This window comes from Streptomyces marianii, from assembly GCF_005795905.1.
Classification (GTDB): domain Bacteria; phylum Actinomycetota; class Actinomycetes; order Streptomycetales; family Streptomycetaceae; genus Streptomyces; species Streptomyces marianii.
The window spans coordinates 5,081,222-5,311,907 of sequence record NZ_VAWE01000001.1; the positions used below are offsets into that span (position 1 = coordinate 5,081,222).

General features: G+C 71.7%; 184 protein-coding genes, 1 tRNA gene, 3 rRNA genes, 1 other RNA gene and 4 pseudogenes (2 of these 193 cut by a window edge). 125 read left to right on the forward strand and 68 right to left on the reverse strand.

The features are described 5' to 3' along the window. Nucleotides 1-1,270 carry the 5' portion of an ABC transporter permease gene (locus FEF34_RS22955; RefSeq protein WP_138054829.1) on the reverse strand. The gene continues 1,262 nt to the left of window position 1, outside the view, so the window shows 1,270 of its 2,532 coding nt (coding positions 1-1,270); the start codon lies at nucleotides 1,268-1,270; its stop codon lies beyond the left edge, outside the window. 52 nt (nucleotides 1,271-1,322) lie between these two features. Continuing rightward, complete coding sequence (locus tag FEF34_RS22960) at nucleotides 1,323-2,093, reverse strand: ABC transporter ATP-binding protein (RefSeq protein ID WP_138054830.1); 771 nt, start codon at nucleotides 2,091-2,093, stop codon at nucleotides 1,323-1,325. A gap of 425 nt (nucleotides 2,094-2,518) precedes the next feature. On the opposite strand from FEF34_RS22960, the gene FEF34_RS22965 reads away from it, so the two are divergent. Next, nucleotides 2,519-2,600: transfer RNA gene (locus FEF34_RS22965), tRNA-Leu, on the forward strand. 406 nt (nucleotides 2,601-3,006) lie between these two features. Next, entirely contained in the window at nucleotides 3,007-3,894 is an 888-nt protein-coding gene (locus FEF34_RS22970; RefSeq protein ID WP_138054831.1) for a Bax inhibitor-1/YccA family protein, read from the forward strand. A 95-nt stretch (nucleotides 3,895-3,989) separates the two neighbouring features. Here FEF34_RS22970 and FEF34_RS22975 read toward each other — a convergent pair whose 3' ends face one another. Beyond that, on the reverse strand, nucleotides 3,990-4,220 hold the full coding sequence (locus FEF34_RS22975) for a DUF4287 domain-containing protein (protein WP_138054832.1): 231 nt from the start codon (nucleotides 4,218-4,220) through the stop codon (nucleotides 3,990-3,992). Nucleotides 4,221-4,319: 99 nt separating this feature from the next. Between FEF34_RS22975 and FEF34_RS22980 the strand changes: the two genes are divergently transcribed. Then, nucleotides 4,320-4,643 (forward strand): hypothetical protein, encoded by a 324-nt coding sequence (locus FEF34_RS22980; RefSeq protein WP_171053051.1) that lies wholly within the window; start codon nucleotides 4,320-4,322, stop codon nucleotides 4,641-4,643. A gap of 54 nt (nucleotides 4,644-4,697) precedes the next feature. On the opposite strand, the gene FEF34_RS22985 is transcribed toward FEF34_RS22980, so the two are convergent. The 3 genes from FEF34_RS22985 to FEF34_RS22995 all read right to left on the reverse strand — a co-directional run bounded on the left by FEF34_RS22985 (nucleotide 4,698) and on the right by FEF34_RS22995 (nucleotide 9,011). After that, nucleotides 4,698-5,549 carry a hypothetical protein gene (locus tag FEF34_RS22985; protein WP_171053323.1) on the reverse strand — a complete coding sequence of 284 codons (852 nt, stop codon included), beginning with the start codon at nucleotides 5,547-5,549 and terminating at the stop codon, nucleotides 4,698-4,700. A gap of 434 nt (nucleotides 5,550-5,983) precedes the next feature. Further along, nucleotides 5,984-7,204 (reverse strand): acetyl-CoA C-acetyltransferase, encoded by a 1,221-nt coding sequence (locus FEF34_RS22990; RefSeq protein WP_138057666.1) that lies wholly within the window; start codon nucleotides 7,202-7,204, stop codon nucleotides 5,984-5,986. 799 nt (nucleotides 7,205-8,003) lie between these two features. Further along, entirely contained in the window at nucleotides 8,004-9,011 is a 1,008-nt protein-coding gene (locus FEF34_RS22995) for an SGNH/GDSL hydrolase family protein (RefSeq protein WP_138057667.1), read from the reverse strand. Nucleotides 9,012-9,154: 143 nt separating this feature from the next. On the opposite strand from FEF34_RS22995, the gene FEF34_RS23000 reads away from it, so the two are divergent. The 3 genes from FEF34_RS23000 to FEF34_RS23010 all read left to right on the forward strand — a co-directional run bounded on the left by FEF34_RS23000 (nucleotide 9,155) and on the right by FEF34_RS23010 (nucleotide 12,745). Beyond that, on the forward strand, nucleotides 9,155-10,540 hold the full coding sequence (locus FEF34_RS23000) for a cystathionine beta-synthase (RefSeq protein WP_138054834.1): 1,386 nt from the start codon (nucleotides 9,155-9,157) through the stop codon (nucleotides 10,538-10,540). A 525-nt stretch (nucleotides 10,541-11,065) separates the two neighbouring features. Beyond that, the gene (locus FEF34_RS23005; protein WP_138054835.1) at nucleotides 11,066-11,905 is read left to right on the forward strand and encodes a MurR/RpiR family transcriptional regulator; all 840 of its coding nucleotides are present in this window, start codon (nucleotides 11,066-11,068) and stop codon (nucleotides 11,903-11,905) included. Between the two features lie 306 nt (nucleotides 11,906-12,211). Further along, complete coding sequence (locus FEF34_RS23010; protein ID WP_138057668.1) at nucleotides 12,212-12,745, forward strand: hypothetical protein; 534 nt, start codon at nucleotides 12,212-12,214, stop codon at nucleotides 12,743-12,745. A gap of 26 nt (nucleotides 12,746-12,771) precedes the next feature. Here the strand turns inward: FEF34_RS23010 and FEF34_RS23015 are convergent, their stop codons facing one another. The 7 genes from FEF34_RS23015 to tnpA all read right to left on the reverse strand — a co-directional run bounded on the left by FEF34_RS23015 (nucleotide 12,772) and on the right by tnpA (nucleotide 18,173). Further along, the gene (locus tag FEF34_RS23015) at nucleotides 12,772-13,146 is read right to left on the reverse strand and encodes a hypothetical protein (protein WP_138054836.1); all 375 of its coding nucleotides are present in this window, start codon (nucleotides 13,144-13,146) and stop codon (nucleotides 12,772-12,774) included. Between the two features lie 181 nt (nucleotides 13,147-13,327). Beyond that, the gene (locus FEF34_RS23020) at nucleotides 13,328-13,711 is read right to left on the reverse strand and encodes a roadblock/LC7 domain-containing protein (protein ID WP_138054837.1); all 384 of its coding nucleotides are present in this window, start codon (nucleotides 13,709-13,711) and stop codon (nucleotides 13,328-13,330) included. 38 nt (nucleotides 13,712-13,749) lie between these two features. Continuing rightward, complete coding sequence (locus FEF34_RS23025; RefSeq protein ID WP_234043142.1) at nucleotides 13,750-14,496, reverse strand: transcriptional regulator; 747 nt, start codon at nucleotides 14,494-14,496, stop codon at nucleotides 13,750-13,752. Between the two features lie 11 nt (nucleotides 14,497-14,507). After that, nucleotides 14,508-14,921, reverse strand: a complete 414-nt coding sequence (locus tag FEF34_RS23030) for a hypothetical protein (protein WP_171053052.1) — start codon at nucleotides 14,919-14,921, stop codon at nucleotides 14,508-14,510. Between the two features lie 390 nt (nucleotides 14,922-15,311). Continuing rightward, entirely contained in the window at nucleotides 15,312-16,688 is a 1,377-nt protein-coding gene (locus tag FEF34_RS23035) for an APC family permease (RefSeq protein WP_138054840.1), read from the reverse strand. 490 nt (nucleotides 16,689-17,178) lie between these two features. Beyond that, nucleotides 17,179-17,643 (reverse strand): SRPBCC family protein, encoded by a 465-nt coding sequence (locus FEF34_RS23040; protein WP_138054841.1) that lies wholly within the window; start codon nucleotides 17,641-17,643, stop codon nucleotides 17,179-17,181. 113 nt (nucleotides 17,644-17,756) lie between these two features. Further along, nucleotides 17,757-18,173, reverse strand: a complete 417-nt coding sequence (tnpA, locus tag FEF34_RS23045; protein WP_138054842.1) for an IS200/IS605 family transposase — start codon at nucleotides 18,171-18,173, stop codon at nucleotides 17,757-17,759. 26 nt (nucleotides 18,174-18,199) lie between these two features. On the opposite strand from tnpA, the gene FEF34_RS23050 reads away from it, so the two are divergent. Beyond that, a complete protein-coding gene (locus FEF34_RS23050) occupies nucleotides 18,200-19,354 on the forward strand; it encodes an RNA-guided endonuclease InsQ/TnpB family protein (RefSeq protein ID WP_138054843.1) in 1,155 nt (384 codons plus the stop codon). Between the two features lie 125 nt (nucleotides 19,355-19,479). Here the strand turns inward: FEF34_RS23050 and FEF34_RS23055 are convergent, their stop codons facing one another. Continuing rightward, nucleotides 19,480-20,829: a type III PLP-dependent enzyme domain-containing protein gene (locus FEF34_RS23055; RefSeq protein ID WP_138054844.1), complete on the reverse strand. Its 1,350-nt coding sequence runs from the start codon at nucleotides 20,827-20,829 to the stop codon at nucleotides 19,480-19,482. Between the two features lie 191 nt (nucleotides 20,830-21,020). Here FEF34_RS23055 and hutU point away from each other — a divergent pair, with 191 nt between their 5' ends. The 14 genes from hutU (at nucleotide 21,021) to FEF34_RS23135 (ending at nucleotide 37,243) form a co-directional block, all read left to right on the forward strand. Beyond that, nucleotides 21,021-22,685 carry a urocanate hydratase gene (hutU, locus tag FEF34_RS23060; protein ID WP_138054845.1) on the forward strand — a complete coding sequence of 555 codons (1,665 nt, stop codon included), beginning with the start codon at nucleotides 21,021-21,023 and terminating at the stop codon, nucleotides 22,683-22,685. A 47-nt stretch (nucleotides 22,686-22,732) separates the two neighbouring features. After that, the gene (locus FEF34_RS23065) at nucleotides 22,733-23,980 is read left to right on the forward strand and encodes an allantoate amidohydrolase (protein ID WP_234043146.1); all 1,248 of its coding nucleotides are present in this window, start codon (nucleotides 22,733-22,735) and stop codon (nucleotides 23,978-23,980) included. Beyond that, a complete protein-coding gene (locus FEF34_RS23070; protein ID WP_138054846.1) occupies nucleotides 23,971-25,323 on the forward strand; it encodes a formimidoylglutamate deiminase in 1,353 nt (450 codons plus the stop codon). Before FEF34_RS23065 ends, FEF34_RS23070 begins: the two co-directional genes overlap by 10 nt. A gap of 1,048 nt (nucleotides 25,324-26,371) precedes the next feature. Further along, on the forward strand, nucleotides 26,372-26,629 hold the full coding sequence (locus tag FEF34_RS23080) for a hypothetical protein (RefSeq protein WP_138054848.1): 258 nt from the start codon (nucleotides 26,372-26,374) through the stop codon (nucleotides 26,627-26,629). A 30-nt stretch (nucleotides 26,630-26,659) separates the two neighbouring features. After that, a complete protein-coding gene (locus FEF34_RS23085) occupies nucleotides 26,660-27,013 on the forward strand; it encodes a DUF6247 family protein (protein ID WP_138054849.1) in 354 nt (117 codons plus the stop codon). Beyond that, a complete protein-coding gene (locus FEF34_RS23090) occupies nucleotides 27,010-27,294 on the forward strand; it encodes a hypothetical protein (protein ID WP_138054850.1) in 285 nt (94 codons plus the stop codon). Before FEF34_RS23085 ends, FEF34_RS23090 begins: the two co-directional genes overlap by 4 nt. A gap of 252 nt (nucleotides 27,295-27,546) precedes the next feature. Then, nucleotides 27,547-27,978, forward strand: a complete 432-nt coding sequence (locus tag FEF34_RS23100) for a PPOX class F420-dependent oxidoreductase (RefSeq protein ID WP_138054852.1) — start codon at nucleotides 27,547-27,549, stop codon at nucleotides 27,976-27,978. Between the two features lie 188 nt (nucleotides 27,979-28,166). Next, complete coding sequence (gene hutI / locus FEF34_RS23105) at nucleotides 28,167-29,339, forward strand: imidazolonepropionase (RefSeq protein ID WP_138054853.1); 1,173 nt, start codon at nucleotides 28,167-28,169, stop codon at nucleotides 29,337-29,339. 258 nt (nucleotides 29,340-29,597) lie between these two features. After that, nucleotides 29,598-30,680 (forward strand): GNAT family N-acetyltransferase, encoded by a 1,083-nt coding sequence (locus FEF34_RS23110; RefSeq protein ID WP_138054854.1) that lies wholly within the window; start codon nucleotides 29,598-29,600, stop codon nucleotides 30,678-30,680. A 506-nt stretch (nucleotides 30,681-31,186) separates the two neighbouring features. Further along, nucleotides 31,187-32,551 carry a glycosyltransferase gene (locus tag FEF34_RS23115; protein WP_138057670.1) on the forward strand — a complete coding sequence of 455 codons (1,365 nt, stop codon included), beginning with the start codon at nucleotides 31,187-31,189 and terminating at the stop codon, nucleotides 32,549-32,551. A gap of 308 nt (nucleotides 32,552-32,859) precedes the next feature. Further along, entirely contained in the window at nucleotides 32,860-33,618 is a 759-nt protein-coding gene (locus tag FEF34_RS23120; RefSeq protein WP_138054855.1) for a polysaccharide deacetylase family protein, read from the forward strand. 107 nt (nucleotides 33,619-33,725) lie between these two features. Continuing rightward, the gene (locus FEF34_RS23125; RefSeq protein ID WP_234042524.1) at nucleotides 33,726-35,624 is read left to right on the forward strand and encodes a hypothetical protein; all 1,899 of its coding nucleotides are present in this window, start codon (nucleotides 33,726-33,728) and stop codon (nucleotides 35,622-35,624) included. A 6-nt stretch (nucleotides 35,625-35,630) separates the two neighbouring features. Next, the gene (locus FEF34_RS23130) at nucleotides 35,631-36,137 is read left to right on the forward strand and encodes a hypothetical protein (protein WP_234042525.1); all 507 of its coding nucleotides are present in this window, start codon (nucleotides 35,631-35,633) and stop codon (nucleotides 36,135-36,137) included. Beyond that, the gene (locus FEF34_RS23135) at nucleotides 36,134-37,243 is read left to right on the forward strand and encodes a glycosyl hydrolase (protein ID WP_138054856.1); all 1,110 of its coding nucleotides are present in this window, start codon (nucleotides 36,134-36,136) and stop codon (nucleotides 37,241-37,243) included. Before FEF34_RS23130 ends, FEF34_RS23135 begins: the two co-directional genes overlap by 4 nt. On the opposite strand, the gene FEF34_RS23140 is transcribed toward FEF34_RS23135, so the two are convergent. From FEF34_RS23140 to FEF34_RS23150, 3 genes are all read right to left on the reverse strand, one after another. Then, nucleotides 37,218-39,401, reverse strand: coding sequence for a lipopolysaccharide biosynthesis protein (locus FEF34_RS23140; protein ID WP_138054857.1), 2,184 nt, complete (start codon nucleotides 39,399-39,401; stop codon nucleotides 37,218-37,220). The genes FEF34_RS23135 and FEF34_RS23140 overlap by 26 nt on opposite strands. Further along, a complete protein-coding gene (locus FEF34_RS23145) occupies nucleotides 39,394-40,608 on the reverse strand; it encodes a DegT/DnrJ/EryC1/StrS family aminotransferase (protein WP_267905250.1) in 1,215 nt (404 codons plus the stop codon). The genes FEF34_RS23140 and FEF34_RS23145 overlap by 8 nt, the downstream gene beginning before the upstream one ends. A gap of 125 nt (nucleotides 40,609-40,733) precedes the next feature. Next, complete coding sequence (locus tag FEF34_RS23150; protein WP_171053053.1) at nucleotides 40,734-41,705, reverse strand: RNA polymerase sigma factor SigF; 972 nt, start codon at nucleotides 41,703-41,705, stop codon at nucleotides 40,734-40,736. A gap of 226 nt (nucleotides 41,706-41,931) precedes the next feature. Between FEF34_RS23150 and FEF34_RS23155 the strand changes: the two genes are divergently transcribed. The 6 genes from FEF34_RS23155 (at nucleotide 41,932) to FEF34_RS41410 (ending at nucleotide 47,111) form a co-directional block, all read left to right on the forward strand. After that, entirely contained in the window at nucleotides 41,932-42,300 is a 369-nt protein-coding gene (locus FEF34_RS23155; RefSeq protein WP_138054858.1) for an STAS domain-containing protein, read from the forward strand. A 159-nt stretch (nucleotides 42,301-42,459) separates the two neighbouring features. Beyond that, entirely contained in the window at nucleotides 42,460-42,960 is a 501-nt protein-coding gene (locus tag FEF34_RS23160; protein ID WP_138054859.1) for an ATP-binding protein, read from the forward strand. Nucleotides 42,961-43,115: 155 nt separating this feature from the next. Further along, nucleotides 43,116-43,814: a peptidase gene (locus FEF34_RS23165; RefSeq protein WP_138054860.1), complete on the forward strand. Its 699-nt coding sequence runs from the start codon at nucleotides 43,116-43,118 to the stop codon at nucleotides 43,812-43,814. Next, the gene (locus FEF34_RS23170) at nucleotides 43,778-44,650 is read left to right on the forward strand and encodes a COG1470 family protein (protein WP_234042526.1); all 873 of its coding nucleotides are present in this window, start codon (nucleotides 43,778-43,780) and stop codon (nucleotides 44,648-44,650) included. Before FEF34_RS23165 ends, FEF34_RS23170 begins: the two co-directional genes overlap by 37 nt. Nucleotides 44,651-44,766: 116 nt before the next feature. Further along, complete coding sequence (locus FEF34_RS23175; protein ID WP_407698355.1) at nucleotides 44,767-45,789, forward strand: hypothetical protein; 1,023 nt, start codon at nucleotides 44,767-44,769, stop codon at nucleotides 45,787-45,789. 14 nt (nucleotides 45,790-45,803) lie between these two features. Then, a complete protein-coding gene (locus FEF34_RS41410) occupies nucleotides 45,804-47,111 on the forward strand; it encodes a hypothetical protein (RefSeq protein WP_171053054.1) in 1,308 nt (435 codons plus the stop codon). 268 nt (nucleotides 47,112-47,379) lie between these two features. On the opposite strand, the gene FEF34_RS23190 is transcribed toward FEF34_RS41410, so the two are convergent. Further along, on the reverse strand, nucleotides 47,380-48,882 hold the full coding sequence (locus FEF34_RS23190; protein ID WP_138054862.1) for a peptide MFS transporter: 1,503 nt from the start codon (nucleotides 48,880-48,882) through the stop codon (nucleotides 47,380-47,382). 466 nt (nucleotides 48,883-49,348) lie between these two features. On the opposite strand from FEF34_RS23190, the gene FEF34_RS23195 reads away from it, so the two are divergent. Together FEF34_RS23195 and FEF34_RS23200 are read left to right on the forward strand one after the other, a co-directional pair. Continuing rightward, entirely contained in the window at nucleotides 49,349-50,026 is a 678-nt protein-coding gene (locus tag FEF34_RS23195; protein ID WP_138054863.1) for a response regulator transcription factor, read from the forward strand. 266 nt (nucleotides 50,027-50,292) lie between these two features. Next, nucleotides 50,293-51,561, forward strand: coding sequence for an ATP-binding protein (locus FEF34_RS23200; protein ID WP_138054864.1), 1,269 nt, complete (start codon nucleotides 50,293-50,295; stop codon nucleotides 51,559-51,561). A gap of 54 nt (nucleotides 51,562-51,615) precedes the next feature. Here FEF34_RS23200 and FEF34_RS23205 read toward each other — a convergent pair whose 3' ends face one another. Continuing rightward, the gene (locus tag FEF34_RS23205) at nucleotides 51,616-52,125 is read right to left on the reverse strand and encodes a GtrA family protein (RefSeq protein WP_138054865.1); all 510 of its coding nucleotides are present in this window, start codon (nucleotides 52,123-52,125) and stop codon (nucleotides 51,616-51,618) included. A 183-nt stretch (nucleotides 52,126-52,308) separates the two neighbouring features. Here FEF34_RS23205 and FEF34_RS23210 point away from each other — a divergent pair, with 183 nt between their 5' ends. The 3 genes from FEF34_RS23210 to FEF34_RS23220 are packed head-to-tail and all read left to right on the forward strand — an operon-like array spanning nucleotide 52,309 to nucleotide 55,190. Then, a complete protein-coding gene (locus FEF34_RS23210; protein WP_138054866.1) occupies nucleotides 52,309-53,448 on the forward strand; it encodes a 5-(carboxyamino)imidazole ribonucleotide synthase in 1,140 nt (379 codons plus the stop codon). Then, entirely contained in the window at nucleotides 53,445-53,984 is a 540-nt protein-coding gene (gene purE / locus FEF34_RS23215; RefSeq protein ID WP_138054867.1) for a 5-(carboxyamino)imidazole ribonucleotide mutase, read from the forward strand. Before FEF34_RS23210 ends, purE begins: the two co-directional genes overlap by 4 nt. Nucleotides 53,985-53,993: 9 nt before the next feature. Next, nucleotides 53,994-55,190, forward strand: coding sequence for a dipeptidase (locus FEF34_RS23220; RefSeq protein ID WP_138054868.1), 1,197 nt, complete (start codon nucleotides 53,994-53,996; stop codon nucleotides 55,188-55,190). A gap of 133 nt (nucleotides 55,191-55,323) precedes the next feature. On the opposite strand, the gene FEF34_RS23225 is transcribed toward FEF34_RS23220, so the two are convergent. After that, a complete protein-coding gene (locus tag FEF34_RS23225) occupies nucleotides 55,324-55,836 on the reverse strand; it encodes a CGNR zinc finger domain-containing protein (protein WP_138054869.1) in 513 nt (170 codons plus the stop codon). 96 nt (nucleotides 55,837-55,932) lie between these two features. Here FEF34_RS23225 and FEF34_RS23230 point away from each other — a divergent pair, with 96 nt between their 5' ends. Continuing rightward, a complete protein-coding gene (locus FEF34_RS23230; RefSeq protein ID WP_138054870.1) occupies nucleotides 55,933-56,295 on the forward strand; it encodes a VOC family protein in 363 nt (120 codons plus the stop codon). A gap of 73 nt (nucleotides 56,296-56,368) precedes the next feature. On the opposite strand, the gene FEF34_RS23235 is transcribed toward FEF34_RS23230, so the two are convergent. After that, nucleotides 56,369-57,709 carry a UDP-glucose dehydrogenase family protein gene (locus FEF34_RS23235; protein WP_138054871.1) on the reverse strand — a complete coding sequence of 447 codons (1,341 nt, stop codon included), beginning with the start codon at nucleotides 57,707-57,709 and terminating at the stop codon, nucleotides 56,369-56,371. A 185-nt stretch (nucleotides 57,710-57,894) separates the two neighbouring features. Between FEF34_RS23235 and FEF34_RS23240 the strand changes: the two genes are divergently transcribed. Further along, entirely contained in the window at nucleotides 57,895-59,052 is a 1,158-nt protein-coding gene (locus tag FEF34_RS23240; protein ID WP_138054872.1) for an acyl-CoA dehydrogenase, read from the forward strand. A gap of 340 nt (nucleotides 59,053-59,392) precedes the next feature. On the opposite strand, the gene FEF34_RS23245 is transcribed toward FEF34_RS23240, so the two are convergent. The 8 genes from FEF34_RS23245 to FEF34_RS23285 all read right to left on the reverse strand — a co-directional run bounded on the left by FEF34_RS23245 (nucleotide 59,393) and on the right by FEF34_RS23285 (nucleotide 63,861). Next, complete coding sequence (locus FEF34_RS23245) at nucleotides 59,393-59,860, reverse strand: hypothetical protein (protein ID WP_138054873.1); 468 nt, start codon at nucleotides 59,858-59,860, stop codon at nucleotides 59,393-59,395. Between the two features lie 86 nt (nucleotides 59,861-59,946). Continuing rightward, entirely contained in the window at nucleotides 59,947-60,171 is a 225-nt protein-coding gene (locus FEF34_RS23250) for a DUF397 domain-containing protein (RefSeq protein WP_138054874.1), read from the reverse strand. A gap of 535 nt (nucleotides 60,172-60,706) precedes the next feature. Beyond that, nucleotides 60,707-61,537 carry a helix-turn-helix domain-containing protein gene (locus FEF34_RS23265; RefSeq protein WP_138054876.1) on the reverse strand — a complete coding sequence of 277 codons (831 nt, stop codon included), beginning with the start codon at nucleotides 61,535-61,537 and terminating at the stop codon, nucleotides 60,707-60,709. Continuing rightward, nucleotides 61,534-62,058, reverse strand: a complete 525-nt coding sequence (locus FEF34_RS23270) for a DUF6879 family protein (protein ID WP_138054877.1) — start codon at nucleotides 62,056-62,058, stop codon at nucleotides 61,534-61,536. The genes FEF34_RS23265 and FEF34_RS23270 overlap by 4 nt, the downstream gene beginning before the upstream one ends. Beyond that, nucleotides 62,042-62,233, reverse strand: coding sequence for a hypothetical protein (locus FEF34_RS23275; RefSeq protein ID WP_138054878.1), 192 nt, complete (start codon nucleotides 62,231-62,233; stop codon nucleotides 62,042-62,044). The genes FEF34_RS23270 and FEF34_RS23275 overlap by 17 nt, the downstream gene beginning before the upstream one ends. 276 nt (nucleotides 62,234-62,509) lie before the next feature. Continuing rightward, nucleotides 62,510-62,659, reverse strand: coding sequence for a hypothetical protein (locus tag FEF34_RS41415; RefSeq protein WP_171053056.1), 150 nt, complete (start codon nucleotides 62,657-62,659; stop codon nucleotides 62,510-62,512). Nucleotides 62,660-62,896: 237 nt separating this feature from the next. Next, on the reverse strand, nucleotides 62,897-63,472 hold the full coding sequence (locus FEF34_RS23280) for an HAAS signaling domain-containing protein (RefSeq protein ID WP_138054879.1): 576 nt from the start codon (nucleotides 63,470-63,472) through the stop codon (nucleotides 62,897-62,899). After that, complete coding sequence (locus FEF34_RS23285) at nucleotides 63,469-63,861, reverse strand: PadR family transcriptional regulator (RefSeq protein WP_138054880.1); 393 nt, start codon at nucleotides 63,859-63,861, stop codon at nucleotides 63,469-63,471. The genes FEF34_RS23280 and FEF34_RS23285 overlap by 4 nt, the downstream gene beginning before the upstream one ends. Nucleotides 63,862-64,530: 669 nt before the next feature. Between FEF34_RS23285 and FEF34_RS23290 the strand changes: the two genes are divergently transcribed. After that, complete coding sequence (locus FEF34_RS23290; protein ID WP_234042528.1) at nucleotides 64,531-65,019, forward strand: carboxymuconolactone decarboxylase family protein; 489 nt, start codon at nucleotides 64,531-64,533, stop codon at nucleotides 65,017-65,019. Between the two features lie 167 nt (nucleotides 65,020-65,186). Here the strand turns inward: FEF34_RS23290 and FEF34_RS23295 are convergent, their stop codons facing one another. Beyond that, complete coding sequence (locus tag FEF34_RS23295) at nucleotides 65,187-65,627, reverse strand: ATP-binding protein (protein ID WP_138054881.1); 441 nt, start codon at nucleotides 65,625-65,627, stop codon at nucleotides 65,187-65,189. A 154-nt stretch (nucleotides 65,628-65,781) separates the two neighbouring features. On the opposite strand from FEF34_RS23295, the gene FEF34_RS23300 reads away from it, so the two are divergent. Together FEF34_RS23300 and FEF34_RS23305 are read left to right on the forward strand one after the other, a co-directional pair. Further along, nucleotides 65,782-66,663: a helix-turn-helix domain-containing protein gene (locus tag FEF34_RS23300; RefSeq protein ID WP_138054882.1), complete on the forward strand. Its 882-nt coding sequence runs from the start codon at nucleotides 65,782-65,784 to the stop codon at nucleotides 66,661-66,663. Then, nucleotides 66,660-66,866, forward strand: coding sequence for a DUF397 domain-containing protein (locus tag FEF34_RS23305; protein ID WP_138054883.1), 207 nt, complete (start codon nucleotides 66,660-66,662; stop codon nucleotides 66,864-66,866). The genes FEF34_RS23300 and FEF34_RS23305 overlap by 4 nt, the downstream gene beginning before the upstream one ends. Nucleotides 66,867-66,957: 91 nt before the next feature. Here FEF34_RS23305 and FEF34_RS23310 read toward each other — a convergent pair whose 3' ends face one another. Continuing rightward, complete coding sequence (locus FEF34_RS23310; protein WP_234042529.1) at nucleotides 66,958-68,184, reverse strand: LCP family protein; 1,227 nt, start codon at nucleotides 68,182-68,184, stop codon at nucleotides 66,958-66,960. Between the two features lie 119 nt (nucleotides 68,185-68,303). Here FEF34_RS23310 and FEF34_RS23315 point away from each other — a divergent pair, with 119 nt between their 5' ends. Beyond that, entirely contained in the window at nucleotides 68,304-68,852 is a 549-nt protein-coding gene (locus FEF34_RS23315) for an acyl-CoA thioesterase (RefSeq protein WP_138054884.1), read from the forward strand. 364 nt (nucleotides 68,853-69,216) lie between these two features. Here FEF34_RS23315 and FEF34_RS23320 read toward each other — a convergent pair whose 3' ends face one another. Continuing rightward, entirely contained in the window at nucleotides 69,217-70,800 is a 1,584-nt protein-coding gene (locus FEF34_RS23320; protein WP_456114789.1) for an LCP family protein, read from the reverse strand. A 188-nt stretch (nucleotides 70,801-70,988) separates the two neighbouring features. Here FEF34_RS23320 and FEF34_RS23325 point away from each other — a divergent pair, with 188 nt between their 5' ends. Further along, the gene (locus FEF34_RS23325; RefSeq protein WP_138054886.1) at nucleotides 70,989-72,026 is read left to right on the forward strand and encodes a glycosyltransferase family 2 protein; all 1,038 of its coding nucleotides are present in this window, start codon (nucleotides 70,989-70,991) and stop codon (nucleotides 72,024-72,026) included. A gap of 189 nt (nucleotides 72,027-72,215) precedes the next feature. Here the strand turns inward: FEF34_RS23325 and FEF34_RS23330 are convergent, their stop codons facing one another. The 4 genes from FEF34_RS23330 to FEF34_RS23345 all read right to left on the reverse strand — a co-directional run bounded on the left by FEF34_RS23330 (nucleotide 72,216) and on the right by FEF34_RS23345 (nucleotide 78,138). Next, a complete protein-coding gene (locus FEF34_RS23330) occupies nucleotides 72,216-73,913 on the reverse strand; it encodes an LCP family protein (protein WP_138054887.1) in 1,698 nt (565 codons plus the stop codon). 52 nt (nucleotides 73,914-73,965) lie between these two features. Further along, entirely contained in the window at nucleotides 73,966-75,696 is a 1,731-nt protein-coding gene (locus FEF34_RS23335; RefSeq protein WP_138054888.1) for an LCP family protein, read from the reverse strand. A gap of 233 nt (nucleotides 75,697-75,929) precedes the next feature. Beyond that, nucleotides 75,930-77,150 (reverse strand): LCP family protein, encoded by a 1,221-nt coding sequence (locus tag FEF34_RS23340; RefSeq protein ID WP_407698300.1) that lies wholly within the window; start codon nucleotides 77,148-77,150, stop codon nucleotides 75,930-75,932. 235 nt (nucleotides 77,151-77,385) lie between these two features. Further along, a complete protein-coding gene (locus FEF34_RS23345; protein ID WP_138054890.1) occupies nucleotides 77,386-78,138 on the reverse strand; it encodes a TIGR03089 family protein in 753 nt (250 codons plus the stop codon). 127 nt (nucleotides 78,139-78,265) lie between these two features. Between FEF34_RS23345 and FEF34_RS23350 the strand changes: the two genes are divergently transcribed. From FEF34_RS23350 to FEF34_RS23360, 3 genes are all read left to right on the forward strand, one after another. After that, nucleotides 78,266-79,684: a peptidoglycan recognition protein family protein gene (locus FEF34_RS23350; protein ID WP_138054891.1), complete on the forward strand. Its 1,419-nt coding sequence runs from the start codon at nucleotides 78,266-78,268 to the stop codon at nucleotides 79,682-79,684. A 138-nt stretch (nucleotides 79,685-79,822) separates the two neighbouring features. Further along, on the forward strand, nucleotides 79,823-80,914 hold the full coding sequence (gene manB / locus FEF34_RS23355; RefSeq protein WP_138054892.1) for a mannose-1-phosphate guanylyltransferase: 1,092 nt from the start codon (nucleotides 79,823-79,825) through the stop codon (nucleotides 80,912-80,914). A gap of 397 nt (nucleotides 80,915-81,311) precedes the next feature. Further along, the gene (locus FEF34_RS23360; RefSeq protein ID WP_138054893.1) at nucleotides 81,312-82,319 is read left to right on the forward strand and encodes a DNA-3-methyladenine glycosylase family protein; all 1,008 of its coding nucleotides are present in this window, start codon (nucleotides 81,312-81,314) and stop codon (nucleotides 82,317-82,319) included. Between the two features lie 178 nt (nucleotides 82,320-82,497). On the opposite strand, the gene FEF34_RS23365 is transcribed toward FEF34_RS23360, so the two are convergent. From FEF34_RS23365 to FEF34_RS23375, 3 genes are all read right to left on the reverse strand, one after another. Then, the gene (locus FEF34_RS23365) at nucleotides 82,498-83,796 is read right to left on the reverse strand and encodes a coenzyme F420-0:L-glutamate ligase (protein WP_138054894.1); all 1,299 of its coding nucleotides are present in this window, start codon (nucleotides 83,794-83,796) and stop codon (nucleotides 82,498-82,500) included. Then, complete coding sequence (cofD, locus tag FEF34_RS23370; RefSeq protein WP_138054895.1) at nucleotides 83,793-84,749, reverse strand: 2-phospho-L-lactate transferase; 957 nt, start codon at nucleotides 84,747-84,749, stop codon at nucleotides 83,793-83,795. Before cofD ends, FEF34_RS23365 begins: the two co-directional genes overlap by 4 nt. A gap of 119 nt (nucleotides 84,750-84,868) precedes the next feature. After that, nucleotides 84,869-85,372 (reverse strand): cysteine dioxygenase, encoded by a 504-nt coding sequence (locus FEF34_RS23375; RefSeq protein ID WP_138054896.1) that lies wholly within the window; start codon nucleotides 85,370-85,372, stop codon nucleotides 84,869-84,871. Nucleotides 85,373-86,053: 681 nt separating this feature from the next. On the opposite strand from FEF34_RS23375, the gene FEF34_RS23380 reads away from it, so the two are divergent. From FEF34_RS23380 to FEF34_RS23390, 3 genes are all read left to right on the forward strand, one after another. Beyond that, nucleotides 86,054-86,317 carry a WhiB family transcriptional regulator gene (locus FEF34_RS23380; RefSeq protein ID WP_017945871.1) on the forward strand — a complete coding sequence of 88 codons (264 nt, stop codon included), beginning with the start codon at nucleotides 86,054-86,056 and terminating at the stop codon, nucleotides 86,315-86,317. Between the two features lie 606 nt (nucleotides 86,318-86,923). Next, entirely contained in the window at nucleotides 86,924-90,661 is a 3,738-nt protein-coding gene (locus FEF34_RS23385) for a glycosyltransferase (protein WP_138054897.1), read from the forward strand. Next, nucleotides 90,658-92,220 carry a DUF5719 family protein gene (locus tag FEF34_RS23390; RefSeq protein ID WP_138054898.1) on the forward strand — a complete coding sequence of 521 codons (1,563 nt, stop codon included), beginning with the start codon at nucleotides 90,658-90,660 and terminating at the stop codon, nucleotides 92,218-92,220. The genes FEF34_RS23385 and FEF34_RS23390 overlap by 4 nt, the downstream gene beginning before the upstream one ends. Before the next feature lie 337 nt (nucleotides 92,221-92,557). Here FEF34_RS23390 and FEF34_RS23395 read toward each other — a convergent pair whose 3' ends face one another. After that, nucleotides 92,558-92,986, reverse strand: a complete 429-nt coding sequence (locus tag FEF34_RS23395) for a metallopeptidase family protein (protein ID WP_138057676.1) — start codon at nucleotides 92,984-92,986, stop codon at nucleotides 92,558-92,560. A gap of 398 nt (nucleotides 92,987-93,384) precedes the next feature. Here FEF34_RS23395 and FEF34_RS23400 point away from each other — a divergent pair, with 398 nt between their 5' ends. The 6 genes from FEF34_RS23400 (at nucleotide 93,385) to FEF34_RS23425 (ending at nucleotide 99,957) form a co-directional block, all read left to right on the forward strand. Next, complete coding sequence (locus FEF34_RS23400) at nucleotides 93,385-93,816, forward strand: DUF3499 domain-containing protein (protein ID WP_138054899.1); 432 nt, start codon at nucleotides 93,385-93,387, stop codon at nucleotides 93,814-93,816. A 401-nt stretch (nucleotides 93,817-94,217) separates the two neighbouring features. Further along, nucleotides 94,218-95,594 (forward strand): phosphomannomutase/phosphoglucomutase, encoded by a 1,377-nt coding sequence (locus FEF34_RS23405; protein WP_138054900.1) that lies wholly within the window; start codon nucleotides 94,218-94,220, stop codon nucleotides 95,592-95,594. Nucleotides 95,595-96,023: 429 nt separating this feature from the next. Continuing rightward, entirely contained in the window at nucleotides 96,024-96,206 is a 183-nt protein-coding gene (locus FEF34_RS23410; RefSeq protein ID WP_138054901.1) for a Trm112 family protein, read from the forward strand. Nucleotides 96,207-96,258: 52 nt separating this feature from the next. Next, the gene (locus tag FEF34_RS23415; protein WP_138054902.1) at nucleotides 96,259-97,392 is read left to right on the forward strand and encodes an SIS domain-containing protein; all 1,134 of its coding nucleotides are present in this window, start codon (nucleotides 96,259-96,261) and stop codon (nucleotides 97,390-97,392) included. A 318-nt stretch (nucleotides 97,393-97,710) separates the two neighbouring features. After that, nucleotides 97,711-98,862, forward strand: coding sequence for a mannose-6-phosphate isomerase, class I (gene manA, locus FEF34_RS23420; RefSeq protein ID WP_138054903.1), 1,152 nt, complete (start codon nucleotides 97,711-97,713; stop codon nucleotides 98,860-98,862). Nucleotides 98,863-98,979: 117 nt separating this feature from the next. After that, nucleotides 98,980-99,957 carry a cation diffusion facilitator family transporter gene (locus FEF34_RS23425; protein WP_138054904.1) on the forward strand — a complete coding sequence of 326 codons (978 nt, stop codon included), beginning with the start codon at nucleotides 98,980-98,982 and terminating at the stop codon, nucleotides 99,955-99,957. Nucleotides 99,958-100,035: 78 nt separating this feature from the next. Here FEF34_RS23425 and FEF34_RS23430 read toward each other — a convergent pair whose 3' ends face one another. Both FEF34_RS23430 and FEF34_RS23435 read right to left on the reverse strand, forming a co-directional pair. Continuing rightward, complete coding sequence (locus FEF34_RS23430) at nucleotides 100,036-101,259, reverse strand: IS30 family transposase (RefSeq protein ID WP_138051393.1); 1,224 nt, start codon at nucleotides 101,257-101,259, stop codon at nucleotides 100,036-100,038. Between the two features lie 327 nt (nucleotides 101,260-101,586). Next, nucleotides 101,587-103,731, reverse strand: coding sequence for a fructose-specific PTS transporter subunit EIIC (locus FEF34_RS23435; protein WP_138057677.1), 2,145 nt, complete (start codon nucleotides 103,729-103,731; stop codon nucleotides 101,587-101,589). Between the two features lie 488 nt (nucleotides 103,732-104,219). Here FEF34_RS23435 and ahcY point away from each other — a divergent pair, with 488 nt between their 5' ends. Both ahcY and FEF34_RS23450 read left to right on the forward strand, forming a co-directional pair. After that, complete coding sequence (gene ahcY / locus FEF34_RS23445; RefSeq protein WP_138054905.1) at nucleotides 104,220-105,677, forward strand: adenosylhomocysteinase; 1,458 nt, start codon at nucleotides 104,220-104,222, stop codon at nucleotides 105,675-105,677. A 135-nt stretch (nucleotides 105,678-105,812) separates the two neighbouring features. After that, complete coding sequence (locus tag FEF34_RS23450; protein WP_138054906.1) at nucleotides 105,813-106,427, forward strand: hypothetical protein; 615 nt, start codon at nucleotides 105,813-105,815, stop codon at nucleotides 106,425-106,427. 101 nt (nucleotides 106,428-106,528) lie between these two features. Here the strand turns inward: FEF34_RS23450 and FEF34_RS23455 are convergent, their stop codons facing one another. Continuing rightward, nucleotides 106,529-107,554 carry an RDD family protein gene (locus FEF34_RS23455; RefSeq protein ID WP_171053058.1) on the reverse strand — a complete coding sequence of 342 codons (1,026 nt, stop codon included), beginning with the start codon at nucleotides 107,552-107,554 and terminating at the stop codon, nucleotides 106,529-106,531. Between the two features lie 173 nt (nucleotides 107,555-107,727). On the opposite strand from FEF34_RS23455, the gene FEF34_RS23460 reads away from it, so the two are divergent. The 10 genes from FEF34_RS23460 to FEF34_RS23495 all read left to right on the forward strand — a co-directional run bounded on the left by FEF34_RS23460 (nucleotide 107,728) and on the right by FEF34_RS23495 (nucleotide 123,003). After that, on the forward strand, nucleotides 107,728-108,735 hold the full coding sequence (locus FEF34_RS23460) for a stage II sporulation protein M (protein ID WP_138054907.1): 1,008 nt from the start codon (nucleotides 107,728-107,730) through the stop codon (nucleotides 108,733-108,735). Between the two features lie 575 nt (nucleotides 108,736-109,310). Continuing rightward, nucleotides 109,311-110,828, forward strand: a 16S ribosomal RNA gene (locus tag FEF34_RS23465). Between the two features lie 311 nt (nucleotides 110,829-111,139). After that, nucleotides 111,140-114,257 (forward strand): 23S ribosomal RNA (locus tag FEF34_RS23470). An 88-nt stretch (nucleotides 114,258-114,345) separates the two neighbouring features. After that, nucleotides 114,346-114,462: ribosomal RNA gene (gene rrf / locus FEF34_RS23475) — 5S ribosomal RNA — on the forward strand. Together the 16S, 23S and 5S rRNA genes form the textbook arrangement of a ribosomal RNA operon. A 46-nt stretch (nucleotides 114,463-114,508) precedes the next feature. Then, on the forward strand, nucleotides 114,509-117,865 hold the full coding sequence (locus FEF34_RS23480) for an ALF repeat-containing protein (protein WP_234042531.1): 3,357 nt from the start codon (nucleotides 114,509-114,511) through the stop codon (nucleotides 117,863-117,865). A 362-nt stretch (nucleotides 117,866-118,227) separates the two neighbouring features. Beyond that, nucleotides 118,228-118,413 (forward strand): hypothetical protein, encoded by a 186-nt coding sequence (locus tag FEF34_RS43110; protein WP_234042532.1) that lies wholly within the window; start codon nucleotides 118,228-118,230, stop codon nucleotides 118,411-118,413. Next, nucleotides 118,410-119,537 (forward strand): hypothetical protein, encoded by a 1,128-nt coding sequence (locus tag FEF34_RS43115; RefSeq protein ID WP_234042533.1) that lies wholly within the window; start codon nucleotides 118,410-118,412, stop codon nucleotides 119,535-119,537. The genes FEF34_RS43110 and FEF34_RS43115 overlap by 4 nt, the downstream gene beginning before the upstream one ends. After that, entirely contained in the window at nucleotides 119,489-120,058 is a 570-nt protein-coding gene (locus FEF34_RS43120; protein WP_234042534.1) for a DNA/RNA non-specific endonuclease, read from the forward strand. Before FEF34_RS43115 ends, FEF34_RS43120 begins: the two co-directional genes overlap by 49 nt. 231 nt (nucleotides 120,059-120,289) lie before the next feature. Then, nucleotides 120,290-121,261: a hypothetical protein gene (locus FEF34_RS23490; RefSeq protein ID WP_325063646.1), complete on the forward strand. Its 972-nt coding sequence runs from the start codon at nucleotides 120,290-120,292 to the stop codon at nucleotides 121,259-121,261. Nucleotides 121,262-121,758: 497 nt separating this feature from the next. Next, the gene (locus FEF34_RS23495; RefSeq protein WP_138054908.1) at nucleotides 121,759-123,003 is read left to right on the forward strand and encodes a hypothetical protein; all 1,245 of its coding nucleotides are present in this window, start codon (nucleotides 121,759-121,761) and stop codon (nucleotides 123,001-123,003) included. 40 nt (nucleotides 123,004-123,043) lie between these two features. On the opposite strand, the gene FEF34_RS23500 is transcribed toward FEF34_RS23495, so the two are convergent. The 6 genes from FEF34_RS23500 to FEF34_RS23525 form a co-directional block, all read right to left on the reverse strand. Then, nucleotides 123,044-123,805 (reverse strand): polyprenol monophosphomannose synthase, encoded by a 762-nt coding sequence (locus FEF34_RS23500; RefSeq protein WP_171053059.1) that lies wholly within the window; start codon nucleotides 123,803-123,805, stop codon nucleotides 123,044-123,046. Nucleotides 123,806-124,436: 631 nt separating this feature from the next. Further along, nucleotides 124,437-125,747, reverse strand: a complete 1,311-nt coding sequence (locus FEF34_RS23505; protein WP_138054910.1) for a DUF58 domain-containing protein — start codon at nucleotides 125,745-125,747, stop codon at nucleotides 124,437-124,439. Nucleotides 125,748-125,758: 11 nt separating this feature from the next. Next, nucleotides 125,759-126,742: an AAA family ATPase gene (locus FEF34_RS23510; RefSeq protein ID WP_138054911.1), complete on the reverse strand. Its 984-nt coding sequence runs from the start codon at nucleotides 126,740-126,742 to the stop codon at nucleotides 125,759-125,761. Further along, nucleotides 126,739-127,953, reverse strand: a complete 1,215-nt coding sequence (locus FEF34_RS23515; RefSeq protein ID WP_138054912.1) for a DUF4350 domain-containing protein — start codon at nucleotides 127,951-127,953, stop codon at nucleotides 126,739-126,741. Before FEF34_RS23515 ends, FEF34_RS23510 begins: the two co-directional genes overlap by 4 nt. Further along, the gene (locus FEF34_RS23520; protein ID WP_138054913.1) at nucleotides 127,950-128,639 is read right to left on the reverse strand and encodes a DUF4129 domain-containing protein; all 690 of its coding nucleotides are present in this window, start codon (nucleotides 128,637-128,639) and stop codon (nucleotides 127,950-127,952) included. Before FEF34_RS23520 ends, FEF34_RS23515 begins: the two co-directional genes overlap by 4 nt. Nucleotides 128,640-128,643: 4 nt before the next feature. Beyond that, the gene (locus FEF34_RS23525) at nucleotides 128,644-129,858 is read right to left on the reverse strand and encodes a DUF7544 domain-containing protein (protein ID WP_171053060.1); all 1,215 of its coding nucleotides are present in this window, start codon (nucleotides 129,856-129,858) and stop codon (nucleotides 128,644-128,646) included. A 182-nt stretch (nucleotides 129,859-130,040) separates the two neighbouring features. Here FEF34_RS23525 and mtnA point away from each other — a divergent pair, with 182 nt between their 5' ends. From mtnA to FEF34_RS23570, 8 genes are all read left to right on the forward strand, one after another. Continuing rightward, nucleotides 130,041-131,222 (forward strand): S-methyl-5-thioribose-1-phosphate isomerase, encoded by a 1,182-nt coding sequence (gene mtnA / locus FEF34_RS23535; RefSeq protein WP_138054916.1) that lies wholly within the window; start codon nucleotides 130,041-130,043, stop codon nucleotides 131,220-131,222. 4 nt (nucleotides 131,223-131,226) lie between these two features. Continuing rightward, nucleotides 131,227-131,916 (forward strand): two-component system response regulator MtrA, encoded by a 690-nt coding sequence (mtrA, locus tag FEF34_RS23540; protein ID WP_199800695.1) that lies wholly within the window; start codon nucleotides 131,227-131,229, stop codon nucleotides 131,914-131,916. 1 nt (nucleotide 131,917) lies between these two features. Continuing rightward, nucleotides 131,918-133,954, forward strand: a complete 2,037-nt coding sequence (gene mtrB / locus FEF34_RS23545) for an MtrAB system histidine kinase MtrB (RefSeq protein ID WP_171053061.1) — start codon at nucleotides 131,918-131,920, stop codon at nucleotides 133,952-133,954. After that, nucleotides 133,944-135,782, forward strand: coding sequence for an LpqB family beta-propeller domain-containing protein (locus tag FEF34_RS23550; protein WP_138054918.1), 1,839 nt, complete (start codon nucleotides 133,944-133,946; stop codon nucleotides 135,780-135,782). Before mtrB ends, FEF34_RS23550 begins: the two co-directional genes overlap by 11 nt. 292 nt (nucleotides 135,783-136,074) lie before the next feature. After that, a complete protein-coding gene (locus FEF34_RS23555) occupies nucleotides 136,075-136,797 on the forward strand; it encodes a ComF family protein (RefSeq protein WP_138054919.1) in 723 nt (240 codons plus the stop codon). A 119-nt stretch (nucleotides 136,798-136,916) separates the two neighbouring features. Beyond that, the gene (locus FEF34_RS23560) at nucleotides 136,917-137,096 is read left to right on the forward strand and encodes a hypothetical protein (protein ID WP_138054920.1); all 180 of its coding nucleotides are present in this window, start codon (nucleotides 136,917-136,919) and stop codon (nucleotides 137,094-137,096) included. Between the two features lie 31 nt (nucleotides 137,097-137,127). Continuing rightward, a complete protein-coding gene (hpf, locus tag FEF34_RS23565; RefSeq protein ID WP_138054921.1) occupies nucleotides 137,128-137,817 on the forward strand; it encodes a ribosome hibernation-promoting factor, HPF/YfiA family in 690 nt (229 codons plus the stop codon). A 185-nt stretch (nucleotides 137,818-138,002) separates the two neighbouring features. Further along, a complete protein-coding gene (locus FEF34_RS23570) occupies nucleotides 138,003-138,749 on the forward strand; it encodes a response regulator (RefSeq protein WP_138054922.1) in 747 nt (248 codons plus the stop codon). A gap of 14 nt (nucleotides 138,750-138,763) precedes the next feature. Here FEF34_RS23570 and FEF34_RS23575 read toward each other — a convergent pair whose 3' ends face one another. Continuing rightward, the gene (locus tag FEF34_RS23575; protein ID WP_138054923.1) at nucleotides 138,764-139,927 is read right to left on the reverse strand and encodes a winged helix-turn-helix domain-containing protein; all 1,164 of its coding nucleotides are present in this window, start codon (nucleotides 139,925-139,927) and stop codon (nucleotides 138,764-138,766) included. A 126-nt stretch (nucleotides 139,928-140,053) separates the two neighbouring features. After that, entirely contained in the window at nucleotides 140,054-140,626 is a 573-nt protein-coding gene (locus FEF34_RS23580) for a GNAT family N-acetyltransferase (protein WP_138054924.1), read from the reverse strand. 237 nt (nucleotides 140,627-140,863) lie between these two features. On the opposite strand from FEF34_RS23580, the gene secA reads away from it, so the two are divergent. Then, nucleotides 140,864-143,680, forward strand: a complete 2,817-nt coding sequence (gene secA, locus FEF34_RS23585; RefSeq protein WP_138054925.1) for a preprotein translocase subunit SecA — start codon at nucleotides 140,864-140,866, stop codon at nucleotides 143,678-143,680. Nucleotides 143,681-143,870: 190 nt separating this feature from the next. On the opposite strand, the gene FEF34_RS23590 is transcribed toward secA, so the two are convergent. Continuing rightward, on the reverse strand, nucleotides 143,871-144,353 hold the full coding sequence (locus FEF34_RS23590) for an Rv3235 family protein (protein WP_138057680.1): 483 nt from the start codon (nucleotides 144,351-144,353) through the stop codon (nucleotides 143,871-143,873). 270 nt (nucleotides 144,354-144,623) lie between these two features. On the opposite strand from FEF34_RS23590, the gene FEF34_RS23595 reads away from it, so the two are divergent. Then, entirely contained in the window at nucleotides 144,624-145,130 is a 507-nt protein-coding gene (locus FEF34_RS23595; protein ID WP_138054926.1) for a DUF6912 family protein, read from the forward strand. A gap of 181 nt (nucleotides 145,131-145,311) precedes the next feature. After that, nucleotides 145,312-145,974, forward strand: a complete 663-nt coding sequence (locus FEF34_RS23600) for an HAD family hydrolase (RefSeq protein ID WP_138054927.1) — start codon at nucleotides 145,312-145,314, stop codon at nucleotides 145,972-145,974. 517 nt (nucleotides 145,975-146,491) lie between these two features. On the opposite strand, the gene FEF34_RS23605 is transcribed toward FEF34_RS23600, so the two are convergent. Continuing rightward, nucleotides 146,492-147,058 carry a DJ-1/PfpI family protein gene (locus tag FEF34_RS23605; protein WP_138054928.1) on the reverse strand — a complete coding sequence of 189 codons (567 nt, stop codon included), beginning with the start codon at nucleotides 147,056-147,058 and terminating at the stop codon, nucleotides 146,492-146,494. Nucleotides 147,059-147,532: 474 nt separating this feature from the next. Here FEF34_RS23605 and FEF34_RS23610 point away from each other — a divergent pair, with 474 nt between their 5' ends. Next, the gene (locus FEF34_RS23610) at nucleotides 147,533-152,473 is read left to right on the forward strand and encodes an NAD-glutamate dehydrogenase (protein ID WP_138054929.1); all 4,941 of its coding nucleotides are present in this window, start codon (nucleotides 147,533-147,535) and stop codon (nucleotides 152,471-152,473) included. A 188-nt stretch (nucleotides 152,474-152,661) separates the two neighbouring features. On the opposite strand, the gene FEF34_RS23615 is transcribed toward FEF34_RS23610, so the two are convergent. Together FEF34_RS23615 and FEF34_RS23620 are read right to left on the reverse strand one after the other, a co-directional pair. Continuing rightward, complete coding sequence (locus FEF34_RS23615) at nucleotides 152,662-153,405, reverse strand: ABC transporter ATP-binding protein (RefSeq protein WP_138057681.1); 744 nt, start codon at nucleotides 153,403-153,405, stop codon at nucleotides 152,662-152,664. A gap of 82 nt (nucleotides 153,406-153,487) precedes the next feature. Further along, nucleotides 153,488-154,402, reverse strand: a complete 915-nt coding sequence (locus tag FEF34_RS23620) for an ABC transporter permease (RefSeq protein WP_407698301.1) — start codon at nucleotides 154,400-154,402, stop codon at nucleotides 153,488-153,490. 149 nt (nucleotides 154,403-154,551) lie between these two features. On the opposite strand from FEF34_RS23620, the gene FEF34_RS23625 reads away from it, so the two are divergent. Beyond that, complete coding sequence (locus FEF34_RS23625; RefSeq protein ID WP_171053062.1) at nucleotides 154,552-155,157, forward strand: TetR/AcrR family transcriptional regulator; 606 nt, start codon at nucleotides 154,552-154,554, stop codon at nucleotides 155,155-155,157. 519 nt (nucleotides 155,158-155,676) lie between these two features. Then, nucleotides 155,677-157,422, forward strand: a complete 1,746-nt coding sequence (locus FEF34_RS23630) for a glycosyltransferase (RefSeq protein WP_138054931.1) — start codon at nucleotides 155,677-155,679, stop codon at nucleotides 157,420-157,422. Between the two features lie 299 nt (nucleotides 157,423-157,721). On the opposite strand, the gene FEF34_RS23640 is transcribed toward FEF34_RS23630, so the two are convergent. The 5 genes from FEF34_RS23640 to FEF34_RS23660 all read right to left on the reverse strand — a co-directional run bounded on the left by FEF34_RS23640 (nucleotide 157,722) and on the right by FEF34_RS23660 (nucleotide 166,647). Further along, nucleotides 157,722-158,702 (reverse strand): class I SAM-dependent methyltransferase, encoded by a 981-nt coding sequence (locus FEF34_RS23640; RefSeq protein WP_171053063.1) that lies wholly within the window; start codon nucleotides 158,700-158,702, stop codon nucleotides 157,722-157,724. 223 nt (nucleotides 158,703-158,925) lie between these two features. Beyond that, complete coding sequence (locus tag FEF34_RS23645) at nucleotides 158,926-159,882, reverse strand: carbohydrate ABC transporter permease (RefSeq protein ID WP_138054932.1); 957 nt, start codon at nucleotides 159,880-159,882, stop codon at nucleotides 158,926-158,928. Continuing rightward, a complete protein-coding gene (locus FEF34_RS23650) occupies nucleotides 159,879-161,246 on the reverse strand; it encodes a carbohydrate ABC transporter permease (RefSeq protein ID WP_138054933.1) in 1,368 nt (455 codons plus the stop codon). Before FEF34_RS23650 ends, FEF34_RS23645 begins: the two co-directional genes overlap by 4 nt. Nucleotides 161,247-161,253: 7 nt before the next feature. Further along, nucleotides 161,254-162,630: an ABC transporter substrate-binding protein gene (locus tag FEF34_RS23655; protein ID WP_171053064.1), complete on the reverse strand. Its 1,377-nt coding sequence runs from the start codon at nucleotides 162,628-162,630 to the stop codon at nucleotides 161,254-161,256. Between the two features lie 201 nt (nucleotides 162,631-162,831). Then, nucleotides 162,832-166,647 (reverse strand): FtsK/SpoIIIE domain-containing protein, encoded by a 3,816-nt coding sequence (locus tag FEF34_RS23660; RefSeq protein WP_138054934.1) that lies wholly within the window; start codon nucleotides 166,645-166,647, stop codon nucleotides 162,832-162,834. A gap of 412 nt (nucleotides 166,648-167,059) precedes the next feature. On the opposite strand from FEF34_RS23660, the gene FEF34_RS23665 reads away from it, so the two are divergent. From FEF34_RS23665 to FEF34_RS23750, 18 genes are all read left to right on the forward strand, one after another. Further along, a complete protein-coding gene (locus FEF34_RS23665) occupies nucleotides 167,060-168,769 on the forward strand; it encodes a serine/threonine-protein kinase (RefSeq protein ID WP_138054935.1) in 1,710 nt (569 codons plus the stop codon). A gap of 146 nt (nucleotides 168,770-168,915) precedes the next feature. After that, complete coding sequence (locus FEF34_RS23670; protein WP_138054936.1) at nucleotides 168,916-170,151, forward strand: serine/threonine-protein kinase; 1,236 nt, start codon at nucleotides 168,916-168,918, stop codon at nucleotides 170,149-170,151. A gap of 435 nt (nucleotides 170,152-170,586) precedes the next feature. Next, complete coding sequence (gene prfB / locus FEF34_RS23675) at nucleotides 170,587-171,693, forward strand: peptide chain release factor 2 (RefSeq protein WP_138054937.1); 1,107 nt, start codon at nucleotides 170,587-170,589, stop codon at nucleotides 171,691-171,693. Between the two features lie 1,382 nt (nucleotides 171,694-173,075). Further along, nucleotides 173,076-174,533: a helix-turn-helix transcriptional regulator gene (locus FEF34_RS23680; protein WP_267905252.1), complete on the forward strand. Its 1,458-nt coding sequence runs from the start codon at nucleotides 173,076-173,078 to the stop codon at nucleotides 174,531-174,533. Between the two features lie 199 nt (nucleotides 174,534-174,732). Continuing rightward, entirely contained in the window at nucleotides 174,733-176,097 is a 1,365-nt protein-coding gene (locus FEF34_RS23685) for a YcaO-like family protein (RefSeq protein WP_138054938.1), read from the forward strand. Nucleotides 176,098-176,109: 12 nt separating this feature from the next. After that, nucleotides 176,110-176,769, forward strand: coding sequence for a TOMM precursor leader peptide-binding protein (locus FEF34_RS23690; RefSeq protein ID WP_138054939.1), 660 nt, complete (start codon nucleotides 176,110-176,112; stop codon nucleotides 176,767-176,769). Further along, nucleotides 176,766-178,523 carry a TOMM precursor leader peptide-binding protein gene (locus tag FEF34_RS23695; RefSeq protein ID WP_138054940.1) on the forward strand — a complete coding sequence of 586 codons (1,758 nt, stop codon included), beginning with the start codon at nucleotides 176,766-176,768 and terminating at the stop codon, nucleotides 178,521-178,523. The genes FEF34_RS23690 and FEF34_RS23695 overlap by 4 nt, the downstream gene beginning before the upstream one ends. Continuing rightward, the gene (locus FEF34_RS23700; RefSeq protein WP_138054941.1) at nucleotides 178,514-179,242 is read left to right on the forward strand and encodes a nitroreductase family protein; all 729 of its coding nucleotides are present in this window, start codon (nucleotides 178,514-178,516) and stop codon (nucleotides 179,240-179,242) included. Before FEF34_RS23695 ends, FEF34_RS23700 begins: the two co-directional genes overlap by 10 nt. Further along, the gene (locus tag FEF34_RS23705) at nucleotides 179,242-180,381 is read left to right on the forward strand and encodes a PqqD family protein (protein ID WP_138054942.1); all 1,140 of its coding nucleotides are present in this window, start codon (nucleotides 179,242-179,244) and stop codon (nucleotides 180,379-180,381) included. Before FEF34_RS23700 ends, FEF34_RS23705 begins: the two co-directional genes overlap by 1 nt. Before the next feature lie 215 nt (nucleotides 180,382-180,596). Beyond that, nucleotides 180,597-183,014: a hypothetical protein gene (locus tag FEF34_RS23710; protein WP_234042536.1), complete on the forward strand. Its 2,418-nt coding sequence runs from the start codon at nucleotides 180,597-180,599 to the stop codon at nucleotides 183,012-183,014. Beyond that, complete coding sequence (locus FEF34_RS23715; protein WP_138054944.1) at nucleotides 183,004-183,957, forward strand: thiopeptide-type bacteriocin biosynthesis protein; 954 nt, start codon at nucleotides 183,004-183,006, stop codon at nucleotides 183,955-183,957. Before FEF34_RS23710 ends, FEF34_RS23715 begins: the two co-directional genes overlap by 11 nt. An 85-nt stretch (nucleotides 183,958-184,042) precedes the next feature. Next, nucleotides 184,043-184,207, forward strand: a complete 165-nt coding sequence (locus FEF34_RS23720; RefSeq protein ID WP_138054945.1) for a thiocillin family RiPP — start codon at nucleotides 184,043-184,045, stop codon at nucleotides 184,205-184,207. Nucleotides 184,208-184,294: 87 nt separating this feature from the next. Beyond that, entirely contained in the window at nucleotides 184,295-184,453 is a 159-nt protein-coding gene (locus FEF34_RS23725; RefSeq protein WP_138054946.1) for a thiocillin family RiPP, read from the forward strand. A gap of 99 nt (nucleotides 184,454-184,552) precedes the next feature. Further along, entirely contained in the window at nucleotides 184,553-184,732 is a 180-nt protein-coding gene (locus FEF34_RS23730) for a thiocillin family RiPP (RefSeq protein ID WP_138054947.1), read from the forward strand. A 130-nt stretch (nucleotides 184,733-184,862) separates the two neighbouring features. Next, nucleotides 184,863-185,048: a thiocillin family RiPP gene (locus FEF34_RS23735; protein WP_138054948.1), complete on the forward strand. Its 186-nt coding sequence runs from the start codon at nucleotides 184,863-184,865 to the stop codon at nucleotides 185,046-185,048. Nucleotides 185,049-185,387: 339 nt separating this feature from the next. Beyond that, the gene (locus tag FEF34_RS23740) at nucleotides 185,388-186,212 is read left to right on the forward strand and encodes a helix-turn-helix domain-containing protein (protein WP_138054949.1); all 825 of its coding nucleotides are present in this window, start codon (nucleotides 185,388-185,390) and stop codon (nucleotides 186,210-186,212) included. Further along, nucleotides 186,199-186,423, forward strand: coding sequence for a DUF397 domain-containing protein (locus FEF34_RS23745; protein WP_138054950.1), 225 nt, complete (start codon nucleotides 186,199-186,201; stop codon nucleotides 186,421-186,423). Before FEF34_RS23740 ends, FEF34_RS23745 begins: the two co-directional genes overlap by 14 nt. A gap of 320 nt (nucleotides 186,424-186,743) precedes the next feature. Then, nucleotides 186,744-187,628 (forward strand): calcium-binding protein, encoded by an 885-nt coding sequence (locus FEF34_RS23750; RefSeq protein WP_138054951.1) that lies wholly within the window; start codon nucleotides 186,744-186,746, stop codon nucleotides 187,626-187,628. A 182-nt stretch (nucleotides 187,629-187,810) separates the two neighbouring features. Here FEF34_RS23750 and FEF34_RS23755 read toward each other — a convergent pair whose 3' ends face one another. Then, on the reverse strand, nucleotides 187,811-188,002 hold the full coding sequence (locus tag FEF34_RS23755) for a hypothetical protein (RefSeq protein ID WP_138054952.1): 192 nt from the start codon (nucleotides 188,000-188,002) through the stop codon (nucleotides 187,811-187,813). Between the two features lie 305 nt (nucleotides 188,003-188,307). On the opposite strand from FEF34_RS23755, the gene ftsE reads away from it, so the two are divergent. The 5 genes from ftsE to ssrA all read left to right on the forward strand — a co-directional run bounded on the left by ftsE (nucleotide 188,308) and on the right by ssrA (nucleotide 192,156). After that, a complete protein-coding gene (gene ftsE, locus FEF34_RS23760; RefSeq protein ID WP_093660379.1) occupies nucleotides 188,308-188,997 on the forward strand; it encodes a cell division ATP-binding protein FtsE in 690 nt (229 codons plus the stop codon). Nucleotides 188,998-189,038: 41 nt separating this feature from the next. Further along, complete coding sequence (gene ftsX, locus FEF34_RS23765; protein WP_138054953.1) at nucleotides 189,039-189,956, forward strand: permease-like cell division protein FtsX; 918 nt, start codon at nucleotides 189,039-189,041, stop codon at nucleotides 189,954-189,956. Between the two features lie 68 nt (nucleotides 189,957-190,024). Further along, nucleotides 190,025-191,194 (forward strand): S41 family peptidase, encoded by a 1,170-nt coding sequence (locus FEF34_RS23770; protein WP_171053065.1) that lies wholly within the window; start codon nucleotides 190,025-190,027, stop codon nucleotides 191,192-191,194. 18 nt (nucleotides 191,195-191,212) lie between these two features. After that, nucleotides 191,213-191,692, forward strand: coding sequence for an SsrA-binding protein SmpB (gene smpB / locus FEF34_RS23775; protein WP_109293916.1), 480 nt, complete (start codon nucleotides 191,213-191,215; stop codon nucleotides 191,690-191,692). Nucleotides 191,693-191,786: 94 nt separating this feature from the next. After that, nucleotides 191,787-192,156: a transfer-messenger RNA gene (gene ssrA, locus FEF34_RS23780) on the forward strand. Nucleotides 192,157-192,215: 59 nt separating this feature from the next. Here the strand turns inward: ssrA and FEF34_RS23785 are convergent. Beyond that, nucleotides 192,216-193,475, reverse strand: a complete 1,260-nt coding sequence (locus FEF34_RS23785; RefSeq protein WP_407698302.1) for an MFS transporter — start codon at nucleotides 193,473-193,475, stop codon at nucleotides 192,216-192,218. Nucleotides 193,476-193,558: 83 nt separating this feature from the next. On the opposite strand from FEF34_RS23785, the pseudogene FEF34_RS23790 reads away from it, so the two are divergent. Beyond that, nucleotides 193,559-194,224, forward strand: a pseudogene (locus tag FEF34_RS23790) (LysR family transcriptional regulator); the annotation flags it as partial. On the opposite strand, the gene FEF34_RS23795 reads toward FEF34_RS23790, so the two are convergent. Beyond that, complete coding sequence (locus tag FEF34_RS23795) at nucleotides 194,173-195,396, reverse strand: IS30 family transposase (protein ID WP_138051393.1); 1,224 nt, start codon at nucleotides 195,394-195,396, stop codon at nucleotides 194,173-194,175. The pseudogene FEF34_RS23790 and the gene FEF34_RS23795 sit on opposite strands and share 52 nt — an antisense overlap. 44 nt (nucleotides 195,397-195,440) lie before the next feature. On the opposite strand from FEF34_RS23795, the pseudogene FEF34_RS23800 reads away from it, so the two are divergent. Next, nucleotides 195,441-195,836 (forward strand): annotated as a pseudogene (locus FEF34_RS23800) (LysR family transcriptional regulator); the annotation flags it as partial. Nucleotides 195,837-195,995: 159 nt separating this feature from the next. After that, on the forward strand, nucleotides 195,996-196,718 hold the full coding sequence (locus tag FEF34_RS41420) for a hypothetical protein (protein WP_171053066.1): 723 nt from the start codon (nucleotides 195,996-195,998) through the stop codon (nucleotides 196,716-196,718). Between the two features lie 140 nt (nucleotides 196,719-196,858). On the opposite strand, the gene FEF34_RS23810 is transcribed toward FEF34_RS41420, so the two are convergent. Together FEF34_RS23810 and FEF34_RS23815 are read right to left on the reverse strand one after the other, a co-directional pair. Then, nucleotides 196,859-198,286, reverse strand: a complete 1,428-nt coding sequence (locus FEF34_RS23810; RefSeq protein WP_456114791.1) for an IS1182 family transposase — start codon at nucleotides 198,284-198,286, stop codon at nucleotides 196,859-196,861. A 130-nt stretch (nucleotides 198,287-198,416) separates the two neighbouring features. Further along, entirely contained in the window at nucleotides 198,417-199,055 is a 639-nt protein-coding gene (locus FEF34_RS23815) for a flavin reductase family protein (RefSeq protein ID WP_138051936.1), read from the reverse strand. 252 nt (nucleotides 199,056-199,307) lie between these two features. On the opposite strand from FEF34_RS23815, the gene FEF34_RS23820 reads away from it, so the two are divergent. The 10 genes from FEF34_RS23820 (at nucleotide 199,308) to FEF34_RS23865 (ending at nucleotide 212,783) form a co-directional block, all read left to right on the forward strand. Next, entirely contained in the window at nucleotides 199,308-201,431 is a 2,124-nt protein-coding gene (locus FEF34_RS23820) for a bifunctional polysaccharide deacetylase/glycosyltransferase family 2 protein (protein ID WP_171053067.1), read from the forward strand. Beyond that, complete coding sequence (locus FEF34_RS23825) at nucleotides 201,428-202,705, forward strand: acyltransferase family protein (protein ID WP_138054956.1); 1,278 nt, start codon at nucleotides 201,428-201,430, stop codon at nucleotides 202,703-202,705. Before FEF34_RS23820 ends, FEF34_RS23825 begins: the two co-directional genes overlap by 4 nt. 107 nt (nucleotides 202,706-202,812) lie before the next feature. Then, nucleotides 202,813-204,165 carry a nitrate/nitrite transporter gene (locus FEF34_RS23830; protein WP_138054957.1) on the forward strand — a complete coding sequence of 451 codons (1,353 nt, stop codon included), beginning with the start codon at nucleotides 202,813-202,815 and terminating at the stop codon, nucleotides 204,163-204,165. Nucleotides 204,166-204,240: 75 nt separating this feature from the next. After that, nucleotides 204,241-205,395, forward strand: a complete 1,155-nt coding sequence (locus FEF34_RS23835) for a uroporphyrinogen-III synthase (protein WP_138054958.1) — start codon at nucleotides 204,241-204,243, stop codon at nucleotides 205,393-205,395. 266 nt (nucleotides 205,396-205,661) lie between these two features. Beyond that, a complete protein-coding gene (locus tag FEF34_RS23840) occupies nucleotides 205,662-206,255 on the forward strand; it encodes a CGNR zinc finger domain-containing protein (protein ID WP_138054959.1) in 594 nt (197 codons plus the stop codon). Between the two features lie 185 nt (nucleotides 206,256-206,440). After that, complete coding sequence (locus FEF34_RS23845) at nucleotides 206,441-207,028, forward strand: sigma-70 family RNA polymerase sigma factor (RefSeq protein ID WP_026165301.1); 588 nt, start codon at nucleotides 206,441-206,443, stop codon at nucleotides 207,026-207,028. After that, nucleotides 207,025-207,876: an anti-sigma factor family protein gene (locus tag FEF34_RS23850; protein ID WP_138054960.1), complete on the forward strand. Its 852-nt coding sequence runs from the start codon at nucleotides 207,025-207,027 to the stop codon at nucleotides 207,874-207,876. Before FEF34_RS23845 ends, FEF34_RS23850 begins: the two co-directional genes overlap by 4 nt. A 102-nt stretch (nucleotides 207,877-207,978) precedes the next feature. Then, entirely contained in the window at nucleotides 207,979-210,264 is a 2,286-nt protein-coding gene (locus FEF34_RS23855) for a HelD family protein (RefSeq protein ID WP_138054961.1), read from the forward strand. Between the two features lie 450 nt (nucleotides 210,265-210,714). Continuing rightward, nucleotides 210,715-212,148: an NAD-dependent malic enzyme gene (locus FEF34_RS23860; RefSeq protein ID WP_138054962.1), complete on the forward strand. Its 1,434-nt coding sequence runs from the start codon at nucleotides 210,715-210,717 to the stop codon at nucleotides 212,146-212,148. A 353-nt stretch (nucleotides 212,149-212,501) separates the two neighbouring features. Beyond that, a complete protein-coding gene (locus FEF34_RS23865) occupies nucleotides 212,502-212,783 on the forward strand; it encodes an HU family DNA-binding protein (protein ID WP_017947975.1) in 282 nt (93 codons plus the stop codon). Between the two features lie 562 nt (nucleotides 212,784-213,345). On the opposite strand, the gene murA is transcribed toward FEF34_RS23865, so the two are convergent. Then, a complete protein-coding gene (gene murA, locus FEF34_RS23870) occupies nucleotides 213,346-214,686 on the reverse strand; it encodes a UDP-N-acetylglucosamine 1-carboxyvinyltransferase (RefSeq protein ID WP_138054963.1) in 1,341 nt (446 codons plus the stop codon). A 289-nt stretch (nucleotides 214,687-214,975) separates the two neighbouring features. On the opposite strand from murA, the gene FEF34_RS23875 reads away from it, so the two are divergent. From FEF34_RS23875 to FEF34_RS23900, 7 genes and pseudogenes are all read left to right on the forward strand, one after another. After that, nucleotides 214,976-215,536 (forward strand): YqgE/AlgH family protein, encoded by a 561-nt coding sequence (locus FEF34_RS23875; protein WP_138054964.1) that lies wholly within the window; start codon nucleotides 214,976-214,978, stop codon nucleotides 215,534-215,536. A 30-nt stretch (nucleotides 215,537-215,566) separates the two neighbouring features. Then, nucleotides 215,567-215,854, forward strand: coding sequence for a DUF3039 domain-containing protein (locus FEF34_RS23880; RefSeq protein WP_138054965.1), 288 nt, complete (start codon nucleotides 215,567-215,569; stop codon nucleotides 215,852-215,854). A 343-nt stretch (nucleotides 215,855-216,197) separates the two neighbouring features. Beyond that, nucleotides 216,198-216,754: pseudogene (locus FEF34_RS43125) on the forward strand (extracellular solute-binding protein); the annotation flags it as partial. After that, nucleotides 216,750-217,161: pseudogene (locus tag FEF34_RS23885) on the forward strand (family 20 glycosylhydrolase); the annotation flags it as partial. The pseudogenes FEF34_RS43125 and FEF34_RS23885, both read left to right, overlap by 5 nt. Before the next feature lie 286 nt (nucleotides 217,162-217,447). Further along, on the forward strand, nucleotides 217,448-218,326 hold the full coding sequence (locus FEF34_RS23890; RefSeq protein WP_138054966.1) for an FAD binding domain-containing protein: 879 nt from the start codon (nucleotides 217,448-217,450) through the stop codon (nucleotides 218,324-218,326). Then, nucleotides 218,323-220,311 (forward strand): 2Fe-2S iron-sulfur cluster-binding protein, encoded by a 1,989-nt coding sequence (locus FEF34_RS23895; RefSeq protein WP_138054967.1) that lies wholly within the window; start codon nucleotides 218,323-218,325, stop codon nucleotides 220,309-220,311. Before FEF34_RS23890 ends, FEF34_RS23895 begins: the two co-directional genes overlap by 4 nt. Beyond that, nucleotides 220,308-222,611, forward strand: a complete 2,304-nt coding sequence (locus FEF34_RS23900) for a xanthine dehydrogenase family protein molybdopterin-binding subunit (protein WP_138054968.1) — start codon at nucleotides 220,308-220,310, stop codon at nucleotides 222,609-222,611. Before FEF34_RS23895 ends, FEF34_RS23900 begins: the two co-directional genes overlap by 4 nt. A gap of 146 nt (nucleotides 222,612-222,757) precedes the next feature. On the opposite strand, the gene FEF34_RS23905 is transcribed toward FEF34_RS23900, so the two are convergent. Then, on the reverse strand, nucleotides 222,758-223,141 hold the full coding sequence (locus FEF34_RS23905; RefSeq protein ID WP_138054969.1) for a VOC family protein: 384 nt from the start codon (nucleotides 223,139-223,141) through the stop codon (nucleotides 222,758-222,760). Nucleotides 223,142-223,520: 379 nt separating this feature from the next. On the opposite strand from FEF34_RS23905, the gene FEF34_RS23910 reads away from it, so the two are divergent. The 4 genes from FEF34_RS23910 to FEF34_RS23925 all read left to right on the forward strand — a co-directional run bounded on the left by FEF34_RS23910 (nucleotide 223,521) and on the right by FEF34_RS23925 (nucleotide 229,503). After that, nucleotides 223,521-225,014: an MFS transporter gene (locus tag FEF34_RS23910; RefSeq protein WP_234042537.1), complete on the forward strand. Its 1,494-nt coding sequence runs from the start codon at nucleotides 223,521-223,523 to the stop codon at nucleotides 225,012-225,014. 426 nt (nucleotides 225,015-225,440) lie between these two features. Further along, nucleotides 225,441-227,225 carry a DEAD/DEAH box helicase gene (locus tag FEF34_RS23915; RefSeq protein ID WP_138054971.1) on the forward strand — a complete coding sequence of 595 codons (1,785 nt, stop codon included), beginning with the start codon at nucleotides 225,441-225,443 and terminating at the stop codon, nucleotides 227,223-227,225. A gap of 704 nt (nucleotides 227,226-227,929) precedes the next feature. After that, nucleotides 227,930-228,571, forward strand: a complete 642-nt coding sequence (locus FEF34_RS23920; RefSeq protein WP_138054972.1) for an IclR family transcriptional regulator — start codon at nucleotides 227,930-227,932, stop codon at nucleotides 228,569-228,571. Between the two features lie 134 nt (nucleotides 228,572-228,705). Beyond that, on the forward strand, nucleotides 228,706-229,503 hold the full coding sequence (locus tag FEF34_RS23925; protein ID WP_138054973.1) for a S16 family serine protease: 798 nt from the start codon (nucleotides 228,706-228,708) through the stop codon (nucleotides 229,501-229,503). A 236-nt stretch (nucleotides 229,504-229,739) separates the two neighbouring features. Here the strand turns inward: FEF34_RS23925 and FEF34_RS23930 are convergent, their stop codons facing one another. Further along, the gene (locus FEF34_RS23930; protein WP_138054974.1) at nucleotides 229,740-230,213 is read right to left on the reverse strand and encodes an Lrp/AsnC family transcriptional regulator; all 474 of its coding nucleotides are present in this window, start codon (nucleotides 230,211-230,213) and stop codon (nucleotides 229,740-229,742) included. Nucleotides 230,214-230,335: 122 nt separating this feature from the next. Here FEF34_RS23930 and hppD point away from each other — a divergent pair, with 122 nt between their 5' ends. Then, nucleotides 230,336-230,686, forward strand: the 5' end (the start) of a protein-coding gene (hppD, locus tag FEF34_RS23935; protein WP_138054975.1) for a 4-hydroxyphenylpyruvate dioxygenase. Its footprint extends 795 nt past the window's final position; 351 of the gene's 1,146 nt are visible here — the first part of the coding sequence; the start codon lies at nucleotides 230,336-230,338; its stop codon lies beyond the right edge, outside the window.

A 230,686-nucleotide genomic window follows, 5' to 3' on the forward strand; every position in this document is an offset into this window, starting at 1 on the left:
CGATGCCACCCGCGCCGAGGCCCGTCAGGACGCCTCCGATGGAGTTCCGCAGCACCAGCGACTTGGCGCCGGGCGCCGCGTGGACGCTGCCCATGGCGGCGACCGGCGGGATCTTGGCGGCCCGTCGGCCCGGCAGCCACGCGGCGAACATGGTGACGAGGACACCGACGGCGAACGCGGCGATCACCGGACTGGCGGAGATCACGAGCGGCCCGTCCGGCACCTTCATGCCGAAGGCGGCCATCCCCGAGCGCAGACCCATCGTCAGCCCGATACCGAGGACGAAGCCGACGGCCGAGGCCACCGCGCCGACGATCGCGGCCTCGATGAGCACCGAGCGGGTGATCTGGCGGCGTGAGGCGCCGACGGCCCGCATCAGGGCGAGTTCCCTGGTGCGCTGGGCGACCAGCATCGTGAAGGTGTTGGAGATCAGGAAGACGCCGACGAAGAGCGCGATGCCGGCGAAGCCGAGCAGGATCTGCTTGAGGGTGCCGAGCCCTTGCTCGATGTCCGCGGCCTGCTTCTCGGCGAGCGCCGTGCCGGTCTGCGCCTCGGCGTTCTCCGGTAGCGACCGCTCCACCGCGTCGAGGATCCTCGCGTCGTCCGCTCCGGGGGCGGCGGTGAGGGTGACGTCCCGGTAGTAGCCCGGCTTGAGGTAGAGCTCCTGGGCCACGTCGGTGTCGAAGAGGACCAGGCTGCCGCCGGCGTTCACGGCACCGTCCTTGGTGGTGAACACACCGCTGAGGGTGTACTCCTTCACGGGCCCGTTGGTGGCGACGCGGACCCGGTCGCCGACCGCGTACCTGCCCTTGGCGGCGCTGTCCGCGTCCAGGGCGATCTGGTCGGCCTTCGCGGGGCCGCTGCCGTCGGTGAAGGTGTAGGCGGGGTCCTTGCCGTCCCTGCCGGGGGCGAAGTTGGAGCCCTTGTTCGACCAGCCGACGCCGATGAGCTTGCCGTCGGGGTCGGCGACCCCGGCGAAGCCGTCGACGCGGCCCTGGGCGGCGGCGACGCCGTCCAGCGCGGCGAGCTTGCCGAGGGTCTTCTCGGAGATGCCGGGCTCCTGCTCGGCGTCGTTCTCGTCGGCGTACGAGGTGACGGCCACGGCGACGTCGTCGTAGCTCTTGGCCGACTGGTTGCGGAAGGCGTTGGAGAGGGTGTCGGCGAAGACCAGGGTGCCGGAGACGAACGCCACGCCGAGCATCACGGCGAGCACGGTCATCAGCAGCCTGGCCTTGTGCGCGAGCACGTTGCGCAAGGCGGTACGGAACATGGTGTGAGTCAGTCCTGAGGTGGGGGCCGGAAGTCTGTGGTGGAGCCGCGGATCAGCTGGTCCGGCCCTTGGCGTCGAACTCCTTCATGCGGTCCAGCACGCCGTCGGCGGTCGGGGCGATCATCTCGTCCACGATCCGGCCGTCGGCCAGGAAGACGACGCGGTCCGCGTACGACGCGGCCACCGGGTCGTGCGTCACCATCACGACGGTCTGGCCCAGTTCCCGTACGGAGTTGCGAAGGAAGCCCAGGACCTCGGCGCCGGAGCGGGAGTCGAGGTTTCCGGTCGGCTCGTCGCCGAAGATGATTTCGGGGCGGGCGGCGAGCGCCCGGGCGACGGCGACGCGCTGCTGCTGGCCGCCGGACAACTGGGTGGGCCGGTGGCCGAGCCGGCCGGAGAGCCCCACCATGTCGATGACGAGCTGCAGCCACTGCTGGTCGGGCTTGCGGCCGGCGATGTCCATCGGGAGCGTGATGTTCTCCAGTGCCGTCAGCGTCGGCAGCAGGTTGAAGGCCTGGAAGATGAAGCCGATCTTGTCGCGGCGCAGCTGGGTCAGCTGCTTGTCCTTGAGCGAACCGAGTTCGGTCTCACCGATCCGCACCGAACCGCCGCTGAAGCTGTCGAGCCCGGCGACGCAGTGCATCAGCGTCGACTTGCCCGAGCCGGACGGGCCCATGATCGCGGTGAACTCCCCCTGCCGGAAGTCCACGGTGACCCGGTCGAGGGCGACCACCTGGGTCTCGCCCTCTCCGTAGACCTTGGACAGATCCGTGGCACGGGCGGCCACCGCGGTGGCGCGGGCGGCGGTGGGTGTGGTGGTCACGAGTCGGCTCTCCTGTCGCGGCGTTCCTGGGGACCGCACCATCGTGCTGCCCGGGACCCCGCCGGATCGTCCGTCCCGGTGCCCGTTCCCGGGGCCCTCTCGGGTCTGACGGGGCGCCACCCCCGTCCTCCTTTGGTATGACGGCGTCCCCGGGGCCGCGTCCGGGTCCGGAGTGTGCTCCCGGGGTGCCGCCTGCGGGTTGTCCGGGGTGTACCCGGGCGGCGACTTTCCGTCATTCCCACGGGTGGCGCCGGGCCCGCCGGGAACGCGCCTCGGCAGGTGCAAACAGCTCCTCACGATGGCTGACGCACCCTCAGGCGTCAATAAAATAAGACAACATCGGGTCGTCGTTCCGCTGTTGGGGTGAGCCGGACGGATAGGCTCATGTGCGAACGCAGAGCCGCGTAAGCAGGACCGCGTAACCAGCCCGGATGGTGGAATGCAGACACGGCGAGCTTAAACCTCGCTGGCCTTCGGGCCGTGCCGGTTCAAGTCCGGCTCCGGGCACGTTCATGCGTCCACGGCGCGAGCGGCAACCGTTGAACTCTTGAAAGCTTGCTCGCGCCCGCGCGGCCGCCGGCGTTGCCGGACCGAAGCCGGGCCGCCCCCTCCCCTCCTCTCCCCTCCCCTCCCCTCCCCTCCCCTCTTCTCCTTGCTCGTTCTCTTCCCTCTCCTCCCGCCGCCCGGCCGCCCCGTCCGCCGCTCCCCGGCACCCACCCGGCGTGAATCCCGCCGACCCGGGAATGAGTGAGTCCGTTCACTGGCTGTCATGGGAGGAGAGAGAGCAGTGCGGGGCCCGGGGCCCCCGGTCAGTCACGATCGAGGAAAGATCCTCCTTCAGCACTAGTCCGAGGTCTTTGCCCCCGCATTACTCTTGTGTCAAGGCCGCGCAGGGCGGCCATGGAGGAGTGAGATGAGGAGCAGCAACCCGGTCTTCTCGCGACGGGGGTTCAGCCGCGACAACGGCTACGCGGGCTTCAACACCGCGCCGCAGGCCGGGGGCCCCGCAGTCGGCGGCAACCCGTACGCCCAGGGCGCGGGCAACCCGTATGCCACCAACCCGTACGCGCCGGCGGACGCCCAGCTGGGTGCCCCGCCGCAGGCGCCTGCCCGCACCAATGTGATGACGATGGACGACGTCGTGGCGCGCACCGCCATGACGCTCGGCACCGTCGTGCTCACGGCGATCCTGTCGTGGGTGCTCCTGCCCGTCGACCCGGCCAACATCGGCAAGTCGTACGGCATCGCCATCGGCGCCGCGCTGGTGGCGCTGGTGCTCGGGCTCGTCCAGTCCTTCAAGCGCAAGCCGTCGCCCGCGCTGATCCTCGCCTACGCGGCGTTCGAGGGCGTCTTCCTCGGTGTGATCTCCAGCGCGGTCTCCACGTACATCGCGGACGGCGTGGTCGCCCAGGCCGTGCTCGGCACGATGGCGGTCTTCGCCGGTGTGCTGTTCGCGTACAAGATGCGCTGGATCCGCGTCACCCGCCGCTTCTACGGCTTCGTGATGGCGGCCGCGATGGGCTTCCTGCTGCTGATGGCGGCGAACCTGCTGTTCGCCGTCTTCGGCGGCGGCGACGGTCTCGGCTTCCGCAGCGGCGGCCTCGGCATCCTGTTCGGTGTCATCGGCATCATCCTCGGTGCCTGCTTCCTCGCCCTGGACTTCAAGCAGGTCGAGGACGGCATCAACTACGGCGCTCCCCGCGAGGAGTCCTGGCTGGCCGCCTTCGGCCTGACCATGACCCTGGTGTGGATCTACCTGGAGATGCTGCGTCTGCTGTCGATCCTGCAGGGCGACGACTGACGCGCGGACGGCCGCCCGGCCGTCCGGTGAGCCGACGAAGGGCCCGCCCCGGCATCCGCCGGGCGGGTCCTTCGCTCGTCCTCGAGCCGGTTCTGCTAGAGCAGCTTGCGGGCCGCCCTCCTCAGGTCGTACTCATGGATGATCGCTTTCGCATGGCCGTACGCGAGATTGTGTTCGCTCCGGAGCCAGCTGACCTTCTCCTCGAAACGGAACAGGGACGGTCCTTCTTCGACGGTGCGCAGCCAGTCGGCGATTTCACGACCGGTGCAGTGAGGGATGCGGGAGAGCAGGTTGCGATGGGTCTCTTCGGAGAAGACTTGGGACATCGGCGCCTCCGGACGCATTGCGCGTGTGGTCCTTCACGTCACCGTGCCTCAGTGTTCGCGTGTTGGCAACAGTCCCGCACCGGCGCATAGGGTCGCATCGTGCTTGATACGACACCTCTGACGGCGGCCGTGGAGCGGTTCGCCGACCGGCTGCGGGCGGCCCCGCAGAGCCGGCTCCAGCGAGGCGCGGCGGCCGAAGGTCTGGCACTGGCCAGGGAGTTGGCGGAGCGCGCCCAGCGGATCGAGACGCCCGGGCGGCAGCCGCGGATCATGCCCGACGCGGGTGTCTTCGCGGTCGCGGACCAATTGATGGTGGCCGGGACGGATTTGGCCGAAGCCGTACGCACGGGAGCGGCCTCGCCGGAGGCACTGGACGAGGCCGTGGAACTGGTCGACGCGGCGGCGCGGCGGGCGCGGCTCTGAGAGCCCGCCGGGGAGCCCGGGGCCGGGGCCCGCGAGGCCCTGACCGTCCGGGGCTCAGAGCGAGGCGATGACGCGGTCCGCGAGGATGTAGACGTTCTCGCCGCCGCCGCAGCAGAACGTCAGGGCGTACGCACCGGAGACGCCCGAGCCGCCGAGCAGGACCGGCGTCTGCCCGGCGCGCAGCGCATCCCCGAGCCGCTCCGCGGTCTCGCGGTGCCCCGGCGTCATGCACAGGGTCGTGCCGTCGGCGAACACGTACACGTCCAACGTGCCGAGCGGCCCCGGCCGTACGTCGGTGAGGGCGGTCGCGGTGTCCGCGAGTTCCTCCAGACGTGCCACGGTGCGCTCGTGGTCGGTCACCACGGGTGTCTGCACGGGTACGAAGTCGGGGTGTGAGGGGTGCCGTCGGCGGGCCGCGGCCAGCTCCGGGGAGTCCTCCGCGAACTCGGCGGGCGGCTCGGCGAGCTCCGCGACGTCGTCGAGGGCCTCCGCCGCCTCCAGGTCCATGGCCTCCAGCCCGGCGAAGTCCGCCTGCCGGGGGATGTAGAGCGGGCCGTCCTCGCCGAGGTCCGCCAGCCCGCCGAGCGTCGACAGCGGCGACTCGCCGACGAAGTGTGGTGCGTCGGCCGCCTCGCGGGCCTCCTGCGCGGCCCAGAAGGCGCGCGCCTCGGCCAGCTCGCGCTCGCGCTCCTCGGCCAGCGCCTCGGCGACGGCGGCGCGTATCTCGGCGGCGGGTGCGGTGCGGGCCTGCGGCACGGAGCCGAAGGGGACGCCGCCCTGACGGCTCACGGCGGACAGCTCCGTACGCAGGGTGGTGACCTGCTTGCGCAGCCCGAGAGTGGTGTGCAGGGCAGCGGCGCCCACGGCCGTGGCAGCGGCGGTGGTCAGCAGCAGGGCGAGGGACATGGCGCTCACTGACGTACTCCCGGTTCTGAGGATTCCCCGACTTACTACATCAGCTTGTCGTGAGCCCACACCTGGTGTCAGTGCAATACGTCACGAAAGGGACAGGGGTCTGAGTCGGAAGCTTACCTGCGTGGCGCTTGTGACCTGGGAAAACCCGCCCCGGCGGGAGATAGGTCACATCCTGGGGGAGATTAGGTCACGGCTGGGCGACGGCGGGGTTGAGAAAGCGGTTGCCGAGGGACGGGGAGGTGCTTCGCGGCCCCTCCCGGCACCGTGCCGTGTGCCGTGTGCCGTGTGCCGTGTGCCGTGTGCCGTGTGCCGTGTGCCGTGCGCACGGCACGGGCGCGGTGCCACGGCTCCGGTCGCCGTGCGGGCGGGGCGTCGCACACGGGCGCGACGCCCCGCGCCGAGCGGCGCTCATACGCGCTCGCGCCTCAGCTGAGGCGCTCGATGACCATCGCCATGCCCTGGCCGCCGCCCACGCACATCGTCTCCAGGCCGAACTGCTTGTCGTGGAACCGGAGCGAGTTGATCAGCGTGCCGGTGATCCGGGCGCCCGTCATGCCGAAGGGGTGGCCGACCGCGATCGCGCCGCCGTTCACGTTCAGCTTCTCGAGCGGGATGCCCAGGTCCCGGTACGACGGGATGACCTGTGCGGCGAACGCCTCGTTGATCTCGACCAGGTCGATGTCGTCGATGGTGAGCCCGGCCCGCCGCAGCGCCTGGTTGCTCGCCTCGACCGGTCCGTACCCCATGATCTCGGGGGAGAGGCCGGAGACGCCGGTGGAGACGATCCGGGCCAGCGGGGTCAGACCCAGCTCCCGTGCCTTGGTGTCGGACATGATCACGAGTGCGGCCGCGCCGTCGTTGAGCGGGCAGCAGTTGCCGGCGGTGACCAGGCCGTCGGGGCGGAAGACCGGCTTCAGGCCCTGAACTCCCTCCACCGTGACACCGGCGCGCGGGCCGTCGTCCTTGCCGACGACCGTGCCGTCCGGCAGCGTCACGGGCGTGATCTCGCGCTCCCAGAAGCCGTTCTTGATGGCTTCCTCGGCGAGGTTCTGGGACCGCACGCCGAACTCGTCCATGTCCTGGCGGGTGACGCCCTTGAGGCGGGCCAGGTTCTCCGCGGTCTGGCCCATCGCGATGTACGCGTCCGGGATCAGGCCGTCCTCGCGCGGGTCGTGCCAGCTCGCGCCCTCGCTGGCGGCGACGGCGGCGGTGCGGGCCTCCGCCTCGGCGAAGAGCGGGTTGTGGGTGTCGGGCAGGCCGTCGGAGGTGCCCTTCACCGAGCGGGAGACCATCTCGACGCCGGCCGATATGAAGACGTCGCCCTCGCCGGCCTTGATGGCGTGCAGCGCCATGCGGGAGGTCTGCAGCGAGGACGAGCAGTAGCGGGTGACGGTGCAGCCGGGGAGGTGGTCCATCCCCATCTGCACGGCGACGATCCGGCCCAGGTTGTGCCCCTGCTCGCCGCCGGGCAGGCCGCAGCCGAGCATCAGGTCGTCGATGTCCTTCGGGTCCAGCTCGGGGACCTTGGCCAGCGCGGCCTGGACGATCGTCGCGGTCAGGTCGTCCGGCCGCAGGTCCTTCAGCGAGCCCTTGAAGGCCCGTCCGATGGGGGAGCGGGCGGCAGAGACGATCACGGCTTCGGGCATCACGGCTCCAGTGAGGTGCTTGGGGACGACTGTCTGGAAGTTACCCCCACGTATCGCGCGGGTCACGGTACGGACCGTGTGATGCGGGCCTCTTTTCTAAGCGCCCGCTTACGGGTGGGGCGCTTCGGGAGTGGGGCGGGCGCGGCGGCGGCGTCCCCGACCGGCGCGGCACCCGGCCACGGCCAACGTGGTCCCGGGCCCTGGCGGGCCCGGTCCCTGGCGGTCCGGGCCCGTCGTGTGGCCGGGCCTCCACGGCACTTGGGGTGTGTCCGTTCCGGGGCCTGGCCGGTCCCCGTGCCGGGCCCGTCGCGTGGCCCGTCCCGGCTCGCGGCGCCCGGATGCGCCCGGGCTCCCGGTCCACGGCGACGACCCGGTCCCGGTCTCTGGCGGTCCGGGCCCGGGCCCTGGCGACCCGGGCCCGGTCCCTGGCGGTCCGGTCGCGGCCCGCGGCGGTCTGGGCCCGTCGTGTGGCCGGGCCTCCACGGCACTTGGGGTGTGTCCGCTCCGGGGCGGCTGTTCCCGGTGGCCGGGTCGCCGTGGCCCGGTCGCGGCCCCGCGGCGGTCTGGGCCCGTCGTGTGGCCGGGCCTCCACGGCACTTGGGGTGTGTCCGTTCCGGGGCCTGGCCGGTCCCCGTGCCGGGCCCGTCGCGTGGCCCGTCCCGGCTCGCGGCGCCCGGATGCGCCCGGGCTCCCGGTCCACGGCGACGACCCGGTCCTGGACCCGGCCGCCTGCCGGGCCCGGCTTCGTCCCGGCTTCGTCCCGGCTTCGTCCCGGACCGGACCGGCGCGGGCCGCGGGGTCACTCCGTTCCCCGCCCCCGCGCCTCCGCGGCCCGGGGCTCGGAGGGTGCGGGCTCGGTCGGGACCGGCAGGCGGCGGCGCCTGCGGTGCTTCAGCAGCGCCCACGGGGCGCGGGCGCCCGTGACCTCGGTGCCGGCCTCGCTCGCCGCCTCCGCCGCGGCCTTGGCGACCGGCAGCATGCCCTCGCGGCGGTCGGCGTCCAGCCTGTCCGTCTCCGGCCACAGGCCGAGCGCCGCGCACAGCGTCGGCAGTACCGCCATCGCCGCCGTGGCGTACCCCTCCGCCGAAGGGTGGTAGTTGTCCGGGCCGAACAGTTCGCGGGGGTTCGCCGCGAACTCCGGGCCCAGCAGGTCGCCCAGCGAGACCGTGCGGCCGCCCTGTTCCACCGCGCCGATCGTCTGCGCGGCCGCGAGCTGCCGGGAGACCCGGCGGGCGAGCCAGCGCAGCGGCTGGTAGACCGGCTCGATGGTGCCGAGATCCGGGCAGGTGCCCACCACCACCTCCGCGCCCGCCGTCCGCAGTCGGCGCACCGCCGCGGACAGGTACCGTACGGACTGCGTCGGGGGCATCCGGTGCGTCACGTCGTTCGCCCCGATCATGATCACGCAGACGTCCGGGGCGCGGGCGGGATCGCGCAGGGCCAGACCCACTTGCCGTTCCAGGTCGTCGGAGCGCGCACCGGGCTGGGCCACGTTCATCAGCTCCACCGGGCGCTCGGCCACGGCCGCGAGTCCCGAGGCCAGCAGTGCCCCCGGGGTCTGCCCCGCCCGGCGCACGCCCTGCCCGGCGGCCGTCGAGTCGCCCAGCAGGGCCAGGCGCAGCGGACCTGAGAGCCCGAAGGCCGTGCCGTAGATGCCGTCCGCGCCGGGGGGGAAGGGTGCCGTGCCGCCCCCCACAGATCTCTTCGCCAGCTGCACCTCGGCCAGCAGAAGAGTCACCGCCGCAGCTCCGAGCAGACCGATCCCGCCGCCGCCGTATGCCGCGCCCGCCGCGATGCGCCGCGCCACCCTCGCCCTCGACACAGTCCCAGCCACCTCCTCGTAGCCGTGCAGTCGTCCAAGAGCTAACTGCCCCGTAACGGCCGTAGCCCAATCTCGCGCCGAATGCGCATACGCTGACGGAACCACTACGGAGATCCCGGAGACTTACGGTGCAATTCCACGACTCGATGATCAGTCTGGTTGGCAATACCCCGCTGTTGAAGCTGAACAGCGTGACCGCGGGCATTCAGGCGACGGTCCTCGCCAAGGTCGAGTACTTCAACCCCGGCGGATCGGTGAAGGACCGCATCGCCCTGCGCATGATCGAGGCCGCCGAGCAGAGCGGAGAGCTCGAGCCGGGCGGCACGATCGTCGAGCCGACGAGCGGCAACACCGGCGTCGGACTTGCCATCGTGGCCCAGCAGAAGGGCTACAAGTGCATCTTCGTCTGCCCGGACAAGGTGTCCACGGACAAGATCAATGTGCTGCGCGCCTACGGTGCCGAGGTCGTCGTCTGCCCCACGGCGGTCGACCCGGAGCACCCGGACTCGTACTACAACGTCTCGGACCGGCTGGTGCGCGAGACGCCGGGCGCCTGGAAGCCGGACCAGTACTCGAACCCGAACAACCCGCGTTCGCACTACGAGACGACCGGTCCCGAGCTCTGGGAACAGACTGAGGGAAGAATCACCCATTTCGTGGCCGGTATCGGCACCGGCGGCACCATCTCCGGCACCGGCAACTACCTGAAGGAGACCAGCGGCGGCAAGGTCCGCGTCGTCGGCGCGGACCCGGAGGGCTCCGTCTACTCAGGCGGCTCCGGCCGGCCGTACCTGGTCGAGGGCGTCGGCGAGGACTTCTGGCCCACCGCCTACGACCCGAACGTCACCGACGAGATCATCGCGGTGTCCGACAAGGACTCGTTCCAGATGACGCGCCGCCTGGCCAAGGAGGAGGGCCTCCTGGTCGGCGGCTCCTGCGGCATGGCCGTCGTCGCCGCGCTGCGCGTGGCCGAGGGCCTCGGCCCGGACGACGTGGTCGTCGTGCTGCTGCCGGACAGCGGCCGCGGCTATCTGTCGAAGATCTTCAACGACGAGTGGATGAACGACTACGGCTTCCTGGAGCAGGCCGGTGACCAGCCGCGGGTCGGCGACGTGCTGAAGCACAAGGAGGGGGCGCTGCCGTCCCTCGTGCACATGCACCCCGAGGAGACGGTCGGCCAGGCCATCGAGGTGCTGCGCGAGTACGGCGTCTCCCAGATGCCGATCGTGAAGCCGGGCGCCGGGCATCCGGACGTCATGGCCGCCGAGGTCATCGGCTCCGTGGTGGAGCGGGAGCTGCTGGATGCGCTCTTCACACAGCGCGCCTCGCTGAACGACCCGCTGGAGAAGCACATGAGCGACCCGCTTCCCCAGGTCGGATCCGGTGAGCCGGTCGGCGACCTGATGTCCGTGCTCGGCTCCGCCGACGCCGCGATCGTGCTGGTCGAGGGCAAGCCCACGGGCGTCGTGAGCCGCCAGGACCTGCTGTCGTTCCTGGCACGGTCCGGGAAGTAGGCGGTACGGGGCCGGGGTCCCCGCGCGGAGAGGGATGCGCGGGGACCGCCGCACCCCCGTGACCGGGGGGGGCGGGACGACGGCGGTCCCCGCGAGGGACGCGGTCCGGGTCAGGGCCGGTCTCACGTCCGGGCGTCCATGGAGGTCCGGGAGCCGCTCCGGAGGTCCTTGACGCCGACATCCCCCAATGTGCCGGACGTGTGTTAAGCGAGTGCTGCGCCGACATGTCGCGCCCGTACCACTTGCGCGAAGCTCCGTTCGCCGCAAGCCCGGTGGCGCCGTCGGCCGGGCACGGCAAGCCCGGTGCCCTCCGGGGCGGCTGAGGGAGGCGACGGTACGGCTTGCCCGTTCTGTATATGGTCATGCAGAGTTTAAGAACACTGAATAGCCGGTGGGCCGTAGTTCTCGGTGATCTTCGTGTCCGTTCCGCCTCCCCGTACCGCGCTCTCGCGGTACTGTCCGGCGTCCGGGAGCGGGCCGGTCCCTCCGGCGCGCCGGGCGAGACGAACTGGGGGACGGGACGGCATGAACGACACCAGCCCTGCCGCACGGCTGCAGCAGCTCTTCGAGGGCCACCGCCTCACCCCCACCCAGCGCCGCATCGCCCACTGCATGGTGCGCAGGGCGGCCGATGTGCCGTTCCTGTCCAGCGTCGAGCTGGCCGAGCTCGCCGGAGTCAGCCAGCCGTCCGTCACGCGCTTCGCCGTCGCGCTCGGCTTCGACGGCTATCCGGCGCTGCGCAGGCATCTGCGCGAGGTGGCACCGGCCGAACCGGCTGAGGAACAGCAGGAGTTCACCGAGTATCAGCAGGCCGTCCACGCCGAGATCGAGAACCTGCGCCATCTCGCCGAACTGCTCGCCGACCCGGGCCCCGTGCAGCGGGCGGCCCGGTTGCTCGCCGCCTCCCGTCCGCTGCCGGTCCTCGGGCTGCGCGCCGCCTCCTCGCAGGCCCGCGGCTTCTCGTACTTCGCGGCCAAGGTCCACCCGGACGTCCGGCTGCTCGACGAGGGGGGCTCGATGCTGGCCGACCGGGTCGACGCGGCACGGCGGGCCGGCGCGACCGCGCTGCTCTGCTTCGCCCTGCCCCGCCACCCCAGGGAGGTGGTGGAGGCGCTCGCGTACGCGCGGGGGTCCGGCCTGACCGTCGTCACGGTCGCGGACTCGGCGTTCGCGCCCGTCGCCGCCCACAGCGATGTGCTGATCCCGGCCGCCGTCGGCACCGGCCTGGCCTTCGACACGGCATGCGCGCCGATGCTGCTGGGCCGGGTGCTGCTGGAGGCGATGTGCGACGACCTGCCGGACGCGCAGGCGCGGCTGGAGGAGTTCGACGTCCGATCCGCGGAGCGCGGACTCTTCGCCGACTGACCGGACAGGACATGTCGGCGGCTCGGCGGCCCTGGCGCCGGTGACCGAGTGGCTGACCGGACCGTTCACCTGCTCGGTGCGTCACCGACCGACCGGCCGACCGGCCGACCGGCCGACCGGCTGCCTGTCTGCCTGCCTGACCGGCCCGGCTGCCGCACCGCCCGTTCGGCGTGGGGCCGGGGGTGTCCCAGGCCCGTCCTTCTCAGGCGTTCCTCAGAGAATCCGGCTAACCTCCCCGCCCTGAACGGCAGGACGGGCGAAGGGAGCGGCGTCGTGGGTCGCGGCGGAGGTCACGCACTGGCGCGTGTGGCGGTGGTGGTACGGGCCGGGGCGGCCCCGATGGTGTGGCTCGGCGTGGTCGCGGCGGCCGTCGGGCTGGTGCCGGAGGGCCTCACCGGCCGGGTGATCGGACTGTACGGGGGTGCCGCGGCGTTCCTGGTCGCGGCGGCCGTCGTGGCGTCCGTGCATAAGGGCCGCTACCGGGAGCTGGAGCGGGACGCCACCAGGGCCGCCCGGGGCGACATCCTCCAGGACCGGGCTGTGACCGTCCGCAACTGGCGCCGCACGCACCGCTGGTGGCTGCTCGTGGCGTTCGCCGCAGCGATGGCCGGTGCCTTCGCCGTACCGGCGGCGGGCGGGCTGCTGCTGACGGGCGCCGGTGCCGGGCTGTGGCTCAAGGCGCGCGCCCTGGGGCGGCGGGAGGCCGCGGCCGAGAAGCTGCTGTGGGTGCGCGCCGACTGGGTCGACGGCGGCCGGCCCGCCGGGGCGAGGGTGAGGGGCTACCGCACCACCGGCCCCGCCGCCGGGGACGCCGCCCCGGGCGGGGCTCGGCGCCGCTGAACGGTCGGCGGGGCGCCGGTGGGGCGTCAGACCTCCAGCTCGGCCTCGATCTTGCGCAGCTGGTGGCGGGCCATCGCCAGGTTGGCACGCTGGTTGTCCAGAGCCAGGTACAGGAACAGCCCGTTGCCGCCGCGCGCCTTGAGCAGCCGGATCAGGTGGTACTGCCCGCCCAGGGTGATGAGGATGTCCTCGATCTCGTCCTGGAGGCCCAGCATCTCCATCGCGCGCAGCTTTGCCCGCACCACGTCGGTGTTGCCCGCGGCCGCGACGTTCAGGTCGAGGTGCTTGCCGCCGCCGAGGGTGCCCAGGGCCATGCCGCTGGTGTAGTCGACGAGGGCGACGCCGACCGCACCCTCGATCACGGTCATCGCTTCCTTGAGGGTCGTCTCGGTGTTCGCCATGGTGGTGCCTCTCCTTGTTGGGGAACTGTTCGGTTCGAGTGGTGTGTTCGTGTGTCGGGCTGTCGGGCTGTCGGGCTGTCGGGCTGTCCGCGGCTCCGGGTGCCGGAGTGCGGGAGGCGGCGGCCCGCCCTCCGGGGCGGTGACCTCCGACGAGGAGGCCCGGCCCTTGCCGCCGGCTGGTTCAGGGGCGTTCCAGTGCTCCGTTCACGAGTTCGCCGATGCGCGCCCCCGTCCTGCGGGCCTCGAGATGCAACCGGCCGACGTTGACCCGCGGTTCGGCGGTCACGGTGAGCACGGCGGCCGTGCCCGCCGCGTACGTCGCGACATAGCCGCTCTCGCCTCGGACGAGCAGTTCACGGAAGCGGCCCTGGCCGGTCGCCTCGGTGAGCCGCACGGCGACGCCGAGTGCCGCGGCGGTCAGCGCGGCGATCGTCTCCGCCTCCGCGTCCGGTGTGTCCCTGGCCAGCACGAGGCCGTCCACGCTGGCCGCGAGGGCGCCGGTGAGCTGCGGTAACCGGTTCCTCAACCGATGCAGTTCGTCGAGGACCCCGGTGCTCGCGGTCATCAGCTGTCTCCTCTCGGCGCGCTGCCTCATCGCGCGCATCACAGCGTTGCCTCCAGGGCGTCACGGAGCCGGCGGAGCAGGGCGATGTCCGGATCCGCGGACACCTCCATCACGCGCGCGACATCGAGTGGCGGGTCGGGCGCCATGGCGCTCGGGCGAGGAGTCTCGACGAGCCCGGCCGCAGCCAGCCGGCGTACGTCGACGAGGGTGTGGAACGCGGGACGTCCCAGGGCCCGGGCGATGTCGGCGGGGGTGCGCACCCCGTCGGCCAGGTCGAGGACGGCGCGCTGCCGCGGGGCGGCCCGCACCGGGGCGGGCCGGGGGGAGGGCACCACGGGCGCGGTGTCCGTCTCCGGATGCGCCCAGAGACGGTCCAGCAGGGCCCGGCGCCGCAGGGTCTCGCGCTCGACCACTTCGGCTGCCACGGGCCGTACCGGGCCTATCCAGTGGGCCACGCCGTAGCGGAAGCGGGTGGGGCCGTTGCTCGGTGCGAGGGCGAAGAACGCCGCGTCGAAGAGCGCACCGAGATGGCATATCTCCAGCTCGCCCCCGGACACCAGACCGCTGTCGACGAGGTACCGGCCCACCGCGCCGTTCGCCCCGGCCTCGCGGAGAGCCTCCGTCCAGCCCTCGGCGCGCAGCCGCCCGGTCGCGGCGAGCAGGACGTCGATCCCCGGAGCGGTGGGGCTCTCGGCGTGGACGACGCGGCCCTCGACGAGGTAAAGCGTTCCCCGGTCCCGTAAGAGGGCGCCGGTGGCCCGTTCGGAGGCCAGCCGCAGCAGCATCGGTGAGACGGTCACTCCAGCACCAGCCGCTCGGTCAGGTCGCGCATTCTGAGCCGGGCGAGGGCGAGGTTGCCGTCCGCGCGGTCGAGCCAGAGATGGAGCAGGACGCTGCTGTCGAAGCTCGTCTCGACGAAGCGCAGAACGTGATAACACGTACGGGTGGTGACGACGACGTCCTCCACCGGAGGATTCTTGCCGTGTTTCGCGTCCGGGGGGCCTTCTGCGGCCCCCACGGGAGTGAAGGTGGGATGCTCCGCCGCCATGCGCGCCAGTTCCGCGGTCTCGGCCGCCGCCGTCTCGTGGTCGTTCCCGGCCGCGTCCCCGACCGTGCCGAGGGCGAGTCCGCTGGTCCAGTCGACGAGGGCGGCACCGCGCACTCCGGGTAGCCGCATGGCGTGGAGAAGACACTCGTCGATCCCGGGCACGCGAAAATCCCCCTCCAGCACGTGTGCGTACGGCTCGGACGCACGTCCGTAGCCGTAAGGTTACGCACCGCAGTGGTGGCAGGTGGAAGTTCTGGCATTTTCCATCGGAACATGCGGGCGGTCCGCTAAGGTCCGCTGCCCGCCGCCCGGGTCGGCCCTGACCGCACGCCGCCGCCGTCGGGCCGGGCCATGCCAGGACACCAAGGGCCCTCGCCGAGCCCGGGGTCGAGGGGCCCGGTCGACCGTGTCACAGGCCCGCGGAGCCGTGGGCCCGCGCGCCGCGGAGCCGGGGTCGCCGGATACACCGACCCCGCCAGATCCTTCCATGGGCCCGCGCGCCGCGGAGCCCGGGCCCATGTGGTCCGGGCCCGCCGGGTTCCGGCCGGGCCCTCAGTCCGTGGAGCCCCACGCCGCCGTCTCCTCGTGCCGCAGCCTCATCCACAGCTTGTTCACGACCCACAGCACGATGCCGACGGCGATCAGCACCCCGGCCCGGATGTACACGTCCGAACCGCGCTCCGAGAGCGGGCTGGCCAGGACGACCGAGGTGATCGCGCCCAGCACCGGAAGGACCGTCGGGGTACGGAAGTGGGCGTGCTCGACGCGGTCCTTGCGCAGCACCAGCACCGCCACGTTGACCACCGCGAAGACGCACAGCAGAAGGAACGCGGTGGTGTCGCCGAGTCCTTCGATCTCACCGGTCGAGACGAGGACGATGGCGATCAGGGTGACGAAGACGATGCCGGTGACGGGGGTGCGGCGGTGGGGGAGCACCCGGGCCATGCCGCGCGGCAGCACCTTCTCGTTGGCGAGGCCGTAGCAGAGCCGCGAGGCCATCATGATGTTGATCAGCGCGGAGTTGGTGACCGCGAAGAGCGCGATGGCCGCGAACAGCCTCGGCGGGAAGTCGACCCCGCCGGCCTTCACCACCTCCAGCAGCGGGCCGTCCGACTCCGCGAGCACCCGGTAGTCCACCAGCAGCGACGACACCAGCGCCACGAGGACGTAGATCGTGCCGGTCACCCCGACACCGATGAAGATGGCGCGGGGGAACGTGCGGACCGGGTCCTTCGTCTCCTCCGCCATGTTGACGGAGTCCTCGAAACCGACGAAGGCGAAGAATCCCAGTGCCGTGGCGCCGAGCACGCTCGTCAGCAGGGCGTAGCCGGTGCCGCTCGAGTGGAACTCGCCCAGCCTGGACGGCTCCCCGCCGCCGCTCAGCACGGCCCAGGCGCCGATCCCCAGGACCACGGCCAGACCGGACAGTTCGACCAGCGTCAGCACCATGTTCGTCTTCACCGACTCCGCGACACCCCGCAGGGCGATCGCGGCGAGGCCGAGGATGAAGGCGATCGCGATCGCGGTCGGCGGGATCGCGTCGGTGAACTCCTGGAAGTAGTCACCGCTGAACGCGCGGGCGGCGGCGCTCGCCGACGACAGGCCCGAGCACATGACCATGAAGGCGATGACGAAGGTCAGGAAGGGGAGCCGGAACGCCTTCTGGGTGTAGAGCGCGGCCCCCGCCGCCTTCGGGTACTTGCCCACGAGTTCGACGTACGACGCCGCCGTCAGCAGGGCCACGACGAAGCCGATCAGGAACGGCAGCCAGAGCGCCCCGCCGATCTTCCCCGCGACCTTCCCGGTCGTGGCGTAGATGCCGGTGCCGAGGATGTCGCCGATGACGAAGAGGATCATCAGCTTCGGGCCGATGGCCCGTTTCAGCGACCCCTCGTGCTCCTGCGGTCCCGTGGACGTGGATGTGGCCATGGATCCTCTCCCGTTCCCGTTCCCGTTCCCGTTGCCGGCTGGGAAAGTCTCTGCCCGACCACGGGTCCTTGATGCCCGCGGCACGCCGGGCCGTTGGGCTGTCCGGGGGTGCGGGTCGTACGGGGCCGTACGGGGTCGGCGGCCGGTCGGCCGCGGGGAGCGATGCCCGCCGGGCGGTGACTCGTGCTGCCGGGCGTGGTGCCCGCCGGGCGGTGACTCGTGCCGGGCGTGGTGCCCGCGACGGCCGGTGCTTTCGGCAGGGCGGTACGACGCCGGGGCCGGAGACCGTCGCGCGGTGCGCAGGCCGCTGCCGGGAGCCCTTCCGGCGCGAGCCTGCCCGGGGGCCTTCGGGTGAGGGGCGGTACGACGTCGCGGTCGGGGACCTCCGGCGAGGGGTGGCGCCACGCCGCGGCCCTGGGGCCTCCGCACGGGGCCGTGTGACCGGGGCCGGTGCGGGCTTCCGGCCGGGGCGGAGCCGCCGCGCCCGGCGTCAGTCGCTGCGCGCCTCCACCGCGGCCGCGACGTCCGCGAGGTCCTTCGCGACGGCCTTGGCCACGGCCCGCTCGCCCAGCGGGCCGAGCACCTTGGCGAGCAGCCCCGCGACGCCTCCGGGTGTGCTGCCGGAGAACGTCATCCGGACCGTCGTCGTCTCCGGGCCGTCGGGACGCAGCGCGAACTCCGACACATAGTGCGTGCCGTGGCTGTCGGCCTCGACGACGAAGCGCTCGGTCGGCTCACTGGCCGTCACCCACATCTCCTCGGTGGCCTCCTTGCCGAACATCCGCCGGGTCTCGCGCCAGCGGGTGCCGACACCGAAGGGGCCCTCCGTGAGCTTCTCGATGCGCTCCACGCCGCTGAGCACCCGCTGGGAGCCCTCGACGTCGGTCAGCGCGTCCCAGACGCGGTCCACGGGCGCGGCGATGCGCCGCTCGACGACGACACTTCTGCTTGTCATGGCTTCATGGAACCACCGGGGTACGACAGTCGCCCGCTACCGGGACTAATCGCAGTGCTCCCCCGTTTACGGGGGGGGGTGAAGCGATTCTCAGTGCTGTTCTGACGCGCGGGCTAGAGCGGACGATTCTGCTGCTCGATGTACTGACGGACAGCCGACGGTGGAGCCCCGTCGACTGACCCGGCGAAGTAGGAGCCGGACCACAGGCGCTGTGCCCGCCAGTAGTGCCGGACCAGCTCTGGGTACTCCTGGCGGAGCCTGCGTGAGCTGACGCCCTTGAGGCTGTTGACCAGCTTGGAGACGGCGACCTTGGGCGGGAAGTTCACCAGTAGGTGCACGTGATTGGTCTCGCCGTTGAAGTCGACCAGCTCGGTTTCGAAGTCCTCGCAGACGCTGCGCATGATCTCCTCCATGCGCTTCAAGTGGGCGTTGGTGAAGACGTTGTGCCGGTACTTCGTCACGAAAACCAAGTGCACGTGCATGACGAACGTGCAGTGTCTACCAGTGCGGATGTTCTGATACTCAGCCATAAACCAACTGTAGTACGATCGTTGGCATGCGGCTCAGGTACTCCTTCCGTGTGTACCCGAACGCTCCTCAGCGCACGGCGTTGGCGAAGGCGTTCGGGTGTGCCCGCGTGGTCTGGAACGACGGGCTGTGTCTGCGCCAGGACGCCTACAAGCAGGGCGTGGAGCGGCCGAAGGCGGCGGAGCTGTCGAAGCGGTTGGTCGCCGAGGCGAAGAAGACCGAGGAACGGGCCTGGCTGTCCGAGGTGTCGGCCGTGGTCCTCCAGCAGTCCCTGCGGGACCTGGAGACCGCCTACTCCAACTTCTTCGCGTCGAAGAACGGCACCCGCAAGGGTCCGAAGACGGGGCCGCCGAAGTTCAAGAAGAAGACCAGCCGCCAGGCGATCCGGTTCACCACGAACGCTCGCTTCTCCGTGACCGCTGACGGCAAGCTCCGCCTGCCGAAGATCGGTGACGTGGAAGTCCGCTGGTCCCGAGACCTTCCCTCCGCTCCGTCGTCCGTGACGATCATCAAGGACGCAGCCGGCAGGTACTTCGCCAGCTTCGTCGTGGAGGCCGAGGGCAAGCCGCTGCCGGAGCTGGACCTGGACGACACCGAGACCGGTATCGACCTGGGCCTGTCGACCTACGCGGTCCTGCGCGGCCGGAAGGTCAGCTCGTCGAAGTTCTTCCGCCGCCAGGCCGAGAAGCTCAAGCGGGCTCAGCGCAAGCTGTCCCGAGCCCGGAAAGGCTCGAACAACCGTCGCAAGGCCAAGCTCGCCGTAGCGAAGATCCATGCACGCATCGCCGACCAGCGACGCGACTTCATCGAGCAGGAAACCACCAAGATCACGCGCGAGAGCCAAGCCGTGTACCTGGAAGACCTGAACGTGAAGGGCATGGGGACGGCCAAGGGCAAGCGCGGCAAGTCCGTCCACGACCAGTCGCTCAGCATGTTCGCCCGCACCCTCGAAGCCAAATGCGCACGGTACGGACGCACCTTCGCCAAGGCCTCCCGCTGGTTCCCCAGCACGCAACTGTGCTCCGCCTGCGGGTCGATCGAGGGGCCGAAGGGACTGGAAGGACTCAAGGTCCGGAACTGGGTGTGCTCCTGCGGGGCAGCCCACAACCGGGACGAGAACGCAGAACTCAACCTCCGCCGTGAAGGACGGCGCATCGTGGCCGAGGGACGCCCGGACACGTAAAACGCCTGCGGAGCCCACGTAAGACCCGGCACGCCGGGCAGCGGGTGATGAAACAGGAACCACCCGCGACCGCCGTCCAACAACGACGGCCCGGTGGGAATCTCCCCCGTTCACGGGGGAGAGCGTCAAAGCAGTGCGTCCGGCCGGTCCCCGCCCGACTCGGCCACTATCTCCCGGACCGTCTGCGGCGCCCGTACGGTCGAGAACCGGACCCCGCCAGGATCCGCGTGGAAGCCGTGGACGCCCGGCCGGGCGAGGCTGTTGTAGGCGTAGTGGCTGCTGAAGTAGTACGCCCCGGTGTCCAGCGCGGCGACCACGTCGCCCGGCTCCAGCAGGGGCAGCTCCCGCGCCTCCGCCAGCAGGTCGCCCGCGAAGCAGGCCGGCCCCGCGACGTCCTGGACCACGGCGGCACCGGCCTTCGGCGCGCCCTTCGCGTCGTACGCGGCGATCCGCAGCGGCCATGAGGCCGGGTCGTACACGGTGCGGGTGGCGACCTGGACACCAGCGTGGGTGACGGCGATGGGCCGGGCGCCGGTGGTCTTGGTGTACTCGACACGGGTGAGGACCGTGCCATGCTTGGCGAGCAGCGACCGGCCGAACTCGGTGACCAGCCCGTAGCGGCCGTCGAACAGACCGGGGACCGCGTCGCGCAGCGCCCGGGCGTAGTCGGAGAAGGTCGGAGTCTCCTCGTCGGAGGCGAAGTTGACCGGCAGCCCGCCGCCGATGTCGACGGTGTCGACCTGCTGCCGGCCGGCGGCCGCGTTGATCTCCTCGGCCAGCTCGTACACGGCCCGGACCCCGTGGGCCATGAGCTCCAGGCCCAGCCCCTGCGAGCCCGAGTGGGTGTGCAGGCGTGTGAGCCAGGGCCGGTCGAGGTACGCGCGCACGACGCGCTCGCGGGTGCCCTCGTCGCGCAGGGCGACGCCGAACTTCGAGGTCGCGGTGGCCGTGGACAGCGCCCCGATCGCGCCGGCGCCGATCTGCGCGTTGACGCGAAGCCCGAGCTGCGAACCCCGGGACCCGGACCCGGACCCGGACCCGGAGCCGGACCCGGAGCGGATCAGGTCGTCGATGCGGTCGAGTTCCTGGAGGTTGTCGGCGTTGACGGCGATCCCGAGGCCGAGCGCCTCGGTCAGCTCGGCCCGGGTCTTGGCCGGCGAGTCCAGCACGATCCGCTCCGGCCGTACTCCGGCGGCGAGCGCCAGCGCGAGCTCGCCCGGGCTCGCGACCTCCGCCCCGACGCCCTCGGAGTCCAGCAGTCGCAGCACCGGCACCAGCGGTGCGGCCTTCACGGCGAAGGCGTGGAGGACGGGGGCGTCGGTGATCTCCTCGAAGGCGGCCCGCAGCGCGGCGGCCGAGGCCCGCACCCCGGCGATGTCGAGAAGCCCGGCGACGGGGGCGGTCTCCGTGAGCAGGCCGTGTTCCACGGCCGCTCGTACGGCCTGGTCACGACGGTCTGAAGCCTGGTGCGCCATGGTCTCCAGTCAATCATCCGGGCCGGGGCGGGACCCACCCGTACCGGGAGACCGCGCCCGGCTTCCCGCGGCCACCGGGCGGTGCGCCCCGCCCCGCCTGTTCCCGACCTCTTCGCGAGGCCCTGTTGACTGGATTTATTCAGGACGCCAGGATGTGAATAGTCGAATCAACGCCGCGAGGAGGCATCGGCATGTCTGGACCCCGCCCCGTACGGGCACCGCGTGGTACGGAACTGAGCGCCCTTGGGTGGCAGCAGGAAGCCGCGCTGCGCATGCTCCAGAACAACCTCGACCCGGAGGTCGCCGAGCACCCCGACAAGCTCGTCGTCTACGGCGGCACCGGCAAGGCCGCCCGCGACTGGCGCTCCTTCGACGCGATGGTCCGCACGCTGAGGACGCTGAAGCAGGACGAGACGATGCTCGTCCAGTCCGGCCGCCCGGTCGGCGTGATGCAGACCCACGAGTGGGCGCCCCGCGTGCTGATCGCCAACTCCAACCTCGTCGGCGACTGGGCGAACTGGGAGGAGTTCCGGCGCCTGGAGGCCCTCGGCCTCACCATGTACGGCCAGATGACCGCCGGTTCCTGGATCTACATCGGCACCCAGGGCATCCTCCAGGGCACGTACGAGACCTTCGCGGCCGTGGCGGCCAAGAAGTTCGGCGGCACGCTGGCCGGCACGATCACGCTGACCGCCGGACTCGGCGGCATGGGCGGCGCCCAGCCGCTCGCCGTCACCATGAACGACGGCGTCGCCATCTGCGTCGACTGCGACCCGCGCGCGATCGAGCGCCGTATCGAGCACCGCTACCTCGACGTGAGGGCCGACAGCCCGGAGCACGCGCTCCGGCTGGCCACCGAGGCCCGTGACGCCCGCCGCCCGCTCTCCATCGGCGTGCTCGGCAACGCGGCCGAGCTGGTGCCGCAGCTGCTCGCGATGGGCGCGCCGATCGACATCGTCACCGACCAGACCTCCGCGCACGACCCGCTCGCCTACCTGCCGACGGGCGTCGACTTCGACGACATGGCCTCGTACGCGGCGAAGGACCCCGCCGGGTTCACCACCCGCGCCCGCGAGTCCATGGCCCGGCACGTCGAGGCCATGGTCGGCTTCATGGACGCGGGCGCCGAGGTCTTCGACTACGGCAACTCGATCCGCGGCGAGGCGCAACTGGCTGGATACGACAGGGCGTTCGCGTTCCCCGGCTTCGTCCCCGCCTACATCCGGCCCCTCTTCTGCGAGGGCAGGGGCCCGTTCCGCTGGGCCGCGCTCTCCGGCGACCCCGCCGACATCGCCAGGACCGACAGGGCGATCCTCGACCTCTTCCCGGAGAACGAGTCGCTGGCCCGCTGGATCAGGATGGCCGGCGAGCGCGTCCACTTCCAGGGCCTTCCGGCCCGTATCTGCTGGCTCGGCTACGGCGAGCGGGACCGCGCCGGCGAGCGGTTCAACGACATGGTCGCGAGCGGCGAGCTCCGGGCTCCGCTGGCCATCGGCCGCGACCACCTCGACTGCGGCTCCGTCGCCTCCCCGTACCGCGAGACCGAGGCGATGCTCGACGGCTCGGACGCCATCGCCGACTGGCCGCTGCTGAACGCCATGGTGAACGTGGCCTCCGGCGCCTCCTGGGTGTCGGTCCACCACGGCGGCGGCGTCGGCATGGGCCGTTCCATCCACGCCGGCCAGGTCACCGTCGCCGACGGCACCGGGCTCGCCGGCGAGAAGATCCGCCGGGTGCTGACGAACGACCCCGGGATGGGCGTCATCCGGCACGTCGACGCCGGTTACGACATCGCCGAGTCCGTTTCCGAGGCGAAGGGCGTCCGCGTCCCGATGCGGGAGGGTGACGCCCGGTGACCGTGCACGACCGGCAGCCGGCCGGCCCTTCAGCGGGCGGCCGCTCCATGGACGCCCCCGCCGCGGTCGGCTCGGCGGCCCCGCGGCCCCGCTCGTTCCAGGAGATGTGGGCCGATCTGCAGGGCATCGGCCGGGACGCGAGCAGCGGCGGATACCGCCGCTACGCCTGGACGGGGGCCGACGCCGACTGCCGCGACTGGTTCAGGGAGCAGGCCGAGGCCCGCGGCCTCGCCCACGAGACCGACCGCAACGGCAACCAGTGGGCCTGGCTGGGCGACCCCACCGCCGGTGACGCCGTCGTCACCGGCTCCCATCTGGATTCCGTGCCCGACGGCGGCGCCTTCGACGGCCCCCTCGGCGTCGTGTCCTCCTTCGCCGCACTCGACGAACTCCGCCGCAGAGGTGTGGAGTTCACCCGGCCCCTCGCGATCACCAACTTCGGTGACGAGGAGGGTGCCCGCTTCGGCCTGGCCTGCGTCGGCTCCCGTCTCACGGCCGGGCAGCTGACGAAGGAGCAGGCGTACGCGCTGCGCGACGCCGACGGCGTGAGCCTGCCCGAGGCCATGGAGGCGGCCGGCCAGGACCCGGAGACCATCGGCGCCGACCCCGAACGCCTGGCCCGCATCGGCGCGTTCGTGGAACTGCACGTCGAGCAGGGCCGTGCCCTGGACGTCTCAGGCGACCCCGTCGGGATCGCCAGCGCCATCTGGCCGCACGGCCGCTGGCGCTTCGACTTCCGGGGCGAGGCCAACCACGCGGGCACCACCCGCCTCGCCGACCGCCGCGACCCGATGCTGACGTACGCGGAGACCGTCCTCGCCGCCCGCCGCGAGGCCGAACTCGCGGGCGCCCTCGCCACCTTCGGCAAGGTCTCCGTCGAGCCGAACGGCGTCAACGCCATCCCGTCCCTCGTCCGCGGCTGGCTCGACTCGCGCGCCGCCGACCAGGCCACCCTCGACACGGTCGTCGCCGCGATCGAGCAGGCCGCCAAGGACCGTGCCCAGCGCGACGGCGTCGACCTCGCCGTCGTACGGGAGTCGTCCACCCCGGTCGTCGAGTTCGGGCACGCGCTGCGCGACGAGATCGGCCGGCTGCTGGGCGGACGGGCCCCGCTGCTCGGGACCGGCGCCGGACACGACGCGGGAATCCTCTCCGCGGCCGTGCCGACCGCCATGCTGTTCGTACGGAACCCGACGGGCGTGTCCCACTCCCCGGCCGAGTACGCGGCCGAGGACGACTGCGTCGCCGGGGTCCTCGCACTCGCCGACGTACTGGAGGGCCTCGCGTGCAGGTGACGACGTACTGGCTGGAGCACGCCTGGCTCGGCACGCACGTCGAGCCGGGCGTGTCCCTGGACGTCGCGGACGGCCGGATCACGGCCGTCCGCGACGGGGCGGACACCCCGGAACCGGGGGCCGAGGTGCTGCGCGGCCTGACGCTTCCCGGACTCGCCAACGCCCACTCGCACGCCTTCCACCGCGCGCTGCGCGGCCTGGTGCAGGTCGGCTCCGGGACCTTCTGGACCTGGCGCGAGTTCATGTACCAGGTCGCCTCCCGGCTCACCCCGGAGAGCTACCACGCGCTGGCGCGCGCCGTGTACGCGGAGATGGCGCTGGCGGGGATCACGGTCGTCGGCGAGTTCCACTACGTGCACCACGCGCCCGGCGGCAAGCCGTACGCCGACCCCAACGCGATGGGCGAGGCGCTGATCGCCGCCGCGGCGGACGCGGGCATCCGCATCACGCTGCTCGACACGGCGTACCTGTCCTCGGCCATCACGAACAAGCACGGCGGGGAGCCGCCGGACCAGCACCAGCTCCGCTTCTCCGACGGCACCGCCGAGGCGTGGGCCGAGCGGGTGTCCCTGCTCAAGGGCGGGGAGCTGGCCCGGATCGGCGCGGCGGTCCACTCCGTACGCGCGGTCCCCGCCGCGCAGCTGCCCGTGGTGGCCGCCTGGGCGGCGGAGCGCGGTGCGCCCCTGCACGTCCATCTCTCCGAGCAGACCGCCGAGAACGACGCCTGCCTGAAGGTGCACGGCTGCACGCCGGCGCGGCTGCTCGCCGACCACGGCGTACTCGGCCGGCGCACCACCGGAGTCCACAACACCCATCTCACGGGCGAGGACATCCGCCTCCTCGGCGACAGCGGGACCGGCACGTGCATGTGCCCCACCACCGAACGGGACCTCGCCGACGGCATCGGCCCCGCGAAGGCCCTCCAGCAGGCGGGCTCACCGCTGTCGCTCGGCAGCGACAGCCACGCGGTGATCGACCTCCTGGAGGAGGCCCGCGCGATGGAGTTGGACGAACGGCTGCGCACGCGCACCCGCGGCCACTGGACGGCCGCTTCCCTGCTGCGCGCCGCGACTGCGGACGGCCAGGCGGCGCTCGGCTGGGACGACGCGGGACGTCTGGAGCAGGGGGCGCTCGCCGACCTCACCACCGTCGCACTGGACTCGGTGCGCACGGCCGGCCCGCTGCCGCGCCTGGGCGCGGAGACCGCGGTCTTCGCGGCCACCTCGGCGGACGTCCGTCACACGGTCGTCGCCGGGCGCCATGTCGTACGCGACGGGATCCACACCCTGGTGCCGGACGTGCCGTCGGCCCTGTCGGAGGCGATCGGGGCGCTGCGCGGCTGAGCGGCTCACCGTGCGCGGGCACCGGGCGGCGGAGCGGGCCGCGGGGCGGGCGCGGTGCCGTGCGCGTCGCGCGGGCTTGTTGTGCGGTGCGCGGTGCCGTGTGCGGTGCGCGGCCGTGCCCCGCACACGGGCCCGGCGCTGCCCGGGACGCGGCCGGGCGGGCCGTGGCCCGGCGATGACCCGTACCGGCCCGGGTCAATTCGTAACGGGGAACATCACGTTCATGCTAGTGCCGCGTCAGGCAAGGTTTGCACGGGGCGAACGTTGCCTGATGCGGCACTGGGCGTCCTCCGTGGGGGATGGGGCGGGGTGCGACTCCGCACAACCGCCGCAGAGGCCGGGCTCCGCCGCGCGGAAGGCGTGGTCGCAGCGCGCGCAGCGACTGGATGTGGACGGCGAGCCCGATCGCCAGGCAGGACAGGCCCCGGTGCTGGGCGAGGTGGTTGCCGACGACCGTGAATCCGGAGGTGTGTGCCTCGGTCACCTGACGGACGCCGCGGCGCGGTCGGTGAACCGGCTCCTGGGCGGGCGGGGCCGCGTTAAGCTGCGTGACAGCCATCGGGAAGAGGCCTACTTCCTGGGTGGTGAGGCCCTCGTTCGGGATGCCAGTCCCGGCCGGGGGCCGTTGCATGTGCCGTGGCATATGCGGGAGTTGTCATGCCGACCTTGCCCTGGCGATGCCGGCGGAATCCAGCGCTCCGGGGCAGGATCACTCGCCTGAGTGACGCATGGGAAAAGGTCAACACGGTGGCGTGTGGTGGGTCTTTTCTCCCTGGTGATGGAGTGGTTGAGCGCCTGCACCACGGGCGTCCGGGCCCGTGGCACCCGGGTTTCCGGGCTTCGGGCGGCCGCTCGGGCCGTACGGTGCCGATGTCGGCCCTCCGTGTCGGGCACTCCTTCGGAGGAGAGGAGCGCATGCCTTTCGCGGGCATGCGGTGCCTTGCCCCGGAGGGAGCGGTGCGTGGGACGGCGTGCTCTCGAACCTCGATCGGGGGGCCGAACGAATCGGCCGTTGAATTCGGCCGATACTCTCGGCATTCTTGGCTCCATGCCCCGAACTGCGATGTCCGAGGATCCGAGAGTCCGGCGCCTGGAGCATGCCACGCAGCGCCTGACCGATGCGGAGAAGGAGTTCCAGGACGCGTTGATCGACCTCCTGACGCACGGTCCGCGAGGAGCGCAGGCAGCAGCGACGCGCATCACCGGTATGAACCGTGACACCCTGCGTCGGCGCCACCGGGACCATGAAGTCCGGGAGAGCCGGGAGAGCCGGGAGAAGCAGGACCGAGCGGCCGACGCAGCCTGACCGACACAGTCCCCACCCAGGGAGCGCGACATGACCTCGCAGCCGAGTGAGCCGACCGGCGGGCCGCTCATCCGCATGCCCGCGAAGACCCCGGCGGCCCTCCGAGCAGCCGTTGCGCGGCTCGACTCCGAAGCCCTGCCGCGGTTCGACTCCGACTGGGCCTCGGCCATGGACCAGGCTCGCGACCAGTTCAGTCTGCTGCCGGGACGGCACTTCACGGAGCACTGGTGGGCGTGGGTCGCCGTAACGCGCTGGCCCGCGCAGGCTCGTCGGTTCCGTGAGTGCGAACGCATCGTGGCCACGTCCGACGACCGCAGTGCCCGCAGAGCCGCTGCTGCCGAGATCGCTCGCATTCTCCAGGACGCCCAGGCGGCTGCGGCGTGAGTGACTGGACGTGGGAGTACCTGCCTGATGCGGAGCACATCGTCGGCGGCCTCACCGAAAATCAACGCCGAGACGTCGAACACGCCGCACAACGCATCGCCGATGCCGGCGGAGTGCGCCGTATCGGCCGGCCGTTCGACATCACCGAATCGGCCTCCGGCGTCCTGAGCCACGGTGACGGGCCCGTCATGCTCTGGTACCAGGAGGACTACCGCGATGACGTGGTGCTCATCTTGCGAGCCCACCACTTCAACGCCGACGGGCCTTCCGACGAGGACTGACCACGGCACGGCGACGGTGGCGGTGTCGGGCAGGCCGGGGCCCTTCCGCGGCGCACGGGTTTCCGGGCTTCGGGCGGCCGCTCGGGCCGTACGGTGCCGATGTCGGCCGCGCCCCGGGGCGCGGTGAGGACCGGCGGAGCGTCCGGGGCCGTCCGTTGCTTCGGTCAGGACCGCCGACGCATCGGGCGGACTCGGCGCCCGGGCGGCCGGACACCGGGGAATGGCCCGGGCCGGGTCGGGGTTGGATCGGACATGAACGCCGCCACTTTCGACCCGCGCACACTGCTCGCGGAGAGCCGTCTCGGAGTCCTGGCGACCATCAAGTCGGACGGGCGCCCGCAGCTCTCGCCGGTCATGCCCTACTACGACCGGGACGCCGACGTCCTCTATGTCTCGATGACCGAGGGGCGGGCCAAGACGGCGAACCTCCGCCGGGACCCGCGCGCCGCGCTGGAGGTGACCAGCTCCGACGGCTGGGCCTGGGCGACGGCCGAGGGCACGGTGACCCTCACCGGGCCGGGAACCGATCCACACGGTCCCGAGGTGGAGGCGCTGGTGGCGTACTACCGCCGCGCCGCCGGGGAGCATCCGGACTGGGACGAGTACCGGTCGGTGATGGTGTCCGACCGCAGGGTGCTGATGACGATGCCGGTCGACCACGTGTACGGCTCGAGGATCGTCTGACGCACGCACGGTGCCCCCGGCCGGCTCCCTCGGGACCGGCGGGGGCGGGGATCGTCCGACGCGCGGACGGAGAACGTGCCCGGGCCCCTCGGGACCGGCCGGGGCCGGTGAGAGGCGCCTGTGGAAGCATGGGACCCGTCACGGTGTGCCCCTCTCCGTAGGGGGACGGAAGGCCACGGAGAGGAACCATGAGCAGCACTCTCATCACCCGTATCGGCACCCTCGTCACCAACGACCCCGCCCTCGGCGACGGCAGCCCGCTCGGTCTGATCGAGGACGCGGCCCTCGTCCTCGACGGCGGCAGCGTCGTCTGGGCCGGCCGTGCCGCCGACGCCCCGGACGCCGACGAGCGCCACGACGCGGGCGGCCGCGCGGTCATCCCCGGGTTCGTGGACTCGCACTCGCATCTCGTGTTCGCCGGCGACCGCACCGCCGAGTTCAACGCCCGTATGTCCGGCCGCGCCTACTCGGCGGGCGGGATCAGGACGACCGTCGCCGCGACCCGCGCCGCGAGCGACGAGGAACTCGAGGCGAACCTCACCCGCTACCTCGACGAGGCGCTGCGCCAGGGCACCACCACCTTCGAGACCAAGTCCGGGTACGGGCTCACCGTGGCCGACGAGGCCCGCGCCCTGCGCATCGCCGCGCGGCACACCGAGGAGGTGACCTACCTCGGTGCCCATATCGTGTCCCCCGACTACGCGGACGACCCCGCCGCGTACGTCGCGCTCGTGACGGGCGAGATGCTCGACGCCTGCGCCCCGCACGCCCGCTGGGTCGACGTGTTCTGCGAGAAGGGCGCGTTCGACGGGGACCAGGCCCGTGCGATCCTCACGGCGGGGACGGCCAGGGGACTCGTTCCGCGCGTGCACGCCAACCAGCTGACCTACGGACCCGGCGTCCAGCTCGCCGTCGAGCTGGAGGCGGCCTCCGCCGACCACTGCACGCACCTCACCCAGGCGGACGTCGACGCCCTCGCGAGCGGAAACACGGTCGCCACCCTGCTCCCGGGTGCCGAGTTCTCCACTCGCGCCGAGTGGCCCGATGCCCGCAGGCTGCTCGACGCGGGGGTGACCGTCGCGTTGTCGACGGACTGCAACCCGGGCTCCTCGTTCACCTCCTCCGTGCCGTTCTGCATCGCCCTGGCGGTACGGGACATGGGGATGACGCCGGACGAGGCCGTCTGGTCCGCCACGGCGGGCGGAGCCGCCGCACTGCGCCGCACCGACATCGGCCGCCTGGCGCCCGGCGCCCGCGCCGACCTCGTCGTCCTGGACGCGCCGAGCCATGTCCATCTGGCCTACCGTCCGGGGGTTCCGCTGGTGCGCGAGGTGTGGCGACGGGGGGCGCGAGCGGTCTGAGGATCCGGCGGGGCGCGAACGCCGGGGGAAGGCGTGCGCCAGGAGCCGCGAGTTGTCCGGCGGACGGTTTCGGTGCGCCGGTCCGGGGGCGGGCGACGCCCCGCGATTCGCCCCATTGGCACCGCCTTCCACAGGACTTCACACCTCTTCCCGGGTTGGTCACAGCTTGACCCTCACTCCCTGTTGCGGGGCGTTTTCGGCCGGTACCGTCCTGTCCGGGAAAGCTCGAGGGGGAGACCGGGGGTCGAGTTGAGCGGTGTGCGCATTCGTGTCGTCAGGCCCGGGGAGCTGGACGAGGGGGAGGCCGAGTCCTGGCGCGAGCTGCGCGCCAAGACCGGTGCCCCGGCCAGTCCTTTCATGGAACCGGAGTTCACCCTGGCCGTCGCCGGGGTGCGACCGGCCGCCAGGGTCGCGGTCGTCGAGGACGACGGAGTACCGGCCGGCTTCTTCCCCTACGAGAAGGGCCCGTTCGGGTACGGCCGGGCCATCGGGTTCGGTGTCTCCGACTGCCAGGGGGCCGTACTGCGGCCAGGACTGGTCCTCTCCGCGCGCGAGCTGCTGCGGGCCTGCTCGCTCTCCGTGTGGGAGTTCGACAACCTGGAGGCGGGGCAGGGCCTCTTCGAGCCGGGCGGAGCCGAGGAGTTCGCCTCGCCGGTGATCGACGTGGGCGAGGGGTACGCCGTGTACGAGGAGCGGCTGCGCGAGCAGTCGCCGAAGTTCCTCAGGACCACCACGGCCAAGGAGCGCAGGCTGGGCCGGCAGGCGGGCGAGGTGCGGTTCGTCTTCGACGAGCGCGACCCCTCGGCGCTGCGCACGCTGATGGCCTGGAAGTCCGCCCAGTACCGGAGGACCGGCCGCCGGGACCGCTTCGCCCGGGAGTGGATCAGCACGCTCGTGCGGCGGCTCCACGACACGCGGGCGCCGGGCTGCTCGGGCGTGCTGTCCGTGCTGTACGCGGCGGACCGCCCGGTCGCCGCGCACTTCGGGCTGCGCTCGCGCACGGTGCTGTCCTGCTGGTTCCCGGCCTACGACACCGCGTACGCGAAGTACTCGCCGGGGCTGATCCTGCATCTGCGGATGGCCGAGGCCGCGGCGACCGCGGGCATCGGGATGCTCGACCTCGGCCGCGGCGCCGCCGAGTACAAGGACGCTCTCAAGACCGGTGAACTCCGGGTACGCGAGGGCGCGTCCGTCCGGCCGGGTCCGGCGGCCGCGCTCCACCGGCTGAGCCGCGAGCCGGGGCGGCGAGCCCACGGCTTCGTCCGCAGCCGGCCCCGTCTCGCCGGGTACGCGCAGCGGACACTCAGCCGGATCGGCCGGCTGAGGGGCAGGGGTGACTGACCGTCCGGCCGGCGCGACGGCCGCACCCTTCGCCGCACGTGCTCGCGCACCGGTCGGTCGCACGTGTTCGCGCACCGGCCGCGCACCGGTCGTACCGGACCGCGCCGGGGCGGGGCTGCGCCGGGGCGGGGCCGACCGGATCGGACCGCGCTGGGGCGGGGTCGACGGGCACCGGGCATGCACCGGTCGTACCGGACCGCGCCGGGACGGGGCAGACGGACACCGGGCATGCACCGGTCGCACCGGACCGCACCGGAACGGGGTTGCGCCGGGGCGGGGCCGACCCGATCGGACCGCGCCGGGGCGGGGCCGACCGGATCGGACCGCGCCGGGACGGGGTCGACGGGCACCGGGCATGCACCGGTCGTACCGGACCGCACCGGAACGAGGCCGACCGCACCGGACCGCGCAAGGGCGGGGCCGACCACCGGACCGTGCAAGGGCAGCGCGCCGACGACACCACCTGGGAGTCCTCCATGCCGAACGTCCCGCCGCGACCCCACGCCATGCAGGTCGCCGAGCTCGACCTCGACACCCTCGATCCGCCGTCGTCCGCGGAACCGCACGTGGCCCGGGGCGCCCCCGCCCACGGTGTGATCGCCCTGCGTCCCGGGCCCGGCGGGGCCCCCGTGGGGCCGGGGGAGGTCTTCGTGCTGGTACGGCGCCGGGGCCGTCCCGTCGGCACCCTCACCGCGACCGTGCCGGACGGGGCCGACCCGGCGGAGATCCTGGCCGCGGTGGCCCGTGACCGGCTGGCGCCGGGCGTCGCGGGCCGCCCGGCGCGCGAGGCCGTCACCCGCCGTCGCGCCGCTCCGCACCCTGCCGCGCCCCCGGCTGCCGCCGCTCCGGAAGGGGCCGCGCACCGGGCCGCTCCGCCCCGGACCAGCGTTGTCGTCGCCACCCGCGAGCGCCCCGGCCGGCTCGCCCGCGCCCTGGACTCGCTGCTCGCCCAAGACCATCCGGACTTCGAGGTCGTCGTCGTCGACAACGCGCCGCTGACCGGCGCCACCCGGGAGCTGATCGAGCGCAAGTACGGTGAGCGGGTGCGCTACGTGCACGAGCCCGTGCCGGGTCTCGCCGTCGCCCACAACCGCGGTGTCGCCGCCTCCGACGGCACCGTGCTCGCCTTCACCGACGACGACGTCGTCGCCGATCCGCACTGGCTGACCGCGCTCACCGCACCGTTCGCCGAGGACCACCGCATCGGCTGCGTCACGGGGCTGATCCTCCCCGCGCGCCTCGGCACACCCGCCCAGATCCTGCTGGAGAGCCACGGCGGCTTCGCCAAGGGCTTCGCTCCCCGCACGTACGATCCGGCGCGGCCGCCCGCCGACGAGCCGCTGTTCCCCTTCACCGCGGGCCGTTTCGGCTCCGGTGCCAACATGGCCTTCCGCGCCCGGGTGCTCAGGGCGGCCGGCGGCTTCGACCCCGCGACCGGCACCGGCACCGCGGCCCGCGGTGGCGACGACCTCTACGCGTTCGTGCGGATCCTCGTCGACGGCCACCGGCTGCGGTACACGCCCGACGCACTGGTCTGGCACCACCACCGGGAGACCGAGCGCGACCTGCGGAACCAGGCGTTCGGCTACGGCGCCGGCCTCACCGCCTACCTCACCGCGCTCGTCGCCCGCCGGCCCGGCCTGCTTCCGGCGCTGCTCGCCCGGCTGCCCCGCGGCCTCGCCCACGCCCGGACCACGACCGCGCACCGCGACGGCGCCGTCGGCGTGCCCGGGGAGCACGGGGCCGGCGGCCACCCATGGCCGCGCAGCCTCTCCCGGCTGGAGCGGCGCGGGATGCTCGCCGGGCCCCTCGGATACGTCAGGGCCCGCCGCCGGGTCCGCGGCCTGCCGCTCCCCTGGGAGGAGAGATGACCTCGTCACGTACACCGCGGGCGCCCCGCGTGCCGCATGAACCTCGAGTGTCCCAAGGACCCCTAGGCCCGCAAGGTTCGCAAGGCCCGCAAGTACCCCTAGGCCCTCAAGGCCCGCAAGTACCCCTAGGCCCTCAAGGCCCGCAAGGCCCCCAACGACCTCGTGCCACGCCAGATCCCCGAGAGCGCCCAGAGCGCCCAAAGCCCCGAGAGCCCCAAGAGCCCCCAGAGCCCCGAGAGCCCCAGGCGGCCCGAGCACGCCAAGAGGGCCGAGCAGCCCGCATTCCCGTCCTGCTCTACCACGCGGTCATGGACGATCCGCCCGACTGGATCGCCGAGTTCACCGTCACTCCCGCGGAGTTCGCCGCCCAGCTCGACGCCGTCGTCGCCAGTGGCCGCACGCCGATCATGATCAGCGCCCTCTCGGACCACCTCGCCGGACGCGGCGCACCCCTGCCGCCCCGGCCCGTCGTCCTCACCTTCGACGACGGCTTCGCCGATCTGCCCGGACCCACCGCCGAGGCCCTCGCCGACCGCGGACTGCCCGCGACCGCGTATCTCACCACCGGCGCCATCACCCGGGGGCTCCGCAGTCTGCTGCCGCCCGCCCCGATGATGACGCTGGCCCAGGCTCCGCTGCTGGAGCAGCACGGCATGGAGGTCGGCGGCCACACCGTCACCCATGCGCAGCTCGACACGCTCGGGGCCGGGCGGCTGCGCTACGAACTGCACCACTCCAAGGCCGTCCTGGAGGACGCGCTCGGCCATGAGGTGCGCCATCTCGCCTACCCGCACGGCTACAACAGCAGGGCCGTGCGCCGGGCCGTCCGGGCGGCCGGGTACGAGTCCGCCGTCGCCGTACGCCACGCGCTCAGCTCGGAGACCGACGAGGCGTACCGGATCGCCCGGCTCATCCTGCGCCGCGGCCACACCGTCGCCGACGTCGAGGCGTGGATGGACGGCACGGGTGCGCGGGCCGCCCCGTACCCGGACTCGCTGTCCACCGTGGGCTGGCGCCTCTACCGACGGGCGCGGGCGGCCGTGAAGGGCCCGGAGTTCGCGGGCTGACGGGTGAAGATGGTCGAGAGTCACCCAAATCCGAATCAGGTTCCTATACTTCGCTGAAGGGGCAGCGGCGTGACGGCCGCGCCCACATCCGTGGGGGGAGTCGCACGGTGCAGCAACGCGTGCCCACACCGGTCACCGGGGGCAGCGCGCTGCCGCCCGTGGAGCGGACCGAGGACCACCGGCCGTCCACCGGGCCCGGCGCCCCGCCGCGGAGCCGGCCGTCCCTCCCCGACCTCGCCTGGCTCCCGCTGCTCCTCGGCCTCGGCCTGTGGTCGTACGCGCTGCCGCGCATCGGCTTCCGCACGATGGGGGAGTACGGGCTCCTCGACCGGCTGCCGGCCGTGTTCTTCGCCGCGCTGCTCGTGCTCACCGGCGGTTTCCTGCTCGCGCTGCGGCGCGCGGGCACCGCGCCCTGGTGGCCGGCCGCGTACTGCGTGGCGATGCTGTTCGCGCTCAAGGCCCCGCCCGCGGTCCTGTACGACTCGGTGCGCTACCCGTGGGCCTCCAAGCACGACGCCGTCGTCAACACCCTCCTCGCCAACGGTGAACTGCGACCGCACGCCGCGCTGTCCGGGAACATGTCGGCCTACGACCAGTGGCCCGGCTTCTTCGGCCTCAACGCCGCCCTGGTGCGCGCCTTCGGCGTCGAGAGCGCCGCCGCCTACCTCAACTGGGCCCCGGTGGTGCTGGGGCTGCTGCTCCTGCCCGTGCTGGTCCTGCTGTACCGGACCTTCACCGAGGACTGGCGGCTGGTGTGGACCGGAGTCTGGATCTTCCAGCTCGCCAACTGGGTCGGCCAGGACTACCTCGCCCCGCAGGGCTTCGCGTACCTCCTGCATCTGACGGTACTGGCCGTGGTGCTGCGCCACTTCGTGCTGCCGGGGTCGGCCGGGAGGCTGCGCGACCGTACCTTCCTCGACCCGGCCGCGGCCGCCGTGCCGCCGCCGACCGGCCGGCGGCAGCGCGCCGTCTGCGTGCTGGTCCTCACGCCCCTGATCGCCGCGATCAACGCCTCGCACCAGCTCACCCCCGTGATGCTGTGCGTCTCGCTGTTCGCCCTGCTCTTCACCCGCCGCTACCGCAACCACGGACTCCTCGCCGTCGCCGGAGCCCTGATGCTGGCCTGGGACCTGACGATGGGGCGGCCGCTGTTCACCGAGACGCTCGGCACCCTGCGCGAGTCGCTGGGCGAACTGACCCGCAACTCCCGTGCGGGGTACGCCGGACAGCTCACCGGACCGGGACCCGAGCTCGCCGGCCGGGCCAACGTCCTGATGGTGCTCGCGGTCGCCGTGCTCGCGGCGGTCGCCGTGCTCACGCGCCGCAGGCTGACCCGGAGCGCCCTGCCGCTGCTGCTGGTGTCGGCGGCGCCGCTCCCGCTGTTCGCCGTCAACGACTACGGCGGCGAAATGCTGTTCCGCGTCTATCTGTTCGGGCTGCCCGGCGCCGCGTTCTTCGCCGCCGCGGCCCTCGTTCCGGCCGCCGGCGCGCCCCGGGACGCCTCGGCGCGCGCCAGAACCGTCCACCGGCGCGTGGCCCACGTCGCGCTGCCCGTGTCGCTGGTGGCGCTCACCGCCGGATTCCTGCCGTCGTACTACGGCAAGGAGAGGATGAACTACACCCCACCCGCCGAGACGGCACTGGTCACCAGGGCCATCGACCGGGCACCCGAAGGGAGCCTCGTCCTCGCCGCCACCGGGTCCTTCCCGATGGCGCTGCACCGCTACGACCGGCTGGAGCACTGGTTCTTCGCCGAGCAGGAGCTCCCCGCCAACGAGCGGATGCTCGCCGACCCGGCCCGCCATCTGGCCGACGGCATCCCCCCGGGGACGCGGGCGTACGTCGTCCTCACCCGTACCCAGGACATCTACACCGCGGGCGAGGGGCTGCTGCCTCCCGGCGGCTTCGCGACGCTGCGCGGCGAGCTGGCCGCGTCCCCGCTCTTCACCGTCGTCGAGGAACACCCCTACGGCGTCGTACTCGAATACCGATCACCAGCGAGGTGAGTCCCGATGCCGAAAGAGATCCCGCTCAGAGCCGCCGTGGCACTGTCCGGCTGGGTGGCGCTCGCGGCGACCCTGCTGCCCGGGGGCTCACCGGCGAGATGGGTGCCGGTGCTCCTGTTCGTCTGCTTCGGCCCCGGCCTCGCGCTGCTGCACCCGCAGCCGGAGGGCCTGCGGCCCGGCGCCAGGCTGGAGGCGTTCGCGCTGGCCGCGCCGATCAGCCTCTCGATCGGCGTGCTCACCGCCACCTCGCTGTTCCTGGTGCGGGGATTCACGGTGACGGCGTTCCTGCTGCCCCTCGCCGCCTTCGCGACGGTCGTCGCCGCACTGCCGGGACTCCCGCTCCCCGCGGCCACGCGCGGAGCGGCCGGACGTGCGCGTGAGTTCTCCCGTGGGGCGCCTCCCGCAACCCCGGCCGGGGAGACGGTCCCGCGATCGGGGAGCGACGCCGCGGCCGACGGCGGGAGCGGCGGCACGGCCGGACGTGCTCAACACGACGACGGCGGTGGCCGATGAGCGGACGGTATTCGGGACCCCGCCGGCGCGCGGGGGCGGCGGTCGTCCTCGCCACCGTCGCCGCCTTCCTCGCCGGGATCGGGATCTGGGCCACCGCCGACGACGGCACCGCGGACGAGGACTTACCGGAGAACGCCGTGTCCGGCGAGCCCCCGGGCGGGCCCTGTGCCCCCGACGCCGTACTCGCTCCGCGCTGCGGCGCCTGGTGGGGCGCGTACATCCCCTACGACGAGAACGGCTCGCTCACCGCACCGGTGTACGCCTTCGAGAAGAAGATCGGGCGGCGGCTCGACCTCGTGTACACGTACCACGACATGTCGGGGAACGAGCTCGACGGCCGGCTGCTCACCCCCGACGAGCAGGAACTGGGCCGCGACCGGCTGCTCATGCTCGCCTGGGAGTCCACGGTGTGGAAGGAACCGCACCACGCAGGCTGGACCGAGACCCAGCTCGGCTGGAGGAACATCGCGTCGGGACGGTACGACACCGAGATCGTCGACCCGCAGATCCGCCGCATCAAGGCGTACGGGAAGCGGGTCTTCCTCTCCTTCGACCAGGAGGTCGACGCCCGGATCAAGGAGGGCGCCGGGACTCCGGAGGAGTACGTCGCCGCCTACCGGCACCTGCGGGACCGCTTCGAGAAGCTCGGCGCGCGCAATGTGGTGTGGGTGTGGACGGTCTCCGGCTACCTCGGCAGCGCCGACCTGATGAAGCGGCTCTACCCCGGGGACGAGTACGTCGACTGGCTCGCGATGGACCAGTACAACTACTACACCTGCCACAAGACCACGGACTGGAAGGACTTCGAACGCAGCCAGCGCCCCAGCCACGACTGGCTGGTCGCGAACATCTCGGACGAGAAGCCGCTGATGCTCGCCGAGTTCGCGACCGTCCCCGATCCGGCCGATCCCGACCGGCAGCGCGCCTGGTACGCCGCCGTCCCGCAGGTCGCCAGGACGATGCCCAGGGTGAAGGCGATGGTCCACTGGAACCGCGCGGTGCCGGGCGAGGGCTGCGATCTGACGGTCAACGGCGGACCGGGCCTGGAGGGCTACCGGCTCGCCGGCCGGGACGCCTGGTTCAGACAGCCGGTCCCGAGCCGCTGACGGACTTCCGCCGGGCGGCGCCGCGGTCCGCCCGGCGGTGGGCGAGCGCAGCGACCGCCGCCGCGAGGAAACCGGCCGACACCGGCAGCGCCGTGGCGGCGAAGGCGTCCTGGGCGGCCCACCCCGTCACCGCCAGGACCCACACCGTGCCCGCCGTGATCCGCCCGGGCACGCCCAGGGCCCACAGGGCGGTGGCGGCCAGCCCCAGGCACAGCAGCTGGAGCACGGGCGGCAGGACGGTGAGCACGTCCGCCCCGCCGACGGCCCGGGCCGGCAGTACGTCCGCCAGGGCTTCGTGCCCGGGGCCCGTGGCGGGAGCGGGCCGTACGCCCAGCAGCGCGGGGGCGGTGTGCAGCGCGGCGGCGGTGGTGAGCAGCGCGGCCGTGAGCAGGACCGGCCGGATCCGGCCCAGCGCCACGGCCCCGCTGTACACGACCACCAGCAGCACCCCGGCCGTCACCGTCAGCGGTGGCAGGGCGTGCAGCAGTTCCCGGCCCGACAGCGGTCCGGGCGGGACGTCCCGCGCCCCGGCCAGCGGGAACCAGAACAGTCCGGCGGCCACGCCCAGCAGCAGCCACAGCCAGGCGGCCGTGCCGGACTCCTCGCGCCCCGCGGACGCCGGAGGCTCCGGCGGCGGGTACACGGATATCCCGAACGCCGGGGTCGCCGCCTCGTGCACACCCCGCAGATACACGGTCTCCCGGGTCCGGTCCGGGTCCCGCCCGGCCGCCGCGGAGGCCCGCCGCTCGGCCGCCCGACGCGCCCAGGCCGTGCCGTAGTCGTCGGCGGCGGGGCGCCGGCGCGGCGCGAACGGCCGTTTCCCGCGCGGCGGACGGGGCTCGCGGCCGGCGAGCGCCGCCCGGACGCCCGGAGCGGAGACCAGCGCCATGAGCGACATGGAGAGCAGCATCGCCAGGCCGGCGCCGGAGATCCCGGCCGGGCCCGTCAGCACCGCCGCGCTGCCCAGCACCATCGCGCACATCGCGCCCTGGAGCGCCGCGAGCACGCCCGTACGGCCCTGGACGCGCAGGACGCCGATGTACAGCTCCACGACGACGCGGGGCAGCGCGGCGGCGGCCAGCAGCCGTAGCACGGTCGTGCCGTGCTCGGCGTAGTCGGTGCCGAACGGGGCGAGGATCAGCGGGGCGAACACGACGAGGACGGCGACGACCGGGACGAGCAGTAGCGCCATCCGGCGCAGTGCGCCGCGCACCCCCTCGGCGAGGCCCCCGGGGCTGTGCGAGGCGTGTGCCGTCAGCGACGAGGCCATGTTGATGGCCATGAACTCCATCGTGCCGCCGACGGTGTAGGCGATGTAGAAGAAGCCGTTGTGGGCGGCGTCGAAGCGGACGGCGACCATCACCGGCAGCAGGTTGATCATCGCCAGGGAGAACAGGGCGCCGACGGAGTCCCCGGCGAGGAAACGGCCGACGTCCCGCATCCGCGGCGGTTCGCGGTCGCGGTCCGCGACGGACTGACGGGGTATCAGTCGGCGGAACACCAGCCAGCCGAGGGGGAGTACGGACAGGGCGATCGCCGCCGCCCACGACACGAAGACCCCGAGGGCGGGTACGGCGCCCGCGAAGACGATGAGCAGCAGCAGCTTGCCGATGGAGAACACGGCGTTGCCGACCGGCACCCAGACCGCCTTGCGCAGCCCGGTCAGCACCCCGTCCTGCAGGGTGAGCAGCGCCCAGGCGACACAGGCCGCGGTGAAGACCGCTCCGGCGACGGGGCCGTGCAGCGGTGCGTACGAAGGACCCCACAGGTCGAGGGTGACCAGGAACGCCGCACAGGCGACGCACACGACGGCCGAGCTGACCGCGTACGCCCGCCACACCAGCGGGCCGGTGGCCCGTCCGGCCCTCGGGACGTACCGCACCACCGCGCCGATCATCGTCGTCGCGGTGACCGAGGCGAGCAGCCGCATCGCGGCGATGGCGGCCGATCCCTGCCCCACGGCCTCCTCGGTGTAGTACCGGGCGGCCACCAGCCAGAAGCCCAGCCCGAGCGCGGCGGAGACCCCGGTGGAGAGCATCAGCGCATAGGCGTTGCGGAACATGGAGTCGCCGCCGGCGGATCCGCCGGCCGCCCCTTCGGCGGGCGCCCCTCCGCCGGTGGCGGTGCCGGGCCGCCGCACCCGGGTCGTCTCAGCCACCGGTTCCGCCCTCGGTTCCGCCCGGGGGGCCGCCGCCGGAGCCCGGGGCCGGTGGGGCGCCCGCCGGCCGCACCCCCGCCGCCTCCAGTACGGCGATGATCCGCTCCGCCCCGCGCGGATCGGCCGGGAGGGCGTGGCGGGCGAACCAGCGGGCCGGTTCCGGGTCGGGCGAGGGATCGGTGAAGAGCTCGGAGGCGTAGTCGTCGAGCGGCGGGTCGTACAGGTAGCCGGTGGTGATGCGGCGCCGGTCCAGCGCGGCGATGGCCGCGTCCCGGTCGGCGACCAGGAGCGGGACGCGGAAGAGCGGCTGCACCGGGCCGGGTCCGGGCGCGCCCCAGGGGCTTGCCAGCAGCAGCCGGGTGCCCTCGAGATGGGCCGCGAGACGGTCGTCGAGGCGGTCGAGCAGCCGCGCGGTGCGGCGGAGCCGGGCGCGTCCGGGGCTGATCCGGTAGTCGTGCATGTCGACCCGCACCCAGGAGTGGAACGGCGGGAGCGCGGGCGCCTGCGCGACCGCCCGCTCCAGCTCGCCCGGCCGCAGCGGCATCCGTATCGCCTCGCGCTCCTCCATGCCGAGAAGCCGCATCACGGCCCGCGCCGCGCGGACGAGGCGCAGCCCCCGCACGCCCGCCTCCGCGTACGGCCGTAACGCGTGGACGAGTTCGGCGGAGAACCGGGAGGGCGTGAGGAGGGCGTCGCGGGCCTCCCGGAGGGTGTCCCGCAGGGCCGGGTCGGCGAACGTGAGGAAGCCCCCGGTCTTGGCGGCGGTGTGCTTGGAGAGGCTGAACACGGACGCGTCGCCGTAGGAGCCGACCGGCCGGCCGCCGGCCACCGACCCGATCGCGTGCGCCGCGTCCTCCAGCAGCGGGACGCCCAGGGCGTCGCAGCGGGCGCGCAGCGCGGGCGCGGGGTCGGGGTTGCCGTAGAGGTTGGTCGTGACGACCGCGTCCAGGCTCCGCCAGGTGGCCTCGGGGACCGCGGACACGTCGATCGAGCCGTCCCTCGGGTCCAGCGGCGCCTGGACCGGACGCAGGCCCGCCGCCAGCACCACGAAGAGGATGACGTCGTCGTTGACCGGCGACATCAGTACCCGTCCGCCGGGCCCGCACCAGTGGCGGAGCGCCACGTACAGCCCGAGCCGGCACGACGGCACGTACAGGCACTCCCTGCCGAGGCGGTCGCGCATCCGCGCTTCCAGTGCCTCCCCCACGGCCTCACCATCCCCCCTGAAACCCCGGCTCAATGTGGCCCATACCGGACCCCACCGTCAATAAGGCGGAAGGGCCCATCCCTTGACGGAATGGACCCTTCGGACGGGGCTCTGCGGGCGGGAGGTCACTCCTCGATCGTGAGGCCCTTTCTGAGCCTGTTCAGCGTGCGGGACAGCAGGCGCGACACGTGCATCTGCGAGATGCCGAGTTCGTCGCCGATCTCGGACTGGGTCATGCCCGCGACGAAGCGGAGGGAAAGGATCTTGCGGTCGCGCGGCGGCAGCGAGGCGATGAGCGGCTTCAGGGACTCGATGTACTCGATCCCCTCGAGGCCGTGGTCCTCGTAGCCGATGCGGTCGGCCAGCGTGCCCTCGGTCTCGTCCTCGTCGGGCTGCGCGTCCAGGGAGCTCGCGGTGTAGGCGTTGCTCGCGGCCATGCCCTCGACGACCTCGTCCCGCGTGATGCCGAGGCGATCGGCGAGCTCGCCGATGGTGGGGGCGCGGTCGAGCTGCTGGGCGAGTTCGTCGCCGGCCTTCGCGAGGTCCAGCCGCAGCTCCTGCAGCCGGCGCGGGACGCGCACGGACCAGGAGGTGTCGCGGAAGAAGCGCTTGATCTCGCCGATGATGGTCGGCATCGCGAACGTGGGGAACTCCACGCCCCGGCTGAGTTCGAAGCGGTCGATCGCCTTGATCAGGCCGATCGTGCCCACCTGGATGATGTCCTCCATCGGCTCGCTGCGGGAGCGGAACCGGGAGGCGGCGAACTTGACCAGCGCGAGGTTGAGTTCGACGAGGGTGTTACGCACGTAGGAGTACTCGTGCGTGCCCTCCTCGAGGGTTTCGAGCCGGGCGAAGAGCGTCTTCGACAGAGCGCGCGCGTCCACGGGGCCGACCTCGCTGAACGGCGGGAGTGCCGGGAGGTCGAGGTCCTCGGACTGCTCGGTGTGCCCGTACTGCTCGTACGGGGGGTGCTCGTCGTACGCGTCGAGCGCGTGGCGCCCGGAGTGCTCGGGGGACTCGAGGTGATCGTGCTTGTGTGTCGACGGCGCGTACGGGGTACGCGTTTCGTCGAGCCGGGGTGACATGGTCTCCTCCATCGTTCTCGGCATATGGCTGCCGATGCCCATACGCGGTGCTGCGGTGTGCGGCGCCTCCAAAGCCGGCCGTGTCGGTGGTGTCTCTCTAGCCCTACCCGGTCCTTGCCGGACGTTGCAAGTGTCGAAAGTCATGTATGTCCGATTTATGGGGGAGTTCGGCTACCGATCGGCGTACGAAAGGCGTAGTGTTCTGCGGACGTCAACGTCATCGGCGAAGAGGACGGGCATGGACCGCGGGACGGTCGGTAGTGCGAATCGAGGCCGCCTTCGGGTCGAGGTAAGGACCGAAGGCCCGAGCGAAGTGGTGACTCCGGCGGGTGAGCTCGATCACCACACCGCCGAATTGTTGCGTGCGCCACTCGAGGACGCGCTCGACCAAGGTCGTGCACGCCTGGTGGTCGACTGCTCACACCTCGAGTTCTGCGACTCCACGGGACTCAACGTGCTCCTCGGTGCCCGTCTCAGGGCCGAGGCCGCCGGGGGAGGGGTCCATCTGGCCGGGATGCTTCCCGTCGTGGCCCGGGTCTTCGAGATCACCGGTGCGGAGGCGGTCTTCTCCCTCCACGACTCGGTCGAAGCGGCCCTGTCGGAGTGACTCCCGCCGCATGACCGGACCGGGGGGTGTTGTCCGGGTCCGGCCGGGCAGAAGACCCCCGCAAGGATCCCTCCGGGACCCCTCGCAAAAGCGTGCGGAGCTCCGCACGCTCCGTATCGACCCACACGCGAACTGGTGAATCGGTGAGGTGAAGCGCTGATGAGCACCACCCGGCAGCATCCGCCGGGCGACCTCGGCCCCGAGCCGGACGGCGCCCCCGCCGGCGGTGGACCCGGCACCGTCCTGCCCGACGGCCGGGTGCGCACCCTGGCGCTCGGGAACGCCAGCGGCATCGTCCCGCTCGCTCGCGACTTCACCCGGCAGGCCCTGTACGACTGGGGCTGGCTGCCCGCCGCGAACGCCGACCGCCGTGCCGCCGCCGAGGACGTCCTCCTCGTCGTCTCGGAGCTGGTCACCAACGCCTGTCTGCATGCGGAGGGCCCCGACCGGTTGCGCGTCTCCAGTGACGCCAAGGTGCTCCGGCTGGAGGTCACCGACCTCGGCGCCGGCCAGCCCGCGCCGCGGACCCCGCACCGGGCCGGCCGTCCGGGCGGTCACGGCATGTTCATCGTCCAGCGGCTGTGCCTGGACTGGGGCGTCGTCAGGACGCCGGGGATGACCGGCAAGACGGTGTGGGCGGAGCTCGCGGCGCCCTCCTAGCCGGGGCCCGGGTCCCGGGGTTCGAAGCTGTTGTGGAGCACGGCGATCCGCCGTGCTCTTTGTCTTCCCTCCACAAGGGCCCGGGCGTACCTTGAGCGCCGATCTGATGTGTCGTCAGTTATCTGCGGCGACTTCCGGCATGAGGGGAACTCGAGGTGTCGTACCAGAAGCGGACAGCTCTCACGCTGGCAGCGGCCGTGGCGGGCTCGGTGGTGCTGACGGCCGCGCCCACCGCCCATGCCGCCGTCGTGGACGTCGACTACCGGTGCCAGACGCCCATCGGGCCCAAGGGGGCGGTGTCGCCGATCGACATCAAGGCCGTCAGGAGCGGCGGCGGCTACAAGCTCACGATGTCCTTCCGGAAGGGCGTCTCGTCCAGCCCGGTGGAGCTCGGCAAGGGGGCGATGAACCCGAGCGCGGTCATCGAGCTCGGTGGCGCGGAGAAGCGCGAGGTCCCGGTCTCGGGGCCGTCGAACGCCGAGGCGATCCCCGCCAACACCCCCATCAGGATCAACGACTTGAGCGGGACGTACACCCCCGGGAAGAGCGGCAGGGTCACCTTCACCGCCGGGGTGCTCACGATCAAGGCACTCGGCACGACGACCACGTGCACTCCGGGGAACGACCCGAAGCCGTCGCTCGAACTGGACGTCACAAGCGCGGGCGGCGGCGGTGCGCAGTCCGGCTCCGGCTCCGGCTCCAGCGCCGGAGTCGGAGTCGGAGCCGATGAGCTGCCGAGGACCGGTCCCCTCGACTCCGCGCCCGCGCTCGGCACGCTCGGCGGCACGGTGCTCCTGACCGGAGCCGTCGGGGTGCTGTGGCTGACCCGCCGCGGTCCGCGGTCCGCGGGCTGACCGTGCCGGCCCGCGCCCGACCCGCCGCCGCGGCCGTCGCCCTGCTGTCCGTGCTCTGGGCGGCCGCGCCCGCGGCGGCCGGGCAGGACTGGACGGCGGAGCCCGCGACGGGCGGCAGGCCGTACGTCTACCTGGAGGGCCCGCCCGGCACGGTCATGGAGGACGGGGTCTCCGTGACCAACCCCGGGGCGGAACCGCTGACGGTACGGCTGCGGGCCGCCGGTACGGCCAGGCCGGTGTTCGCCGAGGACCGCGTCACCGTCCCCGCCCGCACCCGGGCCGATGTGCCGTTCGCCGTCACGGTCCCGGCCTCCGCCTCCCCCGGTGACCGCTCCGCGCGGGTCGTGGTGTCGTCCGGCGGCCGTGAGGCGGTCGTACGCGTCCATGTGCGCGTCACGGGGCCCGAGCTGGCAGCGCTCACGGTGGAGGACGTCCGGGTCGACGGCCGAGTGATCCGCTACACCCTCGTCAACCGGGGCAACACCGTGGTCGTACCCAGGCTCGCCGTACGCGCCGACGGGCTCACCGGAGAACTGCTGAGACGCCCCGCCCGGACGCTGCCGGTCGAGCTCGGCCCCGGCCGGAGCCTGGAACTGACCGAACCCTGGCCCGATCCGCCCGCCCTTGACTCCGTCGACGTCACGCTCCGCGTCACGGCCCCGGGCGCCGCGTCCGCCGCGGCGACGGCCTCCGCCCGGTACGTGCCGTGGGCCGCGGCGACGGGAACGGCGCTGGCGCTCGGTGCGGCGGCGGACGGTTTCGCGCTGTGGCGCGGCCGCGGACGCACCCCCGACCGGCCCGACCGGCCCCTGGCACAGGCGGGAGCCCAACCGTGAACGGCGCCTCACACACCCCGTCCCCCCGGCCCCGCCTTCTGCGACGGCCGTGCCGCGCGCCCCGTGCGTCGCGGTGCGCCGCCGCCGGCCGCGGGATCGCCGTCCGGTTGCCGGCCGTGCTCCTCGTCGCGGTCGTCGCGGCCGTCGCCGTCGCCGGTCCGCCCCCGTACGCCGTCGCGGACACGAAGCCCGCCGTCCGTCTCTCCGCCGAACAGGCGGGCGGAGGCGGTGACATCACCGTCAGCGGCTCCGGCTGGCGGCCCCGGGCGTTGCTGATGCTGCTGATCTGCGGGCAGTCCTCTCCCGGCAGAGGGGTGATCGGCGGCACCAACTCCTGCGCCAACGCCGGGGGCCGGGCCGTGACCACCGACGCCAAGGGCGCCTTCAGCAGGAAGATGCCGGTCGCCGAGCCGCCGGAGCCGTGTCCCTGTGTGGTCCACGTCGCCACGGTCACCGGCGAACGGGCCTCTGTGGACGCGCTGTTCACGGTCGCCGGGCATCCCACGGCCCCGTTGCCGCGGCAGACGGACGGCGGCAGGCTCGCCGTGCTCGCGACCGCCGAACTGCGGGGGTCGAGCGGGCTGCTCGTCTGGTTCGGCGCCCCGCCGGGCCGTGAACTCGTCTTCACCGTCGGCAATCTCGGTACCGCCCCGGTCGAGGACCCCGTCTTCCGGGTCGGTACGGCCCACGGCGTCTTCGCCCCCCGGTGGGAGGAGCGCCAGTGGCGCGGCACCGTGCAGCCGGGCGGGAAGGCGCAGATCAAGCTGCCCGTCCAGCTACCGGCGGGGGCGCATGGCGACTACCAGGTCTCCGTGAAGTACGGCTCGAAGGTGCTCGTCGAACAGCCCTGGGGCGTGGGCAGGCCCTGGGGTGTGACGCTCTTCTGGGTGCTGCTGGCCGTCGTCGTCCCGGCGGCGCTGTTCCGGATCGGGATGGCCGTCGTGGACCGCGTACGGCCGCGGCACCCCGGCCGGCACCGCACCCCGCACCGCGTCCCGCCCCACCCCGCCCCGCCCGGGGACGGGACGGCCTCCTCGGCGGCGGACGGCCGCCCCGTCGCCACCCCCTCGGCCCTGCCGTGGTTCACCCCGGACTCCGCACCGTCAGAGAACCGACCCACGACGAAGGGACACATGTGAGCACGCAACGGAGGATGAGCGCGGCAGGGGTCGCGCTGATGCTCGGCGGCGCGGGGATCCTGCTGGCCGCCTCCCCCGCCCAGGCCGCCGGCGTCTCGTACGCGACGGAGTGCATCCCGCCGCCCATATCCGGCCTGCCGCCCGTCCAGGGCACCACCGAGGTGCAGATCACCGCGCCTGCGGAGGCCGAGGTCGGGGACGAGATCGAGGTGGTCTGGAAGACGGTCGAGGCGGCGTCCAAGAACCCCGATGTGCTGGATCTGCAGAAGGACACCGTCAAGCCGACGGGCACCCTCAAGGTGGCCGGGGCGCAGACCGCCGACCTGGCGATGGAGGGGCCCCGGCAGAACCCGCCGATCCCGAAGAACAGCCCCATGGTGCTGCCCGACATGAAGGCCAGGCTGAAGCTGACCGCCCCCGGCGAGATCACGCTGACGCCCGGCGCGTACACCATCAACGTCTCCAAGCCGATCTCGACCGACACCAAGTGCGCCCCGAAGGAGGCCGTCCAGCCGGGGGCGACCGTCAAGGTGACGGAAGGCGGCGGCGGTTCGGGCGGTACGACGGGCGGCGACACCGGTGGTTCGTCGAGCGGTGGTTCGTCCAGCGGCGGTCCGTCCACCGGCGGCTCGTCGAGCGGTGGCAGCGACTCCGGCGGGTCCACGGGCGGTGGCGGCGGCCAGACCGACTTCGAGGGCAAGGAGGTGCGGGTCGCGTACTCCTGCAAGACGCCCATCGGCGACAAGGAGGCCGTCTCCCCGGTCAGGATCGACGCCAGGAAGAACGGCGGCGACTTCGACCTCACCGTGAAGTTCTCCACGTCGGTGATGGACAGCCCCGCCGACATCCCTGCCGACTCCGTGAAACCGTCGATGGAGGTTCGGCTGGGTGGTGCCGACAAGGGCTCCGTGCACGTCGAAGGCCCCACGAACAAGGAGCCCATCAAGGCGGGCGACCCGATCGGGATCCCCGATCTGACCGGCACCTACAAGCCGGGCGCCGGCGGCAAGTCGACGCTCAGCCCGGGCGTGCTCACGGTCGAGGCGCTGGGCACGACGACGACCTGCACCCCGCCCGCCGACGTCGCGGTCTCCCTGGAGCTCGACACCTCCGCCCAGCCGGGCGGTGCGAGCGGCGGCTCCGGCGGTGCCGCCTCCGGCTCGGCAGGCGGCGGTGACGTCTCGGGCGGCGGTCTCGCCGACACCGGCGCCGGGGACGGCGGAGCCCTGCGCGCCCTCGCCCTGGTGGCCGGCACGGTCATCCTGACCGGTGGTGCGGTCTTCACGTTCACGCCGTGGGGGAGGCTGCGCGGGGCTCGGTGAGCCGCACGGGCGCGACGGGCCGGCCGGGCTTCCCACCAGGCCCCGCGACGGCGGCAGCGGCGAGGTCACGACGACGAGGAGCCCCCGACCACGAGCACGGCGTCCTGAGTCCGGAGACGAATTCCCGAGCTCGGGGACGGCGGCATGCGAACGGGGAAGACGGCATGGGAAGGAAGGCCGGCCCGGCGCGCGGTGTGCGTGCCGGGCCGACCCCGTTCCGCGGTGAGCGCCTGTGCCGGCGGACGACGCCGGCCGGGCCCGTGTGACGTCAGCGGACGTCGCCCATGAGGGTGCGGATCTTCCTGCCCGCCATCATGAACGTCAGGCCCGCGACGATCGCGACGACCGCCCACATCGAGTAGTACGCGGAGTCGCCCAGCGGCTCGTTGAGCTTGGTGGTCCAGCCGTTGAGGGCGTTGCCCGTCGCGGTGGCCAGGAACCACAGTCCCATGATCTGGCCGACGAACTGCTTGGGGGCCAGCTTCGTGGAGAGCGACAGGCCCACCGGCGACAGGCACATCTCGCCGAGGGTCTGAACGAGGTAGACGCTCAGCAGCCAGAAGACGGTGACCTTGCCGGTCCCGCTGTTCGCGGCCGCGGCGCCCGCCAGGCCCATGATGGCGAAGGAACCGCCGATGAGCAGCATCGCCAGGGCGAACTTCATCGGGGTGCCGGGCTCGCGGTTGCGCTTGGCGAGCCTGACCCAGAGGGCGGCGAAGAGCGGGGCCAGCACGATGACCATGGCCGGATTCACCGACTGGTACCAGGACGCGGGGAACTCCCAGCCGCCGATCACACGGTCGGTCTTGTTGTCCGCGAACAGGGTCAGCAGCGAGCCCGACTGGTCGTAGATCATCCAGAACAGCACGGCCGTGGCGAAGAACCAGGCGAACGCCTGGATCTTGGGCTTGTCGGTCGCGGTCAGCGCCGGGTTCCGGTAGATCGCGACGAAGTAGACGACCGGCACGACGATGCCGAGGACCGCCAGGACGTTGACGACGTGCTCGATGTCGTACGTGCCGAGCAGCACGTCGACGGCGAGGGCGGCGACGGCCAGGCCGCCCCACAGCAGGACCTTGCGCAGCGCGGTCCGCTTCTCCTCGGGCGTCGCCGGAGTGCCGGGCTCCTTGCCGACGTCGCCGAGGTGGCGGCTGCCGAGGACGTACTGGACGACCGCCAGCGTCATGCCGATACCGGCGACGGAGAATCCGAGGTGCCAGTTGACGTTCTCGCCGAGGTAGCCGACGACCAGCGGGGCGGCCATGGCACCGATGTTGATCGCCATGTAGAAGAGCGTGAAACCGGCGTCCCGGCGGGCGCTGGACTGGCCCTCGTAGAGCCCGCCGACCATGGCCGAGATGTTCGGCTTCAGCAGACCCGTACCGGCGGCGATGAGCACCAGGCCGGCGAAGAAGGCGGTGTCCGACGGGATGGCCAGGGTGTAGTGGCCCAGGGCGATGACGATGCCGCCGACGAGGACGGCCTTGCGCGCGCCCCACAGGCGGTCGGCGATCCAGCCGCCGGGCATGGCGGCCATGTAGACCACGGCGTTGTAGACGCCGTAGATGGAGGCGGCCAGCGCCTCCCTGCCCTGGAGCGGCCCGTCGAGGACCCCCGCGACCAGATAGAGGACGAGGATGCCGCGCATTCCGTACCAGGAAAAGCGCTCCCACATCTCCGTCATGAAGAGCGTGGCCATACCGCGTGGGTGGCCGAGGAAGGTCTTCTCGCCAGGGGAGCTGGACGAGTCCTTCGTCAGGCTGGACGCCATGTCGATCCTTGCTGCTCGGGACGCGCCGCGTCGTGAGCGGTTTCCGCGCCCGGTGGGGGGCGGCCGGCACCGGCAGGGGAGCGGTCCCGCCCCCACGCCCGAGGGGCCCGCCCCTGGCGGGGGACGAGGGACAGTCCTCACCGGGATCCGCGCCCCGCGCGCGTCGCCGCGTGCGGGGACCGGCCCAGGTCATTCACGGTCGCGGAGTCGGGCGGGATCCCGCCCGACTCCGCACAGAAAAGAGACCTTTGACGATGAAAGAGGCCAAAGGTCCCGAGTGGTGCTGTAGGTGCTTTAGTGACATAAGGCACGATAGCGACATGTTTAGACCACTTGAGAGAAGGATCACAGGCGTTTCGCGGAACCGCCTGCCCGCATTCGAAGGCGCGAACCAGGGTCGCGCCGCCGACATCGGGGGCCTGCCCAGGCCCCCCGGAGTGTGACCGCCGCGGACTACCATCACCCCATGACCCGTGTACTGCTCGCCGAGGACGACGCATCCATCTCCGAGCCGCTGGCGCGCGCGCTGCGCCGGGAGGGGTACGAGGTCGAGGTCCGTCAGGACGGCCCGACCGCGCTACAGGCCGGGCTCCAGGGCGGTGTCGACCTGGTCGTGCTGGATCTCGGGCTGCCCGGGATGGACGGGCTCGAAGTGGCGAGGCGGCTGCGCGCCGACGGCCACAGCGTGCCGATCCTGGTGCTGACCGCCCGCGCCGACGAGGTGGACACGGTGGTCGGCCTGGACGCCGGCGCCGACGACTACGTGACCAAGCCCTTCCGGCTCGCCGAACTGCTGGCCCGGGTGCGGGCCTTGCTCCGGCGCGGAGCCACGGAGCCCGCGGCGGCTCCCGCGACGCACGGCGTGCGGATCGACGTCGAGTCCCACCGGGCCTGGATGGGCGAGGAGGAGTTGCAGCTCACCGCCAAGGAGTTCGACCTGCTGCGCGTGCTGGTGCGGGACGCCGGCCGGGTGGTCACCCGCGACCAGTTGATGCGCGAGGTCTGGGACACCACGTGGTGGTCCTCCACGAAGACGCTCGACATGCACATCTCCTGGCTGCGCAAGAAGCTGGGGGACGACGCGGCGAACCCGAGGTACATCGCGACGGTCCGAGGCGTCGGCTTCCGCTTCGAGAAGAACTGACCGCCGGGGACCGCCGGCCGCCCCCGAGCCCGGTGCCCCGGGAACCCGTCTCCCCGGACCGGCCGCCCGGACCGGCCGCCCGGGACCAGCCGGCCCCGGGACCTGACCGCCCGGGACCAGCCGGCCCCGGGACCTGACCGCCGGGATCTGACCCCCGGGACACGGCGGTTCGGGACACAGGGCCTCGGGGCCGCACCGTCCCGGGCCGGCAAGGACCGCGGGGGTCCGGCCCCCGCCACGACCGCAAGACCCGCCCGGAGGGCACCGTGCGCCGCCGACTGATCAACTCCACCCTGGCCGTGGTGCTCGTGGTGATCGCCGTCTTCGGTGTGTCGCTCGTCATCGTCGAGACGCGGACCATCAGCAACAGTGCCCAGGAAAGCGTCGACTCCGAGGCGCTCCGGCTGGTGAGCGTCATCGAGGCCAAGGTCCTGGAGCACGAGCGGGTCGACGACGGGGTGCTGGCCGACCAGATCGGGCCGGACCGGTTCGCCAGGATCGAGATCCCCGGCGGCCCGCCGATCGAGGTGGGGCAGCGGCCCTCCGGCAGCGTGATCCGCGGCACCGCCACCGGAGACCAGGGGGAGCGGGTCACCGTCGAGGAGTCCCGGGCCACCGTGACCCGCGAGGTCGGCCGCTCCCTGATGATCATCGGTGCGGTGGCGCTGCTCGCGGTCGTCGCCGCCGTACTGCTCGCCGTGCGGCAGGCCAACCGGCTCGCCTCGCCGCTGACCGATCTCGCGGAGACCGCGGAGCGGCTGGGCTCCGGCGACCCGCGGCCGCGTCACAAGAGGTACGGCGTCCCCGAACTCGACCGCGTCGCCGACGTCCTGGACGCCAGCGCCGAGCGGATCGCCCGGATGCTGACCGCCGAGCGCCGACTCGCCGCGGACGCGTCCCACCAGCTCCGTACGCCTCTGACCGCCCTGTCCATGAGGCTGGAGGAGATCTCCGCCACCGACGACCCGGACACCGTCAAGGAGGAGGCGAACGTCGCGCTCACCCAGGTGGAACGGCTCACCGACGTGGTGGAGCGGCTGCTCACCAACGCCCGGGACCCGCGGACCGGGTCCGCGGTCGCCTTCGACCTCGACGAGGTCGTCAAACAGCAGATCGAGGAGTGGCGCCCGGCGTACCGCAGCGCGGGTCGCGCCATCGTCTGCTCGGGCAAGCAGGGGATGCGGGCCGTCGGCACACCGGGCGCGGTCGCCCAGGTCCTGGCCGCGCTGATCGAGAACTCGCTGATGCACGGGGGCGGCACGGTGGCCCTGCGTACCCGTGTCACCGGCAACCAGGCCGTCATCGAGGTGACGGACGAGGGCCCGGGCGTACCGGCCGACCTGGGGGCGCGGATCTTCGAGCGCACCATCAGCGGGCGGAACTCGACGGGTATCGGTCTCGCCGTGGCCCGGGACCTCGCGGAGGCGGACGGCGGACGGCTGGAGCTGCTGCAGCAGCAGCCCGCGGTGTTCGCCCTGTTCCTGAGCCGGGAGGCGCGGCCGCGCAGGGAGGAGCCGGAGCACACGGTGCGCTGAGGCGGTGCGGGACGCACCGGCACGGGACGCCGGGGATGGGCGCGGCGGGCCGGTTCAGCTGCCGACGCGGTCGGGCGCCTCCGTGCGCCGCTGCTCCAGGAACGACTCCGCGGTCTGCACGGCCTCCCGCGCCGGCAGGGCCCGGAAGACCCAGGTGCGGTACGACCAGAAGCGGAACAGCGTCGCGACCGCGATGCCGAAGAACTTGAAGAAGTTGCTCTGCAGCGGGCTGTCCCAGCCGAACCCGTAGGTCGCGACGTACAGCACACCGTTCTCGATCACCAGGCCGGCCGCGCTGAACAGCAGGAACAGGGTGAGTTCCTTGGTGCGGCCGCTCCTGTCCCGGTCCCGGTACGTGAAGTAGCGGAAGCCCACGTAGTTGAACAGGATCGCGATGACGGTGGCGAGGAGGCTTGCGCGCACCACCGGGATCTCGGTGGTCTGCCGCAGCAGGTTGAAGACCGCCATGTTGACCAGGAGGCCCAAGGCGCCGACCGCGCCGAACTTGGCGACCTCGCGCGCGAGCCGGTTCAGTCGCACACGCAGTGCGCCCCGTTCGCTCATGGTGTTCGCTGGTCCCGTCCGGTCGACTACGTCAACCAGACCACTCTAACCAGCACCTCCGCCGTGTGCGCGACGGACGGCCATGAACGGGGCGCACGCCTTCGAAGGGGCACACGTCTTCGTTGGATCGTACGAACCGGTGGGGCGGACAGGACCGTACGGAGCTCCGGATACCCTGGGAGGGTGACGTTCCCCGTAGTCGGCATGGTCGGCGGCGGACAGCTCGCCCGTATGACACACGAGGCAGGCATCCCCCTCGGCATCAGGTTCAAGCTCCTCAGTGACACCCCCCAGGACTCGGCGGCCCAGGTGGCCGGTGAGGTCGTCGTCGGCGACTACCGGGACCTGGACACGCTCCGCGCCTTCGCGCGCGGCTGCGACGTGATCACCTTCGACCACGAGCACGTGCCCACCGAGCACCTGCGGGTCCTGGAGGCGGAGGGCATCCCCGTCCGCCCGGGCCCGGACGCGCTCGTGCACGCGCAGGACAAGGGCGTGATGCGCGCACGGCTCGACGCGATCGGCGCGCCCAGCCCGCGCCACCGCATCGTCGCCGACCCGGCGGACGCGGCCGCCTTCGCGGCGGAGGCCGGGGGTTTCCCCGTGATCCTCAAGACGGTGCGCGGCGGCTACGACGGCAAGGGCGTGTGGATCGTCCGGAGCGAGGAGGACGCCGAGCCGCCGTTCCGCGCCGGCGTGCCCGTCCTCGCCGAGGAGAAGGTCGACTACCGCCGCGAGCTCGCCGCGAACGTCGTCCGCTCCCCGCACGGCCAGGCGGTCGCGTATCCGGTCGTGGAGTCGCGGCAGGTCGACGGCGTCTGCGACACGGTGATCTCCCCCGCGCCGGACCTGGACGGAGAACTGGCCGGGCAAGCCCAGCAGCTCGCGCTGCGCATCGCCCACGAGCTCGGCGTCGTCGGCCATCTGGCGGTCGAGCTCTTCGAGACCGCGGACGGCCGCGTCCTCGTCAACGAGCTGGCGATGCGCCCGCACAACTCCGGGCACTGGACCCAGGACGGCGCCATCACGTCGCAGTTCGCCAACCATGTGCGGGCCGTGCTCGACCTGCCGCTCGGCGACCCCCGCCCCCGGGCGACGTGGACGGTCATGGCTAACGTCCTCGGCGGCGACTACCCCGACATGTACCAGGGCTATCTGCACTGCATGGCCCGGGACCCGCAGCTGAAGATCCACATGTACGGCAAGGACGTGAAGCCCGGGCGCAAGGTCGGACACGTCAACACCTACGGCGACGACCTGGACGACGTGCTCGCGCGCGCCCGTCACGCGGCCGACTACCTCAGAGGAACGATCACCGAATGACCACCGCTCCCGATTCGGCCCCCCTCGTCGGCATCGTGATGGGCTCGGACTCCGACTGGCCCGTCATGGAGAACGCCGCACAGGCCCTGGACGAGTTCGAGATCCCGTACGAGGTGGACGTCGTCTCCGCGCACCGCATGCCGCGCGAGATGATCGCGTACGGCGAGGAGGCGGCCGACCGAGGGCTGAAGGCGATCATCGCGGGCGCGGGCGGAGCCGCCCATCTGCCCGGGATGCTCGCCTCCGTCACCCCCCTGCCCGTGATCGGCGTGCCCGTTCCGCTGAAGTACCTCGACGGCATGGACTCGCTGCTCTCGATCGTGCAGATGCCCGCCGGTGTGCCGGTCGCGACCGTGTCGGTGGCCGGAGCGCGCAACGCGGGCCTGCTCGCGGCCCGGATCCTCGCCACCCAGGACGCCGACCTGCTGGCCCGGATGCGCGACTTCCAGCAGGAGCTGAACGACCAGGCGACGGAGAAGGGCCGGCGGCTGCGCTCGAAGGTGGAGGGATCCGCGGCGTTCGGCTTCGGCAAGTAGGCTGCGACCGTGGATTTTCTCACCGAAGCCCGTTCGCTGCTCACATCCTTTCCCGTCGTCGACGGCCACAACGATCTTCCGTGGGCCCTGCGCGAACAGGTCCGCTACGACCTGGACCGCCGCGACATCGCGACCGACCAGACGGGCAGCCTGCACACCGACATCCCGCGGTTGAGGGCCGGCGGGGTCGGAGCTCAGTTCTGGTCGGTGTACGTGCGCAGTGACATGGCCGGTGACGAGGCGGTCAGCGCCACGCTGGAGCAGATCGACGTGGTGGACCGGCTGCTGGCCCGCTACCCGGCGGACCTGGCGCGTGCCCTGACCGCCGACGACATGGAGGCGGCGCGCGAGGAGGGCCGGATCGCCTCCCTCATGGGGGCGGAGGGCGGCCACTCCATCAACAACTCGCTCGCCACGCTGAGGGCGCTGCACACGCTGGGCGTCCGCTACATGACGCTGACGCACAACGACAACAACGACTGGGCCGACTCGGCGACCGACGAGCCGCGCTTCGGCGGACTGTCGGCGTTCGGCCACGAGGTCGTGCGGGAGATGAACCGCACGGGCATGCTCGTCGACCTCTCGCACGTCGCGCCGGCGACGATGCGGAACGCGCTCGACACCTCCGTCGCCCCGGTGGTCTTCTCCCACTCCTCCGCCCGGGCGGTCTGCGACCACCCGCGGAACATCCCCGACGACGTGCTGGAGCGGCTCCCGGCGAACGGCGGCGTGGCGATGGCCACGTTCGTCCCGAAGTTCGTCCTGCAGGAGGCGGTCGCCTGGACGCGCGGGGCGGACGAGAACATGCGGGAGCACGGGCTCCACCCCCTCGACACGACCGAGGCGGGCATGAAGGTCCAGCGGGCGTACGAGGCCGCTCACCCGCGTCCGATGGCGACGGCGGCCACGGTCGCGGACCATCTGGACCACATGCGCGAGGTGGCCGGAGTCGACCACATCGGCATCGGCGGCGACTACGACGGCACCGCGTTCACCCCGGCCGGCCTGGAGGACGTCGCGGGCTACCCCAACCTGATCGCGGAACTCCTGCGCCGCGGCTGGTCCCGCCCGGACCTGGCCAAGCTCACCTGGCAGAACGCGGTCCGCGCCCTCCGCGACGCGGAATCCGTCGCCCGCGACCTCCAGTCCCGACGCGCCCCCTCGAACGCGACGCTCCGGTCGACGACGAGCGCGCCCACGCCGTAGCCCGGGGACGCGCCGCCACGGCTCCGCGTCACGGGCACGGCGCTCGGCCGTACGGCTCCCGGCCGTACCGCGGCGGGGGATCCGCCGTCCACGGCTCCGCGCTCCGCGCGCGGCGTTCGGCCGTACCGCGCCCCTACCCGCCCCGCCGTGCGCGGTACGCGCGCATCTTCGCGCGGCTGCCGCAGACCGCCATGGAGCACCAGCGGCTGCGGCCCGCCGGGCTGCGGTCGTAGTAGGCCCAGAGACAGTCCTCCGCCTCGCACGCCTTCAGACGGAGCCAGCTCCCGTCGGCCGCCGCCTCCGCGATCGCCGTCGCGACGCGGGACAGCAGGGCGGCCGGGTCGGCCGTGGGGCGGAGGGTCACGGCGCCCGCGCCGTCCACGGAGACGCGCAGCGGCGCACCGGTCAGCATCCGGTCCAGGTCGCCGGCACTGCGGCCGGGTGAGGAGTGGCCGGCGTGCGCCAGGCACGCTGCCCGCAGCGCCTCGCGCAGTTCCTTCGCGGCCGGCACCTCCGCAGCGGTGAGACCGAACGCCGCGCGCCCGTCCGCGCTGTCCAGCCTGTCGGTGCCCGTGTCGACGCTCAGCGTGTTGACCAGGGACTCGACCAGCGCGAGCCCTCCGGGTGCCGGGGCCCTGTCATACATGGTTGCGACGTTACCTCCACTACGGGACTATGTGGTTACCGGTTACCAGTGCAAGACGGTTACCGGTAACCGTCCGTTCGCACGAGAGGAAGCACCATGGCCATCGCCACACTGGGAACCGTCGTCCTGGACTGCGCCGACCCGCACGCACTCGCCGCCTTCTACGCCGAGATCCTGGGCGCACGGGTGGAGTCGGACGATGACACCTGGGTCTCCCTCACCGGGTACGAGGGCACGCCCCTCGCCTTCCAGGCCGCCCCCGGCCACACCGCTCCCGAGTGGCCTTCGCCGGGGACCTCGCAGCAGTTCCACCTCGACCTGACCGTCGAGAACCTGGACGCCGCCGAGCACCGGGTGCTGGCCCTCGGGGCCAAGCCGCTGGACACCGGCGACCGCACACGCGGCTTCCGCGTCTACGCGGACCCCGCCGGGCATCCGTTCTGTCTCTGCGCCTGCTGACGCATCGTCACTCTGTCTCTGTCTCTGTCTCTGTCTCTGTCTCTGTCTCTGCGCCTGCTGACGCCGGTGTGCCTCAGGCGCGGGGCCGGCCCATCGCACGGTACGTCCACCCGGCCTCGCGCCACTTCGTCCCGTCCAGTGCGTTGCGCCCGTCCAGCACGATCCGCCGGGACGCCACCTCGCCCAGGACGGCCGGGTCGAGCTCACGGAACTCGGGCCATTCCGTCAGGTGCAGCACGACGTCCGCACCGCGCACGGCCTCCAGCGCGCTCTCCGCGTAGCCGAGCGTCGGGAACACCAGCCGGGCGTTGGTCATGCCCTTCGGGTCGTAGACCGTGACCTGACCGCCCTGGAGATGGATCTGGCCGGCGACGTTGAGCGCCGGCGAGTCGCGGACGTCGTCCGAGTCCGGCTTGAACGTCGCGCCCAGGACCGCGACCCGCGTTCCCAGGAACGACCCGCCGCCCACGGCCTCCCGGGCGAGTTCGACCATGTGCCCGCGGCGGCGCATGTTGATCGAGTCGACCTCGCGCAGGAACGTCAGCGCCTGGTCGGCGCCGAGTTCACCGGCGCGCGCCATGAACGCCCGGATGTCCTTCGGCAGGCAGCCGCCGCCGAAGCCGATCCCGGCCCGCAGGAACTTCTTGCCGATCCGGTCGTCGTGGCCGATCGCCTCGGCCAGCTTCACCACGTCGCCGCCGGCCGCCTCGCACACCTCGGCCATGGCGTTGATGAACGAGATCTTCGTCGCGAGGAACGAGTTCGCGGAGGTCTTCACCAGCTCCGCCGTCGGGAAGTCCGTCACCACGAACGGCGAGCCCTCGGCGATCGGCGTGGCGTACACCTCGCGCAGCACCTTCTCGGCCCGCTCGCAGTCCACGCCCACCACGATCCGGTCCGGGTGCAGGGTGTCCCGCACGGCGAAGCCCTCGCGCAGGAACTCCGGGTTCCAGGCCAGGTCCACTCCTTCGGGCGCATGCTCGGCGAGCAGACGGGCGAGCCGGTCCGCCGATCCCACCGGCACGGTGGACTTGCCGACGACCAGTGCGCCGCCCTTCACACGTGGTGCGAGCGAGGTGAAGGCGGCGTCGACGTAGGACATGTCGCAGGCGTACTCGCCGTGTTTCTGCGGGGTGTTCACACAGACGAAGTGGACGTCTCCGCCGAAGTCCTCCAGCTCGTCCCAGGACGTGGTGAAGCGCAGCCGCCCGCTGGATCCCTCGATCCCGGCCGCATGGCGGGCGAGCAGCTCCTCCAGGCCCGGCTCGTACATCGGGACCCGGCCGGTGGCCAGCATCCCGACCTTCTCCGGGACGACGTCGAGGCCCAGGACCTCGAAACCCAGCTCCGCCATGGCCGCTGCGTGGGTGGCGCCGAGGTACCCGGTGCCGATCACGGTGATCTTGAGGGCCATGGGCTTGCTCCTGGGGTGGACGGACGAAGTGCGGGCCCGAGCATAACCGGGAGCGCGCAAGGGCATTTTCTCCGCTGTCAGCAAACTCACGTATGCCCGGTCGAGGCGCGCACACTAAAATTTGTGTTACTTAACGGTAGTTAGCAGTCGCTCAGGGGCGTGAGAGACCTTGGCGCCAAAGGGAGATAAGCACAGTGCCTGACTTCGACCTGTACCGCCCGTCCGAAGAGCACGACATGCTCAGGGAGACGGTCCGCTCGCTCGCCGAGGCGAAGATCGCGCCGTTCGCGGCCACGGTCGACGAAGAGGCCCGGTTCCCGCAGGAGGCCCTGGACGCGCTGGTCGCCTCGGACCTGCACGCCGTGCACGTTCCGGAGGAGTACGGCGGCGCCGGCGCCGACGCGCTCGCCACCGTGCTCGTCATCGAGGAGGTCGCCCGTGTCTGCGCTTCGTCCTCCCTGATCCCCGCGGTCAACAAGCTGGGCTCGCTGCCGGTGATCCTTTCCGGCTCCGAGGAGCTGAAGAAGAAGTACCTGGGCCCGCTCGCCAAGGGCGACGCGATGTTCTCGTACTGCCTCTCCGAGCCGGACGCGGGCTCCGACGCCGCGGGCATGAAGACCCGCGCCGTACGCGACGGCGACTTCTACGTCCTCAACGGCGTGAAGCGCTGGATCACCAACGCCGGTGTGTCCGAGTACTACACGGTGATGGCCGTGACCGACCCCGAGAAGCGTTCCAAGGGCATCTCGGCCTTCGTCGTAGAGAAGTCCGACGAGGGCGTGTCGTTCGGCGCCCCGGAGAAGAAGCTCGGCATCAAGGGCTCCCCGACCCGCGAGGTCTACCTCGACAACGTCCGCATCCCGGCCGACCGCATGATCGGCGCGGAGGGCACGGGCTTCGCCACCGCCATGAAGACGCTGGACCACACCCGCATCACCATCGCGGCGCAGGCCCTCGGCATCGCTCAGGGCGCCCTCGACTACGCCAAGGGCTACGTCAAGGAGCGCAAGCAGTTCGGCAAGCCGATCGCCGACTTCCAGGGCGTGCAGTTCATGCTCGCCGACATGGCGATGAAGATAGAGGCCGCCCGACAGCTCACGTACGCGGCCGCGGCCAAGTCCGAGCGGGGCGACAGCGACCTCACCTTCCAGGGCGCCGCCGCCAAGTGCTTCGCCTCGGACGTGGCCATGGAGGTCACCACCGACGCCGTCCAGCTCCTCGGCGGCTACGGCTACACCCGTGACTACCCGGTCGAGCGCATGATGCGCGACGCCAAGATCACCCAGATCTACGAAGGCACGAACCAGGTGCAGCGGATCGTCATGGCGAGGAACTTGCCGTAGCAGGGGTTTTGCAGGTCAGGGCCGGTGTCGAGGGTCCGCATGGGCATCCTGCTTTCCGTCCGTTGCGGCCTGATCAGGGCCGTTCCCGGGCGTCATGCTGTCTCCGTCAGACCCGGGGCGATTCAGTTTCCCGGCACGAGGAGTCAGCGCCGGCCCAGCGGACCGTATTGGAAGGCAAGGGTCCGTCTCGACGCCTACCGTCCGATCCGCACAGCGCCGGAGCCCGCGCCTGAACCGAAGCGGCAGGAACCGGTGAGCGATTCCAACCCCTTCCGCGCACTGCTCTAACCAACCAGTGCAGAAGCCCCGGCCACTGGCCGGGGCTTCTTTGTTGCTTCGACTACCCGACTGGGCAGGCCGGTTCAGGCATAGAGCGATTCGGGGAGCACGTCACGACGGCCAGGGACAGGTACGAGGGTCGTTCGAGGTAGAAGCCGTGGGACACGTCACCGCCCTCCCTCAACCGCTCAGCGGCGGCGTTCACGAGAAGCGTCAGATGGGTGGTGTCCCGCTCCGCCTCCGACGCGAACCGGGGTGCGTACTCCGCCAACCGTTCCCCGAGCCAGGCCGCTGCTTCCTTCGCCTCATCCCACGTGCTACGAACCAGCGAACGCGGTTTGATGAGCCAGTACGCCGTTTCCAGCGGCGGAAGGTCAACGGTCGGGAACTCGGCCGACACCTCCCGATACCGCTGGATCAGCTCCGGTCTACTCCCGACCGGGGGCGGCTCAGGGTGCGGGGGCCGCCGAAGGGCCTCGTTGTCGAAGCGTTCTTTCGGGCCGGTCCACAGATAGCCGTGGTGGTGCACGGGTCGTTCCCGTTTCGAGAAGCGCCGGCCGGGCACGGGCCCAGGGACGGGGGATGGACCCGGCCCGGCTGACGGGAGGGGGAGGATCAGACGCTCAGGCCGAAGCGCGCCGGGTCGATACCCGCCGCGTCCAGCTCCTCCGAGGTGAACCGCAGCGGCTGTGCGTCTGGCCGCTTGCTGTCGCCCAGGGCCCAGGCGTTCTCACCGATTCGGGCCAGGGTCACGCACCCCTCGGTACAGGGGCCGCCGCACGCCTTCACGAACGAGGCCCCGTCGATGTCGAGCCCGTACAGGTCGGTTCCGTTCAGCATTACTGCACCTTCCTGCTCAACTGATCGCGGCCATGGCTGACCGCCGCCGCCCAGTCCGGGCGGGAGTTCAAGGGAGGAGAGGGAGAGACTTCAGCGTCCGGAACCTTGGCCGCGTTCCGTGCAGCGCCGGCACTCGCATGGCGGCCAAGCGCTTGTGATCAGCAGCGGAAGATCGTCCGTCGCGGCCACGGCTTGCTCCGGCCCTCAGGTCTGCCCTGAATCCCGAGAGGTCCGCATGGTCATCAGGGGGCGATCGGCGAAGAGCCTTGAGTCCGCTCCCTTTCTCATGACGCGTGCGCCTCTGCGTGGTGCTGGCGCATCCGTACGTTGGCGTCGGATACGGCGCTGTAGTCGAACGTGGAGCGGGCGTTCTCGCGGGCTACCGATATCGACAGGCAGTCAGCGCAACCGGGTTCGGGTGACGGCTCGCGCGGTGGCTCAGACAGGCACGTCCCTGCTGGCGTGTTGGTTCCAGGATCCGAAGTTCTCTCTTCGCTCTCCATGACGCCATCTTCGACGGGCCACGGAGAGAGCTCTAGCCTGTTTCCTGTTCCCGCAAAAAGTCGTCGCGGATTCCTTCGACCAGGCTCCGCATGTCGTCACCGGACAGCGCCACGCGTGCGAACCCGTTGAACTTCTTTACGTAGATATCAACGTCCCTGGGGTCGGTGACGAGTACCTCAGCATGGACCGTCTCCACGGTGACCATCCGGTTGTCCCGAATGGCAAAGGAGTGGTTCGCCACGTCGTGTTGCTGAATGCCCAGAGGGACCACGCGGATGTCGACATGGGAGAGCCGTGATACGGAAACAATCCGGTCCAGCTGGGCGGCCATCATAGGAGGCGGGACGATTCGCCACCGCAGCACGGGTTCCGTGATGACGAACCTCAGTGACTTGGAGCTGTCGTAGAGAATGGCTTGGCGTTCCAGCCGACCGCTGATCGTGCGGGCCACGGTGTCATCACTCAGGTCGTGGCGTTGCAGCACGGCTCGGATGTACTCGGGGGTCTGGAGCAATCCGGGAACCAGGGCCGGTTGGAACATCCGCAGTGCTGACATCTGGGCTTCGAGGGCCTTGACCTCCAGCTGACCCTTGTGAACGCCAACCCGCTTCAGCAGCCGCCACTCTGTCGTCTCCGTGCCGGCCGATCGGGCGGCCTCGGTGTACTCGGCCTTGATCTCGGGAGAAACGCCGATGGCGATCAGGATGCGCTCGACGTCCGTCGCGCTGGGCGCCAGCTTCGCGTTCTCGATCTTGGAGAGCTTGGACGGAGACATGAGTGCGCCACGGGCGACTGCTTTGGCCTCCTTCCCGGACGCCTGGCGCAGTGCCCGCAGCGCGGCCCCCAACTGTGCCCTGTTCACGCCCCGTACTTGGCCCACCATTCGGTGAACGGCTCCGCGTGGGCGAGTGCCGCGTCACGGTGCCCGGCGAATTCCGCGGTTCGTTCCGGTGGCAGGACTTCCGAGCCCAGGTACTTTCCGGTGCCGTCGTAGTTCATGACGGCCGCGGACTCGGAGTCGAAGAGCCAGAAATCGGGCACGTTCTCTAGGATGCTCGGCCTGTCGGTGATGTCGAGAATGAAGAACTCCTCACCCCCGGACATGTTCTTCCGGTACCCCCACCCGAGTTCGAACCTGAGATAGTCCGTGAGTGGGCGGCGCAGAATGTGAACCCGGTAGACCCGTTTTCCTATTCCGGTGTGTGAGCGGAGTTCTTCGACCCAGCCCGCGTTGTAGTCGTCCGGCTGCGGCTCCCCGGCCAGGAACGCGTGATAGGCATCGACGTTCCCCGACTTGCTGTAGTCGTCGAGGGTTTCGAGTCGAAACGCCTCACGCTGGAACGTGTCGAAGAGGTCGCCGAGGGTCCTAGATGAGGTTGTCACGGATGGCCTTCTGGATCAGTTCCACCGGGATCTCGACCAAGGTTTCGTGAGCGGGAATCTGAAGCCCGTGGTCGGTCGGAGTCTCCCCCTGAACCAAGAGCGTGCCGCGATCCGTCGCGTAGATCGTCGGACACTCCGTGATGTCGCACGTGCTGACCAGCTTGGTGACCTTCATGGTCCGGGTTCCCCTCTCCCGTGCTGCCAGTACCCCGCATCTGGGTTGATGCTCCCGAGGCCAGGGCGCGCGGGTCAAGCGATCACGGTTGACGGAACGGGAAACCGCGTAACCTCCCCCGGAGCCTGCCGCTCCTCCAACCGGTCGGGGAGGCTGCCGCCAGTACGGCGCCCACCTGGGCAGACTTCTGACGATCATGGGGAAATGCTGCGGAGGGTTCTGCCAAGAGGGGTGTCCGTGCAGGTCAGCGCGGTATGACCCGTAAAGCACCCAGATCTACGAGGGCAGGAACCAGGTCCAGCGGATCGTCATGGCGAGGAGCCTGCCGTAGCGGGTCTTGTGGCCAGTGGGCGTTCTGAGGTTCCGGAGGGCCGCTCTCGGCTTCCTGCCCGTTGCGGCCTGATCAAGGCCGTTTCCGGGCGCCATGCCGGGAAGTCCTGGGAACGAGCGCCCCGAAACGCCCGCTGACCAGCACAGAACGTCCTCCGCGCGATTTCCTGGCATGCGACGGCCGCAGGGCCGAACGGCACCACCGTCGACCGGCCGTCGACCGGCCGTCGACCGGCCTGGGACGGTCCCCGGCAGATCCCGACAGCCCGGCCCCGCGCGCCGGCCAGGACTTCGTCGGCGCCCCCTCGATCCGACGCCCCGCCGGCGTCGGCCTCAGCGCTTCCGGGTACGCCAGAGCCACCCCGCGGCACCGAGCGGCAGGACGGCCATCAGCACGACCATCGCCACTGCCCAGTACACCGGAGGCGTCGCATGGCCGAAGACAAGATTCGTGACCACCAGCGTCAGCTGTGGCACCACGACGATCGACGTCGCACCGAGCCACTTCTGGCGCGCCGTCCAGTGCCGGGACCTGCACAGCACCACGACTCCGGCGACCTCGAGCGCCGTTGAGAGCATCAGGAGCCAGAAGTTCCACCAGAGGGCGTACTTGAGCAGCATCAGCAGCAGCGGCACCCATGCGGGCGAACGGCGCCCGGGCGTCTCCCCGGTGCCCATCCCGGACTCCTGGAGCGCGGCGGCGGCGATCACCCGAGGGTCGCCCACCTCGCGCAGAATGTCCTGGACATCGCCGGGCCGTTCGGCGCGCGCGATCTCGATGTGCTCGGCGATGTCGGCGACGAGCTCCTGTCGGCGGTCCGCCGGGAGTGCCGAAGCCTCGCGCTCGACTGCCTCGAGGTAGCGGCGGACCGCCGCGCTCCCGGATGTCTCGGCGTTCTTGGTGTTCATCGTTCTGCCCCTCCAGATGCTTGTATGCGCCCCGTCTTCGGCGCGAGAAGATGATCGACGGCGTCCCGGAACCTCGGCCAGATCCCGGCGAACTCCTCGAGGGCGGCGTGTCCGGCCTCGGTGAGCTGGTAGTAGCGTCGCGGCGGACCGGATGTCGACTCCTGCCAGCTGGTGACGACGAGTTCGTCCCGTCGCAGTCGCGACAACAGCGGGTACACCGTGCCCTGACTGGTCGCGAGCGCCCCGGTCTCCTCCAGTTCCCGCAGCAGCTCCACGCCGTAGCGCGGTCCGTCGCGCATCAACGCGAGCACGCAGTATTCGAGCACGCCCTTGCGAAGCTGGCTCTCGGCCTTGCTCGCGGCGCGGTGACTCGCCTCACCTAGTACCATGCGAAACATAGTACCTTGCGGTGGGTCACTCTGGAAGGCGCCGGCGGCTGGGGCGTACGGCGACTCGAAGACTCGTAGTCCTCGGTTTACGTACCGTCATGGGCTCCGTCGGGCCGCCGCTCCTGGTCCCGGATCGGTGCCCTCGCCGCCGCCCTGAGGACACGTGTCCTCACGGAGAGTCGCCGATCGCGGCGGCCGAGCCCGTCGGCTGCGACCACCACACCGTCGCACACCGTGCCCGGACGCGGGCCGAGGGGCAGCGCCCGGTTGAAGTTCTCCCGTCGATCCGGACAACCTGGTATGGGGACGGATCGTCCCTGCGGCTGCAATGTCCACCAGTTGTGCCAGACGAGTCGTCTCCGGCTCCCTCTCGGTGGCGAGCACGCGGTGCACGGCAGAGTCCGAGCGGGACACGGTCGCGCTTGTCCTGTCGTCGCCGCAGGGGAACGTCACCGAGACCGCCCGGGAAGGCCACCGGGACCCGTCCGGGAGAGCCACCGAGACCGCCCGGGAAGGCCACCGGGACCCGTCCGGGAGAGCCACCGAGACCGCCCGGGAAGGCCACCGGGACCCGTCCGGGAGAGCCATCGAGACCGCCCGGGAGGCCACCGAATGCGCCCGGGAACGCGCGCGTAGTGAGGGCCCGGGCGCCGAGAGGGAAGGTCCGTCATGCACACCCTGCGTCCGGAGAACCTGCCGAAGCTCGATCTGCCCGCGGACGACGAGCTCGACGCGGAGACGGTGGAGTTCCTCGCGTCGATGCCACCGCTCAACGTGTGGCGCATGATCGCCAGAACCGGAATGGCCCGCGAGTACCGGACACTGCTCTCCGTGATGTTCGGAAAGGACTGGTTCCCCGGTGCGGATCGGGAGGTCATCGCGCTGCGCACCTTCCGCCAGAACGCCTCGGACTACGAGATCCCGCAACACTTCGTGCTGGCGGAGGCCGTCGGACTCCCGCGCGATGCCTGCCGGGCCGTGCTGGACGACGAGCTGGACCGGCTCTCTCCCTGGCACCGGCGGCTGTGCCGCATGGTCGACGACATGGCCGCCGACGCGAAGCTCGACGCGGACCGGGTACGGGAGCTCGTGTCGCACTACGGCAGTCAGGACATGGCCGCACGAGCCATCATGACCATGGCGTGGTTCCCATGCTGACGCGCTTCGTCGATACGACCGGCGTTCCGGTCGAGACGGGGCCCGGTGCTTATGACGGCCTCTCGGCACCGACCGGACACGCCTGAGCGGACGGGCGAAGGGCTCGTCCGCGTACCCGGACTCCCCTGCCCTGGCAGTGCCGGGTGGGCCGGCGGCGGGTTGCCCGGTCACGGCACGAGGTCGAGCTCGGCCCACACGGTCTTGCGCGGTACGGGGCCCGCAGTCACGCCCCACCGTGCGGCGAGCGCCTCGACGATCAGCAGGCCGCGCCCCGACTCCGCGCCGTCGGCCGGAGGGGTGAGGGTGCCGGGGCCGGGCGGAAGCCGGTCCCACCGGGTGTCGGTGACCTCGATCCGCAGGCGCCTGCCCTCGTCCTCGACGGAGAGACGGAGCCGGAAGTCCCGGCCCGGTACGCGGCCGTGGAGCGAGGCGTTGGCGGCCAGTTCGGCGACGACTCGCGCCGCCGACTCCGATGGGAGTCCCCAGCAGGCCAGTTGGGCCGTGGTGAGCAGCCGGGCGAGCCGTGCTCCCCGGCGGGTGGGGGAGAGGAGGACGGTGAACTGCCCGGCAGGAGCGGAAGGTTCGGTTCGGGTGATTTCCAGCTTCACGTGACTCAGCGTGGCCGGTTCGCTCGTACTCTGAACAGAGCGCCACGTGTACGGACAGTGACTGTCCAGGCGTTGGGCGGCCCTGTCCATCGTGTACGGGCGCCGGTTGTCGGGTCGGGCACGGATGGCGGGGGCACGGAGGAGGCGGTGTCGTATGGCGGATGGGCTCGGCGGGGCCGGTACGGCGGACGGGGTGGACGAGCCGGACGAGCCGGACCGGGACATGGGGCCGGAGGACGACTCGGGAGCGGTGATCGCGGTGGTCGGCCGGCAGGTGCGGCTCTGGCGCGAGGCGGCGGGGATGCGCGCTGCGGAACTGGGCGCGGCGATCGGGTACGGCGAGAACCAGGTCTACAAGGTCGAGACGGGCAAGCGCATCCCGAAGCCGGAGTTCCTGGACAGGGCGGACAAGGCCCTGGGCGCGGGCGGGAAACTGGCCGCGATGAAGAAGGACGTGGCGGAGGCGAGGTATCCGAAGAAGGTCCGGGACCTGGCGAAGCTGGAGGCGGACGCGGTCGAGATGGGCGCGTACGCCAGTGCCGTGGTGCACGGGCTGCTGCAGACAGAGGAGTACGCCCGTGCGCTGTACCGGGGGCGGCGGCCCGCCTTCTCGGAGGACCAGATCGAGCGCCTGGTGGCTGCGCGGATGGCCCGCCAGTCGGTGTTCGAACGGCAGCCCGCGCCCCTTCTCACGTTCGTCCAGGAGGAGGCGACGCTCAGGCGGCCGATCGGGGGCAGAATGGTCCTGCGCCGTCAGCTCGAACACCTGCTGGAAGTCGGCGCGTTGAGGCATGTCGAGATCCAGCTGATGCCGACGGAGACGGAAGAGCACGCAGGGCTGGCGGGCTCGCACAGGGTGCTCAAGCTGAGCGACGGCACGACAGTGGCGCACAACGAAGTCCAGCTCACCAGCCGTCTGATCACCGACCCCAAGGAGGTCCAGATCCTTGAGATGCGGTACGGCCTGATCAGGTCGCAGGCGCTCACGCCTCGGCTGTCGCGGTCCTTCATCGAGAAACTGCTGGGAGAGATATGAGCGTCAAGCCCTCGACCGGGGCCCTTTCGGGGGCGACCTGGGTCAAGAGCAGCTACAGCACCAACGACGGCCCCGACTGCGTCGAGGTCGCGGTGGCAGTCGGCGCCGTCCACGTCCGCGACTCCAAGGACGTGCCCGGCCCTCGACTCGGCTTCACCCCCGAGGCATGGGGGGACTTCGTGGCCTACGCCGCCGGAAGCTGACCGCCGAGCCCGGGCCACCGGGCCGGGACGGACCCGACCCCGGGCCGAAGTCGGCGGCCCGGGTCAGGCCCGTGGCGTCGGCGCACGGCCGTCAGTCCGCGGTGACGGTGACCTTCTCGTCGTTCTTGATCTGGTTCACCAGCTGGCGCACCTTCTCCTTGTCCCAGACCAGGTTTCCGCCGCGGCTGCCGGAGATCGGTATGTTCATCGACGTGCCGTCGCCGCCGCTGATGCCCTTCATCGCGAAGAACATCTCACCCAGGTCGAGCAGGGACATGTCCTTGTCGACGATCAGGGTGTCCAGGCCCGAGCCCAGGGTCGGGTAGAGCTTGAACGGGTTGAGGATCGTGCCGGGGGTCGCGGCCTGGTTGGCCAGCGCCGCGAGGAACTTCTGCTGGTTCTTGGTGCGGTCCAGGTCGCTGCCGGCGAAGGCGTAGCGGGTGCGGACGAAGGCGAGGGCCTGCTCGCCGTTCAGGCTCTGCTTGCCCGCCTGGAAGTCGGCGCCGGACTTCTCGTCCTTGAAGGCCTTGGGGATGTCCATCTCGACGCCGCCGAGAGAGTCCACGATGTTCGCGAAGCCGGCGAAGCCGATCTCCGCGTAGTGGTCGATCCGCAGACCGGTGTTGTGCTCGACGGTGCGGACGAGCAGTTCGGGGCCGTCCTCCGCGTACGCCGCGTTCAGCTTCACCCGGCGGCCCTCGCCCGGGAAGGTCTTGCCGGACTCCGAACCCACGAAGGACGGGATCTCCACGTCCGAGTCGCGGGGCAGCGAGATCATGGTGTTCCCGCTGCCGCAGGCGGCGAGGATCATCATCGAGTCGGTGCGCTTGCCGTCGGCGGAGCCGGTGTGCAGGCGCTTCTTGTCCTCCGACGTCAGGCCCTCACGGCTGTCGGAGCCGACGATCAGGTACGTCGTGCAGTCGCCCTCCTCGGGCCGCTCTATGACCTTGGCGAGGTCGACCTCGCGGCGCATCTTGGAGTCGGCCCAGAAGTAGGTGCCTATGGAGACCCCGAGGGCCAGCACCAGCACGGTGATCGAGCCGACCTTGAGGCGCCGGCGCCAGTCGGGGGCCGGGCGGCCGTAGGCCGGCGGCTCGCCGTAGCCGTCGTGTCCGCCCTGCCCGCCGTGTCCTCCGCCCGAGGGCGAACCGTAGACCTGGCCCGTGTTGTACCCGCTGTCGTACGGGGCGTTGTGCCTGTCGTCGTACCCCTGCGGCTGCTGCGGGATCGGGCGTCGCCGCACATGGGGCATCACACGCGGCCCCTCGGGTTCCGCGCCGCGGCCGCCGTGTCCGTATCCATCGGGCCAGTCATTCATGCGGAACAGTGTGCAGGCCGTCGCCGAAGGCCCGACAGAGCGGGTGACGAATCACACCGGGGCTGTAGCGAACCTGATGCAATGCGGCGGTGTCCGGGGGCCCGCATAGGGTGGAGGGCATGACAGACCAGGCCCAGCGCTCGGAGAGCGATATTCCGGGTAAGCCGACAGCGGCTTCGCGTACGACCCTCAGCCACATCATGACGCACAGTGACACCAATCTCCTCGGGACGGTGCACGGTGGAGTAATCATGAAATTGGTGGACGACGCGGCGGGCGCCGTCGCCGGCCGGCACTCCGGCGGACCGGCGGTCACGGCCTCCATGGACGAGATGGTCTTCCTCGAGCCGGTCAGGGTCGGCGACCTGGTCCACGTGAAGGCCCAGGTCAACTGGACGGGCCGGTCCTCCATGGAGGTCGGCGTCCGGGTGCTCGCCGAGCGCTGGAACGAGTCCACCCCCGCGACCCAGGTCGGCTCCGCCTACCTGGTCTTCGCCGCCGTCGACGCGGACGGCAAGCCTCGGCCCGTCCCACCGGTGGTCCCCGAGACGGAGCGCGACAAGCGGCGTTACCAGGAGGCGCAGATCCGGCGGACCCACCGGCTCGCCCGCCGCCGCGCGATCAAGGAACTCCGCGAGCGCCGCGCGGCCGAGGGGTACGAGGACTGACGTCGTCCTCGGCGCCCGCTCCGAGGAGCTGCGCGGGCGGCGCCGGGGCGTCAGGCGCCGCGGATGCGCTCGCACCCGGCGTCGAGGCGTCCCGGCGCCCTTCCGACCGCCGCCCCGGCGTCGGCGTCCCGGCGCTTTCCTGCCCCCGTCGCCCCGTCGCCCCGTCGCCCCGTCGCCCCGTCGCCCCGTCGCCCCGCTGTCCTGCTGTCCTGCTGTCCCGCCGCCGCGCTGTCCCGTTGTCCCGTTGTCCCGCTGTCCCGTCGTCCCGCCGCCGCGCTGTCCCGCCGCCGCGGGTGCGCGTGAGCCGGCGTCGGCGTGTCCCGGCGCCCTTCCGACCGCCGCCCCGGTGACCTCCCGCGGCATGTCAGCGGCAGAGGACCTCGTCGCCGGTGATGGCTCCGAAGGCGCCCCTGGCACGCGGGGTGTCCGCCCGGACGGGGGTCACCGAGGTGAAGCCGGAGCCCGCCGTCACCTCGAGTGTCGGGCCCTGGCCCTTCACGGGGCGCAGCTCGGCGCCGGGCAGAGCGACCGCCAGGGACCTCGCCGAGCGGTCCCAGCGCGGGTCGTAGGTGATGAAGGTGCGCTTCACCTTGCGGTCTCCGGCGTTCAGCGGGGCCCGCGTCGTGTTGAACCCGGTCGCCTTCAGGGCGGTGTCCACGCGGGAGCCGAGCCCGTCCAGCCGCGTCCCGTTGTAGACCTGCACCCGGATCTGCCTCGGCGGGACGTCGACGACCTTGGCGGCGCGGGCGGACGCTGCCCCCCGCGGCCGCTCCGGGGCGAGCGGCTTGTCCTCGCGCAGGGCCCGGAAGAGCCGTTCCGCCTTCACCGGGTCCCACTTCACCGTCGAGCCGACGCCCTTCACCGGGAAGCTCGGGTCCTTCACGGGGACCGACACGAACTCCGTCGACGCCGGCGTGAAGCTCCGCATCGCCTTGCCGAGCGTCAGTAGCTGGTTCGTGCCGAAGCCCCGGTCGGCCCGTACGGAGTTGAGCGCCGCCGTGCTGACCTGGCGGAACTTCACCGGGTTCAGCAGCATCCCGCTGCCGGTGGCCTGCTGCACCAGCGCCGCCACGAACCGCTGCTGGCGCTGCATCCGCCCCAGGTCCGCCGCGCCGTCGACATGGCGGGCCCGCACGTACTGCAGGGCTTTGGCACCGTCGAGGCGGTGGGTGCCCGCCTTGAGGTCGAGGCCGGAGTGGGTGTCCTTGAGCGGCCGGGCCGTGCAGACCTCCACCCCGCCGATCGCGTCGACCGTCTTCATGAAGCTGCGGAAGTCGACTTCGAGGTAGTGGTCGACCTTCACCTTGGTCAGGTCCTCGACGGTCCGCACGGTCAGCGCGGGCCCGCCCTCCGTGTACGCCGCGTTCAGCTTCACCGCGTGCAGGCCGTGCCTCTTGCCGGTGGTCAGGTCCGTGTGGGCGGGGATCTCCACGTACGAGTCGCGGGGGAGGCTGACGATGCTCGCCCGCTCCCGGTCCTCGGAGATGTGCACGAGCATGATCGTGTCGGTGCAGCGGCAGGGCGCGCCGCCGAGCCGGTACTTGCGGCGTTCCTCCTTGGTGATCGTGTCACGGCCGTCGGTGCCGACGAGCAGGATGTTCATCCCGTTGCCGTCCTCCGGCCGGTTCTTCATGTCCCTGAACGGGTCGACCCGGCCGATGCCGCTGTCCAGCCCGGTCACCAGCGCGTGACCGATGCCACCCACGCCGAGCACCAGCACCGAGAGGGTCGTCACCAGCCGCATCCCCCAGCGGGGCCGTTCCGGCTGCCCCCGCCCACGTGTGCGCGGGGCCGGTCCCCGGCGGTTCTTCCCCGCCGCCCCCTGTCGCTGTGCCGCTCCCGTCCGCCGCTGTGCCGCCGGTCTCGGGCGGCCCGCCGTCGGCCCGGGAACCGGCCTCGGACGGGCCGCCGCCGGTCGCGGACGGGACGAGCGGGGCGGTGTGGGCACGAGGGGCACCTCCGCAGGGCAGCAGACCGGTGATCCTGAGCACCGTAGGCCCATACGATCTGCGGCAGGGGGAGGCCGGGGGGAGGCGCGCATCGCTGTCCCCCGTTCGCGGTAACGTGGCGGGCGACGCCGCTGTCTCCCCGAGGCCGTTGTCTCCCGGGGGGCGACCCCAGGACCCCGAGGAACCCATGCCAGCCGCCCCGCCCGCCGTCTCCGTGATCATGCCGGTCCTCAACGAGGAACGTCATCTGCGCGATGCCGTCCGCCACATCCTGCAGCAGGACTACGCGGGCGAGATGGAGGTGGTCATCGCGCTCGGCCCGTCGACGGACCGCACCGACGAGATCGCCGCCGCGTTGGTGCGCGAGACGGCGTCGAACCCCTGGGGCCGGGTGCACACGGTCCCCAACCCCACCGGCCGTACGCCCGCTGCGCTCAACGCCGCGATCAAGGCTTCCCGCCACCCGATCGTCGTCCGCGTCGACGGGCACGGGATGCTGTCGCCGAACTACATCGCGACAGCCGTCCGCCTCCTGGAGGAGACCGGCGCGCAGAACGTCGGCGGCATCATGCACGCCGAGGGCGAGAACGACTGGGAGCACGCCGTCGCCGCCGCGATGACCTCGAAGATCGGCGTCGGCAACGCAGCCTTCCACACCGGCGGCGAGGCGGGCCCCGCGGAGACCGTGTACCTGGGAGTCTTCCGCCGTGAGGCGCTGGAGCAGCAGGGCGGTTACAACGAGGAGTTCATCCGCGCCCAGGACTGGGAGCTGAACTTCCGCATCCGCGAGGCCGGCGGACTGATCTGGTTCTCGCCCGAGCTCAGGGTGCAGTACCGGCCGCGCCCCTCCGTGAAGGCGCTCGCCAAGCAGTACAAGGACTACGGTCGCTGGCGCCATGTCGTCGCCCGCTACCACTCCGGGTCGATCAACCTCCGCTATCTCGCCCCGCCGGCCGCCGTCTGCGCGATCGCCGCCGGCCTGGTGGCGGGCGCGACGCTGACACCGCTCGGCTTCGTGATCCCCGGCGGCTACCTCGTGGCGATCGCCGCGGGCTCGGTCCCGGCGGGCAAGGGCCTCCCGTGGAAGGCCCGTCTCCGGATCCCGGTGGCGCTGGCGACGATGCACATGTCGTGGGGCTTCGGCTTCCTGACGAGTCCGCGTTCGCTGGCGAGGAAGGTCATCGAGAGCCGCCGGCCGGCGGTGACGGCACCGACGCAGGCCTGACCGCGCGGGCCGATGTCGACGCAGGCCTGACCGCGCGGGTCGATGTCGACGCAGGCCTGACCGCGCGGGTCGACGCCGACGAACGGGGCCGTCCGAAGCGCAGCGCGTCGGACGACCCCGTTCGTCGTGAGGGGTGGGGGAGGGGCCTGCGCGGTGCGGAGCCCCCTGGGACGGGCGTTTGGTCGCGGGCTACCAGGTGAACCCGGGCTGCACGGGCATACAGGCCTTGGTGTCGCCGGCGCTGAGCGGCTTCGCCGACGACGGGGCCTTGCCGTCGTCCTCGGCGGCGGACTTCGGGTAGGCGGCGCCCTCGCGCCAGTCCGCGCCCACCACCAGCGTCACCCCCGACACGTCGGTGGACCTCTTCACCGAGGAGACGGGCAGTCCCACGGCCTTGGCGACCGCCTGCGCGTCGCCCGCGAGCTCCGCGCTGGGGTAGAACACCACGGTCCGCTCCTGCGGGTTGGTCTGCCTGTCCGCCGTCGTCCTGGTGAAGCCCTTGCCGGTCAGCACGCCCGCGATCTCCGTCGCGCGCCCCCTCGCAAACCCCAACTCGTCCGTGTACGTGCCGTTCTGCACGCTCACGCCGATCTCGTCCGGTGCCGCGGCGGGGTCCTTCGCAGCAGCCGGTGCCGTGCGCTTGGACGCCTTCCCGTCGAGTGGGATGTCCTCGCGCACCATGCGGAACACCTGCTCCGCGTCCGGCTGCAGCGGTTCGACCTTGCCGGCGAAATAGGGCCGGTGGGTGTAGAAGTTCGGCATCGTCGTCATGGTGATGCGCTCGGTCGGGACCTGCTGGAACTCCTCGGCCAGGGCGTACAGCTTCGCCACCGTGTCCAGCCCCGCGTCGACCGTGAGCGCGGACGTGGCCGCCTCGGCCAGGTTCCGCAGCTTGGCGGGGTCGGTGAGCTTGGTGCTCTTGCGCAGCTCGCGGACCATCGAGTTCATGTACATGTGCTGGGCTTCCGTACGGGCCAGGTCGGTACCGTCCTTGAAGCCGTAGCGGGTGCGCAGCCACTGCAACGCCTGCTCGCCCTTGACGGAGGTCGTGCCCGCCTTCAGTTTGAGACCGGAGCCCTGCCCCGCGCTGTTTCGGGAGTGGACGTTCTGCGTGACGCAGACGGGTACGCCGCCGATCGCGTCGGCCATGGACACGACGCCGGCGAAGTCGACCTGCATGAAGTGGTCGATGGTGATGCCGGTCAGCTTGTACCAGGTGGCCACCGTGCAGCCGGGCCCGCCGCGCTGGAGGGACTCGTTGGTGAGGGTCCAGCCGGTCGCCTCGAAGACCTTGCCCTCGCGGTCCGTGCACTCCGGGATCTTCAGCACGGTGTCGCGGGGCATGCTGATCACCGACATGTTGCTGCGGTCGGCGGACAGGTGGACGAGCATCTGCACATCCGCCAGCGGGGGGCCGTCGAAGGTGTCCCGGGCGCCGCCGAGAGCCTTGTTCGCGGCCGAGTCGCGCGCGTCCGAGCCGATCAGCAGGATGTTCAGCGGTGTCTGGCCGGCGGCGTTCGCCGTGTGGTCGGCCATCCCGTTCTTGCCGAGGTTCAGGTCGTCCGTCTTGATGTTGGCGTTCAGATGCTCGTAGTAGAGGTATCCGGCTCCCGCCGTCCCGAGTATCAGCAGCGAGAGCACGGAGGCGACCCAGCGGAGCGTCCGGCGTCTGCCCCGTCTTCCCGGGCCGCGCGGGTTGCCCCGCGGCCGGACCCGCCCGTCGCCTCTGCCGGCGGACGCGGCTGCCGGTGAGCATTCCTCCCCGCCGTCGTCCGAGCCGGCGGAGTCGCCGCGCTCCTCCGCGCCGCTGCCGCCGGACCGGCCCGGTTCTCCGGCGTGCCGGACACGCTCGCGTGTGTCCTCCCCTTGCACGCTGCTCCGTCCCACCCCTGGAACCCCCCCTGTCGTCAGGCGCGCCGCGTGACCCGGTGATCCGGGGTCACTCGGCGCACACCTGCTTGTCTGCTTCGACCTTGTCCACCGGCGGCTTCGCCGGTGCGGTGATGGGCACCCCCGCGCCCTTGAAATCGGCACCGAGCGTGAGGACCATCGCCTCCGTGCCCTCGGCGTCCTCCGTGCCGGGCTTCAGCGCAGTGGCCGGCAGACCCATGAGGTCCGCGAGCTTGCGGGCCTGGTCGGCCTGGTTCGGCGCGTACTCCAGTGTCGTCTTGGCCGTCTTCTCCGGGGCGTTGCTCTTGTTGGTGGACTTGAGCACGCCCTGCTCGACCTGGAGCCAGTTGAGCGTCTTCTGCGCCGCCCCCGAGGTGTCGCTGCCGTTGTAGACGTCGACCCGGACCGCGGAGGCTTCGGCCCGCGGGCCCTTGAGCAGGGCCGCCTGCTTGCTCTTGGCCGCCGACTCCTTCTCCTTGACCTCGGTGAAGGAGATGTCGTTCTGGAGCATGCTGAACACCTGCGGAGCCTTGACCTCGTCGAGGAGGACGGTGGCGCCGTCGGTGTTGTCGACCACCGGCACGGTCGCGAAGCTGATGTGCTTGACGTCTATCTTGCCGAGCTCCTGGGCCATGGCCGTCAGTTTGGGGATGTCCCCGATCGCGCTGTCGACGGTGAGGGCCTGGGTCGCGGCCTCCGCGACCGCGAACATCTTCTGCGGGTTGCCCAGCGTGTCTTCCTTCATCTGCCGGATCATCGACGCCACGAACTGCTGCTGCTGCTTGATGCGGTCCAGGTCGCTCTCGTTGCCGAGGCCGTGCCGGTTGCGGACGAAGGCAAGGGCGTCCTCGCCCTCGACCTTCTGCTTGCCGGCCGGGAGATCCAGCTTGGAGTCCTTGTCCCTGATGGGCTTGACCAGGCAGATCTCCACACCGCCGACGGCGGTCGAGAGCGTCTTCACCGCGTTGAAGTCGGCCATCATGAAGTGGTCGACCGGAACGCCGGTGATCTGCTTGACCGTGCGCATCGTGCAGCCCGGGTCGCGGCCCTCGACGCCGAAGCTCTCGTTGAAGCGGACGCCCTGGGAGCCCTTGATTATCTTCGTCGAGCCGTCGGGCTGCTTCGTGGGGCAGTCCGGGATGTCCGTGATCAGATCGCGCGGGATGCTGAGCGCGGTGGCGTTGGTGCGGTCCTCGGAGACGTGGAAGAGGAACGTGGTGTCGGCGTGCCCGGTGCTGCCCTTGTCGCCGTACCCCTCGTTGCCCGCGCCGGTGCGTTTGTCGGTGCCGAGCAGAAGGATGTTGACGGGACCGTCCTTGGTGACGCCCTTGGAGCCGGCGTCACCGACGTCCACCGTGTTGAGGTTCCCGTTGAGCCGCTCGTACAGGTAGTACGCGAAGGCCGAGCCGGCGACGAGGACGCAGGACATCACGCCGCCCGTCCACAGCATCGCCTTCTTCTTCCTGCTCTTCGGCGGCTTGCGTTTCCGGCGCCCCGCGGCGGTCTGCTGCGAGCCGCGCCCTCCGTCGCCGCCGCCCGGCGGGTTTCCGCCACGCGCCGAGCGTCGCGTGCGCTGTCCCGGAACCTCGGCGGTGGCGGGAGTGGCACGGGAAGGACCGCGGCGGCCGGCAGTTCCGGGGGCGGAGCCGGCGGAGCGGGAGGGGGGCGGCTTCGGAGCGGAACGGTCCAGTCGCAGTTCGTAATTACCCGTCTGCGGGTTCAGTACCCACTGGTCGGCGGGGTCGATCTCGTCCGCCTGCCCACGGCTCTGCGCATCCACGGTTGCTTGAGTCCTCCGTCGGTGCCACGCGCGGCGTCCCTCCCCCCGGGAGACGCTCGATTCGTCGGTCCGGTTGTGTGTGACCGCGGCCTGGCCGGCCTGATGTAGCCGGATCGCGTCACACTATCCGCCCAGTTCAGCGGTGGGCGACGTCCGTGACAAATTCCACGCCCCTTACAACCGGGCAATCCACCCAATCTCCATGGACTGCCGGTGACTCTTTGGGCAGGGCTTTACCCGCACCCGGCCGATGTCGCGTTGGTGCCGGAGAACGTGGGCGTCGCCGAAGGGTTCTGCGACCCCGTTCCGCTGTCACGTTCCGTGTCCCTCGCGGTGCTCGCCGTCGTCTCCCTGGGCACCACACGCACCGGGGCGTCCTTGCGCAACCGCTCGAAGAGTCTGCTCGCCGCCGGCTGCGCGAGGACATCGCGGTTGGGGTCGTACGGATAGGGCCGGCGCGGCACGGTGAGGAACTGCACGCGCTCCGTCGGTACTCCGCGCAGGGAACGGGCCAGATCGAACAGGTCCTTCAGGGAGTCCAGGCCCGGGTCGGTGGTGAGCGACCGGGTCGCCGCGTCGAGCACGGGGTAGAGGCGGGCCGGGTTCAGCAGGACCCCGTTGCTCTGGACCTTGTTGAACAGCGCGCCGAGGAACTGCTGCTGTCGGTCCATGCGTTCGGTGTCGCTGCCGTTGCCGAGGGACTTGCGGGCGCGGACGTAGCCGAGGGCCTGCTCGCCGTTCAGGGTGTGCTTGCCGGCCTTCAGCCTCAGATGCGCGTCCGCGTCGTCGATGGGCGCAGGAAGGCAGACCGTCACCCCGCCCACGGCGTCGACCATGCTCTTGAAACCGTGGAAGTCGACGATCATGTGGTGGTCGATCCGGACGCCGGTGAGCCGTTCGACCGTGCGGATCGTGCACGCCGCACCGCCGACGGCGAAGGCCGAGTTGAACTGGGCGTACTGCGCCCGGCTGCGGGTGCCCTCGGCGGTACGGCAGCTCGGGATGCCGACCAGGAGGTCGCGGGGCACGGACACCGCGGTCACGCTCCGGCGGTCGCCCGCGATGTGCAGCAGGATCGTGGTGTCCGAGCGCTGGACGCCCCTGTCGCGGCCGTACTTGCCGTTGTTGGCACCGGCGCGGCTGTCGGAGCCGATCAGCAGGATGTTCTGCGCGCCGTGCGGTGCGGGCAGTGGGCGCTCCCTGTCGTAGCGCTCCAGTTCCTCCACGGCGGTCAGGTCCGTGGTGATGTTGCCCTCCAGCTTGCGGTACAGCCACCAGCCGACACCGGAGACCAGCAGCACCAGGAGCGAGACGCCCAGCGCGACCCACCGCATGCTGCGGCCCCGCCGCCGCTTCCCGTCCCCGCGCCCTCCGCCGCCCGCACCGGAGCCGTCACCGGCGGCGTGCTCCGCGGTGCCGTCGGGTTCGGCGGGCGTGCCGGCGCTGTCGGTCAATGGGCGTCCGTCCTCGCGGTGGTCTGTCGCAGTACCCACCGCCGATGATCCACCGGACCTGCCGCCGCGGCCTGCGGGCCCGGTGCCCACTGGGCCGAACGGGTGAATCCGCAGCGCCGGCCCTACGACGTCGCTGGTCAGAGCCGTGCCGACGGGTGGCGCTTGGCGAGCGGCGCGGGCCGGGGCGACCGGGGCCCGGGGCCCGCCGGCGGAGCCGTGCGGCGGCGCCTGGGAATCAGACCGCCGTGCCCGTCACCCGCTCGCTCCCGATCCGCTTCTCCAGGTCCTGCGCCGGCAGCCGGTCCAGGTTCCGGCAGAGCACGACCGAGCCGCCGGACGCGAGAGGTGCGTACAGTCCGGCGGACAGCCCCTCCCAGTTCGCGTACCCGTGGCCCGACAGCAGTCGCGACCCGGGCGCCAGGCCCAGCTCGGCGGCGTCCGCGCGGGCGCGCTCCACGAGCTGCGCCCCGGTGAACTCCACGCCTCCGACGGCGAGCGCGGGAGCGCCCGCGTCGACCGGTACGTAGGGGGCGAAACGGTCGCCCTGGCCGGGGACCTCGACCGCGTAGTCGGTGAACCCCTCGGGAGGCTGAGGGAACCGGCCGCCGAGCGGGCGCAGCGCCAGCGCGATCCGCTCACCGGAGCAGGCGCGGGCGGCATCGAGGGTGTCCGGGCCGCTCACGACCAGGTCCGCGGCCGCCGGGTCGCCTCCGACGTCCGCGACGACTCCCACCGATGAGCAGGCGAGCAGCCACACGGCCGTCTGCCAGTGCGCGGGCAGCAGCAGGGCGAGCCGGTCCCCCGGCTCGGCGGACAGGCCGTCCTGCAGGAGGTTCGATGTCTTGGCCACCCAATTGGCGAAGGTGGCGACGGACAATTCCACGCGCTCACCGGTGGCATCGTCGTAGAAGGTGACCAACGGGCGTGCGGGGTCCGCGGCGAGCGCGGATCGCAGCAGGTCGGCCGGGGTGCGGTCGCTGGCGTTCACTCGGGAAAGGGTACGCGGCGCCCGCCGCGCCGCCGCGGCCGTCCCGGTGACGACGTCCCCCGGACGGGTCGACGGAGCGCCGGTTTCCCGGTGGGCGGATCCCCTGCCGCCGCCCAAGGATCGAGCCATGCGTGCCTACCTTGCATCCTCCGTCGGAGTCGCCTGCACCGCCGCCCTCGCTCTTCCCGCGCTCACCCCCGTCGCCTCCGCCGCGCCGCGCGTGCCGGATCTCCCGGGCTCGACGCAGTCGTTGCCCCTGGGCCCTCTGCCCGGCTACGAACGCTCCGCCGGCGGGGCGGTCGCCCAAGGTCTGCCGCAGCGCGAGACCCGGCCGTTCTCCCTCGTCGGTGTCGTGTGGGAGGACCCGGACAGCGAGCTCCACGGCTCGGTCCAGGTCCGTACCCGCGCCATCGGCTCGGGCGCGTGGTCGGAATGGCAGGACGTGGAGACCCACGACTTCGAACACGCCCCGGACCCCGGCTCCGAGGAGCGGGCCGAGGGCACGGTGCGCGGGGCGACCGCCCCCCTGTGGGTCGGCGACTCGGACGCGGTGGCGGTCCGGGTGCGGCCCGAGCCCGCCCGGGGCTCGATCCGCGCCGCCACGCCGCCCCTTCCCGGAGGGCTGCGGCTGGAACTCGTCGACCCGGGCGATGAACCGGAGAGCCCGCAGCCGGGCGACCCGCGGCCCGGGAGCCAGGAGAACCCGGCTCCGCTCGCCCCCCTCCCGGAGAGGCCGGAGATCCCCGTGCCCGGCGAAGGCGTGTACGAGGAACTGCCGGGAGCCATCGGCGATCCGGCCCTGACCACGTCGCTCACGCCCGAGTCGGCGGCCGCCTCCGCCGTCAACGCGGACCTCGCGCCCCTCGGCTCCGACGCGATCCTCCCGCTGAGCAAGGCGGAGACGGGGGCGGAGGCCGCGGCGTACGGGGTCGCCAAGCCGTACATCGGGCCCCGCCCCGGTATCGTCACGCGCAAGGGCTGGGGTGCCGACGAGGCCCTGCGCGAGAAGCAGTTCGTCTACACGAAGACGGTCCAGGCCGCCTTCGTCCACCACACCGCCACGGGCAACCGGTTCACCTGCCGGCAGTCCGGCTCCGTCCTCCGCAGTATCTACCGCTACCACGTGGAGAGCAGCGGCTGGCGCGACATCGGCTACAACTTCGCCGTCGACAAGTGCGGAAACATCTACGAAGGCAGGGCGGGAGGCGTGGCCAAACCGGTCCTCGGCGCGCACACACGCGGTTTCAACACCAACAGCATGGGCATCGCCGTGCTCGGAACGTACAGTTCGACCACTCCGCCCAAGGCAGCGGTGGACGCCATCGCCAAACTCGCCGCATGGAAGCTCGGGCTCTTCGGGGCCAACCCGAAGGCCACGACATTTCTGACGTCGGGTGGCGGCAACAGATACGCGAAGGGCACAAAGGCCAGGCTCCACGTCATCTCCGGGCACCGGGACGGATTCGCCACGGACTGCCCGGGCGCGCGCCTCTACGGCCAACTCGGCACGGCCCGCGCGGTCGCGGCCAGACTCCAGGGCCGCTGAGGACCCACCCGCCGTCATCCGGCGCATCCGCCGGACCGGTTGGTCCGGCGGTGCCGCATACGTACGTACGCACAGGCTGCATACACTGGCCGGTCACACGCGCGAATCGCCCGGCCCCAGAAGGAAGCAGAGAAGGCATTGACCAAGGCCCAAGAAGCGATCCTCCTGGTCGGCGGCAAAGGCACACGGCTCCGCCCGCTCACCGTGAACACGCCGAAGCCCATGGTTCCGGCGGCGGGGGTGCCGTTCCTCACGCACCAGCTGGCGCGGGCGCGCGCCGCGGGCGTCGAGCACATCGTGCTGGCGACGTCGTACCTGGCGGAGGTCTTCGAGCCGTACTTCGGGGACGGTTCGTCGCTCGGTCTGCATCTGGAGTACGTCACCGAGGTGGAACCCCTGGGCACGGGCGGGGCGATCCGTAACGTCGCGTCCCGACTGAGGTCGGGCCCGGACGATCCGGTGCTCATCTTCAACGGGGACATCCTCACGGGACTGGACATCCCGGCCCTCGTCGACACCCACCGGTCCTCGGGAGCCGATGTGTCGCTGCATCTGACCCGGGTCGAGGACCCGCGCGCCTTCGGTCTGGTGCCCACGGACGCCACCGGCAGGGTCACGGCGTTCCTGGAGAAGCCGGGGACCCCGGAGGAGATCGTCACCGACCAGATCAACGCGGGCGCGTACGTTTTCCGCCGCTCCGTCATCGACGGCATCCCGGCCGGCCGGCCGGTGTCCGTCGAGCGCGAGACCTTCCCCGAGCTGCTGAGCTCCGGGGCCCACCTCCAGGGCATGGTCGACTCCACGTACTGGCTGGACCTCGGCACCCCGCAGGCGTTCGTCCGCGGCTCCGCCGACCTCGTCCTCGGCCGGGCCCCGTCGCCGGCGGTGCCCGGCCGCTGCGGGGACCGCCTCGTCCTGCCGACCGCGACGGTCGCCGCCGACGCCAAGCTGACCGGGGGAACCGTCGTGGGGGAGGGCGCCACCGTCGGCGAGGGCGCCAGGATCAGCGGCAGCACCCTCCTGGCCGGCGCGGTGGTCGAGGCCGGCGCGGTGGTCACCGACTCGCTCGTCGGCGCGGGCGCACGCGTGGGCGCACGCACGGTGCTCACGGACGCGGTCGTCGGCGACGCAGCGGTCATCGGACCCGACAACGAGCTGCGCGACGGTGTCCGGGTCTGGTGCGACGCCGCGATCCCGGCGGGCGCGGTCCGCTTCTCCTCGGACCAGTAGCCGAGCGCGCGCCCGCCCGGTGACCCGGCGCCGGTGCGGCAACGCGCCGCCGGCCCGGCGGTCCGCCGAGCCCGGTCCGGCTGCGCCCGGCTCTCCCGCGCCTCCTTCCGGTCGGGCTGCGCCTGACTCTCCCGCGCCTCCTTCCGGTCGGGCCGCGCCGTCGGTCCCGCGCCTGTGCACCGGGACGACGTGTACCGCAGCCGGAGCGGCTGCCCCGCGTCCGATCCGCGGCCCGTGCCGGACCGCGGGGCCACGGTTCGCGGTCCGGATGGCGGGTTCATGGCGTCGCGGTGCCGGATCGCGGTCCCGCCGGCGGTCGCGGGGTCCCGCTGCGAAGCCGCACCCCTTAGGCTCGGGGCAGACCTCGGCACGCCGCCCGCACCCAGGACACCCATCCGTGGCAGGACGCTTCACCACCCGGCCCGCCGTCACCCGCACCACGGTGCGCGGCGGCGAGACCGCCGTACCCGCGCCCAGGGCCGGGGCGGCGACCGCCGGCGGCCGGGAGCGGACGTACGTCCCGCCGGGCCCACTGGACCTCGGACTGGTGCTGGGACCGCTGCGGCGCGGCCCGGGCGACCCGACGTTCCGTACGACCCCCGACGGCTCCGTCTGGCGCGCCGCCCGGACGCCCGCCGGCCCCGGCACGCTGCGCGTGACGGCGCAGGGCACGGCGGTGCACGCCGAGGCGTGGGGCCCCGGAGCCGAGTGGCTCCTCGACCGACTGCCCGCGATGCTGGGCGACCTGGACGACCCGGACGCGTTCGAGCCGCGCCACCGCCTCGTCGCGGCCAGCCACCGCCGCCGCCGCGGACTGCGCCTCACCCGCACGGGACTGGTCCTGGAGAACCTGATCCCGTCGATCCTGGAGCAGAAGGTCACCACGGACGAGGCGTACCGCGCCTGGCGTCTCCTCGTACGCAGGTACGGCGAGCCCGCACCCGGCCCGTGCTCCGACCGGATGCGCGTCATGCCGGACGCCCGCACCTGGGCGACGATCCCCTCCTGGGAGTGGCACCGCGCGGGCGTCGACGACAAGCGCGCGTCCACGATCCTGCGCGCGGTCCGCGCCGCGCGCAGGATGGAGGAGGCCGCCGCGATGGAGCCCGAGGCGGCCATGGCACGCCTGGAGCTGATCCCGGGCATCGGCCCCTGGACCTCCGCCGAGACCGTCCAGCGCAGCAACGGCGCCCCGGACGCGATCACCCTCGGGGACCTCCATCTGCCGCGCATCGTCGGCTACGCCCTCGCGGGAGACCGGGACGCGGACGACGCGGTGATGCTCGAACTCCTCGCCCCGTACGCCGGCCAGCGCCACCGCGCCGCCCGCTTCGTCCTCCTCGGCGGCCGGACCCCGCCCCGCCGCACACCGAAGATGCCGCGCTGGGACATCGGCGGACTGTGATCCGGAGGGGCGTTCGCACTCCTCGAGTGCGCTGGGGAGAGAGGGGCGGGCGGCGTGCGCGCGCCTGCCGGGATCGCCGGCCTCCCGCCGGGGGAACCGAGGGTGCCGTGGCACGGACAGCACCCCGGGGAGAAGCGCGCCGCGACCGTCGCGTCCCCGTCACCCGCCGCCCCCGCGCTCACCGCACCTCGACGAACGCCCCCGCGTCCCGTGCCGGCCGCTCCTTCGGCGCCTGTGCCGCGTGCCCGATCGCGACCGCGCCCATCGGGTCCCAGCCGGACGGCAGGTCCAGCACCTCGCGGACGACATCGCGGCAGAACATCGTGGACGACACCCACGCCGACCCGAGTCGCTCGCCCGCCAGCGCCACCAGGAAGTTCTGGACGCCCGCGCCCGTCGCGACGACGAACATCTCGCGCTCCGCGGCGTCGCGGCGCTCGTCGCCGTAGTGGTGCGAGCCGTCCACGACCATGCAGGGCACCGCCAGATACGGCGCGTTGCGCAGGACGTCGCCGCGCCGCACGCGCTTCGCGACCGACTCCTCGGACTTGCCGTCGCGGCGCAGGTCCGCGATCCAGGCCTCGCGCATCGCGTCGAGGAGGCGCAGCCGTGAGGACTCCGACTCGAGCAGCACGAAGCGCCAGGGCGTCGTGTGGTGGGGAGCCGGCGCGGTCACGGCGGCCGCGACCGCGCGGCGGACGGCGCCCGGGTCCACGGGCTCGTCGGTGAAGGCGCGCACCGTGCGGCGCTGGGCCACCGCCTCCCTTACCGCCTCGGAGGTGCCGAGCCGGAACATGTCGTCCGCCGCGGGGCGCACCAGCGCGCGGGCGCCGTCGGTCCCGTTCGCGACGACATGGCCGAGCCCTCGCACCACCGCCACCGGCAGCCCGGCCGCCTTGCCCTTGACCAGATCGCCGGCCGCGGCGAGTTCGTCCGCGGTGGCGACGACCGTCGCGTCGAGCCGGTTGCCGTGCGCGTCGGTGCCGCCGCGCAGGTCGTCCAGGACCCGTACGCCCGCCGCTCCGATGGCGACATCGGTGAGCCCCGCCCGCCACGGGCGGCCGAAGGTGTCCGTGATCACCACGCCCACCTCGACGCCGAGCGCGTCCCGCAGCCCTTCCCGGATGCGCGAGGCCGAGGCGTCCGGGTCCTCGGGCAGCAACAGCACGGTCCCGGCGGGGGTGTTGGAGGCGTCCACCCCGGCCGCGGCCATCACCAGCCCCTGACGGTTCTCGACGATGCGCAGGGCACCGCGGCGGGCCACCACCCGTACCGTCTCCGCGTCGACGGCCGCCTCGCGGTCCTCGGCCTCGACGATCCGGCCCTCCGCCTTGCTCACGATCTTCGAGGTGACGAGGAGGACGTCGCCGTCCACCAGCCCGGGCTCACCGGCCGCGATCAGCTTCGCGACGTCGTCTCCGGGCCGTACCTCGGGCAGTCCCCGCAGCGCCCACACCCGGTAGGACGGTGCGGTCATCCGCGGACCTCCTCGGCGAGCGCCAGCGCCTCGCGCGCCATCGCGGCCGTGGCGTCGAGGTCGCTCATCATCAGCGGTACCGACCGGCAGCGGATCCCGGCCTCCTCGACCTCGGCCACCGCGGCCGCGTCCACCGTGTCCACGAGCCAGCCGTCCAGCAGCCCCGACCCGTAGTGCCGTGCCACGGCGGCGGCCGTCGACTCGACGCCGACCGCGGCCAGCACCTTGTCGGCCATGCCGCGCACGGGGGCGTCGCCGACGATGGGGGAGAGCCCCACGACCGGAACGCCCGCGTCGGCGATCGCCTCGCGGATGCCCGGCACCGCCAGGATCGTCCCCACGCTCACGACGGGGTTCGACGGCGGGAAGAGGATGACGTCTGCCTCGCCGATCGCCTCCAGCACGCCGGGTGCGGGCTTGGCCTGCTCGGCCCCGACGGGCACGACGGCCTGCGCGTCGACGGACGCCCGCAGCCTGACCCAGTACTCCTGGAAGTGGACGGCCCGGCGTTCGCCGTCGACGTCGACGGCGACATGGGTCTCGACCCTGTCGTCGGACATCGGCAGCAGCCGCACCCCGGGCTGCCAGCGTGCGCACAGCGCCTCGGTGACGGCGCTCAGCGGATAGCCCGCACCGAGCATCTGGGTCCGGACGATGTGCGTGGCGAAGTCGCGGTCACCGAGCCCGAACCACTCGGGTCCCACGCCGTACGCCGCGAGCTCGCTCTTGACCTGGAAGGTCTCGTCGGAACGTCCCCAGCCCTGCTCCTCGTTGATGCCGCCGCCGAGCGTGTACATCACCGTGTCGAGGTCCGGGCAGACCTTCAGCCCGAACAGATGGATGTCGTCACCGGTGTTGCCGATGACCGTGATGTCGGCTTCGGGGGCGGCCGCCTTGAGGCCACGCAGAAAACGAGCACCGCCGATGCCACCGGCCAGAACCACAATGCGCATGCCCAGAGTGTGTCAGGCGCCGGCACCCCGGGATGAGTCGCGGTCCGCCGGCCGAGGGGCCGGGGGCAGGCTGCGGGCGGAGGTGCGTTGCCGGGCCGGACGGTACGGGCGGGCCGCGGTCAGGCGACGACGGCGCCCCGCCGGGCGGCCGGCGAGCAGTGGGCCGTGTGCATCGGCATCTCGGTCAGGCCCGGGAAGTAGACGTGCAGGCTCACGGCCGGCTCGAGCGAGTCGTTGACCACCTCGTGCACGTACCCGGGGGCGAAGACGCGCTGCGCGCCGGCGGTCAGGGCGCGGTCGGCCCGCGCGGTCCGCTCCGTCAACTCGCCCTCCAGGACGGTCAGTACGCCGGAGGAGGGGCCGTGGTCGTGAAGTCCGCTGCCCTGTCCCGGGACCCAGGACAGCAGCCAGACCTCGTAACCGGGGCCGGTGCGCAGCCGGTGGTACCACCGCGTCGTGGCGTCGTACCGGACGAGCGGGGCCCACCGGGTGCGGTCCTCGGCGATGGACCGGGCGAGTCCGGCGAACTCGGCCACGGTGGACGGGTGCTCCTTGGCGGGCTGGAGGAGGTGCGGGACCTCGAGGATGTCGCCGGCGATCTGGAGGTCGCTGTCGCTGTTCATGGGGTGCGGTGGTTCCTCGGCAGAAACGGAAGGTCAGTGCTGGGGTGTCGCGAAGCCCGCCGGGAACGGGCGGACCGGGGAGAGCTGGAGCGCTACGGCATCAACAGCTGGAACAGCAACAGCGCGCCTGGACAGCGCTGCGGAACCCACGGATCGCGTGGGTCGCGGAGGGCGCTGTGGTCGCTGGCATGCCATCCAAGGTGACGACCACGGCTCCGGATGTCAACTCGATGACCGATTTGGCGGCAATGTTTCACCTCATCCGGTTACTCCGGTCGGAGAAAGGTTTGTGCTTCGACGGAGTCGGAGACATGGCGCTGCAACTGTGCTCTCAAACGTCGTTGCGCTCTTGTGATCGGACTGTGATCCGGATCGCTTGTGTGGCTGGATCGCAACAAGATCGAAGCGCGAGGCGTCCTTCCTTGTGGCGCCGGTGAACGCCGGTGCGGCATCGCGGGAGGGGGAGGGTGCGGTCAGGTCGGCGGCAAGTGTCATAGTTTTTAGTGATTTGAACACTTTCCGCATACGCTTGGTTCCGCAGAGTGAATACGGGGCCCAATAGCAGATCTCGGCTTGACTGGCCCGGATCCACACACTTGTAATTTCACTCGTGTCGTTCGGCCGAAATCGGTACGGCTCACGGCCGGATCACGGGGACGCAAAGACAGACGAGGGGCGCACATGACCGAGCTGTTCCAGCAACTGCTGGTCGAGGACGCGGACGAGGAACTCGGCTGGCAGGAGCGCGCGTTGTGCGCCCAGACCGACCCCGAGTCCTTCTTCCCCGAGAAGGGCGGATCCACCCGCGAGGCCAAGAAGGTCTGCCTCGCCTGCGAAGTCCGTTCCGAATGCCTCGAGTACGCCCTCGCCAACGACGAGCGGTTCGGCATCTGGGGCGGCTTGTCCGAGCGTGAGCGCCGCCGGCTGAAGAAGGCCGCGGTCTGAAGTAGGGCCACGGTCTGAGAGGCCGCGTTCCGGAGACGGCGGGCAGCCGTCCGGCCGGACCGCCGCCCGACCCACCGCCCGACCGCCCGACCGCCCGGCCGGTCGTCGACCGCGCCCGCCACTGGTCACCGTCACGACCCGCGACGGCCCGGCCGGTACCCGCTCCCGTGGCGACGGCCGTGACCGCCGCCCGCGACGGCCCACGCGGCACCCCGCCCGGTGCGCACGCCCCTTCGCCGCCCCGACGCGAAACATCCCGCGCGTCCGCGCATCGCACAGGACACGTCCGCGCATCGCGTACGAGAAGGTCCGCCACCCCGGCTCCGCTGCCGAGCGGCGGACCTTCTCGTACGCCCGCCGGTATTTCCGTCCCGGGCGGGATCCGTTGCTCGCCCGCCGGCATCCCCGCTCCGGCCGTGATCCGTTGCCCTCCCGCTGTCGCCGGCGCGATGTCCGGCCGCCGCCCGGGAGCGGCCCGCCCCGGCCGCCGGCCCCGCGTGGACGGCCCGCGCCCCGGCGCTCCGCCGGACCGTTAGTGTGGGGCCCCGTCCCAGACGCTCCAGCGCCCCCACACGGGGGCGAACCGGCCGGAGGGCCCGTACCTCAATGTCCGCCACCCCTGCGGAGTTTGTTCCCGCCACCTCGGCGGGGCTCGTTCCCGCCACCCCGCCCGAGTTTCCGCGGCACGTCGTCACCGCCGTACTCGTCTCCCACGACGGTGCCCGGTGGCTGCCCGACGCGCTCGCCGGGCTGCTCGGTCAGGAGCGCCCCGTACAGAACGTCGTCGCCGCCGACACCGGCAGCGCCGACGACTCCGCACGGCTGGTCACCGAGGCACTGGGCGCCGACCGGGTCCTGCACCTCGCCCGCCGTACCGGTTTCGGTGCCGCCGTCGAGGAGGCTGCCCGCACCGCGCCGGTGCTCACCCCGGACGACCTGCCCTATCTGAGGCGGCCCAGCGGCTGGGACCCGGTGACCAGGACCTGGCGCGACGAGGCGTACGACATGCCGGAGCTGCCGCACGGTGAACCGGTCCAGTGGCTCTGGCTGCTGCACGACGACTGCGCACCCGCCCCCGACGCCCTCGCCGAACTCCTCCGCGTCGCCGACTCCGACGAACACGCCGTGGTCATCGGCCCCAAGCTGCGCGGCTGGTACGACCGCAAGCAGCTCCTCGAGGCCGGCGTCTCCATCGCCAACAGCGGCCGCCGCTGGACCGGGCTCGACCGCCGGGAGCAGGACCAGGGCCAGCACGACCAGGTCCGCTCCGTGCTCTCCGTCTCCTCCGCGGGCATGCTCGTGCGCCGCGACGTCTGGGAGGAACTCGGCGGCTTCGACCAGCGGCTGCCCCTGATGCGTGATGACGTGGACTTCTGCTGGCGCGCCCACACTGCGGGCCACAGCGTGTTCGTCGCCCCCGGCGCCGTGCTGCGGCACGCCGAAGCCGCCGCCCGCGAGCGCCGCACCGTCGACTGCGCGGGCCGATCCGTCGCCAGCCCGCACCGCGTCGACAAGGCGGGCGCCGTCTACACCCTGCTCGTCAACGCGCGCGGCAGGTCCCTGCCGTTCGTCATGCTCCGCCTCGTCCTCGGCACCCTGCTGCGCACCGTCGCGTATCTCGTCGGCAAGGTGCCCGGCCAGGCGGTCGACGAGGTCATGGGCCTTCTCGGCACCCTGCTGCGCCCGGAGCGGATCCTCGCCGCCCGCCGCAGGCGCGGCAGAGCCCTCGTCGACGCGAGCGAACTGCGACCGCTCTTCCCGCCGCCCGGCGCCACCGTCCGCGCCACCGTCGAACAGGTCGCCGGAAGTCTCGGCGCCGGGCGCGACTCCGACTCCGGCGGCTCACGGCACGGAGCCGTCGAGTCCGGTCCCGGCGGCGACGAGGCCGACTTCCTCGAGGTCGAGCAGTTCGCCCGGCTCAAGAAGATCGCCCGCAAGCCCGGGCCGGTCCTCTTCGCGGTGCTGCTGCTCGTCTCCCTCGTGGCCTGCCGCGGCCTTCTCGGCGGCGGCGCGCTCGCGGGCGGCGCCCTGCTGCCCGCGCCGGGCGACCTCTCCGAGCTGTGGAGCCGCTACGCCGACGCCTGGCACCCGCTCGGCACCGGCGGGACCCAGACGGCACCGCCGTACCTCGCGATCCTGAGCATCCTCTCCGGACTCTTCCTCGGCTCCACCGGCTTCGCGCTCACCCTGCTGCTCGTCTGCTCGGTTCCGCTCGCGGGCGTCACGGCGTACTTCGCCTCGCGTTCGCTGATCGAGTCCCGGCTGCTGCGGGCCTGGGCGAGCGTCGCGTACGCGTTCCTGCCCGCCGCCACCGGCGCACTCGCCACCGGGCGGCTCGGCACCGCCGTCCTCGCCGTCGTGCTCCCGCTGATCGCCCGCACCGCGGTCGCGGCCTACGGACTGGCCCGTACCGACGGTGCGCGCGGCAGCTGGCGGGCCACCTGGGCGTACGCGCTGCTGCTGACGTTCGCGATGGCCTTCACCCCCGTCGTCTGGCCGCTCGCCGTCGTCCTCGGCCTGGCCGCCCTCGTGCTGCGCCGCGGCGACATCACCGCCTACGGGATGCGCTTCCTCGTCGTGGCCGGCACCCCGCTGCTGGTCCTGGCGCCCTGGTCGCTGTCGCTGCTGACCGACCCGTCCCGCTTCCTGCGCGAGGCGGGGCTGGAGTTCGGCACCGGCGCGGCCTCCCCGCTCGACCTGCTCGGCACCAGCCCCGGCGGTCCCAAGACCGTCGGCGGGCTGCTCCTCATCGGCGTGGTCCTGGCCGCTCTCGCCGCCCTGCTGCGCGCCGAGCGGCAGTTCGCGATCCGCACCGCCTGGGCCGTCGGGGTCGTCGCGCTGGTCTTCGCGGTCCTGGCCAACGGCTCGGGCTGGGCCGGACCGGCCACCCTCGTCTACGGCATCGCCCTGATCGCCGCCGCGGTCGTCGGCGCGGAGGGCGCCCGCCGGCGCGTCGCCGCCCAGAGCTTCGGCTGGCGTCAGCCCGTGGCCGCGCTCGTCGCCCTCGCGGCCGCGGCCGCGCCGCTGCTCGCCGCGGGAAGCTGGATGATCAGTGGCGCCGCGGGCCCGCTGGAGCGCCGCGACCCGGTGCAGGTCCCCGCCTTCGTCGCCGAGGAGAGCGGCACCCGCGACCAGCCCCGCACGCTCGTCCTCGGCGGCTCGTCGCCGGCGAAGGTGTCGTACACGCTCGTCCGCGGCTCCGGCGGGCGCCTCGGCGACGCCGAGCTCAGCGAGGCCGCGGGCAGCGATCCGCGCCTCGACAAGGTCGTCGCCAACCTCGTCGCCGGCTCCGGCGCCGACCAGACCAGTCAGCTCAGCGGCTTCGCCATCCGGTACGTGCTGGTCCGCGACGGCGCGCCGCGCCAGATGAGCCGCGTCCTCGACGCCACCCCCGGCCTCTCCCGGCTCAGTCAGCTCGACGGCAGTGCGCTGTGGAGGGTGGACAGCCAGATCGCCCGCGCGGTCATCGTCAGCGGCGGGGCGGAGCCGCTGCCGGTGGCCTCCGGACCGGTCGAGGCCCACACTGACGTCCCCAAGGGCCCCGACGGCCGGGTACTGCGCATCGCGGACCGCGCGGACGACGGCTGGCAGGCCACGCTCGACGGCCGCCAGCTGAAGAGCACCACCGTGGACGGCTGGGCCCAGGGCTTCGAACTGCCCGCCGAGGGCGGACGGCTCGACCTCACCTACGAGGCCCCGGTCACCCACACCGCCTGGATCTGGACGCAGGGCGCGCTCGCCCTCGTCCTGATCGTGCTGGCCCTGCCCGGCCGGCGCCGCGAGATCGACGACGACCTGCCCGAGGAGGAGGCCGCGATCCCGGCCCAGCCCGTCGAGGGCGAGGGCCGCCGGGCCCGCAGGCTCCGCGCGGCGCAGGCCGAGGCGGCCGCCGTCGAGGAGGAGCCGGATCCCGCGGCGGGCCCGCAGCCCGAGGCCGGAGCCCCGGACCCGTACGCGGAGGTGCCCCGGCAGCCGCAGTACGGCGCGGAGTGGGACGAGCGGGCCTACGCGGACGAGGGCGCCCCGGCCGCCACCGGCTACGGCTCGTACGGGAATGGCGGGTACGCCGACCCGTACCCGGGCCAGTACCAGGACAGCGCAGGCCAGCAGTACGCGTACCCGGACACCCGGCAGTACGACGGCCCCGGGGGGCAGCAGTACGAGCCCGGGCAGTATCAGCCGGGGCCGTACCAGCCGCAGCAGTACGACCACCGGTACGGCGGCCAGGAGTACGACGCGCAGCAGTACGACCCGTACGGGTCGGGCCCCGGCCCGGAAGCGGGCCCGTACGACCCCTACGGCCACGAGGACGAGCAGCGTCCCGACGGGAGCAGCAACCAGTGAACCGCTCGACCCTCTCGCTCCTCGCGGCCGTGACGTCTCTCGCCGCCGTGACCGGATTCGCCGCGCTCACCGCACCCGACGGCGAGGCGGTGACCGAGGCGACGGCTCCGGCCCGGCTGCCGGTGGAGCGCTCCAGCCTGCTCTGCCCGGCCCCGGCGACCTCGGACATCGCCGAGACGGTGTACACGTCCTTCACTCCGGGTTCCGGCAGCGGCGGCAGCTCCGCCGCCTCCGGTGCTGTGGCCGAACTCAAGCCCTCCGTCGCGATGTTGAGGGGCCCGGCCGACGACGCGGGCAAGGCCGGCGGGAAGCAGGAGGACGAGGCGGAGAACGACGGAAGCTCGAAGAAGCCCCCGTCCGACAAGCCCGTCGTCACGCTCAAGCAGCCCGGGAAACCCGTCGGCGCCAAGGCGAGCGGCAGTGCCGCCCCGGCGCTCGTGGGCACCGCCACCGGCGGTCTCGCCCCCGGCTGGACCACCCAGCAGACGACCACCGTGAGCGCCGGCAGTGGACGCGGTGTGCTCGGAGTCCACTGCACCGCACCCGACACCGACCTCTGGTTCCCGGGCGCGAGCCTCGCCAAGGACCGGCAGGACTACGTCCACCTCACCAATCCCGACGACTCCGGCGCACTCGTCGACATCGAGCTCTACGGCAAGGACGGCGCTCTCAAGTCCCAGTTGAGCGACGGCATCCAGGTCCCACCGGGGGCGAGCGTCCCCGTCCTGCTCGCCACCCTGACGACCGATCCCGCCGAGGACGTCACCGTGCACGTGACGACGCGCACCGGCCGGGTCGGGGCGGCGGTGCGGGGCGCCGGGGACGAGACCGGCAGCGACTGGCTGGCGGCGTCCGCCGACCCGGCCGGCACGCTGGTGCTGCCGGGCGTCCCGGCGGACGCGACCGCCGTGCGATTGGTCGCGTTCGCCCCCGGTGACGACGACGCGGAACTGAAGGTGCGCCTCGCGAGTGCGACCGGCACCATCAACCCCGCCGGCGCGGAGAGCCTCCGGGTGAAGTCCGGGATGACGGCCTCGCTCGACATGAAGGACGTCACCAAGGGCGAGGCGGGCTCGATCCTCCTGGCACCGGCCGAGGGCGCCCCGGCGACGCCGGTGGTCGCTGCCCTTCAGGTCACCCGGGGCAAGGGCGACAAGCAGGAGATCGCCTACATCCCGGCGACCGCGCCGGTCAGGGAGCGGGCCACCGCCGCCGACAACCGGGCCAAGGGCTCGGTGCTCTCCCTCACCGCGCCCGGTGAGACCGCCCAGGTCAAGGTGACGGCCTCGGCCGGCACCGAGGGCGGGTCCCAGTCCGTCAAGACCTACACGGTCAAGGGCGGCACGACGCTGGCGGTCGGTCCGCCCGTCCCGGAAGGGCTGAAGGGCTCGTACGCGCTGATCGTGGAGCCGCAGTCCGGCGGGCCGGTCCACGCGGCCCGCACGCTGCTGCTTCCGCAGGACGGCATCCAGATGTTCACCGTCCAGACGCTGCCGGACGACCGCGGTCTGGTCGCGGTCCCGGCGGCGAAGCAGGACCTCTCCGTTCTCGACGACTGACGGGCCCGGCCACTACTCCGGGCCCCGGTGGGCGGCGGACGCGTTCGCCGCCCACCTGGCCGGGCCTGGGGCGTGTTGCGAAGGTCCTTCCTGGCCCGCGACGCCTGGCACCCACGCTCGCTGCGGTGTCGGAGTCATCCGAGTACGTCCGGTACGAGGATGATCCTCCGCCTTGCGATCTTCCCCTCGGCCTGAGGGCCTGGGGAGACGCCACTCCCTCGGCTTGAGGGCCTGGGGAGACCCCACCCCCTCGGCCGGAGGGCCGGGGGGAGACCCCATGCACCAGACGCCGCAGGCCCCGCCCTACGGGCGGACGGAGCTACTTTCGCAACATGCCTTAGTCCTGGCCGTAGCGCGGGTCGACCGACTCCGGCGCGAGGCCCAGCAGGTCCGCCACCTGCTCCACCACCACCTCGTGCACCAGCAGCGCCCGCTCGTCCCGGTTCTTCGTGCGGACCTCGACGGGACGCCGGTAGACCACGATCCTCGCCGGACTGCCCTTCTCCGCCGGTACCGAGCGGCCCAGCGGCACGCTCTCGTCCAGCGACCCCGGTACGTCCAGCACCAGGAACTCCACCTCGGTCAGCTGGGGCCAGCGCCGCTCCAGCCGTTCCACCGAGTCCTGCACGAGATCGCGGAACGACTCGGCCCGGCTGGCGGAGAGCGGCACCTGCGGCGGGGCGACGGGCCCGCGCATCCCCCGGCCGTGACGGTCGCGGCGGCGCGGCCTGGGCTCGGCGGGGCGGGGCGGTACGGGACTGTCCATCACTGACGCAGCGTAGCTCTCCCGGACCCTGCCGCAGCGGGGCCGTGCCCCTCTCGAACACGGGGCCATCGCCCTCGTGGGTGACGGGGCACCACCCGGAGGCGTGAAGGTTTCGACGGCCCCCGACGCACGTCTCCCGGGCGCCCCGGGCGCCGCCTGCTTCGGGCGTCCTCGGCGGGCCGCGTCGGCTTGTCGCTTATTGAACATTCAGGCCAAGGTTGGGCTCGATTCCATGCCTTTCCTTGATCGCAGCACTCGCCGTGAATGACGTAATTAATATGCAGTAGTGACCGGATCGCATGGGGTCCCGAATCGGCCGCCGTTCCTCCCGCGCAGGTCAGTCCAGTTGGCCGGAACGGGGCTGTGCGGGACCTCACAACGCGACACGGTGGAGTGACGTGGCGGAGAGTCGTCGCGGCCCGCTCAAGAGTGCGGTACCGTCCAACGTCGTGAGCCCTGTACGTCGCTGTTCGCGCACCGCGTGCGGCCGTCCTGCCGTCGCGACACTGACGTACGTCTATGCCGACTCGACCGCGGTCCTCGGCCCTCTCGCCACCTACGCCGAGCCCCACTGCTACGACCTGTGCGCCGAGCACAGCGAACGGCTCACCGCGCCCCGCGGCTGGGAGGTCGTCCGGCTCTCCGACGCCTCCGGCCCGGCCCGGCCCAGTGGCGACGATCTCGAGGCCCTGGCGAACGCTGTCAGGGAGGCGGCCCGCCCGCAGGAGCGCGCGGCCCAGGCGGGCGGCGGCTCAGGAGCCCGCAGGTCCGACCCGATGGAGGTCGCGCGGCGGGGGCACCTCCGGGTCCTTCGCTCGCCCGACTCCTGAAGAGGCGTTTCCTCTCCCGCCGTTCCTGCCGTTCCTGCCGTTCCTGCCGTTCCTGCCGTTCCTGCCGTTCCCGCCGTTCCTGCCTTCCTGCCGTCCGCGGTGCGCCGCTCGGACGGGCTGATCGCGATCCGCCGACCAGGACGCGTCGGCTGTGGCGGAATGACCCGGCCGCGGGGTTTCCGGTTCTCCGGCCGCGGCGCTTCACGTGTGCGGGCCTCTCCGGCGAGGGTCCGATGGCCGCCGACCTCGGGTTCGCCGCCGGCCGTCGAGTCCGCCCCGGGTCCGCAGCCGGCCGGCCCGGCGCCCGTGCCGGCCCGTCCCGAATTTCGGGCCCGGCCCCGGCTGTCCCGGCCCCGACGGGTAGTTTGTTGCGACCAAAGGGAATTCGGGAAGGTTGGGCCGTGGCTGCATCCTCTGCTGCTGATCTGTCACAGATCGTGAAGGCGTACGACGTGCGCGGGGTGGTGCCGGACCAGTGGGACGAGTCGCTGGCCGAGCTGTTCGGGTCCGCCTTCGTCCAGGTCACCGATGCGGAGGCCATCGTCGTCGGTCACGACATGCGGCCCTCGTCGCCCGGTCTCTCCGCCGCCTTCGCCCGCGGCGCCGCCGCCCGCGGCGCCGACGTCACCATGATCGGTCTGTGCTCGACGGACCAGTTGTACTCGGCCTCCGGCCAGCTCGCGCTGCCGGGCGCGATGTTCACGGCGTCCCACAACCCCGCCCGGTACAACGGCATCAAGATGTGCCGCGCGGGCGCGACCCCGGTGGGCCAGGACACGGGCCTGACGGAGATCCGAGAGCTGGTCGAGTCCTGGTGCGAGTCCGGAGCCCCCGCCCCCGTGGCCGCCCCGGGAACGGTCTCCGAGCGCGACACCCTGGACGACTACGCCTCCCACCTGCTCTCCCTCGTGGACCTTGCGACGATCCGCCCGCTGAAGGTGGTCGTGGACGCGGGCAACGGCATGGGCGGCCACACCGTCCCGAAGGTCTTCGCGTCCCTGCCGGTCGAGCTCGTCCCGATGTACTTCGAGCTGGACGGAACGTTCCCGAACCACGAGGCCAACCCCCTCGACCCCAAGAACCTCGTGGACCTCCAGCAGCGGGTACGCGCGGAGGGCGCGGACATCGGCCTCGCCTTCGACGGTGACGCCGACCGCTGCTTCGTCGTCGACGAGCGCGGCGAAGGGGTCTCCCCGTCGGCGATCACGGCCCTGGTCGCGGCCCGCGAGCTGGCCAGGCACGGCGGCGGCGTCGTCATCCACAACCTGATCACCTCGTGGTCGGTGCCCGAGGTCGTGCGCGAACAGGGCGGTACGCCGGTGCGTACGCGCGTCGGACACTCCTTCATCAAGGAGGAGATGGCCCGCAGCGGCGCGATCTTCGGCGGCGAGCACTCCGCGCACTACTACTTCCGCGACTTCTGGAACGCCGACACGGGCATGCTCGCCGCCCTCCACGTCCTGGCGGCCCTCGGGACCCATGGCGGCCCGCTGTCCGACCTGGTGGGCCGCTACGACCGCTACGCCGCCTCCGGCGAGATCAACTCCACGGTCGAGGACCAGGCGGGCCGCACGGCAGCCGTCCGCGAGGCCTTCGCGTCCCGCGACGGCGTCACGTTCGACACCCTCGACGGACTCACGGTCTCCACCGCCGACTGGTGGTTCAACCTCCGCCCCTCCAACACCGAGCCCCTGCTCCGCCTCAACGTCGAGGCCCGTGACGAGGCCACGATGTCGGCCTTGCGGGACGAGGTCCTGGCGTTGGTGCGGAACGGCTGAGGCCGGCGCTGGGCGGGAGCGCCCGGGGCCGCGGGTGGGCGGGGCGAGCCCGTCGTCCACCCGCCGGCGGGTGGGCGGACCCACCCGCGTCGCCTCCCGTACCGGAGCGGCACGCACCCGGCTCCAACGTCCGGTTCGTTCGGCCTCTTCCCTTCGTCCCGGTCGCACTCGGTCGGTGGGGCTCGGTGGGGCTCGGTGGGGACCCGTCGTCCCGGTCGGTCTCGGCTGACCGGGACCCGGTCGCCCTCGATTCCGACCCGTCGCGCCCCGGCCCACCGCCGCGGACCGCGGAGCACGTCGGGACCGCAGCCGCACCGCGCGAGCAGGCGTGCCCGCCCCGCCCGCCCTACCCGCACGCCGAGCCGCGCCGGCCGCCCCCCGGCGGTAGGCTGACGTGGCCCAATCCGCATGTTCGAAAGGACGATCCACATGCCGCTCGAAGCCGGCCTTCTGGAGATCCTCGCCTGTCCGGCCTGCCACGCTCCGCTCGACGACGCGACGGCCGCCGAAACCCCCGAGCTGATCTGCACCGGCAAGGACTGCGGCCTGGCGTACCCCGTCCGGGACGGCATCCCCGTACTGCTCGTGGACGAGGCCCGCCGCCCCGCGTGAGCGTCGAGCCCCTCACCTGTCCGGCTGTTCGGCGAATCGGAGGCACACCCCCATGCTCGACGAGTCACTCCTCGACGCCCCGGAAGCCCTCGCCCGCGCCGACCGCCGCGGTCTGCTCCGCGGCGCCGCGGAGGCGGGGGCGCGTGTACGTACCGCAGCCCGGCACGCCGCCGAGGCGGGCATCGCCGAGCTGACCCCGGAGGGCCGCCCGCGGGCCGTCCTGATCGCGGGCTCCGGCACCGCGGCGACGGGCGTCGCCGACCTCCTCGCCGAGCTGGCCGGACCCACCGCCCCGGTCACCCGTCTCCACCCCACCGGCGTCGCCCCGGCGGCCGGCGCCCTGCGCTGGGGGCTCCCGGGCTGGGCCGGCTCCGTTGACCTCCTGCTCATCGCCACGACCGACGGCAGTGAGCCGGGACTCGCCCTGCTCGCCGAGCAGGCGTACCGGCGCGGCTGCACCGTCGTCGCCGTCGCCCCGCAGCGCTCCCCGCTGTCCGAGGCCGTCGACGGCGTCCACGGCCTCGTCGTACCGATGGCGACGGCGCCGTACGAGCTGTACGAGGAGACCCGGAGCGCGGCGAGCCCCGGCGCCTTCTGGGCCCTGTTCATCCCGCTCCTCGCACTCCTCGACCGGGTCGGCCTGATCTCCGCCGACCCCGAGGTGATGCAGGGCGTCGCCGACCGCCTCGACCGCATCGCCGAACGCTGCGGCCCCGCGATCGCCACGTACAGCAACCCCGCCAAGACCCTGGCGGCCGAGCTCGCGGACACGCTCCCGCTGATCTGGACGGAGGGCGCGGCTGGGCCGGTCGGCCGCCGGTTCGCCGCCGTACTGGCCGAGCTCGCCGGCCGGCCCGCCATCGCCGCGGAGCTGCCCGAGGCGCTACCGGCCCACGGCATGCTCCTCGCGGGCGACTACGCGGCCGGAGCGGACCCGGACGACTTCTTCCGTGACCGCGTCGAGGAACCGCAGGCCGTCAGGGCAAGGGTCCTGCTCCTGCGGGACAGCCTGGACAACGGCTTCACCGCGGCCCCGGCCGCGCGCGAGCTCGCGCTCAGCCACGACACCGCCATCAGCGAACTGGAGCCGGAGGAAGGCAGCGCGTTGGAGACCCTGGCGGAGTTGCTCGCCGTGACGGACTTCGCCGCCGGGTATCTGGCCCTCGCGAGCAACGGCCACTCCTGACCTCGCACCGGCCCGGCACCCGGACCGAAGGTGCCGGCACCGGATCGACCGGCCCCGCGGACCCGACGGTGCGCTCACGGACACGGCGGCCCGGCGCCCGGCGTTTCCGCCGGTTTCCGCCACCCGACCCGACGTTCCGACAAGGGCCCGGTACCCCGGCCCCGGCGGCCCGGTACCCCGGCCCCGGCGGCCCGGTACCCCGGCCCCGGCGGCCCGGTACCCCGGACCCGGGCCCGCCCGGACGCACACCGCACCGGTCACACTGCAGACACGCACCAGCCACGCATCCGCCACGTACCGAGTCGAGGATCACCCCTCATGGATCGCCTCTCCAACACCGTGCGCCCCTACGCCTGGGGATCCACCACGCTCATCCCGGAACTTCTCGGCGTCGCCCCGACCGGTGAGCCACAGGCGGAGATGTGGATGGGTGCCCACCCCGGTGCCCCGTCGCAGACGGGCCGCGGCTCCTTGCACGACATCATCGACGCCGATCCGCTGCGCGAGCTCGGCCGCCCCGCACTCGACGCCTTCGGCCCCCGGCTTCCCTTCCTGCTCAAGCTGCTCGCCGCCGGCGCGCCCCTGTCCCTGCAGGTCCACCCGGACCGCGCGCAGGCGCGGGAGGGCTTCGCCGCCGAGGAGAAGGCCGGCATCCCCCTCGACGCACCCCACCGCAACTACAAGGACGACAACCACAAGCCCGAGCTGGTCTGCGCGCTCACCCCGTTCGACGGCCTGTGCGGCTTCCGTCCGCCCGTCGAGGCGGCCGACTTCATCGCCGGTCTCGACGTCGACTCCCTCAAGCCGTACGTGGACCTCCTCCACGCCCATCCCGAGGAAGCCGCGCTGCGCGAGGTCCTGACCGCCGTGCTCTCCGCCGACCCGGAGGAGATGGCCCACACCGTCGCCGAGGCCGCGGCGGCCGCGGAGCGCCTCGGTGCGCCGTACGCCCCCTTCGCCGCCATCGCGCACCACTTCCCCGGCGACCCGGGCGTCATCGCGGCCATGCTCCTCAACCACGTACGGCTGCAGCCCGGAGAGGCGCTGTTCCTCGGAGCCGGTGTCCCGCACGCCTACCTGGGCGGACTCGCCGTGGAGATCATGGCGAACTCCGACAACGTGCTGCGCTGCGGGCTGACCCCCAAGCACGTCGACGTCCCCGAACTGCTGCGCGTCGTGCGTTTCGAGGCGGGCGACCCCGGCGTCCTGCGGCCCGAGGCATCGCCCTCCGGCGAGGAGCTGTACGACACTCCGATCGACGAGTTCCGGCTCTCCCGCTTCGTCCGGCCGGAGGGCGCGGCTCCCGTGGACCTCACCCTGGCCACCCCGCAGATCCTGCTGGCGACGGCGGGCCGGCCGAAGGTCGGGGAACTCACCCTCGCCGCAGGGGAGTCGGTGTTCGTCCCGGCGGGCGAAAAGGCCGAACTGTCCGGTACGGGAACGGTCTTCCGGGCCACTGTGGCGGTCTGACTCGGCGTCCGCCTGGGCTGCTGCAACAATGTCCCGCCGTAACGCGGGAGCTCCAACCCGAAAACCCCAGGGACGCAGGAACTCCGGAACCCAGGAACGAAGGGACACCACGCACTCATGAGCGCGTCAGGCGGAACCAAGGCGATCGTCGCGGCCCTCGCCGCGAACCTCGCGATCGCAGTAGCCAAGTTCGTGGCGTTCCTCTTCAGTGGCTCCTCGTCGATGCTGGCGGAGAGCGTCCACTCCGTCGCCGACTCAGGAAACCAGGGCCTGCTGCTCCTCGGCGGCAAGAAGGCCAAGCGAGCGGCCACCCCGGAGCACCCCTTCGGCTACGGTCGCGAGCGCTACATCTACGCCTTCCTCGTCTCGATCGTGCTCTTCTCGGTCGGCGGCATGTTCGCGATCTACGAGGGCTACGAGAAGATCGTGCACCCGCACGCCATCAAGGACTGGTACTGGCCGATCGGCGTGCTCGTCTTCGCGATCATCGCGGAGACCTTCTCCTTCCGGACGGCCATCAAGGAGTCCAACGTCCTGCGGGGCAAGCGCTCCTGGAAGGAGTTCGTCCGCCATGCCAAGGCCCCGGAGCTCCCGGTCGTGCTCCTCGAGGACCTCGGCGCGCTCGTCGGTCTGGTCCTGGCCCTCTGCGGCGTGGGCCTCGCCCTGATCACCGGTAACGGCGTCTGGGACGGCATCGGGACCCTCTGCATCGGTGTCCTCCTCATCCTGATCGCGCTGGTGCTCGCGGCCGAGACGAAGTCCCTGCTGCTCGGTGAGGCGGCCGGCATCGAGGATGTCGAGAAGATCAAGGCGGCGACGGTCGACGGCGCAACGGTGACCGGCATCATCCACATGCGCACGCTGCACATCGGCCCCGAGGAACTGCTGGTGGCCGCCAAGATCGCGGTCCGGCACGACAACACGGCGGAGCAGGTGGCCGTGGCGATCAACGCCGCCGAGGACCGCATCCGCACCGCGGTCCCGATCGCGCGCGTCATCTACCTGGAGCCCGACATCTACAGCGAGGAGGCCGCTGCCGCGGGCGCGGACCCGGCCAAGTCCCCCGGGGGCCCCGGCCCGGAGCCGGCTCACTGACGACGCCTCCGCCGATCGACGGAAGGGCCCGGTACCACGGCGGTTTCTAGCGGTCGTCGCAACACGTGGTTGTGTTGATCAGGCCGTGAGCAGTTTATGCAGGCGCTCGGCTGGGGTTTCCCAGCCGAGTGTTTTGCGTGGGCGGCGGTTGAGCTGGTCGGCGACGGCGGCCAGGTGCGCGGGGGTGTGGACCGACAGGTCGGTGCCCTTGGGGAAGTACTGCCGCAGCAGGCCGTTGGTGTTCTCGTTCGAGCCGCGCTGCCAGGGGCTGGCGGGGTCGCAGAAGTAGACCGGGATGTCGGTGGCGAGGGTGAACTCGCCGTGCCGGGCCATCTCACTGCCCTGGTCCCAGGTCAGGGACCGCTTCAGGTGGGCGGGCAGGGTCTGGACGGTGGATGTCAGGGAGGTCAGGACGCTCTCGGCGCCGTGGTCGCCGGGCAGGTGCAGGAGCATGACGTAGCGGGTGGCGCGTTCGACCAGGGTGCCGATCGCGGACTTGCCGTCCTTGCCGATGATCAGGTCGCCCTCCCAGTGACCGGGCACGGCCCGGTCCTCGATCTCAGCGGGCCGTTCGCTGATCATGACCATCGGGGTGGTGAAACGCGGCTGGCGGCAGTTCGCCTGCCTCTGCGGCCTGCGGCGGGCCCGCCCGGAGCGCAGGGCGCCTGCGAGCTCGCGCCGCAGCTGGCCTCTGCCCTGGACGTAGAGGGCCTGGTAGACGGTCTCGTGGACCACGTGCATCTCCGGCCGGTCGGGGAACTGTGCCCGCAGAGCGTGGCATATCTGCTCCGGGCTCCACTTCTCGTCCAGCATTGCCTGGACAGCGGCCCGAAGCTCGGGGTTCTCGCTGATCTTGCGGCTCTTGGGGCGGGGCCGGCGTGCATCGGCGCGGGCCTGGGCTGCGTGAGGGCGGTAGTGCCACCGGCCGCGTGCGCCGTCCGTTCGGTTGCGGCGGATCTCCCGGCTGACCGTGGACGGGCTGCGGCCCAGCTCCGCGGCGATCGCCCGCACCGTGGCCTTCTCCCGCAACCGGTCGGCGATGTGGATCCGCTCCTCCTCGCGCAGGTACCTGGACGTGCCGGAAGGCGGCGCCACCGCGGAAATCGGTGGTGCCGCCTTCTGCCGACGGTCGGCGCTGCGGCCGTTACGCCACTTGTTGCCGGTTCGCCGGTCAACACCGACGATCCGGCAGGCTTCCGTGTTGCTGTATCCCTGCTGCACGAGCCGGGAGTATGCCTCCCGCTCCCGGCGCAGCTTCACAGGCCCCTGCGCGGTCCGCACCTTGCGGATCTCGAAGTCCATCGCACCCCTTGAGCTGGGGTGTTGCGACGACCACTAGAACCTAAGCACGACCCGCGTGGTACCGGGCCCGCCGGCTTGTTCGGAGGACCGCGGTCGGGCTGTCCCCGCAGTGCGTCGTCGGGGGCTCCTTCGGCGGTGACCGGCAGATCTCCAGGCTCGTCGTCGCACGACCCCGGAGCCGGCACCGGTGCCGAGCCCGAGCTGCCGCCCGAGCCCGAGCCCGAGTCGGCAGTGGGGTCCGAGCTGGCGCCCGAGTCCGAGTCGGCAGTGGGGTCCGAGCCGGCAGTGGAGTCCGAGCTGCCGCCCGAGCCCGCGCCCGGGCTCGCGTTACGCGATGTCCGTGAGCAGCCGGAGCACGGCCGGTTCGTCCGGGGCCGCGAGAAGCCGCTCACGGAATTCCGCGTCCGTCAGCTTGCGCGACAGCAGTGACAGGATCCGCAGGTGCTCGTCGCCCGCGGCCGCCTCCGGAACCGTGATCATGAAGATCAGCCGAGCCTTCGTGCCGTCGGGCGATCCCCACTCCACGCCCTCGGGCGAGCGCGCGAAGCCGACGACCGGTGCGGTGACCACGTCGGTCTTCGCGTGCGGGACGGCGATCTCCTCGCCGAGACCCGTCGTGCCCTGGTCCTCTCGGGCGAGCGCGGCCCGTACCAGCCCTTCGACGTCCGTGACTCGGCCCGTCGTCGCGAGCATCGCGGCCATCTCGCGGATGGCGGCGTCCTTGTCCGTGGCCTCGAGCCTGACCTTCACGGTCCGGGCGGTCAGATAGCCGGACAACACCTCGGTGCCAGGTCGGGACCCGGACTCCGATTCGGCGTCCGCCGCGTCCGCCGGGTCCGCCGCATCCGCAGCGTCGGTTGCGGTTCCGCTGCAGGCGCCGGGGTCCTCGGCGTCCGCACCGGCAGCCTCCGCCGCACCAACAGCGCGCGTCCCTCGCTTCGGATCCCCTTCTTCCGATGTCCCTTCGGTGCGCGTTCCACCGGCCGGTGTCCCGGCGAGCGCCGGCACCGCGCCCGCCGCTCCCTCCGTAACCCGCGCGCCCGCCGGCGCGCCGGCCTGTGCCGGGACGCGGACGTTCGCGCCGCCCCCCGCTTCGGCTCCCCGCTCCTTGACGCCGATCAGCGCATTCGTGGTCAGCGCCGTCACGACCGTGCCGGCGACGATCGCAAGGAAGAACATGGGCACGCCTCCTGTCGCACCCAGTACCGCGACGATCGGCCCGCCGTGCGGCACGGCGTCCTCCACGCCCGCGAGCCCGGCCAGGGCACCGGCGACGGCGCCCCCGAGCATGTTCGCGGGGATGACCTGGGCGGGCCGCGCCGCCGCGAACGGGATCGCCCCCTCCGAAATACCGAAGAAGCCCATGAACAGCGCCGCCATCCCGGTCTCGCGCTCCTGCTCCGAGTAGAGCCTGCGCCGGATCAGCGTGGCGAGGCCCTGTCCGAGGGGCATCACCGGGATGGCCGCCGCGCACATGCCCATGACCGTCTGGTTGCCGGACGCGATGAGTCCGGCGCCGAAGAGGAACGCGGTCTTGTTGACCGGTCCGCCCATGTCGAACGCGATCATGAGGCCGAGTACCGCGCCCAGCAGGATCGCGCTGGTGCCGGTCATTCCGCTCAACCAGCCGGTCAGATGCTCGAAGACCCAGGCGATCGGCTTGCCGATGACGTAGATGAAGAACAGGCCGAGCGCCGACGTCGCCACGATCGGGATCACGATGATCGGCATGATCGGCTGTGCGAACCTGGGGACCTTGACCTTCTTGATCCACAGCACCAGGTATCCGGCCAGGAAGCCGGTCACGATCGCGCCGATGAACCCGGCACCGGCCTCGGAGCCGTACAGCGCTCCGGTGTTCGCGATCCAGCCACCGATCATGCCCGGTACGAGCGCCGGCCGGTCCGCGATGGCGTAGGCGATGTATCCGGAGAGGATCGGCACCATCAACCGGAACCCGATCTCACCGATCTTGAACACGCTCTCCCAGAAGGACCCCTCCGGAATGGCGTAGCCCTCCGGCGTCGCATGGCCGCCCAGCGCGAGGGAGATCGCGATCAGCAGGCCGCCGACCACGACGAACGGGATCATGTACGAGACGCCGTTCATCAGCGCCTTGTAGACGGCGCTCCGCTCCTTGCCGCCGCTGCCACGGTCACCGCTGTCGGGGCCTACGCCCCTGCCGGACGATCCGGCGGCCGCCGGAGTCGGGACCCCGTGAACCGGCGCACTGCGCACCCGCTCGATCAGCCTCTCGGGATGACGGATGCCCTCGGCCACGCCGACCTTGAGCACGCGCTTGCCGGTGAAGCGGCTGAGGTCCACGTCCTTGTCGGCTGCGATGATGATCCCGTCCGCATTGCTGACATCGTTGTCAGTGAGTGCGTTCTCGGCCCCGATGGATCCCTGCGTCTCCACCTTCATCTCGACGTCGAGGGCCTCCGCGGCCTTCGCGAGCTTCTCCGCGGCCATATAGGTGTGGGCGATGCCTGTGGGGCAGGCGGTCACGGCGAGCAGCCTCGTCCTCGGCTGCTTGTTCCCCGGACTGGTCACGAGATCTCCTCACGCTGGGGGTGCGGATCGCGTGGGCTTCCCGATCCGCGACGAGCATCGTGCACCACATGACCGCGGGACCAAAAGTCTTGGAACACGCGCCTCCGTATGGCCGCGCACCCCGGGATTCGGCCGGAAACCGGGCATGGGCGGGCTGTGGGCCGCAACGGCGATCGGTGTAGATTCGTGACCAGAGCCAGACGTCGCTGCTGATGGCGGTCGGGCGGTCCCGAGTGGACCGGCCGAGGGAGAGAGGGCCTCCGACGGACTGCGCTGCGGACGTCCCACGGCGTCCGGACACGCACGTGCGGCACCCGTGTGTGCTTGTGCGCGTGTCCGTTTTCGCCGTAGCGACCGCAGAGCCATCCCGCCCGAACACCCTCGACCCTTCTGAGGAGCAGCTCGCAATGACGACTGTCGCCACCGGTCAGGACTTCAAGGTCGCCGACCTTTCCCTCGCCGATTTCGGCCGCAAGGAGATCACCCTCGCCGAGCACGAGATGCCCGGTCTGATGGCGATCCGCAAGGAGTACGCGGAGTCGCAGCCGCTTGCCGGTGCGCGGATCACCGGCTCCCTGCACATGACAGTGCAGACCGCCGTCCTGATCGAGACCCTGGTCGCGCTCGGCGCCGAGGTGCGCTGGGCGTCCTGCAACATCTTCTCCACCCAGGACCACGCCGCCGCAGCCATCGCCGTCGGCCCGGACGGCACCACGGACAACCCCCGGGGCGTCCCGGTCTTCGCCTGGAAGGGTGAGACTCTGGAGGAGTACTGGTGGTGCACGGAGCAGGCCCTGACCTGGCCGGACTCGCCCACCGGCGGTCCGAACATGATCCTCGACGACGGCGGTGACGCCACCCTCCTCGTCCACAAGGGCGTCGAGTTCGAGAAGGCCGGCGAGGCCCCGGACCCGTCCACCGCTGACAGCCAGGAGTACGGCCACATCCTCCGTCTGCTGAACCGCACCCTCGCGGACAACCCGCAGAAGTGGACGCGGCTGGCCTCGGAGATCCGCGGCGTCACCGAGGAGACCACGACCGGCGTCCACCGCCTGTACGAGATGCAGCGCGACGGCTCCCTCCTCTTCCCGGCGATCAACGTCAACGACGCCGTCACCAAGTCGAAGTTCGACAACAAGTACGGCTGCCGCCACTCGCTGGTCGACGGCATCAACCGGGCCACCGACGTCCTGATCGGCGGCAAGGTCGCGGTCGTCTGCGGCTACGGCGACGTCGGCAAGGGCTGCGCCGAGTCCCTGCGTGGACAGGGCGCCCGAGTGATCATCACCGAGATCGACCCGATCTGCGCCCTGCAGGCTGCCATGGACGGCTACCAGGTCACGACGCTGGACGCGGTCGTCGACCAGGCCGACATCTTCATCACCACGACCGGCAACAAGGACATCATCATGGCCTCGGACATGGCCAGGATGAAGCACCAGGCGATCGTCGGGAACATCGGTCACTTCGACAACGAGATCGACATGGCCGGTCTGGCCCAGGTGCCGGGCATCGTCAAGGACGAGGTCAAGCCGCAGGTCCACACCTGGACCTTCCCGGACGGCAAGGTGATCATCGTGTTGTCCGAGGGCCGCCTGCTCAACCTGGGCAATGCGACCGGTCACCCCTCCTTCGTGATGTCCAACTCCTTCGCGGACCAGACCCTGGCGCAGATCGAGCTGTTCACCAAGCCGGAGGAGTACCCGACCGACGTCTACGTGCTGCCCAAGTACCTCGACGAGAAGGTCGCCCGCCTCCACCTCGACTCGCTCGGCGTGAAGCTCACGACGCTCCGCCCCGAGCAGGCCGCGTACATCGGCGTCGAGGTCGAGGGCCCGTTCAAGCCCGACCACTACCGTTACTGACCCACCCCGGCAGGCCCTCCGGCCGATCGACCGGGGGGGGGCACTCCGGCCGACAGTGGCACCAGCGCACCAGGCAGGCCCCCGCACCCCCGTGTCGGGGGCCTGCCCCGTACCCCGGAGAAGTCAGGCAACCCCATGCCCCGCGGCCGTTATTCGCTCCATGATCCGCACGATCGCACCCCCCTCGGTGAAGAGCACTTCCACTGCGCACCCGGCCCGTCGGGCTGGCGTTACGTCTCCCAGCTGACCACCCCCTCCGGAGAACACGCAGGCTCCGTCGATCTGGCGCTCGACGAGCTCGGACGCCCCATCCGGCTGGAACTCCACGCCGCGAGCTGGCAGGTCCGCGGCGCTGCCGTCGACGGCGTCACCTGGGTGCGCACCGATCCCACCGGCTCGCACGCCACCGAGGGAAATGTCCGCGCCCACGCCTTCACCGGAACCTCCCCCGCGTTCGTCGTCGCGACGGCCCGACTGCTCCGGCTCTCACCCGGTGCCCCCGCCACGCGTGTCCGTCTCGTCGCCTTCACGGAGCCCGTCCTCGCCCCCCTGACCGTCGACCAGTCCTGGGCCCTGGTGAAGAGTGAAGCGCACACCACTGACAACGGCCTTCTGACTGTCGACGAATACCAGGTCAGCGCCCTGGACACCGGTGAACAGCACACGGTCCACATCGCGGGCGACGTGGTCCTCGCCGCGCCCGGCATCGAGCTCGAGGACCTGGAGACCCCACCCTCCGTGTTTCCGTGAGCAGTCCGAGCCCCGAGCGGAACTGCGCTCTGAAAGCGTGGCCCTGAACCGGCCGTCCCGGGAGCGTCCTCACTCCGCAGCCGGTCCTCCCGAGCCGCCCCTCAAGCGGGCGGCGCGAACCCCGTCGCCGCCCGGGCCGGCCCCGTTCCCTCACCGCCGCTGCCTCCCCCGGCGGGCCCGGGGGACGACGCCGCGGCGGGAGCGGGGCCGGCAGCAGAAGCTGCGCCCGGCAGCACGAAACCGGCGGAAGCGGGGGCGGAGTCGGCAGCCGCCGCGTGCCCGTGGGCCGTCGGCACCGGCCAGGCCGGGTGCGGCCCCGCGGCGGCACGGAGCGGATGCGGGGCCGAAGGGTTCACCGGCACCACGGGGTTCCTGGCCGCCGCCGCATGCGCCCGTCGTGTGTCCCGGGTCTGCCGCTCGTTCACCACAGCCGCCAGGAACGCGCCCGCCGGCACGCCGGCCGGCACCGGCGTCCCGGTGCACGCGGCCAGATCGACGGCGAGCCGCTCGGCCAACGACCGGCCCACGTCCGGATCCAGCTGGTTCATCCGCGTCAGGTACTGGCGTACCGCAAGCCACAGATCGTCCGGCACACCGGACAGGTCGAGCTCCGTGAACCGCCCGAGAAGCCAGGGCGGCGGCGGAGGCACGTACACGGACCGTGCGGCGGGCACCCGCTCCCGGACGACCAGGGTCCCGGCGAACACATCGCCGACACGCCGCCCGCGTGCCGACACCAGAGAGGCGATGCAGGCGACGGCTCCGAAGGTCATCAGGATCTCCACGACCCCGATCGCCCCGCGCACCAGCGCGTGCCGGAACCGAATCGGGCCCCCGTCGTCGCGGACCACCCGCAGCCCGCAGGCGAGCTTGCCCAGAGAACGCCCGTGACTGAGCGTCTCAACAGCGATCGGCGCACCGACGAGCACGAGGACGAAGGACGCGATGGACACCGCCGTCCCCGCTGCCTCGTCCAGCGAAGCCGTGGCCATCGCGAGTCCCACGGATATCAGGAGGTACGCGGCCCACACGAGGGCCAGATCGATCACCAGCGCCAGCGCGCGGCTCGGCAGCCTTGCCGGACGAAGCCCCAGTACGACGGCATCCCCGGTCACAACCCCGCTCACGGCGCCCACCCTCTCCACTGCCTCGATACGTTCCCCGACCTTCGCGACCCTTCAGTACGCAAGTCTGCCAAGCTGACCCGCAAGCACGCCGCAGCAGTACGAGCTAGTCGTACGAGTTGTTGTAAGTACCGCCCCCGCGGCGGCCGGACCAGTGCCTGGAGCAGCAGCCGACCATGGACCTCGATGTCTTCGTCATGACCCACCGGGCAGAGTGGGAGCGCCTGGACTCCCTCCTGCGGCGCGGGCGCGGGCTCACCGGCGCCGAGGCGGACGAACTCGTCGCGCTCTACCAGCGCACCGCCACCCATCTCTCACTGATCCAGTCCAGTTCCCCGGACCCCATGATCACGGCCCGGTTGACCCAGCTCGTCGCCCGCGCCCGCGCCGTTGTCACCGGGACCCGCCGCGCCTCATGGAAGGACACGGTCCGCTTCCTGGCCGCCGGCTTCCCGGCCGCGGTCTACCGCTCCCGGCACTGGTGGATCCCCACCGCCGTTCTCTCGACGCTCCTCGCCGCCGTCATCGGCTGGTGGATCGGAACGCACCCCGAGGTCCAGGCGGCGATCGCCGCCCCCGAGCAACTGCGCGAGCTCACCCGCCCCGGCGGGCAGTACGAGACCTACTACTCGAGCCACCCCGCGGCCTCGTTCGCCGCCCAGGTCTGGACGAACAACGCCTGGGCCGCCGCGATGTGCCTGGTCTTCGGCGCGTTCCTCTGTGTGCCGGTGCTCTGGATCCTCTTCATCAACATGGCGAATCTCGGCATCGGCATCGGTCTGATGTCGTCGGCCGGGCGCCTCGACACGTTCCTGGGACTCGTTCTCCCACACGGTCTTCTCGAGCTCACCGCCGTCTTCGTCGCTGCCGGCACGGGCCTTCGTCTCGGCTGGACCCTCATCGATCCGGGACCGATGTCCAGGCGGGCCGCCCTCGCCCAGCAGGGCCGTGCCGCCATCGGCATGGCCATCGGCCTGGCCCTGGTCCTCTTCGTCTCGGGCGTGATCGAGGGCTTCGTGACACCCTCGGGTCTTCCGACCTGGGCTCGGATCACCATCGGAATCGGCGCTGAGCTGGCTTTCCTGGCGTATGTCTACGTCCTCGGCGGCCGCGCGGCCCGAGCAGGCGGGACAGGTGACGTCGAAGCCTCGGAACGCAGCGCCGAGGTACCGACGGCCGCCTGATGTGCAACCACCGGGTGTGAGCTGCTAGTGTCCTCTTCGCCCACCGGAACCGTTGACACGGGCCGTGTGGGGAGGTAGATTCAAACGGTTGCCTCGGAGCGGACAGCTTCGAGTGTGACCACCTAGAATCTCTCTCGCTCTCATCGGGAATCTCATTTCCGTGGAGCCACTCTCGAATCCTCATCCGGATCGCGAAGCCGATTAGCTCGGCTGCGGAAGATTCTGATAACGTCGAGAAAGTCGAAAGACAAGAGGCCCTCCAACGGCCGCCGGAAATGAATTCCGAACCGGGAACGGAACGGAAATCGGATCTGGTAGGGTTGGAAACACCGAAGGGAAGCGCCCGGAGGAAAGCCCCAGAGAATGTTCTGCGGGTGAGTACGAAGGAAGCGTCCGTTCCTTGAGAACTCAACAGCGTGCCAAAAGTCAACGCCAGATATGTTGATACCCCGTCCATCCGCACGGATGGTCGAGGTTCCTTTGAAAAAACACAGCGAGGACGCTGTGAACCGGGGAGACTATTCCTCTTCCTGGTTCCGCTCTCGTGATGTGTTCGCCCCGATCACGGGGAAGCATTCACGGAGAGTTTGATCCTGGCTCAGGACGAACGCTGGCGGCGTGCTTAACACATGCAAGTCGAACGATGAACCTCCTTCGGGAGGGGATTAGTGGCGAACGGGTGAGTAACACGTGGGCAATCTGCCCTGCACTCTGGGACAAGCCCTGGAAACGGGGTCTAATACCGGATACGACCACTGAGGGCATCCTCGGTGGTGGAAAGCTCCGGCGGTGCAGGATGAGCCCGCGGCCTATCAGCTTGTTGGTGGGGTGATGGCCTACCAAGGCGACGACGGGTAGCCGGCCTGAGAGGGCGACCGGCCACACTGGGACTGAGACACGGCCCAGACTCCTACGGGAGGCAGCAGTGGGGAATATTGCACAATGGGCGAAAGCCTGATGCAGCGACGCCGCGTGAGGGATGACGGCCTTCGGGTTGTAAACCTCTTTCAGCAGGGAAGAAGCGAAAGTGACGGTACCTGCAGAAGAAGCGCCGGCTAACTACGTGCCAGCAGCCGCGGTAATACGTAGGGCGCGAGCGTTGTCCGGAATTATTGGGCGTAAAGAGCTCGTAGGCGGCTTGTCGCGTCGGTTGTGAAAGCCCGGGGCTTAACCCCGGGTCTGCAGTCGATACGGGCAGGCTAGAGTTCGGTAGGGGAGATCGGAATTCCTGGTGTAGCGGTGAAATGCGCAGATATCAGGAGGAACACCGGTGGCGAAGGCGGATCTCTGGGCCGATACTGACGCTGAGGAGCGAAAGCGTGGGGAGCGAACAGGATTAGATACCCTGGTAGTCCACGCCGTAAACGTTGGGCACTAGGTGTGGGCGACATTCCACGTCGTCCGTGCCGCAGCTAACGCATTAAGTGCCCCGCCTGGGGAGTACGGCCGCAAGGCTAAAACTCAAAGGAATTGACGGGGGCCCGCACAAGCGGCGGAGCATGTGGCTTAATTCGACGCAACGCGAAGAACCTTACCAAGGCTTGACATACACCGGAAAGCATCAGAGATGGTGCCCCCCTTGTGGTCGGTGTACAGGTGGTGCATGGCTGTCGTCAGCTCGTGTCGTGAGATGTTGGGTTAAGTCCCGCAACGAGCGCAACCCCTGTCCTGTGTTGCCAGCGGGTCATGCCGGGGACTCACAGGAGACCGCCGGGGTCAACTCGGAGGAAGGTGGGGACGACGTCAAGTCATCATGCCCCTTATGTCTTGGGCTGCACACGTGCTACAATGGCCGGTACAATGAGCTGCGATACCGCGAGGTGGAGCGAATCTCAAAAAGCCGGTCTCAGTTCGGATTGGGGTCTGCAACTCGACCCCATGAAGTCGGAGTCGCTAGTAATCGCAGATCAGCATTGCTGCGGTGAATACGTTCCCGGGCCTTGTACACACCGCCCGTCACGTCACGAAAGTCGGTAACACCCGAAGCCGGTGGCCCAACCCTTGGGAGGGAGCCGTCGAAGGTGGGACTGGCGATTGGGACGAAGTCGTAACAAGGTAGCCGTACCGGAAGGTGCGGCTGGATCACCTCCTTTCTAAGGAGCACTTCTCACCACCATCGGTGGTCAGAGGCCAGAACATCGGCGAACGTCCGATGCTGGTAGCTCATGGGTGGAACGTTGACTACTCGGCACGATCGGGATGATGGATCACTAGTACTGCTTCGGCGTGGAACGTGAGTCTGGTCGGACTGGTCGGGTCGGGCACGCTGTTGGGTGTCTGAGGGTATGGGCCGTTGTGGCTTGTCCTTCGGATCGCCGGCCCCGGTGAACTCGCTGCTTGTTGTGGCGGGGTGGTGGGTGGCTGGTCGTTGCTTGAGAACTGCACAGTGGACGCGAGCATCTGTGGCCAAGTTTTTAAGGGCGCACGGTGGATGCCTTGGCACCAGGAACCGATGAAGGACGTGGGAGGCCGCGATAGGCCCCGGGGAGCTGTCAACCGAGCTGTGATCCGGGGGTGTCCGAATGGGGAAACCCGGCAGTCGTCATGGGCTGTCACCCGCTGCTGAACACATAGGCAGTGTGGAGGGAACGAGGGGAAGTGAAACATCTCAGTACCCTCAGGAAGAGAAAACAACCGTGATTCCGGGAGTAGTGGCGAGCGAAACTGGATGAGGCCAAACCGTATGTGTGTGAGACCCGGCAGGGGTTGCGCATGCGGGGTTGTGGGATTTCTCTTTCATCGTCTGCCGGCGATGAGGCGAGTCAGAAACCGTTGATGTAGGCGAAGGGCATGCGAAAGGCCCGGCGTAGAGGGTAAGACCCCCGTAGCTGAAACATCAGCGGCTCGTTTGAGTTATTCCCAAGTAGCACGGGGCCCGAGAAATCCCGTGTGAATCTGGCGGGACCACCCGCTAAGCCTAAATATTCCCTGGTGACCGATAGCGGATAGTACCGTGAGGGAATGGTGAAAAGTACCGCGGGAGCGGAGTGAAATAGTACCTGAAACCGTGTGCCTACAAGCCGTGGGAGCGTCGGGATCTTCGGATCCTCGTGACTGCGTGCCTTTTGAAGAATGAGCCTGCGAGTTAGCGGTGTGTAGCGAGGTTAACCCGTGTGGGGAAGCCGTAGCGAAAGCGAGTCCGAACAGGGCGGTTGAGTTGCACGCTCTAGACCCGAAGCGGAGTGATCTAGCCATGGGCAGGTTGAAGCGGAGGTAAGACTTCGTGGAGGACCGAACCCACCAGGGTTGAAAACCTGGGGGATGACCTGTGGTTAGGGGTGAAAGGCCAATCAAACTCCGTGATAGCTGGTTCTCCCCGAAATGCATTTAGGTGCAGCGTCGTGTGTTTCTTGCCGGAGGTAGAGCACTGGATAGGCGATGGGCCCTACCGGGTTACTGACCTTAGCCAAACTCCGAATGCCGGTAAGTGAGAGCGCGGCAGTGAGACTGTGGGGGATAAGCTCCATGGTCGAGAGGGAAACAGCCCAGAGCATCGACTAAGGCCCCTAAGCGTACGCTAAGTGGGAAAGGATGTGGAGTCGCAGAGACAACCAGGAGGTTGGCTTAGAAGCAGCCACCCTTGAAAGAGTGCGTAATAGCTCACTGGTCAAGTGATTCCGCGCCGACAATGTAGCGGGGCTCAAGCGTACCGCCGAAGTCGTGTCATTGCGATATGTACCCCCAACGGGGATCGTGATGGGTAGGGGAGCGTCGTGTGCCGGGTGAAGCAGCCGTGGAAGCGAGTTGTGGACGGTTCACGAGTGAGAATGCAGGCATGAGTAGCGATACACACGTGGGAAACGTGTGCGCCGATTGACTAAGGGTTCCTGGGTCAAGCTGATCTGCCCAGGGTAAGTCGGGACCTAAGGCGAGGCCGACAGGCGTAGTCGATGGACAACCGGTTGATATTCCGGTACCCGCTTTGAAACGCCCAGTATCGAGCCCATTAATGCTAAGGCCGTGAAGCCGTCGGCTGAGTCTTCGGACGAGGTCGGAGTGGTGGAGCCGCTGATCCAAGGTGGTAGTAGGTAAGCGATGGGGTGACGCAGGAAGGTAGTCCAGCCCGGGCGGTGGTTGTCCCGGGGTAAGGGTGTAGGACGTCACGTAGGCAAATCCGCGTGACACGTAGTCTGAGACCTGATGCCGAGCCGATTGTGGTGAAGTGGATGATCCTATGCTGTCGAGAAAAGCCTCTAGCGAGTTTCATGGCGGCCCGTACCCTAAACCGACTCAGGTGGTCAGGTAGAGAATACCGAGGCGTTCGGGTGAACTATGGTTAAGGAACTCGGCAAAATGCCCCCGTAACTTCGGGAGAAGGGGGGCCACGCCTGGTGATGGGATGTACTCCTTGAGCTGGGGGTGGCCGCAGAGACCAGCGAGAAGCGACTGTTTACTAAAAACACAGGTCCGTGCGAAGCCGTAAGGCGATGTATACGGACTGACGCCTGCCCGGTGCTGGAACGTTAAGGGGACCGGTTAGCTCCATTTCGGTGGGGCGAAGCTGAGAACTTAAGCGCCAGTAAACGGCGGTGGTAACTATAACCATCCTAAGGTAGCGAAATTCCTTGTCGGGTAAGTTCCGACCTGCACGAATGGCGTAACGACTTCTCGACTGTCTCAACCATAGGCCCGGTGAAATTGCACTACGAGTAAAGATGCTCGTTTCGCGCAGCAGGACGGAAAGACCCCGGGACCTTTACTACAGTTTGATATTGGTGTTCGGTTCGGCTTGTGTAGGATAGGTGGGAGACTGTGAAGCTTGGACGCCAGTTCAGGTGGAGTCGTCGTTGAAATACCACTCTGGTCGTGCTGGATGTCTAACCTGGGTCCGTGATCCGGATCAGGGACAGTGTCTGATGGGTAGTTTAACTGGGGCGGTTGCCTCCCAAAGGGTAACGGAGGCGCCCAAAGGTTCCCTCAGCCTGGTTGGCAATCAGGTGTTGAGTGTAAGTGCACAAGGGAGCTTGACTGTGAGACCGACGGGTCGAGCAGGGACGAAAGTCGGGACTAGTGATCCGGCGGTGGCTTGTGGAAGCGCCGTCGCTCAACGGATAAAAGGTACCCCGGGGATAACAGGCTGATCTTCCCCAAGAGTCCATATCGACGGGATGGTTTGGCACCTCGATGTCGGCTCGTCGCATCCTGGGGCTGGAGTCGGTCCCAAGGGTTGGGCTGTTCGCCCATTAAAGCGGTACGCGAGCTGGGTTTAGAACGTCGTGAGACAGTTCGGTCCCTATCCGCTGTGCGCGTAGGAGTCTTGAGAAGGGCTGTCCCTAGTACGAGAGGACCGGGACGGACGAACCTCTGGTGTGCCAGTTGTCCTGCCAAGGGCATGGCTGGTTGGCTACGTTCGGGAGGGATAACCGCTGAAAGCATCTAAGCGGGAAGCCTGCTTCGAGATGAGGACTCCCACCCACTTGATGGGGTAAGGCTCCCAGTAGACGACTGGGTTGATAGGCCGGATATGGAAGCCAGGTGACTGGTGGAGTTGACCGGTACTAATAGGCCGAGGGCTTGTCCTCAGTTGCTCGCGTCCACTGTGTTAGTTCTGAAGTAACGAACACGCCGAGACCACTGTGTGGTCGGCCGGGTTCGATATCTTCATAGTGTTTCGGTGGTCATAGCGTTAGGGAAACGCCCGGTTACATTCCGAACCCGGAAGCTAAGCCTTTCAGCGCCGATGGTACTGCAGGGGGGACCCTGTGGGAGAGTAGGACACCGCCGAACAATTCTTCTGGGAAAGCCCCGGACCGTGATGGTCCGGGGCTTTCTCATGTTCCGGGGCGTATTTCGTCAGAGACTGCTGCGGCACGGCTGGTCGTGGCGCACCTCGGTCCGCGATCTGGCGGCGGCTGCGGCGGTGGCGGGAGGAGGGCCCCTGCCGGCCACCGAGCGGGCGAAGGTGGTCAAGGCCTGGATATCGGGCGGAAGAGGCGTCAAGTCCGCAGCCGCCCATGCCCTGGTCGGCTCCGACAGCGAGATCCAGACCTTCCTGGCCGAAACGCTGCCGAACCAAACCGTGCAGGACAACCGCGTCGCCCTCGTCAGCAGCCTGGACCGCGCGGGCAAGGGCCTGCGCCGTGAGGCGGTCGCCGCCCTCGACAACGGTGACGCCGCCATCGCCGACTTCCTGAGGGGCGGCTTCAAACCCGCCATCCTCGAGGACCTCCAGGTGGCCACCACCATCGTGTCGGGCACCGGCGACAGAGCGGTCCGGCGAGCCGCCACCGCCGCCCTGACCGCCGGCACCGAGCAGTCCCTGGTCGCGTTCCTCACCGACACCCAGTACGACGCACGCCTGGAGGACGCCCGCGTCCAGGTCGCCACCATGCTGACGCAGGCCGGCCCGGAGGTGCAGAAGTACGCCGACCGCGCCCTCAGCGGCAGCGCGTCCGACGTGGAGAGGTTCATCGAGACCGGTCAGCACATCGCCCGTGCCCGGGACCAGGAGTCGGCGACGATCGAGGAGCTCGTCGCCGTCGTCGAGCGGGAGGGCAAGCGCGCCGAGCGCGAGACGAACCTGGCCGTCGAGGCCTCCGCGCGCGCCCAGACCGCCGCGGACAAGGCAAAGGAGGCGGCGGAGAAGGCCGCCGCCGAGGCAGCGGCTGCCCAGAAGGATGTGCAGAAGTCCGGGGCCGCGGCCCGCAAGGCGGCGGGCGCCGCGAAGGGCGCGGCGGATGCCGCTCGTAACGCCATCAACGCCTCGAACGCCGCTGTGGCGGCGTCCCGTCGCGCCTCCTGGGCAGCCACCGGCGCCGCCCAGGCCGCCGCGAACGCCGGCAGCGCCGCAGCCCGTGCCTTCCATGCTGCGATCGGTGCCTCCAAGGATGCAGGCAAGGCCGAGGCCGCGAAGAACGCGGCGGTCGCCGCCCGCAACGCCGCGGCCAAGGCGCGTACCGCGGCCAAGGCGGCCGACCAGGCCGCCGTCGCCGGAACCAAGGCCGCCGCCGCCGGTTCCGCCGCCGCCGCCGGTTCCGCCGCTGCCTCCGCCGCACGCAACGCGGCCGCCGCCGCGAACGCCGCCGCCCAGGCCGGTGCCGCCGCCGGTGCCGCACAGTCGGAGGCCGCGGAGGCCAAGCGCCAGGCCGCGATCGCGTCCAGCGCCGCGAACCGGGCCACCAATGCCGCCTCCGCCGCACATACCCTCGCCACCACCGCGGCCGCGGCCGCCCGCACCGCCCGGGACGCAGCCAACGCCGCGGCGGACCACGCTGACAAGGCGGCGGCCGCCGCCGAGGAGGCCGTGAAGTACGCGGGTCAAGCCGTCGACTACGCCAACAGGTCCACCGCCCATGCGGCGGCGGCCATGCTGGCCGCCAACACGGCCACCAAGGCCGTCTCGGACGCCCTCCTGGTGGAGCAGAACGCGCGGAAGGCCGAGGCGGAAACCCTTGAGCAGGACAAACTGCAGGCCATCGAGGAGGTCAGGCTGCTCGCTGAGATCGAAACGAAGGAGGTGACTGCCTATCAGAACAAGGTCGCCCAGGCGCAGCAGACCGATCAGGCGACCAAGGACCTGATCACCAAGGCCGAGCAGGCGCTGGCGGCGAACGACATGGAGCTCGCGGCGGTCCAAGGGCGCAAAGCAGCCGCCGCCCTGCTCAACTCCAGGGGTGCCTGGACCAGGCAAGCGGCCCAGTTCGCTCTCTCCGGCACGGACGACGACGTGTACGCCTGGATAGCCCTCGACCGGCACCTTGCCCAGGTCCAGGACGACCGGGAGACCACGCTCCACGTGGCCACGATCGCCGGCCCCAGGATCGCCGAAGCGGCCCAGGCCGCCCTGGAGAGCCCTGATTCCAAGGCGGTCGGCGACTTCCTCACCGGCGGCATGAAGAGGGCCTCCGACGAGGACAACCGGGTGGCGATCACTCGCATCCTGGACTCGAACCCCGGCAAGGCCGTCACCGAGGCGGCGAACAAGGCACTCGACCTCAACACCACCGAATCGCTGCAGGACTTCTTCGACCACGAGTACCCCAGGGCGATACGGGAGGACGACGCGGTCCTCACCCTCACGCTGATGGACACCGGGGGTGCCTTCACCAAGGCGTACGCCGAGGTGGCCATGGAGGGGCCCACCTGGATGCGCCGCAACTTCGTCTCCCTGGTGCAGTACCGGACGGCCCAGCTCGACCACGACACCGCCACCCATGTCGCCGCGATCCGGGGCGCCATCGCGGCTGCGGCGAAGATCGCCGAGAAGGCGCAGGAGAACGCCGCCTTGGCATCCAAGGCCGCCGCCGACGCCCGGAGTGCCGCCGCCGAGGCCAAGCAGTGGGCGGCCAAGGCACTTGACTCCGCGGCCAAGGCCGAGGACTACGCCGCCGAGGCCAGGCGGAACGCGGACGCGGCCGACAAGTCCGCGGCCGATGCCAAGGCGTCCGCGGCCAAGGCGAGCGCGGCGGCGTCGACCGCCCGTAGCGCCGCCCGCTCCGCGAACTACTCGGCGAACAAGGCGATGGACTCCGCCCGTTCAGCCCTCAAATCGTCGTACAGCGCCCAGGCTTCGGCCGCCAACGCCCGCGCTTCCTCGATCGCAGCGGGCAAGGACGCGGCGACGGCGGCGGCCGCGGCCACCGAGGCCAGGCAGATCGCTGCGGCCAAGCGTGAGGCCGAGGTCAAGGCCGCTGCCAAGGCCGCTGCCGAGAAGGCCCGCCGTGAGCGGGAGGCCAAGATCGACCCGGCCGACAAGGACACCAACGACCAGATCAACCCCAACGGCACCAGCACGGACGCCGACGAGTGGTGGAACGACGCCGGCTTCTACGCCGACGCGTTCAACGCGATCAGTGTCGGCGCCGGGTTCCTGGCCGCGGGCTGCGCCCTCGCCGCCTTCGTGTTCCCCCCGGCCGCCGCGGCCGCCGGCTTCTTCGCCGCGGTCTCGATGGGCGCCAGCGGCCTCGGCACCCTCTTCACCGGCATCGAACACGGCTTTACCAGTGGCGAGTTCATCGAATCCGCCATCGGCACCGGCCTGAGTCTGGTCACCTTCGGCCAGTCCAAGTGGATCGGTGCCGCAGACAAGGCTCTCGGCGGCAAGCTCATCAAGCCCGTCGTCGGCAAGATCGCCGACGTCGGCGAGGACGTCGTGTCGGGGGCCACCAAGGTCCTGTCGTCCATCTTCTGACCTGCGTGGCAGCGCTCGGCGCCCGGGCCTGCCCGAACGGCCGCGGCCCGAGCCCGGCCGGTCCCGGCGCCGACGAGCCTGGCGCCCCGGCCGGTCCCCACCGCAGGAGAACGACGCTGGCGAACTGCTGACCGTGCCGGTCCGAATCCTCTGGATGTCCGGCCGTCGCCCGCCGCCCGAGGGGCACCGCTGTGCCGGTGCCCCTCATTGCCCCTTACCGAAGCCGTCGGGGCACCCACGCCAACAAGAGAGGTATGACAATCATGCATGAGATACGACATGGTCGGCCCGGACGGAGACGTGCCCGGTCAACCGTACTGGCCCTGGTGACAGTGGTGACGCTGGGACTCACCACAACCGGCATGAGCTCAGCGCAGCAGAGGGCCGAAGAGAAGCCCCAGCGGGTGAGCAGGCTCGACACAGCGGACCTGCCGGCCACCGCCCCCCTCACCGAGACCGGCAGGTTTGCGGCCGGCTCCGGTGAGGAATGCACCGCCACCGCGCCGGGCTCCAAGGAGCGCCGCGCGGTGCCGTCGAGTCCTGTGTGACGGTCACCCCAGCCCCCGCGAAGGCGCAGATTCGAACCCGTGTCGCCGCCACCGCCCCCACCGCCGCGGCCGCCGGCAGTTGCGACATCACCAACCCCGGCAACTACCGCTACGAGCGCTTCTCGTACTGCGTGACCGGCATCAACGTCACCTACATCCTCCGCGACAACAGGGGTCTGGAGATCGGACGCGGCATCCTGGAGGTCTCGACCGGCGCCGACCTGTCCCCGACCGCCACGACCTGGAGCGAGCAGGTCACCGTCAAGATGACGGCCGCCTCCGGCGATGTAACCTCCCTGGACGCCAAGTTCAAGGCATCCTGCGACGCAGGATGCACGGCCACCAAGACCATGCCCTGGTACGCCGGCGCCATCACCCTCGGCAAGACCCTGACCGGAACCGTCACCTACTCCTCGCCCCAGACGACGGGTTCCTCCGCCTCGTTCTACACGTCCTACGCGATGTACGTGACGTCCCCGGGCGCGACGGCGACCGACCCGAACGCGTCCTGGAAGAACGCGCGTCAGGTCAGGTGCGACCACGCGGTCGGCGGCACTTCGGTGGCGGGCTGTGCGGTTCCGTCGGTCATGCCCGAGCTGTCGATGAGCACGCAGGGCTCGGATAAGGGCGGCGCGGTGGCGGCGTATCTGTGGGCCCAGAAGAACCTCACCGATCGCTGGGGGCTCAACACCGCGCTGACCCGGTCGACGAGCGGCGTGGACGTCCGTACGAGTAGCACCTGTGGAAGCGGGGCGTCGGAGCCGTTCCCGGACGCGAGCGACCTCATACCGACTGACACCTGTGCCCAGTTCCCCCTCGCGGAGACGAAGGAAGGCGGAAGGGACGGTGCTGAGTGCGCCGAGCTTATTCCGTACTACGGCAACGGCGGATGGCCCGAGCTCAACGGCGGTTCGAGCCTCGACACCTCCCAGCGATGTGTGCGCGCCCACGTAGCCGCTGTCGACAAGCAGTTCGCGGCCGGCCAGCTCGCCGACGGCTTCGCGGGCCAGCGGGTCATCGACGCCGACCAGTTCAAGCTGACGTTCACGGCGGCGCTCGACGGTTCGCACGCGGAGTGCCTGGGGATCTCGCCGGAGGGCGCGCGCCCGGTCGGCAACGGCTGATCCTGAACACCACCGAACCGGTCCCCCACGTCAGGAAGAACGATCAGACGAGCACGGCCGGCCACCGGGCGACCAAGGCTACCGCCTGCCTGGGCAAGCAGCCCGGCCCCGGTAGTGAAGCCGGCGGAGAGATCACCGGTTGGCTGGACGCGGCCGACTACGCTTCCGCGCACAACCTCAGCGACCAGCTCGCCCGGTGTCACCTGATCGCCAACATTCTCGGCGGGCGGATCTCGAAGAACCTCGTGCCCTGCTGGCAGGTCGGGGTGAACACCGGTGCAGGCAGCATGTGGGAGTACGAGGAGCAGGTCCGGGACGAGGTGCGGCTGGCATCGTTCAGCGAGGACGACGCGATCCTCTACGAGGTGACTCCCACCTATCTGAGCGCCGACAGCACGATTCCGGTGGGCGTTACCATGAGCGCCAAGATCGAGCGCGAGGACGGTTCGGTCGAACTAATGTTCCAAAACGTCTACATCCCCAACACCCAGACCGGCGGAGCGCACAACCTCGGCAACTGATCTCTCCCCGCACCTTGTCCGTGCCCTCGGGAGCCAGAATGAGTTTCACCACCCCACCGCGGCCGCTCGACGTGACCGCGCTCTTCCCTCAACTGGCCCCGCTGGCGCGCACGGCGACCCGGCTGCATCCGCGGCCGGGCTCGCCGACGGTGCACGACAGTTCCGTCGGCGGCGCGCTGCTGTGGCCAGCCGACGAGCCGTGGCCGCACTGCGGAGGACCGCACGAGAGAGGTGCGACGCGCGCAGGGTTCTGTTGCCGGACGACATCCGGCTCCTCCGCCGTGTCCAGGCGGCGGTAGCAAGCCGGCGGCACCTCGGCGGCCCGGCCTCCCGGCCCACGCCCGAGGGCTGGCCACCGAGAAGCGGATCCTCCAGGGCCGCCCCTGGCCCGAGGACCCGGTTCCCCTGCTCCCTGTCGCCCAGCTGTACGCCCGTGACGTCCCACTCCCGTTCAGCCCGCCCGGGGCCGACCTCCTCCAGGTCCTGTGGTGCCCCTTCGACCACCCGAGCCACCCCCGCACCGCGGTCTTCTGGCGCTCCGCCAGCACCGTCACCGACGTCCTCGACGCGCCGCCCGAACCGCCCGCGCTCAAGTCCCAGGGCTATCTCCCGGAGCCGTCCCTGCTGGCACCGGAGCGGGTCACGGAGTACCCCGCCTTCATGGAGCTGGACGAGGAGTTGCGGCAGGAGCTGGGCGACCCGAGCCGGTGGGGCGGCTCCTGCCCCGCCACTCCGCGGGAGTCCTACGAGAGCGAGCTGTCCACTTCCCCCGGCTGGAAGACCGGCGGCTGGTCCCGCTGGGGCCTGTCCGACCCCATGCCCCGCCGCTGCCCGGAGTGCGGCACCGAGGCGCTCCCGCTCCTCACCATCGCCACCCTCGGATGGGACGCCGACAGCGACAGCTGGGCCCCTGAGGAGGAGCGGACCAACCCGACTCCACTCCTTCCTCGGCACTCCGCCCGCGAACTTCACCCTGATCGGGATCGCCCGCGGCTCCAGCCTCCAGCTCCACGCCTGCCCGTCCTCCCCGGATCACCCCCATATCGAGCTGGTCCAGTAAGCAAGCCCGGCGCCCAGGTACACCGAGACGCCACGAGCGCGCTTCCCATACCTCGGAAAACTGAGCTCTGTCGGCGAGCCGCTCCTTTGGCCCGCCGACGACCCCCTGGCCGCACCGAGAAGGACCGGACCAGCGGCACGTGATGTCGGGCGCATCACACTAGGCTCCGAATGTATGCACGTGCATCTTCTTGGCGGAGGCGGCAGCCGTGCAACTGTGGGACTCGACTCTGCACCCGCTACAGAGGTGGGCCGCGAGCGGAGAGGTCTTGCCTCTGGGGAGCTATTCGGCATTCGGACAGTACCCGCCTGTGACATCGCCGCCAGGAAGCTGCTCCAGGGGCTCGTGGGCTGCTCCGGAGCCCAGGAGCAAACGAGCGTCTGCCGTCGCGACACATGAACAACGGTTCTACAGAACGGCACGGTGTGTGTTCTGGCCTCGTGTGACGGAGCCTGCGGTGGGCTGCGCCGCGGCGAGGGCGCCCGCATATGTGACGGCTCCGCACGAGGGTGCTAGTAGGGTAATGTGACCGCCCGTGATGAGCGCCAATGACCTCACTGCCGTTTCTCGGTCCCGAGCAGGCGATGTGGGGTCGTCCGAAACCCGCCGGAGAAAGAGCATACGTCGGTCGCGCCGGTGGATGCTCCCCGCGCTGATTGCCATCGCGTACATAATTCTCCAGATCATCGGTAGGCCCACCCTGGCGCCGGCCAATGACGCCTACCGTTACAACCAGGCCGCGCTGCAGTTCCTCGGTGACTCTCCGGAGCAGGCGCACCGGACCGCGTTGAAGGCGTACTGCCACGACAAGGTGCGACGGGAGACCCGCTCTCACGGGTTGAAGCCGGAGAATTTGCGCGATAACGCTGCTCCGTACCCCACGCCGGGGAAAGGGTTCTCCGCATGCATGGCAGAGTCGGCTGACGGGCTGAAACCGCTCAGCCCTCGCTATGAGCGCATATTCGATGTCCGGCCGGGGTTCCCGGTGCTGGCCGCGCCGTTTGTCGCCGTGTTCGGCGCGGGTTCGGGACTGCTCGTCACCTCGGTCCTGTTTACGGTTGTCGGTGGCCTCGTCGCCTACCTGTTGCTGCGCGCCGTAGGCGCACCTGCAAGGTTCGCCCTAGTCGGACAGGCCTTCTTCTACGCCTGTCCGATCGGCTGGTGGGGTGGATACCCCCTCACAGAGGGCCCTGTCCTCGCTCTCATCATGACTTCCTTGTTGGGTGCGTGGTGGCTGTTCAATCGTCGCCTTACCGCAGGAACGATCCTGCTCACCGGGTCCATGGTGGTGGGCACAGCTGTCAAGTACTCGACTTTCCTGCTCGTTGCGGGGGCATTGGCGGCCTCTGCGATGGTGTGCCTGGCACTGGTGGCCGGCACGAGGCATCGGGGCACGTATCTCATGGCTGCCCTGAATGCGGCCGTGGTTCTTGGGATCGGTGCGCTCAGCATCCACTACAACCTGCCGGGCAGTACCGAGACGTTGCAGGACACTTTCACTGATCACTTCGCCCAGCCCGATGTCGCCGCCCCTTGGCCCATGCTGGTCGAGCTAAACGGCAATTACTGGGCCCACTGGATTCAGGAGCAGGTCCGCAGCCCCTGGCTTATCGCTGCTGTCGGCCTCGGCGCATGGGGCCTGTTCCGGCACAGCCGTGCGCTCGGCTGGATCGTTCTGGCCGTCGGATTGACGGGCATCGCGGCCGAGATCGCGCACCCCGTCGACAGCCAGGGCGACCGGCTCATGCTCAACGTATGGGTCATCGCCGTCGTCGGTTTGCCCCTCCTGCTCCACCAGCTCATCCAGGGCCGTGAGAGGGTTTCGCAGCTTCCTGTTGACGGCACCGTATCCGACAGCCGGCAGGTGTCCCGGAGCGCTCACTGAATTGAGGCCCGTCCTGCGGGCCCGCAGGACGGGCCTCAATTCAGCCGCGTCCCAGGAGTGCTCTGGCCCTGTGGCCAAGGCCCCAGGCGGTCACCCGCCACAGCGCCTCCGCCACGATCGCGCGGCTCATCTTGCTGTCGCCCCGCTCCCGCTCGACGAAGGTGATCGGCACCTCGACGACATGGAAACCGGACTTCACGGTCCGCCAGGCAAGATCAACCTGGAAGCAGTACCCCTGGGAGGCGACCTCGGCGATACCCAGTCCTTCCAGCGTCTCCTTGCGGAACGCCCGGAAGCCGCCGGTCACGTCGCGGATGGGTACTCCCAGCATCAGACGGGAGTAGAGGCTGCCGCCTCGCGACAGGAACTCCCGGGACTTGGGCCAATTCACTACACTCCCGCCGGGAACCCAACGGGACCCGAGCACCAGATCCGCACCGGGTAGCGCCGTAAGCAGGCGGGGCAGTTCCTCGGGGCGGTGAGAGCCATCGGCGTCCATCTCGACCAGGACGCCGTAATCGTTCTCGATGCCCCAGCCGAAACCAGCCAGATACGCTGCGCCGAGGCCTTCTTTCCCCTTGCGGTGCAGCACGTGTATATGGTTGTCGTCGGCTGCGAGCTCGTCCACGATCTTGCCGGTGCCGTCCGGGCTGTTGTCGTCGACGACAAGAATGTGCGCATGGGGCACGGAACTACGGACCCGAGAGGTAATCGCCGCGATGTTCTCGGCCTCGTTGTAGGTCGGAATGATCACCAACACCGTGCCGAGCGGGCCTGTGGTCCGCTGACCGCCTTCACTCACTGTGTATCCACCTCGTGTGCTTGCCGGTACAGAGGCCCGGCTGGTCCCCGTGAGCATACGGGCCCGAACGCGAGCGGCCGTGCGGGGGGTGATAAAGACGCCTGCATGGGAAATGGACCTGTCGGCCCCGAGACGGGTACTCGGCAAAGGGTGTCGAGTCGCCGTGTAGTGCACGGCGCGGGTGGCCTCCGGGGCCGAGCCGAGATCACGCCAGCTTGTAGAAGCTCACGCGCAGCGAGAACCCCCTGGTCAGCCCCACTCTCATTTCCCATGCCCCAAAAATGACCTTGATTAGATATTCATCAAATTAACAGTGTCCAGATCAGAGGGCATGTCAAGTCTCTTCTTCAGCGGCGGCTCTCACCGGGCGCAAGGACCAGCCCAAGGGCTTCGGCAGGCGCGACTTCCGTAACCTGCTGATTCACGCCCGTAGCCAACCCGGCGGTCTGATCGTCGTTTGCCCATCAAGGAGCCGCCTCCGGTGCACGGGGGCTCCCCCGCCTCTCCCGGGCCGAGGGGAAAGATCGCAAGGCGCCGGATCGACCTCGTGGTGGGCCTGCTCGGTTGCTTCGGCAACGCCGCGAGTCGCCGTGCGGGCGTCGCGACGGGGCGAACGCTGCCTGGTGCGGCGCTACAGACGTCCCGCTGCCTTGAGCGCCAGGTAGGCATCGGCCAGAGCCGGTGCGAGGCTCTCCGGAGTGGCGTCGACCACGGTTACTCCGTGGTGCTGGAGCTGTTCCGCCGTGCGGCGGCGCTGCAGCTGGGCCTGGGTGCCGGCGGCGGCCTCGTACACCGCGTCCAGGCTGCCGCGGGCGCCGGACATCTTCTTGATGTGCGGATCCGCGACCGAGGCGACCATCACCGAGTGGCGCTGCGTGAGTTGCGGTAGCACCGGCAGGAGGCCCTCTTCGATGGGGGCGGCGTCCAGGCTGGTCAGCAGCACGACGAGAGAGCGCCGGGGGGCGTGCTTGAGCGTCGCCGCGCTGAGGCCACGGGCGTCCGTCTCCACCAACTCCGGTTCCAGAGGTGCCATGGCGTCGACCATGGCCGGCAGGATTTCCCGAGCCGCTCGACCCTGTACCCGGGCGCGGACGCGGCGGTCGTAGGCCAGCAGGTCCACACGGTCACCCGCACGGGTGGCGAGTGCGGTGAGGAGGAGAGCGGCGTCCATGGCCGCGTCCAGACGTGGGACGTCGCCCACCCTTCCGGCCGCGGTACGGCCCGTGTCCAGCACGATCAAGATGTGACGATCCCGCTCCGGCCGCCAGGTGCGGACGGCGACGGTGGTCTGCCGGGCGGTGGCGCGCCAGTCGATGGAGCGGGTGTCGTCCCCCGGCACGTACTCGCGGAGGCTGTCGAACTCTGTGCCCTCCCCACGGGTCAGCACACTGGTCCTGCCGTCGAGTTCGCGGAGGCGGGCCAGCCGGGACGGCAGGTGCTTGCGGCTCGTGAAGGGCGGCAGGACGCGGACCGTCCAGGGAACCCGGTGGTTCCCCTGGCGGGCGGCGAGCCCGAGCGGTCCGTAGGAACGGACCGTGACGAGTTCGGCGTGGCGGTCACCGCGGCGGGTGGGGCGAAGGACCGTCCTGAGACGGCGGCGCTCGCCGGCCGGCACCGTCACCGTGTGTCGTGATTCGGTCTGCTCGGTTCCTGGGACCCAACTGCTCGGTGGCCAGGCGTCGCGCAGGCGGGCGCGCAGCCGCCGCGAGGAGACGTTGGTGATCATGAGCTGGACTTCCGCGCTGTTGCCGAGTCGAACGGACGACTCACCGGTTCGGGTGAACTGGAGAGTTCGGACTGGTGCGGCCAGGACGTAGTCGCACAGAATTGCTACTGAGAGTGGTGCGTTGACGGCCAGGATCCCCTGCCAGCTGGGTGCGAGGAGCCCGACGGGAATGGAGCCGAGAGCGGCGAGGAGGGCCGCTCGTCCGGTGAGGACCATGACGTACCGCCTCAGCGGGGGACGGGGACGTGGGCGAGGATGGCGGTGATGACCGAGTCCGCCGTGACGCCTTCCATCTCGGCTTCCGGCCGGAGCTGGATGCGATGACGGAGGGTGGGCAGGGCGAGGGCCTTCACGTCGTCGGGGGTGACGTAGCCGCGTCCCGTGAGCCAGGCCCAGGCCCGCGCAGTGGAGAGCAGGGCGGTGGCGCCTCGGGGAGAGACGCCGAGGCTGAGTGAGGGGGAGTCACGGGTGGCACGGCAGATATCGACGACATAGCCCGCGATCTCGGCGGAGACCGAGGTCTTGGCGACGGCCGTCCGGGCGGCTTCCAGGTCAGCGGGTGTGGCGACGGGGCGGAGCCCGGCGGCCTGCAGGTCGCGCGGGTTGAAGCCTTCGGCGTGCCTGGCGAGGACGTTGATCTCGTCGTCGCGAGACGGCAGCGGCACGGTCAGCTTCAGCAGGAAGCGGTCGAGTTGCGCCTCGGGCAGGGGGTATGTGCCCTCGTACTCGACCGGGTTCTGAGTCGCGGCCACCAGGAACGGCTCGGGGAGAGGGCGAGGTGTGCCGTCGACGGTGACCTGGCGCTCCTCCATGGCTTCCAGCAGCGATGACTGGGTCTTCGGCGGTGTCCTGTTGATCTCGTCGGCCAGCAGGAGGTTGGTGAAGACCGGCCCCGGCTGGAAGGAGAACTCCGCGGTCCGCGCGTCATAGACCAGAGAGCCGGTGACGTCGCTGGGCATGAGGTCCGGGGTGAACTGGACCCGCTTGGTGTCCAGTTCGAGCGAAGCGGCCAGGGCCCGCACGAGGAGGGTCTTGGCTACGCCGGGGACTCCTTCGAGGAGGACATGGCCACGACAGAGCAGGGCCACGACCAGTCCGGTGACTGCGGAGTCCTGACCGACCACGGCCTTCGCGATCTCGGTGCGCAGGGCCTCCAGCGAGGCGCGTGCGTCGTCCGAGTGCTCGGCGGTCTCGGGGGTCGGGGCGCTCATGAAGTGCGTACCTCTCTTTCGAGGGCGTCCAGTTGGTCAGCCAGGCGGATGAGTGAGGCGTCGTCGGCAGGGGCCGGTCCGAAGAGCAGAGCCCGGAGGTCGCGGTCGCTGTTGCGCAGATGTGCCGAGACAGCCGGGAGGAGGAGGTCGGGTGAATGGACGTCCGCGAGGGTGACGCCCAGGAGGGGAGCCAGCCGGTTCCGTGTGGCCTGGCGGAGGGCGGAGGCGGCGCGGTCGCGGGCGTTCGCCTTGCGGTAGAGGCGCGCCCGGCCCTCGGTGGACTCGGAGGCACGCACGGCCGCGGGCAGCCGTTCGCTGACGAGCGGCCCGAGCCGGCGGGCACGCCATACGGCGGCGATCACGGCGGCGACGGCGAGTTGAAGGGTGGCCCAGAGCCATCCGGAAGGGATGAGCCGGCCGATGCCGGTATGGCCATCCCCTCGCCCGTCGCGGGTGCCGTCGTCCCCGGCGGCCGATCCATCGGAGAGGGAAGGGAGGTACCAGACCAGATGAGGGCGGGAACTGAGCAGCTGGAGGGCGAGCGACGCGTTGCCCTCCTTGCCGAGCCGTTCGTTGTAGAGGATGTCGGGGGAGCCGAGGAGTACGGTGTCGCCGGTTCCGGGAGCGTCGGTCCGGAGCAGCGTGGGGAGTCCGTTGACGAGGTAGCAGGAGTCGCTGCCGAGGGTGTTGTCGGTGATGTAGCGCTCGCCGCCGAGATCGGCGCTTCCGGCTCGCCGGGCTGCCGGGAAGGTGCACTGCGGCTCACGCGCGGAGACCGGGGCGGGTGTGCTGGCCGAGGTTCCGGGGGCGAGGGTGCCGACGGAGTCAGGGCCGGGGGCGAGGAGGACGGAACGGCCGCCGGAGGAGGCCATCGCCTTTTGCAGGGCGTCCTGTTGACTGCTGCTCAGCAGGTCGGGCCCGGCGACCAGCAGGGTGGTGCCGGGGCCCGTCGCGGCGGTGGCTTCACCCAGGGTGGTGACCACGCGAGTGGTGACGCCTCCGTCCTTGAGCAGTTCGGCGACGGCGCGGCTGCCGGAGGGGCCGGTGGAGCGCGGGTCGAGGCGGCCGTGGCCGCCGTCGGAGCGGATGACCGCGATGACGAACCCGGCCACGACGAGGACCACGAGCGCGAGCAGGATTCCCCGGCTTCGGATCCAGACCTGGTGGGTGGTCGGAGACACCGCGGTGGTGCCGGTCGTGGCCCCGGTCATCCGGTTGCCCCCGGGGCCGTGGCCGTCAGATCCGGCTTGGTGCGCCCCAGTTCGGTGTCGAGGTCCCGCAGACGTGTGTACGCGTGCTGGTCGGCGGTGCGTCCGCCGTATGTGACGTCGTCGAAGGTACGGGCCGCCGTGCGCAGCGCGTCGGTGTGGCCGGGCAGAGGGCGTCCGGCTTCCGCGGCGGCCTCGTCGGCGGTGCGGCTGGGGCGGGGCTCGAGCAGGGCGCGTTCCTCGAGGGAGCGGACGATGGCGCGCATCCGTTCCTGGACCGCCTGGTTCCAGCGTCCCGCGGCGGCGTGCGTCTCGGCGGTCGCCCGGTGCTCGGCAGCGCTGCGGGGGCGGTCGTCGAAGAGCGCGTCCCCTGTGGTGAGCGTGCGGTGCGGGGTGCCCAGCCGCCACCACAGTGCGGCGACCAGCGCGGCGACGAGCAGGGCGATGACGGCGAGCCCGAGCGGACCGCCGGGTGAGGCTCCCGCCACCGTGTCGAGCACCTCGGCGAGCCACTCCCAGAAGCTGTTGAGGGCGCGCTCGACCAGGTTGGGGTCGTTCTCGTGGTACATCGGCTTGGACAGCTCGCGTTCGGCCGCCTCCCTCGCGGGCACGCGCGGGAGGTCCACGGGCACGTCGTCGTCGACGTGGGCCCGCGGCCACGCCCTGGTCGCTCCTCCCGTGACGGACACGGCATCAGCTCCTGGGGGTGTCGTCGCCCGGTGCCGCGCCGTGGTCGTTGACGCCCGCCGCCCTGGCCAGTTCGAGGTCGAGAGCCTCGCGGCGGATGCGTTGGTCGACGTAGAGGAGCACGGTGACGCCCGCCGAGATCGGATAGGTGATGGACGAGGCGACCACCGCGCCGATGCCGGTGATGATCAGGAAGGGCCAGCCGAACTCCGGTGTGCGGCCCGAGAACAGTCCGCTGAGGCCCTCACCGTCGACGGTGTAGGCGATCAGGCCGAACGGGATGTTGATGATCAGGGAGACCAGGAAGGTCAGCAGCATCGTGAGCAGCAGGATGCCGAAGACCCGCCACCATGCTCCGCGCACCAGCTTCGCCGAGCGCCGCATCGACTGGACGACGCCCTGCCGTTCCAGCATGAGGGCGGGCGAAGCGAGTGCGAACCGGACCATCAGCCAGACGGCGACGACCGCGCCGGCGATCCCGCCGAGTGCGGCGAAGGCGGCGCCGCCCTCGGAGCCCAGGAGCAGGCCCGGCAGCAGTCCGATGGCGAGCACCGTGGTGGCGATCAGCGGCAGCAGCAGGGTGAGGCCGAGGAGTTGGGGCAGTCGCGGTCGCGCCTCGCGCCACGCGTCGGACAGCGTGACGTCGCGGCCCAGTACCGAGCGGCTGATGACCACGGTCAGCAGGGCGGTGGTGAAGAGCGTTGCGATCAGAGTGATCGCCATGACCGGTGCCGTGCCCACGAGCGTCGCGTTGAGCTGGTCCCCCAGCTGGCTCAGGGCTTCCTCAGGAGTGGCGTTCGGATCCACCCTGGGGGGCTGTGGGACGAGATAGCGCTGGACGAGGATGTCGCAGATCTGGGTGATAACGGAGACCGTGATCGTGATGCCCAGGACCGTGCGCCAGTGCGCGCGCAGGGTGGACACCGCGCCGTCGAGGATCTCGCCGACTCCGAGCGGGCGCAGCGGGATCACTCCGGGCTTCGCGGCCGGCGGCTGTCCCCAGCCGCCTCGTTGCGGTCCGCCACCCCAGCCCGGTCCGCCGGTCCGCGGGGGCACGGGGCCGCCGCCGGGTCCGGTCGGCGGGGCCCACCGACCCCCGGGCGGCTGTTCCTTGGACCATTTCGAGGAGGTGTCGGGAGCGTCGGCGGGGCCGGGCGCTCCGGCATCCCGGTCGTCGGACGGGGAGGATCCGGGCGAGGCCCAGCCCGGAGTGTCGTTCACGGTCGTCCACCTCGTGGATGTGTCGCGGAGCCGGCTCGGCGAGCCGGCTGGGTCACGGCGCCTGTCCGCACGTCAGGGCGGCAGGCTGGCAGCCATCGTGCCACGCACCGGCCGCGGGCGGGCCGGGCCGTGGATCTCGTTCTCTCCTGCATTGTGCGTGCGTCAGCGGGCAGACTGGGCGGATGGCTGATCAGTACGTACAAACCCTCGACGGCGAACAGCCCCCCGGGCTCGACTCGCTGCGTTGGGACGAGCTCCCGGAAGGCCCGGTGCTGGTTCTGCTGGACCAGCGCAGATTGCCGGCCGAAGAGGCGGAGCTGGTGTGCACCGACGTCCCGGCCCTGGTGGAGGCGATCCGGACCTTGGCCGTGCGCGGTGCGCCCCTGCTGGGGATCGCCGGGGCATACGGGGTCGCGCTGGCCGCGGCACGGGGCTACGACGTGGCGGAAGCGGCGTCGCTGTTGGAGGCGGCGCGGCCCACCGCCGTGAACCTCGGCTACGGGGTGCGGCGGGCCGCAGGTGCGTACGAGACGGCGGCCGGCAGGGGCGCGGACACGGAGCAGGCGGCCGCCGCCGTACTGGCCGAGGCGCGGCAGCTGCACCGCGAGGACGCCGAGGCGAGCAAGCGGATGGCGTGGCACGGGCTCGCGCTGCTGGACGAGCTGCTGCCCGGTGGCAGCCACCGGGTCCTGACGCACTGCAACACCGGGAGGCTGGTCTCCGGCGGTGAGGGCACGGCGTTCGCGGTGGCGCTAGCGGCGCACAGGGCGGGCCGACTGCGCAGACTGTGGGTGGACGAGACCCGGCCGCTGCTGCAGGGCGCGCGACTGACCGCGTACGAGGCGGCCCGGAACGGGATGGCGTACACCCTGCTCACGGACAACGCGGCCGGATCGCTGTTCGCGGCGGGAGAGGTCGACGCCGTGCTGGTCGGTGCCGACCGGATCGCGGTGGACGGCTCCGTTGCCAACAAGGTGGGCAGCTATCCGCTCGCCGTCCTCGCCCGGTACCACCATGTGCCGTTCATCGTGGTGGCGCCGACCACGACCGTGGATCCGGCGACGCCCGACGGCGCGTCGATCGAGGTGGAGCAGCGGCCCGGGCAGGAGGTGACGGAGCTGCCCGCGCCGGAGATGGTGACCGGTGTCACAGCTCTCCCTGAGCCGCGCTCATCGGAGGCCGCCTCCGGTGCCCCCGGGGCGCCGGTCGCGCCGGTGGGGACCCAGGCGTACAACCCCGCGTTCGATGTGACACCGCCGGAACTCGTGACCGCGATCGTCACGGAGGAAGGGGCCGTCTCCCCGGTCACCGGGGCCGGGATCGCCGAGCTGTGTTCCAGGTCACGCCAGGTAACGATTAGCTAATGGGATGATGTCGACTATGAAGGGACGCGTCCTTGTCGTCGACGACGACACCGCACTGGCCGAGATGCTCGGCATCGTGCTGCGTGGTGAAGGGTTCGAGCCGTCGTTCGTAGCGGACGGCGACAAGGCACTCGCCGCATTCCGGGAGACCAAACCGGACCTCGTGCTGCTCGATCTCATGTTGCCAGGCCGGGACGGCATCGAGGTGTGCCGGCTCATCCGGGCGGAGTCGGGTGTGCCGATCGTCATGCTCACGGCCAAGAGCGACACCGTCGACGTGGTGGTCGGGCTGGAGTCCGGTGCCGACGACTACATCGTCAAGCCGTTCAAGCCGAAGGAGCTGGTGGCCCGCATCCGGGCCAGGCTGCGGAGGTCCGAGGAGCCCGCGCCGGAGCAGCTCGCGATCGGTGACCTGGTCATCGACGTGGCCGGGCACTCCGTGAAGCGCGACGGTCAGTCGATCGCGCTCACCCCGCTCGAGTTCGACCTGCTCGTGGCGCTCGCCCGCAAGCCGTGGCAGGTGTTCACGCGCGAGGTGCTGCTCGAGCAGGTGTGGGGTTACCGGCACGCGGCGGACACCCGTCTGGTGAACGTGCATGTGCAGCGGCTGCGCTCCAAGGTCGAGAAGGACCCGGAGCGGCCGGAGATCGTCGTGACCGTGCGCGGTGTCGGTTACAAGGCCGGACCGAGCTGACATGGCCGTGGGCAGCGCTGCTCCGAAGCCCGGGGGGCCGGGAGTCCGTACGGGGCGGGCTGCCGGGCCCGGGTCATCACGTTTCGGCCGTCTCCTCCCCGGTGGGCGGCTGCTGCCGGCCGGTGCTCCGGGCGGGCCGGTGCTCCGGCTCTTCGTGCGCTGGATCAGGCGCCCGCTGCTGCCGGCCGTTCGGCTGTGGCGACGCAACATCCAGCTCCGCGTGGTCGCGGGGACTCTGTTGATGTCGCTGGGCGTCGTGCTGCTACTCGGCCTCGTCGTCATCGGCCAGGTCCGCAACGGACTCCTGGACGCCAAGGAACAGGCCGCCCTGAGCCAGGCAACGGGTGGTTTCGCGGCCGCGCAGGAGAAGGCGAGCGGGGCCTCGGCGCTCGACGGCCAGGATGGTGACGCGACCGACGGCAGGCCCAGCCGCAGCTCCGTGAACTGGCGGTCCGAGCTGGTGAAGCAGCTGGCCAGCGGCGGTCAGGGCGCCTACCACGTAGTGGCGCTGAGTCCGGACTCCGACGACGCCGGGACGAGCCGGGCGCCGAGGGCGTCCGGGGACGTGGACGTGACCAGCGTTCCCCAGGCGCTGCGCAGCTCGGTCGCGCAGGGGACGGGCACGTTCCAGACCTATGTCAAGATCAAGTACTCGGTTCCGAAGGAACCCGAGGCCGGTCTGGTCGTCGGCAAGCGGCTCAACGACGTCGCGGGCTACTCGTACGAGCTGTACTACCTCTTCCCGCTCACGCAGGAGGAGGAGTCGCTGAGCCTGGTCAAGGGCACGCTGGCGACGGCGGGTCTGTTCGTGGTGGTCCTGCTCGGGGCGATCGCGTGGCTGGTGGTGCGGCAGGTCGTCACGCCCGTCCGGATGGCCGCTGGCATCGCCGAGCGTCTGTCCGCCGGACGGCTCCAGGAGCGTATGAAGGTCACCGGCGAGGACGACATCGCCCGGCTCGGCGAGGCCTTCAACAAGATGGCGCAGAACCTGCAGCACAAGATCCAGCAGCTGGAGGAGCTGTCGCGGATGCAGCGCCGTTTCGTCTCGGACGTGTCGCACGAGCTGCGTACGCCGCTGACAACGGTGCGGATGGCCGCGGACCTCATCCACGAGGCACGGAGCGACTTCGATCCGGCGACGGCGCGCTCCGCGGAGCTGCTGGCCGACCAGCTGGACCGGTTCGAGTCGCTGCTGGCGGACCTGCTGGAGATCAGCAGGTTCGACGCGGGCGCGGCGGCCCTCGAAGCCGAGGCGATAGACCTGCGCGAGGTGGTCCACCGGGTGATCGGCGGCGCCGAGCCGCTGGCGGAGCGCAAGGGCGGCCGGATCCGGGTCGTCGGGGACGAGCAGCCGGTGGTGGCGGAGGCCGACGCCCGGCGCATCGAGCGTGTGCTGCGCAACCTCGTCGTCAACGCCGTCGAGCACGGCGAGGGCCGCGACGTGGTCGTGCGGATGGCGTCGGCCGGCGGGGCGGTCGCCGTGGCCGTGCGGGACTACGGGGTGGGACTCAAGCCCGGCGAGGCGACCCGGGTCTTCAACCGCTTCTGGCGGGCCGATCCGGCACGGGCGCGCACGACGGGCGGCACCGGCCTGGGTCTGTCCATCGCCGTGGAGGACGCGCGGCTGCACGGCGGCTGGCTGCAGGCGTGGGGCGAGCCCGGAGGCGGCTCGCAGTTCCGGCTGACCCTGCCGCGTACGGCGGACGAGCCGCTGCGGGGGTCGCCGATACCGCTGGAGCCCGAGGACTCCCGGCGTGCCCGTGAGCGTGCCGCCGCCGACGCGGCGAACGACCGGGCGCTGCGGCTGTCGACCGTGCCGTCGCAGCCCGGTGCGCACCGTCCGGGCCTGGCGATACCGGGCCGGTCCGCGGTGCCGCCGCACACTCCGCCGTCGGCGGCGGTGGACCCGGCGGCGCTGCCCGGCAGCGGCGCCCGGGTGGTGGCCCGCCCGGTGCCGGAGCGGACGGGGGACGGAGGGACGGCTGAAGCGGTCCCGGGACAGGTTTCCGAGCGGGAGGACACCACTCGTGGGCGCTGAGGGGCGTCGGTACGGCCACGGACGCGCCACACGAGTCACGGCGCTGATCGTATGCGCCGGATTCGTGCTGGCCGGCTGCGCATCGATGCCGGACAGCGGCGACGTGGAGCAGGTGAGGGCCACCCGAGGGCCGGACTCGCAGGTGCGGGTGTACGCCGTCCCGCCCCGTGACGGCGCCAGGCCCCAGGAGATCGTCGACGGCTTCCTGGAGGCCATGACCAGTGACGATCCGAGCTACGCGACCGCCCGGAAGTACCTCACCAAGCGTTGGACCAAGAAGTGGCGGCCCGAGTCGCTCACGACCGTGCTGACCGAGGCCCCCGAGTCGTCGGCCCCACCCGGTCGTGAGGAGGGCGAAGAGCTGACCTACGCGCTGTCGGGCGAGCTGATCGCGACGGTCGACCGCCACGAGTACAAGTCGGTCGTGCCCACGCAGTACAGCGGCGCGCTGCGGCTGGTGCGGCAGAACACCCCGGACGGCAAGGGCAAGGAGTGGCGCATCGACGCCGCTCCCCAGGGCCTCGTGCTCGGGGAGAGCGACTTCCTGCGCAACCACCTGTCGGTGAACAAGTACTACTGGGTGTCAGGGCAGAACACGGTGGTCGCGGACCCGGTGTACATCCGCCAACGGCAGGATCCGGTGACCCGGATGGATCCGGTGACCCAGACGATCTCGGCACTCTTCGAGGGCCCCGCGCACTGGCTGACGCCGGTCGTGGACTCGCCGTTCCCCGAGGGCGCGGGCCTGAAGAAGGGCGTCACGTCCCTGACCCCCGACGACCAGGGCGAGCTGACGGTGCCGCTCAACGAGAAGGCGTCGAACGTCGGCGGAGCGGTGTGCAAGCGGATTGCGACGCAGATGCTGCTCACTCTGCGGGAACTGGCGGCACCCCGCGTCGAGCAGGTGCAGCTCCAGCGGACCGACGGCTCCCCGCTCTGTGTGCTGACCGCCGACCAGGCGGACGCGTACTCGCTGGAGAGGCTCTCGCCCAGCCCCCACGTGTACTTCGTCGACAGCGACCACCGGATGGCCGTGGTGGGGACGAAGCCGAAGAACATAGACAAGACCATGGTCCGAGGGCCGTTCGGCGACGGGCAGCTGGAGATCGGCACGGTCGCCGTGGCACGCAGTCTGCACCGGGCGGCGGCGGTTTCGCAGGACGGCAAGTCCCTGTACGCGGCGTCGATCGTCTCGGACGAGCCCCTGGCCGCGCCCCTGGCCCAGAGCGCCGCTCCCCGGGCCGCGGACCGGCTCTCAGCGCCCAGCTGGGACCGCAACGACCTGTGGGTCGCCGATCGGGACCCCGCCAATCCGCGGCTGCTGCGCTTCGCGGGTGGCAAGGGGCCCGCGCAGGTGGTCGCGGTCTACGGACTCGACGGCGCGCGTATCGAGTCGCTGCGGGTGTCGGCCGACGGCGTGCGCATGGCGCTGCTGCTGTCCAAGGACGGGAAGAGCACCCTGCAGATCGGCCGGATCGAGCGGAGCACGGACGCAGCGGGGAAGACCTCGGTGTCCGTGGTGGAGCTGCGGGCGGCGGCGCCGCGCCTGGAGTCGGTGACCGCCCTGTCCTGGGCCGGGCCGAGCCGTCTCGTGGTGGTCGGCAAGGAGACCGGCGGTGTGCAGCAGGTGCGCTACATCGAGACGGACGGCTCCCTCACACCGGCAGGCGGTCTTCCGGGCCTCAACAAGGTGTCGGCTGTGGCGGCCACGGAGGACGAGGAACAGCTCCTGGTGGCGGTCTCGGACGACGGGCTGGTGCGGCTGATGCCGAACGCCAACTGGCAGACGATGGTCGAGAAGGGGACGTGGCCGGTCTACCCGGGCTGAACGCCTGAGCTCGCCGGTGTCCCGCGGCGACCGGGCGCGGGCTTCGTCACGCGGTCCGGACGGGCGGGCCGCGGCCAGCGACCGGTGGTCCGGACCGCACGAAACCTGGGTCCGCCGGTCCGGAGCGGGACGCCCTCGGGGCTCGTCGTGGTTCGGCGGGACGGGATTCCCGGCTCTGCCCGTCCCTCGGCGAGCCGACCGCCTCCCACCCCTCGGGCAGGTTCTCCACAGGCCGCCCGGGTTGTCCACAGCCCTGGCCCGCGCTTGCCCGCGGCTGGGCACAGTGGAGGCCATGAGGTGGTGGTGGCGCGAGGTCTCGGGGCTGGTGCTGCCCGCGCTGTGCGCGGGCTGCGGAGATGCCCGTACGTCCCTGTGCGAGGAGTGCGCGGAGCGGCTGGCGGGGCCGCCGGCGCGGGCGCGGCCGTGCCCGGAGCCCGCAGGGCTGCCGGTGGTGTTCGCCGCGGCGCGGTACGAGGGCGTGGTGCGGTCCGTGCTGCTGGCCCACAAGGAGCGGGGCGCGCTTGGTATGGCCGGTCCGCTCGGTGCCGCGCTCGCGAGCGCCGTCCGCGCCGCGTCGCCGCACGGCGGCGGTGCACGGGGGCCGCTGCTGCTGGTACCGGTGCCGTCGGCCCGCCGGACGGTGCGGGCACGAGGGCACGACCCGGCACGGCGGATCGCCGTGGCTGCGGCATTGGCACTGCGGTGCGCGGGGACCTACGCCCGGGCCGTCCCGGCGCTGCGCCAGAGCCGGCGGGTGTCCGACCAGTCGGGTCTCACGGCACCGGAGCGGCTCGAGAACATTACCGGGGCGCTGGAGGCGACCCCATGGGCCGGGCCGGTTCTCGAGGGCCGCAGAGCCGTACTGGTGGACGATGTGATGACCACCGGAGCATCGCTGGCCGAAGGTGCGAGGGCACTGCGTGCCGCGTTCTCGGGACACCTTTCCGAGTACGCCCGAATGAGTGCCGCGGTCATCGCCGCTCCGTCCCTGTCGTTCGAAACGAGCCGGAACTGACAGGGGCGTTGCAACGTTGCAGGTAGTGAGAGCAGGAACGGCCACGAATGGACGTACGCGCTGGTAGCGGGTGCCGACAGGGGGCCCGGCGAGCTATGTTCGGTGGTGAGGCACGGTGAATGCTCTCCTTCATCGAATACACGGCCGAGTTGCGGTCAGGTGTTCCTGAAGTAACCCAGATCTTTGACATCGGTGGGGTGGCGATCTTGCCCATGGGGGAGGAGGAGGTGAAAGTCGCCAAGTCCGAGGCTCCGGTGCTCACCGGAGCCTGGTGCAAAAGGGAGATGCTCCGCAATTGAACAGCGGAGTGATCCGGGAACGGAGTTCTGCGTGGACATCGTCGTCAAGGGCCGCAAGACCGAGGTGCCCGAGCGGTTCCGCAAGCACGTGGCCGAGAAGCTGAAGCTGGACAAGATCCAGAAGCTCGACGGCAAGGTGATCAGCCTCGACGTCGAGGTGTCCAAGGAGCACAACCCGCGGCAGGCCGACCGTTCCGACCGCGTGGAGATCACACTTCTTTCACGCGGCCCGGTGATCCGGGCGGAAGCAGCGGCAGGCGACCCGTACGCAGCGCTCGACCTGGCCACGGCGAAGCTGGAGGCTCGGCTGCGCAAGCAGCACGACAAGCGCCACACACGCAGGGGTAACGGCCGGCTGTCGGCAGCGGAGGTCGCCGATGTCGTTCCGGGCGTGGCCCAGTTGAACGGGAGCGGCGAACCCGTGAGCTCGGAATCGCCGGAACCCATTCCCACCACCCGGATGGGCTCGCTCGAGGTGCAGGGCGAAGGACCCCTGGTGGTTCGGGAGAAGAACCACGTCGCTGCTCCGATGACGCTCGACCAGGCGCTCTACGAAATGGAGTTGGTCGGGCACGACTTCTATCTCTTCGTCGACTCCGAGACCAAGGAGCCCAGTGTCGTCTACCGGCGGCACGCCTACGACTACGGCGTCATCCACCTGAGGACCGACCCCCTCGCCGGAAGCGAGTCGAGCGGCGCCGGTGGTGCGCTCGGCGGCTGATCCCGTCAGGCGACGGTGCCCCCGGGAGCGCCCCGTGCGCCCCCGGGGGCATCCTTGTGCCACCGCGGGATCGCCACACCGGCGCACGGGCATGGAATCATGGCGACCCGAGCCAACCGGTGTGCTGTGGACTGCGGTTGGCGGAACGCAGACCAACGCAGGCCACGGCCTCAGGGGGAGGAACGATGGCGGACAGCTTCGGCCCGGTGCACCAGGCGGGGGACGCCGGCGCCACGGGCGGCGCGGACGGCACACAGGACGTGTCCCGCAAGGAGCCGATCCGGGTGCTCGTCGTGGACGACCACGCCCTTTTCCGCCGCGGGCTGGAGATCGTCCTCGCCCAGGAGGAGGACATCCAGGTCGTCGGGGAGGCCGGGGACGGTGCGGAGGCCGTCGACAAGGCCGCCGATCTGCTGCCCGACATCGTCCTCATGGACGTACGGATGCCGAAGCGCGGTGGCATCGAGGCATGCACCTCCATCAAGGAGGTCGCCCCCAGTGCGAAGATCATCATGCTGACGATCAGCGACGAGGAGGCCGACCTCTACGAGGCGATCAAGGCCGGTGCCACCGGCTACCTCCTCAAGGAGATCTCCACCGACGAGGTGGCCACCGCGATCCGCGCGGTGGCCGACGGGCAGTCGCAGATCAGCCCGTCGATGGCGTCCAAGCTGCTCACCGAGTTCAAGTCGATGATCCAGCGCACCGACGAGCGCCGCCTGGTGCCCGCCCCCCGGCTGACCGACCGGGAGCTGGAGGTCCTCAAGTTGGTGGCGACGGGCATGAACAACCGCGACATCGCCAAGGAGTTGTTCATCTCCGAGAACACGGTGAAGAACCACGTCCGCAACATCCTGGAGAAGCTCCAGCTCCACTCCAGGATGGAAGCGGTGGTGTACGCCATGCGCGAGAAGATCCTCGAGATCCGCTGAGCGGCGGTGCCGGCTCAGCCGAGGGCGGCGGACAGGGGCGCCGCCAGCTCCGGACGGTCGACGCGCTCCACACGGACCGCGTCACAGCCGACCCACTGAGCCGCCTCCAGCAGCGCCTGAGCCATCGGCCGGACCGCTTTCGGCGTCTCCAGCGAGATCTGCCTGGCGATCAGGGTCGTCCCCTCACGCGCGGGGTCGACCCGCCCCAGCAGCCGCCCGCCGGACAGCAGCGGCATCGCGAAGTAGCCGTGCACCCGCTTCTGCTTCGGGACGTACGCCTCCAGGCGATGGGTGAAGCCGAAGATCCGCTCGGTGCGCGCCCGCTCCCAGACCAGTGAGTCGAACGGCGACAGCAGCGTCGTGCGGTGGCGGCCTCGAGGTTCCGTCGCGAGTGCCTCCGGGTCGGCCCACGCCGGCTTGTCCCAGCCCTCGACGCGGACCGGAACCAGCCCGGAGTCCTCGACCACCGCGTCGAACTGCTCCCCCTTCAGCCGGTGGTAGTCCGCGATGTCCGCGCGGGTGCCCACCCCCAGCGACCGTCCCGCCAGCAGCACCAGCCGGCGCAGGCACTCCCGGTCGTCCAGATCGTCGTGGAGTACGGCATCGGGGACGGCCCGCTCGGCGAGGTCGTACACCCGCTTCCAGCCACGCCGCTCCGTGCACACCACCTCTCCGTACATCAGCGCCCGCTCGACGGCGACCTTGGCCTCCGACCAGTCCCACCACGGACCGCCGTTCTTCGCCCCGCCCAGTTCGGTGGCGGTCAGCGGGCCCTCGTCGCGCAGCTGGCCGACCACCCGCTCGTACGCCCCGTCCGGCAGGTCGTGGTACCACTGCGGACGGGCGCGGTAGGCGCGGCGGCGGAACGCGAAGTGGGGCCACTCCTCGACGGGGAGTATGCAGGCCGCGTGCGACCAGTACTCGAAGGCATGGCCATCGGTCCAGTAGGCACCCTCGACGGCCTTGCGGCCGACGGCGCCGAGGCGGGCGTACGGAATCAGTTCGTGCGAGCGCGCCAGCACGGAGATCGTGTCGAGCTGCACGGCGCCGAGGTGGCGCAGGACTCCCCGCACACCGCCCTTGCGGTCGGGGGCGCCCAGGAACCCCTGGGCCCGCAGCGCGATACGGCGGGCCTCGTCGGCGGACAGTTCGGCAGCTGCGGGCGGCGCGGTGTTCATGCTCCGCACCTTAGAGGGCTCCACCGACAGTCGCCGCGGGCCGCGGGATCCCGGCCGGGCTTCCGCGGAGGCCGGGACCGGGGCGGCGTCCTGCGCACCTCGGCAGACCGACGCCGGTGTGGTGCCTCACGCCCTCGCCGGCAGATAGGGGACCGGGCACGGCAGCCCGAGGTCCGAGGGGAGCAGCGAGGCGATCCAGCAGTCCCGCAGGGTGCCCCGGCCGTGGAAACCCGCGCGCTGGACGCCCTCGACGGTGAACCCGGCCTTCTCGGCGACGGCGCGCGAGCCCGTGTTGCCCACCTCGGCGCGCCACTCCAGCCGGGTGCAGTCCAGCCGCGTGAAGGCCCAGCGGGCCATGGCGAGCGTCACTTCGGTCGCGTAGCCGCGGCCACGGTGTTCCTTGGCCGTCCAGAAGCCGATCTCCCAGGAGCCCGAGCGGGGGTGGTGCAGGCTCGTGGAGGCGATCAGGGCGCCGCCTTCGCGCGGACGCACGGAGAGGGCGTACTCGTTGTCGTCGCGCCAGCCCGCGGGCACGGTGACCTGGATGAACTCCTCGGCGTGCCGCAGTTCGTACGGCGAGGGGACCGGGATCCAGCGCTGGATGTCGGGGTCCTGACATGCGGCGCGGACCTCTTCGGCGTCTCCCGGGGTGAAGGGGCTCAGCCGCAGCCGGTCGGTGGTGAGAGTGATGGGCTCCATGGCCGAATTCTGGTCACTCTCCGTCGGCCGTGCGAACACTTTTCGAGATCAGCGGCACTTTCCGGGCCTCCCGCGCGTTCTCCAGACACGCGGCAGTCGTCCCCGGGGCACTGCGGCTCTCCCGGCGTGGCACCGTCCTCGCTTACGATGGCCGATGCGGTGGGGACCACCTGCCGTGCCCGCGCCAGTGTCCATACGACCCAGTGCCAGGCCCGACCGGCAAGGAGACCAACCTCAGTGTCCGTCTTCAACAAGCTCATGCGTGCAGGCGAAGGCAAGATCCTGCGCAAACTGCACCGCATCGCGGACCAGGTCAACTCCATCGAGGAAGACTTCGTCAACCTCTCCGACGCCGAGTTGCGGGCCCTCACCGACGAGTACAAGGAGCGCTTCGCCGACGGCGAGAGCCTGGACGACCTGCTGCCCGAGGCGTTCGCCACGGTCCGTGAGGCCGCCAAGCGCGTTCTCGGCCAGCGTCACTACGACGTCCAGCTGATGGGCGGCGCCGCGCTCCACCTGGGTTATGTCGCGGAGATGAAGACCGGTGAGGGCAAGACCCTCGTCGGTACGCTCCCGGCGTATCTGAACGCGCTGTCCGGCAAGGGCGTGCACCTGATCACGGTCAACGACTACCTGGCCGAGCGCGACTCCGAGATGATGGGCCGCGTGCACCGGTTCCTCGGTCTGAGCGTCGGTTGCATCCTCGCCAACATGACGCCCGCGCAGCGCCGCGAGCAGTACGCGTGCGACATCACGTACGGCACGAACAACGAGTTCGGCTTCGACTACCTCCGCGACAACATGGCCTGGTCCAAGGACGAGCTCGTCCAGCGCGGACACAACTTCGCGATCGTCGACGAGGTCGACTCCATCCTCGTCGACGAGGCCCGTACGCCGCTGATCATCTCCGGCCCGGCCGACCAGGCCACCAAGTGGTACGGCGACTTCGCCAAGCTGGTGAAGCGCCTGAACCGCGGCGAGCCCGGCAACCCGCTGAAGGGCATCGAGGAGACCGGCGACTACGAGGTCGACGAGAAGAAGCGGACCGTCGGCATCCACGAGTCCGGCGTCTCGAAGGTCGAGGACTGGCTGGGCATCGACAACCTCTACGAGTCGGTGAACACCCCGCTGGTCGGCTACCTGAACAACGCCATCAAGGCCAAGGAACTGTTCAAGAAGGACAAGGACTACGTCGTCATCGACGGCGAAGTCATGATCGTCGACGAGCACACCGGCCGTATCCTCGCCGGGCGCCGCTACAACGAGGGCATGCACCAGGCGATCGAGGCGAAGGAAGGGGTGGACATCAAGGACGAGAACCAGACGCTCGCCACGATCACCCTGCAGAACTTCTTCCTCCTCTACAACAAGCTCTCCGGCATGACCGGTACGGCCATGACCGAGGCCGCCGAGTTCTACCAGATCTACAAGCTGGGCGTCGTGCCGATCCCGACGAACCGGCCCATGGTCCGCAAGGACCAGTCGGACCTGATCTACCGCACCGAGGTGGCCAAGTTCGCCGCCGTGGTGGACGACATCGAGGAGAAGCACCGCAAGGGACAGCCGATCCTCGTCGGCACCACCTCCGTCGAGAAGTCGGAGTACCTCTCGCAGCAGCTGCTCAAGCGCGGGATCCAGCACGAGGTCCTCAACGCCAAGCACCACGAGCGCGAGGCCGTGATCGTGGCCCAGGCCGGCCGCAAGGGCGCCGTGACGGTCGCCACGAACATGGCCGGCCGCGGTACGGACATCAAGCTCGGCGGCAACCCCGACGACCTGGCCGAGGCGGAGCTGCGCGGGCAGGGCCTGGACCCGGTGGAGCACGTAGAGGAGTGGGCCGCGGCGCTCCCGTCCGCGCTGGAGAAGGCCGAGCTCGAGGTCAAGGAGGAGTTCGAGGAGGTCAAGTCCCTCGGCGGGCTGTACGTCCTCGGCACCGAGCGGCACGAGTCGCGGCGCATCGACAACCAGCTGCGCGGTCGTTCCGGCCGTCAGGGAGACCCGGGCGAGTCCCGCTTCTACCTCTCCCTCGGTGACGACCTGATGCGCCTGTTCAAGGCGCAGATGGTCGAGCGCGTCATGGCCATGGCCAACGTTCCGGACGACGTCCCGATCGAGAACAAGATGGTGACGCGCGCGATCGCGTCCGCCCAGTCCCAGGTCGAGCAGCAGAACTTCGAGACGCGGAAGAACGTCCTGAAGTACGACGACGTGCTCAACCGCCAGCGCAAGGTCATCTACGCCGAGCGCCGCCGCGTCCTGGAGGGCGAGGACCTGCACGAGCAGGTCCGCCACTTCATGGACGACACGATCGACGCCTACATCCAGGCCGAGACCGTCGAGGGCTTCGCGGAGGAGTGGGACCTGGACCGGCTCTGGGGCGCCTTCAAGCAGCTCTACCCGGTGAAGGTGACCGTCGAGGAGCTCGAGGACGCCGCGGGCGACCGGGCCGGTGTCACCGCCGAGTTCATCGGCGAGACGATCAAGGACGACATCCACGAGCAGTACGACGAGCGCGAGAAGCAGCTCGGCTCGGACATCATGCGTGAGCTGGAGCGGCGCGTGGTGCTGTCCGTCCTGGACCGCAAGTGGCGTGAGCACCTCTACGAGATGGACTACCTCCAGGAGGGCATCGGCCTGCGCGCGATGGCGCAGAAGGACCCGCTCGTGGAGTACCAGCGCGAGGGCTTCGACATGTTCACCGCGATGATGGACGGCATCAAGGAGGAGTCCGTCGGCTACCTGTTCAACCTGGAGGTCCAGGTTGAGCAGCAGGTCGAGGAGATCCCCGTGCAGGACTCCGCCGAGAGGACCTCGCTGGCGAAGGAGGACGCGGTGCCCGCCGGCGCCGGCCGTCCCGAGATCCGGGCGAAGGGCCTGGACGCCCCGCAGCGTCCGGACCGGCTGCACTTCTCGGCGCCGACGGTCGACGGCGAGGGCGGCATCGTCGAGGGCGACTTCACCAACGGCGACGCGGCCCGTTCCGAGTCGGACGGCATGACGCGCGCGGAGCGCCGCAAGGCGCAGAAGAGCGCGGGGCGCCGCCGCAAGAAGTGACACCGCGGGAGTGAGTGAAGCCGTGGGCCGTGGGGCCGGGCACCACAGGGTGTCCGGCCCCACGGGCGTTGCCGTGCCGGGCGTTGCCGGGCCCCGATGTGCGCGGAGGCGTGGCCCGGCGTCCGGGCTCCGGGCCGGGTGCGGCCCGGAGCCCGGGTTCTGCGCGTGGACCGGCGTTGCCCGCAGGCGGTCAGACCCCGGCAGTGAGACGCTCGCCGCCGAGTTCCACGGCCGCGCAGCGCCAGCGGAGGTCGGGGCCCTGCTCGAGGCGGAAGGCCATGGCGCGCACCTGGTCGCCCGTGGTGATCCGGGCGAAGGCCTCGATGACGCCCGGCCGCGGGACGTACTCGTCGCAGTGGCGCAGCACGGGCCGCAGCCCGTTGGTGCTGAGCGGGGTGCCGGGGGCGAGCCGGACGAGCTGTTCGTAGGCGCGGCCGATCGTGTGACCGAGCATCCAGTGGACCGGCCGGTGGCCGCTGAGGACCGAGAGCAGCCGTTCTGCGAACCAGTAACGGGGAAGGCGGGAACGGCCACCCGCGGAGGTCCGCGGGTCGGCCGCCGCGGGTCGTCGCGGTGCACGGCCGGGCGCGCGGCTGTCGTGGCGATTCCCGGGCCTCGTCCCCTTCCCCTTCCCCGTCCCCGTCCCCGGCGTCCTCGGCGAGGTGTGCTGCATGGCGGTCGCCCCTTCGATACTCACAAGTAACTTCTTGGTGGGGATCTTGTACGGGGCGGTGGGCGGCGGCCGCAACGCCCTCCGCGCCCCCGGGGCGAGCCACCGAGGTTCACCTATCAGGGTGATGGGCGGGCTCCGGGGCCCGGAACGGCACGGTTCGGACGCCCTCCCGGTCGTCCGAGGTTGACGCCTGGGAGGGGCCGCGGGGCAGCCCGAAGGGGTACTCCGCACGTATCCTTGGGTGCTCACCCGACGACGAAAGCGGCCACCATGCGCGTCTACGTTCCCCTGACCCTCCCCGGTCTCGCACAGGCGCACAAGGCGGGCGAGATCGGGCCCGGTCCGCTGACCGCCTACGCGGTGACGCCCGCCCTGCGCGAGTGGTACGTCTCCGACGACATCGAGGAACTCGAGTACGCCGCGCTGAACCGTGCCGCGGCGGCGTCCCTGCGGTCGCTGGCAGGCGACCCCGGGGCGCCGCGGCGCCGGGTGGTCGTGGCCGTCGACGTCCCGGACAACGCCGCGACCGCGGACCCCGCGGCGGGGCTCGGTTCGGCCTCGCTGGGCGAGGTGCGCATCGCGACCGCGGTGCCGTTGGCGAAGGCGGCGTCGGTGCACGTCGACTCCCAGGAGTCGGAGAGGGACGTGGCCGCCGCGGCGGACGCGCTGGGGGCGGCGGACCACGGTGACGACGACGCTCAGTTCGTCGTGGACGGAGCGGAGGACCATGAGCTGCTCTGGTACGGAGTGCAGGAGATTCCCGGCCTCGTCCACTGAGACAGGCCGCACTCCCGGCGGGGAAGCCGCCGCGCCGGGAGTGCGTGTGCCGGGCGCTCCCGGCGCGTCCGGCCGCCCCGCCGCGGTGCTCGCCGCCGCTCCCGCCGCTCCCGGCGCTCCGGTCCCTTCCGGGCCCGCGCTCGTCGATGGCTGTCGGACCCGGCCGGTACCGTTGCCTGCCATGGGGAAGCACAGCGCGCACGTGGTCTGGGACTGGAACGGCACACTCCTCGATGACATCCACACGGTCATCGAGGCGACGAACGCCTCGTTCGCTGAGATAGGGCTCAGTCCGATCACGCTCGAGCGCTACCGGGAGCTGTACTGCGTGCCGGTGCCGCGGTTCTACGAGCGGCTGATGGGCCGCCTGCCCACGGACGAGGAGTGGGCGGCCATGGACGCGGTCTTCCACCGGCACTACTGGCGGCTGGCCGAGACCTGCCTGCTCACCGTCGGAGCGGCGGAACTGCTCGCCGCCCGACAGGCGGCGGGCCGTACGCAGTCGCTGCTGTCGCTGGCCCCGCACGAGCACCTGATACCGATCGTGCGGCGCCACGGGATCGAGGAGCGCTTCGTACGGGTCGACGGCCGCGTGGGCGCCTCCCACGCGGGCAAGGCGGAGCACATGGTGCGGCATCTGGCCGCGATGGAGAACGTGCCACCGGAGCGGATCGTGGTCGTCGGTGACGCGGCGGACGACGCGCTCGCGGCGGCGCATGTGGGGGCGAAGGCGGTGCTGTACACCGGGGGCTCGCACAGCAGGGCGAGCCTGCGGGCGGCGGGGGTGCCGGTCGTCGACAGCCTCGCGGAGGCGGTCGAGGTCGCCGAGGAACTGGTGGGGTAGCGGCGGGGGCCTCGGGCTCTCCGCTCTCCGTCCACGCGGCCGGCTCGTGCGGCAATCGCGTCGGTTCGCCCTGCGTCGTCTCGGGCCCTCCGTTGGCGGTCCCCACGGCTGCCCCGCCTGCGCCGCCGTTCGCATACCGGCCCTACCGCGGCACCGCATGCGCGGCCGCGTGCGCGCAGCTCCGCGCACGCTCTCGGTCCGGAGCACGGGGCCGCCCTGCCGCGGCACTGCCCGGCAGCCGTGGTACCGGGTTCCGGAACCCCCGCCTGGTGCCGCGACAGGGCAGCACACCCGGTGCCGCGCCGGGCAAGGCTGCCCGTCGAGGAGCGGCGTCCGGTGCACGGGGTCTCCCCGGACCTTCCGGTCGAGGGGGTGGGGTCTCCCCAGGCCCTCCGGCCGAGGGGAAGATCGCCAGGCGCCGGATCGACCCCGTGGCGGGCCCGCCCGGTTGATTCGGCAACGCCGCGCCCCGCAGTGCCGGGCGTCGCGACGGGGCGAACGTCCCTTGGCAACACAACTAGCTCAGGGGCGCCTTCGCCCGCAGTACCTGGAGGAACTCGCGCATCCAGGCCGGGTGGTCGGGCCAGGCCCGGGAGGAGACCAGCGTGCCGTCCACGACCGCCTCGGTGTCCTGGAAGGAGGCGCCGGCCGCCTGCATGTCGAGTTCCAGTGCCGGGTAGGCCGTCACCCTGCGGCCCGTGAGGCTGCCCGTCGCCGCCGTCAGCAGCGGGCCGTGGCAGATCTGCGCCACGGGCTTGTCCGCGTCGAAGAAGGACTTGAGGATCTTGCGGAGCTCCGGGTCGTTGCGGAGGTACTCGGGAGCCCGCCCGCCCGGGATGACGATCGCGGCGTAGTCTCCCGGATCGACCTCCGAGAACGCCAGGTCGGCCGGCCAGGTGTAGCCGGGCTTCTCGGTGTACGTGTCGAAGCCGGGTTCGAAGTCATGGACGACGAACTGGAGCTTCTTGCGTGCGGGGGCCGCGACGTGGACCTCGTAGCCCTCCTCGCGCAGCCGCTGGTACGGGTAGAGGACCTCCAGGGACTCGGCTGCGTCGCCGGTGACGATCAGGATCTTCACGCTCATGGCTATTGCTCCCTGTATGGATTTGTCGGCCTTGGGCCCTTCAGGGCTCAACCTGCCCCGCGCGCGGCAGTTTGCCAAGAGGCCGCGTGTCGCTGTCCAGAGTGTCAAACTTCCGGCCCCGCTTTTGTACACATACGGCTCATGACGGGTCAGGGGTGAGGGGCGATAGCCTTGGACGCGTGATCAGCGCGATACGCCGAGGGGGCAGCGAAGCCCCCTGGAGGCACCGCCCAGCGACAGCTGGGGGACCGCGCCCGGTACGCCACAGTGGCCGGGTGCGAGCTGATCTTCCCTGCGGACCCGGGTTCGACCGGGCCCCGCGTGGTCATCTCCCGGGCCCGACGCCCACATCGGCCGATCACGGTCCGGACATCCCCGGCGCAGCGCCGACACCGAGCGGAGACCCCGCGTCGTGGCGTCGCGTCATATTTTCCACCTACGTCACGCAACGGCGCGCGACAGGAGCCAGAGGACATGCAGACCAAGCTGGACGAAGCCAAGACCGAGCTGCTCGAGAGGGCGGCCCGGGTAGCTGAGCACAGCCCGGGCGGGGGGCAACTTCCGACTGGGTCCGACAGCGGGGAGCGCCCTGACCGGGACCACATCCTCGCGTTCCTCCAGCGCTACTACCTGCACACCGCACCCGAGGACCTCACCGACCGCGACCCCGTCGACGTCTTCGGAGCAGCCGTCTCGCACTACCGCCTCGCGGAGAACCGTCCCCAGGGCACCGCCAACGTCCGGGTGCACACCCCGACCGTCGAGGAGAACGGCTGGACCTCGAGCCACTCGGTCGTCGAGGTCGTCACCGACGACATGCCCTTCCTCGTCGACTCGGTCACCAACGAGCTGTCCCGCCAGGGTCGCGGTATCCATGTGGTGATCCACCCGCAGATCGTGGTCCGCCGCGACGTCACCGGGAAGATGGTCGAGGTCCTCAGCGGCGAGCCGAACGGCGCCGCACTGCCGCACGACGCCCTCGTCGAGTCCTGGATCCACGTGGAGATCGACCGGGAGACGGACCGGGCCGACCTGAAGCAGATCACCGCCGACCTGCTGCGCGTCCTGTCCGACGTCCGCGAGGCCGTCGAGGACTGGGAGAAGATGCGCGAGGCGGCGCTGCGGATCTCCGAGGAGCTGCCGCAGGAGCCCATCCCGGGCGATCTGCGCGAGGAGGAGGTCGACGAGGCGCGCGAACTGCTGCGCTGGCTCTCCGACGACCACTTCACGTTCCTCGGTTACCGCGAGTACAACCTGGTCGACGGCGACGCGCTGTCCGCCGTCCCCGGCACCGGCCTCGGCATCCTCCGCTCCGACCCGCACCACACCGGCGACGACGCCCACGGCCACCCCGTGAGTCCTTCGTTCAACCGGCTGCCCGCCGACGCCCGGGCCAAGGCCCGCGAGCACAAGCTGCTGATCCTGACCAAGGCCAACAGCCGGGCCACCGTGCACCGCCCCAGCTACCTCGACTACGTCGGCGTGAAGAAGTTCGACGCCGAGGGCAACGTCATCGGCGAGCGCCGCTTCCTCGGCCTTTTCTCGTCGGCCGCGTACACCGAGTCCGTGCGCCGGGTCCCGGTCATCCGCCGCAAGGTGGCCGAGGTCCTCGACGGCGCCGGCTTCTCCCCGCACAGCCACGACGGCCGGGACCTGCTGCAGATCCTGGAGACGTACCCGCGCGACGAGCTGTTCCAGACGCCCGTCGACGAGCTGCGCTCCATCGTGACCTCGGTCCTGTACCTACAGGAGCGCCGCCGGCTGCGGCTGTACCTGCGCCAGGAGGAGTACGGCCGCTACTACTCGGCCCTCGTCTACCTGCCGCGCGACCGTTTCAACACCACCGTTCGCGAGCGGCTGACCGGGATCCTGAAGGAGGATCTCGGCGGCACCAGCGCCGACTTCACCCTGATGAGCACCGAGTCGGTGCTCACCCGGCTCCACTTCGTCGTCCGTGTCCCGTCCGGCACCGAGCTGACCCACCTCACCGACGCCGACAAGGAGCGGCTGGAGGCCCGGCTGGCCGAGGCCGCCCGCTCCTGGGCCGACGGCTTCACCGAGGCGCTCAACGCCGAACTGGGCGAGGAGCGCGCCGCCGAACTGTCGCGCAAGTACGCCAGCGCCTTCCCCGAGGGCTACAAGGCCGACCACTCGCCGCGCGCCGCCGTCGCCGACCTCGTGCACCTGGAGCAGCTCACCCGGTCCGGCAAGGACTTCTCGCTGTCCCTGTACGAGCCGGTGGGGGCCGCGCCCGACGAGCGCCGCTTCAAGATCTACCGCTTCGGCGAGCAGGTCTCGCTGTCGTCGGTGCTGCCGGTCCTCAACCGGCTCGGCGTCGAGGTCATCGACGAGCGCCCGTACGAGCTGCGCTGCGCGGACCGCACCCACGGCTGGGTCTACGACTTCGGTCTGCGGATGCCGACCGCGGGCAACGGCGGGGAGTACCTGGGCGACGACGCCCGCGAGCGGTTCCAGGACGCGTTCTCGGCCGTGTGGACCGGGGCCGCCGAGAACGACACGTTCAACTCGCTGGTGCTGCGGGCCGGGCTCACCTGGCGCGAGGCGACGGTGTTGCGCGCGTACGCCAAGTACCTGCGCCAGGCAGGGTCCACCTTCAGCCAGGACTACATGGAGGACACGCTCCTCAACAACGTCCACACCACGCGGCTGCTGATCAACCTGTTCGAGGCCAGGATGGCCCCGGACCGCCAGCGGGCCGGCACCGAGCTGACGGACGCCCTGCTGGAGGAGCTGGACGCCGCGCTGGACCAGGTCGCCTCGCTCGACGAGGACCGGATCCTGCGTTCCTTCCTCACTCTGATCAAGGCCACCCTGCGCACCAACTTCTTCCAGGAGGCGGGCGGCGGCACCTGGCACAGCTACGTGTCGATGAAGTTCGACCCGCAGGCCATCCCGGACCTGCCGGCGCCGCGTCCTGCGTACGAGATCTGGGTGTACTCGCCGCGCGTCGAGGGCGTGCACCTGCGCTACGGGAAGGTCGCCCGCGGCGGTCTGCGCTGGTCCGACCGGCGCGAGGACTTCCGCACCGAGATCCTCGGCCTGGTCAAGGCGCAGATGGTGAAGAACACCGTCATCGTGCCGGTGGGCGCCAAGGGCGGCTTCGTCGCCAAGCAGCTCCCGGACCCGTCCGCGGACCGCGAGGCGTGGCTGGCGGAGGGCATCGCCTCCTACCGCACGTTCATCTCGGCGCTGCTCGACATCACCGACAACATGGTGGGCGGCGAGGTCGTGCCGCCGGCCGACGTGGTGCGCCACGACGGCGACGACACGTATCTGGTCGTCGCGGCCGACAAGGGCACGGCGACGTTCTCCGACATCGCCAACGAGGTCGCGATCGCCTACAACTTCTGGCTCGGCGACGCCTTCGCATCCGGTGGTTCGGCCGGTTACGACCACAAGGGCATGGGCATCACGGCCCGCGGTGCGTGGGAGTCCGTCAAGCGGCACTTCCGCGAACTCGGCCACGACACCCAGAACGAGGACTTCACCGTGGTCGGCGTCGGCGACATGTCGGGTGACGTGTTCGGCAACGGGATGCTCCTCTCGGAGCACATCCGGCTGGTCGCGGCCTTCGACCACCGCCACATCTTCATCGACCCCGACCCGGACGCGGCCGTCTCCTACGCCGAGCGCCGCCGGCTGTTCGAGCTGCCCCGCTCCTCGTGGGCGGACTACGACACCGGGCTGCTGTCGCCGGGCGGCGGCATCCACCCCAGGACCGCCAAGTCGATCCCGGTCAACGCGCAGGTCCGCGAGGCCCTCGGCATCGAGCCCGGGGTCACGAAGCTGACGCCGGCCGAGCTGATGAAGGCGATCCTGCAGGCGCCGGTGGACCTGCTGTGGAACGGCGGCATCGGCACGTACGTCAAGGCGTCGAGCGAGTCCAACGCCGACGTCGGCGACAAGGCGAACGACGCCATCCGCGTCAACGGAGAGAACCTGCGGGTCAAGGTCGTCGGTGAGGGCGGCAACCTGGGCCTGACCCAGCTGGGCCGCATCGAGTTCGCACGCGGCGGCGGCCGGGTCAACACCGACGCCATCGACAACAGTGCCGGCGTGGACACCTCCGACCACGAGGTGAACATCAAGATCCTGCTGAACGGCCTCGTCGCCGAGGGCGACATGACCGTGAAGCAGCGCAACAAGCTGCTCGCCGAGATGACCGACGAGGTCGGCGGGCTGGTCCTGCGCAACAACTACGCGCAGAACGTGGCCCTGGCCAACGCCGTAGCCCAGTCGCCGAGCCTGCTCCACGCCCACCAGCGCTTCATGCGCCGGCTGGGCCGGGAGGGTGCGTTGGACCGGGCGCTGGAGTTCCTGCCGAACGACCGGCAGATCCGCGAGCTGCTCAACAACCGCCACGGTCTGTCGCAGCCCGAGCTCGCCGTCCTGCTCGCCTACACCAAGATCACGGTGGCGGAGGAGCTGATCGGCACCTCGCTGCCGGACGACCCGTATCTGCGGGGACTGCTGCACGCGTACTTCCCGAAGCCGCTGCGTGAGCAGTTCCCCGAGGCGGTCGACGGCCACGCGCTGCGCCGCGAGATCGTCACGACGGTCCTGGTCAACGACACCGTGAACACGGGTGGTTCGACCTTCCTGCACCGGCTGCGCGAGGAGACCGGGGCGTCGGTCGAGGAGATCGTCCGGGCGCAGACCGCGGCCCGCGCGATCTTCGGCCTCGGCGAGGTGTGGGACGCCGTGGAGGCACTGGACACCAAGGTCGCCGCCGACGTCCAGACCCGGATGCGGCTGCACTCGCGCCGTCTCGTCGAACGCGGCACCCGCTGGCTGCTCGGCAACCGGCCGCAGCCGCTGGAGCTGACGGAGACGATCGAGTTCTTCGCGTCCCGCGTCGAGCAGGTCTGGGCCGAGCTGCCGAAGATGCTCAGCGGCGCCGACCTGGAGTGGTACGAGGGGCTGCTGGAGGAGTTCACGGCCGCCGGTGTGCCGAAGGAGCTGGCCACGCGGGTGGCCGGATTCTCGTCCGCCTTCCCCACGCTCGACATCGTGGCCATCGCGGACCGCACGGGCAAGGAGCCGCTCGCCGTCGCCGAGGTCTACTACGACCTGGCAGACCGGCTGCGGATCACCGAGCTGATGGATCGGATCATCGAGCTGCCGCGGGCCGACCGCTGGCAGTCCATGGCCCGTGCCTCCATCCGCGAGGACCTGTACGCCGCGCACGCCGCGCTCACCGCGGACGTGCTCGCCGTGGGCAACGGGGCCTCGACGCCGGAGCAGCGCTTCAAGGCGTGGGAGGAGAAGAACGCCTCGATCCTGGGCCGTGCCCGGATGACGCTGGAGGAGATCCAGGGATCGGACACCTTCGACCTGGCGAACCTCTCGGTCGCCATGCGCACGATGCGGCAGTTGCTGCGAACTCCCAGCTGACCGGCCTCACCGAATGGGTGAAGGGGGCGTCCACCGTCGTGGTGGGCGCCCCCTTCCGCGTCAGGCCGTGTCCGCCCACAGCCCGCGGGCGGACAGCGCCGCGGCGGCGAGGAGCAGTCCGGAGCAGTCCGTTGCGGACGAGGACGATCCCGCTGCCGAGCGGGGTGACGTCGACCCGGGATTCCTCGCTACTTCTTCCTGGTGAAGGCCTCGTACGCCGCGACGACCTCCTTCGCCGGGCCGTCCATCCGCAGCGTCCCGGACTCCAGCCACAGCGCCCGGTCGCAGGTGGTGGTGATCGCGGAGTTGCTGTGGCTGACGAGGAACACCGTGCCGGCCTCCTCGCGCAGTTCGGCGATACGTTGCTGGCTCCGCCGCTGGAATCCGGCGTCACCCGTGGCCAGCGCCTCGTCGATCAGCAGCACGTCATGGCTCTTGGCGGCGGCGATGGAGAAACGCAGCCGGGCGGCCATGCCCGAGGAGTACGTCCGCATCGGCAGTGAGATGAAGTCGCCCTTGTCGTTGATCCCCGAGAAGTCCACGATCTCGTCGTAGCGGGCGTGGACCTCGTCGCGCGTCATGCCCATCGCGAGGCCGCCGAGGACGACGTTGCGCTCACCGGTCAGATCGCCCATCAGGGCCGCGTTGACCCCGAGCAGCGACGGCTGGCCATGGGTGTAGATCCGGCCCCGGGCCGTGGGCAGCAGACCGGCGATCGCCTTCAGCAGGGTGGACTTGCCCGAGCCGTTGGAGCCGATCAGCCCGATCGCCTCGCCCTCGCGGGCGACGAAGCTGACGCCCTTGACGGCGTGGACCTCGCGGCCGCCGTCCCGGCGGGGGCGGCGGGAGAGGATGCGGCTCAGCGCGGCGGTGGCGGCCCCGCGGCCGGTCTTCGCGCCGTTGACCTGGTACGTGATGTGGACGTCGTCCACGACGACGGTCGGGGTGCTGCCGGTCCCGGTGCCCCCGGCCGGAGCGGTGTCCGCCGGTCCCGCCGGCCGGTCGATCGCTGCGTCAGCCACGGCCGTACTGCTCCTCCGCTTTCCAGAAGTACACGAAGCCGCCCACTCCGAGGAGCACGGCCCAGCCGAGGGCGAGTGCCCAGACGTGCGGCGGCAACTGGGCCTTGGTGTAGCTGTCGATGAGCGCGAAGCGCACGAGGTCGATGTAGACGGCCACGGGGTTGCACCGCAGGGCCAGGACCACCGCCTCGGGCAACTCCATGTGCTTGAGAACTGCGGGGATGCTCCACATCACGCCGGACACGTACATCCAGGTGCGCAGCAGGAACGGCATCAACTGGGCGATGTCCGGGGTGCGGGCCGCGAGGCGGGCGACGACCATCGCGACACCGGTGCTGAAGACGGCCTGGAGCGCGAGGGCGGGCACGGCCAGCAGCCAGGACGACGTCGGGAACTCGCCGAAGCACATCAGGATCACCGCCAGGGCGCCCATGGAGAACAGCAGCTGCTGAAGCTGCTGCAGGGCGAGCCCGATGGGGAGTGCGGCGCGGGGAAAGTGCAGGGCCCTCACGAGGCCGATGTTGCCCGAGATGGCGCGGGTGCCCACGGTGATGGAGTTGGCGGTGAAGGTCCAGATGAACACGCCCGTCACCAGGAACGGCACGAAGTCCGGGACGTGCTTCCCGGTGTCCATGAGGACGCCGAAGACGAAGTAGTAGACGGTCGCGTTGAGCAGCGGGGTCATCAGCTGCCAGACCTGACCGAGCTTCGCCTGGCTGTACTGGGCGGTGAGCCGCGCGGTGGCGAAGGCGGTGATGAAGTGCCGCCGGGTCCACAGCCGGGCGATGTACGTGCCGAGCGGCGGTCGCGCGCCGCTCGCGGTCAGCCCGTGCCGGGCGGCGAGTTCGCCGAGGCTGGGGGATTCCGCCGGTGGCGCCTGCGGCGGGGTGGTCGTCTGGCTGCTCACGCTGGTCACTCGCTCGCTTTCGCCGGGGTCGGAGGGAGGGCACGGCCGAAACGCCAACGTTGGGACGGATCCGTATCGTCGCTACGTGGAGACTAGGAGGATCGACGTCGCAACGCAACCGTCCCGTCGTCGCGGGTATGCTCCCGGGCATGACCACGGACCCCCGCACCCGACGCGCGCCCGCGGGAGCCGCAGTGCTCCGGGAGGACGTGACCGAGGCGATCCGCGCCGCCGTCTTCGAGGAACTCGCCACGGTCGGCTTCGCCCGGATGTCGATCGAGGGCATCGCCCGCCGGGCGGGCGTCGGCAAGACCGCCGTCTACCGGCGCTGGAAGTCCAAGCTCTCCCTCGTCCTCGACCTGGTCTCGGCCTTCGCCGCGCAGGGCCTCCCCGCCCCGGCGACCGGCTCGCTCTACGGGGACGTCCGCGCGCTCCTCGAGGTGGCCTCGCACGCGCTGCGCCATCCTGTCGCCTCCCGGGTCATCCCGGACCTGCTGGTCGAGGCCGCCCGCAACCCGGAGATCGCCGACACCATCAGGGCCGCCCTGTTCGACAGCCAGCAGGGCGTCGCCGCGGTCGTCGTCCGGGACGCGGTGGCCAGGGGTGAGCTCCCGGAGACGGCCGACGCCGACCGCGCACTGGACCTGATCCTCGGCCCGTTGTACTGGCGGCTCGTGGTCGTGCGCGGCGATCTGCCCAAGGGGTACCTGGACGACCTGGCCGCATCGGTGGTCGCGGCGCTCACCCGCGGCTGACCTGCGGGGGCGGGTTCGGCGCGTCGGGAGCCGGCCGGGTCCGGAGTGTCGAGTACGCGTCCGCCTCGGCCTGTTCGGCGCGGCTGTGGCGTGGTGCGCACGTTTGGGGGCGCGCTCGGCCGCTTGGCGGGTTCGTTCCCGCGTGGGTTGGGCCTGGTGTGTGTGGTGGCTGCCATGGAGCGGTGGTGCGCGGGTGTTGCCTCGGCTTGTTCGGCGTGCTTGTGGGGTGGTGCGCACGTTTGAGGGCGCGCTCGGCCGCTTGGCGGGTTCGTTCCCGCGTGGGTTGGGCCTGGTGTGTGTGGCGGCTGCCACGGAGCGGTGGTGCGCGGGTGCGGCCTCGGCGCGCGACGGCGCGCCCGGCTCAGCGCCTGCGGGGAGCTCGCGTTCATCACCCCGCCGCGCGCCGGAGCACGCGCTCCACCGGGTGGGTGATCGGCCCCCCGGCGCGTAGCCCCCGCCGGGAGAGGGTCGTTGCTGTGGCGGCGGGCGCGGAGTGCCCGCGGGTGTGGAGGACGCGCCATGAGCTCATCGAGCAACGCCGGCATCCCGGCCGTTCCCGAAGACCCGGACGGTACGGATGCACCCGACGTCACCGTCGTCGTCGCGGTCCGCGAGGCAGACCGTCGGGGTATCGGCCGGTGTCTGGAATCCCTCGCGGGCCAGACCATCGATGCGACCCGGATCGAGGTACTGGTCGCGGACGGGGCGCCGCGCCCCACGGAAGGTGGGCCACGGCCGTCGCCGACCTGCGTGCGCCGGTTGCCGGGGGACGTCGAGCCCGGTTCGCCGGCGGACGGTGTGCACTGGTTGCCGGCGGCGGAGCCGCCGCAGGACGCACCCCCGGCTCCGTCCTCGTCACGGCCGTCCTCGTCACGGCCGTCGGCGTCGCCGTACGGCGGAGGGCCGACGCCGTCGAGCGGTCGGCTCCGGGCACCCTCCGACGCCACCCGGTCGCGGGCGGAACCCCTCAGCGTCGAGCGCACCGGCACGCTCAACCAGGCCCTGGCACGCGCCCGCGGCCGATATCTGTTCTTCCTCGACGCGGGCGAACTCCTCGGCCGGGAAGCCCTCTCCAGGCTGGTCGACGCGGCGGACGACCACGGAGCCGACGTCGTCTGCGCCAGGGTCGCGGGCTCGGGCTCGGGCTCGGGAGTATTCGCCCGTACCCGGCACCGCGTCCCCCTCGACGAGCCCGGGCTGCCGTGGGAGCTGTCCACTGCCAAGTTGTTCCGCCGGGAGCCGCTGCTGCGCCACGGGCTGCGGTTCGCCGAGGACGTGCCGGCCGGTCTCGCCGAGCAGGCGTTCACCCTCGAAGCGCTCTTCCGGTCGCGCGGCGTCGCCGTGCTGGCCGACTACGACTTCCGCTTCGCCGGTGTCCCCGGCCCGCGCCCCGGCCGCCGCCCCGGTCCTGAGGGGAGCAACTCCCAGGTGGCCCTGACCGCCGCCGCCGGGGAACCGGGCGGCCTGGAGGACCTGCTGCGCGGGACGGCCGCGGCGATGGCCGTCACCGCGCGCTTCACCGGGCCAGGCCCCCTCGGCGACGGCTTCCACCTGCGGCACTTCGCCCACGAGGGCGAGGTGCTGACCGGTCCCGCCCTCCTCAAGGCGCCGGAACCGGTGCGCCGCCGGGTGTTCGCCGGGGTCCGCCGGCTGGTCGCCGACCATCTCGGGGACGCGGTGCTGGCCGGGCTGCGGCCGGGACTCCGGCTCCGGCTCTCGTACGTGCGCGCCGGTGACGAGGCCGGGCTGCTCTCGGTGCTCCGCTACGAAGCGGCGCACGGCGTACCACCCCTGCGCACCGACCTCGTCTCCGCGGACTGGCGGCGCACCGGCACCGCCCGTCACACCCTCGTCGTCACCGCCCGTACTCCGCTGCCGCACCTCGGGGCCCTCGGCGTGCGCCCGGTCCGGCTCACCGGCAGCCCGGAGGCCGGCCGCATCCTGTTGCGGGCGGCCTCCGACGGAGCCGGTACGGAGATCGAGGTGCGGATCCCCGCCGAGGCTTTCCCGCCGGGCCTTACCCGGATCGGGCTGAGCACGGTGCTGCCGGGAACCGGGCACATGGCCGCCGTGGCGCCCGGAACCGCGGCCCGGCAGGCCCATGGTCTGCGGGGGTTGCGTCCGTACCGGCTGGACGTGTGCCCCGACGGCGCCGACGGACTCGTGGTCACCGTGGTCCCGGTCGGACCGCGCCGCGCCGGGCGCTCCCAGGAGTCGCCGTTCCGCCTCGTCGGCCGGTCTCCCGGGCCTGCGCGATACTCCTGACGCCTCCGGGCGCCGTCGCTCCGCCGCGCCGGCTCCCGATACCGCTCCCGTTCCGACGTTCCGACGCCGGAAGCGGTCCGGACGTCCGGGAGGCGGCGCGGCCGCTCGGCCGAGCCGTCCGGCACCGGCCGCTACGCGCCCCGGCCCACGTCCCGGGCTGGCTACGTGCTCCGGCGGAAGGTCCGCACCAGCGCGCGGGTCAGCAGTGGCGGAAGCAGGTCGCGGACCAGCCTGCGGACGCGCGGCGTCCCGGTCCGGCGGTGCGGCGGAGCGGGTGCCGGGCCCGCGGCCGGGGCTGGCTACGTGCTCCGGCGGAAGGTCCGCACCAGCGCGCGGGTCAGCAGTGGCGGAAGCAGGTCGCGGACCAGCCTGCGGACGCGCGGCGTCCCGGTCCGGCGGTGCGGCGGAGCGGGTGCCGGGCCCGCGGCCGGGGCGGGCGCCGAGCGGTCCGCCCCCGCGCCGTCGGTGACCGGCTCCGCCCTGTGGCGCGAGCGCGGGTGCTCCGGGGCCTCGGCCCTGCGGCCGTCGATGCGGATCAGCGGAGCGCCGGCGACCTCCTCGACCCCGTGCCACAGGTCCGTACGGGTCCGCAGCCAGCCGAGCAGTTCCGCGCGTACCCGCGCGGGGTCTCCCCAGGTGCCGTACAGCTTGGTCCCGGTGATGCACAGCGGTGTGAGCCCGGCGGTCGCCACCGCACCCCAGACGGCGGCGGCGACCCCGGGACAGTGCTCGGCCCGGAAGTCGTCGAAGACGACGACGCCCTCGGGGGTGAGGAGCCGTTCGGCGGCCCGGATGTCGCCGTGGACGTGCTCGTACAGGTGTGAGGCGTCGATGTGGACGAAGCGGCAGCCGGCCGCGCGGACCCGGGAGGTGATCACCGAGGTCGGTGCCTGGACGAGGTGCGGCAGCTCGTCGTGGAAGGACAGGTAGTTGGCCTCGAAGGCGCGACGGGTGAGCGTGGCGTACGAGCGGTCCATCTCGGCGCTGTTGGACGCGTCCGGCGCCGGAGAGTCCCAGAGGTCGCAGACCGTGAACTCCTCGCCGGGCCGCAGGTACGAACCCATGAAGATCGCGCTCTTGCCCAGGTAGGCCCCGAGCTCCAGCAGATCGCCCGCGTGCCCGTGGTCCCGCTGATGGCCCAGGAACCAGTCGAACAGCAGCTGGTCGACCGGCCGGAACCACCCCTTCACATCGTCGAGCCGGGCGGGCCGGGGCAGTTCGTCCCCGCCGGGCGTCGTGGACCGGTCGGGGAACTGCACCTGTGCGCTCGTCTGGGACATGAATGTCTTCTCTCTCGGAACGACGAAGGCTGCCACCCCGGTCCTAGTGCCCGAAGGTGTCGGGGCGTTGGCCGGCAGATGTGGAGCGGGTGGGGCACGGATGTGGGGCGGGCGGCTCGCGCACCCGGGCCCGCACACCCGGTCGATACGGCGACCGTGCGTGCGGGCCCGTGGGGTGGATCCCGTTGTGCGCCGTTCTGTACCACCCCGGGGTGCGGTGCCGTCACTTCACCGCGCCCGCCATCACCCCGGAGACGAACTGGCGCTGGAAGGCGAAGAACACCGCGAGCGGGATGAGCATCGACACGAACGCCCCCGGCGCCAGGACGTCGATGTTGTTGCCGAACTGCCGTACCTGCTGCTGGAGCGCCACCGTGATCGGCGGCGACTCGGAGTCGGCGAAGATCAGCGCGACCAGCATGTCGTTCCACACCCAGAGGAACTGGAAGATGCCCAGCGACGCGATCGCCGGCCCGCCGAGCGGCAGGACGACCCGGGTGAACAGCCGGATCTCGCCGGCGCCGTCCAGCCGCGCCGCCTCCAGCAGCTCCCTGGGGATCTCCGCGAAGAAGTTCCTCAGCAGGAAGATCGCGAAAGGGAGTCCGAAGGCGACGTGGAAGAGCACCACACCCGTCGTCGTCTCGAAGATGCCGATCGTGCCGAACAGCTTCGACACGGGCACGAGCGCCACCTGCACGGGGACGACGAGCAGCCCGACCACGGCGAGGAACCACCAGTCGCGTCCCGGGAAGTCCATCCAGGCGAACGCGTATCCGGCGAGCGACCCGATCACCACCACCAGCACCGTCGCGGGCACGGTGATCGCGATCGTGGAGAGCAGTGAGTCGGTGATGGTCTCGTTCCGCAGCAACCGCGCGTAGTTCTCGGTGGTCAGCTGCGCCGGCGCCGTGAACACCTCCCACCAGCCGCTCGCGCTGATGTCGGCGGGCGAACGCAGCGAGGAGAGCAGCAGTCCCACGGTCGGCAGCAGCCAGAGCAGACCCACCAGGACGAGGACGACCCGCAGCACCCCGCCGCCTGTGCGGGCGGCGATGCGCGAGGCGAGCGACGGCCTGGACCGGACGGGGCCGGTACCGGCGCCGGGGCCGGAGGACGCGGCGGGACCGGCGCTGACGGAGGTGCCCGCGCTGTCGGTGCGCGTCGGCCTGTCGGTGCTCATCGGCGCGTCTCCCTTCGGATCCGGCGGATGTTGAAGGCCATCACCGGGATCACCAGCAGCAGGAGCAGTACGGCGATGGCGCTGCCGACGCCCAGGTGCGCGTCCGTGCCGAACGACGAGCGGTACAGCTGGAGCGCCAGTACGTTGGCGTCGTCCTGCGCCGAGCCGGGCGCGATGATGAACACCAGGTCGAAGATCTTCAGCACGTTGATCATCAGGGTGACCATGACGACGGCCAGGACCGGTGCGAGCAGCGGGACGGTCACCCGCCGGAAGACCTGCCACTCGTTGGCGCCGTCCACCCGTGCCGCCTCCAGGAGTTCACGGGGTACCGCGGCCAGCCCCGCGGCGATCAGCACCATGGCGAAGCCCGCCCACATCCAGAGGTAGCTGCCGATGATGGCCGGGGTGACGAGGGAGGGGCCCAGCCAGTCCACGCCGTTGTACGGCTCCCGGAAGTTGCTCCCGGGCAGCCGGAGGACCGCGCCGTCCGCCTTCTCCGGCAGCGAGAACGTACCGTCGGCCGCCGCGGACGCGGTGGCGACGACCCGGCCGTCCTTGACCGCCTCGATCGCGATGCCCTTCAGGCCCGGTTCCCCGGCGTCGACGGCGTTCACCGTGCCGCCGCCGCCCCGGGTGAAGTCGAGCCAGGCGGTTCCGGTGATCCGGCCGTCGGCCGCGGCGGGTGCCGTCCTCGCGGGCCGGGCGTCGGACGGCATCCGGTCGGCCGGGACGCCGACCAGCGGCAACCGCACCGGAGTGCCCGCGCGGACCGGCTGCTCGGTGACGAACGCCCCGCCCCCGGCGGGCTTCAGCGCGTGGTCGGGTCTCGGGCGGGCCTTGGGGAAGCTCGCCGACTCGGCGAAGGTGTCGTGCACGCCCACCCACACCGCGTTGGCGACACCGCGCTCCGGGTCCTGCTCGTACACCAGCCGGAAGATGATGCCCGCGGCGAGCATCGAGATCGCCATCGGCATGAAGACGACGAGCTTGAACGCCGTGCCCCAGCGGACCCGCTCGGTCAGCACCGCGAACATCAGACCGAGGGCCGTCGCCACGGTCGGCGCCACGACCACCCAGATCGCGTTGTTCTCGACGGCGGTGAGGATGGTGTCGTCGGTGAAGATCTCGACGTAGTTGCCGAGACCGGCGAAGCCGTCGCCGGACCGGTCGAAGAAGGACCGGTACGCCGAGTACCCGATCGGGTAGACCACGAGCGCGCCGAGCAGCACCAGCGCGGGCAGCAGGAAGCCGGCCGCGACGAGACCCCTGGTGCCGGTCACGCTCCTGCGCACGCCGCCCCCGGCGGCGGAGGGCGCGGCGGAGCCCTCCGCCTTGCCGGCGGACGTCTCGGGGGACGCCATCGCGGCGTCAGTTCCCGTACGCCTTGGCGGCGTCGGCCTCCAGCCGCGCCTGCGTGCCGGCGACGTCCTTCGGGTTCTTCAGGAAGTCCTGGAGGGCCTTCCACTCGCCCTTGCCGGGTGTTCCGCCGAACGACTGCGGCATCTGGTCCGACATGTCGAAACGGAAGTCGTCCCCGGCGGCGATGAGCGCCTTGGCGATCTCCCGCTGCACGTCGTTCGGGTACGCGGCGACGTCCAGGGACTTGTTCGGCGAGATGAAGCCGCCGGCCCCGGCCCAGATCCGCGCCGCGTCGGGGGATGCCAGGAACGTCAGCAGGGCCTGGGCGCCCTTGGTGTCCTTCAGCGCCACCGCCGCGTCACCGCCGGTCACCACCGGGGCCCGGTCGCCGACCGCCGGGAACGGGAACACCTTGGCGTCCGTACCGATCTCCGCCTCGGTCTGCGCGATGTTGACGGTCACGAAGTCGCCCTCGAAGACCATCGCGCCCTTGGGCTGGTCGCCGCCGGTGAAGGTCTGGGTGACCGACTTGGGGAACTCGGTCTGCAGCGCGCCGCTCGCCCCGCCCGCGATCAGCCCCGGCTTGCCGAACAACTCACCGAGGGTCGTCAGGGCCTGTGCGACGGACGGGTCGGTCCACTTGATCTCGTGCCTGGCCAGCTGGTCGTACTTCTCCGGTCCGGCCTGGGAGAGGTACACGTTCTCGAACCAGTCGGTGAGCGTCCAGCCGTCCGCACCGCCCACCGAGACCGGGGTGACGCCGGACGCGGAGATCGTCTCGGCCGTCGTCAGGAATTCCTTCCAGCTCTTCGGCACGGAGGCGCCGGCGTTCTCGAAGACCGCGTTGTTGTACCAGACCAGCGACTTGTTGGCGGCCTTGAAGTACACGCCGTACGGAGTGCCGTCCACGGAACCGAGGTCCTGCCAGCCCTTGGCGTAGTTCTCGGCGAGCTGCGCCTTGGCCTCCGGTCCCAGGGGCTTGGCCCACTTCTGGTCCACGGCCTGCTTGACGGCGCCGACCTGGGGCAGCATCGCGACGTCCGGCGGGCTGCCACCGGCGATCTTCGTACCGAGGAAGTTCACGATCGGGTCCTGCGCGGGTACGAAGGTGACCGTCGCCCCGGTGCGCTTCTCGAACTCGTCGAGGACCTTCGTGAAGTTCTCCTGCTCCGGCCCCGTCCAGACCGCCGCCACCTCGACCTTCTGGCCGTCCAGCCTCGGCAGCTCGACGGTCGCCGAGGACTCGGAGCCCGGGGTCGCGTCCGCGCCCCCGTCGCCGTCCTCGCCGCCGCAGCCGGCCAGGGTGAGTGCGCCCAGTGCGGCCAGGGCCACCACGGCGGAGCTGCGAGTCGTCCGAGCCGTACGAGCTGTGCGAGTTGTGCGCATCACTGCCCCGTCTCTCCCGCGCCTGCGAAGGGGCGCAGCTGTGACGCAGGCCACGCCCGTTCCGTCCGTGCGGTCAGGTCTACGCCCGGGGGAGGGACGAGGCAATACCGCATCCGCCGTCAACTGGGTGATCGTGATGGGCTCGTGACGTGCTGTCAGCGTCCCTGCGACGTCCCGCTCCCCGCCGCCTCGGCTCCGGTGTCAGGGGCGGGCGGATGTCAGCGGCGGGACCGGCGCGGCGTCGACGGAGCGGGCCGCACGGTCCAGGGCGCTGGCGAGCAGGGCCAGGTCCGTGGGGCCGTTGCCCAGCTCGCGCACGGGCCGGCGAGCCGGCGGGTCGCCCATCCGCTCCCAGGCCAGCTCCACGACCGTGGGCCGCAGGGTCGCCGTCCGGGGGATACGGCCCGTCACACGACCGCTCTGGAACGGCGTCACCCGTCCGTCCGGGTGTCCGAGCGTGCCGCGCCCGGGTGCGGGGTACTCCGGGCCAGGCGCCGAGGGCGGCGTGTCCAGCACCACCCTCAGCCGGGTGCTGCGGGCGAGCTCCGTGTCCGCCGTGCGGTCGGGGCGGGCGGACGTCGCGACCAGATGGACGCCGAGGCGCTGCCCGTCGCGGGCCACCGCCTCCAGCGCCCTGACGACGGAGCCCGCCGCGGGGCGGCCCGGACTACCGAGCGCGGGGGCGACGAGGGCGTCGTAGTCGTCGACGAGGACGACGAGGCGGGGCAGCGGCCGGGGTGCCCCCGTGCCCGTGGCGTCGGTCCTCGCCCGGCCGCCGGCCGGGCGGAGCCTGAGCGTGCCGCTGGGTGGCGGGTCCAGATCGCCGCGCGCGTCGGCACGGGGCCCGGACCGGCTCTCCGGGCGGGACTCCGCGACGCTGGGCGGGCGCTGGCCGACCAGCGGCTCGGAGACTTCGCGGCGCGTGTGCCACTCCTCGAACGCCTCCCGGCCCAGCAGCTCCGCACGCCGCTTGAGCTCCGCGCCGAGCGCCTGGGCGAAGGCACGCATCCGCAGGGGGTCGGAGGCGACCAGGTGCTCGGTGACGTGGGGGAGGTCGGTCAGAGCCGCCATGCCCTCACCGCGCTCGCCTCCCGCGCCGTCCACGAGCAGCAGCCCGAGCCGGTCCGGACGGCCGCCGGCCGCCAGCGAGGCGGCGATCGCGCGGAGCAGTTCCGTACGGCCGCTGCCCGCCGGCCCCTCGATGATCAGGTGCGGGGCCTCCGAGGTGAGGTCGACGGCGACCGGTCCCCCGGGGCCGGCGCCCAGCACGGCGGTACCGGGAGTGGCCGACGCCCAGCGGGCCATCAGCGACGCCGGGGTGGCCCGGGCGAGACCCAGCTCGTCCAGCAGCCGCGCCGACCTCGGCAGCGGGGCCGCCACCGCCCGGCCGTGCGCCGGGGCCTCCCCGTCGGCCAGCAGCGGGGCCAGGGCACGGCCGAACCGCTCGGCCCACGCCGCCGAGACCGCGTCCACCACCCCGACCGTGCCGTGGCCCGCCGGTTGCCCCCCGGCCGTACGCAGCAGCCGCAGCGCCGTCGCCACGTCGCCGCTGAGCAGTCCGGCGGCGCCGCACTCCCGGAAGGCCGGAGAGGCGGCGCAGGCCTCCTCGTACGTCGCCGCCACCGGGGAGAGCGGGGAGGCGGGCGGGGTCTCGGCGAGGCAGACGAGATGGATGCCGGCGGCCGCGCCGCCCCCGGCGAGGCGTGCCGTGGTCTCACGCAGTGCGGCGGAACCAGGGTCGCCGTCGAGTACGACGAGGGTGCGCGGTCCCGTGTGGCGGGCCGCCGCCTGCTCGACCGCCCGGCGGTCCGCGCTCGGCCAGCCGGGACCGAGCGGCCCGTCGTCCAGCCGCCGGGTCAGCTCCGCGGCCCTGGCGGTGGCCTGGTCGCGGTCGTAGGCGAGGAGCAGCCGGCAGTCCTGGCCGTGGCCCGGCCGCAGATGCGGCAGCCAACCGAGCCAGCTCCACGCCTCTCTGCGCTCCTCCAGCGGCCTGGCGCGGTCGGTGCTGATCAGCACGATCTCCAGCTCGGCGGGCGAGTGGAGCGCGGCGGCCTGGGCGATGACGGAACGGACGAGCCCCATGAGCCGGGCCCGCGGCCCGGCGAGCCCCAGGGACCCCGCCTCGCGCAGGCCGACGGTGACGGGCACGGCGGGGGTGTCCGAGCGGTCGGCGGTCCCGAGGCGGACGACGAGGGTCTCGGGATGGCCCGCGTCGCGCTCCCACAGGCGCGGTCCCGGGCCGAGGGCGGTCAGCAGCACGGCGGCGGGATCGGGCCATATCTCGGCGGTGGCCTCCGCGGCGGGGGACAGGCTCCCGCCGCCGCCCGCCTCCCGGGCGCCGGGCTCGTCCCGGGCCCCGGCGAGCCGCCGCGCCCAGGCACCTATCCCGCGTCTGCGCCGCCCGCCGCGCTCGGAGTCCGGGCCCTCCGGACGGCTCCCGGCGGGCCCGAGGCCGTCCACCACTCCCGTGCCGTGCGTGGTGGCTCCGTCGGCGGCGGGCGCCGGCTCGGGGGAGCCGCCGCCCGTCCGGACGCCGTGCAGGTCCCGGCCGTACGCGTCGTCCCGGCCGTACGGGTCCGGGCCACCGGGGACGTCCGCGTTCCGGCGATCGTGCGTCGGGTCCGTGCGGGGTGCCGTGCCGTACGCGGGGCCTGCCGGGGCGGTGCCCCGGGCGCCTGTGGGGTGTCCGTCGTGCCGCGTCGGGTCAGCGCCGTACGGGGCCCGTTCGGAGGCGTCCTCCCCGCCGTACGGGTCCAGGCCGCCGGCGCCGAAGCGGCCGCTCCCGGCGCCGGCCCCGCCGTCCGTGGCCGGACGTCCGCCGTACGGAGAATCGCCGGCGCGCCCGGTGCCGGGGACGCCGGCGTCGGCGGTGCCCGGGGCCGCGGCGGCGTCCGGCGTGTGCCCGCCCGGCGCTCCGGTCCGGCCCTGCCGTGCGTCGCCGCTGTCCGGTTCGTCCGGACGGTTGACGCGGTCCGCGTACGCGGACGGCGAGGCGCCCGCGGGACGGCGTCCGCCCGGCGCGTTACCGTGCGGGTCCGGTATGCCCGGTCGCCCTCCGGCGTCGCGGTGATCGCCCCGGACCCCGGCGGTGGACGCCGGCCCCCGTCCGTCCGCCCGCCCCTGGGACGGGACGTCGTCGCGCCGGAGCGTGGCCGATGCCGATGCCGTGCCGGGAGCCGCCGACGGCTGCTCTCCCGCCTCGCGGGCACGGGCCCAGGACGGGACCCGGTCCGCGCGGTCGGCGTCCGGGGCGGGACCCGGCACGGGACGCCGCACCCGCAGGTGGCCCTCGCCGTCCGGTGCGGTGACCGGACGGACTTCGTGGGCCGGGGAGCCCGAAGCCGACGGGCCGGTGCCCGAGGCCGACGGGCCGGAACCAGGAACCGACGGGCCGGAACCGGAGTCCGGGGAAGCCTGCGCGGCCGCCAGCCGGAGAGTGGACTCGCCGATGCGCAGCAGCGCCCCGGGGCCCAGCCGGACCGGCCGCCGTCCGACCGCAGTGCCGTCCAGCGTCGTGCCGTTGGTGGAGCCGAGGTCCGCGACCGTGACGCCGCCGTCCTCCGCGACCGTGACCTCGCAGTGCAACCGCGAGACGTCCGGGTCGTCCAGCGGTACGTCCGCCTCCGCGGCGCGCCCGATCCGGATGCGGCCCTCGTGCAGCAGATGGACCCCGCCCGCGTCCGGCCCCGCGATCACATGGAGCTGCGTCCGCGCCGCCGCGCCCTCGTGGTCGGCCGCCTCGTCCTCGGCGGGCGCCTGGAGGGACAGCACCGCCCCGTCGACGAGCGGCGGCTCGCCGAGCGCGCACCGCTGGGCGTCCAGCCGCTCCCGGCCCGCGTAGAGCACGACCGTCCCGGACGACGGCGCCTCCGGCCCCGACACGGCCGCGGCCAGCGCCGAGGCGACCGCCGCCAGCGCCGTGCCCGCCGGGGCCGTGACGAGCACGTCGCACGCGCGCGCGGCGCCCTGCGAGGACTGGCCGCTGCGCGGCGCGAGGACGGTCAGCCGGATCTGCATCGCCGTCGGCGGTCCCTTCTGCGCGGGGTGCCCGGCAGGGGAGCCGCCCTGTGATTCCCCCCACCCGGCAGGTCGGCACGGACGGGGGCTCTCCCGACCCCACGGCTCCGTGCTGGAGGCATCCTCGCATCCGTCGCGGACAACGCGCCCGGGGCCCACCCGTAAGTGATCTTGATTGGTCGGCTCTGGGCCCAAAAGTGCCTGGTTGGGATCGTCTCTGCCGTCCGGCGCACGGCCGTTCGGCAACCATCGGGGCGTTCCGGACGTCTTAACCGCCAATCCGCTGATCACTCCGGTGACCCGATCGGCGGCACTACAGTGGGTCGGACACCCGGACGGAGCCGACCATGGACCGGGGAAGCGGAACCACGAGGAACGACGTTCCACCGACGACCAGCAGGGAGCGCATGACGTGCGGCCGGTAGGGAGCAAATACCTGCTCGAGGAGCCGCTCGGCCGCGGCGCCACGGGCACCGTCTGGCGAGCCCGCCAGCGTGAGACCGCGGGCGCCGAGGCGGCCGTGCCCGGCCAGCCCGGCGAGACCGTCGCGATCAAGGTCCTCAAGGAGGAGCTCGCGAACGACGCGGACGTCGTGATGCGCTTCCTGCGCGAGCGGTCCGTCCTGCTCCGGCTGACGCACCCGAACATCGTGCGCACCCGCGACCTGGTCGTGGAGGGCGACGTCCTGGCCCTGGTCATGGATCTCGTCGACGGTCCGGACCTGTACCGCTACATCCGCGACAACGGGCCGCTCAGCCCGGTCGCGGCCGCCCTGCTCACCGCCCAGATCGCGGACGCGCTCGCCTCCAGCCACGACGACGGCGTGGTCCACCGCGACCTCAAGCCGGCCAACGTGCTGCTCGCGGAGCAGGGCGGCGAGATGCACCCGATGCTCACCGACTTCGGGATCGCGCGCCTCGCCGACTCCCCTGGCCTTACCCGTACGCACGAGTTCGTCGGCACTCCCGCGTACGTCGCGCCCGAGTCGGCCGAGGGCCGCCCGCAGACGTCCGCCGTGGACGTCTACGGCGCCGGGATCATGCTGTACGAGCTGGTCACCGGCCGTCCGCCGTTCGCCGGGGGCACCGCACTCGAGGTGCTCCACCGCCACCTCAGCGAGGAGCCCCGGCGCCCCTCCACCGTCCCCGGCCCGCTGTGGACGGTCATCGAGCGCTGTCTGCGCAAGGAGCCGGGCGAGCGGCCGAGCGCCGAGAGCCTGGCCCGGGGGCTCCGGGTCGTCGCCGCCGGTATCGGAGTGCACTCCACTCCCGCGCAGATCGAGGCGGCGGAGGGCGTCGGCGCCCTGCTCGCGCCCGATCCGTCGCCGGCCACCGTCCCCGGGATGCCGGGCGCGGCCGACCCCACCCAGGTGCTGCCGAACAACGCCGCCTCCTACCGCCCGGGCGGCGACGGATCGCACGACCCGAACGCCGCGACCAGCGTGCTGCCGCAGTCGGGCCCGGCCGGTGCCGCGGACCCGACCAGCGTGCTGCCGCGCGGCGCGGCGGGGGACCCGACCGCGATGATGCCCCCCGTGCCCTCGCGCCCCGACGGCCCGCCGCAGTCCGACGGACCGCACCCCTGGCAGTCCCAGCTGCAGGCCGCCCGGGACCGCAACGAGCAGACCCAGGTCCAGTACCTCGACCCGAGCCAGGACCCCCTGCGCCGCCGCCCGCAGCGCCGCCCGGCACCGCAGCAGCAACAGCCCTACCGGCAGCAGCAGCCTCAGCCCTACCAGCAGCAGGGCCGGCGGCAGCCGCAGCCGTACGCCCCGCCGCAACAGCAGTACGCGCCGCAGCCCCAGCGCAGGAGCGCGCCGCCGCAGCAGCCGCCGGCCCAGCGTCCGCCGCGCGAGCCGCGCCCGCCCCGGCAGCGGAGCGCCAGTCCGATGCGCATCCCCGGTCTCGGCTGCCTCAAGGGCTGCCTGTTCACGCTGGTCCTGTTCTTCGTGGCGGGCTGGCTGATCTGGGAGCTGACGCCGCTCCAGGACTGGATCGCCCAGGGCAAGAGCTACTGGGAGGCCATCGGTGACGCCGTGTCGGGCGTGTCGGACTGGATCTCGGAGCTCGGTAGCAGCACGTCCGGCCCCGGAACCGGAACCGGAACCGGCGCGGGCCAGTAGGACCCCGCACGCGACCGCTCTGTCGTTATGTCGACTTCTGTGAGGGAAAAAGCCCCGCAGAAGTGACGGTTGGCGCCATCCGGGGCACGAGGCACCCCGACACCCGCGTAGTTTGATGGGCAACGCCAGCCGCTGAGGGAGCAGTCTTGGCACGGAATATCGGCAGCCGGTACACGGCCCATCAGATCCTGGGCCGGGGCAGTGCGGGCACGGTGTGGCTCGGCGAGGGACCCGAGGGCCCCGTCGCCGTCAAGCTCCTGCGCGAGGACCTCGCCTCCGACCAGGAGCTGGTCGGGCGCTTCGTCCGGGAGCGCACGGCACTCCTGGGACTCGACCACCCCCGCGTCGTCGGCGTGCGCGACCTCGTCGTGGACGGCAACGACCTGGCCCTCGTCATGGACCTGGTCCGGGGCACCGACCTGCGGACCAGGCTCGACCGGGAGCGCCGGCTGGCCCCGGCGGCCGCCGTCGCGATCGTCGCGGACGTCGCCGAGGCACTGGCCGCCGCCCATGCCGCCGGCGTCGTCCACCGCGACGTCAAGCCGGAGAACATCCTGCTGGACATGGAGGGCCGGCTCGGTCCCGGCGGAGCCCACCCCGCCCTGCTCACCGACTTCGGCGTCGCCAAGCTGATCGACACACCGCGCCGCACCAAGGCCACCAAGATCATCGGCACTCCGGACTACCTGGCGCCGGAGATCGTCGAGGGCCTTCCGCCGCGCGCCGCCGTGGACATCTACGCCCTCGCGACCGTGCTGTACGAGCTGCTCGCCGGCTTCACCCCGTTCGGCGGCGGGCACCCGGGCGCCGTGCTGCGCCGCCACGTCACGGAGACCGTCGTCCCGCTCCCCGGCATCCCGGACGAGCTGTGGCGGCTGATCGTCCAGTGCCTGGCCAAGGCGCCCGCCTCCCGGCTGCGCGCCTCCGAGCTGGCGGCGAGGCTGCACGACCTGCTGCCGCTGCTCGCGGGGATGCCCCCGCTCGACGTGGACGAGCCGGACGCCGAGCCCGCGGAACCGTACGAGGATCCGGAGTACGCGGCGCAGCCGGCCGAACCGCGGCGCCGCGGGGCCGTTCCGCTGGTCCGCGGTTCGGCCACCGACTCCAACCGGGACACCCACACCTCCATGCGCGTCCCCGGACCCGACGAGCTGGCGGGGGGCGCCCGCGGCACGGCCCGCGCCCCGCGGGCTCCCGGCCAGCGCCGCCCCGGCTCCGCCCGGCACAAGGCGGGCGCCGTCCGCAGACGCCGGATCACACTGGGCGTGGCCGGCCTGGTGCTGGCCGCGGCGGCCGGTGTCGGCGGCTGGCTCGCGACGAGCGGGGACGACGCCTCCGCGCCCCCCGAGGACTCGAAGCAGTCGGCCCCGGCCCAGCCCTAGCTGTTCCGTCCTGGGACGCCCCGGCCCAGCCCTAGTGTCCTGCGCAAAGTTCCTAGGTAGTTCCAGCGCAGGCTCGAACGGCCAACGCGCTTGATCGGCGTCCGGAACCCCGGTCGCCGAGGCGCGGCAGATCTACCGACGGATTACTGGCGCAGGACACTAGCTGTTCTGTCCCGGGACGCCCCGGCCCAGCTCTCGGTGTTCCGTCCGGGGACGTGGTGGACGGTGAGGCAGATCTCGGCTGAGCGGTCTTGAACGGGTGAGGGCCTTCCGGGTTCGGTGTGGATTGCGCGTCCACACTGGCAGGAAGGCCCTCCCGGCCAGCATGCCGGGCACGCCCCGGAAGCCCCTCCCCGTGGTCGGGGACCGCCCTCGGACGGCCGGACGTCCACAGGCGCGACGGGCGTGTCGCGCGATGCCGTTACCCTTGGACGCGTGGCAGTCGTCGATGTATCCGAAGAGCTGAAGTCCCTCTCCTCGACCATGGGGTCGATCGAGGCCGTCCTGGACCTCGACAGGATGAGGGCAGACATCGCCGTGCTCGAGGAGCAGGCGGCGGCGCCGTCCCTCTGGGACGACCCCGAGGCGGCGCAGAAGATCACCAGCAAGCTCTCGCACCTGCAGGCCGAGGTCCGCAAGGCGGAGGCGCTCCGCGGGCGGATCGACGACCTCGAGGTGCTCTTCGAGCTCGCCGAGGCCGAGGACGACCCGGACACCCGCGCGGAGGCCGAGACCGAGCTGGAGGCCGTCCGCAAGGCACTGGACGAGATGGAGGTCCGCACGCTCCTCTCCGGCGAGTACGACGAGCGTGAGGCGCTGGTCAACATCCGGGCCGAGGCCGGCGGCGTGGACGCCGCCGACTTCGCCGAGCAGCTCCAGCGCATGTACCTGCGCTGGGCCGAGCGCCACGGCTACGGCACGGAGGTCTACGAGACCTCGTACGCGGAGGAGGCCGGTATCAAGTCGACCACCTTCGTCGTGAAGGCGCCGTACGCCTACGGCACGCTGTCGGTGGAGCAGGGCACGCACCGTCTGGTCCGCATCTCCCCGTTCGACAACCAGGGGCGCCGCCAGACGTCCTTCGCGGGCGTCGAGGTCCTGCCCGTCGTCGAGCAGTCGGACCACGTGGAGATCGACGAGTCCGAGCTGCGCGTGGACGTCTACCGCGCCTCCGGTCCCGGCGGCCAGGGCGTCAACACGACGGACTCCGCGGTCCGCATCACCCATATCCCGACCGGCATCGTGGTCTCCTGCCAGAACGAGCGCTCCCAGATCCAGAACAAGGCGAGCGCGATGAACGTCCTCCAGGCGAAGCTCCTCGAGCGCCGCCGCCAGGAGGAGCAGGCCAAGATGGACGCCCTCAAGGGCGACGGCGGCAACTCCTGGGGCAACCAGATGCGGTCGTACGTCCTCCACCCGTACCAGATGGTCAAGGACCTGCGGACGGAGTTCGAGGTCGGCAACCCGCAGTCGGTGCTCGACGGCGAGATCGACGGCTTCCTGGAGGCGGGCATCCGCTGGCGGAAGCAGCAGGAGAAGTAACGGCACAGCCGTAGCCGACGGCCGCGTTCCTTCGGGGGCGCGGCCGTTCGCCCTCCCCGTCCGGCCCCGTCCCGCCACGGTCCCGAACCTTCCCTTCCCGCCCCCTTCCCTTCCCTTCCTGCCGCGGTCCCGTCCGGACGGGACCGCGGCAGGAAGGCGGTTCCCGACGGCATCGGAGCGGCGACCGGACGCGGATCCGCCCCAGGCGCGGCGGCACTCTTCCGGCCACCGGACGCCTTCGGCGGTAGCTCGCCCTCGGAGCCGATGGTGACGGCGCCGCCCTCTCCCGGCTCCACGGGTTCCGCGGGTTCCGCGCCCGGGGCCCGCCCCGACGGAGGCGCCGACGGCCCATCCCGGTAAGCCGCTTGCGCAGGCTCAATTTCTCCTCAAGAAGGCGGTGTTCGACATGCGCCGCCGATCGGGCAGGGATAGATTCTCGAATCCGGGCGGAGGCTGATTGCGCGACCGCGGGTCCACTGGGCCGGGGCTGCGCGTCCACTCCCCTTCATGAGGATTCACGCGGATTCAAGCGGATTCACGAGGACTCACGCGGATCCATGCGGAGGTGCTCGGGGCGGCCGGCGTCTCCGCGTGGTCCCGCCGGGACCCGGTGGCGTGTGCGGGTGTCCGCTCCCTTATCCGCCCGGGGTACTCGCCATCACTTATGCGCACCGCAACTGGCTTTCGCCGCACCGCGTGGTGCGAGATTCCGCGACGTACATGAAAGCCGGATTCACTCCGGACCGCCTCCCGGTGCCGCACGACCTGAACTGGCATACCGTCATATACGGCTCACCATAAGGAATTTGCTGCTGCGATCCCCTTGAGGGGAGGTGGCCCGGAGGCCCGAACGGTGCGGTCGCCGACCGGGATCCCGTCGCCCCGGTGGCGAGCCGGATGGTATTGGGTGTGCGCCCGAGCGTCTGAGGAATTGATAGATTCACAGGGAACTCATAACGATGCCCGTCCATTCAGGGTGAATCGGGCCGCCGGTTGTCCCGTCTGGCACACCACGCTTCCGGCCGAACACGTTCTGTAGTGCATCCGGTTCGGGTCCAAATCGGTTACAGGAGTGTGGGCGGGTGGGAATGGTGTTTGCTCCTCGGTTCCCTCGGGGCGAGAAATAGATGAAACCTGAACTGGTGGGCTGGTTCCTTAAGCGAAGTTCCTCCGACTGACAAAGAGAAGTTCAGGAAAGGCCGCCTCGGCAGGCGGGTTTGCCTATTCTCGGTACGGCAGCAGCGTCATCGGCGGTCATGCACCTATGGGCGGCCGGAAGCAGCTGACGACGGACGTTCCGCCAAGCACTGCCACTATTCGCAGGAGAGGCAAGGATGGTCGGGCACAGCGGCAGCGGGCCCTCCGAAGAAGGCGCCCATTCCGTGCTCCACACGCGACTCATACCGCCTTTGCTCGGTCCCCTTCTGGACCGCCCCAGACTGTTCCGGACGCTCGACAAGGGAGTGACGAGACGACTCACCCTCGTGGTCGGTCCGCCGGGGGCCGGCAAGAGCGCGCTGCTGGCCTCCTGGGCCAGATCGCTGCCCCTGGGCGAGCCGGCCTGGCTCACGCTCGACGCCGACGACAACCACGCCCCCCGGCTCCTCGCCCACCTCGCCGCGGCCCTGGCCCGCGCCGCGGCCTCCCGGGGCGGCGAGGGGGAAGGGGCGCTCCGCTTCCGCGACGGGGTGGGGGTGCCGGCCCTGCTCCGCGAGGTCGGCCGGCTCCCGGAACCGCTCGTGCTGGTCGTCGACGCCTTCCACGAACTGCGGCCCGGGCCGGCGCGCAGCGCCCTGTTGCAGTTCGCCCGCTACGCACCGGACGGGCTGAGGGTGGTGCTCGCCACCCGCAGGGAGCCGGACCTGCCTCTCCACAAGCTTCGTGCGGGCGGTGAGCTCACCGAGGTCAGAGGTGCCGATCTCGCGTTCACCCACGAGGAGACGGCGGAGTTGTTCCGGGCGCAGGGAGCGGAGCCCGGTGGCGACCAGGTCGCCGCCGTGGTCCGCTGCTCGGGAGGCTGGGCCCTGGCGGTCCGCTACGCCTCCGCCAACCCGGTCCGGGGAGACGATCCCCGCTCCTGCCTGGAGGGCTGGTCCCAGGCCATCCGCCACTGCTCCGACTTCCTGCTGTCGGAGCTGCTCGACCCGATGCCCGCGGACGACCAGGACGTGTTGCTGCGCACCAGTCTGCTCGGCGAGTTCAGCGCGTCCCTGGTGCGCGCCCTGACGGGCCGCGCCGACCTCAATCGGGTGCTGCGCAGGCTGTCCACCGAGCACGACCTGCTGGTGCGCGACGACGAGTGGACCTACCGGCTGCCCAATCCGCTGATGCGCGGTGTGCTTTCGCGGGAGCTCACCGAGCGGTACGGCTGGCTTGAAGTGAGCCGGCTGCTGGGCAAGGCGGCCCGCTGGTACGAGGACCTGGGCGCGGTCTCCGCGGCCCGGAGGTACGCGGCGGCCGCGCAGGCCTACGGGGCGGGGCCCGCGCCGGGTGGCGGCATCATCCTCCCGCCGGGGCTGGGCCGCGCCGGTGGGGAAGTACCCCCGTGGGTGCCCGCGGGTGACGCGGCCCCATCACCCGCTCCGTCATCCCCCGGTGAGCCGGCCGGACCGGTCCACCGGTCGGCCGCGGCCGCCGACTCGCTGACGCGCAGTGAACTCGACGTCCTGAGACTGCTGCCGCTGGGTCTGACGCTGGATGAGATCGCCGCTCGCCGTCATGTGTCCCTCAACACCGTCAAGACGCAGGTACAGGCCATCTACCGCAAGCTGCAGGTCGGCCGCAGACGCGACGCGGTCCGGGTCGCCGCGGAGTGCGGTCTGATCGGTCCTCGCGGCTGAGCCGGTGCGCCCGCCGCCGTGGCGGGAACCACGCGCCCCGGATCGCCACGGGCGGTGCCCGGCACGGGGGTGATGCGCCGTCACCCTCTCGCCGTCCGGGCCGGGGACGCGTTTCACCCCCGACGCGTGATGCCTTCTCCACCGTTCCACCGGTTGGCTTCAGCCGATCGCTGTGCACGCAGAGGACAGGAGGCAGCCAGTGCTGGATGCACGTGCGAGTGGTGACCGGACCGCCGCCGCGGACCGGGGGGACGGCGCGACGGAGGACGACCTCGCCGGGCTCCGGCGGCTGGAGGCCGTCGTCGGGCCGGCCGGGCGGCCGGTGCGGGGGTCCCAGCTCCTCCCCACCCTGCCGGGCGAGCCCCCCTACTCGGTCTTCGTCTCGTCCATCGGCGACCCCACCGCCCTCTGGTCCGACAGCCCCGCCCAGCCCCAGGGCCTGGACGGCGCCGGAGGCGGCACCGACGCCGAACGGGCCCGGCTGATCAGCGTGGCCGAGGCGCTGGAGCGCTACACCAACTCCTTCTACCAGCCGCATCTGGTGCGCTGGGCGACCGCGGACGAGCTCGGAGACGAGGCCGTCGACCTCGACACGCTCCCGCGCTGCTCGGACGCGGAGCTGTCCGACGAGTCGAACTGGCTGATCCGCCCTGACGGGTCGCTGCCGCAGCGCTGGGTGCGCGGCTGGTCGCTCACCCGGAGCCGCCCGGTCTGGATCCCCGCGTCCTACGTCTGGCTGTTCACCGCACACGAGGCGATCGGGGAGCGGATCGCCAATCCCATCTCGACCGGCTGCGCGATCCACTCGGATCTGCACCAGGCCCTGGTGAACGGGATCTGCGAAGCGATCGAACGCGACGCGATCGCACTGGTGTGGCTTCAGCGCCTCGAACTGCCGGAGATCGACGTCGCGGACGAGCCGTCCCTGCGGGAGCAGCGTCGGCGGGCCAGGGACGGCTTCGTGGAGTACCGCTTCTACGACGCCACCACGGACGTGGGCGTGGCCACGGTCTACGCGGTCGTACTCAGCGACCACAACGACACGCTGGGCCAGCTCGTGATGTGCGCGACCGGGACCGACCCCGCGGAGGTCATCCGCAAGATCTACCGGGAGGCGGCCTCCTCGCGCATCGCCCTTCAGGCCCCGCACTCCGTTCCCGAGGACCCGCGCGACTTCACCAGCGTGCTGCACGGCGCCCTCCACATGGGCCGCCCGGAGCGGCGGGACGCCTTCGGGTTCCTGCTGCGACGGCCGCGCACCACCCGGGTGCCCGCGGATCTGCCACGGGCACCGGACGGCCCTCCCGCGCGGCGTCTCTCCTGGCTGGTGGAGCGGCTGGCCGCGGTGGACGCCGAGGTGATCGCCGTGGAGCTGACGACGGACGAGGCCCGACGGGCCGGACTCCGCTCGGTACGGGTCGTCGTGCCCCAGCTGATGCCGCTGTCCTTCGTGCACCGCAACCGGTATCTGGCCCATCCCCGGCTCTACCGGGCACCGGTCGCGATGGGGCTCACCAGCCACCCGGAGCACGAACTCAACCCCGACCCGCAGCCCTTCGCCTAGGAGAGAACCGCCGTGCCGTTCACCACCGCACCCGCACACGTCCTGTGGACCGGGACGTTCGGCAGGAGGGTCGCCGACCACCTGACCTCCCTGACCGACTGGCCCTCCGCCACCGCCGACGCCCTGGGGAGCCGGTCCGCCGAGTGGCCCCACACCGAGCTCCGCGTGCTCGCCCTCTGGCGGGATGAACCCCGCCTCCTGGCGGACGTCTCCCGGCTGCACAGCGTCTGCCGCACGACCTGGCTCCCCGTCGTCCAGGAGTTCCCTCTCATCCGGATCGGCCCACTGGTCGTGCCGGGCCGGGGCCCTTGCCACTCCTGCTACACACGACGGCGGGCCCAGCACGACAGGGGACGCGAGGTCTCCCGGGCCCTGCAGGAGTCGCGGGAGGCCGACCCCGGGCACGGGATCGCCGGGTTCACCGACGCCCAGGCCATGATCGTGGCCGGCCTCGCCGTGGATCTCCTCACCCGGTACCGCACCGGGGAGGGCGCGCTAGCGGGGCAGGTGACCTTCTACAACGTGCTGAGCCGGTCCCTGTTCTCCGACACGGTCATCGGCGTCCACGGCTGCGAGGAGTGCGGGCCGCCGACGGCCCCGGACGACGGCTGGCGGCGACTGGCCGCCGAACTGCCGCTCACCACGGGCACCGTGGCGGGAGGCGAACGGTGAGCTCCGTCGTCAGCGTTCCGGGACAGCGCGGCATGCCCGCCGCCGCCGTCGCCGCGGCCGTGCGCCACGATCCCCAGTTCCGTCTTCCCGTCCGCCCGCAGCTCTGCCGGGGGCTCCACGTGGTCGACACGCCGGACGGCGTGGTCATCGACGGAGGCGCCGAACGCCAGCATCTGCGCGGCGCCTCGGCCGCGGTCCTCCGTCGGAACCTGCTGCCTCTCCTGGACGGCAGCAGGGATCTCGCCGCGCTGGCCCACGCGACCGGGTGGAACGACTCGGCCGTCCACCAGGCCGTGGCCACCCTGTACTTCGCCGGGGTGCTCGAGGACGCGACAGAGGCCGTACGGCCACCGGAGGGTGACGGGCCGTCGGAGCCTGCCGCGGTCTGGATGTCGCGGACGCTGGACTGCGCCCGTGTGCACCCCCACTCCAGCCATGCGGCGCTCGCCGCGGCACGGGCCAGGGTGCGGCTGAGCGTGCGGGCGTCCTGGCGGCGGCCCCTGCGGACGGCGCTGGCCGACCTCGGGATCACCGATGTGCTCCCGCTCGCCCCCGGCGAAGGACTGCCGGAGGACGCGCTGGTCGTCGCCGACCTCGCGGCGCCCCGCGCGACGGTCGACCGGATCGTCGAGGAGAGCGCCCGGCGCGGCGTGCGGCTGCTGCTGGCGGACGAGCGGGACGGGCGCGTCGCCGTGGGCCCGCTGGTGGACCCCTCGGCGACCGCCTGCGCACACTGCGCCCGCGCCGCCGTCGCGCTCCGGCCCGGTCCACCCGAGTGGTTCCGCGAGGCGGCCCCCACCCCGGGTGCGGCGACCGCGGCCGGACTGATCGCCGAGGAGCTCCGCGCCCTGCTGCTCAGGGGGGAGCCGGTCCAGTCCCTCGGAGGGCAGCTCGTCGTGGACCTCGCCGACATGTCCACCACCACGTACAAGCTGACTCCCGAGGCCGGCTGCCGCACCTGCTACCCGACCGCCGAAGGCCGTACCGGCCCCCTGCCGGAGGACGGACCGCTTCACTACGAGCACGCCGTGGCCTTCCCTCCCCGGCATCTGGTCAACCCCAAGGCGCACCAGCACCACTTCCGCCCGGAGAACGTCGGGCTCCAGTTCGAGCGACTGAGGTACCCCAACAATCCGCAGCATCCGCTGCCCGAGGCGTCACTGGCGGACCTGGAGAAGCTCGCCGCGGGTACGGAGCCACCACCGTGGCCGGAGGCACTGGCGGCCGTGATGCGTTTCACCGCGGGGCTGCGCGGCCCCGGCGACGAGGGGGAGTCCCGCGACTCCGGGCGGGTGAACCGGTGGGCTCCGACCGGCGGCAACCTGGGCTCGCCGCATGTCTACGCGCTGCTGCGGGGCGTCCCCGGCCTCCCCGACGGCGTCCACTACTACGACGCCGCCGACCACGCCCTCACCGCCATGCACCCGCACACCGACCACCTGGGCACGCTCCTCGCGGCACTGGGCGGGGACGCCGACGGCGGGGAGCGGCCCGGCGCGCACCTGGTCCTGGCCTCGGACGTCGGCCGCGTCGCCCGGAAGTACGGTCCGTTCGCCTACCGCGTGGGGAACCTCGACACCGGGTGCGCCCTGGCCCAGCTCGCCCTCACGGCCCGGGCGATCGGGCTGGCACACGGCCTGCTGGACCCCCACCCCCTGCAACGGCACCGGGAGCTCCTCGTGGGCGCCGGCGGTCCCGCGCTCATCACCGCCGCCGTGCGGCTCCAGGACGAAGGGAGCGGCTCATGCCGCTGATCGACACGGCCGGCCTCACCGAGCAACTGCTGGCCGCACCGCCCCCCGCATCCGCATCCGCATCCGCATCCGCCTCCGCCTCCGCCTCCGCCGACGTCCGGCCCGGCGCGGCTCCCCCGCTGCCCGGTGACCCGGTCCATGCGCTGCGCCGCCGCAGCGCGCAACGGCACTGGGCGCCCGAACCGCTGGACGGGGACGTCCTCGTCAAGGCCCTCGCTTACGCCTTCGAGCAGGACGGGCGGCTGTGGCGGTCGGCCTTCCCCACGCTGCCGACGCCGACCGCGACCGTGCTGGTCCAGAGACTCCTCGACGTTCCGGAGGGCTGCCACCGCTACGAGCCCGAGGGGCGGCGGCTGGTGCCCGAGCCGCGTGCCCTGCCGCCCCTCGCGGACCTGGTGCTGCAACTGGAGTTCGCCGAGGCACCGGCCCTGGTGGTGGTGCACGGCGATCTGGCGGCGGCACTCGAACGGCGTGGTGCGGGGGGCCACCGGCTGCTGCTGGCACGCGGCGCGGCGCTGGCCCACTCCGCATGGCTCGCGGCCCTCTCCCTGGGAGCCGTCGGCTCCGTGTTCGCCGGTGTGCTCGGAGCGGCGGGACGCACCCATCTCGGCCTCGACGGGTCCGGCCGGGCACAGCTGATCGGCCTGGCGCTCGGTTCCCCCCGCCGGGTGCGGCCGGCCCCGGCCCCGGCGCCGGGCGACCGGACCGGGGAGTGGTGATGGCCCGCTCATCCACCCATGTGGCCTCCGGCAGCGCCCAGCCGTCCTGGCTGGACACCGAGCGCCCGGCCATGCGCCCCGACGTCGAGATCACCGAAGGGCTGAACCGGGAACCGCTCGCCTACGACCCCGTCAACCGCCACTACACCCGGCTGTCGAGCAGCGGGGCCGCGATCCTCACGGCCCTTGACGGCTCCATGACCGGAAGGGAGTTCGCCGCCCGGGCCACTGGCGCGGGACGCGGTGACGGCTCCACCGAGCAGGTGGTGCTGGACTTCCTCGGGGAACTGCGCGCCGCCGGACTGCTGACCGTGCCGCCCGCCCGTGGCCGGGACGCCTCGGCCGTGCGCTTCGCACGCCGCGGTCACATGCCGCGCCTGCCGCTGGTGGGTGCCGGGGTGCGCGCCGTGCTGGACCCGCCCGCCTCGCTGCTCCGCCGCGCACCGCGGCCGTTCGCCGCGCTGTGGCTCGCCGCGGCGGTCCTCGCGGTGTGGGGGGCGGGATCGGTGCTCGCCGCTCCGCTCGCGGCCGGCGGTCCCGATCTGTCCCTTCCGGTGTGGGGCTGGACGGTCGTCGTCTGCGGCATGCTGCTGCAGACGACCCTGCACGAGCTGGCCCACGGACTGGCGTGCCGCTACTACGGCGTCCCCGTCCGGGAGATCGGCGTCGGCCTTCTCTTCTACCTGGTCCCGGTGGCCTATGTGGACCGCACCGACGCCCACCGGCTCCCCGGACGCGGCTCCCGGGTGGTCATCGCCCTGGCCGGAGTGGCCCAGGACGTGCTGTGGCTGGGCGGCTGGTCGGCGCTGTCGCTCTACGCCGAGGGGCAGTTCGGGCAGCTCTGCCTGCTGATGGTCTGGCTGCAGATCGGCCTGCTGCTGGCGAACCTGAACCCACTGCTCCCCACCGACGGGTACCACGCGCTGGAGTCGGCCATGGGCGCGCTGAACCTGCGCTCGCGCGCCTTCACCGCTCTGCGGTGCCGGGTGCTGCGGCAGCCGCCGCCGAGCTGGCTCGCCGTCCGTAGCCGCTCCCGGCAGCTGCACTACCAGGTGTTCGGACTCGTCTGCCTCGCCTACGCGCTGCTCGTCGCGGTCTTCTGCGCACGCTCTCTGCTCCTGCTGTTCGGGGGCGCGTGATGACGACCTCGGCCGCGAGGCAGTCCCCGTCCTCGACACCTACGCAGTCCCCGTCGTCGGCTCAGTCCCCGTCCTCGGCTCAGTCCCCGTCCTTGGCGCAGTCCTCGGCCGCGAGGCAGTCCCCGTCCTCGACACCTACGCAGTCCCCGTCGTCGGCTCAGTCCCCGACCGCGACGCGAGCCGTGGACGGGCCCGCCGCCGGACACCCCCTGGCCGTGGGCCCGGCCCTGAGCAGGGTCGCCGGACTCCCGGCGGCCGCTGTGGCACCGCTGGCGGCCGAAGAGGTCGCCGAGGTGCTGGACGGGATCGCCGCGGCCCGCCGGGAGCTGGCAGCCCTCGCACCGACGGTGACCGGTCTGCTGCACGAGGCCGTGCCGCTGATGCCGACCACCGGCGCGCGCCGGTCGGTGCTGCGCTGGCGGAGAGCCGCGCACGCCGGGAGACCGGACCTGGTGCCGCCGGAGCTGCTCGCGCAGGTCCGCGAGGCGCTCGCGGCAAGGGACGCCTCGGCACTGGAACGCTGGGCGGAACGGTCCGGGGCCCTGGCCGAGCTGCGGCAGCTGCTGGGCCGGCGTGCCGGGGCCGCGGAGGCCGCCGAGGAGCGGACACTGCGGCACCTCATGAGCCTGCCCGCCGTCTCGAGCGCGCTGGCACTCGTCTCGCCCGTGTTCTCCCGTCGTGTACGGCAGCCGGACGGGCGGCCGCTGGACCGGGGAGAGCGCCTGACCGCGTACGGGTACGCCGTACGGTCCGCGCTGAAGGCCAGTCCGTTGTCCTCGCTCACCCATGTCTCGGTACCGGGAGAGGATCACGGCGCACGGGTCCGGGTCGGCCTGCACCCCTTGGCCGGCCGGGCGCTGCTGCGGGCCGCGGCCGTCCGGGACGGGGTACGCGGCCTGGTCCGCTGGCGGGTCAACGGCTCCCTGCGCGCGGCGGGCCCCGCCGCCCGCCTGAGCGAGCCACGGCAGTCGGTGACCGATGGCTGGGCCTGGTCGGACGACGAGGTCCTGGACGCCAGCGGGAGGGAGGACCTGTTCGCGGCCCTGCGCGAGCCGGGGAGGCTGCCCGCCGTCCGGCTGGCCCGCTATCTGGAGGCCGGCCTGCTGGACATCGACGACCCCTGTCCGCAGGACGGGCTCCTGGACTGGCTCGCCACGGCACTGGCCGCATCCCGTGACCCGTCGGACCTCCGGGCGGCCATGCGGCTGCGGACCGCGGCGGGCGAGCTGTCGGTCATCGCAGGCGGCGACCCGTCGGTCCGGGCCGACGCGCTGGTACGGCTGCGCGAAGCGCTGGGGGACGCCCTCGGGGCGCTCGGCGCCGCCGACGACTGGCCGCTGAACGACGTCACCCTGGTCTACGAGGACCGGGCCGGCACCCCGCCGGCCCGCCCGCTGGACGCCGAGCGGGCCGCGTCGCTGCGGCGCCATGCCGGGGCCGCGTGCGACAGCCTGCGGGTGTCCCCCGAGTACCAGGCGCTCACGGACGCGTTCGTGGCGCGGTTCGGCCCGGACGGTGTCTGCGACGACGTGTTCGGCTTCTGCCAGGAGCTGGCCGCCTTCGGAATCCCCGGCGGGCCCGGAGCCCCCGGCGGGCCCGGCGCTCCCGGAGCCTCGGGAGCCCCTTTCGGCTCCGCCCCCGGCACGGCCCGCCGCCCCGCCCGTCCGGGGCGGTCGAGCGGCCTCCCCTCGGTCGCGGTCGTCGCCCAGGAGTGCGACGCGGACGGTGACGGCCCGCACCTCGTCGTCAACCAGGTCTCATCGGGCACGGGAGGGCTGGTCGCCCGCTTCCACCGGCTGTACGACTCCGCCGACGGCACGGGCCCGGCCGGCTTCGCCGAGCGGCTCCGCGCCTGGGTGCGCACCCTTCATCCGGACGCCGAGTGCCTGGAGTTCGTCCCGGCACGCGAGGCCAATCCCCTGCAGGGGGACAGCTGCGGCCTGCTTCCGGCGCTGCACTGGCCCACCGCGCCGCGCCGGTCCGGTCCGGGCGTACCGGTGGAGGAGCTGGAACTGGTGCACGACGGCAGGCGGAACGCCCTGGAACTGCGCCGCCGGAGCGGCACACCGGTGGCCCCCGTCTACCTCGGCACCGTCCCGCGCCATCTGGTGGGCGGAGCGGCCCGGTTCCTGCTCGTCCTGGCGGACCCCTGGTGGCTGCCCCCGGGTCTCGCCGACGGCACGCGCCCCGACGACCCGCCGGGGCTGGGACGCGCCGTGTCGGCACGGCACGTCGTGGCGGGCGCGGCGGTCCGGCGGGCGCACTGGCGGTGGGAGGCGTCCGAGGTACCGCGCCGGGAACCGGGTGAGGAACTGGCGGTCTTCCTCGAACGGGTGGACGCCTGGCGGCGCGCCCACGGCATGCCCGCCGAGGTGTACGTCAGGGGTGAGAGCGGCTCCCCGCAGCGCGGGGACAGGGCCCGCAAACCCCTGTGGCTGGCCTTCGCCTCCCCCACGGGACTGGACCTGCTGGACCGCCTGACCGAACGGCCCGGAACGGTGGTGGTGTTCGCCGAGTGCCTTCCGCGGCGCCCCGTCGGGGAGGGACCAGGCGCCCATGTGGTCGAGCACTGCGTGCACTTCGCCCGCCCGGCGCGGGGCACGGAACCGGAAGGGTGCCGAGATGGCAGCTGAGGAATGGCTCTACGCCCGTGTCCACCACACCGGACACCGGGACGGCGAACTCCTGCTCACCGACCTGGTCCCGAGCTGGGTCGAGGCGGCTGAGCACGCGGGCGTCCGGCGGTGGTTCTTCCTCCGCTACGCCGATGCGAGCGGCCCGCATCTGCGGGTGCGCTTCCGCGGCACCCCCGACGCGCTCGACGGCTGCTGGGAGGCCGGCCGCGCCCTGTGGAAGGAGCACGTCCGCCCGCCCGACCGGGGGGAGGTCCACCGGCTGCACCCGCTGGCGGAGGAGGGTCTGCCCGGTCGCGGCAGCCGCCGGCTCAGCCTGGGCCTCTACGGCCGGGAGCACCACTACTACGGATCGCCTCCGGCCGTCGACATCGCCGAGGAGGTCTTCCAGGCCAGCAGCGAGCTGTGCCTCGACGCGGTCCGGGCGACCGGGGCGGACCGCACGGCCAGGGCGCATCTCGCGGTACGGGTGATGCGGTCCTGCATGGGCTCGCTGGGGCTGCGACAGCGCGAGCGGGTCTGGCGGCTGCACTGGGGCCACTGGACCGGCGTCCTCGCCGGGGACCCGGAGTCGCTCCGGGAGACGGAGCGCATCGCCGAACGATGGCCGGCGGTCGCACGACCGTCCGCCGGTGTCCGGGAGGCCGCGCGGCCGGTCGCCGCCTCCGCCGGTGCCGGGTCCGCCGCCGAGCTGCCCGCGGCAGCGGACGCGCTGGGCCGCGACCTCGCGGACGGTGTGCGCCGGGCCCTGCTCGCGGACCCCTCCGCCGTCGCCTCGCGGCTGCTGCTGATGCAGCTCCACATGACGCTCAACCGGCTCGGCTTCCTCCCCCTCGAAGAGGCCGTGCTCGGGCGGGTGGCGGCGCGGGCGGAGCGTCCCGCCTCCCCCCGGCTCCCTCCGGCGCTTCACGGCGCCTCCTCCGGCAACACCACCGCCCGTTAGCGGGCCCCGAGACCCGGCGCACGACAGGGCGCCGTAGCGGCCCCGTCCGGGGCCGCAGCGTGAAGATCACGAAAGGAACAGCGTGATGAACGAACTCGATCTGCGCATCGAGCAGGAGCACCCCGAGATCGAGGTGCTCCCCGACACCCGGTCCGCGGGCTCCTGCGCCGGTTCTGCCAGCACGGCCGGGTCCTTCTCCTGCCCGGCGGGCTCCATCGGGAGCGTCGGCTCGGCCAGCAGCGCCGGCTGACACGGATCGTCCGTATCCGTCCGCACGGACCCGACCGCGGCTCCGGAACCCCGGAGCCGCACCACCTCGACACGACAGGAGACCGCAATGAACGACCTCGACCTGCGTCTGGACCAGGAGATGCCCGAACTGGAGGTGCTCCCCGAGGAGTACTCGGCCGGGAACGTGTCCTGCGCCGCCACCGTCGGCTCCGGTTCCTGCCCGGCCATGACCTGGGGGACCGCGAGCACCCTGAGCTCCAAGTAGCCCGCCCCACCACGGCAGGCCGGGGCGCGTGATCCCGGTCGGCCCCAGCAGACGAGCCGGCGGACACGCCGGTCACACGAGTAACGAGCAAGGAGACGCATGGACAGGTTGCCCGACACCGACGTACTGGAACTCGTGCTGGAGCGCGAACTCCCCGAGCTGGAGGTGCTGCCGGCCGGCTACGCCCCGGGCAGCACCCTCGGCAGCGCGGGGAGCATCAGCTGCGCGTCCTGCCCCGCCGCCTCGATCAGCAGCGCGTCGACCGCCAGCAGCCACTGAGCAGGACGACGGAACGGCGACGGACCAGCGCCGCTCGCCGCCCCCGTCGAGCCGAGGCGGCTCCGAGGACAGGCCGCCGCCGTCGGCCCGGCGGACCCCCCACACACGGACCTTCGTACAGGAGAAGAACATGAACGACATCACCCCGGCTTCCGGCCCGGTACTCGACCTGCGCCTCGATCAGGAGGCGCCGGAGCTGGAGGTGCTGCCGGCGGCCCACTCGCCCGGCAGCACCGTCGGCTGCGCCGGAACCGGCAGCTCCATCTCCACGCCGTCGGGATGCTTCAGCAGCGCGGGCACGGCAAGCAGCGTGTGAGCGCCTGCCATCCCGCAGGCCGTTGACGGACGGCCGGTGAACGGGCCCGCGCCCGTCACCTGAGGACGTCCCGGCCGCCGGGGCGGCCGACCCGCGCCCACGAGGGCGCGGGCCGGTCGCCCCTCCCAGGCCTCCGCAGCGGATGCGGGGGCTCATGGCCGGCCCGGCGCGCGCCACGTTCCCCCGCCTGTCGCGCCGGGCCGGTCTCCGCCCCTTCCGCCCAACACCGGGGTCCGCACGGCCCGTCGACCGGTTCCGGTCACGGAGCGATGTCGATTGCTCTACGCTCGGTAGTGGCCGCCGCGAGGTGACGGCGACTCTGCACCGGGGGAGTTGGGCGTGGCGATCGAGGACAACCCGCAGTCCCGTGAGACGTACGGCGTGGAGCTCAGGCGCCGTCGTGAGGCGGCCGGTCTCACCCAGGAGGAGCTGAGCCGGCGCGTGGTCATGTCCCGCACCCACATCGCGCACATCGAGGCGGGCAGGCGCAGGCCGGATGTCGAGGACGCGCGGCGGCTGGACGGCGTGCTGGACAGCGGTGGTTTCTTCGAGCGCTTCCTGCCGTCGCTGAAGGAGGGCAAGGTCGCGGAGCACTTCGCGGAGGCGCTGGAGCTGGAGCGCCGGGCGAAGGTGATCCGGGAGTACGCGCCGAAGCTGGTTCCGGGCGTCCTCCAGACGGCGGCGTACGCCCGGGAGGTGCTCGGGTCCGGTTTTCCGGCCAAGACGGCCGAGGAGCGCGACAGACTGCTCGCGACACGCCTTGAACGCTCCGTCATCCTGGCCGACTTCCACGCTCCGGTGTTCTGGGCGCTGCTGGACGAGGCGGTGCTGCGTCGTCCCATCGGTGGTCCGGACGTCATGGGCGAACAACTCAGGCACGTTGCGGACTTGGGCGAGAGCCATCGCATCCGAGTGCATGTGCTCCCCTTCACGGCCGGTTTCCACGCCCTGGTGGAGGGCTTCGTCTCGCTCATGTGGTTCGACGATCTGCCACCGGTCGCGTACGTGGAGGGCCTGAAGACGGGGCGAGTGCTCGAAGTCCCTTCCGTGGTGCGCGATTGCCAGGTCGCATACGATCACGCACTGGGGGACGCGCTCTCGCACCGCGAGTCCCTGGCTCTGATCAGGTCTGTCGCGGAGGAGTACGAGCATGCACAGTCATGAGCAGGTCGTCCCCGACGCCGCCGCCATGTGGCGCAAGTCCAGCTACAGCGGCGGCAGCAGCGGCGACTGCGTCGAAGTCAACGACTCCTGCCCCACCCGCGTCCCCGTCCGGGACAGCAAGAACCCCCGTGGTCCCGTCGTCGTTTTCGGCGCGTCCGCCTGGACGGCCTTCGTCGGCTCCCTCAAGGCCCATCCGTGCAACCCTGCGTGACCGCGGTTGTCGTTGCCGTGATTCGCGGGCGGGAAGCGGCAATCCGCCGACGTCTCGCTTTGTCGACAAGGTAACCGGCCGCAGGCGAGGCGTAGTTCCCCTCTTACGTCACAGTTATGCGCCCCACCTCGGTCAACTGGCCTTATTTCGGGCATCGCACGAGCAATGAAACTTGACGCGTCCGCGGAAACTGGGAAGGCTGGCGCGCGGCATGCGTACCTGTGGGGCGGGTGTGAGCGGGGAAGCGGAAGCGCGACCCTGAGCGGTCACCGCCCCTGACGCTGCACTACAAACGAATCAGCTACTGGGGGTAGCAACAGATGACCAAGAAGACGCGGGTTCGCGTCGCGCGGATAGCCGCCGGAGCGGTGATCGCCGCCGGTGCTTCCCTGACCGCTGCGGGCGCGGCGCAGGCCCTCGGTGCCGGTGACCTGGGCGTCAGCGCTGAGGTGACGCAGGAGGGTGCTGAGATCGGTCTCGGCATCCGTGAGGGCGAGGACGCCGGGACCAGCCTCGGTCAGACGAGCGGCGGCACCACTGACGGTGGTGCGACCGACGGTGGTGCGACCGACGGTGGGGCCACTGACGGTGGTGCGACCGACGGCGGGGCCACGGACGGTGGAGCCGCGGACGGTGGAGCCACGGACGGTGGAGCGACCGACGGTGGAGTGACCGACGGCGGCACCACTGACGGTGGAGCGACCGACGGTGGTGCGACCGACGGTGGTGCGACCGACGGTGGTGCGACCGACGGTGGGGCCACGGACGGTGGTGCGACCGACGGCGGTAACGCCAATTCCGGCGGTAACGCCAACTCGGGTGGCAACGCCAATTCCGGTGGCAACGCCAATTCCGGCGGTAACGCCAACTCGGGCGGTAACGCCAACTCCGGCGGCGCCACCGGCGGTGACCAGGGCGGTTCCACCGAGGGCTCCGCGACCACCGGCGGTTCCGCCGCGACCGGTGGCGGCGACGGCGGCTCCGACGGCTGCACCGTGAGCATCGAGGGTGCCGAGTGCGCCGACAACACCGACACCGACTCCGCCGGCTCCCAGCCGGTCGAGCAGGGCAAGGCCAAGGAGGAGCTGGCCGAGACCGGCGCCGCCGAGACCACGTTCCTGCTGGTCGGCGCCGCGACGATGATCGCCGGCGGCATCGGCTTCCGTATGCTGCCCCGCCTCGTCGGCGGCCGCGCCGCTGTCTGATCGGGCCTGTTCGTCCTCGATCCACGCGATCGGATGTGACGCACGGTAGTGATCCGTCACAACTTGTGACAGGGGTCCGGGAGCCTGTCGGCTCTCGGGCCCCTGTGCGTTCCCGTGTGATCCCGTGTGATCCCGTGCGTTCCCGTGGGGTTTCGGCGCCTGGTCCGGCTCCGGCCGGCCCGTCAGGCGGTCTGGTGCGCCAGAAGGGCCAGCGCCGCCACGAGCACCACCAGCAGCGCCACCAGCGCCACAGGGTTCAGGCCCGCGAAGGGGCCCTGCTGCTGCAGGCGCTCGCGACTGGCCCGGCAGACGGGGCAGCGGCCCTCCGCGACGGGCGCGGCGCAGTTGGCGCACACCAGTCGGTCGTAGGTCATGCGCTCTCCTCCTCCCGCGCGGCGGAGCCGCCGGCGGAGTCCGTTCTCTCAGCGTTCCTCGGCGGTTCTCCGCGTGTCTCTCCGCGCAACGCTCCGGGAACCGCATCCGTTCCCGGTACCACTGTGCCAGCTCGCGAGCGATTCGGCGCGCCCCGTCGGGTCACACCCCTTCCGGGAGGCTCGGGTGCGCGGCAAGCGAGGGGTATCCATCCGACAAATCGCGCAACTCCGGGCGGTGACTGCACGCGCCATCCTCGTTCGCGTATGGTCACGCACACATACTCCCGGCCGACCGTGGTGCACTCGTGATCCGATTCGACAACGTCTCCAAGAGCTATCCCAAGCAGAACCGCCCAGCCCTGCGCGACGTCTCCCTGGAGATCGAGAAGGGGGAGTTCGTCTTCCTCGTGGGCTCGTCCGGTTCCGGCAAGTCGACCTTCCTGCGGCTGATCCTCCGCGAGGAGCGCACCAGCCACGGCCAGGTGCACGTCCTCGGCAAGGACCTCGCGCGCCTGTCCAACTGGAAGGTGCCCCACATGCGCCGGCAGCTCGGCACCGTCTTCCAGGACTTCCGCCTGCTGCCGAACAAGACCGTCGCGGAGAACGTGGCCTTCGCGCAGGAGGTCATCGGCAAGCCGCGCGGTGAGATCCGCAAGGCCGTTCCCCAGGTCCTCGACCTGGTCGGTCTCGGCGGCAAGGAGGACCGGATGCCCGGTGAGCTCTCCGGAGGCGAGCAGCAGCGCGTGGCGATCGCCCGGGCCTTCGTCAACCGCCCCATGCTGCTGATCGCCGACGAGCCGACCGGCAATCTCGACCCCCAGACCTCCGTCGGCATCATGAAGCTGCTGGACCGGATCAACAGGACCGGCACCACGGTGGTGATGGCCACCCACGACCAGAACATCGTCGACCAGATGCGCAAGCGCGTCATCGAGCTCGAACAGGGCCGGCTCGTACGCGACCAGGCGCGCGGTGTCTACGGCTACCAGCACTGAGCAGGTACTGAGCAGGTAGAGGAAAGGCTGAAACACTCGCCATGCGCGCCCAGTTCGTACTGTCGGAGATCGGCGTCGGTCTCCGCCGCAATCTGACGATGACCTTCGCGGTGATCGTCTCCGTGGCCCTGTCGCTCGCCCTCTTCGGTGGCGCCCTGCTCATGCGTGAACAGGTCAGCACCATGAAGGACTTCTGGTACGACAAGGTCAACGTCTCCATCTACCTCTGCAACAAGAACGACGCGGAGACGGACGAGAAGTGCTCGAAGGGTGCCGTCACCGCCGAGCAGCGGGAGCAGATCAAGTCCGACCTCGCGGACATGAGCATCGTCGAGAAGGTCCACCACGAGTCCGCCGACGAGGCCTACAAGCACTACCGCGAGCAGTACAGCGACACGGCCATCGCCACCGTCATCACGCCCGACCAGATGCAGGAGTCGTTCCGGGTCAAGCTGAAGGACCCGGAGAAGTACAAGGTCGTGGCGACCGCCTTCGCCGGCCGTGACGGCGTCCAGTCCATCCAGGACCAGCGCGGCATCCTGGAGAACCTCTTCAACATGATGCGGGGCATGAACGTCGCGGCCCTCTTCGTCATGGGGCTGATGCTCGTCATCGCCCTGATGCTGATCGTCAACACCGTGCGGGTGTCGGCGTTCAGCCGCCGGCGTGAGACGGGGATCATGCGTCTCGTGGGGGCGTCCAGCTTCTACATCCAGATGCCGTTCATCATGGAGGCCGCCTTCGCCGGTCTGCTCGGCGGTCTGGTCGCCTGCGTGATGCTCCTGGTCGGCCGGTACTTCCTCATCGACGGCGGGCTGGCCCTCTCCGAGAAGATGCCGTTGGTCAACTTCATCGGCTGGGACGCCGTGATAGCGGTACTGCCGCTCGTCCTCGTGATCGGGCTGCTGATGCCCTCCATGGCCGCTTTCATCGCGTTGCGCAAGTACCTGAAGGTGTGACGAGCGCCCCGGGCGCCGTACGGGTCAACGACCCTACGGCGCCCTTCGCTTGTCCTAGAGTGGGCGCCATGCTGGGCCCCGGATCACCCAAGGTGCCCCGTGGCCTGCGCCACGGGGCGGTCCTGACGCTGGTGTTCGCCGGCGCCCTCGTCACCGGTTCCGCGACGGGCCTGCTGCCCAGCGGTGAGGGCGAGCCGCCCGAGCCCCGCGTGCGGGCCGCCGCCGCCACGGTCGACCGCGAGGAGATCGCGCGGGCCGCCGCCGAGGCCGCCGCGGACGGCAAGTCCGGCGCCAAGGCCGCGGAAGAGGTCGTGAGCCGCAGCGGGGACCGCTGGGGCGCCGTGTACGACAAGGGCGAGTACGAGGAGTTCGCGCGCGCCCTCGACGGTTCGTACACCGGTGTCGGCCTGTGGGCCAGGCGCGGTGCCGACGGCCGGGTCGAGGTCGCCCGCCTGCAGCGCGGCGGTCCCGCCGACAGGGCCGGCATCCGCGTCGGCGACCAGCTGCGCACGGTCGACGGCGCCCGGATAGACGGCCGGCCGGTCAGCGAGGTGGTCCGGCTGCTGCGCGGTGACGGCAAGAGCGCCGGCGCCGGCTCGTCCGTCGTGCTCGGTCTCCAGCGCGGTGACCGCACCTGGGACCGGACGCTGCAGCGGGCCCGGCTCGCCACCGAGGCGGTCACCGTCCGCAAGCTCGGCGGCGAGGCCGTGCTGATCAAGGTCGCCGCCTTCACCAAGGGCGCCGGGGAGCGGGTGCGGCAGGCGGTGGAGTCGGCTCCCGAGGGCGCCGGGGTCCTGCTGGACCTGCGGGGCAACGGCGGCGGTCTGGTCTCCGAGGCCGTCACGGCGGCGTCCGCCTTCCTGGACGGAGGGCTGGTCGCCACGTATGACGTGCGCGGCGAGCAGAAGGCCCTCTACGCCCGGCCCGGCGGGGACACCGAGCGCCCCGTCGTCGCCCTCGTGGACGGCGGCACGATGAGCGCGGCCGAGCTGGTCACGGGCGCCCTCAAGGACCGCGGTCGCGCCGTGACCGTCGGTGCCCGCACCTTCGGCAAAGGGTCGGTGCAGATGCCGGAGCGGCTGCCCGACGGGTCCGTCGCCGAGCTCACCGTCGGTCACTACCGCACCCCGTCCGGTCACGACGTCGACGGTCGGGGCATCACCCCCGACCTGGCCGTGAGCGAGCGGGCGGAGGAGCGGGCCCAGACGGTATTGAGTGGCCTCGGGGCGGGGTCGTAGTGCGAAAATGACCGCACTATGGCTAAGGAAAAAGGGCGCAAGCTGATCGCGCAGAACAAGAAGGCGCGGCACGACTACCACATCCTCGACACCTACGAGTGCGGTCTCGTGCTGATGGGCACAGAGGTGAAGTCGCTGCGTCAGGGACGGGCCTCGCTGGCGGACGGGTTCGTCCACATCGACGGCCACGAGGCGTGGCTGCACAACGTCCACGTGCCGGAGTACAGCCAGGGCACCTGGACCAACCACAGCGCCCGGCGGAAGCGGAAGCTGCTGCTGCACCGGGCGGAGATCGACAAGCTGGAGTCCAAGTCCCAGGAGACGGGGCACACGATCGTGCCGCTCGCCCTGTACTTCAAGGACGGCCGGGCCAAGGTCGAGATCGCCCTCGCGAAGGGCAAGAAGGAGTACGACAAGCGGCAGACCCTGCGGGAGAAGCAGGACCGCCGCGAGGCCGACCGGGCGATGTCCGCGGCGCGGCGGCGGCAGCGGGCCTGAGCCCGACGGACGGAATACGCTGGCACGGTCGTGCGTTGGTCACGTACGATGGCTCCTGCCCTCCCCGAGGGGGCGGGTTTTGAAAAAACAACATGGGGATGATCGGTTTCGACAGCGGCTGTCGAAGCAGGGGAAGCGTGTCGAGGAAGCGGCAATGATCTCGTAAACCATATGTCGCAACCAATAATCGCCAACACCAAGCGCGATTCCTTCGCCCTCGCTGCCTAAGTAGCGACTTGCGAAGTGTCAGCCCGGGGCTGTTCCCGACCCGGATCCTGGCATCAGCTAGGGAACTGAACCTCTAGGCCCGGTCACGGGGTGTAGAGGGAAAACAAACAGTGACTGAGCCCGTCGGAGACTTGTCCGCGTGATCTCCGGGGCCGAGAAAATCGCAGCGGACTGCACACGGAGAAGCCCTGATTCCGCACCGTTGGACGCGGGTTCGATTCCCGCCATCTCCACCAGTGGAACATCCGGGGGCCCGCCCCCGGACACCGCACCCCATGTGGGCGAGGCCCGGCTGTCATGACAGCCGGGCCTTCGTCGTGCGGGCCGGCAGCAGCGCCAGGGCCAGGGCCAGGGCGGCCGCCGTGACCGGGATCGCGTAGCCGGGGGCCGCGCCCGCGTGCTCCACCGTCCAGCCCCCCGCCGCCGAACCGGCCGCGATCCCGCCGAGCAGCGCCGTCACGGCCAGGGTCATGCCCTCGTTCAGCTGCCCCGACGGGGTGATGCGCTGGATCGTGGTCATGCCGGTCACCATGGTCGGCGCCGTCGCCATTCCGCCGAGCAGGAGCGCACCCGCGACGGCGAGCAGGGAGCCCGTGCCGGCCGCGGCGAGCAGCGGCAGAGCCATGAGGACCGTCATCGCGGCCAGACAGGTCCGCAGCCGGGCGGTACGGCGGACCCGGCCGTAGGCGAGGCCCGCGAGACACGAGCCGGCGGCCTGGAGGGCCAGTACCGCACCCGCCGCCGGACCGTCCACGAAGGCGATCGTGACGACCTCCGTCGAGCCGAAGACGGCTCCCGTGGCGAGGAAGACGGCGAGCATCGGGACCATGCCGGGTGTGCGCAGCGGGGAGCGGGGCCGCACGGTCCTGTCCGGCACGGGCGGCTCGGTGGACCGCTGGGCCGCGAACAGGACCACGCCCGTCAGCAGCAGCCCCGCCCCGACCAGGGTCCCGGCCTCCGGGAACAGTCCCGCGCAGAGCCAGGCGGCGAGCACCGGCCCGAGCATGAAGCACAGCTCGTCGGCGGCCTGCTCGAAGGAGTTCGCGGTGTGCCGGGCGGCCGGGTCGTCCTTCAGCAGGTGCGCCCAGCGGGCCCGGGACATCCCGCCGGTGTTGGGCGTCGTGGCGGTCGCGGCGTACGCGGCGAACAGCGTCCAGCCGGGGGCGTTGTGACGGACGCACAGCACCAGGGCGAGTGAGCCGAGCACGGCGAGCACGGTGGCCGGGACGGCGACGCGGGCCTGCCCGTGGCGGTCGACCAGCCGCGCGGTCCAGGGGGCGACGATCGCGGTGGCGGCCAGGCCGGTCGCCGTGACGGCGCCGGCGAGGGCGTACGAGCCGCGCTGCCCCGCAATCATGATCACGGCGCTGACGCTGAACATGCCCATGGGCAGCCGGGCGAGGAGGTTCCCGGCGGTGAAGGCCCGGGCCCCGGGGACGGCGAAGAGCCGGCGGTACGGGCCCGGCGGCCGGGTGGGGTCCGGCTCCCGCTTCCGGGACACCAGGACCAGGGTCCCGCCGGACGTGGTCATTCGGGGTGAGTTCGACTGTGGCATGGATCAAGGTTCAGGTCGGAGCCCCTCAGGGGTCCAACACCTGTTCGGACCCCATTGACGCACTCCTGTTGTAAGTTCTCGGGGTGCCCCAGGACCTCGAACCCCGTCTGCTCCGCGCCTTCCTCGCGGTCGCCGCCGAACTGCACTTCACCCGGGCCGCCGCCGGGCTGTACGTCGCCCAGCAGGCGCTCAGCCGCGACATCCGGCGGCTGGAGCGGGCGGTGGGGTCCGAGCTCTTCGTCAGGACCACCCGGCAGGTGCGGCTCACCGCCGAGGGCGAGCGGCTGCTGCCGTACGCACGGCGGGTGCTGGACGCCCACGACGCCCTGGCCTCCGCCTTCGCCGACACGGAGCGGCCGCTGCTCGTCGACGTGGGCGCCCCGGTGGGGACGGCCCACCGGGTGCTCGGCGAGGCCCGCAGCGCGGCCCCCGGCCTGGAGTTCGTGGCCCGCTACCTCAGCGGGCTCACCGGCGCGGCCGCGGAGATCGTCGCCGGCCGGCTCGACGTCTCCTTCGGCAGGATCGCCGGGATCGACGCGGCGCTGCGCTCCGAACTGGCCCACGAGCCGGTGCGCTACGAGCGGATGGCCGTACTGCTCCACGACGCCCATCCGCTCGCGGCGCTCGACGCGGTGCCGGTGGACGCCCTGGCCGGGGGGCGGTTTCTAGCGGTCGTCGCAACACGTGGTTGTGTTGATCAGGCCGTGAGCAGTTTATGCAGGCGCTCGGCTGGGGTTTCCCAGCCGAGTGTTTTGCGTGGGCGGCGGTTGAGCTGGTCGGCGACGGCGGCCAGGTGCGCGGGGGTGTGGACCGACAGGTCGGTGCCCTTGGGGAAGTACTGCCGCAGCAGGCCGTTGGTGTTCTCGTTCGAGCCGCGCTGCCAGGGGCTGGCGGGGTCGCAGAAGTAGACCGGGATGTCGGTGGCGAGGGTGAACTCGCCGTGCCGGGCCATCTCACTGCCCTGGTCCCAGGTCAGGGACCGCTTCAGGTGGGCGGGCAGGGTCTGGACGGTGGATGTCAGGGAGGTCAGGACGCTCTCGGCGCCGTGGTCGCCGGGCAGGTGCAGGAGCATGACGTAGCGGGTGGCGCGTTCGACCAGGGTGCCGATCGCGGACTTGCCGTCCTTGCCGATGATCAGGTCGCCCTCCCAGTGACCGGGCACGGCCCGGTCCTCGATCTCAGCGGGCCGTTCGCTGATCATGACCATCGGGGTGGTGAAACGCGGCTGGCGGCAGTTCGCCTGCCTCTGCGGCCTGCGGCGGGCCCGCCCGGAGCGCAGGGCGCCTGCGAGCTCGCGCCGCAGCTGGCCTCTGCCCTGGACGTAGAGGGCCTGGTAGACGGTCTCGTGGACCACGTGCATCTCCGGCCGGTCGGGGAACTGTGCCCGCAGAGCGTGGCATATCTGCTCCGGGCTCCACTTCTCGTCCAGCATTGCCTGGACAGCGGCCCGAAGCTCGGGGTTCTCGCTGATCTTGCGGCTCTTGGGGCGGGGCCGGCGTGCATCGGCGCGGGCCTGGGCTGCGTGAGGGCGGTAGTGCCACCGGCCGCGTGCGCCGTCCGTTCGGTTGCGGCGGATCTCCCGGCTGACCGTGGACGGGCTGCGGCCCAGCTCCGCGGCGATCGCCCGCACCGTGGCCTTCTCCCGCAACCGGTCGGCGATGTGGATCCGCTCCTCCTCGCGCAGGTACCTGGACGTGCCGGAAGGCGGCGCCACCGCGGAAATCGGTGGTGCCGCCTTCTGCCGACGGTCGGCGCTGCGGCCGTTACGCCACTTGTTGCCGGTTCGCCGGTCAACACCGACGATCCGGCAGGCTTCCGTGTTGCTGTATCCCTGCTGCACGAGCCGGGAGTATGCCTCCCGCTCCCGGCGCAGCTTCACAGGCCCCTGCGCGGTCCGCACCTTGCGGATCTCGAAGTCCATCGCACCCCTTGAGCTGGGGTGTTGCGACGACCACTAGAACCTAAGGGGAGACCCTGTACGCCGGCGCGGGCAACGCGGCCACCGCGGAGTGGACGGACCTCGCCGCCCGGCTCTTCGCCGGCCGCGGAATACGCATGGCGGCTCCCTTCCCCGAGATAGCGGGGCAGGAGGAGTTCGTCCGGGTGGTGCGCAAACAGGGCTGGTCGGTGCTGGCGAGCACCGAGTTCCTCCCCGTGCCGGGCATGGTCGTCCGGCCGCTCGTCGACCCCGTGCCGCTGTCACCGGTCTCGCTGGTCCGGCGGCGCGGGCTGAGCCACGCCGGCCTCGGCGTGCTGCGCTCCGTCATGGCCGAACTCGCCGCGTCGGGAGGGTGGCTGGACGTGCCGCCGGACGGCTGGCTGCCGGACGAGGACCGGGCCGCTATGGCGCGGAACACCTGACTCCGCGGCCCGGTCGTCAGCCGCGTGCGCTACATTCGTGGTCCGGGTGCAACGTGGTAGGGGTGCTCGGCCCGGGTTTAGGGGGCCCGGTCCGACGGCAGGCGTCCGGTTCCGCCGGCGCTCCCACCTCTCCGTTCAGTGGGGGAAGAGCGTACAGCAGTGGAAAACAGGCAAGAAAAGTCCCGAATAGGGCACAGTCATGACCCCAACGAGGTCACGATCCAGATCGACAGCGTGGAGTTCAGGAATCTCCAGGCTGCCCGGATGAACCCCGAGGCCCCTCAGGAAGACGCCGACGGGCCCGTGTTCGTCGACGAGAGCGGCCGTCGCAGCAAGAAGTTCCGCCGTATCGGATGGGTGCTGGCGCTCGTCTGCGCGGGCTATGCCGTGACCCTCGTGGTCGCCCTCATCGGCGGCAACTCCAACGCGCCGTCGCTCCTCATCCCCGGGCCGGCGGACGACAAGGCGGACACCGCCGAGGAGACCCCCGGACCCTCCGAGGCCCCCTCCGCCCCCGCCGGTGCCGAGGTCGTCGCCGGCGTCCCCTCGCCCTCCGGCAGCCCGGCAGCGGTGCCGCGGCAGTCCGCCGGGTCCGCCGGCGAGCCGGGCGGCGGCCTGAGCAGCAGCCCGTCGGGCGCCTCCGGCAGCGGCGCGGCCACCACCACCGGCGGCGCCGGCACCGGCGGGGCGACGACCGACCCGAAGCCCACCGTGTCCACGGCACCGGGCGGCCCGGGAGGCGCCGGGGGATCGGGCGGCACCGGCGGCGAGGAGCCGCCGCCGGACCCGGTCGAACCCACACCCAGCGAGACCGCGACGGAAGAACCCACCGGCGAGCCGGTGGCACAGGGCCAGCAGCTGGCCGGGGAAGGTGCCGGCTAGGAGCGTGGGTCAGTAACGAGCAAGCGGCTCGGCTTCTGTGGTCGGCGGATCGGTTGCGGAGGGCCTGTCGGGGTCTGTGGGGCTTCGGTGGGGGTCTGCCAGGTGCAGGGCTCGTGGTGTGGCCGGGGAGGCCTGGTGGGTTACCCGGTCAGGCCGGCGAGCCCGGCGGTCCCGGCGTGTCGGAAGATCTTGCGAAGGTTGTGGCAGGCCGCCAGCAGTCGCCATTCACCACGGGCACCGTCCTCGCCGCGCAGGAGGAGCTGGCGGCCGTCCTGGCAAGTCATGATCTGTCCGAAGACGGGTTCGACGATGGCCTTGCGGCGGCTGTAGGCGGCCTTGCCCGGCTTGGTCCGCAGCTTGTGGGCCATGCGCTCTTTGAGTGTGGCGTCCTTGGGTATGCGTCCGCGCGGTGCGGGCGGGACCTGCTCGTCGTGGGTCAGCCGGCCGGTGGCCATGAAGGTGTCGGTGCCGCAGGCCAGATGGCGCTCTCGCGCTGCTTCGAGGTTGGTCTCGGAGCAGTAGCCGGCGTCGACCAGGGCCTGCTTGGGATGAACGCCGGTGTTGGCGGCGGACTGGTCGAGCATCGTGGTGTAGTTCAGCGCATCCGAAGGGTTTGTCGTCACGTCGGCGGCGGTGATGACCTGGTGTTCTTCGTCGACGACGGCTTGGGCGTTGTAGGCCTGGATGTAGGCGCCGTCGCTGTTCTTCATGATCCGCGAGTCGGGGTCGGTGAAGTTGGCCTGCGCCTTCGGCTTGGGGCGTGCCGCCTTGGCGGCCTTCTCCCCGGCGCTGGTGACGGCCTGCCCGTCGTGGATGTCGGCGCGCTCTTGACGGCGGCGTTCCTTGTCCTCGGCATGCTTGCGGGCCTTGTCAGCGGCCTCGGCCTCAATCTGCGTGCGGGCGGCCTGCAGCTTCGCCAGGCGCTTCTCACGCCGGTCCAGTTCGGCGGGCAGGTCCGTCTCCTTGCCGTCCACGCCGAAGGCGTGGTCCTCGGCTTCATCGATGGCCTCCGCGTCGGCCAGCAGGGCCTGGGCCTGTGCCTCCAGCTGTGCGATCTCGGCCTCGATGCGTTCTTCCTTGTCGACCAGGCGACCGTAGCTCATCGCCTTGTGCTTGGAGGCGCTGGCCTCAAGTTTCGTGCCGTCCAGCGCGACGCGTCCCATCTTGACCATGCCGAGCTTGGTCGCGAGGTGCAGCGACTGGGCGAACAGACCGGCGAGCGCATCGAGGTGGCGGCGGCGAAACCGGGCGATCGAGCGGAAGTCCGGTTCCTGGCCGGCGGCCAGGAACCGGAACGCGACGTCGTCGGCCAGGCGGCGCTCGATCGCCCGTGAGGAGCGCACCCCGGTGGTGTATCCGTAGATCAGCAGCCGCACCATCAGCCGCGGGTCGTAGGGCGGGTAGCCGCGCTTTTCGGTGTAGTCCGCCAGGACCGGCCCGAGGTCGAGCACCTCGTCGACCAGGTCGGCGACGAACCGGGCCAGGTGGTCCTCGGGCAGCCAGTCGTCCAGCGACGGCGGCAACAGCAGGACCTGGCGTGGGTCGAACGCCCGGAACGTCTTGTTCACCGCGGTCGGACGGCCCTGCGGCCGTTTCTTACCGACCGGCTCGACCTCGAACAGCCCATCCCCATCACGCATACCGAGATCATCCCGCATGAATGGTCACGAGATATGGATGAGGGCGCCGGATGCCTGTTCAGGCGGTCGCCGACCGGAGCTGGTGGGGCATGCTCCAGCCCTCGGCGAGTCTCGACGGGTGAACGTTGCGTCCCCCGCCGAAGAACTCGCAGAACTTCATGATCAGAGGGTCCCAGCCGAGCGGGTCCACGTAGTGCGTCCCCGGGATGACCAGGTTTTCCTCGACATGGGCGCGAAGGACCTCGACCTCGAAGGCGGTGGCATGCGGTTCGGGACCGCCGAAAGGATGGGCCGCGACGACCCTGCATTCCATCTGGACCGGGCATTCCGCAACCCTGGGGGCCCGGACCAGATCCGATGCCTGCTCGGTCAACTGCGCGGTCGAGAACTTGTCCGGCTCGTACCGGTAGCCCTGCTTCGCCTTGTAGTCCGGCATGGCCGGCTTCCCGGTGGTGAGCGCGATCCGGTCGACGGCATCGACCATCGCCGACGAGGGCAGATTGAGCACGCATTCGCCTTCCCGCAGCAGGTTCGCGGTGGTCTGGGCGTTGTTGCCGAGACCGAGCATGCAGGACTGGTCCAGCCACCACGCTGAGGACATCGGCGCGAGGTTCGCAGTGCCGTCCTCGTTGAGTGAGCTGATCAGCACCACCGGAGTTCCGAAGTACAAGACCTTGAGCCCGGGGACGACGTGCATGCGCTGTGCCTTTCGCGGAGTGCCAGACGGACAGGTCCGCGATCAGGAACACGAACCGTCGCCGACTCTCTCGCGAGCGAGACGCCAACTCTGGCGGCAATACGACATCAAGTTTCGGGCGAGCAGAGCAGTCGCCCGATGACAGGCCCGGCGTTGATTACTGGGACACGCTCCTAGATGACCGCCTCCGGCCGACGGGCCGTCCGGCGACAGAAGAGCGCCGGGCGGTCCGCCGTTCGGCGCAGGCTTCCCATGCGCTATCTGCTGCCCTCGCTCTTCCTCGTCGCGCTCCTCGCGATGCTCATGCTGCGCGGCTATGTGCACAGCGAGATCCTCGCCGACCACCGGGTGCGCCCCCCGGTCTCCAGCGGCCAGGTGCCCGAGCAGATACTGAACGGCGGCCCCGTCATCGACGCCCGCACCCCCGGCGCGCCCAAGGCGCTCAGCGTCCCGGACAAGAACCTGGTGCTGACCTTCGACGACGGGCCCGACCCGGTGTGGACGCCGAAGGTCCTCGACAAGCTGAAGCAGTACGACGCCCATGCGGTGTTCTTCGTGACCGGCACGATGGCCTCCCGCCATCCGGACCTGGTGCGGCGGATGGTCGCGGAGGGCCACGAACTCGGCCTGCACACCTTCAACCACCCCGATCTGGCGCTCCAGACGCAGAGCCGGATCGACTGGGAGCTCTCGCAGAACCAGCTGGCGCTCGCGGGCGCGGCCGGCATCCGCACCTCGCTGTTCCGTCCTCCGTACTCGTCGTTCTCGGCCGCCCTGGACGACAAGTCCTGGCCGGTCACCGAGTACATCGGCAGCCGCGGCTACATCACCGCGTTCAACGACACGGACAGCGAGGACTGGAAGCGCCCGGGCGTCGAAGCGATCATCAAGCGGGCCACTCCCGAGGGCACCAAGGGCTCCATCGTGCTGATGCACGACTCCGGCGGTGACCGCTCCCAGACCGTGGCCGCCCTCGGTCGCCTCCTGCCCGACATGAAGGAGCGCGGCTACCGGTTCGTGAACCTCACCGAGGCCCTCGGCGCGCCCAGCGCCCACACGCCGGTCGCCGGACCGGAGCTGTGGAAGGGCAAGGCGTGGGTCGGCGCCGTCGCCGTCTCCGAGCGGACCACCTCGGCGCTGACCGTGGGCCTCGCCGCGATCGGTGTCCTGGTCTTCCTCCGCTTCGGCCTGATGCTGCTGCTCTCCTTCGGCCACGCCCGCAAGGTGCGCCGCCGCCGCTTCCGCTGGGGCCCGGCCGTCACCGAACCCGTGACGGTGCTGGTCCCCGCCTACAACGAGAAGGAGTGCATCGAGAACACGGTGCGCTCGCTGATGGAGAGCGACCACCCGATCGAGGTCATCGTCATCGACGACGGCTCGTCGGACGGCACCGCCGACATCGTCGACGACATGTGGCTGCCCAACGTCAGGGTCGTCCGCCAGGCCAACGCGGGCAAGCCGGAAGCCCTCAACAACGGCATCCGCAACGCCCGCCACGACATCATCGTGATGATGGACGGGGACACCGTCTTCGAGCCGTCCACCGTCCGCGAGCTGGTCCAGCCCTTCGGCGACCCGCGCGTCGGCGCGGTCGCCGGCAACGCCAAGGTCGGCAACCGGGACAGCCTGATCGGCGCCTGGCAGCACATCGAGTACGTGATGGGCTTCAACCTCGACCGCCGGATGTACGACGTGCTGCGGTGCATGCCGACGATCCCCGGTGCGGTCGGCGCCTTCCGCCTCCAGGCCCTGGAGCGGGTCGGCGGCATGAGCGACGACACCCTCGCCGAGGACACCGACATCACCATGGCCATCCACCGCGACGGCTGGCGTGTGGTCTACGCGGAGCGGGCCCGCGCCTGGACCGAGGCACCGGAGTCCGTGCAGCAGCTGTGGTCCCAGCGCTACCGCTGGTCGTACGGCACGATGCAGGCGATCTGGAAGCACCGCCGCTCCGTGATCGAGAGCGGCCCCTCCGGCCGCTTCGGCCGGGTCGGCCTGCCGCTCGTCTCGCTGTTCATGGTGCTGTTCCCGCTGCTCGCCCCGCTGATCGACGTCTTCCTGCTCTACGGGCTCGTCTTCGGCCCCACGCAGAAGACGGTCGTCGCCTGGCTCGGCGTCCTCGCCATCCAGGCCGTGTGCGCCGCCTACGCGTTCCGGCTCGACAGGGAACGCATGGTGCACCTGATCTCCCTGCCCCTCCAGCAACTCCTGTACCGGCAGCTCATGTACGTGGTGCTGCTCCAGTCCTGGATCACCGCCCTCACCGGCGGCCGGCTCCGCTGGCAGAAGCTGCGGCGCACCGGAGTGGTGGAGGCGCCGGGTTCGATACCGAACCAGCGACAGGGCAGTGACGAGCGGAGGCCGGTCGGATGACCTCGCCCTCGCTCGACATGGGCGGCGGCACCCCACCGGCCGGGGCACGGCACCGGGCCGGTGCGACCGCACCCGCGGCCCCGCAGGCCGCGCCCGCCGCCGCTGCGAAGCGGCCGGGCCGGGACCGCTACCTCGACCTGCTGCGGTCCATCGCCCTGGTCCGCGTCATCGTCTACCACATCTTCGGCTGGGCCTGGCTGACGGTGCTCTTCCCGTCCATGGGCGTGATGTTCGCGCTCGCCGGCTCGCTGATGGCCCGCTCGCTGGCGCGGCCCGCGTGGGGTGTCATCCGCGGCCGCGTCCGGCGGCTGCTGCCGCCGATGTGGGCGTTCTCGGCCTTCGTCCTCCCCGTGATCTTCTACTTCGGCTGGAAGCCGGTGAAGGAGGAGGGGATCTGGTGGTTCGTCAAGCTGGCCTGGTACATCGTTCCGGTCGGCGCACCGCCGTACCCCTGGCACAGCGGTGACGCCTCGGGACTGCTCGAGGACACCTGGGCGGTCCAGGCGGCCGGCCCGCTCTGGTACATCCGTGCCTATCTGTGGTTCGTGATCGCCTCGCCGCTGCTGCTGTGGGCCTTCCGCAGGCTGCCGTGGGCGACGCTGTTCGCCCCGCTCGCGCTCACCGCGGTCGTCGGCTCCGGGCTGTTCAAGATCCCCGGCGAGACCGGCAACGTCATCACCGACTTCGCCACCTACGGATCGTGCTGGGTGCTCGGCTTCGCCCACCAGGAGGGCATGTTCGAGAAGCTCCCGCGGTACGTCTTCGTGTCCGTGTCCTCGCTGATCATGGCCTTCGGCCTGTGGTGGGCGTCGGGGCACCTGGGCCCGGACGGGTGGGACCTCAACGACATCCCGCTCGCCCAGGCCACCTGGTCGTTCGGCTTCTGTGTGATCCTGCTCGCGTACTCCCCGTCGTGGCAGCGGCTCCCCGGGAGGCTCGCGCACTTCGACAGCCTGGTCACCCTGTCCAACAACCGGGCCGTGACGATCTACCTCTGGCACAACCTGCTGATCATGGCGACGATCCCGGTCATCGATCTGCTCTGGAGGATCCCGGGCGTCTGGCCGACGTACTCGGTCTATCTGGAGCGGGCGTACCCCGTCCTCATGCTGATCGTCGTCTTCCCGCTGATCGGGCTGATGATCATGGCTGTGGGCTGGCTGGAGGACGTCGCGGCCAAGCGCCCCGCCCGGCTCTGGCCGAACGGCGCGACGCGCGAGAAGGCGTCGCGGGGCAGGTCGGTCCGCGGACGGGGGCGCTCACACCGCGCCTGAGCACCGGGTGAGGGCAAGGTTCCACCGCGGTCATCTCACGCCACGGAGCTGAAACCCGCCATGCCTAGCGTCGGGTCCACTACCCGGAGCATCAGTGGAGGCACGCCATGGCCGGCAGGTGGATCGAGCAGTGGGACCCGGAGGACGAGACCTTCTGGGAGGCGGAAGGCAAGCACATCGCCAAGCGGAACCTGATCTTTTCGGTGATCTCCGAGCACATCGGATTCTCCGTATGGAGCATGTTCTCGGTGATGGCTCTCTTCATGGGGCCCCAGTACGGCATCGACCCGGCGGGGAAGTTCTTCCTGGTCGCCGTCGCCTCGCTGGTCGGCGCGGCGCTGCGGGTGCCCTACGGATTCGCGGTCGCCCGGTTCGGCGGCCGGAACTGGACGATCGTCAGTGCCGGCATGCTGCTGGTGCCGACCACCGCCCTGTTCGCCGTCATGGAACCGGGAACCTCGTATACCACCTTCATGGTGGTCGCGATCCTCACCGGCGTCGGCGGGGCGAACTTCGCCTCCTCCATGACCAACATCAACAGCTTCTATCCGCTGCGCCTCAAGGGCTGGGCGCTCGGCATGAACGCGGGCGGCGGCAACATCGGCGTGGCCGTGGTGCAGTTGCTCGGTCTGCTGGTCATCGCGACCGCCGGAGCCACGCAGCCGCGGCTGCTGGTGGGCCTCTACATTCCGCTGATCATCGTGGCCACCGTGCTCAGCGCCACGTACATGAACAACCTCGGCCCGGTGAAGAACGACTCCGGCGCCGCCAAGGAGGCCGTCCGGGACAGCCACACCTGGATCATGTCCTTCCTCTACATCGGCACGTTCGGTTCCTTCATCGGCTACAGCTTCGCCTTCGGACTCGTCCTGCAGAACCAGTTCGGCCGCACCCCGCTGCAGGCCGCCTCGCTCACCTTCGTCGGCCCGCTGCTCGGTTCGCTCATCCGTCCCGTCGGCGGCCATCTCGCCGACCGGCTCGGCGGGGCGAGGGTGACGCTGTGGAACTTCGCCCTCATGACCGTGGCGGTCGGCGTGGTCGTCGCCGCCTCCGTGCAGAAGTCGCTGGCCCTGTTCATCGCCGGATTCATCGTCCTGTTCATCCTCACCGGCATCGGCAACGGGTCGACCTACAAGATGATCCCCGGTATCTACCGGACCAAGGCGCAAGCCAAGGGCCTCATGGGCGAGGATGCCCAGATCTACGCCCGACGGCTGTCGGGGGCGACCATGGCCCTGATCGGCGCGGTCGGTGCCTTCGGAGGGCTCGGCATCAACCTCGCCCTTCGGCAGTCCTTCCTCACCTCGGGGAGCGGCACGAGCGCCTTCGTGGTCTTCCTCGGCTACTACGTGCTGTGTTTCGCGGTCACCTGGGCGGTATACCTTCGCAAGCCCGCACGCACCGCCGCACCGGCCGCGACGACCGAGAAGAAGCCGCAGCTCAGCTACGCCGAGGTGTGAGCGGGAGTGCCTCGTAACCACGGGGAAACGCAGCCGATCCGAGCCTGTCACGCGTCCTTGCCAGGCTCGGTCGGCATGTACCACGAACAGCACGCCGCTGCCGCGGTCGCCCCGCTCTCGGGCTTCACGGTCGGGGTCACGGCGGCCAGGCGCGCGGACGAACTGGGCGCGTTGCTGCAGCGCCGCGGGGCGACGGTGCTCCACGCACCCGCCCTGCGGATCGTGCCGCTCGCGGACGACGGCGAGTTGCTCGCCGCCACCAAGGAGCTCATCGACAACGCCCCGGACGTGGTGGTCGCCACCACGGCGATCGGGTTCCGGGGCTGGGTGGAGGCCGCCGACGGCTGGGGCTACGGCGAGGAACTGCTCGCCTGCCTGCGCGGCGTCGAGCTCCTGGCCCGCGGCCCGAAGGTGAAGGGCGCGATCCGGGCGGCCGGGCTGACGGAGGAGTGGTCGCCCACGTCCGAGTCGATGGCCGAGGTGCTCGACCGGCTCCTCGACGAGGGCGTCGCGGACCGCCGGGTGGCGCTGCAACTGCACGGCGAACCGCTTCCCGGGTTCGTGGAGGCGCTACGGGCCGGGGGCGCCGAGGTCGTCGTCGTCCCCGTCTACCGGTGGATGCCCCCGGACGACCTCGCTCCGCTGGACCGGCTGCTCGACGCGACGGTGGGGCGGTCCCTGGACGCCGTGACGTTCACCAGCGCCCCGGCCGCGGCGTCGCTGTTCTCCCGTGCCGAGGACCGTGGACTGCTGCCGGAGCTGCTCGACGCGCTCGCCCACGACGTGCTGCCGGCCTGCGTGGGACCGGTCACGGCCCTTCCGCTCCAGGCGCGCGGGCTGGACACGGTCCAGCCCGACCGCTTCCGGCTGGGCCCGCTCGTCCAGCTGCTCTGCCTCGAACTGCCCTCGCGGGCCCGGACCTTGCCGGTGGCCGGCCGCCAGGTCGAGATCCGCGGCCATGCCGTCCTCGTCGACGGCGACGTACGGCCGGTGCCTCCGGCGGGGATGTCGCTGCTCAACGCCCTGGCCCGCCGCCCCGGCTGGGTCGTATCCCGCGCGGACCTGCTGCGTGCCCTGCCCGGCGCCGGCCGTGACGAGCACGCCGTGGAGACGGCCATGGCCCGCCTCCGCACGGCCCTCGGCGACCCCAACCTCATCCAGACCGTGGTGAAGCGCGGCTACCGGCTGGCACTCGACCCGGCGGTCGACACCAAGTACGCGGACGCCTGACGGCGGTTGCGGGGGCGCGAGGGCCGGCCCCGCACGCGGGGGCGGGCGGCCACGGGCGGGTGGCCCGGCGCCCGGGCCGGCACGTCGCGACGGGTCGCCCCGGCGGCCACGCCGCCGCCGGCGGGCCAGGCGCGGGGACATCCGCCTGAGGGGTCCGTCGTCCCGCGTGGGATCGGGGCGCGTCCGGGGCACGTGGGACCCGCCCGACGCCCGGGGGTCGTTCCCGGGGGGTTCCCGGGGCGTGCCCGCACGGGCACCCTGAACTCATGGGCATCGGCTCGTACGACGGGCGGTTCGACTCGGGGCGCGTCTGCCTGGATCTCGTGGCGGCGGGGCCGGAGGATCCCGGAGGGCTCGGGCGGTGGCTCATGGCGGCCGGACTGCTGCCGCCGGGCACTCCCCTGGGCGCCGTGACCGCGTGGTGGGTGCCCCCGTTCCGTGAACTGCGCGCCTGTGTGGAGGGCTTGGTGGACGCCCAGATCGACCACCGTACGGGCGTACCCGCTCCCGGACGCCGCGATGGTCGGGACGGCGCCCTCGTACGGCTCAACGCGTTCGCCTCCGCCTCCGCCCCGCCCGCCGTCACGGCCGTGCGCGACGACGAGGGCGAGCTCGTCCGGGCCCCGCTCGCCCGCCCCGAATGCGCCGCGCTGCTCGCCGCCGTCGCCCGCGACGCGGTGGACCTGCTCACCGATCCCGAGGCCCGTTCCAGGCTCCGCCGCTGCGAGGGCGAAGGCTGCCGCCGTGTGTATCTGGACACATCCCGGGGCCGGCGCCGTCGCTGGTGTTCAAGCGAGATGTGCGGCAATCGGGAGCGCGTGGCGCGGCACCGGCGTCGCGCGGCGCTCTCGAGGGCCTGACAGGCGATCATTTCGCGATGCTATGACCGGTATTGCCGGCCGAATCGGCGAGGCGCCGGCCGGCATCCCAAAAGATCTTGAAAGTTTTTCCCGGTCGCGTTGAGTCGATCGGCGGGCCGCTCCGTAGTGATGGACGACAGACAAGCAGTCAGACACTCAGACAGGGTCTCGACCGGGAGGTTCAGGTGCGCAAGGATGCCGCCGTGGCCGATGACCGTTCAGGCAGGGCCCGGCATCGCGCCGACTCGTCGCGCACCAGCACATCCGTCCCTGACGAGGAGCTGATGCGCGTGCTTTATCAGGAGCACGCCGGACCTCTCCTCGCCTATGTGCTCCGCCTCGTGGCCGGCGACCGCCAGCGTGCCGAGGACGTGGTACAGGAGACGCTCATCCGTGCCTGGAAGAACGCCGGTCAGCTCAATCGGGCGACCGGCTCTGTCCGACCCTGGCTGGTGACGGTCGCACGGCGTATCGTCATCGACGGTCACCGCAGCCGGCAAGCCCGGCCGCAGGAGGTCGATCCGTCGCCGCTGGAGGTCATGCCCGCGGAGGACGAGATCGACAAGGCGTTGTGGCTGATGACGCTATCCGATGCGCTCGATGATTTGACCCCTGCTCACAGGGAAGTACTCGTCGAGACGTATTTCAAAGGGCGTACGGTCAATGAGGCGGCCGAGAAGCTCGGCATACCCAGCGGGACCGTGCGGTCCCGTGTGTTCTACGCACTGCGTTCCATGAAGCTCGCTCTGGAGGAGAGGGGGGTCACGGCATGAACAGGCAGGACCAGTCCGGGCAGTTCGGACAGTCCGAAGAGGGGTCGGTCCACGAGACGGCCGGGGCGTATGTCCTCGGCATCCTCGACGACGCGGAAGCCACCGCGTTCGAGGCGCACCTGGCCGGCTGCGACATCTGTGCCGCCCACCTCGAGGAGTTCGCGGGCATGGAGCCGATGCTGGCGATGCTCGCCGAGGCCCCGGTGCAGCCGGGCGTGCCTCAGCAACCCACCGTGCTGCCCTTCGACAGCAGGATCATGCAGCCGCCGTCCCGGCCCGCCGTCACGGTCCCGACGGCGCCGAGTCCGCAGCTGCTGGACCGGCTCGTGGACGAGGTCGCGGTGAAGCGCTCCCGGAAGCGCCGTCGCAGCATGTACATGATCGCGGCTTCGGCCGTGCTGATCCTCGGCGGTCCGGCCGTCGCGGTGGTCGTCACCCAGGACGACGCCACGGCGGGCAACGTCGCGGCACCGCACCCGACCAGCCCCGCGGAGAACGAGTTCTTCGACGGCATGGCGGAGAAGGTCGAGGCGACGGACGCGGTCACCAAGGTCACCGCCACCGTCGGCCTGGAGGAGAAGGGCTGGGGCACCCACGCGGTCCTGGAGCTCAAGAACGTCAAGGGCCCCCAGAAGTGCAGTCTCGTCGCCGTCTCCAAGGGCGGTGAGGAGGAGGTCGTGACCTCCTGGTCCGTCCCCGAGCGCGGGTACGGCATCGTCGACAGCACGAACAAGGAGGCCAAGAAGCCCCTGTACATCCATGGCGGCGCCGCCATGGACCGCAACGAGATCGATCACTTCGAGGTCCGCACCTTCGACGGGAAGCGCCTCGTGGAGGTCGGCGCCTGAACCACGGACACCCGGACCACGACAGCGGACCTTCCGCCTGACATAACGGCCCCCTTCGCGTACGGTTGACGGCTGCCCAGTGCACGTCAGAAGGGGGCCACGGTGGCCGCGCAGGAAGCCGCTGTCGACTCGGTCCGGGACCGCGAGATCCTTGTCGAACAGGACCATCTGGATCAGGTGTACCACCGCCTCGAGGAGAAGATCCACGAGGCGGAGTTCCTGATGGACGACGCCGCCAAACGCGGCCAGGTCGGCACGCCCGGCGCGCTCGCCGAGCGGGACGCCCAGGTGTTCCGGGCCGGGATCCACCTCAACCGGCTCAACAGCGAGTTCGAGGACTTCCTCTTCGGCCGGATCGACCTGCTGCGCGGCAAGGACGGCAAGAAGGGGCCTGACGGGGCGTACACCTCCGTCGAGCCGGCCGAGGACGCCGTGCGGGCGGACGGGACGGGGCAGTACGCCGACATCGCCGAGACGCTGCACATCGGCCGGATCGGCGTGCTCGACGCCGACTACGCGCCCCTGGTCATCGACTGGCGCGCCCCGGCCGCGGCGCCCTTCTACCGCTCCACCCCCGTCGACCCCGGCCGTGTCGTGCGCCGCCGCGTCATCCGCTCCAAGGGCCGCCGTGTCCTGGGCGTCGAGGACGACCTGATGCGCCCCGAGCTGACCGCACGCCTCGGCGGTCAGGAGCTGCCGGTCATCGGCGACGGCGCCCTGATGGCGGCGCTCGGCCAGGCCCGCACCCACACCATGCGGGACATCGTGTCCTCCATCCAGGCCGAGCAGGACCTGGTGATCAGGGCGCCCGCCGCCTCGGTCACGGAGGTCTCCGGCGGCCCGGGCACCGGAAAGACGGCCGTCGCGCTCCACCGGGCCGCGTACCTGCTCTACCAGGACCGGCGCCGGTACGCGGGCGGCATCCTGGTCGTCTCCCCGACCCCGCTGCTCGTCGCCTACACCGAGGGCGTGCTGCCCTCGCTGGGCGAGGAGGGGCAGGTCGCGATCCGGGCGGTGGGCTCCCTGGTGGACGGGGCCGAGGCCGCCACGTACGACGATCCGCCCGTCGCCCGCGTCAAGGGCTCGCTGCGGATGCTGAAGGTGCTGCGCAAGGCGGCCCGCGGCGCCCTGGAGCTCGGCGAGACCCCCGACCGGCTGCGGGTGGTGGCGTTCGGCCGCCGGCTGGAACTGGAGTCCGACGAGCTCCAGCGCATCCGCCACAACGTCCTGGGCGGCACCGCGCCGGTCAACCTGCTGCGGCCGCGCGCCCGGAGACTGCTCCTGGACGCGCTGTACGCGAAGTCGGGCGCGGCCGGCCGGCACACCGACCCGGAGCTGGCCGCCGAGCTGCGCTCCTCCTTCGACGACGACGTCAGCTCGGAGGACTCGTTCGTCGACTTCCTCGACGCCTGGTGGCCCGAGCTGACGCCGCTCGGGGTGCTCGCCGCGATGGCCGACGAGCGCCGGCTCGGCCGCTGGTCACGACGGGTCCTCAACCCCGGCGAGGTGCGAAGACTCGCCCGCAGTCTCAGACGTGACGGCCTGTCCGCGCACGACGTCGCGGCCCTCGACGAACTGCAGGCCATCCTCGGCACCCCGGTCCGCCCGAAGAAGAAGCGCGAGGCCGATCCGCTGGACCAGCTCACCGGGCTGGAGGAGCTGATGCCGCAGCGCGAGGAATCCCAGCGCGAGCGGGCCGAGCGGCTGGCGGCGGAGCGCACCGAGTACGCGCACGTCATCGTCGACGAGGCGCAGGACCTCACGCCCATGCAGTGGCGGATGATCGGCCGCCGCGGCCGGCACGCCACCTGGACGATCGTGGGCGACCCCGCCCAGTCGTCATGGTCGGACCCGGACGAGGCCGCCGAGGCCCGCGACGACGCCCTCGGTACCCGGCCGCGCCGGCGGTTCGAACTCACCGTGAACTACCGCAACCCGTCCGAGGTCGCCGAGCTCGCCGCCCGGGTGCTGACGCTGGCCATGCCGGGAATGGTGGCGCCCCGCGCCGTCCGCTCGACGGGCCTGCGACCCCGGTTCGCGGTGGCGCGCGACGACCTGGAGCGGACCGTCCGTCTGGAGACCCGGCGTCTGCTGGACGAGGTGGACGGCACCGTCGGCGTCGTGGTCGCGATGGACCGGCGCGCGGAGGCCGCCCGCTGGCTCGACGGCCTCGGCGACCGTGCGGTCGCCCTCGGTTCGCTCGAGGCGAAGGGCCTGGAATACGACGCGACGGTGGTCGTCTCGCCCGCGGAGATCGCCGACGAGTCGCCGGCCGGCCTGCGGGTGCTGTACGTGGCGCTGACCCGCGCCACCCAGCAGCTCACCGTGGTCTCGGGCAGGCGCGACGAGCCGGACGCGGACGGGGTCCCGGACCTGCTGAGGGACTGAGGGCCCGCCCGGACCTGCCGGGGCGCGTCCCGGTCCCGTTGACGGACTGCGGGCCGGACGGGGCGGGCGGACGGCCGAACGGGGTCAACTCGCGGAGCGGGGAATCACCTTCTGGGACTCTTTGTTAGCCTGTGTGTGGCACCGGCCCGATCCAAGCCCCCGGGCCCAACCTTCGTCCCTCAGAGGGACCACTTGCCGCGAGGCGAGCATGGCGGGTCGGTGTCACCAGAGCGTCGGGAAGAGGTCCGCGTCACCACGGTGACGCGGACCTCTTCCGTTTCTCCGCTCTTCTACTTCTCCGCGACTTCTCGTATGGTGGAAAAAGTTTTCCAAAACCAAAACGACCAGTATTACCTGCTACTGGCAGGTAGGTGCGACCATCGGATGGCCCCGCCCGGTCACCACCGGGCGGTGCGGCAACGAAGCTAGGGAAAGCAGAGGAACTCGGCCATGGCAACGGCGCCCAGCGTCTCGTACTCGATGACGGTCCGGCTGGAGGTGCCCGCGAGCGGAACCGCGGTCTCGCAGCTCACCACCGCCGTGGAGTCCTCCGGCGGCTCGGTCACCGGTCTCGACGTCACCGCGTCCGGCCACGAGAAGCTCCGGATCGACGTCACCATCGCGGCGACCTCCACGACGCACGCGGACGAGATCGTCGAGAAGCTGAACGGCATCGAGGGCGTCACCCTCGGCAAGGTGTCCGACCGGACCTTCCTCATGCACCTCGGCGGCAAGATCGAGATGCAGTCCAAGCACCCCATCCGCAACCGTGACGACCTCTCCATGGTCTACACCCCGGGCGTGGCCCGCGTGTGCATGGCCATCGCCGAGAACCCCGAGGACGCCCGCCGCCTCACCATCAAGCGCAACTCCGTCGCCGTCGTGACGGACGGTTCCGCCGTGCTCGGCCTCGGCAACATCGGCCCGAAGGCCGCCCTGCCCGTCATGGAGGGCAAGGCGGCCCTCTTCAAGCGGTTCGCCGGCATCGACGCCTGGCCGATCTGTCTGGACACCCAGGACACCGACGCCATCGTCGAGATCGTCAAGGCCATCGCCCCGGGCTTCGCAGGCATCAACCTGGAGGACATCTCGGCGCCCCGCTGCTTCGAGATCGAGGCACGGCTGCGCGAGGCCCTCGACATCCCGGTCTTCCACGACGATCAGCACGGCACCGCGATCGTCGTGCTCGCCGCCCTCACCAACGCACTGCGCGTGGTGGGCAAGGCGGTTGAGGACGTCCGGGTCGTGATGTCCGGCGCCGGCGCGGCCGGTACGGCCATCCTGAAGCTGCTCATCGCGGCGGGTGTCAAGCACGCCGTCGTCGCCGACATCCACGGCGTCGTGCACGCCGGCCGCGAGGACCTCGTGGACGCCGCGCCCGGGTCGGCGCTGCGCTGGATCGGCGACAACACCAACCCCGACGGTGTCACCGGCACGCTCAGGGAAGCGGTGCGCGGCGCCGACGTGTTCATCGGGGTCTCCGCCCCGAACGTGCTGGGTGCGGAGGACGTCGCGGGGATGGCGGACGACGCGATCGTGTTCGCGCTCGCGAACCCCGACCCCGAGGTGGACCCGGCAATCGCCCGGCAGACCGCGGCAGTTGTGGCCACCGGCCGCAGCGACTTCCCGAACCAGATCAACAACGTGTTGGTGTTCCCGGGTGTCTTCCGAGGCCTCCTGGACGCGCAGTCGCGCACCGTCAACACGGAGATGATGCTCGCCGCGGCAACGGCGCTGGCGGACGTCGTCACCGAGGACGAGCTCAACCCGAACTACATCATCCCGTCCGTCTTCAACGACAAGGTCGCGGGTGCCGTCGCCGGGGCCGTCCGGGACGCCGCGCGGGCGGCGGGCGCGGCTGTGACGGGCCCCACCCCGTACTGAGTCCGGCGCGTCGCGAGTCGCGGGCCCGGAAAACCGCCCTTAGGGTGGCGGACCATGGGCCCGCTACGGGCCGCACGACTTCGGAGGATCCGTCCTCCGGAGGTCTTTCGGACCGTCTCGGCTCCGTGGAGTCCGCAGGGAGTCGACGGAACGTCACCGGAACGAGCCAGTGGCGCTTTTCGTGTGACTCCGGAGGGTGCCGGATTGGCTTTCCCGCCGCTGGTGGGGGCAGGATGCTCAATTGGGCGCGAGGGTCTGACGGCAGACCCGGGTCCGGGGAACTGTCCGAGGGCCCTGGCAGCATCGGCTTCGATCTCACGCCTCACAGGCAAGAAGAACACGGGAGTAAGAACATGAACCGCAGTGAGCTGGTGGCCGCGCTGGCCGACCGTGCCGAGGTGACCCGCAAGGACGCCGACGCTGTGCTGGCCGCCTTCGCCGAGGTCGTCGGCGAGATCGTCGCCAAGGGCGACGAGAAGGTCACCATCCCCGGTTTCCTGACCTTCGAGCGCACCCACCGTGCCGCTCGCACCGCTCGTAACCCGCAGACCGGCGACCCGATCCAGATCCCGGCCGGCTACAGCGTGAAGGTCTCCGCGGGCTCCAAGCTCAAGGAAGCCGCGAAGGGCAAGTAAGCCTCAGAGCGCGAGGGCGGCCACTTCCCGTCGGGGGGTGGCCGCCCTCGCGCTGTCGGGGGCCGCGAGGGACCACGGCGCTCCCGCTCACGGCCTCGCGCGCCGGGGTCGCCGAGGAGGCGCCTCAAGGAGGCGTGCGTTGCCCACCATGGCGGCGGGCGGGGCGCGCGGGACCGTGCGCGGCCCCGCGCGCCGACGCGTGAGGCCTTCGGTGCGGGTGAGGGCGTGTCCCCCGTGCGCGGTGCCAGGGCAGTGGGCGCGCGGGGCCGGCCGCGCAGGGAGGAGCGTGTCTGCGGCCGCGTGCGGGGGCGGGTGCGGCCTGCGGTCGGGTGCGGAGGCCGGGTGCGGACGGTGACTGTCCGTGGTGGTGCCGGGATGGGGCCCGCGCAGGGCGGTGCGGCCTGCGCAGTCCGTGTACGGAGGCGCCCGTACGCGATCGCGCGCGGAGGCAGCGCCACGGTCGCGCAGGGACGGGGCGCCCGCCTCCGTCGCGTACGGGAACGCGCCGAACGCCGGTCCGGGCCGCTGGGCGGCCGGACGGCGCTCGGAGAAGCGGGTGGGGTCAGACGACCGCGCCGCGCGGCAACTCGACCTTCGCTCCGAGCTCGACGAGCTTCTCCATGAAGTTCTCGTAGCCGCGGTTGATCAGGTCGATGCCGTGCACCCGGGACGTGCCCTGCGCCGCCAGCGCCGCGATCAGGTACGAGAAACCGCCGCGCAGGTCGGGGATCACCAGATCCGAGCCCTGGAGCTTCGTCGGGCCGGACACGACCGCCGAGTGCAGGAAGTTCCGCTGGCCGAAGCGGCAGTCCGAGCCGCCCAGGCACTCCCGGTACAGCTGGATGTGCGCACCCATCTGGTTGAGCGCCGAGGTGAAGCCGAGCCGCGACTCGTACACCGTCTCGTGCACGATCGACAGGCCCGCCGCCTGCGTGAGCGCCACCACCAGGGGCTGCTGCCAGTCCGTCTGGAAGCCGGGGTGCACGTCGGTCTCCAGGGCGATCGCGTTGAGGGAGCCGCCCGGGTGCCAGAAGCGGATGCCCTCGTCGTCGATCTCGAAGGCGCCGCCGACCTTCCGGTAGGTGTTGAGGAAGGTCATCATCGAGCGCTGCTGCGCGCCGCGCACGTAGATGTTGCCCTCGGTCGCCAGCGCCGCCGAGGCCCAGGACGCCGCCTCCAGCCGGTCCGGGAGCGCCCGGTGGGTGTAGCCGCCGAGGCGGTCCACACCGGTGATCCGGATGGTCCGGTCGGTGTCCATCGAAATGATCGCGCCCATTTTCTGCAGGACGCAGATCAGGTCCTCGATCTCCGGCTCCACCGCCGCGTTCGACAGCTCCGTGACGCCCTCCGCCAGCACCGCGGTCAGCAGCACCTGCTCGGTGGAGCCGACCGACGGGTACGGCAGGCGGATCTTGCATCCGCGAAGCCGCTGCGGGGCCTCCAGGTACTGCCCGTCCGCCCGCTTCTCGATCTTCGCGCCGAACTGCCGCAGCACGTCGAAGTGGAAGTCGATCGGCCGGCCGCCGATGTCGCAGCCGCCCAGACCCGGGATGAAGGCGTGCCCGAGCCGGTGCAGCAGCGGGCCGCAGAACAGGATCGGGATGCGCGAGGAACCGGCGTGGGCATCGATGTCCGCGACGTTCGCGCTCTCGACGTGCGTCGGGTCGAGCACCAGTTCGCCGGGCTCGTCCCCGGGCCGCACCGTCACGCCGTGCAGCTGCAGCAGCCCGCGCACCACCCGCACGTCGCGGATGTCGGGCACGTTGCGCAGCCGGCTCGGCTCGCTGCCGAGCAGCGCGGCGACCATAGCCTTCGGCACCAGGTTCTTGGCGCCGCGGACGCGGATCTCGCCCTCCAGCGGGGCTCCGCCGTGGACAAGCAGTACATCGTCTGTGCCGGTCATGAATCTCGCGTTCCGGAGGGTCCTCCCAGTGGAGCCGGGGGAGGAGTTCGGGCAGGGGCCAGAGAAAAGGTTAAGGCCCTCCTACCCCTGTCCCGTAAGGCCAAGGGCACATCGCAGGTGTAATGAATTCGGCACAATACGTTCTGTTTCGGTGCGTGTTCGGAGGGTCACCATCCGCTTCGCTGCGGCGGGCGCGCCCTCCCGCTGCCGCGGTGCGCCCTGAGCTGCGTCGGTCCGGACCGGGACGCCCGCTCCCCGCGGAGGGCGAAGATGCGGGATCATGTCTCCCATGACCGAGGTGTCCTCCCTCACAGGGCGGCTGCTCGTCGCCACTCCGGCCCTCGCGGACCCGAACTTCGACCGCGCGGTGCTGCTCCTGCTCGACCACGACGAGGAGGGATCCCTCGGCGTGGTCCTCAACCGGCCCACTCCCGTCGGCGTCGGCGACATCCTGGAGCCCTGGGCGGGTCTGGCCGGTGAGCCCGGCGTGGTCTTCCAGGGCGGTCCCGTCTCCCTCGACTCGGCGCTCGGCCTCGCCGTCATCCCCGGTGACGAGGGGCCGCTCGGCTGGCGCAGGGTCCACGGGGCGATCGGCCTCGTCGACCTGGAGGCCCCGCCCGAGCTGCTCGCCGCCTCGCTGGGTTCGCTGCGGATCTTCGCGGGTTACGCGGGCTGGGGTCCGGGTCAGCTGGAGGACGAGCTGAGCGAGGGTGCCTGGTACGTCGTGGAGTCCGAGCCCGGTGACGTCTCCTCCCCGCGGCCGGAGTCGCTGTGGCGGTCCGTGCTTCGACGGCAGCGCAGCGAACTCGCGATGGTGGCCACCTATCCGGACGACCCGTCGCTGAACTGAATCCGCGCGGCTTGAGTACCCTTGGCACCTATGAGCACTCTCGAGCCCGAGCGCGGGGCAGGTACGGGCACCCTCGTGGAGCCGACACCCCAGGTGTCGCACGGCGACGGCGACCACGAGCGCTTCGCCCATTACGTCCAGAAGGACAAGATCATGGCGAGTGCCCTCGACGGCACTCCCGTGGTGGCACTGTGCGGCAAGGTCTGGGTGCCGGGGCGCGACCCCAAGAAGTACCCGGTGTGCCCGATGTGCAAGGAGATCTACGAGTCCATGGGCTCCGGTGGGGACAAGGACAAGGGCGGCAAGGACAAGAAGTAGCCGGACGGCCGGTCCGCCGGCCTCCGGACCTCCTTCCGGCTCGGGGACGGCCTCCGGGGCGCACCGCGCTGGTGCGTCCCGGAGGCCGTTCGTGTCGTCCGGCTCCCGTGCGGTGTCTCCCCGGCCCCGCCCGTCGGGGTGCCGTTGCCCGCCGGCGTCCCGTTGCGGGCCGCGCGTCCGCCGGTCACGGAGTGGTTGAGACCTCTTGTCGCTGCCATGGGGCAGCCCTGATCTCCTGCGCGCTGTGCATCGCGAGAGAGGTCTCGCACAGGTTGCGGCGTGCCGCCGGAGGGGGTCCGCCGTGAAGCTTCCCGCCCGCATGGCCCCCCCCGTCACCGCCCTTGCCCTGTACTACCGCGCCGACGTCTTCACGGACCTCGGTGTCCGGCCGCCCAGGACCCCCCGGGCCGGGCCCGTCTCCGTCGCGAAGAAGGTCCGCAAGGCGCGGCCCGAGCTGTACGGACTCGCCGTCGGCGGCGCGTACACCTGCGGCACCATGCCGTTCATCCGGGCGAACGGTGGTGAGCCGGCGGCGAGCGGCGGCACGTACGAGGGCCGTCGACAACCCGCAGGCGGGCAACGGCATCGAGGCGTACACCTCGCCGTTTCGGGGAAGACGGCTGCCCGGCCGTCAAGTGCGCGTCGATGGGCGGCAACGCGACCGTCGCCGCGTTCGCCCCCGGCAAGGCGGCGACGGCGATCGGCGATGACTTCAGCCACCCGGCCGTCGGGGCGGGCGGGGTGAAGGGCGAGTACGCGGTCGTCCCGCTGCCCGCTGCCCGCTGCCTGCTGCCCGCTGTCACCGATGGCTCGAACGCTCCGGCCTTCACGGCCGGCAGCAACATCGGCGTACTGAAAAGCAGTTCGCACCGCACGCTCGCGGTGGACCTCATGAGTCGACGCGTACCCGGAGCTCGGAAACACCGACGTCGCCGACACCGCCGCCCTGTCCGTCCGGGACAACTGGGGCGTCAGCCCGCACGTCCTCGCCCCCACCGAGACCACCCTCCGCTTCTACACAGGGGTCTTCGAGGAGGTCCTGGAGCTCTTCCCCGCCTCCGTCTCCCCGTTCCTCCGCATCGGGGGCGACGAGTGCCCCAAGGGCCAGTGGAAGGCGTCCCCGGCCGCCCGAACTGCCCGCCCCCCGCCGGCCGGGACTCCGCGGACTTCGAGCGGCGTATGTCCGCCCACTGCGCCCGGCTTGACGTGCTCGGCGTCGACTACCGGCCGCTGGGGGCCCGTTGCCGTGGCAGAGGCGACCGGGCGTGCTCGGACGCCCGATCGAGGGGGCGCCCCCAAACGTGTGAGCCCTGCCCCAACGTGGTGTTCCGGATACGGCTCCCTGGGACCGTGGAAGCTCACGGGGAAAAGTCGTATTAGGAACGCCTTGGGTCGGCAATCCGCTTGTGACGGCAACGGCGTAGCAATTCGGGCATTTCCCCTCTTTGGCGAGATTCAGGGCGAATGCGTCCTTCGCGGACCCCCGCGCCGGACCGCTCGCAAGATGTGCCAGAGTTGCCACGTCCGGGCTGTGAGCACGTACGGTACGGCAACACAGGCGGACAGCCGGGACACCGGGAAGGGGCAGCTGGGTTGACCACGCACGCACCGCAGGCGGCGCAGTCCGTGACGCTGCCGGCCTCGCTCGACGAGGCCGTGGCGGCGCTCACCGCCATGCCCGCCGCTGTGCCGGTCGCAGGCGGCACGGACCTGATGGCTGCCGTCAACAAGGGCCGGCTCAGGCCCGCGGGCCTCGTCGGGCTCGGCCGCATCAACGAGATCCGCGGCTGGCAGTACCAGGACGGCCACGCCCTGCTCGGCGCCGGACTCACCCACTCCCGGATGGGCCGGCCCGACTTCGCCGCGCTCATCCCGGCGCTCGCCGCCTCCGCCCGGGCCGCCGGACCCCCGCAGATCCGCAACGCGGGCACCCTCGGCGGCAACATCGTCACCGCCGCTCCCACCGGCGACGCGCTGCCGGTGCTGGCCGCCCTGGAGGCCGACCTGGTCATCGCGGGACCGGGCGGGGCGACCCGAGAGGTCCCCGTATCCCATCTGCTGGCCGGTCGCGAAATGCTGGGTCCGGCCGAGCTGATCGGCTTCGTGCGGGTTCCGCTCCTGCACGCCCCGCAGGTGTTCCTCAAGGCCACCGGGCGCACCGGCCCCGGCCGGGCCACCGCATCCGTCGCCGTCGTCCTCGACCCGGCGCGGCGCGGGGTGCGCTGCGCGGTCGGCGCGATCGCTCCGATGCCGCTGCGTCCGCTGGAGGCGGAGCGCTGGATCGCCTCGCTGATCGACTGGGACGGCGAGCGCGGACTCGCCCCCGAGGCGCTTGCCGCGTTCGGTGAGTACGTGGCGGCCGCCTGCATCCCGGACCAGGAGGGCGAAGAGCAACCGCCGCCCGCGGTCCTGCATCTGCGGCGCGTGGTCGCCGCGCTGGCCCGACGAGCGCTGGGGAGGGCACTGTCGTGAGCTCCGAGGAGAACGAGTCCCGGGACGCCGCCCCGCACGGTGGCGGCTGGCGGCCGATCCCGCAGGGCGGCGAGTACGACGCCGAGGCCACGGCCTTCGTCCAGCTGCCGCCCGAGGACATGCTCGACGCACCGCTCGCCGCCCCCGGCCACGGTTATGTGCCCCCGCAGATCCCGCCCGCGGCCGCGGGCGGCTGGACCGTTCCGGAGCAGACGTCGGACGGCGAGGCGCCGCACCCCTGGACGGAGCCGGAGGCGGGGCGGTCCCGGAACCCCTACGATCCGTACGCCGGGCAGCAGCCGTACGCCGGTCCCGGTCCGCAGGGCGGACAGGGTCCCCGGGGCGGCCGCGAACCGCACGACGCGTACGGCGCGCAGGACCCGCACGGCGCCCCCCAGGCGTACGCCTCACAGGGTCCGTACGGCGAGGGCGAGTCGCACGGCGCACAGGGCCCGTACGGCGAGGGCGAGTCGCACGCCGGGCACGAGGCGCAACCCGGCCGCGGTCCGCGGGGCGCCGGGGACCCCCGTGGCGGCGAGGGCGCCCAAGACCCGCACGCCACGGGTCAGTGGACGTTCCCGGAAGCGGAGCAGTCGTCGTCCGGCCCGGCTGCGGCACCCGCCACGGGAGACCTGACCGGCCGGTGGACCATCCCGGTCGCCCAGGGGGACATCCCGGAGGAATCGGGCGAGTTCACGACGTCCGCCCTGGCCGCCCAGTGGGGCGGCCGTACCCCGCCGGCCACCCTGCCGGGCGGCGCGCCCGCCCCGTGGGCCACCACGCCCGTCGGCGGCACCCCGGCGGAGGGCACCCCCGTCGGCGGTACACCCGCCTCCGGCACGCCGGTGCCCGGAGCCGACCACCCCGCCACCCTCCCCGGCGGCGCGCCCGCCCCCTGGGCGACCGAGGCGTACCCCGCCCGCGAGGAGCAGGCCGGCCCCGCCGCCGACCCCCGCGCCGGGCAGCCCTCCGACGAATCCCGCGCCGGGCAGCCCTCCGACGAGCGGCACGGCCGGCGGGACGCCGAGACGCACCCGGGTGCCGGGGGTGACGCCTCCGAGGCCGTGGCCGACCCGGAGCAGAGCGCGGGAGACGCCGCGGGCCGCTCCGAAGCCGCCCCCGCCGAAGCCGGCCCCGCCGAAGTCGGCCCCATCGGAGCCGGCAGCGCCGAAGTCGGCCCCATCGGAGCCGGCAGCGCCGAAGTCGGCCCCATCGGAGCCGGCAGCGCCGAGGGTTCCGAGAACCGCGGAGCCCCGGAGTCCGACACGGCCCTGCAGGGCCCGCCCGGATCGCCCGCGGCCGGGGACACCGCCGACCCCGACGCCTCCGCTGCCGAGGAGGACCTCGCGGCCGCCACCGCGACGACGGCGAACGACGAGCACCCGCACACCTCGTACCTCCTGCGCGTGAACGGCGCCGACCGGCCCGTCACCGACGCGTGGATCGGCGAGTCCCTGCTCTACGTGCTGCGCGAGCGCCTCGGCCTCGCGGGTGCCAAGGACGGCTGCTCGCAGGGCGAGTGCGGCGCCTGCAACGTCCAGGTCGACGGCCGGCTCGTGGCCTCCTGCCTGGTGCCCGCGGCGACCGCGGCCGGTTCCGAGGTCCGCACCGTCGAGGGCCTGGCCACCGACGGGGAGCCCTCTGACGTCCAGCGGGCCCTCGCCGCCTGCGGAGCCGTCCAGTGCGGCTTCTGCATCCCAGGCATGGCCATGACCGTGCACGACCTGCTGGAGGGCAACCACGCCCCCACGGAAATCGAAACCCGCCAGGCCCTCTCAGGGAACCTCTGCCGCTGCTCCGGCTACCGGGGCGTCCTCGACGCCGTACGCGAGGTGGTCGCCGGACGCGAGGCGAGCGCCACAGCGGCCGCCGAAGCCGGCGACGAGGCCCGCGAGGGGACCCAGGACGGGGCCCGCATCCCGCACCAGGCGCCGCCGGGCGCCGGTAGTGTGCAGCCCCACCCGCACGACGGAGGCATGGTGTGAGCAACGACGCGGCGATCGCGGCCCCGGCGGTTGACGGCCCCGAACAGGAGTCGCCCGCTCACGGCCTCGGTGCCTCTCTCCCGCAGGCCGACGCCGGTGCCAAGACCGAGGGCACCTTCCCGTACGCCTCGGACCTGTGGGCCGAGGGTCTGCTCTGGGCGGCGATCCTGCGCTCGCCGCACCCACACGCCCGGATCACCGCCATCGACACCTCCGCCGCCGCCGGGATGCCCGGTGTGCGGGCCGTCGTCACCCACACCGACGTGCCCGGCGACGCCGCCTACGGGCGCGGGGTCGCCGACCGGCCCGTCTTCGCCTCCGACGTCGTCCGCCACCACGGGGAGGCCATCGCCGCGGTCGCCGCGGACCACCCCGACGCGGCCCGGCTCGCCGCCGCGGCGATCACCGTCGAGTACGAGGTACTCGAACCGGTCACCGACCCCGAGAAGGCTTTCGCCGCCGAGCCGCTGCATCCCGACGGCAACCTCGTCCGCCACATCCCGCTGAGCTACGGCGACCCGGACGTCAACGGAGAGGTCGTCGTCGAGGGGCTCTACCGCATCGGCCGCCAGGACCCCGCCCCCATCGGGGCCGAGGCCGGCCTCGCCGTGCCGCGCCCCGACGGCGGCGTCGAGCTCTACACCGCCTCCACCGACCCGCACACCGACCGCGACCTCGCGGCCGCCTGCTTCGGCCTGGAGAAGGAGCGGGTGAAGGTCGTCGTCACCGGCGTGCCCGGCGCGACCGGTGACCGGGAGGATCCGGGCTTCCAGATCCCGCTCGGGCTGCTCGCCCTGCGCACCGGCTGCCCGGTCAAGCTCGCCGCCACCCGCGAGGAGTCCTTCCTCGGCCACGCCCACCGCCACCCCGCACTGCTGCGCTACCGCCACCACGCCGACGCCCAAGGCAAGTTGCTGAAGGTCGAGGCGCAGATCCTGCTGGACGCGGGCGCGTACGCCGAGGCCTCCTCCGAGTCCCTCGCCGCCGCCGTCGCCTTCGCCTGCGGCCCGTACGTCGTGCCGCACGCCTTCATCGAGGGCTGGGCCGTCCGCACCAACAACCCGCCCTCCGGCCATGTGCGCGGAGAGGGTGCGCTTCAGGTCTGCGCCGCGTACGAGGCCCAGATGGACAAGCTGGCCGCGAAACTGGGCCAGGACCCTGCCGAGGTCCGGCTCCGCAACGTGCTCGCCACCGGCGACATCCTGCCCACCGGCCAGACCGTCACCTGTCCCGCGCCGGTCGCCGAACTGTTGCAGGCCGTCCGCGACTTCCCGCTCCCGCCGCTGCCCAAGGACACCCCCGAGGATGCCTGGCTGCTGCCCGGCGGACCCGAGGGCGCGGGCGAACCCGGCGCGGTGCGGCGCGGCGTCGGCTACGCGCTCGGCATGGTCCACATGCTCGGCGCGGAAGGCACCGACGAGGTGTCCACGGCCACGGTGAAGGTCCAGGACGGCATGGCCACGGTCATCTGCGCGGCCGTCGAGACCGGGCAGGGCTTCTCCACCCTCGCCCGTCAGATCGTGCAGGAGACGCTCGGCATCGAGGAGGTGCACGTCGCCTCCGTCGACACCGACCAGCCCCCGGCGGGCCCGGCCGCCCACGGGCGGCACACCTGGGTCTCCGGCGGCGCGGTCGAGCGTGCCGCCAAGATGGTCCGTACGCAGCTCCTGCAGCCGCTGGCCCACAAGTTCGGCATGTCCACCGAGCTGCTGCAGATCACCGACGGCAAGATCACCTCGTACGACGGCGTCCTGTCCACGACGGTCACCGAGGCCATGGACGGCAAGGAGCTCTGGGCCACCGCCCAGTGCCGTCCGCATCCCACCGAACCCCTCGACGACCACGGCCAGGGTGACGCGTTCGTCGGTCTCGCCTTCTGCGCGATCCGCGCGGTCGTCGACGTCGACATCGAACTCGGGTCGGTGCGCGTCGTGGAGATGGCCGTCGCCCAGGACGTGGGCCGCATCCTCAACCCGGCCCAGCTCGCCACCCGGATCGAGGCGGGCGTCACCCAGGGCATCGGTGCCGCGCTCACCGAGAACCTCCGCACCGCCCGCGGCCTGGTCCGCCACCCCGACCTCACGGGGTACGCCCTGCCGACGGCCCTCGACGCCCCCGACATCCGCATCGTCAAACTCGTCGAGGAGCGCGACGTGGTGGCCCCCTTCGGCGCGAAGGCGGCCAGTGCCGTCCCGGTCGTCACCTCCCCGGCCGCCGTCGCCTCCGCCGTCCGCGCGGCCACGGGCCGCCCGGTCAACCGGCTCCCGATCCGGCCGCAGGCGGCGGTGGCCACGCCGTAGCGGACCGGACCTCCCCGTACGGCACGCCGGAACTCATGCGCGGGTTCGGGCACCGACGCCGACGGGCCCCGGCCCCACGCGAACGGCCGGGCGGCCTTGCGCCGGGCACTCGGCGGCCGGAGCGGCCCGAGGCCGGGACGACGTGATCAGAGGGGCTGCAACCGGGCGTGCAGGAGGCAGAACTCGTTGCCTTCCGGGTCGGCCAGGACGTGCCAGTTCTCGTCGCCGGTCTGGCCGACGTCGGCGCGCCTGGCGCCGAGAGCGAGCAGCCTCTCCAACTCGGCTTCCTGGTCGCGATCGGTGGCGTTGACGTCGATGTGCAGTCGGAGCTTCCCGGTCCGCGGGGCGTTGCCGGGGCTGAGGACGAGGGTGGGCTGCGGTCCCCCGAAGCCGGCGTCGGGCGGACCGATCTCGATGCTTCCGTCGTCCTCCCGGCCCAGCTCGACGTAACCGAGGACCTGGCTCCAGAACACGGCGAGCCGCTCCGGATCGGCGCAGTCGATGACCAGTTCACTGATGCGACATGCCATGGCCGTCAGTGTACGTAGGCAAGTGGGAGAGCCGGCGTTCGCCCGCGTACGGGGGCGACGCGCTGTCGGCCACCGGCGCGGGCGGGGCGGCGCTCGAGGCGTGCGCGGTGGCCGCGATACGACTGGATAACGGCGTCCACGAAGCAGGCCCCACAGAGGAGTACGGCGTCGCGCCGAGGCGGCGCGGGGCCGGGCACCCGAACTCCCGGCCGTCCAGCCCGGACCGGGGCGCCCCCGGCGGCCGGAAGCGGGCCCACGGCCCCGCACCCCGGCGCCTGCGGACAGGGGTGGCGACGGGCAGTGCCTAGGACCAACGGCCGAGCCGAACCCCGCCCCACGACAGGGGCCACCCAGAACCATGCCCCTTACTCTTGAGCGCATGACAGCCCTCGAACAAGGTGACGCGGCCGGGACCGACGGCGCGGCGCTCAAGGAGGCCGGTGACGGCCGCGGCGGGACCGGGACCGCGACCGATGCCGGCGGCGTGCTCGGGCGCAGCCTGCGCGCCCTCAGTGTCGGCATCGTGTCCGTCGTCCTGCTGATCGCGTTCGAGGCGACCGCCGTCGGTACGGCCATGCCCGTGGCCGCGCGGGAGCTGGACGGCGTGCCGCTGTACGCGTTCGCCTTCTCCGCGTACTTCACGACCAGCCTGTTCGGCATGGTGCTGTCGGGGCAGTGGGCCGACCGCAGGGGCCCGCTCGGGCCGCTGACCGCCGGGATCACCGCCTTCGCCCTGGGGCTCCTGCTGTCCGGTACGGCCGCCACGATGTGGTACTTCATCGCCGGCCGGGCCGTCCAGGGGCTGGGCGGCGGTCTGGTGATCGTCGCGCTGTACGTCGTCGTCGGCCGGGCCTATCCGGAGCACCTGCGCCCGACGATCATGGCCGCGTTCGCCGCGAGCTGGGTGATCCCATCCGTCGTCGGACCGCTCGCGGCAGGCACGGTCACCGAACACCTCGGCTGGCGCTGGGTCTTCGTCGGTATCCCCGCTCTCGTCGTCGTCCCGCTCGCGCTCGCCCTGCCGGCGATACGGCGGCGGGCGTCGGGACCGGTGGACCCGGAGGCGCCCGTTCCGGCGCTGGATCGGCGCAGGATCAGGCTGGCGTTCGGGATCTCCCTCGGGGCGGGAGCACTCCAGTACGCGGCCCAGGACCTGCGGTGGTTCTCACTGGCCCCGGCCGCGGCGGGCGCCGCGCTGCTCGTGCCGGCCGCGCTCGGGCTGCTGCCGCGCGGCACGTTCCGCTCGGCGCGCGGGCTGCCGTCGGTGGTGCTGCTGCGTGGCGTGGCCGCCGGGTCGTTCATCGCCGCGGAGTCCTTCGTACCGCTGATGCTGGTGACCCAGCGCGGGCTGTCGCCGACGCTGGCCGGCCTGTCGCTCGCGGTGGGCGGGGCGACATGGGCGCTGGGATCCTTCGTCCAGTCCCGGCCCCGGCTGGAACCGTACCGGGAGCGGCTGACCGTCACCGGCATGGTGCTCGTCGCGGCGGCGATCGCGACCGCGCCGAGCGTGCTGGTCCCCTCCGTGCCGGTGTGGGTCGTCGGGGTCGCCTGGGGATGGGGCTGCTTCGGCATGGGCCTGGTCATCTCCTCCACCAGCGTGCTGCTGCTGAAGCTGTCGCCGCCCGCGGAGGCCGGCACCAACTCCGCCGCGCTCCAGATCTCCGACGGACTGTCGAACGTCCTCCTGCTGGCCGCGGGCGGCGCCGCCTTCGCCGCTCTGGGCGGGGGAGCGGCGGGCGGCCACGGTGTGGTCGCGGCAGCGGGGAACGCCGCCCACCCGGCCGCCTTCGCCGCCGTGTTCCTGCCCATGGCGGCGGTCGCGCTGCTCGGCGCCTGGGTTGCCACACGGCTGCACGAGCGCCGCGCCGACTGATGCCGGGTCCGCCCGGTCGGTGCCCGGTTCGGACCGTTCCGGTGCGTCGTGCCCGGCCCCGCGCCCGCCCCGAAGGTTCGCCGGCCACCGGTCCTGTCCGGTGACGGTCCGCCGGCCGGGCTGTCGCCGCACCCGCTCCCGAAGGTCCGCCGGCCACCGCCCCGTCCGGCGCGGAGAACCGGCCTCGATCCGGGGCGCTCCGGTACCGGGGGCTTACGGCGGACGTCCAGCGCACGCCGACCGGGGGCGACGGGTGACGGACGGTCACACCGCCCTGGGCCGCCGGACGCCCGGAACCCGCGGTCTGTGAGGCGGGTCTCACCCCTTCCCCGCGCGGCCGGTTAAGGCCCTCCCGGGAGCGGCCGCACCGGTAGGGTGGCCCGGTTGTCGTACGTAACGCCGTAGCCCTGCCTCGAACCGGAGACCGTGTCTACTACCGCCTCCCACCACCTCTCACCCGCCTATCCCGGCCGTGCCCCCTGGGGTACGGCCAACAAGCTGCGCGCCTGGCAGCAGGGCGCCATGGAGAAGTACGTCCAGGAACAGCCCCGTGACTTCCTCGCGGTGGCGACGCCCGGCGCCGGCAAGACGACGTTCGCGCTCACCCTCGCCTCCTGGCTGCTGCACCACCACGTCGTGCAGCAGATCACCGTGGTCGCGCCGACCGAGCATCTGAAGAAGCAGTGGGCGGCCGCGGCCGCGCGGATAGGCATCAAGCTCGACCCCGACTACAGCGCCGGTCCGCTGAGCAAGGAGTACGACGGGGTCGCCGTCACCTACGCCGGTGTCGGCGTGCGCCCGATGCTGCACCGCAACCGCAGCGAGCAGCGCAAGACCCTCGTCATCCTCGACGAGATCCACCACGCCGGCGACTCCAAGTCGTGGGGCGAGGCGTGCCTGGAGGCGTTCGAACCCGCCACCCGCCGGCTCGCCCTCACCGGTACGCCCTTCCGCTCCGACACCAATCCCATCCCCTTCGTCACGTACGAGGAGGGGAACGACGGCATCCGCCGCTCGGCGGCGGACTACACGTACGGCTACGGCAACGCCCTCGCCGACGGCGTCGTCCGTCCCGTGATCTTCCTGTCCTACAGCGGCAACATGCGCTGGCGCACCAAGGCCGGCGACGAGGTCGCCGCCCGGCTCGGTGAGCCGATGACCAAGGACGCCGTCTCCCAGGCCTGGCGCACCGCGCTCGATCCGCGCGGCGACTGGATGCCGAACGTGCTGCGCGCCGCCGACCAGCGGCTGAGCGAGGTCAGAAAGGCCATCCCGGACGCGGGTGGGCTGGTCATCGCCTCCGATCAGGACTCGGCGCGCGCCTATGCGAAGCTCATCCGGGAGATCACCGGTACGAAGGCGACCGTCGTGCTGTCCGACGACGCGGGCGCCTCCAAGCGCATCGACGAGTTCAGCGGAAACCAGGACCGCTGGATGGTCGCCGTCCGGATGGTGTCCGAGGGCGTCGACGTCCCCCGGCTCGCGGTCGGCGTGTACGCCACCACCATCTCCACGCCCCTCTTCTTCGCCCAGGCCGTGGGCCGTTTCGTCCGGTCGCGGCGGCGCGGCGAGACGGCGTCGGTGTTCCTGCCGACGATCCCGATGCTGCTGAGCTTCGCGAACGAGATGGAGGTCGAGCGGGACCACGCGCTCGACCGGCCGAAGAAGGAGGGGGAGGAGGACCCCTACGCCGAGTCCGAGCAGGAGATGGACGAGGCGAACAAGCAGCAGGACGAGGACACCGGCGAACAGGACATGCTGCCCTTCGAGGCGCTGGAGTCCGACGCCGTCTTCGACCGGGTGATGTACAACGGCGCCGAATTCGGTATGCAGGCCCACCCGGGCAGCGAGGAGGAGCAGGACTACCTGGGCATTCCGGGGCTGCTGGAGCCGGACCAGGTGCAACTGCTGCTGCAGAAGCGGCAGGCGCGGCAGATCGCGCACAGCCGCAGGAAGCCGGACGCGGAGGCGGATCTGCTCGAACTGCCCGCAGAGCGCCGGCCCGTGGTCTCGCACAAGGAACTGCTGGAGTTGCGGAAGCAGCTGAACACGATGGTGGGCGCGTACGTCCATCAGAGCGGCAAGCCGCACGGAGTGATCCACACCGAGCTGCGGAGGGTGTGCGGGGGGCCGCCGAGCGCGGAGGCGACGGCGGGGCAGATCCGGGAACGGATCAAGAAGGTGCAGGAGTGGGCCACGCGTATGCGGTGAGCGTACGCGGAAGCCGACGCCGTTGCGTGGGCGCACGGAGGGGCGACGCCCGCGAGGTGGGCGTCAGGGGCCGACGCCGTTGCGGTGGGCACACGGAGGCGCCCGTGCGCTGGGCGTCAGGGGTCGACGCTCGTGCGGTGGGCGCACGGAGGGGTCGACGCCCGTGCGCTGAGCGTCTGGGGTCGACACTCGTGCGGTGGGCGCACGGACGGCTGACGGGCTCGGCCGGATCGCCCGGGCCCCTTCGCGCTTCCGTACGCCGCCGGTCGCACGGTGGCCCCGGTTCGCGCACTCGACCACCCGTGCACTGAGGCGCGGAACACTCCGCACACCGAAGCATGGGACACCCGGGCGGTGTCCCCGGGGCGGTGCCGAGGACGCCGTCGCACGCCGAGCAGGCCCGCGCGGAGAGTCCTCTTCGGCGGAGGCCGAAGAGGAAGGTATCCCGTGAAGTCGCTGGTCGTCCCGACTTGCCCGTCGATAGAGGACGTCATGGGCCTTCGGCGCCCGGATTCTGGACGAGGTCTTCCGCTGAGCGAACCGGCTCGCTACTGTCCCCGCAAATGAAACGCCCCGTGGCAGCGCCGCCGCGGAGCGCAGCCGGTGTGCCATGGCCTGCCGGCGGCCTCTCCGTGCGTCGCCGATGGGACCGGTGCCGCTGGCCGCGAGAGCGTCGCCGCACTCATCTCGAAGGAGAGGGCGTCGTGACCGCGGAGACCTCCCAGACGCTCGACAGAGGACTGCGCGTCCTCAAACTGCTCGCTGACACCGACCACGGTCTGACCGTGACCGAACTGTCCAACCGGCTCGGCGTCAACAGGACCGTCGTCTACCGTCTGCTCGCCACGCTCGAGCAGCACGCCCTGGTCCGCCGCGACTTGGGCGGCCGGGCCCGGGTGGGGCTGGGTGTGCTCCGCCTCGGCCGTCAGGTGCACCCACTGGTACGGGAGGCGGCGCTCCCGGCGCTGCGCTCGCTCGCCGAGGACATCGGCGCGACCGCCCATCTCACGCTGGTCGACGGGGCGGAGGCGCTCGCGGTGGCGGTCGTCGAACCGACGTGGACGGACTACCACGTGGCGTACCGGGCCGGGTTCCGTCACCCGCTGGACCGGGGAGCCGCCGGCAAGGCGATCCTCGCCGCCCGCCAGGGAGGTCTCACCGAGCCCGCGTACACCCTCACGCACGGCGAACTGGAGGCGGGCGCGAGCGGAGCCGCCGCCGCACTCGTCGGGGTGACCGGCATAGAGGGCAGCGTCGGCGTCGTCATGCTGGCGGACTCGGTCCCCGAACGCGTGGGACCGCGAGTGGTGGACGCGGCGCGCGAGGTCGCGGACGCGCTGCGCTGAGCGCCGGGCCGCCGCGGCCGCCGCGGCCGTCGGGCCGCCGAGCGGCCTTTGCGTCCCCGGCCGCGGGCGCGGGCCCGGTCGGACCGGGCCCGGCCCCGGTCCGGGGGCGCCGGGCGGACCGATACATTGACAGCGTGTTCTCTCGCCTCTCGCGTCTCTCCCGTCCCCGGGTCCTCGCCGTCTGCGCCGTGCCCGTCGCCGCGCTGCTGGCGGTGGCGGCGTTCGCGCCCCTGCCGTTCACCGTGGCCCAGCCCGGCCAGACCACGAACGTGCTGGGGTTCGACCGGGGCAAGCCGGTGATCACGATCACCGGAGCGCCGGTCCGGCCGACGCGGGGTCAGCTGCGGATGACGACCATCGTGGCGACCGGGCCCTCGGTCGACGTCGATCTCGGCGACGTGGCGGACGCGTGGATCCGGAAGGACCGGGCCGTGCTGCCGCACGACTCCGTCTACCCCTCCGGGCAGTCCGACGAGGAGATCGAGAAGCACAACACCGCCGAGATGCGGAAGTCCCAGAACAGCGCGGTGGACGCGGCCCTGGGCTACCTCAAGGAGGACCCGGCGAAGGTGAAGGTCACCCTGCACCTCGCCGATGTCGGCGGCCCGAGCGCGGGGCTCCTCTTCTCCCTCGGCATCGTGGACAAGCTCGCGGGCGACGGCGCGGGCGGTGATCTCACGGGCGGCCGGAACATCGCGGGCACGGGCACGATCGACGCCGACGGCAAGGTCGGTGCGGTCGGCGGGGTGGCCCTGAAGACCCAGGCCGCGGCGCGTGACGGCGCCACCGTGTTCCTCGTCCCGAAGGCGGAGTGCGCCATCGCGCAGGAGCAGTTGCCCGAGGGCATGACGCTGGTTCCGGTCACCGAGCTGACGGACGCGGTGTCGTCGCTCAAGGCCCTGCAGAAGGGCGGCGACGTCCCCAGGTGCTGACGGGCCGGTGGCGCGACGCCCCGCCCCTCGCCCTCCTCTCCGGAGTCCTTCCGGGCGCCTTGCCGGCCCTCCTTCCCGCCCTCCCCGCGGCCCTCCTCCCGGTCCTCCGCCTTCCGGGACCCGGCGCCCTCGCGCGCACCCTCGCCCATCCGGCCCCCCGCCCCACCCACCCCGCGGCGCGTGACGGCGCCGGAGGTCGGGCCGGGCCGCGGCGCCCCGGCATCTCCTCACCGGTGTCACCGGGCGTCCTCCGCGGCCTGCTCCACCAGCGGGATGATCCTCAGCGGCACCGGGTTCTCCATCACGATCGCCGTGGACGCCCGCACGATGCCCTCGAACCCGACGACGCGGTCGATCACCCGCTGGAGGTCCGCGTTGGACCGGGCGACCAGCCGGCACAGCATGTCGCCGTGACCGGTGGTCGTGTGCAGCTCCAGCACCTCGGGAACCGTGGCGAGGTACGCCCGTACGTCGGCCCCCTGCCCCTGCTTGATCTCCAGGGTCGCGAACGCGGTCACCGGATAGCCCAGGGCGGACGGGTCGACGTCCGGGCCGAAACCGCGGATGACCCCGTTCGACTGGAGCCGGTCCAGCCGCGCCTGGACGGTGCCGCGGGCGACCCCGAGCCGGCGCGAAGCCTCCAGGACCCCGATCCTGGGCTCCCGTGCGAGCAGCACGATGAGCCTGCCGTCCAGATGATCGATCGCCACACCAGCCTCCTGAGTGGTCATCCTGTACAGGTAGCCCGAACAAACCGGATCTCGACCAAGCATATTGCCCAGCAGATATACAAACTATTGCGCAGCTTGTGGATCGGCGGGAGTCTGCCGCCATGACTGAGACCCTGGATCACACCCCTGACACCGGCAGGCAGGCCGACCCCTTCCCGGTGAAGGGAATGGACGCGGTCGTCTTCGCCGTCGGCAACGCCAAGCAGGCCGCCCACTACTACTCCACGGCCTTCGGCATGAAGCTGGTCGCCTACGCGGGGCCGGAGACCGGCAGCCGGGAGACCGCCTCCTACGTCCTGGCCAACGGCTCCGCCCGCTTCGTGTTCACCTCCGTCATCAAGGCGTCCACCGACCAGGGCCGTTTCCTCGCCGAGCACGTCGCCGAGCACGGTGACGGCGTCGTCGACCTGGCCATCGAGGTGCCGGACGCCCGTGCCGCCTACGCCTACGCC

Excerpts from the sequence above, each read along its gene's own strand:
- FEF34_RS22970 (WP_138054831.1), top strand. The coding sequence starts at position 3,007 with ATGAGGAGCAGCAACCCGGTCTTCTCGCGACGGGGGTTCAGCCGCGAC.
- FEF34_RS22975 (WP_138054832.1), bottom strand. The coding sequence starts at position 4,220 with ATGTCCCAAGTCTTCTCCGAAGAGACCCATCGCAACCTGCTCTCCCGC.
- FEF34_RS22985 (WP_171053323.1), bottom strand. The coding sequence starts at position 5,549 with ATGTCCCTCGCCCTGCTGCTGACCACCGCCGCTGCCACGGCCGTGGGC.
- FEF34_RS22990 (WP_138057666.1), bottom strand. The coding sequence starts at position 7,204 with ATGCCCGAAGCCGTGATCGTCTCTGCCGCCCGCTCCCCCATCGGACGG.
- FEF34_RS23005 (WP_138054835.1), top strand. The coding sequence starts at position 11,066 with ATGAACGACACCAGCCCTGCCGCACGGCTGCAGCAGCTCTTCGAGGGC.
- FEF34_RS23015 (WP_138054836.1), bottom strand. The coding sequence starts at position 13,146 with ATGGCGAACACCGAGACGACCCTCAAGGAAGCGATGACCGTGATCGAG.
- FEF34_RS23020 (WP_138054837.1), bottom strand. The coding sequence starts at position 13,711 with ATGACCGCGAGCACCGGGGTCCTCGACGAACTGCATCGGTTGAGGAAC.
- FEF34_RS23025 (WP_234043142.1), bottom strand. The coding sequence starts at position 14,496 with ATGCTGCTGCGGCTGGCCTCCGAACGGGCCACCGGCGCCCTCTTACGG.
- FEF34_RS23035 (WP_138054840.1), bottom strand. The coding sequence starts at position 16,688 with ATGGCCACATCCACGTCCACGGGACCGCAGGAGCACGAGGGGTCGCTG.
- FEF34_RS23040 (WP_138054841.1), bottom strand. The coding sequence starts at position 17,643 with ATGACAAGCAGAAGTGTCGTCGTCGAGCGGCGCATCGCCGCGCCCGTG.
- tnpA (WP_138054842.1), bottom strand. The coding sequence starts at position 18,173 with ATGGCTGAGTATCAGAACATCCGCACTGGTAGACACTGCACGTTCGTC.
- FEF34_RS23050 (WP_138054843.1), top strand. The coding sequence starts at position 18,200 with ATGCGGCTCAGGTACTCCTTCCGTGTGTACCCGAACGCTCCTCAGCGC.
- FEF34_RS23055 (WP_138054844.1), bottom strand. The coding sequence starts at position 20,829 with ATGGCGCACCAGGCTTCAGACCGTCGTGACCAGGCCGTACGAGCGGCC.
- hutU (WP_138054845.1), top strand. The coding sequence starts at position 21,021 with ATGTCTGGACCCCGCCCCGTACGGGCACCGCGTGGTACGGAACTGAGC.
- FEF34_RS23065 (WP_234043146.1), top strand. The coding sequence starts at position 22,733 with ATGGACGCCCCCGCCGCGGTCGGCTCGGCGGCCCCGCGGCCCCGCTCG.
- FEF34_RS23080 (WP_138054848.1), top strand. The coding sequence starts at position 26,372 with ATGCCCCGAACTGCGATGTCCGAGGATCCGAGAGTCCGGCGCCTGGAG.
- FEF34_RS23085 (WP_138054849.1), top strand. The coding sequence starts at position 26,660 with ATGACCTCGCAGCCGAGTGAGCCGACCGGCGGGCCGCTCATCCGCATG.
- FEF34_RS23100 (WP_138054852.1), top strand. The coding sequence starts at position 27,547 with ATGAACGCCGCCACTTTCGACCCGCGCACACTGCTCGCGGAGAGCCGT.
- hutI (WP_138054853.1), top strand. The coding sequence starts at position 28,167 with ATGAGCAGCACTCTCATCACCCGTATCGGCACCCTCGTCACCAACGAC.
- FEF34_RS23115 (WP_138057670.1), top strand. The coding sequence starts at position 31,187 with ATGCAGGTCGCCGAGCTCGACCTCGACACCCTCGATCCGCCGTCGTCC.
- FEF34_RS23120 (WP_138054855.1), top strand. The coding sequence starts at position 32,860 with ATGGACGATCCGCCCGACTGGATCGCCGAGTTCACCGTCACTCCCGCG.
- FEF34_RS23130 (WP_234042525.1), top strand. The coding sequence starts at position 35,631 with ATGCCGAAAGAGATCCCGCTCAGAGCCGCCGTGGCACTGTCCGGCTGG.
- FEF34_RS23135 (WP_138054856.1), top strand. The coding sequence starts at position 36,134 with ATGAGCGGACGGTATTCGGGACCCCGCCGGCGCGCGGGGGCGGCGGTC.
- FEF34_RS23150 (WP_171053053.1), bottom strand. The coding sequence starts at position 41,705 with ATGGAGGAGACCATGTCACCCCGGCTCGACGAAACGCGTACCCCGTAC.
- FEF34_RS23155 (WP_138054858.1), top strand. The coding sequence starts at position 41,932 with ATGGACCGCGGGACGGTCGGTAGTGCGAATCGAGGCCGCCTTCGGGTC.
- FEF34_RS23160 (WP_138054859.1), top strand. The coding sequence starts at position 42,460 with ATGAGCACCACCCGGCAGCATCCGCCGGGCGACCTCGGCCCCGAGCCG.
- FEF34_RS41410 (WP_171053054.1), top strand. The coding sequence starts at position 45,804 with ATGAGCGCGGCAGGGGTCGCGCTGATGCTCGGCGGCGCGGGGATCCTG.
- FEF34_RS23190 (WP_138054862.1), bottom strand. The coding sequence starts at position 48,882 with ATGGCGTCCAGCCTGACGAAGGACTCGTCCAGCTCCCCTGGCGAGAAG.
- FEF34_RS23195 (WP_138054863.1), top strand. The coding sequence starts at position 49,349 with ATGACCCGTGTACTGCTCGCCGAGGACGACGCATCCATCTCCGAGCCG.
- FEF34_RS23205 (WP_138054865.1), bottom strand. The coding sequence starts at position 52,125 with ATGAGCGAACGGGGCGCACTGCGTGTGCGACTGAACCGGCTCGCGCGC.
- purE (WP_138054867.1), top strand. The coding sequence starts at position 53,445 with ATGACCACCGCTCCCGATTCGGCCCCCCTCGTCGGCATCGTGATGGGC.
- FEF34_RS23225 (WP_138054869.1), bottom strand. The coding sequence starts at position 55,836 with ATGTATGACAGGGCCCCGGCACCCGGAGGGCTCGCGCTGGTCGAGTCC.
- FEF34_RS23230 (WP_138054870.1), top strand. The coding sequence starts at position 55,933 with ATGGCCATCGCCACACTGGGAACCGTCGTCCTGGACTGCGCCGACCCG.
- FEF34_RS23235 (WP_138054871.1), bottom strand. The coding sequence starts at position 57,709 with ATGGCCCTCAAGATCACCGTGATCGGCACCGGGTACCTCGGCGCCACC.
- FEF34_RS23250 (WP_138054874.1), bottom strand. The coding sequence starts at position 60,171 with ATGCTGAACGGAACCGACCTGTACGGGCTCGACATCGACGGGGCCTCG.
- FEF34_RS23275 (WP_138054878.1), bottom strand. The coding sequence starts at position 62,233 with ATGAAGGTCACCAAGCTGGTCAGCACGTGCGACATCACGGAGTGTCCG.
- FEF34_RS41415 (WP_171053056.1), bottom strand. The coding sequence starts at position 62,659 with ATGGCGCCCGGAAACGGCCTTGATCAGGCCGCAACGGGCAGGAAGCCG.
- FEF34_RS23280 (WP_138054879.1), bottom strand. The coding sequence starts at position 63,472 with ATGAACACCAAGAACGCCGAGACATCCGGGAGCGCGGCGGTCCGCCGC.
- FEF34_RS23285 (WP_138054880.1), bottom strand. The coding sequence starts at position 63,861 with ATGGTACTAGGTGAGGCGAGTCACCGCGCCGCGAGCAAGGCCGAGAGC.
- FEF34_RS23290 (WP_234042528.1), top strand. The coding sequence starts at position 64,531 with ATGCACACCCTGCGTCCGGAGAACCTGCCGAAGCTCGATCTGCCCGCG.
- FEF34_RS23300 (WP_138054882.1), top strand. The coding sequence starts at position 65,782 with ATGGCGGATGGGCTCGGCGGGGCCGGTACGGCGGACGGGGTGGACGAG.
- FEF34_RS23305 (WP_138054883.1), top strand. The coding sequence starts at position 66,660 with ATGAGCGTCAAGCCCTCGACCGGGGCCCTTTCGGGGGCGACCTGGGTC.
- FEF34_RS23310 (WP_234042529.1), bottom strand. The coding sequence starts at position 68,184 with ATGAATGACTGGCCCGATGGATACGGACACGGCGGCCGCGGCGCGGAA.
- FEF34_RS23315 (WP_138054884.1), top strand. The coding sequence starts at position 68,304 with ATGACAGACCAGGCCCAGCGCTCGGAGAGCGATATTCCGGGTAAGCCG.
- FEF34_RS23325 (WP_138054886.1), top strand. The coding sequence starts at position 70,989 with ATGCCAGCCGCCCCGCCCGCCGTCTCCGTGATCATGCCGGTCCTCAAC.
- FEF34_RS23350 (WP_138054891.1), top strand. The coding sequence starts at position 78,266 with ATGCGTGCCTACCTTGCATCCTCCGTCGGAGTCGCCTGCACCGCCGCC.
- FEF34_RS23365 (WP_138054894.1), bottom strand. The coding sequence starts at position 83,796 with ATGACCGCACCGTCCTACCGGGTGTGGGCGCTGCGGGGACTGCCCGAG.
- cofD (WP_138054895.1), bottom strand. The coding sequence starts at position 84,749 with ATGCGCATTGTGGTTCTGGCCGGTGGCATCGGCGGTGCTCGTTTTCTG.
- FEF34_RS23375 (WP_138054896.1), bottom strand. The coding sequence starts at position 85,372 with ATGAACAGCGACAGCGACCTCCAGATCGCCGGCGACATCCTCGAGGTC.
- FEF34_RS23380 (WP_017945871.1), top strand. The coding sequence starts at position 86,054 with ATGACCGAGCTGTTCCAGCAACTGCTGGTCGAGGACGCGGACGAGGAA.
- FEF34_RS23385 (WP_138054897.1), top strand. The coding sequence starts at position 86,924 with ATGTCCGCCACCCCTGCGGAGTTTGTTCCCGCCACCTCGGCGGGGCTC.
- FEF34_RS23395 (WP_138057676.1), bottom strand. The coding sequence starts at position 92,986 with ATGGACAGTCCCGTACCGCCCCGCCCCGCCGAGCCCAGGCCGCGCCGC.
- FEF34_RS23410 (WP_138054901.1), top strand. The coding sequence starts at position 96,024 with ATGCCGCTCGAAGCCGGCCTTCTGGAGATCCTCGCCTGTCCGGCCTGC.
- FEF34_RS23415 (WP_138054902.1), top strand. The coding sequence starts at position 96,259 with ATGCTCGACGAGTCACTCCTCGACGCCCCGGAAGCCCTCGCCCGCGCC.
- manA (WP_138054903.1), top strand. The coding sequence starts at position 97,711 with ATGGATCGCCTCTCCAACACCGTGCGCCCCTACGCCTGGGGATCCACC.
- FEF34_RS23425 (WP_138054904.1), top strand. The coding sequence starts at position 98,980 with ATGAGCGCGTCAGGCGGAACCAAGGCGATCGTCGCGGCCCTCGCCGCG.
- FEF34_RS23430 (WP_138051393.1), bottom strand. The coding sequence starts at position 101,259 with ATGGACTTCGAGATCCGCAAGGTGCGGACCGCGCAGGGGCCTGTGAAG.
- FEF34_RS23435 (WP_138057677.1), bottom strand. The coding sequence starts at position 103,731 with ATGGCCGCGGAGAAGCTCGCGAAGGCCGCGGAGGCCCTCGACGTCGAG.
- ahcY (WP_138054905.1), top strand. The coding sequence starts at position 104,220 with ATGACGACTGTCGCCACCGGTCAGGACTTCAAGGTCGCCGACCTTTCC.
- FEF34_RS23450 (WP_138054906.1), top strand. The coding sequence starts at position 105,813 with ATGCCCCGCGGCCGTTATTCGCTCCATGATCCGCACGATCGCACCCCC.
- FEF34_RS23460 (WP_138054907.1), top strand. The coding sequence starts at position 107,728 with ATGGACCTCGATGTCTTCGTCATGACCCACCGGGCAGAGTGGGAGCGC.
- FEF34_RS23480 (WP_234042531.1), top strand. The coding sequence starts at position 114,509 with ATGTTCCGGGGCGTATTTCGTCAGAGACTGCTGCGGCACGGCTGGTCG.
- FEF34_RS43110 (WP_234042532.1), top strand. The coding sequence starts at position 118,228 with ATGAGCTCAGCGCAGCAGAGGGCCGAAGAGAAGCCCCAGCGGGTGAGC.
- FEF34_RS23495 (WP_138054908.1), top strand. The coding sequence starts at position 121,759 with ATGCTCCCCGCGCTGATTGCCATCGCGTACATAATTCTCCAGATCATC.
- FEF34_RS23505 (WP_138054910.1), bottom strand. The coding sequence starts at position 125,747 with ATGGTCCTCACCGGACGAGCGGCCCTCCTCGCCGCTCTCGGCTCCATT.
- FEF34_RS23510 (WP_138054911.1), bottom strand. The coding sequence starts at position 126,742 with ATGAGCGCCCCGACCCCCGAGACCGCCGAGCACTCGGACGACGCACGC.
- FEF34_RS23515 (WP_138054912.1), bottom strand. The coding sequence starts at position 127,953 with ATGACCGGGGCCACGACCGGCACCACCGCGGTGTCTCCGACCACCCAC.
- mtnA (WP_138054916.1), top strand. The coding sequence starts at position 130,041 with ATGGCTGATCAGTACGTACAAACCCTCGACGGCGAACAGCCCCCCGGG.
- mtrA (WP_199800695.1), top strand. The coding sequence starts at position 131,227 with ATGATGTCGACTATGAAGGGACGCGTCCTTGTCGTCGACGACGACACC.
- mtrB (WP_171053061.1), top strand. The coding sequence starts at position 131,918 with ATGGCCGTGGGCAGCGCTGCTCCGAAGCCCGGGGGGCCGGGAGTCCGT.
- FEF34_RS23555 (WP_138054919.1), top strand. The coding sequence starts at position 136,075 with ATGAGGTGGTGGTGGCGCGAGGTCTCGGGGCTGGTGCTGCCCGCGCTG.
- FEF34_RS23560 (WP_138054920.1), top strand. The coding sequence starts at position 136,917 with ATGCTCTCCTTCATCGAATACACGGCCGAGTTGCGGTCAGGTGTTCCT.
- FEF34_RS23570 (WP_138054922.1), top strand. The coding sequence starts at position 138,003 with ATGGCGGACAGCTTCGGCCCGGTGCACCAGGCGGGGGACGCCGGCGCC.
- FEF34_RS23575 (WP_138054923.1), bottom strand. The coding sequence starts at position 139,927 with ATGAACACCGCGCCGCCCGCAGCTGCCGAACTGTCCGCCGACGAGGCC.
- FEF34_RS23580 (WP_138054924.1), bottom strand. The coding sequence starts at position 140,626 with ATGGAGCCCATCACTCTCACCACCGACCGGCTGCGGCTGAGCCCCTTC.
- FEF34_RS23590 (WP_138057680.1), bottom strand. The coding sequence starts at position 144,353 with ATGCAGCACACCTCGCCGAGGACGCCGGGGACGGGGACGGGGAAGGGG.
- FEF34_RS23595 (WP_138054926.1), top strand. The coding sequence starts at position 144,624 with ATGCGCGTCTACGTTCCCCTGACCCTCCCCGGTCTCGCACAGGCGCAC.
- FEF34_RS23600 (WP_138054927.1), top strand. The coding sequence starts at position 145,312 with ATGGGGAAGCACAGCGCGCACGTGGTCTGGGACTGGAACGGCACACTC.
- FEF34_RS23605 (WP_138054928.1), bottom strand. The coding sequence starts at position 147,058 with ATGAGCGTGAAGATCCTGATCGTCACCGGCGACGCAGCCGAGTCCCTG.
- FEF34_RS23610 (WP_138054929.1), top strand. The coding sequence starts at position 147,533 with ATGCAGACCAAGCTGGACGAAGCCAAGACCGAGCTGCTCGAGAGGGCG.
- FEF34_RS23625 (WP_171053062.1), top strand. The coding sequence starts at position 154,552 with ATGACCACGGACCCCCGCACCCGACGCGCGCCCGCGGGAGCCGCAGTG.
- FEF34_RS23630 (WP_138054931.1), top strand. The coding sequence starts at position 155,677 with ATGAGCTCATCGAGCAACGCCGGCATCCCGGCCGTTCCCGAAGACCCG.
- FEF34_RS23640 (WP_171053063.1), bottom strand. The coding sequence starts at position 158,702 with ATGTCCCAGACGAGCGCACAGGTGCAGTTCCCCGACCGGTCCACGACG.
- FEF34_RS23645 (WP_138054932.1), bottom strand. The coding sequence starts at position 159,882 with ATGAGCACCGACAGGCCGACGCGCACCGACAGCGCGGGCACCTCCGTC.
- FEF34_RS23650 (WP_138054933.1), bottom strand. The coding sequence starts at position 161,246 with ATGGCGTCCCCCGAGACGTCCGCCGGCAAGGCGGAGGGCTCCGCCGCG.
- FEF34_RS23655 (WP_171053064.1), bottom strand. The coding sequence starts at position 162,630 with ATGCGCACAACTCGCACAGCTCGTACGGCTCGGACGACTCGCAGCTCC.
- FEF34_RS23660 (WP_138054934.1), bottom strand. The coding sequence starts at position 166,647 with ATGCAGATCCGGCTGACCGTCCTCGCGCCGCGCAGCGGCCAGTCCTCG.
- FEF34_RS23700 (WP_138054941.1), top strand. The coding sequence starts at position 178,514 with ATGCCGCTGATCGACACGGCCGGCCTCACCGAGCAACTGCTGGCCGCA.
- FEF34_RS23705 (WP_138054942.1), top strand. The coding sequence starts at position 179,242 with ATGGCCCGCTCATCCACCCATGTGGCCTCCGGCAGCGCCCAGCCGTCC.
- FEF34_RS23715 (WP_138054944.1), top strand. The coding sequence starts at position 183,004 with ATGGCAGCTGAGGAATGGCTCTACGCCCGTGTCCACCACACCGGACAC.
- FEF34_RS23720 (WP_138054945.1), top strand. The coding sequence starts at position 184,043 with ATGAACGAACTCGATCTGCGCATCGAGCAGGAGCACCCCGAGATCGAG.
- FEF34_RS23725 (WP_138054946.1), top strand. The coding sequence starts at position 184,295 with ATGAACGACCTCGACCTGCGTCTGGACCAGGAGATGCCCGAACTGGAG.
- FEF34_RS23730 (WP_138054947.1), top strand. The coding sequence starts at position 184,553 with ATGGACAGGTTGCCCGACACCGACGTACTGGAACTCGTGCTGGAGCGC.
- FEF34_RS23735 (WP_138054948.1), top strand. The coding sequence starts at position 184,863 with ATGAACGACATCACCCCGGCTTCCGGCCCGGTACTCGACCTGCGCCTC.
- FEF34_RS23745 (WP_138054950.1), top strand. The coding sequence starts at position 186,199 with ATGCACAGTCATGAGCAGGTCGTCCCCGACGCCGCCGCCATGTGGCGC.
- FEF34_RS23750 (WP_138054951.1), top strand. The coding sequence starts at position 186,744 with ATGACCAAGAAGACGCGGGTTCGCGTCGCGCGGATAGCCGCCGGAGCG.
- FEF34_RS23755 (WP_138054952.1), bottom strand. The coding sequence starts at position 188,002 with ATGACCTACGACCGACTGGTGTGCGCCAACTGCGCCGCGCCCGTCGCG.
- ftsX (WP_138054953.1), top strand. The coding sequence starts at position 189,039 with ATGCGCGCCCAGTTCGTACTGTCGGAGATCGGCGTCGGTCTCCGCCGC.
- FEF34_RS23770 (WP_171053065.1), top strand. The coding sequence starts at position 190,025 with ATGCTGGGCCCCGGATCACCCAAGGTGCCCCGTGGCCTGCGCCACGGG.
- smpB (WP_109293916.1), top strand. The coding sequence starts at position 191,213 with ATGGCTAAGGAAAAAGGGCGCAAGCTGATCGCGCAGAACAAGAAGGCG.
- FEF34_RS23785 (WP_407698302.1), bottom strand. The coding sequence starts at position 193,475 with ATGCCACAGTCGAACTCACCCCGAATGACCACGTCCGGCGGGACCCTG.
- FEF34_RS23795 (WP_138051393.1), bottom strand. The coding sequence starts at position 195,396 with ATGGACTTCGAGATCCGCAAGGTGCGGACCGCGCAGGGGCCTGTGAAG.
- FEF34_RS23815 (WP_138051936.1), bottom strand. The coding sequence starts at position 199,055 with ATGCACGTCGTCCCCGGGCTCAAGGTCTTGTACTTCGGAACTCCGGTG.
- FEF34_RS23820 (WP_171053067.1), top strand. The coding sequence starts at position 199,308 with ATGCGCTATCTGCTGCCCTCGCTCTTCCTCGTCGCGCTCCTCGCGATG.
- FEF34_RS23825 (WP_138054956.1), top strand. The coding sequence starts at position 201,428 with ATGACCTCGCCCTCGCTCGACATGGGCGGCGGCACCCCACCGGCCGGG.
- FEF34_RS23830 (WP_138054957.1), top strand. The coding sequence starts at position 202,813 with ATGGCCGGCAGGTGGATCGAGCAGTGGGACCCGGAGGACGAGACCTTC.
- FEF34_RS23835 (WP_138054958.1), top strand. The coding sequence starts at position 204,241 with ATGTACCACGAACAGCACGCCGCTGCCGCGGTCGCCCCGCTCTCGGGC.
- FEF34_RS23840 (WP_138054959.1), top strand. The coding sequence starts at position 205,662 with ATGGGCATCGGCTCGTACGACGGGCGGTTCGACTCGGGGCGCGTCTGC.
- FEF34_RS23850 (WP_138054960.1), top strand. The coding sequence starts at position 207,025 with ATGAACAGGCAGGACCAGTCCGGGCAGTTCGGACAGTCCGAAGAGGGG.
- FEF34_RS23860 (WP_138054962.1), top strand. The coding sequence starts at position 210,715 with ATGGCAACGGCGCCCAGCGTCTCGTACTCGATGACGGTCCGGCTGGAG.
- FEF34_RS23865 (WP_017947975.1), top strand. The coding sequence starts at position 212,502 with ATGAACCGCAGTGAGCTGGTGGCCGCGCTGGCCGACCGTGCCGAGGTG.
- murA (WP_138054963.1), bottom strand. The coding sequence starts at position 214,686 with ATGACCGGCACAGACGATGTACTGCTTGTCCACGGCGGAGCCCCGCTG.
- FEF34_RS23875 (WP_138054964.1), top strand. The coding sequence starts at position 214,976 with ATGACCGAGGTGTCCTCCCTCACAGGGCGGCTGCTCGTCGCCACTCCG.
- FEF34_RS23880 (WP_138054965.1), top strand. The coding sequence starts at position 215,567 with ATGAGCACTCTCGAGCCCGAGCGCGGGGCAGGTACGGGCACCCTCGTG.
- FEF34_RS23905 (WP_138054969.1), bottom strand. The coding sequence starts at position 223,141 with ATGGCATGTCGCATCAGTGAACTGGTCATCGACTGCGCCGATCCGGAG.
- FEF34_RS23910 (WP_234042537.1), top strand. The coding sequence starts at position 223,521 with ATGACAGCCCTCGAACAAGGTGACGCGGCCGGGACCGACGGCGCGGCG.